Genomic DNA, 230,686 nt, shown 5'->3' on the forward strand with positions numbered 1-230,686 from the left:
TTTTTTATTCGGAATCCCGATCCTTTTTCCGCCAAACCGGATCGACCAAGGAAGATTTACATATGACGGAAAGACCTATCAGCTGCCCATCAATGAAAAACCGCTGCAAAATCATCTGCACGGATTTCTTCATGATAAAAAATGGACGCTGACAAAAGCGGAGGCCGATGATCAGAAAAGCATGGCGCAGACGGTGCTGCATGCGGACGAGCATCCCGACATTCAAAGCATCTTTCCCCATTCGTTTTCGATCGTCATCACCTACAGGCTGGAAGGCAAACAATTGCAGATGGATGCTTCTGTTGTCAACCACGGCAAAGAACCGATGCCGCTCGGCCTTGGATATCACACTTCATTCCGCTATCCGTTCAATGAAAAAGGAGATAAAGCGCAATGTCTGTTTTCCCTGCCGACTGAGAAACAATGGGTGCTGACAGACCGGTTGCTGCCGACGGGTGAATATCATGTGACAGAGGAATTTAAGACAGGGAGAACCGCGGCTGGAGAAAGGCTGGATGATATTTTCGCGGCTGAAGTGGATCAGGAAGGAAACAGCACCGCGGACATTTGCGACCGCCTTGCCGACATCCGCCTGTCATATCAGTGCGACAGTCATTTCAAACACTGGGTCGTGTATAACGGGACATCTGACGATTCAGACCTGCTTTGTCTGGAGCCCTATACATGGATGACCAACGCCCCGAATCTTGATCTGCCGCATGAGGTCACAGGCTTTCAGGCTTTGGGACCGCGGGAGGAAGCTGTTATGAAAAGCAAAATTATAATCGGCGGAGTATGACACTTCGCCGTTTTAAAATGTTTTCTTTTCAAGGATAAATTCTGTACGGGAAACGTGCTTTCCCTGTCTCCAATTCAATTGCACGGTGACTGTGCGGCCGTCGAATTCGGATTCCTCCATATTTTCCAGAAAAGATACGGATTCCTCTTTTCTTCCTCCGCCGGGCAAAACACCGCCGGAATAGTCGCTCATCGCCGTTTCAATTTCGGAGCTGAGGGCCGTTTCATCATCAAATTTCACAACGAATGTTTCCAAATACGTATCATCCGGTTCGCCGCCTGTCCAATATAAATCTCCGCTGTACCCGTTGTCGCTTTTTTTTATGACCGCCTCCCAATTCCCGTCAGCGCTCTTCCCGGTCCATTTGGGATATTCCGTCATATAAAAGCCGATCAGCTTGCCGCCGTAGTAAAGAAAGCAAAAAGCCATTAAAAGAGCCGATGCGAACAGAAGCGGCCGCTTGTATTCCTGTTTCATGCATTCACCGCCTAAAAAAGTTCCGCTTTATTATAAAGCAGAACAGGCAAAAAAAATAGACATGTTATGAAATTTAAGGAAACGGATGCGGGTGCGGGTTCAGCTGTTCGGATTGAAGCGGCTCTGTTGTATAGCCGAGTTCCATCGGAACCGTAAGCACCCTCTCAAGCCCAGACAACCGGGTGAGGGAATGCCCGAATGTCATCGGCAGCATGCCTGGAATCAGGACTTTCACGCAGGACAGTCCGCTTCGTTTGGTCACAGGCGACGTCTGATCAATGACGATCACTTCAAGGTTCAGGCGGCGGAATGTTTCGAGCAGATGACGAAGATCTTCCGTTAAATCAAGGGTTTTCTTTCTTTCTTTGAAGGCTTCGCTAAATGTTTGCGGCGGGCGCGTTTGCTCCAATAAAAACCGGAGGCGTTCTTCGGCTTCCGGCAAGCCGTACAGCATGCTGTGATCCTGCATTTCCCGGACCAAAAAAGGATTGTGCAGCATCGCTTCGTATTTATCCCGGCTTTCTTCAAGGTGACGGTCGTGCTTCAGCATCATGCCCGCCAGCTCATGAAGGGCGCTTTTGACCGCTTTGACAGGATCGGGATGCGCCCCAGCAGAACAAATAAGGTTGAGCCCCTGCCGCTTGCTGTTTTTGGCGACGGCCCAAATGCTTGGGATGCCGTGTTCCATTGTCGAATTAAAGACATACAGTTCATATCCGGCGACTCTGCGAACCCGATTGACCATCAGCTTCAATTCCAGATCTTCGCACGACTGAATATCTAGCTGCCTTAAGGGGAGCCGCCCATACCAGGTCATTAAAAACGAATCCCTTTCAGCCACTTCCAAAATGCCATGGAAAATCGCTTCTTCCAAACTTCCGCCGATTGCACAGCCGTTGGACGTTTCATAGACGAAGGCGTCTTCCCGGCCGAGACTGTAATAGGCGAGCGATTCCGGAACCAATATCGGCCGTTCTTGTAAAAAGGAATAGCCCCAAACCCAATGGAGCGGCCGTTTTGGATGAAACGGCCGGAAAGGAAAGCCGGCCTGCCGATACTGATTTTCGTCATGCAAGCCCGTTTTCACTGGATCAAGTGCACGGTCCTTTACATTGAAATAGCAGTCGTGAACGATTGTTCTTTTGCCGAGCGGTGCAATTCCTGAATAACGCTCCAAACCTTCCAATAGAGCGGTTAACTCGCTGTTTTCATATGAGTGACTGCGGCCGCCGACACCTTCATGTCCCGTCCATAGAGGCATGTTAACGATCATATCGGCAAACGGCAAGATCGCGTCGTACATTTTGCCGTTGAAAATCCCTGTCCGCTGGTCGAGAAGGCCTTTTCCGAGCGTTTCCTTTAATTCGTCAGCCTCTTTGACGCGAAAGCTTTCCGGGCTCGTTTTTGGATTTGGCTGAAGCGCGATTTTCGCCGCCTCCTGTGAGTCATCAGCCATCACGCTGCAGATCGTGCACAGCGGGTCAGGTATAAAAGAGTGAAGAGAACTCTCTAATGTGTTTAAATTGATCAATAACAGCGTTTGTTTCAATTGGCTGGTATCGTCTCCCATGATCCTGTCGATTTCATTGCAGATGAAAAGGGCTATATGGCGCGCTCCAGTCTTTGATACCCAAGGATCGCGGACGGCGTCTCGGTTGTTTTGCTCGAGCTCAAGCATTTCCCTGCTGTCCGGGGCAGCGATAAACCTCCTCTTATCAGCGCATTGCGAACACCCTGATTCGTTCGGATCAATGAGTGGTCCAATCACGCCTTCGCCAAATGTTGCGAAAGCGCGGAGCCAGGGGATGCCGGCGGGCCTCAATCTGTTCTCGGCCTCCCGATAGAGCAAAGGACGCGAAGCATCGTGAACAACAATGGCGAATGCCGTTCCTTCGGGTACTCCAGCATTAAAATCAGGCTGGCGGGTGAATGTGTAATGAGCGGCCAAACGGTTGGATACAGCTTCTGCAATCACGCCTTCACCAACAAGCAGCATTCTCTCTTTCATCAAGCCTCCTCCTTTTTGATGCGTACAGCATAAATGCCGGCGAGATTTTCTTGCAAAAAAGGTTCTGCCGGCAGATCGTAGACGAAGAGCTGTAAACCGCTGCGCTTGATGTTTTGACATGCCGGCTTTAGGGCTTGCGGGGGATTCTCAAAAGCAGGAATCTCCAGCTTCATTTCGTTTTCTTGTAAAACAACGGCCGTTTCCTGCAGCGGATTGATATCCATCAGCGCCCGCTTGAGCGCCTCCCTGAACGCCAATGTCAGATTGAGCCCCGGACTTCCGTACCAGAGGTCATCAACGCCCGCCCATACAACGGGAAAGCCAAAAACGTCCTCCCCTATGCCGAGCGCGGGGGTGCCGTGCATCATGGACAGTGTTTCGAGATAGTAGGCGGCATGCGTATCTTTTACAGCACCCAACTGGCTTAGCTTGATCGTTTCTGTTCCGCTAATTTGTCTCTGTGTGAACTGATCATCCAAACATATCTGCATTCCTCTTGATACGCCTTCGGCAAGCGTTTCCCCGGCGCCGATCCCGTATTGTCCTATCTCTTTGAGGTAAGGGCCCGCAAGTCTTGACATATACATTTCAATCCCGGTCAGGCCTGCATCTCGTCGTGCTTCTTCATGTGTTAAACCGGCGCACACCGTTTCAGGCAAAAGTTCGGCCGGTCCGGATGACAAGGGATCAGCGGCTTGAACAATGCATTGTGACAAGGGCAGCTGCTTTACATGTTTTTCTTCCCACAGGTGAAAAATCCCCGCTGTTGTCGATGTCAGGTCGCTGAATAACTGAAATAACCGGCCGTCCCGGTGCTTCGTTTCCGCCTTTTCTTCAATATCCTCCAGCAATTCAGCCTCAGCTCCGTCGAAGTTGATGAGCGGGTGGTCAAGAAACGGATACCAAGCCCCTTCAAGCGTTTTAAAGTCAAGAAGATACATTTCATGCCGCTTTTCCGGCGGCGTAAGTCCGGTGACCATTTTGAACAATTCAAAGGAGAGAACGTTTGTCAGGATGTCTGTTCCCGCTGAACAAAAGGCTTTCGATTCCCGATTTTCATGAAGGGCACTACGGTGTACACGCCGCCATGCCGCCTCCCAAAAAACACTTGAATCAGGCGGTATAACAGGTCCGAGAAGACCAACCTGCTTGAGGCAGACTGCCGGAAAAAATCCTTTTTGCTCTTGTTTGCAAACCGTTTCCAATTCGCGGAGATTTTTTGAGTCTTCACCTTCTCCGACATACAAAATCCAATCCATGGATGGCACGGCTTCCCGCCAATTTCCGTTGGGGATCATTTCAATCTTTGCATCGTCTTTTTGCTTCGATTTTTCGATGGCGGTTTTCAGTTCTTCACTTTGATCAGTTGCATCAAGGTAAATATTGACGAAACCAGCCTCTGCAAGCGATTGAATCAATGGCACAACACAGGAGAGCGCACCAAGCACCAAGACTTTTGTCTCGCGGCATAGCTGAAAGCGATAAGCTCCCGAATCCTTAAAGCTTTCAATAAATTCGATCTGCGGAGCGTACGTTTGCAGCAACCCGCTTTCCAACTGATGGGGCCGGTCCTTTTCCACATTCCGGACAAATCCGTGTTGATACAGCATATCAGCGATCTCATACACCCTGTTTTTGTACGGGACCGACAGCCCGTTTGTTAATTCGCCGAGCGTATAATCGCCATTGAACATCGGCAGCAGTTTTTCAATCCATTGATCAATTGAAGCGCCTTTGATACGAAACGAACCGGAATTATGTTTAAAATAAACAGCTCCATGCGGATCGGGAAGGTAACGTGTATCTTTCTTCACTTTCAGACGAGCGGAAGCGGTCAATTGTGTCATGCTGCCTCCTCCTTAGAAGATGTAAAAATCATACATATCATGTTATGTAATCATGTTTGTCTGTTATGATAAAGACCCCTGCGGCAGAACAGGCAGGGGCGGCTTTCTTCGGGTGGTGCTACATACCTCCATGCCAGCAGCTTCCGCAGCTCCAGCAGCAGTGGCCCGCACAGCTCGCGCAACTCCAGCAACTTCCGCAGCTCGCACAGCTCGCGCAACTCCAGCAACTTCCGCAGCTTGCACAGCTCCAGCAGCTTGCACAACTCCAGCAGCTTCCGCAGCTCGCACAGCTCCAACAGCTTCCGCAACTGGCGCAACTCCAGCAGCTCGCGCAATGCTTGTCGTTGACATGGTGACGGTCATGATTCCAAGGCGTCTCCGCTTGGAATGGATCCATCTCCAATGATTGCAGTTCATCATAAAAATGTTGCATTTTATACAATCCTCCTCAATGTAATCCAAAAGAACAAAATCATATGCGTAGATTGAAAGTCTACCCGGGTCACTCAAGATCAAATTATGAGGCCTGTTAGGTGAGTGTTACTGAATGCAACGCCTATTTTTCCTGTAAATGGATATGAGGCGGGGTGTGAGGGAGGGGGAAAAGGCGGCACCATCAAAAAGAAACCGGCTGTAAAAGCCGGCTTCCTTAGCGGTATTACTTGACGATCAGCACCGGTATCTCCGACTTTGAGGAAATCTTATCGCTGACACTCCCGAACAGCAGTTTTTTCAGGCGGTTTTGATCGCGGGTTCCTGTTATGACGAGATCGGCACCGATATGTTCAGCATGGTGAAGGACCGCGTTTGCAGGGTCCCCTTCTAACACTTCAATGTCAGCGTCGAATTGGTTGTTATTTAAGATGATTTTGGCTGCGGCAATCGCTTCTTCTGCGCTATCTTCATAGATCAGCGGCTCCCCGGCCGGGTCGGACTCGTGCGGGACGGGAGCTGCGGCCGGAATGCCGCTGTAAAGATAAGGGGCGCCTGCGGCGGGCCGCTGCTCTTCGCTCGCCGTTCTTGCCTGCTTCGGTTCGTGAACATGGGCGATGGTCAGTTCGGCGCCTAGCTTTTTTGTCAGGACAATCGCTTTTTGCAGCGCTTTCTTGCTTTCTTCTTTTTCGTCAAAGGCGACGATGATGCGATCGGCTTTCAACATTTTGCTCCTCCTTTCGAAATGGGTTTATAGACGTTTTACCCGTTTTTCACATGATCTAACAAGATGAAGAAAAAGATTGTCAATTTTCAAAAAACAAATTGACAAATAAAGGGCCGTACTATAAGATGGAAAATATTAATAAGATTGGAGGGTATCGTCATGAAGAGAATCAATCGACCAGCTCAAGAGACAAATCAATTTGCGCGTGACGGCTCCATACCTTCCAGATGGTTATAGAAAATCCGCATTTTTATCTGAAAATGAAGGAAGGCGCATGTCGCGTAGTATGAGCGTACATGCGCCTTTTTGATGTGAAAGGGCATGCTGCATTTACAGTATGCCTTTTTTTAGGTGAAAAAGCATGGTTTTAACAAGTTGGGGCCCATGCTTTTCTATAGACGAAAATGAAGCTGGACCAGCTGATTTTTCGAAAAAACGAACATAAGGAGGAGTTTTGATGCTCACTGTCAGCAAAAACAAAATCAACGACTGTAAGGAAAAGCTTGAAGGCGGCTAAAAAAGGAGAGGATATCACATGTTTTCTGTTTTATGGAAGCTTGGCTGGTTTTTCAAAGCCTCATGGCGGCGCTACACGGTCGCGATCGCCTTGCTCATCATCGTAAATATTTTGGAGATGTTTCCGCCGAAGCTGCTGGGAAACGCCATTGACGATATGCAGGCGGGGACATTTTCAGCGGCCGGGATGCTCGGTTATATCGGTTTATTCATGGCGCTTGCCATTGTCGTATATACATTGTCTTACTATTGGATGTATCAGCTGTTTGGCGGGGCGAATTTGATCGAGAAAATCCTCAGATCTAAACTGATGGGGCACCTTTTGAAGATGACGCCGGCTTTTTACGAGAAAAACCGCACCGGAGATTTGATGGCGAGGGCGACAAATGATTTAAAAGCGGTCTCGATGACGGCCGGTTTCGGAATCCTGACGCTTGTAGACTCAACCATGTATATGCTGACGATTCTGTTCACGATGGGGATTTTCATCAGCTGGAAGCTGACGCTTGCTTCGATCATTCCGCTGCCTTTGATGGCCGCAGCGATCAGTATTTACGGGAAAAAAATCCACCAGCGTTTTACCGAAGCGCAGGATGCCTTTGGCGATTTGAATGACCGCGTGCTTGAGTCGGTCTCAGGGGTCAGGGTGATCCGTGCCTATGTGCAAGAAAAAAACGATGTCGCCCGGTTTAACCGGATGACGGCGGATGTCTATCAAAAAAACATGAAAGTGGCGCTGATTGACTCGCTGTTTGAGCCGACGGTAAAGCTCTTGGTCGGCATCAGCTATCTGATCGGCCTCGGCTATGGTGCATTTCTTGTGTTCCGCAGCCAGCTCACATTGGGAGAACTCGTTTCATTCAACGTTTACCTGGGGATGCTGATCTGGCCGATGTTTGCGATCGGGGAGCTGATCAATGTCATGCAGAGGGGGAATGCATCGCTTGACAGGGTCACGGATACACTCGCGTATCAGCCTGATGTAACGGAAGCCTCAACCCCTGTAAAAACGGAGCCGGGGGATATTGTGTTTGATAATGTCAGTTTTACGTACCCGAGCTCTGCCTCAGAAAACCTTACCGGCATTTCCTTCGCTGTCCAAGAGGGGCAGACGGTCGGGATCGTTGGGAGAACCGGAAGCGGGAAGACGACATTAGTCAAACAGCTGTTGCGGCAGTATCCGCCGGGTAAGGGAAAAATCAGCATATCGGATGTGCCGATTGAACAGCTTCCGCTTGACGAGCTGCGCAGCTGGATCGGCTATGTACCGCAGGATCATGTGCTGTTTTCAAAAACGGTCAAAGAAAATATTCTGTTCGGCGCTGAGCATGCGACAGAGCAGGACCTTAAAGGTGTCATTCATGCGGCTTATTTGGAAAAGGACATTGAGCTTTTGAAAGACGGACTTCAGACGATGGTCGGGGAAAAAGGCGTCGCTTTATCAGGAGGGCAGAAACAGCGGATTTCGATTGCCCGGGCTTTAATCGCACAGCCTCATATTTTGATATTGGATGATTCGCTTTCCGCTGTTGACGCGAAGACGGAAGCGGCGATCATTGACAACATTCGGCACACCAGGAAAGGAAAAACAACCTTGATTACGTCGCATCGTATGTCGGCTGTTGAGCATGCCGATTTCATTCTTGTCCTTGAAGGCGGGCGCATGATTGAGAAAGGGACGCACCATGAGCTGATCGCCGCGAAAGGCTGGTATTTTGAACAATATGAAGCACAGCAGCTTCCTTCAGTGGAAGAAGGGAGGACTGTTGGATGAAGACGGGAAAAAGGCTTTGGCAATATGCGCTTCATTATAAAAAAATCCTTATTTGGGCGCTTGTCATGCTGACTGTGGCGGTGACCGCCGAACTGACCGGACCGATGATCGCCAAAAAGATGATCGACGATCATATTTTGGGGATTGAAAAGACGTGGTATGAAGTCCCGGATAAAAGCAAGTATACGGTTTCCTATAACGGCCGCGAATATGTCAGGGAAGACAGGCTGGGCCCTTCCGCAGAAAAAACGAGGGAAGTCCATGTTTTTCAAGTCGGCCTAGATTATTATTTTGTTGATGAAGCGGTTCCTTTTGACGGGAAACGCACGGCGTCCGGCGGGGAGCTGCGAATTTCCGACGGGAAACAGTCGAAAACGTATCAGGCTGACCGGTTGTCAATGTCTGAAGTGTATTCGTTTTATGAACCCGAAGTTGAAGGGCTCATCTCTCTGGTCTTCTTATATTTTGGCCTTCTCATCTTCTCGGTTTTTTTCCATTACGGACAATTCTACCTGCTGCAGATGGGTGCAAACCGGATTATTCAAAAGATGAGGCGGGATGTTTTTGCCAACATCCAACGTCTCCCGGTCCGCTATTTTGACAATTTGCCGGCCGGAAAAATCGTGGCCAGAGTAACAAATGATACAGAAGCGATCCGCGACTTGTACGTCACCGTCCTCTCGACATTTGTGACCAATTTTATTTATATTGCCGGAATTTTTGCCGCGCTGTTTTTGCTTGATATCAGGCTTGCAGCCGCCTGTCTGGTGATCGTGCCGCTGATTGCCGTCTGGTCGGTCATCTACCGCAAATTTGCATCAGGATACAATCATAAACTCCGATCGATCAACAGTGAGATCAACGCTAAAATGAATGAGTCCATTCAAGGGATGACCATCATTCAGGCCTTTCGCCGCGAAAAGGAGACGAAACGGGAATTTGAACAGCTCAATGAAAACCACTTCCGCTATCAAAATAAAATGCTGAATCTCAATTCTCTCATGTCGCACAATCTGGTCAACATTCTCAGAAACGTGACATTCGCCGGATTGATCTGGTACTTTGGAGGCGCTGCACTGAATGCGGAAGGCATGATTTCAATCGGAGCCCTCTATGCATTCGTTGACTACCTGAATCGTTTGTTTCAGCCGATTACCGCCATCGTCAACCAATTCGCCAAGCTTGAACTGGCGCGCGTGTCATCTGAAAGGGTATTCCGCCTTTTGGATGAGGCGGGAGTTGATGTGGAAGAAACAAGCGCTGACAAAATGAAAGGGCATGTCGTGTTTGAGGATGTCTCATTTGGCTATGACGGCGGGGCCGCTGTGTTAAAAAACATTTCATTTGCAGCCAACCAAGGGGAGACCGTCGCATTAGTCGGTCATACGGGCTCAGGCAAAAGCTCGATTATGAATGTTTTGTTCCGCTTTTACGACATTCAAAAAGGCGATGTGAAAATTGATGGAACAAGCATTTATCAAATGTCGCGGCAGGAAATCAGACAGAACATGGGGATCGTGCTTCAAGATCCTTACTTGTTTTCGGGGACGATTGCTTCAAATGTCAGCCTTGATAGTGAAGAGATCACGAGAGAACAGGTTGAAGAGGCATTGAAATACGTAGGGGCGGATAAGCTCTTTGCTCATCTGTCCAAAGGCATTGATGAGCCGGTCATTGAAAAAGGGAGCACGCTTTCCTCCGGGGAAAGACAGCTGATTTCGTTTGCGCGTGCGCTTGCCTATAACCCGGCCATCCTCATTTTAGACGAGGCGACGGCAAATATCGATACCGAAACAGAAGCCGTTATTCAAAAGGCGCTTGACGTGGTTAAAAAAGGGCGCACAACCTTTATCATCGCCCACAGGCTGTCAACCATCAAAAACGCCGATCAAATCCTTGTCCTTGAAAAAGGGCGGATTATAGAGCGGGGCAATCATGAAGAGCTGATGAAACAAAAAGGACAATATTATCAAATGTATGAGCTGCAAAAAGGGCGCGGGAAGCTTAGCGTGTAAGCCGGACGATCTCCGGCTTACACCTTGTTGACAATCAATAAGCGATTCCGACTCTTGTTTTAATATATTGATCAGACTCGGAGACCTGTAAAAGGAAGTGGGCGGTGTCTCCTGTTGAAATCTCTTTTCCGCCAAGGGGCAAAAAATCCCGTTCCGTCCGGTATGTTTGAACGGCCGGACCGTCGGGAAGATAGGTCGGACAAATGATTGTCCAATCAAGGTTCGTGCGGGCGAGCCGTTCATACACTTTGGCATGTTCTCTAGCCGCCCGTGTTGAACGTCTTTTTGATTCATTCGTTTCAAAGCGGTAAAGCTTGGGATCCTGTCTTGCATTTAAAATTCCGGCGGTTCCGATGGTAATCAGCCGTTTTTTGTTCTGTTCGTTCATGGCATTGATGATGTTTTCGATGGAGACGGTTAATGTATCGTCTCCATCCGTATTTAAACAGCTGACCACAATGTCCGCTCCTGCGATCAAAGCGCGCGCATCAGCCTGATTTCTTGCGTTCCCCGTCAGCGTCCGGCAGCGGTTTTTCAAAAGGCCTGCATTTTCCGTGCGGACGAGGGCGTAAACCGAGTGTCTGCCGTCTTTTTCCAAAATATTCACAAAGGCCTGTCCGACACGGCCTGTGCCTCCAAAAAGCGCAATCTTCATCATTCATTCCTCCCATCTGATCTATCATACGCCAGATCGTCTGGAAGAAAAAGCCCCCTGAAAGCGGAAGGCCGCATGAATTGGGCGGACATTGACGACATATTCATGCAAGAGAGAGATCCCGACAAATTGAAACAGTTCCCAATTGATGCTTGCCACATACTGCATGCCGACTCCTCCTTTGTTCTCAGCATATGAAAAAAGGAGAAGCGGGGTGCGGGTTTTTGGCCAATGTAAAAAGAAGGTGCATAGCACCTTCTTCTGTTAAGCCAATATATGAAATTGTTTATTGTTGACCGCCCATAGAAGCTTGAGCTTGGGAAACGAGTCGTTTTGTAATTTCTCCGCCGACAGAACCGTTTGCACGGGAAGTTGTGTCAGCGCCAAGGTTCACACCGAACTCAGAAGCGATTTCGAGTTTCATTTGATCAATCGCCTGAGCTGCTCCAGGTACAACAAGTTGATTTGAAGAATTTTGGTTAGCCATTGTATCCAAACTCCTTTTCATATTAGTATGGTTGGGCCGGCTGGATTTGCACCAGCTGACGGTGTTCACCGCTGCCTCTCTGGCTAAGCCCAATGTGGATTGTTACTACGTATTATGGAGGAACGATCGGATTTGCATGCATGAGGCGGACTGGTAAATGTTGAAAGTGCAAAATGCTGCAATTTGGGCATGCTAAGGAAAAAGTCAGGAGGATGTTCAGATGTGTCCTGTGTGCAATGGCATGCTTGTCGTGGAAAGGAATTGCCCGAAGTGCGGCGGCGAGATGGCGGATGCCGGAAGAACGACCGATTTTTACGGACCGTACAGCCCGTATATGGAATATGATTCATTTTTGCAGAAGCCCCGGAACTGCATTCATATATTCACTTGCCAAGACTGCACATATGATGAAACAGTTGCAATCGAAACGACCGAAGCATAAGCTGCTTCGGTCATTTGCATTGGATTATCCTTCGGAATGGATGCGGAGCTCTGTTTCCTTGTCAAAAAAATGGGCTTTATTCATATCAAAGGCGAGAGCGACCGTGTTCCCGGCCTGGACGTCCGTCCGCGAATCGACCCTTGCGATGAACGGCTGTCCGCCCGCCTGTGAATACAGCATTGTTTCAGCCCCCATCAGCTCAGCCACTTCGATATGCGCATCGATTTTTGCTTCCTTTGAAGCTTCGATAAAGACAGGCTCGTCATGAATATCTTCAGGTCTGATGCCCATGATGATTTCTTTTCCGCTATAGCCTTTGCTGCGCAAAACCTTCATTTTTCCCTCTGGAACAAGGACGGATGCATCACCGAATGTAAACCTGTTTTCATTCAGGGTGCCCGTGAAGAAGTTCATCGCCGGAGAGCCGATAAAGCCGCCGACAAAGACGTTTTCCGGGTTTTCATAGACTTCCTTCGGCGCGCCGACCTGCTGAATGATGCCGTCCTTCATGACGACGAGCCTCGTCGCCATCGTCATCGCTTCCGTCTGGTCGTGCGTGACATAGATCGTCGTCGTTTGCAGGCGCTGATGGAGCTTTGTGATTTCAGCGCGCATTTGAACGCGCAGCTTGGCGTCAAGGTTTGATAAAGGTTCATCCATCAGGAATACTTTCGCATCGCGGACGATAGCCCTGCCTAAGGCGACGCGCTGGCGCTGTCCGCCGGAAAGCGCTTTTGGCTTTCTGTCCAAATACTCTTCAAGCCCGAGAATTTTCGCCGCTTCGTGCACCCTGCGTTTAATTTCGTCTTTTGGAAACTTCCGCAGCTTCAGCCCGAAAGCCATGTTGTCATAGACATTCATATGAGGATAGAGGGCATAGTTTTGGAACACCATGGCGATGTCGCGATCCTTCGGGGCAACATCGTTCATCCGTTTTCCGTCAATGATGAATTCGCCGTCTGTGATTTCCTCAAGTCCCGCGATCATTCTAAGTGTTGTCGATTTTCCGCAGCCTGAAGGTCCGACAAAGACGATGAACTCCTTGTCCTCAATATGAAGGTTAAAATTATCCACAGCCGTCACTTTGTTGTCATACACTTTGTAAATCCGGTCAAGTACAAGCTCAGCCATTTTTCATCCCCCTTTTTATGTAAGCGCTTAATTTATTTTTATCTTATAGAAATGAATGGGCGGTGTAAATGGACAGGGTGCACAATTTGAGTTCGTGCAGATTGCTAGAAAAGCTTGAGAACATGCAGGATCAAATAAACGGCTGCTGCTTCTTCAAACTGTCTGATATCAATTGCCGTCCGTTCAATAAATTTGTCAATCCTGTATTGCAGACTGTTCCGGTGGATAAATAGTTCTTTGGCTGTCAGAGATGCGTTCAGGCTGCATCTCAAATACGTCCGGATCGTCAAGGAGATTTCCGGATCAGCCAGGGCATCTCGCATGGCGTCCGAAAATAGCGAGGCATTGATTTTTTCCGGTGCCGCCAGCAAAAATGACGGGAGGCACTGGCAAAATGAAGCGACATTTCCGCGATTATTGTTCGCCAGCATATGGTGGAACATTTGTTTTTCAAAGCGGATTTTTTCTTGGAGCGAAGCGTTCACTTGATGAAGCTGGCCGCTGAAAAATACAGGGGTTGACAAAAAATCGCTCGTCAAGGCGTCAGACAGCTCTTCCAATTCTTTTTTTGAGAGAAACACAGAAGGATCTTCATGAAGGATGACCGCTTCATGAAGGTCATACCACACAATAAGCGGTTTTTCAAAAAAACCGCTGACGGCCTCTTTTATCGCCTGTCTTTCTTCAGGCGAATGTTTCATTTTGAAAAAATGTCCTTGGACATGCTGAATGTTTTCCAGATTGTGTAGAGGGGCATTGGCAAAAATATATTGATGCCATTCTTTTTCGCGCAGTGTAAGCTCGGGCGCCTCCGGTTCTCTAAAAGACTGAAACAGCGCCGAGAGCAGCCGTTTTTCCCGGTCTGTCACCGCTTCTTTTAAAACGCCGAACGTTTCGCCTTCGTCTGTTTGATACCAGAGCGTTTCATGCTTTGGAGCCGAGCCGGAGGCAACCATTCTTTCGCCGTACAACATTTTTAATTTTTCCAGCATCCTGAAAACGTCCTTTTCATTTATTCGTAAATATGAAAGAGCATTAATTCATGAATTTCGCTTTTAAGGGAAGGCTCATCATCATGAGGCGGATAAACGCTGCCCCATTCAATTTCCCCAGAGCGATGGTAAATGCCTTCATAATGTGTTCCATTATGGTAAAACGAAATTTTCCAGCCAGGCAGTTTTTCTTGTTTAAACAACGGCTTCCATTGAAAGTGAGAAATCATAAAGTGCCACGCTCCTTAATCGATTTCTAAATGTTCCGCGGTCGAACCACAAGCCGGCTATCCTACGTTGATTTGTTATCATTGTATCTTATTCACAGCAAAGATCATAGGCTCTTTTCAAATGGTTTCTCCACAAAAAACCGTGAAGCATCAACTTCACGGTTTTCATCTAGGTCCACATGCTCTCCGGATGGAGGAGCGATTGTTCGGTTAAGTAAGACGCGTATTCGAAATTTCTTTTTTTCGTCAAATGGCTGACAGATGATAGACGGGGATGGGCGAAAATTCCTCTGCCCGGACGGGAGTTGGCCTCGAATATCCAAACCTTTCCTGACACGTCCATCCCGAGATCAAGACCGATTTCACCGATAAAGCCGTGTATTTTTTCGTCAAGGACACTGCTGATGACTAGAGCTGTTTTGGTCAGCTTTTGCAGAATAAGCAGCCTCTCCTTGGGGTCATCATAGATTTCTCCAAGCGTTTTGACGGCGCCTCCCTTTGAAAGATGAGTTGTGATGCCGTCTTTTTCCGCGATTTTGCAGGCGATTGCTGTTACGGTCCATTTTCCTTTTCCGTTTTTGTTCGTATGCACCCGAAAATCCGCGGGCCGATCGCCGACCTTGACCCGTTCAATACCTTGCTGGGCGATATACGGGGCTTTCAGACGTTTTTTTAAATCGTTTAAAAAAGCGTCCGCTCCCGGATACGTTTTCTCGCTTTTAGCGTCCTTTGCCAAAAAGTGTTGATCCTCACCTCTAGAAAGCTGAAAAATGCCGTTTCCCAAGCTGCCGTCGGTCGGCTTTACATAGATGACGCCATATTGCTTCAGCATGTCGCTGATTGTTTCTGCACCGGGCTCTAATTCGCAATAAGGAAGGAATTCTTTCGTTCTTTCGTCATGCCGTAAGGCTTCATATACATCCCATTTATTAAAAAAGCCGGGATTAAACCATGGAATCCGGTATTCGTTCACCAGACGCACCTTCGCTTCCTGCAGGGCGGCCGAGTCTTCCGCCTTTCGATTCGGCAGCCTGTCGTAAACGACGTTCGGCAGGGGAACGACGGCTTCCTCCCAGCCGTTTTCCCTGAAGATGAGGCCGCGGACCGTTCCTTCTTCCCACTGGATTTGATGGGTGCCAAACAGATAGCAATAGCCGCCGGCCGGAAGCTCCATTGTTAAAAGCTTCGAAAAAAACAAAGAACGGTCTCTCAGAGGCTCATGCTCCGACTTTGTGAAGCCGGCGGTGAATATCCCGATTAACGGCCCGATATGGACGGTATTATCGCGGAAAAACAAGGTCGCTTTCCCGCGGTGCGGAATCCGCAGACTTTTGTACAGATTCTCAGAGAGCAAAACCGTTCGCTGCAAATGACTGTCAAAGGAGATATGACACCTTTCTACACACGTTCCAAAAGCCGCATAAAGCAGACCTTCCTGTTTGAAAGGAGCGGGAATCAGCATCGTGTTTTCACTGTTTGGATGGATCCCGACCGTAAACGTTTGACCGGTCATCTTTTCCCAGCCCCTTTCTTATCGAACGTTTCCGCCAAAAAGGAGCAGTATTCCAGGGGACCTTGATGCAAAAGCAGTCTGCTTTCAGGGGAATGTTTTAAAAAAGCTTTTTTTCCCGGCTTAGAATTGACATCAAGAAGCCAAACCTTTCCATCTTTCGTCAAGCAAATATCAAGGCCGAGCTCAAATAACGGCCCATGCCCGGATTCGAGCGCTTTTGGCACGGCTTGAGCAATCGTCTCCAAATCATCAAGAAGGACGGCTTGGCGCTTCTTGGGAACGGATACGAGCCAGCTGTCAAAGCTTACCGATTCAGCATCCCCGGTCAGATTCGCCAGCAGTCCGTGCTGGTAGCTTCTGCGCACCGTTTTCCCGGCCGTTTCCCATTCCCCCGAGCGGTTTTTTTGCAAAAGCAGTCTGATGTCGCACGGGTAGCCGTCTTTGTCTTGAATGTCGAGGAACGATTGCAATAGATAGCGGTGCTGCAGGACTTTTTTGCACCATGTTTCAAAGGAAGCCTGCTTTGAAAACGATTTGAGCTGTTTATGCTTCCCTGTTTGGTAAGAGGCTTTCACCGTTTTCCCCGTCATTTCGAGGTGGATGATGCCGCGTCCTCCTGATGCGGAAGCGGGTTTTAAGATGCACGATTTTTCTTTGGCAAGGAGGCGCAGTATATCCTGCGCGCTGGCCGCAAGCCTCGTGGCAGGCAAATAGGACTGGAGAATGGAGTCGGCCTTTAAAGCCTTGTAAACCGTCCATTTATCAGGGAGTCCAAGTCCGAGGAAGACCGTTTTCGGGTATTTTTTGAGCCATTCAACGATCGGTTTTGCTTTCTTCGATTGCTGATCGCGGCCGTAAAAGCAGCGGTCATAGATCACTTCGGGAATTTCCCGTTCGACTTCGTTCCACTGTCCCGATTTGGGGTGATATGTGAGCGCTTTAACAAATAGGGAGCCCGGAGAGATATCCAAAGGTGTAAACCGGATCAAGCGAATGCCGTATTCCGAAGCCATTTTCGCCAATTCCTCGGCATAATCTTTTTCATGATCGTTGGACAGCGACATAAATCCAAGCGTCAGCATGCATATTCCTCCTTGTTAAAAAACGCTTAGCCGGCCAAAGAAAAGGACGCGGCTAACTCTTTAAGCCGTGGGGACAATCATCATATACATGAACTTCTGTTAAATGATACGCCTGAAACTGCGGAAATAGGCATTTATAAATTGGAAATTTATTAAAAATATTTTTCGCCCTAAATAAAAGCCACTTGACCAATTTTATTGTTCAAACGCCTGTCCCATGTTATTTTTGTTCCGCAATCGGTTGATTTAATGGAATAAGACGTTCAAATAAACGCTGGATAATATCATGATGGAGATTGTGAAGAAATGGACTTCAATTAAAGGATAGGTTAGCGAAAGAAGACATATTTTGATATGATGGTTTGGATGTAAAAAAGATTTGACACCTTAACCATCTTTTTTTATACTCTGTATGTAAAAACTTTTTAACACCTATCTTATTGTGAAGGTGGAAATCTGATGAAAAATCAAATCAAGGAGTATCGAGAGAAAAAAAACATCTCGCAAGGAAAATTGGCAGACTTATGCAATGTGAGCAGACAGACGATTAATGCCATTGAAAACAATAAATATGACCCCAGTTTACAATTAGCATTTGATATTGCAAAAAATTTAGAAGTTAGGGTTGATATCTTGTTTTTAAATGAAAGGGAGGGAGAAGGATGAGCACTCGAAAAATGAGTTCAGCAATATCGGGTATAGCTGCTCTGATTGTGATAGGCTTTACAATTTATAAGATTGTTGTTGGAAAAGCTGTTGGATTTAACGAAGTTATGAGTATGGGTGCTTTGTTGATGATATTTTTTTCTGCTATCACTTGGGGAACAAAGAAAGAGCAAGATGGAATATTGCAGGAGGAAGAGCTCGGACAAAGGATTACAGAGAAAAGTTCGAAAGTGAGTTATTTTCTTCTGACATTTTTTATTTTTGGAGCAGTAGCTGCTGACCAATTTATAAACGAGACAATGAATATCTTTCTATTGCTGTTATTAGCGCTATCAATGATAACTTTACCTTTTATTGAGTTTTTAGTTGCAAAAAAATATCAGTAATATGTATAACTTTTTTCTCTAGCATGAAAATAAATTTCTGTAAGTAAAGGAAAAAGGCAATCCTAAAGAAGACGCAGCTTATTCGTTTTTTAAATAGAGGCGAGTGTAAGGTGCTTCAGGTTCCTATTATGAAACAGTGTATCCTTAGATAATGATAGGCATAACGGGTCCCAGCTGCGGAAGGCCGTGTGCAGTCTAGGCAGCAATGACATCAGGTGAATGGAAGGCAGTTGAAAAATAAATGTATGTTTTAGGAATTTTTATCATCATGATTGCAATTGGCGCACTGATTGGCGCTGTGACGAATCACTTTGCGATCAAAATGCTTTTTCGCCCATATAAGGCGCATTACATATTCGGGAAGCGGATCCCTTTTACACCCGGTTTGATTCCGAAAAGACGTGATGAACTGGCGAGGCAGATGGGACAGATGGTCACAGGTCACCTGCTGACAACGGAGGGAATCCAAAAAAGGCTGACATCGGACGCGGTCAAAAAAGAGGCGCTCCAATTGGGGAGGCGGCTCTTGTCGCACGCAGGCCAATCGACGCTTACGCTTGGAGAAGCGCTCGAAAAAATCGGAATTGCCGATCCCGCCCAGAAGGCCGACCAATATGTGAACAAATGGACGGATGAAAAGCTGTCTGCCCTTTTGGCGGCGTATGAACATGAACCGCTGAAAGAGCTGATTCCTATAGAAGCACAGGAAAAGCTGAAAGAAAAAATCCCGATGGTGTCCGACTATATTTTGCAGCGGGCTGTCAGCTATTTTGAAAGTGATGAAGGGAAAAGCCGCCTTGGACATATGATTGACGATTTTTTGAAAGAGCGCGGCATGCTCGGGAGCATGGTGCAGATGTTTTTAGGCAACAGCAGCCTGGTTGACCGCGTTCAGCCGGAGATCATCAAGTTTTTGAAAAACGGTGAAACCGCACGGCTGCTGATGGATTTGCTTGAAAATGAATGGGACAAGCTGAAGGAGTATACTTTTAAAGAAGCGGATGACAAATGGAACCTTCAAACCTTGATCATGAAGATGAAACAAAAGCTGATGAAGCGATTTTCGCTCGCGCCTTTTTTTGAAAGAACGACAGGCTCATACGTCTCCATGATCGAACAGGAGGTTGAAAAACGTCTGCCGGAAGTGACCGACCGCCTTCTTGAAGAAGCAGGGCGCCGCCTGGAAGATATATTGAAAAGGCTCCAGCTTGAAGACATCGTAAAGGAGCAGGTCGACAATTTTCCGGTCGAGCGTCTCGAGGAAATGGTCTTGTCCATCTCGAAACGGGAGTTTAAGATGATCACGTATTTAGGCGGATTGCTTGGCGGAATCATCGGAGCGGTTCAAGCCCTCTTCGTGATCTTCATCTGAGAAATCGTCTGTATAACTGTGAAAAATACTCCATAGTTTGTTATAGTGGAGTGGTGCCATTTCCATGAGAGGAAATAACGGCAGGAAAGGAGCGTATGAACATGACGGTCAACTTGCACGATTCGGCTTATGATTTGGAGAAGGCATTGCGTGAAAGCGATGAATACTCCCGGTTGAAAAGCCTTTATGATGAGGTGAATGCCGATCAATCTGCCAAAAAGATGTTTGATAACTTTCGTGATATTCAGCTGAAGCTTCAGCAGAAACAGATGAACGGTGAAGACATCTCCCAGGAGGAAGTCGAACAGGCGCAAAAATCCGTAGCGCTTGTCCAGCAGCATGAAAAAATTTCTCAGCTGATGGAAGCAGAGCAGCGGATGAGCGTGCTGATTGCCGAACTGAACAAAATCATCATGAAGCCGCTGGAAGAACTTTACGGAAATCCGGAAAGCTAATAAAAAACCCCCTCTTTACATGGAAAAGAGGGGGTTTTTAACTAGGTGAATAAATAACTTTCATAATCATTTAAAAAAAGACTTGTCAATTTGTGAAATTGTTGCGATAATACTAAATGTAAGTGCTTTCATAGTTTGCCGGGATACGATCATGATAAACTGACTTGCGGCAAAATGTTAAGGGGTACAGAGAAAATGAACAGATTTTGTTGAAGGAAAGCACGACAACTTCCGGTCAAATAAAAGGGGTTCATTATATACAGCGAATTGAATGAAAAGGGGCATTGAATTCGCTGTTTTCGGATATTTTAGGGAGAAATCATGATCGTATCCAAAAAGATGCGAAGCAAAAGCCTGTTTTTCACAGGCTTTTTTTATTTGAACAAAAGAGCTCTGTTCTAAAGAGGCGGATCAGGACATATTCTCTGTAATAGATTCAGTCATCAAAGAAGGGGGACCTCCAAGTGTCAAAACAAATGCTTGCGCTCAATATAGACGGAACGCTGCTTCGGACAAACGGACGGCTTCATCCCGCAACGAAGGAAGCGATAGAATATGCAAAGAAAAAAGATGTATATGTTACGCTTGTCACAAACAGGCATTTTCGCTCGGCGCAAAAAATCGCCAAATCGCTTAAACTCAATGCAAAACTGATTACCCACAGCGGGGCCATTATTGCCGACAATATTGATGAACCATTGTTGGAAAAAAGGATTTCCGAAGAAAAAACGTTCAACCTTGTTCAAATATTGGAGAGCTATGATTGCAATATACGAATCCTCCATGAAAAATATTCAATCGGCAACCGCAAAAAAACAAACTCCAATCTGCTTGGCAAAACGATGATCCATCCGTCTGATCCGATCTTTTATCCCGTGCAGTTTGTTGATTCCTTAAGCGATATGCTGATGGATGAACCGGTCAGTGCACCGGTTATTGAAGTTTATTGTACAAAAGAGCAGCAAGAGGATATCAAAGAAACGATCAAAGGCGCTTTTCCTTCGGTCGATATCATCGAGGCTGGAGAAAAAATGCTGATCGTCCACAAAGGCGTTTCAAAAGAATCGGGCTTGACCATGCTTGCCGCAGATCTTGGCTTCAATATGGACGATGTCGTCGCGATCGGCCATGACATCGATGATCTGCCGATGATTGAGCTTGCGGGACTCGGTGTGGCAATGGGCAATGCCGTCCAGGAAGTCAAGCAAAAGGCCGATTGGGTGACGCGATCCAATGATGAGCAGGGCGTCGCCTATATGATTAAAGAATATTTCAGAATGCAGCAGAGCAAAGGCTTTCTTAAAAAATTCCATATTAGAAAAGTATAATCCGACAACATCCCCGTTTTCGTTTTGGAAACGGGGATTCGTTTGTTACGGGCATAATCCGGAATGTTAAATGCCGGGAGGGGAGGCCTTTTTGCCGGCCCGGATTGATTTTGCCCGGTTATTTTTGTACACTAAAGAAAGTTTTGAAACGAAAAAGGTGATGAGATTGCGCATTTATATAGAAGGGCTTCAAGATGAAAGATTCCAGCGGCCCCTTGAGCACATAGCCAACCTATTTTTTGAAGAGTCCGAGGTTGTTTTCGCTGAAGAAGAAACAGCCGACCTTGCGATTGTCCTCCGCTATGAGCGGGACGAGGCATCAGTCAGCGCATCTGGAGCGATCAAAGATACGGACATCAAAGCCGACTGCACGAAATCACTTGCGCCCGGTTTGTCGGAGAAAGAAGCGTTCAAACAGGTGAAAAACACCGTTTCCTATATTTATTTAACGATGCTGCAAAAGCATACGGGGATCGTGCAGAAGTGGGGCATCTTGACAGGCGTCCGTCCGACAAAGCTGCTTCACAAAAAACTGCAGAGCGGCTTGTCAAAAGAGCAGGCTCATGCCGAATTAAAAAGAGATTACTTAATTCATGAAGAAAAGATCGAACTGATGCAAAACATCATCGACCGGCAGCTGAAAGCTGTTCCTGATTTATACGAATTGGACAGGGAAGTCTCGATTTATATCGGCATCCCGTTCTGTCCGACAAAATGCGCCTACTGTACGTTTCCAGCTTACGCCATCAGGGGGCAGGCCGGACGGGTCGGTTCATTTTTGTGGGGTCTGCACTATGAAATGCAGAAAATCGGCGAATGGCTCAAAACCCATCATGTGAAAATTACGACCGTTTATTTCGGCGGGGGCACACCGACAAGCATTTCCGCGGAAGAAATGGATCTTTTGTATGAAGAAATGTACCGCTCCTTTCCCGATGTGGAAAATATCCGTGAAATTACGGTTGAAGCAGGCCGCCCTGATACCATCACAGAGGAAAAGCTCGCCGTTTTAAACAAATGGAACATCGACCGCATCAGCATCAACCCGCAATCGTACGAAAATGAGACACTGAAGGCGATCGGACGCCATCATACGGTTGAAGAGACGATTGAAAAATATCATTTGTCACGAAAGCACGGCATGTCGAACATCAATATGGATTTAATCATCGGCCTTCCGGGCGAAGGCGTCAAAGAATTCCAAAACTCCCTTCGCGAAACGGAAGCATTAATGCCGGAGTCACTGACAGTCCATACATTGTCATTTAAACGGGCATCTGAAATGACGAGAAACAAGCACAAATACAAAGTGGCCGACCGCGGGGAAATCGTCAAGATGATGGATGATGCAGTGTCCTGGACAAAACAGCACGGCTATCATCCCTACTATTTGTACAGGCAAAAAAACATCCTCGGCAATCTTGAAAATATCGGTTACTCTTTGCCGGGACAGGAAAGCATCTACAACATTATGATCATGGAAGAAAAGCAGACGATCATCGGCATCGGCTGCGGAGCGGCAAGTAAATTTGTCGATCCGAACACAGGAAAAATCACGCATTTCGCCAATCCGAAGGATCCCAAAACATATAATGACAGGTTTGAACACTACACAGAGGAAAAACTTCGCTACCTGTCTGAGCTTTATGAACAGGACGCCAAAAGCGGGTTTCATAGGGCTTAAATCTGAACTGCCGGCCTAACCGGCAGTTTTTTTGTGAAATGAAACTTCAGACTTAAAAAAAGGTTTTGGAGATTAAAAGTGGAATAGTAAAGCTAACGTCTTTTGAAAACGCATTCGCGGAGGTGCTGAAAGTTGGAGTATATCAAATGGAAAGACAGGGGCGAGATGTTTGAGATTGTCCTGAATCGACCAGAGGCGTATAATGCCTTACATGTCCAAATGCTTGAAGAGCTGAAAGAGGCATTGACCCTTGCTTCGGAAAGTGAAGCGATGCTTTTGCTTCTGAAAGGCAGCGGAAAGGGATTTTCAGCGGGAGGCGACATCAACATGATGCTGTCCACCGATGAAAAACTGTCAGAACTTGTGATTGATACGCTTTCCGATATTGCAATGATGATCTACAGCATGCCGAAGATTACGGTCGCGGCCGTCCACGGTGCGGCGGCGGGGCTGGGGTTGAGCCTTGCGCTCAGCTGTGACCATGTGCTTGCCGACAAAGGAGCAAAGCTGGCGATGAACTTTATCGGCATCGGTCTTGTCCCTGATGGCGGCGGGCATTTTTTTCTGGAACGGCGAATTGGTGAACGCGCCGCCAAAGAACTGATTTGGAGCGGCAAAAAGCTGACGGCTGATGAAGCGAGGAGGCTTCAGCTGGTTGATGCGGTATTTGACGGGGATCTCGACCGCCATGTTGGGGCGCATCTCGAAAAACTGCTCGAATCGCCGCTTTCGGCCATGATTGAGACGAAAAAAATTTATCAGACTTTGAATGCCGGCCGTCTTCGCACAACGCTTGATCTTGAAAAAGTGTCCCAGATCAAAATGAGAAGGACAAGCGATCATCAAGAAGGAATCAGGGCGTTTCTGGAAAAGCGGCAGCCCCGGTTTAATCGCCAATGACTAAAGGCACGAATGGGATGGCGGTCATGGGAATGAGGTTTGAAACGATTTGTAAAAAAATTTAAACTTTTATAAAATGATTCATAAGACACAGGTTGTTGGAGCCGAGGGGGCGGAGAAAATTGAGACAAAAGATTCCATCTGAATTCGTTGCTGCAAAGCTGAATGACTGGTACAACGCCATTCGGAAAAATCAGGTCGCCGCCAGTGAATCATTAAAAGCCGAAATTTTAAACGACTTTCAAGACATGGAAGAAAATCAGGATGTCCTGCTTTATTATTCGCTGCTAGAATTCAGGCATAAGCTGATGCTCAGCTATTTGAAACCAGAAAAAACAGAAAATATTGAAAAAAACCTTCGGGATTTGGAAGAAAAAGAAGACCAAATGACGGGGTTATTAAACTATTACTATTGGTTTTTTAAAGGAATGTACGAATTTAAGCAAAAGCAGTTCGTCAAAGCGATCGACTGTTATAAAATGGCTGAACAAAAAGTGAGCGTATTGGCAGACGAGGTTGAAAAGGCAGAGTTTTATTATAAGCTTGCGGAAATTTATTATTATATCAACCAGCGGTACCTTTCGATCAACTATGCGGAGCTGGCTTCCGAGATTTTTAACAAATACGAAACACTGAAAGAAAAAAAGATTTTTTGCGATTTTATCATTGCCGGCAATTGGGTTGAATCGATGAAATATGGTGATGCGCTGACAAGTCTGTCCAATGCTTTAGAAGATGCGAAAAAAATCGAAAACAGCCATTTGACGGCATCCGCACATTTTAATTTGGGGAATTGCTACTTTTATCAAGGATTATACCGCGAAGCTTCCGACCACATGGAGAGCGCTCTTTCCATTTTCAAACAGGAAAGTTCATCATATATTCCAAAGGTTCTCTACAATTTGATGTACGTCCATCTGAAACAGGCCAATTTTGCTGAAGCGGCCGAATGTTACGAAAAAGGCATCAAAAGTGCGGCATCTCTCGGCGATGAAGAACATGCGGCAAAGCTGAATATTCTGCGGGGACTGTATTTAGACGGAGGGGACCAAATCGCTGTGGAACGCGGATTTGATTATTTGGAGTCGAAACATATGTATTCTGTTGTCGAAGAACTGGCATTAGACGCGGCTCAATATTATAATAAAGTTGAGCGGCTGAAAGATTCCATTTTTTATTATGAAAAGGGCGCTCAGGCAAGACGAAAAATTCAAAGGGGAGATGCGTTGTATGAAAGTTAAGCTGCTGGTTGTCGCGTTGTCGTTGGCTTGTGTGTTGACGTCTGCGAGCTTTTTGTCGGAAAGCGGAAAAGCCCCTTCGCTGTATGCGGACAAAATGATCACGACTTCGGACGGGAATACAACGGCATAGGAGGCGCACTTTAGTCTATGGAGGATTTAGGAAGCCCGGCGGCAAAAGAGTGGAAATCGTTTTGGTCAGTTTCTCTGTTTTTGGTGCTGGGCGCGGCTGGAACTGCTGTCTTCAATCCGGTCTTTCAGTTGGAAGACATGCCGTTTCGCATTTTCGACGTTTTCATCATCTCTGTGCTGATCGCAAACGGTCTCTATTTTTGGCAGAGACATAAAGGCATTGCATTTGTGTCGTTTTTGCTCGGATTGTTTAACCTCGGCTTGTTGGCCGCGTTGATTCTCGGGTAAACAAGCAGTCAAAGGACGGGCGGCGGAACACCGGTGTCTGCTTCGAAGCGCCGCCTCGCGATTTCTTTTATCTTTGGAACACGATCATTTTACCGGACGAATGAACTACACGGTGGGTATGGTCCGAGAATTGTTTTTCCTTCAACAGCTTCTTTCCTTTTTCTTTTGCTTCTTCCTCATTCATCGCTTCAAACCGTTCATTCAGCAAGGTTTCCCCCGAAGGATCGAAAACGGTTACATAATATGTTTCCATTTATATTCTCCTTTCACAAAAAAAGATCTGTTTGTTTAAATTTATATAAAAATCAAAAAAATCCTTTTTAAATTTGTATGACTAACGTATGATTGTAAATTGGAAGGAGGAGTTTTTGATGCTGAAAATCGATCATGTAACGAAAAAGTTCGGTTCTTTTACAGCGGTGAACGATCTGACGCTCGAGATCCCCGAGAAAGAAATGTTCGGACTGCTTGGTGCAAATGGAGCGGGAAAAACGACGACGTTTCGAATGATACTGGGCCTTTTGAATGCGACAGAAGGCGCGGTGACCTGGAAGGGGAAGCCGATCAATTACAATGTCACCGGCAGCATCGGCTATTTGCCGGAGGAACGCGGACTGTATCCGAAGCTGAAAGTAAGAGATCAGCTCGTATACCTCGGCCGTCTGAAAGGCATGTCAAAACAGGACGCGCTTAAAGAAATGGATAAATGGCTGGAAAAATTCCACATTACAGAATATGCGGATAAAAAGGTTGAAGAGCTCTCAAAGGGCAACCAGCAAAAGATTCAGTTCATCACAGCTGTTCTGCACAAACCCGACCTTTTGATTCTCGATGAGCCGTTCAGCGGACTCGATCCTGTCAATGTCGAGCTGTTAAAGGACGCGGTTGTTTCCCTGAAAAACAGCGGAACGTCCATCGTCTTTTCGAGCCACAGGATGGAGCATGTTGAAGAGCTCTGTGAACACGTCTGCATTTTGCAGCGCGGCACGCCGGTCGTTCAAGGAAGATTAAAAGAAATCAAGCGTTCTTTTGGCAAAAAGAACGTCACGATCCACTCAGATGACGACTTGAGTTTTCTCAAAGAAGCGAGCGGGATTACAAAGTGGAGAGAGATTTCTGACGGCGTCAGGCTGCAAATCGAGAATGAGGACATTTCTCGGGAGCTGTTTTCCATGCTTCAAGGGCGCGGGTTTATCCGAAAGTTTGAACTGGAAGAGCCTTCTTTGCATGATATTTTCATTGAAAAGGTAGGTGCCCGTTATGAGTAGGTTTTGGATTGTCCTTTTTCATACATATATAAGCAAGCTGAAAACGAAGTCTTTTATCATCTCGACTGTGATCACACTTGCACTGGTGATGGTCGTCACAAACCTGGGCTCAATTATTTCCATGTTTGACAGTGACGGCGGTGAAGCGGATAAAATCGCCGTCATTGATGAAGCGAATCAGCTGTATGAGCCATTTTCCCAGCAGGTGAAGGCGATTGACAAGGATCATGAGCTGAAGCTTGAAAAAGCGAAGAAGACTGAAAAAGAGCTGGAACAAGACGTAAGAGATGATAAGCTTGACGGGATTCTCATTTTAGCCAAGGATCAAAAAGGCGAAGTCTCCGGAACATATAAGGCGCTTGATATCGCTGAGAAGTCATCTGTTTCCACGATTGAACAGGCGCTTTCACAAACGAAAATCGCCGTCGGCACGGCTGAGCTGAATGTGCCGCCGGAAAAGCTGAATCAGCTTTTTGCACCGGTTAAAATCAAAAGTGTCGCTCTGAAAGAAGGGGCCAAAACGGAGGAAGAGCTGGAGAAGGCGTCAGGCCTTGTCTATATCATCCTGTTTGTCATCTATATATCTGTCGTGATGTATGCATCAATGATCGCGACTGAAGTGGCAACCGAAAAATCGTCCCGCGTCATGGAGATTTTAATTTCCAGTGTACCGCCCGTTCAGCAAATGTTTGCCAAATTGTTCGGGATCGCCCTCTTGGGGGTTACACAGCTGGCCGTCCTGATTCTGGCAGGCTATATGTCCCTGCAGGCAAACGCAGAGAATGCAGGCGGAGCGGCAGAACAGATTAAAGGCTTTTTCGACCTATCCGGTGTTCCTGTGGCAACGCTCGTTTACGGCGTGATTTTTCTGGCGCTCGGCTATTTCCTTTATGCAACGCTTGCCGCATTTCTCGGCAGCATCGTCAGCCGGATAGAAGACGTTCAGCAGACGATTTCCCCGATGATCTTTTTGGTTGTCGCCGGATTTATGATTGCGATGTTTGGTTTAAACGCGCCTGACTCACCATTTATTACGGTCACTTCCTTCATTCCGTTTTTCGCCCCGATGATTATGTTTCTCAGGGTGGGAATGCTTGATATTCCGTTTTGGGAGGCGGCGCTTGGCATCGGCATCACCGCCGCAACCATCATCATTCTCGCGGTCATCGGTGCGCGGGTTTATAAAGGCGGCGTTCTCATGTACGGCCACGGAGGCGGGCTGAAAAATATCAAACAGGCGCTTCGCCTGTCCAAAGACGAATAGTGAGAATAGGAGAAAAGCAGCTTGAAAGAAAAGCTGCTTTTTCCGGTTGATCAATAGAACGTGCATTCGCCTGAAAGCCGTGATAGAATGAGGGCAGAAATTGTTTTATAAAAAAGGAGCAGAAGATTGACAAACATCACATTCATTCACGCTGCCGATCTGCATCTGGACAGTCCGTTCCACGGCCTCAGCCGGCTTCCTGAAGAGGTATACCGCAGGATCAAAAACAGCACATTTCAGAGCGCGGCGAATGTGTTTCAGCTTGCCGTAGATGAGCGGGCTGATTTCATGCTGCTGGCCGGCGATCTTTTCGATGAAGCGAACCGCAGCTTAAAAGCCCAAATGTTTTTGCGCAATCAATTTTTAAAACTCCGGGAAAACGATATTAAGGCTTATGTCATTTTCGGAAACCATGATCATTTGGGCGGGGAATGGACACCTGTTGAATGGCCTGACAATGTCCACATTTTTTCTGCGGAGGACATTGAAGAAAAGCCGTTTTACAAAGACGGCCGGCTTGCAGCGAGCATATATGGATACAGTTATCCGGAGCGCTCGGTATTTGCGAACAAAGCTTCCGAAATGAAAAAAACGACGGACGCCCCCTTCCATATCGGCATGATCCACGGCACGCTTGCAGGGGAAAGCGGCCATGATCCATACTGTCCCTTTTCTCTGCAAGATCTAAAAAACGGCCAGATGGATTATTGGGCGCTCGGCCATATTCATAAACGACAGGTCATTTCATCCGGACATCCGGCGGTGATTTATCCGGGAAACACACAATCCCGCCATATGAAGGAAACCGGTGAGAAAGGCTGCTATCTCGTCAAGGCTCATGAAGGCGAACTTTCCTTTGCCTTTAAAGCGGTTTCGGATGTGCTCTGGGAAACGGTTGATCTCGATATATCGGAAACAAAACATTTAACAGACTTAATCGATCTGATCGAAGGCGTCTTTCAATCATTCAGAAATCAAGGAAAACCCGCCTGCATCAAAGCCGTGCTGACCGGAGAAGCTCCCTCTTATTTGAGGGAAGGGTCGGCGGGAATCACAGATGAGCTGCTTGACATTTTTCATGACCAGGAGCTGGAAGAAGAACATTTCATCTGGCTCGCCGCTGTCGAAGACCGGACTGACAGAGGGATGGAGGACTTGGAAAGCGATTCGTTCTTCCGGGAGCTCACACGTGAAATTAATGATTTTGAGGATATCGGCCTGATTCTCGCCGATTTGGAGAGACACCCCGTTTTCAGAAGGTATGGAGAGCGCTTTGAGAAGGAAGATGTTCACGACATTCGCATTCAGGCGCAAAATGCTCTGCTTCATGGGCTGAAGGTGATCAGGAAGTAAGGGAGGATACGGGGTGAATATTCACGCAATACATATATACGGATACGGGAAGTTTGCCAATCAGATATTTCGCCTTTCGCCTTCCGGCCTTCACTTAATCTACGGGCTGAATGAAGCCGGAAAAACGACGCTGATGTCCTTTATTGAGAGCATGCTGTTCGGCTTTCCGAAAACGAAGCGATACGTGCCGAAAACAGGCGGAATCTACGGGGGAATGCTGGAAGCCCGGCATCCCGAACTGGGTCATATCCGCATTGAACGGATTGCGGGAAAGCCTGAACGGGTCACCGTATATTTAGAAGATGGAAGCACCCGGCCGGAGGCGTTTTTGAAACAGCTGCTGTCAGGCATCGACAGGCGGCTGTATAAAGCGGTCTACTCATTTGATGTGTTCGGGCTTCAAGAGATTCATCAATTCAGCCGTGATCAAATGGACAAGTTTTTGCTTTTCTCAAGTCTGTTCGGATCAGACGCCGTATCCAAAATGGATGAAGCTTTGAGAAAAAGGCAGGAAGAGCTGTTTAAGCCGAATGGCCGGAAGCCGGAGCTCAATCAGGAGCTTGAACATTTAAAAAAGCTTTCTGAAGATCTGAAAAATGCGAAAGCGCGCGAAGGCGACTATCAGCAAATCGTAAACGGAAAAAAAGCCGCGGAAGCGTCCATTAAGGAGAACGAACGGCTGCTGAAAGACCTGATGCACTCGATCGCGCAAATTGAACAGGCGATCGAGATTCATCCGCTGAAGGAAGAGGAGCGGCGGCTGGCCGCAGAGCTTGAGGCGGACGGGGCCGCAGAAAGCGGCTTCCCGGAGGGAGGGCTTTTTGAGCTTGAAAAGTACGAATCCCATCTTCATCCAAAAGCGGCACAGCTGAAGGCGCTGCAAGAAAAAAAACGCGATTTGAAGCAGCAGGCGGCGGCTCTTGCGCCGCATGAAGGCTATTTGCGGCATGAAGCGAAAATCGAAGAGCTCTTATCAGAGCATCCGTTTTACCAATCATATACCGAGACAATCATGACGCTGACGGACAAGCTGAAGCAGACGAATGAAAGGGTTCAGGCCGGGATGAAGCGGTTGAAGATCGATCATGAAGCGGACATTCTCAAGGCGGACACCACATACGAGTACGAGTGGAAGCTTGAGGAGACGGTTCAGACTTTTCTCAGATTGCGCGAAGAGAAACGAACCCTTGATGAACGCTTTGAACAGGCGCGGATCAATCTTGAGGAGGCGGAACAGGCCTGTTCTGATGTTGAAGGCGAAGTGATGCCGGATGATATCCGCAAACAAAAGGAGGAAGCGCTGAGCCGTTTGACAGCAGCCGGCGGAGGGGCCTTGAAACGTGAAGAGCTGCTGCGCCAGCTGTCATTTCTGAAGCGTGAACAAAACGAGCGGATGAAAAAAAGGAAAACCGCTGCTGCCGCGGCGCTGACAGCGGCAATTGCAGCAGGCGCCGCAGCGGTGTTTTTCAAAGCTTGGCTTCCGGCCGCTTTGATCATTCCCTTATCGCTCGTGTTGATTCTTTTCGCATTGAAAAAGCCGGAGCCGTCCTCTGTTATGGCTTTCATGGAAAAGCAGCTTGAAGATGCCGAACGCGGTGCAGCGGAAAATGGCCCGGAACTGAAACGCTTAAGAGAAGCGCTGTGGAGGGACGACCAAAACAGACAGCTGCTCATGGCCAAACAGTCTGAATTGAAGCAAAAAGAGGCGGAATACGAACGGGCGATTCAAAAATTCGAAGAATGGGAAAAAGATTTTTTTCCCTATCAGGAGCAAATCGATCGCTATTTAAAAGAGCTGAACCTGGGAATTGATCCGTCCTTTTTATCCGATGCTTACGCTTTGATGAAGGAACTTTCCACGAGGATATCCGAAAAGAGGGAAATGGAAGACGAACTTCGGAGCTTGAAGGCAAAAAAAGCATCGTTTGAAGAGCGCTTAAGACGGCTCGCCACATCGCTCCTTCAATCTGAAGGCAGCGTGCAGGAGCTGATGTTCAAGCTGAAACACGAGCTTGATTCACAAAAAGAAAAGCTCCTGAAAAAACAGGAGGCAGAGCTGTCTATTCAACATACGGATGAGCAAATCAAAGAATTGTCGGAGGAAGCGGAGTACTTCAAATCACAAATCACCGCATTGTTTCAAAAGGCTGGAGCAAACGGCCGGGATAGGTTTATTGAACTGGCGAAGCGCGATGAGTTCAAAAAAGAAGTGAAACTAGAGCTCAGCCGGATCAAAGCTGAGATCAGCAAAAAAGACGAAAGGGCCGTCATGCTGGCGTCCGCTCATTCTCTTGCCGATCTTAAAGAAAAGCTTGAAGGAGCCAACGAACAAAGGAACAGGACGGAAATTCAGCTGAAAGAAGAAAGGGAAAAGGCTGCTATGCTTTTGGCAGAGCAGCGCAGGCTTGAAGAATCCGGAACGGTTTCCGAGCTCACACACCTGGTGGAAATGCAAAAAGCGCGGGTCACCGAACTCGCCAAAAACTGGGCCTCTGTCAAGCTTGTCAGGCAGGCGGTGAAAAACAGGATAGAAGACCATAAGAAGGTTCGTCTTCCGAAGCTTTTGCATACAGCAGAATCTTTATTAAAGCCGTTAACAGACGGACGATATGAAAACATTTATTTTTCCGAAACAGATGACGCCATGATGGTCATGAGGAAGGACAGAGCTGTGTTTTACGCACACGAGCTTTCCCAGGCCACATGTGAACAGCTTTATTTGGCGATCCGCTTTGCGCTCGCCCTGTCCCAGCAAAAACGCATCAATCTGCCTTTCCTGCTTGATGACAGCTTCGTCCATTTTGACCGAAAAAGGTTTAAACAGGTGCTGGACATATTAAAACGCCTGTCAGGCGAAGAGCAGCAAATATTATACTTTACATGTCATGAACATGTGAGAGAAGCTTTCCGCGAGGGAGAGGTGACAATGCTTTCTCCAAGTCTGCACCAGATGGAAAAATAAGGTTAATGTCAATCTGTAAATAAATGGTATGTGTTATAATGAATTTATGTAAGAAAACGGAGGGAGCTTTAAAATGGCAAAAGGTATTATGCTGCATGAAGTCGGCGAACAGGTCGATATGTATCTGCTTATCAAATCGTCGACAAAAGGGATCGCAAGCAACGGAAAACCGTTTTTAACACTGATGCTCCAGGATCAGTCGGGAGATATTGAAGCAAAGCTTTGGGACGCCAAGCAACATGATGAAACGACTTATGGACCGCAGACGATCGTCAAAGTGGTCGGAGACATTCATCATTACCGCGGGCGGAACCAGCTGAAACTGAGAAACATCAGACCTGCGGCCGAACATGAAAACGTCCGGATCGACGATTTTCTGGAGACCGCCCCGATCCCCAAAAATGAAATGATGGATACGGTCACCCAATATATTTTTGAAATGAAAAACCCGAATATTCAACGAATCACGAGACACCTCGTCAAAAAATACGGAAATGAATTTATGGACTTTCCGGCTGCGACGAAAAATCATCATGAGTTTGTATCTGGACTGGCATACCATGTTGTCTCGATGCTGAAGCTGGCGAAATCGATCGCGGACCTGTACCCGACGCTCGACCGGGATCTGCTGTATGCCGGTGTCATTTTGCATGATCTCGGGAAGGTCAAAGAGCTCTCCGGCCCGGTGTCAACCACCTATACGGTTGAAGGGAATCTGCTCGGCCATATTTCAATTATGGTGACGGAGATCTCAAAAGCCGCAGAAGAGCTGCAAATTGATACCGAGGAAGTGCTGATTCTTCAGCATTTGATTTTAAGCCACCACGGCAAACCTGAATGGGGAAGCCCGAAGCCGCCGATGGTCAAAGAGGCGGAGGTCCTTCATTATATTGACAATCTTGACGCGAAAATCAATATGATGGAAAGGGCGCTCGAACGGGTCAAGCCTGGTGAATATACGGAACGCGTCTTTGCTTTGGATAACCGCTCCTTTTACAAGCCTAGTTTTCATAAATAAACGTCATAACTTGTCTCCTTTTTGCATAATGTCTGATATACAGTTTATTGAAAAAGGGGGATGAGCCATGCTGCTGTTTCCGTGGTGGGTCTACCTTTGCATCGTCGGCATTATATTCAGCGCTTATAAGCTGATGGCGACCGCAAAGGAAGAGGAAAAGATCGATCAGTCGTTTATAGAAAAAGAAGGCCGCATTTATATCGAGCGCATGGAGAAGGAAAAAGAAAGGCGAATGAAGCGTTCTGCCGATGACAAAAACGAGGGTTCAGAGAAAAATGAACATTCCATCGCATAATAAAAAGCTGTCCTCACCCCTTAGGGATGGACAGCTTTTTTTGCGACATCAGCTGTTGCTGTTGGTGTTTGTCTGTGACTGATCGATCTGTTTTTTCAGCTCTTTGTCTTTGACTTTTAAATCAGCGTCTTTCACAAGCTTGTCTATGACAGATTGAAGCTCAGTTTGATCGTTTAGCTTTTGTTCTTCAACTTCTTTTTTCAGTTCTTTTTTCATATCATCATATTTGCCGCGCTCTTCGGTTTTCTTAATGATATGGTAGCCGTAATCCGTTTTGACCGGTTCGCTGACTTCGCCTGTTTTCAATGCGAAAGCGGCTTTGCTGAATGTTTTATCCATTTCGCCTTCTTTGGCAAACCAGCCGAGATCGCCGCCTTTTTCAGCTGTGCCGTCAGTTGAATACTCTTTTGCAAGGTCTTCAAACTTTTCGCCTTTTTTCAGCTTTTTCTCAACTTCTTCTGCGGTTTTCTTGTCTTTGACAAGAATGTGGCTTGCGCGGATTTTGCCTTTTAGGCTGTCATAATACTCTTTTACGTCATCATCGGTTACTTTTATGTTATCCTTTGCGGCTTTTTTCATGAGAAGCTCGTATTTAATCTGATCTTTGACATAGTCTTCGCCTTTTTGCTTAATGAGTGAATCAAGCTGGTCTCCCATTGATTTTTTGTACTCGTTCAGCTTTTTGTCGATTTCTTTATCGGTGACATCGTATTTGTCATCGAGTACCTTTTTCTGAACAAGCATGTTGAGCGCGTCCGCTCCGGCGTTTTCTTTAAGGGTTTGGTAAAGGTCTTCTTTTGTTATGTTTCCAGCTTTTGTTTCAGCAACAACCTGAGAATCTCCTCCGCTACATGCGCTGAGAGCCAGCACGCTTGTTGCTGTTATCGCCGCAATTGCAATTTTCTTCATAAATGCAAACACTCCTAATCTTAACAGTTTAAACTTCCTTTAAATTGTATCATATCATATTCTGACATGCTGTAAAAAGAATTTCAACAGAGGGGCATCCGTCTAGTCAAATTTTCTCGGCGGTCATACACATATAGTGATCAAGAAAAGGAGGTCAATAACATGAGCGGAGGATACTCAAGCGGTTTTGCTTTATTGGTCGTGTTATTCATTTTGTTAATCATCGTTGGTGCAGCTTATCTGTGCTAAACCTGGAAAATAGGAAAAGAACCGCCAATTCCGGCGGTTCTTTTCTTTTTCCGAGAGCCTAATCGTTTCATGACATTCGTGCATACACTAATGTAACGACTGGGGCAGAGGAGGTGTCAATATGGGCGATGGTTACGCAGGAGGTTTCGCCGGCGGTTTTGCACTGTTGGTGGTACTGTTCATTTTATTAATTATTATTGGTGCTTCTTGGATATGCTAATGAAAAAGGATAGCTCCCTTACATTCTGAAGGGCAGCTATCCTTTTTCTTTACACTGTAAAGGAAATCTCAATGAATGATGAGATCAATAAAATTAAAATCAGCACGTTAATCATTCTAAATACCTTATCCTGCCGTTCTTCAGGAATCTCTCTGACAAGGCATAAAGAGTTTGTAAGCTTGTTTATGTTAAACACAGTGAAGACCGCAAACAAGATGAAATAAAAAAGAATAATAGGAGATCCCCCTCTCTGTTTCTGCTCCATATTACATTACCAAATATTTATTAAAAAAGATAGAAAATAGACTGAAAAAAAGGATTTTCCAGCGCTTATTCCGCTTATTTTTGTATTAAAATATCAAAATCGTCTGCTTCCTGATCAACAAAGCAATTCTTCGGCGCTTTGACCAGTTTCCAGGCAAACAAAAAGTCCGGCAGGCAGTAGCCGAAATGGATGCTGGAAATGATGCAGAAATAATGGGCGAAGCTCGGCATCACTGCTCCCGCGTAAAACAAAATCGGTGTAATCACGAGGAATGGGCAGAGAAGAGAAGTCAGCATCGTATTTTTCGGAATTTCTCTCCATGTTCTCATTTTCAGCCAAAAAATCTTTTTTTCTATTTTTTTCTTCGTCAACATCGGTACAATGTGAAGGATCTTATGGGCGATAATCGCAGCAATTAAAAGCCCGGCAAACAAAAGCGCATGATCGCCTCTCTGAACGGTTTGCGGATGAATAAGCTGCATAGCCAAATATTCAGGAATAAAAAATAAAATCATTAAACTGACGGCACTGAGCACGATGCGCATGCCTCCATAATCTTTGATCAGATTGATGGTTTTCCAGCAACTCATGAATAACATCCTTCCGTTTCAAAACTCATATATGAAATCCTCAGAATAATTTACTCCCTTGGATGAGAAAAATCAATCCCTTTTCGAAAAAAAGTTCGTTATTTTAGAAAGAATTTAGGGGCTTTTAAAGGAACGGAAAATTTTCCGCTGAACTTTCATCAGAAGCTAATATCGGCTAAAATAAGAGAAAGGGTGAGAGAAGTGACGAATATGAAATCATTGGAACAGCGTCTTGAGCGGCTGGAATTTTATACGAGGCTGCTTTTGAGCACACTAGATTTAAGCGAATATCCATATTATAAAATGCTGATTGAACAGGGCTTATCCGAGGAAGAAGCAAAGGAGACGGAAAAGCTGTGCGAGGAACTTACAAAGGAACTGGAAGCGCAAAAAGCGCAAGGATATGTGATGTTCGATCATCTCCTTACGCTTTTTGCCGGGCAGTTAAATGAAAAACTTGAAGTGCACGAAACGATTTTCGCCCTTCACAGACAAGGTCTTTACAAACCGCTGATGAGCGAGTTCATCAGCATCATCAAGCGATATGATCTGGCTTAATTTTTAATTGGCTCAAGCGGTTTGTCCATTTCTATCGATTCCCCGGCTTCTTTTGCTGGTTCTTTTTTCTTCATTTTGCCCTCTTCGCTGACAAATTCATTTTCAATGTTGGTAAACGATTTTTCGAAAATTTCCATGAAATCATCGCCGTAAATATGGCGGATGATGGACATCATTTCCACGATTTCAGGGAATTTTCCGTACAGCTGATGCAGGGGCTGGGCGCCTTTTAAAACAGCGTTCCGGGATGGGTCATAGGACTCAAGGATTTTAAGAAATACCTCTTCGCCTTTCGGGGTCAGCTGAATGTACGTATTGCGTTTATCGTTTAATTTTTTGGAAAATTCAAGATATCCTCTTTCCTCAAGCTTTTTGGAAAAATTAAACGCCGTGGATACATGCATGACACCAAACTTCGCAATTTCTGAAATGGAAGCTCCGTTCAGCTGGTAGGCAATCCACAAAATATGGTGTTCGTTAATGTTCAGATCATAAGGCTTAATCCACTGCTGCCAATCCTTTTCGATCGATTTCCAAAGCGCCTTGCTGAGCTGTGCCATTCGCTGGCTGAATAAAAGGGCTTCTTTCACTGAATAGGGCTCTTCCGCTCGATTCATTCACTTCACCTGCTTCTCTTTATCTTATAATTTCTATTATGCCAATAAAATAAAGATTAATAAAGATGTAAATTTACGAAATTTTTAAAAAATCCTTTTTTCGGTGTTAATTCAACATTTTGATTAAAAAAAGAGCGTGAAAATGACCATTCACACCCCTTTTTAAAGGTTCTTTTTTTTCGCTGAATATATTAGTTTTGTAAGGTTTTCTCCAGTTGTTTGATCTTCTCTTCAATATCAGCGATTTCTTTTTTCAGGTTCTCCTGATGAGGCTGGATTTCCTTGCGCCACTCCTGGATGGACGTCTGCAGTTCGCTGCTGACATCTTTGATGATTTCAGCGCCTTCTCTGGCGGTTTTGACAACCTGTTCTTTTAAAGCACGTCCGTCGGTTTTCAGTCTATTGACAGTGTCTTCAAACTTTCCGCAATTTGATTTGAGCTGTCTTCTCAAATCCTTTCCTGAAGTCGGTGCGGACAATAAAGCGGCGACACCGCCGATGATTCCGCCCACAATCAGTCCAGCTGCTAAAGATCGGCCTTTTGACATGTACATCACCCCGGTTATATTTTTGAAAGGTCAGGCTATAAAGCAAAAACGCCGGCCTTTTTGTCATTGAAAACTTGTTTTAGATTCAGAAGAAACATCTGCATAGCTTGCTTTATTTTAGCATACTTTTTAAAAAAGGAGGGAGAGGGTTGTCTGTCATCATCATTGTTTTAACAATATTATCCGCTGTTTTTGCTGCAGGCTCCTTTTACTATTTAAGGCTTCTCGGTTTTTCCGCATCTTATCCGCCGAAACGCGTACTAAAACAAAAAGCGCTTTTTTGTACGGGAAGCGCTGGATTAGCACTCCTGCTCCTTTTTTTCATTCGGCTTCTTATATAAAATATCGGGCGGATTCCTCTTTTTTTGACCATAGAAATGAAAAAAACCTCTCTAAAAAAGGAAGATCACCTTTTTTAAAGAGGCATTTCGGTTTTATTTTGCCTGTTCGATCAGTCTTGAACGTTTCATGATCGCCTGCACGATCGGGTAGATCACGAACATGGCGATTGTGTTGATGAGTGCAGCAGGCAAAACCACGAGCGTAAACAGTGCGGCAAATCCCTGGTTTCCAGGCAGGCCGACAATCAGGAGGGCCGCCGCCAGGAAGATGGTTCCGGAAAGGATCGTTCCCGCTGCGGTTAACACGGAAGCTGTGACCGTTCTATTTTTCAGCTTCTTCACAGCAAGAAATACGGCAAAGAAGATCAAAGCTGTAATTGGTTTGTCAATGATGTTCGGCAGCTGTCCTCCCGGAAATGCGGTCGTTAAAGCGGAAATGATGCCCGTCACGATTCCGATGACAAGTACGTTTTGCACTTTAGGGAACAGAAGGATTCCCATAAACATCATAATCAGCATCATATCTGGCTTCATACCGTAAAAAAAGGGCGGAATCACAGCGTGCAGCGCTGCTCCGATGGCGGCAAAAAGCGCCATGGCAACTAATTCTTTTGTTTTCATGTCTATTCTCTCCTCGTCTCAGGCTCTTTATTGCTTTCCAATAATATGCTCGCCATTTATTGCGAAAGCTTTCTAGTAGTATATCAAACTTTAGAAGGAATGGGGAAGCCTTTTTCAGAAGATGTCAGAAAAAGGATCAAGGCTTAATGCTCTTCCTGGAATCTCTTCATAAATGCTGCCAGTTTCTCGCAGTCTTCAACGGAAACAGCGTTGTAGATCGATGCTCGGCAGCCTCCGACAGAGCGGTGTCCGCCGAGTCCCGACATTTTTTCTTCCTTGGCCTTTTCGATGAATGATTTTGTCAGCTCATCATTTTTCAGCGTAAAGGTGACATTCATGGCTGAACGGCTGTCCGGTCTCGCATGGCCGCGGTAAAATCCGCCGCTTTCATCAATCGCGCTGTATAAAATCTCGGCTTTTTTGCGGTTGCGTTTTTCGATTTCGGCCAGTCCGCCTTTGTCTTTGATCCATTCAAGGACAAGAGACAGCATATAGATCGCAAAAGTCGGCGGTGTATTATAGAGCGAATTCGCTTTTGCGTGTGTGGAGTATTTTAAGATTTTGGCGATTCCTTCATTTTCCTTTGCGAGCAGCTCTTTTTTCATAATGACGACGGTGACTCCGGACGGTCCGAGGTTTTTTTGGGCGCCGGCATAGATGATGTCAAACTGTGAAACATCGATTTTACGGCTTAAAATATCGCTCGACATGTCGGCTACAACCGGAATCGGAGAGTCGGGATATTCCTGCCACTGCGTTCCGAATATCGTGTTGTTGGATGTCAGATGAAGATATGCCCCGTCCTCCGGAATTTCCGCAACTTCCGGAATATAGCTGTATGTGTCCTCTTCGCTTGAAGCGATGATCGATGTGTTTCCGAAAACCTTCGCTTCTGCGAGCGCCTTTTCAGACCATGACCCGGTCATGACGAAGTGCGCCGTTTTTTGTGCGGACAGAAAATTCATCGGAATCATTGAAAACTGGAGGCTTGCTCCGCCTTGCAGAAACAAAATGTCATAATCCTCAGGGATCTCCATCAGTTCTTTTAAAAGAGCTTTCGCTTTTTGATGAACGGCATCATACTCCTTGCTTCGGTGGGACAGCTCCATAACGGACATCCCTGCACCGTTGAAATCAAGAAACTCGTCTTTCGCCTTTTGCAACACCTCTAAAGGCAGTGCCGCAGGTCCTGCATTAAAGTTCGTTGTACGTATCATCACAATCGCTCCCTGTTCATGTATAAAAATATAAAACAATCCTATCATAAAAGGATCGCGTTATACATAAAAAATTTGAATTGTGTGAAATATAGAGCAATCTGATTCCAGCCGCACCAAGAAGGAGCGAAACATGTGAATATTTTATGACAAAAACGCGGGGATGCGGGAAGGCTTTATATAGAAAAAGGCATCGATGTTCTCGATGCCTGAGGAAGTGTTATGCCTGTTTGGTCAAACGGCTGTTAATGGAAGAGGCAATCGTTTGCAAATCTTCCGGTGAATAGTCGTCCGCGTGTGTTTTCCAGACGGCGCCGAAGCCGTCACCTTTTCCGTAGCGCGGGATGATGTGCATATGATAATGAAAGACGGACTGACCCGCTTTTTCGCCGTTGTTGTTGAGCAGGTTTAAGCCGATCGGCTCGTACTCATCTTTAATGGCTTGGGCGATTTTCGGAACCGCTTCAAAAAACTCTCTTGAAATTTCAGGCGTCATTTCGTAAATGTTCGTTTTATGGACTTTGGGAATGACCAGGGTGTGTCCTTTCGTCACTTGGCTGATGTCAAGAAAAGCCAAGACGTGTTCGTTTTCATACACCTTTGCACATGGGATTTCACCGTTAATGATTTTGCAAAAAATACAGTCGCTCATATTTTTCCTCCTTTTTCCATTATGGAAAGGTTATGTATAAGCATCATATTACCATAATTTCCGGTGAAACACGAAAACAGGATGAACGGCTCCCGCGTTCACCCTGCCATGAAGAAGGTTCGCTTGTTGATGAGAAACTTTTCCTGCCTTTTGCAAGCACCCCATTTTTCGTCAAAATGAAGACTTGAAACGCCTATACATTTCCTGCGACAAACACCTCATTTGATCGTCACACCCTTTTCAAACGGCTTTGCCATAAGAAGCGGATGCTTTCTCAATTCAGTGGATGAAAGAAATTTCTAAGCTGACACGTTTCTTACTCAAGACTCGTCTTTGACAAACACCTCATTTGCCAGAGTGATCAGCTGCCCCTTCTTCATCACTTAGATTGTCCTGAACCGTTTTCGATTATTCGTTTTTCTTTCAGACTGAAAAAAGCCGGAGGGAAAACGTTTTAAAAGCCTCCTTGTTTTTGGTACTATTAAGAAAAATGAGTGGAAAGGAACGAACGTATGTCACTACTGACTGTTAAGGATCTGACTGGAGGATATACAAGAAATCCGGTGCTCCGCAATATTTCATTTTCGATTGAACGGGAGCAGATCGTCGGATTGATCGGCTTGAACGGGGCGGGGAAAAGCACGACGATCCGCCATATTATCGGACTGATGGAGCCGCACAAAGGCTCTGTTGAGCTGAACGGCAAGACATTCATGGAAGATCCGGAAAGCTACCGTTCCCAATTTACGTTTATCCCGGAAACACCGATTTTATATGAAGAGCTCACGCTGAAGGAACATTTGGAACTGACCGCGATGGCCTATGGATTATCGAAAGAAACATTTGAAAAAAGGCTTCCGCCGCTGCTGAAGGAGTTCAGGATGGAGAAGCGTCTCAAATGGTTTCCGGCCCATTTTTCCAAAGGGATGAAGCAGAAGGTCATGATTATGTGCGCCTTTTTGGTGGAGCCTGACCTTTATATTATCGATGAGCCTTTTCTCGGCCTTGATCCGCTGGCGATCAACGCTCTCCTTGAACGGATGAATGAAGCAAAGAAAAACGGTTCGGCCGTTTTGATGTCGACGCATATTTTAGCCACCGCAGAACGGTATTGTGATTCTTTTATTATTTTACATAACGGCGAAGTGCGGGCTAAGGGTACGCTTGAAGAGCTGAGAGAGCAGTTTTCCATGAAAGAGGCGAGCCTTGACGATCTGTATGTTGAACTGACGAAGGAAGAGAGCTATGAATAGCATTCGCGCGATTTGGAAGACAAGGATCGAGGAGTATATAAAAGAGACGAGATCGTACTTGAAATATATGCTGAATGATCATCTCGTCATCGTCATGATTTTTGTGCTGGCGGGCGGTGCGAGCTGGTACAGCAAATGGCTGAAGGAGATGCCGGAAGGGTTTCCGGCCTATTGGCTGATGGCCGTCCTGTTTTCGCTCATTTTGGCGGGATCGCATGTCAGAACATTGATTAAAGAAGCGGATCTTGTTTTTTTGCTGCCGCTTGAAGCGAAAATGGAGCCGTACTTAAAACAGGCCTTCCGATTCAGTTTTATCACACAGCTGTTTCCGCTTGTCGCGGCGATGCTCGTTTTAGCGCCGCTGTACTTCGAGGCGAGCGGAAAGACGCTGTCGGCTTATCTGATGTTGCTGGTTCAGCTTATTGTTTTAAAGGTCTGGAACATGGCGATGCAATGGCGTTTGACATACTTCAGCGAGAAAAATATGCGGATTATGGACAGGGTTGTCCGCTTTTTTCTCAATGCGATCGTGATTTACTTTGCTTTAGAGGCCTCCTACGGCTTTGCCGCCGCGCTTTATGTGATTATGGCAGCTTTGCTCGTCTATTTCACAATGATTGATAAGAAAAAGTCATTGAAATGGGAGCTCCATATAGAGGATGAAATCAAAAGAAAACAACGGTTTTACCGGCTTGCCAATCTGTTTACCGATGTCCCTCACCTAAAGAAACAAGCGAAAAGAAGGGCATATCTCGACTGGATGCTCGGCTTCATCCCGTATGATCAGCGGCGGACATTTGCGTACATGTACGGCAGGGCATTCATCAGATCAAACGACTATTTCGGAATCGTGATCAGGCTGACCGTGATTTTCGCCCTCATCATTGCTTACTTTTCAACGGTTGAGTGGGTGTCTGCACTGCTTGTCGTCTTCACCGTTTTCATCACCGGCATTCAGCTGACACCGCTGTTTGATCATTTTTCGCATTTGTCTTTGCAGGAGCTCTACCCTGTCAGACAAGAAGAAAAAAGAAAGAGCTTTTTCCAGCTGCTTCAGATTGTCTTGAGCATTCAGGCGATCTTAGTCGCAGCCGCCGCCTGCGTCAGGCTCCAATGGACAGGTATGCTTTTAGGTCTGGGCGGTTCGGCGCTCTTAATATTTGTCGTCATGAAGCCTTATTTTACCAGCAGGTTAAGGAAAAATGCCCGCAGATAAAATGAAACCTTTTCTCCTTTTTTCAGTATGAATAAAGAAGAGGTGAAAGGCGCATGAATGAAAACCAGCTGTTGTTAGATGAGGCTCACCGCTGGAAAATGAAGTTTCTGCGGAAGCAGTCGATGGCAGAACGGATGTCAAAAGGCGTTCAGACAAAGATCAATGCTGCCATTCCCAAAAAAGTGCACAAGGCCGTAACGGAAAGCATCAAAAAAATGGTCGAAGCGACGCTCGTCGGCTCAAATTTGACGACTTCCCAAAGGGAAACTGGCTCCCTTTCCTTAAAGGAAAAAGCCGAATTGGCGCAAAAAGCGGTGGCCCGCTATCAGAAAGCGGCCGCAGTCGAAGGAGCCGGTACGGGTGCCGGCGGGATTTTTCTCGGGTTGGCGGATTTTCCGCTCCTGCTCGGCATCAAAATGAAATGCCTGTTTGAGTTGGCAGCGATTTACGGCTATGACGTCAAAGTGAAGGAAGAGCGGATCTTCCTCCTGTATATTTTTCAGCTTGCTTTTTCGGGTGATGCCCACCGGAAAGAGATTTTCCGCATCATTGACAATTGGGAAAGAGAAAAGCGCGACATCGATTGGCAGACATTTCAGCAGGAATATCGGGATTATCTCGATCTCGTCAAATTATTTCAGCTTGTCCCGGGCTTCGGTGCGATTGTCGGGGGAACGGCCAATTATCAGCTGCTCGGCCACCTCGGCGAAACGGCGAGACATGTCTTTCACTTAAGATTCATGAAAGAGACAGCCGGATAATCCGGCTGTTTTTGTATAAAAGTCATTTGTCCCGTTTTCCGCTTGCGAGCGGCGCTTTCTGCTCTTGATAAGAAACAGCGGCGCTTGCCAACACTTTGGCCGCGATCAGCATCGCTTTTTCATTGATATCGAATTTCGGATGGTGGTGCGGAAAGACTTCATTGGGATGAAGAGGGCTGGCTCCTGTAAAGAAGAAAGTTCCTTTCACATGCTGGAGATAGTAGGCAAAATCTTCTCCTCCCATTTGCATTTCGCTTTCCTCTATCTTTTCAACGCCTTCGGTTTCCCCGGCAATGCCGGCGAGAAAAGCCGTTTCCTCTCGGTGATTGCAGACGGCCGGATAGCCTCTTTCATACGCATAGTCATAAGAGGCTCCATGCATGCCGCAAATTCCTTTTACGACCTCTTCAATCTCTTTTTCAATAGCTGCGCGGATATCCTCGCTAAAGGAGCGTGCGGTTCCGATTAAAACGGCTTTATCGGCAATCACATTAAAAGAGTTTTCCGCAAGAAAAGATCCAGTCGAGATGACGGCCGGCTGTGTCGGATCGAGTCTGCGGCTGACGATATGCTGAAGGGCGGTCACAATTTGAGAACCGATCAAGACGGCATCCTTTGTTTCATGAGGCTGTGCACCATGGCCGCCTTTCCCGTGAATCGTGATCGTAAAGCGGTCAGCGGCTGCCATGATTGGACCTGTTCGGTATTGAACGGTTCCGAGCGGTGAAGTGGCCCACAGATGGGTGCCGAAAATGACGTCGACTCCATCGAGACATCCGTCTTCAATCATCGGCTTGGCGCCTCCGGGTGAATATTCTTCAGCATGCTGATGGATCATGACAATCTTTCCTTTTAAATCGTCCGTATGCCGGCTCAACACTTTTGCAAGAACGAGCAGGGTTGCGGTATGGCCGTCATGGCCGCAGGCATGCATGACACCGGGAACCGTTGACTTATAAGGGACATCTTTTTGATCCTGGATGGGCAGCGCGTCAAAATCGGCTCTTAAGGCAACGACTGGCCCTGGCTCATTTCCTTCAATAACAGCGAGGACACCGCCTCCGCCGACATTCGTGCGGATCGGAACGCCCAGCGCTTCATAATAAGAAGCGATAAACGCGGCTGTGTTCTTTTCCTGAAATGAGAGCTCTGGGTGCTGGTGGAAATGGCGCCTCAATTTGACCATCTCATCATAGTGTGTATCAAGCTCCTGATGGATCGTTTGCTTTAATGCGGCTAATCTCAAAACAATTCCTCCTTTTAAGGAACGACGAGTTTTTATAATTTTATGACAGTTTGAGCCGCTGTTCAACCATGCTTTCAAGCTTTTATAAAAGAAAAATCGCAGCCAGCGTAGTTACCGCCAAGCCGCAGGCGACGGGAATGAAATTTTTTCTTGCCAGCTCAAACGGATCAACTTTGCAAATGGCTGCCACAGGGATGAGCGCCCAAGGAACCAACGTTCCGCCGCCTACCCAAATTGCGGAAATTTGGCCGAGGGCTGTCAGAACAGCTGGATCGGCGCTTGTAGCGGCAGCGAACATGCTGGCGGCAGAACCGGCTAGAGAAATTCCGGAAAATCCTGAGCCGTCAAGACCTGTAATAGCCCCGGCGAATGTCAGGACAATCGCGGCAATGGCGGGAGACAGGGGAACGGAATGGGCAACAGCCAATCCGAGGTCGTTTACAATTCTGTTCGAGAATCCCGGAATGTCGGCCGTCAAAACTTCCTTAAAACCTGTATCGCCCAGGTAGAAAAAAGCGGCAATCGGAATGACGGGGGCAAACACTTTAAAACCGAATTGAAACCCGTGAATGAAATAAGCGGTGATTTTCTCAAGGCAGCGGTGCTTGTAGACGATAAAATGGATAAGAATGAGGACGAAAACGGCTGTTCCGCCGATTAGCGCTGTCGCTTCTTCTCCTTGGAGGTCTAGGATCAACATAAGGGCAATATCGCCGATGAATATCATCGGCACGACGAATGCGAGCCATTTTCTCGCAGCCGGACCAAGCAGCGGTTCGGGAGCGTCTTGCTGCACGCCGGCCGGATCAATCCCTGAAACTGTGCGCTCCTTTTTCAGCATGAAAAAGGCTGTAACCGTCGTTGTCAAACCCATGACGAGGACGAGCGGAACACTTGCGGCCATCACTTCTGCAACCGGGACACCAGCCGCATCACTCGTCAGTTTTGGCGCTGCTTGAATAATGAAATCTCCTGACAGGGCGAAGCCGTGGCCGAACAAATTCATCGCTGCCGCCGTGGCTATCGGTGAAAGGCCGGCTTTAAGCGCAGCGGGCAAAAGCACGGCTCCGACGAGAGCAACGGCAGGGGAAGGCCAGAAAAAGGATGAAATGATAAACATCAGAGCTCCGGTAATCCAGTAGGCCAGAGCAGGCCCTTTTATCCACTTGGCGATGGGGGTGATCATCGTTTCATGAATCCCCGATTTGGTCAGGAGCTCACTCATGGAAACAACGAAGCAAATGATAAAAATGGTCGGGAGAAGTTCGCGGGCTGCATAGATTAAGCTGTTAAATACGCCGATGACAGAAGCGCTGAAGGAATGGGTCGCCATTAGGGAAATGAAAAACACTCCGGCAAGCGAGATGCATGTCGTGTCAAGGCGGAGAAGCATAAACACAAGAATGGCGGCAATGAACGCCAAATACAAAAAATGAACGGACGTCAGTTCAAGATCCATTTCCAATCCCCCTGTATCATGACCTCATACAGCTTATTCCTGGGCTGCAAGAGTGTGAAGGAGGGCCATTTCCCCGGAAATAAAAAAACTGCCGAAAAGGCAGTTATTGGACGGAATGATAGGAAGAAATATAGGACGGCCTGGAAAAGATCGTTCCGCCTTTGTTGATTCCTGCTGAAGATTGTTCTTTTTTGTGTGCTTCTTTGAATGAGTTTGAATTTTTCCAATCCTGAAAGGCCTGTTCTGATTCCCAGAGCGATAACACGATATAGGTGTCGCTTTCTTGCGGCCTGAGCACGCGAAGCGCTTTAAATCCCGGCTGATTTTCGATTTTTCCCGCCCTGTTTTTAAAACGGGTTTCAAACAAAGGTCTGCCTTCAGGTGTCACAGGGATGTTGTTGAGGACGACAAAACCGGACTCTCCCAATTCCCCGGACCGGTCGATGATTTCGTAGCGGTGAGGAGCCTGGAAAACGCTCTCTCCTTCCGTTTCGTGAAAAAGAAGCGCAGAATCGTAGCTTTTCATAAACAGCATGTTTTCAAGACCGTGTTTTTCAGCGATCTTTTTTAAAAAATCAACGGTTCCGTATGTCATGTAAAAATTCATTTTACCCACCCCTTTTCTGATAGTATAACAAAAGGCCGTTTTAAAATTCTATCAAGGAAATGAATAAATGCGAAAACATAATCTGAAGAAAAAATTCCCATACTAGCTATAGAAAGGAATGAGGTGAACAGATGAAAAAAAGATTTTTCATTCCAATTATCATAACTGCTGCCATTATCCTATTATCATTAATCGGCTATATTACGATCATTTTTCTGGGGGATTACGTCATTGATGAAAAGAAGCTGATTTTCCATGCTTCTTCTAAAATCGTCGACCAAAATGGTGAAGAGGTCGCAAGCCTTTATACCGAAAACAGAAGACCGGTTTCCATCGATGAAGTGCCGGATAACGTTCAACATGCGTTCATCGCTGTTGAAGATCAACGCTTTTATGAGCACCATGGCATCGACTTTAAATCGGTGACGAGGGCCGTCTACAAAGATATATTAGCCGGCGGCAAAGTAGAAGGTGGAAGCACGATCACACAGCAGCTGGCTAAAAATATTTTTTTAACAAATGACAAAACGTTTTTAAGAAAAACAAAAGAAGTCATCATCGCGATTAATTTAGAACGGGATTACAGCAAGGACAAGCTCCTTGAAATGTACTTGAACCAGCTTTATTTCGGACACGGTGTTTACGGGATTCAGGCGGCCGCAAACTATTTTTTCGATAAAGATGTAAAAGATTTAACAGCGGCCGAAGGAGCGGTTCTCGCCTCGATTCCCAAGGCGCCGAGCACATATTCACCCATTCTCCACCCGGATAAAAGCAGAGAGAGGCGCAATGTCGTCCTCAGCATGATGAATGAGCAGGGGTATCTCAGCTCAAAAGAAACGGTCAGGGCGCAGGGAAGCACGCTGGGCCTTCACGTAAAAGAAAAATCAAAAACGCCTTGGCTCGACAGCTATATTGACCTTGTCATGAAAGAGGCGGAAGACAAATATTCCATTTCAAGCGAGCAGCTCCTTCAAGGCGGATACACGATCACTGTGCCGCTTGACACCTCAATCCAAAAAGCAGCCTATACGCTGATGAAAGAGGACGGCTATTTTCCGGGTACAGACAATAAAGCCGAAGGCAGCGCCGTTTTTATCGACAATAAGACAGGCGGTGTTGTTGCAGCTCTCGGAGGGAGGGATTATCTTCCGAAGGGCTATAACAGAGCGACCGCTCCGCGGCAGCCCGGCTCGACGTTCAAGCCTCTTGCCGTCTACGGGCCGGCTCTTGAAGAAAAGCTCTATAAACCGTATTCTCTGCTTGAAGATAAACAGCTTTCATATGAAGGCGGCTACTCCCCGAAAAATTATGACGGAAAGTATGAAGGAAAAGTCTCGATGGTGGATGCTTTGACATACAGTAAAAACGCTCCCGCTGTTTGGACGCTGAATGAGATCGGTGTTGAAACCGTCAAGCCTTATCTCAGCCGTTTGGGGATGAACCTTCCTGATGACGGCCTCGCGCTGGGGCTGGGCGGGCTTGAAACAGGCGTATCGCCGCTTGAACTCGCCGGCGCATACAGGACATTTGCCAATTCAGGAAAATATGATGAGCCGTTCTTTATTAAAAAAATTACGGATGAGACCGGGAATGTGCTGTACCGCCATCAAGAAAAACCGGAAAAGGTTTTTAGCAAACAGACGGCCTGGAACATGACGCGCATGCTTCAAGAGGTTGTCAAAAGCGGAACCGGGAAAGCCGGCGAATTTTCTGGAGAGGTGGCCGGGAAAACGGGTTCCACTACGTTTACCGGTAAAGAAGGCGGTACAAAAGACGCCTGGTTTGCCGGCTATACCCCCGAAGTGACAGGGGCTGTCTGGATGGGCTATGACAGGACGGATAAAACCCATTATTTAAAAGGCGGAAGCTCTTATCCGACAAGGCTGTTTAAAGACATATTAAAACGCTCCGGCCAGCAGCCGTCCGCATTTCAAAAACCGGAAGGGATCAAGGATCTGGACCGTCCGATTCATCTTGAAGACCTGGAAAGCGCGACAGCAGACTACACCTTTTCACCTATGGGACTGATTACGGTGTCACTAAAATGGCATGAACAAGAGGATAAAAGAGCCGAATACCGAATATATGAAAAGAAAAACGGAAAAGAAACATTGATCGATACCGTAAAAGGAACGGGAAGCTATGACATCCCGTATGCCAATGTTTTTTCCGGTGCTTCATACAAAATTGTTCCATACAATCCGCAAACGAAAACAGAGGGGGAAGGGACCGATTTTATCGAACCGAATATATTTCCTTCGGGTCATTAGGAACACGAAATTCATCAATTTTTTGAACAATAAGTCTCATGAGTATACCGTTCAGCAAAAAAACGGTATATTTGAAGGAGTAATTTTGCGAACGTATGGTTGCAGCTTGAAAGGTGGAAATCAGTGTGAAAAACGACAATGCTTTTAATGACGCGTTTTTAAAAGCGTGCCGCGGAGAAAAAACCGCCCATGTGCCCGTTTGGTACATGAGGCAGGCCGGCAGATCGCAGCCGGAATACCGGGCGTTAAAAGAAAAATACGGACTGTTTGACATTACGCATCAGCCTGAGCTGTGCGCATATGTGACAAGGCTTCCTGTCGAACAGTACGGGGTGGATGCGGCGATTCTTTATAAGGACATCATGACACCGCTTCCAGGAATTGGCGTAGACGTTGAGATTAAAAACGGAATCGGCCCTGTGATCGATCAGCCGATCACTTCGCTTGCCGATGTTGAAAAACTCGGCGAGCTTGAGCCGGATGAACATATTCCCTATATTCTCGAGACGATCAGACTGCTGACTAAGGAGCAGCTGAACGTCCCGCTGATCGGTTTTACAGGTGCGCCGTTTACATTGGCAAGCTATATGATCGAAGGCGGTCCATCTAAAAACTACAATAAAACAAAAGCGTTTATGTACAGTCAGCCTGAGGCGTGGTTTAAATTGATGAAAAAACTGGGCGAAATGGCGGCCGTTTATGTGAAGGCGCAAATCCGCGCCGGCGCAAAAGCGATTCAGGTGTTTGATTCATGGGTCGGAGCGTTGAATGCGGCTGACTACCGCCGCTACATCAAACCGACGATGGATGTGTTGTTTAAAGAGCTTAAACAAGAAGGTGTGCCATTGATCATGTTCGGTGTTGGCGCAAGCCACCTTGCCCGCGACTGGCATGACCTTTCCCTCGACGTCGTCGGCCTGGACTGGCGGATGAGCATTCAGGAAGCAAGGGACAAAGGGCTGACCAAAACCCTCCAGGGAAATCTCGATCCGTCGATTCTGCTTGCGCCGTGGGATGTCATCGAGGCGAGAACAAAGGAAATTCTCGATCAGGGCCTGCTGACAGACCGGTTTATTTTCAACCTCGGCCACGGTATCTTCCCTGAGGTGAGCCCTGAGACGCTGAAAAAGTTAACGGCATTTGTTCATGAGTATTCCGCCTCCAAAAAATCGAGCCTGATTTCATGAGCATTTCAGTTGGTCTTTACGACCTGAACTGTCAAAATACGAATAGATAAAGATCTGTAAAGAGGTGTTCATGTTGGGTAAAAAGAAAATGGGGCTTCTCGTCATGGCATACGGAACGCCATACAAGGAAGAAGACATTGAACGTTATTACACGCATATCAGGAGAGGCAGAAAACCTGAGCCGGACATGCTTCAGGACTTGAAAGACCGCTATCAGGCGATCGGCGGCATTTCCCCGCTGGCGAAGATTACCGGCGAGCAGACAAGTCAGCTTGAAAAGCGCTTAAACGAGATGCAGGATGATGTGACCTTTAAAGCGTATATCGGTCTTAAGCATATTGAGCCGTTTATTGAAGACGCCGTTCAGGACATGCATAAAGACGGCATAACAGAAGCGGTCAGCATCGTCCTGGCGCCCCACTTTTCCACATTCAGCGTCCAGTCATACAACAATCGGGCAAAGGAGGAAGCGGATAAGCTGGGCATCAAGATCACATCGATTAACAGCTGGTATGATGAGCCGAAATTTATCAGCTACTGGGCGGATCAAATCAAAAAAACGTACGCGCAAATGCCGCCTCTAGAAAGGGATAACGCTGTCCTGATCGTATCGGCCCACAGCCTGCCCGAAAAAATCGTTGATTTAGGAGATCCATATCCGGATCAGCTCAAAGAATCAGCCCGCCTTATCGCTGAACAAGCGGGTGTGGCGGATTATGCGGTCGGCTGGCAAAGCGAAGGCAACACTCCTGATCCTTGGCTTGGACCTGATGTGCAGGATTTGACGCGGGACTTATCAGAGCAAAAAGGCTACAGCGCTTTTGTCTACGCGCCTGTCGGTTTTGTGGCCGACCATTTGGAAGTCCTGTACGATAACGACTATGAATGCAAAGTTGTCACAGATGATGTCGGAGCCAGCTACTACAGGCCGGAAATGCCTAATGCAAAACCGCAATTTATCGACGCATTAGCAGATGTTGTGCTGAAAGAATTGGACAAAGAAGAACAGTAAAGAAGGCGATTTTATATGAGTGGAGAACGCAGGAAGATTGTCATTATCGGCGGCGGTATTACCGGGTTGGCCGCCGCCTTCTACTTGGAAAAGGAAATCAAAACGAACGGCCTTCCGGCTGAAGTGACGCTTGTTGAGGCGAGTCCGAGATTAGGCGGAAAGATTCAGACCGTCCACAAAGACGGATATGTAATTGAGAGGGGCCCGGATTCATTTTTGGAACGAAAACAGAGCGCTCCGCAGCTTGTCAAAGATCTCGGACTCGAGCATTTGCTTGTCAACAATGCGACAGGCCAGTCTTATGTTCTCGTCAATGAGACGCTCTATCCGATCCCGGAGGGGGCTGTAATGGGTGTGCCGACGAAAATCGGGCCTTTTTTGACAACCGGCCTGTTTTCTTTTCAGGGAAAGCTGAGGGCGGGGATGGATTTGCTTCTTCCCGCAAGCAAGCCTCAGGAAGACCAGTCGCTCGGTGAGTTTTTCAGAAGACGCGTCGGCGGGGAAGTGGTTGAAAACCTGATTGAGCCGCTGCTCTCAGGCATTTATGCCGGAGATATCGACCGCCTCAGCCTGATGTCAACCTTCCCGCAGTTCTACCAGACCGAGCAGAAATACAGAAGCTTGATCGTCGGTATGAAAAAGTCGCGCGGCCGTCAAGGCAGCCAAAAGCCGGCGGGCAAAAAGAAAGGCCAGTTTCAAACCTTGAAAACCGGACTGCAGACCATTGTAGAAGAACTGGAAAAACAGCTTGAACGGACAAAGATTTACAAAGGCACAAAAGTAGTCAAGATCAAGCACGCCGCAGGCGGATACAGCTTGAAGCTTGACAACGGAACCGTGCTCGACGCCGATGCAGCCGTGGTCACCGCTCCGCATAAAGCCGTTTCGCAAATGTTTCAAGATGAAGATTGGCTGAAAGGTCTGCAGAAAATGGTTTCGACATCTGTCGCCAATGTGGCGCTGGGCTTTCCAGAGGAAGCTGTCCAGATGGAGCATCAAGGCACAGGCTTCGTCATTTCAAGAAACAGTGACTTCTCTATCACCGCCTGCACATGGACAAACAAAAAATGGCCGAGCACCACGCCGGAAGGCAAAGTTCTGTTAAGGGCTTACGTCGGCAAAGCCGGTGATGAGTCGGTTGTCGAGCAGTCGGACAAAGAAATGGTCAAGATCGTGCTCGACGATCTGAAACGGATCATGAACATCGAAGGCGAGCCGGAAATGAGCTGTATCACAAGATGGAATGAAGCCATGCCGCAGTATCATGTCGGCCATCAAAAAAGAATAAAAGAAATACGGGAAGGGCTTCAAACCTCGTATCCCGGAATTTTTGTGACAGGCGCTTCTTTTGAAGGTGTCGGAATTCCGGATTGCATCGATCAAGGCAAACAAGCCGTCAAAGATGTTCTTTCCCACCTGTTTGAAAAAGCAGAATAAGAGCAAAGCTGACCGACCGAAATCGGCGGCTTTTTTTTTGCCCTTTTCATGATCACATAATCAAAGGCTGGATATGGAAAAACTAACATTTAAATCATTTGCATTTCGCTTGCGGATGTGGTAAATTACTCTCTGTACTTATTGACCAAAATGTTCAAATAGTCATTTTTGGGGTGAGAAAGCATGAGCAAAGACCGGAAAATACTGATTATTGAAGCGGCGACAAAATCATTCACACAATTTGGATACAAAGCGACGACAATGGATTTAGTGGCAAAGCTTGCAAATGTCGGGAAGGGCACCATCTATACCTTTTTCAAAAATAAGGAGGAACTGTTCGGCGAAATTTTTTCATCGCTGCTGATTGAAATGAAGCAAACGGCAGATCAAGCGATCGACCCTGAACTGCCGTTTCATGAAAATGCTCATCGCGCGATGATGGCCATTTTGGAGTACAGAAAGAAACATCAGCTGACGATTAAAATCTTTCAGGAGGCAACGGAGCTGGGCACCCCCGCCGCCCGGGAAGTGACTGAAAAGCTGGAGCGGATGGTGATCAACTACATTAAGAAAAAAATAAAAGAAGCGGTTAAAAATGACGATATAAGACCGTGTGATCCCGAACTGAACGCATTTGTCATTTTTAAGCTTTACATTGCGCTTATCTTTGATTGGGAAAGACACCATGAACCGCTGAAGAAAGAAGAAATTGCAGAAATGCTGAAAATGTATATTTTAAAAGGATTGTCAAACTAGATAATCCTTCCTTTTTTTAGGTGTGCGGCCAAATCGATAGATCCGGCCGTTGATTAGGAGGCGTATCAACCATGAATGTTTTAAAAAACCAGTGGAGAGAACTGATCACAAATAAAAAACTGCTCATCTCTGTCATCGGGGTTCTCTTTATTCCGCTGATCTACAGCAGCGTTTTTTTGGCGGCATACTGGGACCCTTACGGACACGTTGATCAGCTGCCTGTAGCGGTCATCAACTCTGATAAGGGAACAACATATGAAGGAAAAGACCTTCACATCGGCGATGATCTTGTTAAAGAAATGAAAGAAAATGATAAATTTGACTGGCATTTTACAACGAAAGATGAAGCGCTGCAAGGCCTGCAAAATGAAGAATATTATATGGTTGTGGAAATTCCTGAAAACTTCTCAAAAAACGCCAGCACTGTGTTGGACAAAAAGCCGAAAAAGCTTGATCTGATTTATCATACAAACGCCGGACGCAACTATGTCGGCGCTCAGATCAGCGACAAGGCGATTGAGCAGCTGCAGCATTCAGTCGGCTCGGAAATCAGCGAACAGTACGTCAAAGTGATCTTTGATAACTTCGGTAAGATTGCAAAAGGTCTGGGAGAAGCAAGCGCTGGAGCCGGAAAGCTTGATAAAGGCTTAAAGGATGCAAAAGACGGCAGCGAAAAGATCAAAAAGGGTCTGGAAGAATTGGCGAAAAGCCAGCTGCAGTTTAACAAAGACGGCATGGAGAAGTTCGGTAAGGCGTTTCATACGCTCAATGAAAAAATCCATGACCTTGATTCTGCCCTCGGACAGTTCCAGGAAAAAAGCGGTCAGCTGTACAGCGGTGCACAAGAGCTTCAGCAAGGCATGCCGCAGCTGGTGGCAGGCTTAGAGCAGCTCAATGACAAGGCCCAGCAAATCAGCAAATTCGAACAATCGATTTCAGATGAGAAGATTGCGCAGCTGGAAAAGGCGCTCACAAACGCCGAGAAGGCGAAAAAAGACATCGGCCAAATGTCAAACGACTTGACACAGCTGGAACAAGCATTGAAAAACCAAAAAACTGAAGTCAAACAAATTATTGAATCAAGCAACATGCTGACAAAAGAACAAAAAGCGGCTCTTTCAAAACAGGTCGATCAGCGGATGGGAGAGGTGAAACTCCCTGAACTGGAACAGCTGAAAGAGCGGATTCCGGATATGAGCAAGCTTCCTGATCTTTCTGTTATGAAACAGCAGCTTCAGGAGCTTAAAAAGTTCCCTTCCCAGGCGAACCAGCTTTATACCGGATCGGTAAAGATCCAAAAAGGACTCGACACCTTGACAAACGGGCTTGGGGCTTATAACGAAAAGTTCGCAGAAGCGAAAAGCGGGTCTTCAAAGATTGCCGAAGGCAGCCAGACATTGACCGGCAAGTTTGGCGAACTGCAAAGCTCATCCAAGAAGCTGGAGGATGCTTCTTTCAAGCTGTCTGACGCAATGAAGAATTTGGACGATGGGCTTGGCAAGCTGAAAGACGGCAGCGGGGAGCTTTCCGACAAGCTGTCTGATGCGGCGGATGAGACGGGTGATATCAAAGCCGGGGAAAAGAACTATAATATGTTTTCTGATCCTGTGGATGTCAAAGGCGACAAGATCGATCCGGTATCAAATTACGGCACAGGATTGACCCCGTACATTTTATCGCTCGGATTATTTGTCGGCGCCCTCATGATCACCGTTGTGTTTGATGTCAAACAACCTTCAAGCAAGCCCGAATCGGCGTTTGGCTGGTTCATCAGCAAATTCAGCGTGCTTCTTCCAGTTGGTATTCTGCAAGCGGTCATCGCCTGCACGATTATTCTTTGGGGAATCGGACTTGAAGTGCAAAGCGTCTGGAGATTTTATTTGTTCAGCATCATTATGAGTATTACCTGTCTTGCGCTCATTCAATTTTTGGCGGCGACGATGGGAAATCCCGGCCGGTTCATCGCCGTTATTCTGCTCGTCCTGCAGCTTGGCGGAAGCGGCGGAACATTCCCGATCGCCCTCGTTCCAAAATTCTTCCAAGTGATTCATGCGGCGCTGCCGATGACTTACAGCATTGCAGGCTACAGAGCGGTGATTTCAAGCGGAGATTACGGTTATATGTGGGAACAGGCCGCTGTCCTCGGCGGTGTTGCCCTGCTCATGATGGCTTTAACGCTCATCTATTTTAAAGTGCTGCTCAGCAAAGGAAAAATCGAGGAGCAGCCTGCATAAGGAAAAAACACCTTTTTAGCCCTTTATAGGTCTAAAAAGGTGTTTTTTTTATGCCGGAAACTGTTCAGCTGCCAATCCTCTTTCTCCTGTTTTAGGAAACAGGCACACCCCATTTCACAAGCAGTCCGGTATATGTAAAGCCTCCGCCAAAGCCGAAAAGGAGCAGTGTGTCTCCAGTTTTGAGTTTTCCGTTTTTCACGGCTTCATCAAGTGCAAGGACAATCGAAGCGGAAGACGTATTGCCAAACCATTCAACACTTGTCAGCGCTTTTTCAATCGGGATTCCCGATTTTTCGCAGATCGATTCGATCATCCGCAAATTTGCGCTGTGCGGTACGAACCAATCGATGTTTTCAAGAGACATTTCCGCTTGTTCGAGCAGTGCATGAATGCCCTCTGGTACGGTGCGGACAGCCCATTTGTATACTTCACGCCCGTTTTGAACCATTTTCCCTTCTCCTGCAAGCGGATCTCCTTTTAGATCACTTCTCAAGCCGGTCCTGTACAAGTGCCGGGCGCCGTCGCCTTTCGTGCCTTGGACAAATGTGATGAAGTCTGCAGCTGTTTCATCATGCTCGACAAGCAGTGCGCCGGCCCCGTCCCCAAACAATACGCATGATGAGCGGTCTGTATAATCGGTCACTTTTGATAATGTCTCACCGGCAACCACAAGGACTTTCTGGTGCAATCCCGAAGTGATGAGCCCGTTGGCCATGTGCAGGCCGTATGTTAACCCGGCACATGTTGCATTGACATCGACCGCACCGGTATCCGACCATCCGAAATGCTTCTGAATTTGGCAGGCTGTGCTCGGAAACGCGTAGTCGGCCGTTGTTGTGGAGACGATGATCATATCGACATCATCAAGTGTGCCGTGATATCTGTTTTGTAAATTTTCTATCGCCTGAATGCAAAGGTCTGATGTGAATTCCTGTTCGTCAGCCAGCCGTCTTTCTTTCATGCCCGTCCGCTGTGTGATCCATTCATCAGAAGTGTCAACGATTTTTTCCAAGTCCTCGTTTGTCAGCCGCTTTTTGGGAACATAGCTCCCAATGGCCGAGATTCGCGCTTTTGATAAAGTTTTCATGAACTCACTCTCCTTATTTATATTATATCATCAAGTATTAGTATCTGGTACTAATTTGTTATTATGAGGTATACTATAGACATCCAAAGATAGGGGGAATGAAGATGTCATCTGTCGAGGAAACAATGGAGCTTATCAAAGAGCTTGTCTCGATTCCGAGCCCGACCGGAAATACATATGAGATCATACACTATATCGACCAGCTGCTAAAGAAAGAAGGGATTGAAACAAGGCTCAATCATAAAGGCGGGCTGATCGCGACGATTCCCGGGCGCGACAGGACACGCCACCGGATGCTGACGGCGCATGTTGATACACTTGGCGCAATGGTGAAAGAGATTAAGTCAGACGGAAGGCTGAAAATAGACTTAATCGGCGGCTTTCATTACAATTCGATCGAAGGTGAATATTGCAGAATTGAAACGGCTTCCGGAAAAACATACACGGGCACGATCTTAATGCATCAAACATCTGTTCATGTATATAAAGACGCCGGGAAAGCCGAACGGAACCAGAAAAACATGGAGGTCCGCATTGATGAGCCTGTCCGGGATGAAAAAGACACCAGGGCGCTCGGCATTAATGTAGGGGATTTTATTTCCTTTGATCCGCGGGTTGAAATCACGCGGAGCGGATTTATCAAATCGCGGCATTTGGATGATAAAGCAAGCGTCGCTCTTTTGCTGCAGCTGATCAAAACGATTCATAATAAAAAGATCATATTGCCTTACACAACCCACTTTTTGATTTCGAACAACGAAGAAATCGGTTATGGCGGCAATTCGAACATACCGCCTGAAACAGTCGAATACATGGCCGTTGATATGGGGGCGATCGGTGATGGACAATCGACGGATGAATATACGGTATCCATTTGTGTCAAGGATGCCAGCGGCCCGTATCATTTCGGTCTCAGAAAACGCCTGACCGAAATTTGTGAGAAGCATGGGATCAAATATAAGCTTGATATTTACCCGTACTACGGATCGGACGCTTCGGCTGCCATCAAAGCAGGCCATGACATCGTCCACGGGCTGATCGGCCCGGGAATCGACGCATCCCACGCATTTGAAAGGACGCACCGGACATCTCTGGAGCATACGGCAAACCTTTTGTATCACTACGTGCAGTCGGAAATGGTTTGAGTTCTCGCAAAAAACTCCCAAGGATCGATCCCTTGGGAGAAAAGTTGTGGAAGTCATCTTTTTTCAGGCGTGACCTTTAAACAATTACAGTTCAGGAAGAACGGCCAGAGGAGCAGACTTTCACAGGGGATCCATGCACGCAGCCGGCATGCCTTCCTGATTTGTGAGCGCCGATTTAAAAACCGATCACGAATGTGAAGGGTTGTCGGCAATCTTAATAGAATGACTTACCAGAAGTCATAATGCTTTTTCTTTTTGCAGTGGTCATAGCCATAATCGAATTTCTTATAGTCGTAGTCATAATATTTCTTATAGCAAGGATAGTAGTAGTAATAATAATAGTAGTAGTATTTCTTGCAGTCGTGGTCTTTCTTATGATAGTCGTAATCGTAGTCAAAGTCCTTCTTGCAGTGATCATGATAGTAATACATGATAACTTCCCTCCTGTTCTTATTTGAAGTACAGTACATCGTATGTCAATAGAAGGAAGCTGATTGGACAGGTTTCTTGATTAAATCGTATATTTTTAAAAAAAACGTATGTTTTCCGATAAAGGGAATACATACGTTTTTTCATGCCGTCAGCTGGACATTTTCATGTCAGCGGGTTCAGTTTTATTCAATTCAGCATGTCCTTTGACGGCGTCATATTCGCCTTCCCATTTAGACATGACAACCGCCGCAAGGGCGTTTCCGGTTAGGTTGACAACCGTCCGCGCCATGTCCATAATCCGGTCGACGCCGGCGATAAAGGCAAGACCTTCTACAGGGATGTTGAAGGTTCCAAGCGTCGCCAGAAGAACGACAAACGATGTGCCGGGAACCGCGGCCATCCCTTTTGATGTGACCATCAATACGAGAATCAATGTGAGCTGCTGGACAATGGACAGATCAATCCCATACGCCTGCGCCAAGAACAAGGCGGCGATCGCCTGATACAGGACAGAACCATCCAGGTTGAATGTATAGCCGATCGGTATGACGAAGGAAACGATGCCTTTCGGACAGCCGATTTTCTCCATTTTTTCCATCACGCGGGGCAGGACGGTTTCAGAACTTGAAGTGCTGTAGGCAAGGAGAAGTTCGTCTTTTAAGTATGCCAAAAATTTAAAAATGCTGATGCCGGCCAGTTTGGCGACGATGCCGAAGACGATAATCAGGAAGAAAGCCAGCGCGAAATAGACCAGTAAAACGAGCTTTCCCAGCGACATGAGTGACGAAAAACCGAATTTGGAGACCGTCACACCAATTAAGGCAAAAACGCCGAACGGTGCGAATTTCATGACAATATTGACGACATGAAACATAGCGTGGGAAGTTGCTTCAAAAAAAGACAGCACAGGTTTTCCTTTTTCCCCTATTGCTGCAACCCCAAGGGCGAAAAGGACGGTGAAGCAAATGATCGCCAGAATGTCTCCTTCGGCGAGAGATTGGAAAAAGTTTGTCGGTACAATATGTAAAAAAGTGTCTGCGACCGATTTTGTGCCCGCTTCTTTTTCCGTTTGGACGTATTGGCTGATATCCGTCTTTTCGGCACCCGAAAAATTGATGCCGTGTCCTGGCTGAATAACGTTTGCCAAGAGCAGTCCGAGAACAATGGCAAACGTGGTAATGATCTCAAAGTAAAGAATCGTCCGAAAGCCGAGTCTGCCGACTTTTTTGCCGCTTCCGGCTCCCGCAACCCCAACGATCAAGCTGGATACGACAATTGGAATCACGATCATCTTGATGAGTCTTAAAAATAAGTCACCGACAGGCTGAAGATATGTTGCTACAGCGGGGTTTCCAAACCAAATAGCTCCCACTGCCACACCTAAAATCAGCCCGAGGAATATTTGCGTGGCTAAGCCGATTTTCATTCTTTTCATAGATGCCCTCCCAACAAGTATGTAATTATACTAAAATATTAAATTCGAGATCGTAAATTAAGTATAGCGAAAGAAAAAGCAGCTCGTCCATTAAAAAAATAACATCTGAATATATCGAAAATTCAGATATGAGATCATTTACACAGCTCAAAATCAAACAGGCTCCGAAAGCGGAGCCTATTTTCCCAACACAGATAGTAAAATGTTATTAAGATAATGAATTTTGACAAAAATCTCTCACTTTATGACTAACTTTGTGACAAAAAAACACCCCGGGGAGCAATTGTCCGCCGAAGTGTATGTCTTAGCATTTATAAATCTTTTAAATTGAGACATTTAGAACACGTATTTCCGTAGCATTCGTGCTGCTCATCAATTTCATTGCCGCATTTGGAACATTTTTTTGAAGGTAAATTTCTGAAAAATTCTGTGATTTTGCCCAGCATTTCAATTCCTCCAATTCGTTTGTTGATTACATTGTATTATAACAGTGTGCGAAAAATCAATGTCTGTTTTATGACAAAACATAAAACATGCAATTTTTAAGAAAAATGGGTATATTGAATAGGGGGACTAAACTCATAAACAATGAGGTGTAAGCAGGATGAAGATCACTGTTATCGGGTGCTATGGAGGGTTTCCGGCCGCAAATGAAGCGACTTCAGGTTATTTGCTTCAATCAGGGAATCGTTCGGTCTTAATCGATTGCGGCAGCGCGGTGTTATCGAAGCTGCAGCAGTTTTTGCCTGTTGAAAAGCTTGATGCCGTTGTGTTATCCCATTATCACCACGACCATATTGCAGACATCGGGCCATTGCAATTTGCCAAACTCGTCGGTTCATTCCTTGGAAAAGGGGAGAATGCGCTTCCGATTTACGGACATCCTTTTGATGAAGAACAGTTTTCAAGGCTTACATATAAAACGCATACTGCGGGCTTGTCATATGATCCCGATCAGCCCTTGACAATCGGTCCGTTTACATTCACATTTTTGAAAACGGTCCATCCTGTCGACTGTTTTGCGATGCGGATTACCGACGGTGTCCACTCGGTCGTTTATACCGCGGATTCGAGCTTTCAGGAAGCGTTCATTCCTTTTAGCGAAGGGGCGGATCTCGTCATCAGCGAGTGCAATTTTTATGCCGGACAGGATGGCGCATCAGCCGGGCATATGAACAGCCTTGAAGCGGGCCGGATCGCAGCGGAAGCCGGAGCGGGGCATCTTTTGTTGACACACCTTCCGCATTTCGGTGAGCATCGGATGCTTGTGGAAGAGGCCAAAACCGTATACAAGGGCGGCGTTGATCTGGCACACACCGGCTATGTGTGGGGAGATGAGAAGGAGGAAGGAAAACATGCTGTTTATCGATAATCAACATATCACAGATCCGCGGATCAATCTGGCCATTGAGGAATATTGCTTAAAGCATCTTGATCCGGAAGAGACTTATCTGCTGTTTTATATCAATCAGCCGTCGATCATCATCGGCAAAAATCAAAATACAATCGAGGAAATCAATACGAAGTATGTCGATGAAAACGGGATCATCGTTGTCCGCAGACTTTCAGGCGGCGGAGCCGTCTACCATGATCTCGGAAACTTGAACTTCAGCTTTATTACGAAGGATGACGGCAACAGCTTTCATAACTTCAAAAAGTTCACCGAGCCCGTTGTCGCAGCCTTAAAGCGCCTTGGCGTCGACGCTGAGCTGAGCGGGCGGAACGATCTGATGGCAAACGGCCGGAAAATTTCCGGCAATGCGCAATTTTCAACGAAAGGCAGAATGTTCAGCCATGGCACGCTTTTATTTGATTCAGAAATAGAGAACGTTGTCTCCGCATTGAAGGTAAAGAAAGATAAAATCGAATCAAAGGGCATTAAATCGATTAGAAGCCGCGTGGCCAACATCAGCGAGTTTCTCGAGCAGAAGATGACGACAGAGGAATTCAGGAGCCTCCTGCTTCGCTACATTTTCGATACGGAGGATGAAATTCCGGAGTACAAGTTGACGGAAAAAGATTGGGAAATCATTCAGCAAATCTCAAAAGAACGCTATCAAAACTGGGATTGGAACTACGGAAAATCGCCGAAGTTCAACCTCCAGCATTCAAAGCGTTTTACAGCCGGATCGATTGACATCCGCCTTGAAGTGCACAAAGGCGTTATCCATGAATGCAACATTTACGGCGACTTTTTCGGTGTCGGCGATGTCGGAGAAATCGAAGACAAGCTGACAGGCATTCAATATGAAAGAAAAGCGATTGAAGAAGCCCTGCAGGGTGTTGATATTCAACATTACTTCGGAAACATTCAAAAAGAAGAATTTTTCGATCTCGTATACTAGAGGGAGCGCGCCCATACCCTTGGGCATGCTTCCTTCTTTTAAACACAGGAGTTATGGAAGATATTTCCCTTCGGCTCTTGAGTGTTTTCTCGTCATTTACTATAATGGGAATAGATTTTGATTATCACAAAATGAATGGTTATTCATTCATTTTTAAGGGGTGGGAGAATGAATTTAGTTTCAAAGCTAGGGGAAACAGCCCGGTCAAAGCCTGACCGAACCGCTTATATTTTTGGGGAACAGACGGAAACCTACGGAGGATTGCAGCAAAAGATCGATTGTTTCGCAGGGGGTTTGCAGGAAATAGGGGTTGAAAAAGGAGATCATGTCGCACTGCTTCTCGGCAATACACCGCACTTTGTGATTTCATTTTATGGAGCGCTGAAAGCCGGAGCCGTTGTCATTCCGATTAATCCGGCCTATACGCCGACGGAAATCGGCTATATGCTCACCAATGGTGATGCAAAAGTGATTGTGGCTGCAGGGCAGCTTCTTCCATTGTATGAAAAGATGCACGAATCCCTCCAAAAGGTCGAGCATGTCGTACTGTGTGAAACGGGAGAGCCTCTTCAAGAATCGGCCAACATAGAAGTCCGCATGAAATTGAAATCGTTTGCAAATATGATGAAGCCATCCGAAAAGTCTTTTCCTGACATCCAAAGTGAAGATACAGCCGCGATTCTCTATACGTCTGGAACGACGGGGAAACCGAAGGGCGCGATGCTGTCCCATCAAAATCTGTTTTCAAATGCGAATGATACGGCGCAATACTTGACGATGAATGAAGCCGATCTTGTCGTCGCCGCTCTGCCGATGTTCCACGTGTTCTGTTTGACGGTCTGCATGAATGCGCCGCTGATGAACGGCGCCGCGATTTTAATCGTACCGAAGTTCAGTCCGGCGGCTGTTTTTAAACTAGTCAAGAAGCATCAGGCAACAATATTCTCCGGTGTTCCGACGATGTACAACTATCTGTATCAGTATGAGGAGGCCGATGGGAACGGGTTTGCCTCTGTCAGGCTTTGCATTTCCGGAGGTGCGGCCATGCCTGTAGCCCTTTTGAAAAGCTTTGAGGAGAAGTTCAACGTCCTCGTTTTGGAAGGCTACGGGCTCTCTGAAGCATCGCCTGTAACATGTTTTAATCCGTTCAGCACAGGCCGCAAACCCGGCTCGATCGGCACCAACATTCTGAATGTGAGAAACAAGGTGGTCAATGAGCTGGGAGAGGAGCTTCCACCAGGCCAGGTCGGCGAACTGATCGTCAAGGGGCCGAACGTCATGAAAGGCTACTACAAAATGCCGGAAGAAACGGCGCATACGATTAAAGACGGTTGGCTGTATACGGGAGATTTGGCTAAACGGGATGAGGACGGCTATTTCTATATTGTCGACCGAAAAAAAGACATGATTATCGTCGGCGGCTACAATGTTTATCCGCGGGAAGTCGAAGAAGTGCTTTACCGGCATCCGGAAGTTGCGGAAGCGGTGGTCATCGGCGTTCCTGACCCGAATACAGGGGAAGCCGTGCAATGCTATGTCGTTCCTAGAACGAAGACGCTGACAGAAGATGAGGTTTTTTTACATTGCAAGAAGCATCTTGCCAAATACAAACGGCCGTCAGCAATCGTTTTCATGGAAGAAATTCCGAAAAATTCGACGGGGAAAATTTTAAGGCGCGCTTTAAAGGACATGCTGACAAAGCAATCTTAGCAGAAAAAGGGACGCGAGCCTGCGTCCCTTTTTGCAATCTTTTGATGAGAACGGCTTTGTCTTTCCTATTGAGGTGAAAGTAAGTTGCATCTTCGTTCTTCAAAATCACAGCTTCATCTTCCTTCAGCCAGACCGTGAAACGCACCCTGTGGGTATCGTTCATTTTGATATCGCCGCGGTAATCCGGGGCGGACAGTTCATGAGCCGTGGTTTTCTTCATTCTTTTCCCTTTGTTGAACACATCCAGCATCTCATTTATTTCTCGCCTTTCTTCAATCCTGATCGTTTTTCCGTTTTTTTCTGCCGGCACGAGCGTGATTTCTTCGGCATTTCTTGCATCAAAAGGATCTGCCATCAGGCTGAATATATAAAAAACACTAAGTGATAAAATACCGAAAAAAAGCACGATGCCCATTATTTTTTTCAGAATGATCACCTCATGTCTCAAGTTTTTCCGCGCACATATCTTTTCATCCTGAAAAATTATGCTATAATGTTCATTAAATTATACAAATGTTCAATTTATTATAAGGAGATGAAAGATGAATTCCATCGAACAGCAGGTTGCCGAAAATATCAAAAGGCTTCGAAAAATCCGCAACTACAGCCTTGATCAATTATCAAATCTAACCGGTGTCAGCAAAGGAATGCTCGCGCAAATCGAAAAAGGCGCTTCAAGCCCGACGATCACCACGCTGTGGAAAATCGCCAACGGCCTGCAAGTTTCTTTTACGTCGTTGGCCGAAAAACCGGCCGGGGAACCGACAATCGTTCGCAGGCTCGAGAAAACGCCTGTGATGGCCGGTGAAGACAAATATGCGGCTTACCCGCATTTTCCGTTCGATCAAAAAAAGAAATTCGAAATCTTTTACATTGAACTGCTGCCGGGCTGCATGCATGAGTCTGAGCCTCATCACGGAGGAATCGAAGAATATGTGCTCGTCTCCAAAGGGACGGTCGCCGTGGATGCGGGAGGCTACAGCTGTGAATTACATGAAGGCGATGCCATGAATTTTACCGCCAATACTGTCCACAGCTATCAGAACCATACGGAACAGACCGCATCATGCTATACATTAATTTATTATCCGTAAGAGGTGTCAAGATGGGAACAAAGCGTTCACTCACATTTATGGACGGACTGCGATCAGGGGTTTCGCTTGCAGTCGGCTACATTCCGGTTGCCCTGACATTCGGGCTTTTGGCAAAAACAACGGGCTTGTCGATTTTCGAGACGTTTTTAATGAGCGCGCTTGTTTTCGGCGGGGCGTCCCAGTACATGTCACTGAGCATGCTCGCCGTTCAAACCGGAATCATTGAAATTATCATGACGACTTTTATTGTCAACATTAGGCACTTTTTATTCTCCGCTTCTTTAAACCAGCTCGTGGAAAAGGATTCATCCTGGAAAAAAGCGTTCTACGCCTTTTTTGCGGTGACGGACGAATCGTTTACAGTCGCTGCTTTAAGAAATGAAAGACTGACGACGTCATACATGATGGGGCTTGGTTCGATCGGCTATGTAAGCTGGGTTGTTTGGAGTGCCGCCGGCCATGCACTTGGCGCGGCCATGCCGGCAGTATTGCAGGAGAGCATGAGCATTGCCCTTTATGCGATGTTCATCGGGCTTCTTGTGCCCGCATTAAAAAAACAGAGAAAAGTGCTTTTTTTGGCCGGTTCGGCAGGGGTGCTCAACACCGCTATCCAGTTGAACGGCTTATTGTCCTCGGGCTGGTCGATTGTATGTGCTACGCTTTTATCGGCCGTTCTGATTGAATGGCTTGATCAAATGAGAACAGAGGGGAAGAGAAAATATGTCTAGTCATCACATCATCTGGATGATTCTCGGGATGGCTCTTGTTACATATGTGCCGCGGATGATCCCTTTAGTCGCACTTGAAAATCTGAAGCTTCCCGGATTTTTAGAGCGCGTCCTCAAGAACGTGCCGTATGCGGTGCTCGGCGCATTGATTTTTCCGGGCGTTTTTTTTGTCCAAAGCGGCATGCTTTACGGACTTGCCGGCGCTCTCATCGCTTTTTTATTCGCCTATTTGGGAGCGAGCGTCATCATTGTCGTCACAGGTACGATTTTGACGCTTGCCGGAACGGGATTGTTCCTCTCATTGTAAGGCTTGGTTCTAACTTTTTGCTAAAAAGCTTACAATAGGAGTAACCGTTTAGTGAGAGGAAGTGATTGTTGATGGGGAAATGGATCGCAGGCGCCGGTCTCTTATATGTACTGTACGGCCTTTTTTTCTACTGGTACCTCTTTATGACCGGCGAGTCTTCCGTTCCCGAGGCGCTGAAAGGGACAAGTGCCGATCCGGCGACATTTATGAATCAACGGGAGCTTATCCTGTCGGAAGAGTATTCGAAAATCAAAGATTTTCTGTTTTTTTTCCGGATTCCGTTTGAATGGTTTTTGTTTTTTATTCTTTTGACAGCCGGCTTATCCAAGAAAATGAAGGATTGGGCGGAGCAGACGTCAAGGCGCAGGTTTATTCAGATTGCGGCTTATGTTTTTTGCCTGTTTCTGATCGTTGCGCTCGCTTCTTTGCCGCTTGACTGGATCAGCTACCAATACTCGCTTGACTACGGCATTTCAACCCAGACGACTGCGAGCTGGATCAAGGATCAGGTGATCGATTTTTGGATCAGCTTTCCTTTGACGCTCGGAGCGGTGCTGGTGTTTTTCTGGCTGATCAAAAAGCATGAAAAACGGTGGTGGTTTTATGCATGGTGTTTGACTGTCCCGGTTACACTGTTTTTGTTTTTTCTTCAGCCTGTTGTGATCGATCCTTTATATAACGACTTTTACCCGCTGAAAAATAAAGAGCTGGAACACCACATTTTGAAGCTTGCCGATCAGGCCGACATACCCGCGAACCACGTGTATGAAGTCAACATGTCTGAAAAAACGAATGCGTTAAACGCCTATGTGACAGGGATCGGTGCTAATAAAAGGATCGTTTTATGGGATACGACGCTGAACAAGCTTGACGAGCCTGAAATTTTATTCATCATGGCGCATGAAATGGGGCACTATGTCATGAAGCATGTCTACATCGGCCTCGGCGGTTATTTGCTTTTGTCCCTCGCCGGCTTGTTTGTGATCGACAAAATATATAAATGGATCATCCGCCGCCATGGAAGAAGGTTCAACATCAAAAGCAAAGCGGACCTTGCAGCGCTCCCGCTTTTGCTGCTCTTGATCGGCGTCGTTTCATTCGCTTCTTCCCCTTTTACAAATGCGGTATCAAGACATCAGGAAAAAGCCGCCGACCAGTATGCGATTGAATTGACGAAAAACAAAAAGGCTGCTGTTTCCACTTTCCAAGAGCTGTCAAAGGCGGGATTGAGTGAAGCGAATCCGCCGTTTCTCGTCAAAATTTTTAAATACGGTCACCCGACCATCATGGAGCGGATTCAAAACGTTGAACAGGGCTCCAAATAACGAAGAAAAAGCTAATGTGATAAAACACTAGCTTTTTCTATCGAGGTTTTGCTAAAATATGTTATTGGGCGGCAGCTTCGACATTGATCAGCCCATTGCCGTAGTAGAAGGAGCTTCCCAAATAAGTCGCCGTACTGGAGAGACGGTTGCGGACTTGTGAAGCTGAAAGCGTTGGGTATTTTGACAAGATCAAAGCTGCTGCTCCTGCAACATGAGGTGACGCCATTGAAGTGCCGTTCAATGTCGCATAAGTGTTGGAAGGATATGTGCTGTACACGCCTGAGCCTGGAGCCATGACTTCAAGCTCTGAGCCGACGCTTGAGTAAGAAGCTCTGTTGCTGTTAGAGTCCACTGCACCGACAGCGATAACCGAATCATATTTGGCAGGATAGCCGATTGTATTGCTGCTTCCTGATGATCCGCTGTTTCCCGCTGCTGCCACAACGACAACTCCTCTTGCATACGCATTGTCAACAGCCTGTTTCAAGGCGGTTGAACCCGATGATCCGCCAAGGCTCATGTTGATGACATCCATTCCATTTGACGTCGCCCACTCGATTCCGCTTACGATCGCGCTGTAAGTTCCGCTTCCGCTTGAATTCAACACTTTAATGGCGTAGAGGGACACATTTGGTGCCACGCCTAAAACGCCGATTGAATTATCGAGCGCTGCTACTGTACCGGCAACATGTGTACCGTGTCCATTTCCGTCAATAAAAGGATTGGAATCACCGGATACAAAGCTCGCTCCGCCGGAAACATTTAAATCTGAATGAGAGGATTGGATTCCGGTATCAATGACACCGACTTTGACATTGGCTCCCTTAAAGCCTTGAGCCTGCACTTTATCAGCTTTGATGAGCGGAATGCCGTAAGGGACGGTTTGTGCCAGTGCATGTGCGACATGGTCCTCTTCGACATAAGCGACGCTCGGGTCGTTTTTCACTTTCTTCAGCGCTTTTTGATCAAGCGATGCTTTTGCGGCGTTGATGATTTTAAACTGCTTGTCCACTTTTCCGCCGCTTTCTTTGATGATATCTTTTTTGACGGCTGCTGTTTTTGCTCTTGACTTAAATCCGACAATATAGTCCTTTTCTACATTTTTCGCCGGCTGGGCAGCAGAAGCCGACCCGCTGAAAGCCATTGAAAAAATGAGCAGAAGGGCCGTCAGCACACTAAGCCATAGACTTCTTTTTCTCATCGTTACTCACTCTCCTCTTTTTTATTCAGAATAATTGAAATAGATGGATAATATATTCTATTCGAATTATTCTGTTAATTTATTATAGAAAAAAAATGAATTGTCGGGTAGGACCAAATTTCCCGAAAATATATAACCATTTTTTGGTCATAAATGACTGTTTTAGAAAAATAACCAATACCTTCAGTATATAGTTCCCGCCGTTTCTACGTGTGAAAGACGTCCCGCCCTTCAACGGCGCCAATAGCTCCGACCGTTACTTCATTTTATGAAAATACCAATCGATCATTTCATAACATAATATTTTTTAGAGGGGGGGGGGTTGCAGATCAATGTTTCTTGCATTAGAATATGCAATATATCGCATATGGGAGAGAGTGGATGATATGAAAGCAAAGCATTTCAAAGGAATCATGATGGTCCTTGCCGGCGCGACATTGTGGGGATTGTCGGGCAGTGCGGCCCAGTATTTATTTGAGCAGGGAGCAGTAGGTGCCGGGGCTCTCGTTTCGGTGAGGCTTCTCGCATCAGGCGTGATTCTTTTATTATATGTTGCTGTGAAAAACTCAAGCTCGCATGTCTTTCGGATTTGGAAGAAAAAATCGTCGGCCTCCTCGATTCTCATCTTTTCAATCTTTGGGATGCTCGCCGTCCAATATACATTCTTTTCTTCGATAGAAGGGGGAAATGCGGCGGCCGCTGCCGTTCTTCAGTATTTAGCGCCTTTTTTTGTGCTGATTTACATCTATATCAAAAAAGAGGCTTCACCTAAGCTGAAAGATGTAATGCTCGCGTTTGCTGCGCTGGCGGGCGTGTTTTTGCTGTTGACCGGAGGCAGGCCCGACAGCCTGTATGTGCCGCTGCCATCGGTCATCTGGGGTGTGCTGTCAGGCGCAGCGCTTGCCTTTTATACGGTTTATGCCGGAGCTTTAATTCAAGCGTTCGGTGCACTGACGGTCACGGGGTGGGGGATGCTGATCGGAGGTCTCGGCATTTCCGTCGTGTTCCCCCCGTTTCAGTTTGATCCGTCTGCAATCGGCATCGGGGAGGGGATGGCTGTTTTGTTTGTCGTTTTATGCGGCACTGCCCTTGCATTTGCCCTCTATATTGGCAGCCTTTCTTATCTATCGCCGAAGGAAACGAGCTGCCTGAGCTGTGCCGAACCGCTTGCGGCTGTTCTGTCATCGGCGGTTTGGCTGGATGTTCCGTTCAATGCGGTTCAAGGAGCGGGCACGATCATGATCATCATGACGGTCATCTGGCTTTCTTTAAGCAGAGAAGGCAAAACAAAAACGGACATCACAGATTTCGAATCTCCTTTTTAATAATGATAATGATTATCGTTGTCATTTGTTTCTGCTGTTGCTATAATAGTTTCGTCTATTAAGAAAAAAGGAGATACATATGAAGCTTAAATCTTTTGTCATTCTATGTCTGCTTATTTCAGTCTTAGCGGCCTGCTCGGGGGCAGGCGAAAGCGGAAAAACGTCCGCACAGGATACTGTGACAGTCAAACATGACCTTGGCGAAACAAAGGTGCCGAAGCATCCGAAAAAGGTCGTTGTCCTTGAGCTTGGCTTCATCGATGCGCTCGTTGACGTCGGAATCAAGCCTGTCGGTGTCGCAGATGACGGAAAACCGAAATTTATCAATGAAAAAGTCAGGGAAGAAATCAAAGGCTACACATCGGTAGGGACACGCGCCCAGCCAAGTTTTGAAAAAATTGCCGCGTTAAAGCCCGATTTAATCATTGCCGATTCAAGCAGACACAGCGGTGTTTACGATAAACTGTCAAAAATCGCGCCGACGATCGCTTTGAAAAATTTAAACGCTGATTACGAGGATACACTTGACGTCTCAAAGACGATCGCAAAAGCGGTCGGCAAAGAAGACGAAATGGAGAAAAAACTGACCGAACATCAAGAAAAACTAGATCAGCTGCAAAAGAAATTTGCTGGTCAAAAGCAAAGCATCCTCTTAATCGGGAATACAAATGAGGCTGTCACCGTCCGTGACGAAAACTTCTTCACCTCTCAGCTTTTAGCAAAAATCGGCTACACATACGGTGTGGGAGACAGCCAAAAAAGCGATGCTGACAACGGTGAGTCCGTCAATATTAAAATGACGCTTGAACAGCTTCTGGAAAAAGATCCTGATGTCATGATCCTGATGACAGGAGAAAAGGATCAAGTCGATCAAGATGGAAAAAGGCCGATTGAAAAAGATCCGCTCTGGAAAAAGCTCAATGCCGTCAAAACCGGCAATGTGTATGAGGTTGACAGATTCGCATGGTCGCTTCGCCGCAGCATAGACGGGGCGAATGCCGTGATTGACGAAATTGATCAACATATTCTTCCGGCTGTTCAAAAGAAATCCTGATGCCGGCTTATCTATTCAACGCATGCTTTTTGTCAAAAAAGCATGCGCTTGTTTTTTCTTTGGGAGGTGAGCTGCTTTGATGAAGGTGAACCGGTTCGTTCCGCTCTTATTTTTCATTCTTTTGCTTGCGAGCTTTACGCTTTCGATTTCGATCGGTTCAACAAATATCGCGCTTTCCGATATTTGGGCGGCCATTTTTTCAGGTGACGGTTCGAAGCTGCACGCAGTCATTCAGACGATTCGTATACCGCGCGCTCTGGAAGGGGCATTGATCGGAGCGAATCTGGGCGCAGCCGGTGCGCTCATGCAGGCGGTGACAAGAAATCCGCTGGCATCGCCGGGGATTTTCGGCATAAATGCGGGCGCTTCCGCGGCTGTTGTCTTTCTTACGGTGATGCTGCCGGCAGCCGCGGCTCCTCAAATGACGATGGGCGCCGCATTTACGGGGGGCGCTTTTGCCGCCATGATCGTTTATGTGACCGCATCGGTTTTCAGCGAGCATGACAAGGATATCAGTTTTGCTTTAATCGGCGTTGTCATTCAGGCGATCCTTGCTTCACTGACACAGATGATGCTGATTTTCAATGAAGAATCGACGGAAACCATCTTATTTTGGCTTTCCGGCTCTCTGGCCGGAAGTTCGTGGGAAAAGCTGCATTTGTTGCTTCCGGTCAGCATCATCGGTTTATTGATTGCGGCGGCCCTGGGAAGAGCGGCTTCCGTTCTCAGTCTCGGTGACGACATTTCCCAAGGCTTGGGACAAAAAGTCTGGGTGGTCCGGGTGCTCATTGCCGTCACCGTTGTCGCGTTAGCCGGTGCTTCTGTAGCAGCAGCCGGTCCGATCGGTTTCATCGGTTTGATGGTTCCTCATATGATCCGGTATGTCGCGGGCGCCGACTACCGCGCTGTGATTCCGTATTCAGCCGTATTAGGAGCCATCCTGCTTCAGCTGGCTGATATCGCGTCACGCTTTGTTTATTATCCGTACCAAACACCGGTCGGCGTTGTCACGGCATTGATCGGAACGCCCTTTTTCATCTATTTGGCGCGAAGAAGAAAAAAGGGGGCGGCTTCATGAACAAAAGGACAGACCACACAAAAAAACACCGGGGGAAACCGGCGGCGGTCCTGCTCTTCCTTTTGATTTGTCTGGTTGTGCTCACTGTGTTGAATTTGGCGATCGGCGATGAGAACATCCCGCTTTTCGCCGTGCTTAAAGCATTGGTTGGGCAAGGCGATCCCGGCGTTCGGTTTATGGTAATGGAATTCAGAATGCCGAGAATCATCCTGGCCGTCCTGGCAGGCGCCGCTTTAGCCATTGCCGGAGCGATCGTTCAGTCGCTGCTGAGAAACCCGCTCGCAGCATCAGACACGCTTGGCATTACCGGGGGAGCGGGGCTCGGCGCGGTGATCGTCACCGTGCTGTTTGCCCAGCAAACACCGCTTTTTTTGACAGGCGCCGCTTTCCTTGGCAGCATCCTGGCCGCCGTTCTCGTTTATGTATTGGCTTACCGAAACGGAATCGCCCCGGTAAGGCTGGCATTGGTCGGCATCGCTGTCAACGCTTTTTGCCATTCGGGGATTCAGCTGTTGATTTCAAGATCCAGTCCGAATGTGAGCAGTGCATTAATATGGCTGAACGGCAGTTTATGGGGGAGAAGCTGGGATCATGTGCTGGCTCTTTTCATTTGGTGCTGTCTTTTGATTCCGCCCGTTTGGCTGGCGGCAAAACCGCTTGATATTATGAAATCCGGGGACGGGGTAGCCGCAAGCCTCGGCATTTCCCTTGAAAGAACAAGGGGGCTTTTGCTCGCCGCAGCCGTCACGCTGACAGCGGCGGCTGTGACGGCCGTGGGGACGATCGGTTTTATCGGCTTGATGGCACCGCATATCGGAAGAAAGCTGGCGGGCCATGAATCGCGGATTTTGCTTCCTGCTTCCGGCTTGATCGGGGGGATCATCCTGCTTGCGGCCGATGCTGTCGGAAGGGGGCTGATCCCGCCGCTGGAAATTCCGGCGGGCTTGATCGCCGCAGTTGTCGGCGGGCCTTATTTTATCTATTTGCTGCGCCGTGAGGCAAAACGGGGCAGGAAGTAAAACGACAACGGACGGCATCCATTCGGGCCGTCCGTTATTCATATCATACTGACAAATGATCGCGCAGATTATAGTCGTTGACATGCCATTTGTTGTCCTGAAAGCTGATATTGCTCAGACAGGCGTTGACAAGCTTCGTGTTTTCAAGATTGATGTCTCCGTTTGAAATCTTGGACAACAGCGTATGGATCGCTGCTCCGTGCGCGACGATGAGCACCTTTTGATCGGGATATTGTTCATTGACCTTTTGAACACCGGCCATCAGGCGTTCAGCCAATGCTTCTTTCGATTCTTGATTCGGATAGTTTTTATCAGGATAGAGCCTCATTCTTTCTTCAAATGGCATTCCCTCGGCATCTCCGTAATTTCTTTCGATGAAATCCTCCATTTCCACAATATCAAGCCCTAAATATTGATTGATGATGTCCGCTGTTTCCCGAGCTCTTTTTAAAGGACTTGTAATGATGACGTCCCAGTCTGTATCTTTTAAAAATTCTCCGGTTTCTTTCGCCTGTCTTTTTCCGGTTTCATTTAAAGGGATATCTGTTCGTCCCTGCAGTTTTCCAAAAGCATTCCAGTCGGTTTCTCCGTGCCGGATTAAACAAATCGCAGTCATTTTGCAAAAATCTCCTTTCGAGCACGAGTGCACGTTTTTTGGTGATAAGGTCATTATACTAATGTCAAAACGAGAACTCACGCATGATGACCGGATACGGTTTCGAACAACACGGCTGTTCCGATGCCGCCCCCGCTGCCGATCGCTGCGATGACATACTTCAGATCAGGTCTTCTCTTCGTCTCATGAAATAAACGGGTCACCAAAATGGCCCCAGAAGCGCCGTAGGGATGACCGAGTGCCAAGGCGCCTCCCCTGACATTCAGTTTATGATAGCCGATTCCAAGTTCTTGGGCGCACGCCGCGATTTTGACGGCGAATGCTTCATTGATTTCAAACAGATCGATATCTTGAACGGACAGACCTCTTCTCCGTAACAGTTTTTGAATCGCGGGCACGGGCGAGATTTGCGGGAAATTTGGATTGACGCCGCTGACTTCACTGTCGACGAATCGCAGAACGGGCTTTAAGCCGAGCGCTATTGCTTTTTGTTCGTCCATGACGACGACGGCGCTTGCGCCGTCGTGAATTCCGCAACTGTTGGCGGCTGTCACGGTGCCTTGCTTTTTAAAAGCCGGCTGAGCCCTTTGGACGATTTTTTCGATCTGCCGCTTGCTGAGCATACTTTCATCAGCCGTCAAATCTTGAAACGGCAGGATTTCATCTTCATAATAACCGTTTTCAAACGCCCTTATGCTTCTTTGATAGCTTAACAGTGTATAATCGTCCTGCATTTGGCGGGTGATGTAATAAGCTTGCGCCGTCATTTCTGCCGCTTCGCCCATATCCGGATCCCCCCATTCATCTGGAGAAAAGCGCGCTCTTTGCGGAAAAGGGGAGAGGCTCGCACTTTCCGTTCCTCCGGCGATGTAGCAGCTTCCTGCCCCGGCCTGGACGAAACAGCAGGCGGTGCGGATCGCTTCAAGACCTGCGCTGCATTGGCGGTCGATCGTCATTCCGGTTACAGAAGCGGGAAGTCCGGCGGAAAGCGCCGCTAAACGGGCAATATTGCCTCCGGGTCCGACGACATTTCCGAGAATGACTTCATTTAAATGGCCGTTCAGCGGTTTCTCTAAATATTGAATGAGGGCGGCGGCCAATTCGTGCGGCTCTGCTGTTTTCAAAGAGCCGTTTTGTCTTGCGATGACCGTTCGTTTGGCGGCTGTGATGACCGCTCTCATTTGATCAGCTCCTTCAGCTGTTTTCTCACGAGGCTGCGGGCGATTTTTCCTCCGGCAGTATGCGGAAGCTCTTCGACAACATGCCAGCTTCTCGGGATTTTGTAGGGGGCGAGCCTGCGTCTGCATAACGCTTTCAGCTCTTTGACGGAGGCTCCGCCCTTAATGACGGCTGCCGCTTTTTCTCCCCAATAATCATCGGCGATACCGACGACCGCCGCTTCTTCGACCTCAGGATGCGAGGTGAGGACAGCTTCGATCTCTTCAGGGAAAATATTAATGCCTCCGTAGACGATCATGCTGTTCTCTCTTCCGGAGATGTACAAGTATCCGTCATCATCCATCCAGCCCATGTCACCGACCGTCATCCACCCGCTTTCGTCAGGGCGGGGGAAGCCGGCTTGTTCCTGCAAATAGCCTGAAAACACCATCGGGCTTTTCACATAGATTTTGCCGACCTCGCCGGTATCGGCAATATCCCCTGAGTTCCGGCGGATGGAGACGTCAACGTTTTGAAAGGGGCGTCCGACTGAAGCGGGCTTCACCTGAAAATCGCGGGGAGCGGAAACGGAGACGAAGCTTAATTCTGATGTCCCGTAGAAATCATATAACAAAAGATTAGGATAGGCTTTTTGGAACGCGTTTTTGGCGTGTTGGCTCCAATTGGCGCCGGAAGAAATAATTTTAAGGGGTCTTTCGATCCGCCTGTTTTCCGACAACATCGCTTCCGTCATTGTCGGCACTGTATATAACGCTGTGACAGGCAGGCTGTCGATCGTTTTTTCGAGCCGGTGCGTTGAAAATTTGTGCAAAAGGTCGACTGTTCCCCCAAGAAATAATGTGTTCATTGCGCCATATAAAAAGTGAGAAAAAAAGAGCGGACCTGGAATGACAGCCCTGTCTTCAGCGGATAATTGAAAGTCTCTGCTGCTGATGCGGAAGCTCTCAATCCAGGAACGTTGAGATCTGATGAATGCTTTCGGCGCGCCTGTTGAACCTGATGTGAACCCGATGTAAAAGGGTTCTTCATCATCGATGTCTGGTTCATCAGCAACCGGTCTCTTCCTGATGTCCGCGAGGCATTCTTCCAAAGCAAGAGCATCTTCATATTCAGGAAAGGGCCGCTCTGTGATGAAAAGGTCGGGCTTGCAAAGTAACAGCCTTTCGATGCACTCGGCGCGGCTCCACCTCGGATCAAAGGGAACGGCCGTCCAGCCGGCTGCTGCAGCCCCGGCGAACAGCTGCAAAAAAGGAAGGCCGTTCGGCAGCATGAACGCGATCCTTTTATTTGTCCGTTTTTGGCTGTTCAGCCAGGCGGCCGTCCGGCAGACGAGCCGATGCCAGTCTTTGTATTGGATTGATTCCGTTCCGGTCTGGATGGCCGTTTTTTCAGGGTGCTGCTGTGCGTGGCGTTGATAGGTTTCGGTGATCGGCATGGTGAAATTCCTCCAAACTATATTCCTTGTCTCTTGATCTGCATCGCTTTTCTTAATTTTAGCACGAGATAAGCCGCAATGGCCGACTTTAACAGATCACCGGGAACATAGACCAGGCAGAACGTCAGCGCTTTTTGAAGAGAAATGTTCATCAGAAAGGCCTGAACAGGTACACCAACTGCATAGATAAAGAGAATGCCAAATAAAAGGTGAATCAAAAAAAGGTGTCTGAAATGCAGAACAGACAGCCTCCCGACGGCTAAAGCGATGAAGAAAGCTGCGGCGGGATAGGCCAGCAGGAAGCCTGCGCTCGGACTTGTAAAGACACCGATTCCGCCCCGGCCTCCCGCAAGAATCGGCATACCGCTTGCAACAAGCAGCAAAAAGACGATGAGACTGAGCCCAGCGTTTTTCGGTTTGTTGATGCCGCCGCTAAGCATGACACCGATCGTCTGCATTGTGATCGGGACGGGTGTAAACGGCAGCACGACCGGGGGAAGAAAACCGAGAACCGCCATAATCGCCGTGCTAAGTGAAATGAAAACCATATCTTTTACATGCATAGTAGACTTCGATTCCTTTCAAATATATGAATAGAATCAAATTATCATTGAGACTTTTGTAATGTCAACTATAATTTTATATAGGTTTACATAAAGGGGCGGAAAAAACACAGATCATGTCATGACCTGTGTAGTGTGAAGGGTTATTTTTTTGTCAGTTCAACGAGAGCGTCAACTGAAGAAGCGACTTGGGATACGGCTCCATTGACTTCCTCTAGTCCGCTTAAAAAGGCCTGCAAATCGCCTTCGATTTGCCCGCTATGGTTTTTGCTAGTTTTCATACTGCTGACAATATCGTCGAACAAGTGATTGATCTCTGACATTTTATTCTTGCTTTCATTAACAAGCTGATTCACATCTGTAATGTGTTTGGTCACGATGCCGATTTGGGCGTTTGTATTATTGACGAGCTCGGAGACGGTTGAGACCGTTTTTTTCGTGTCGTCGGAAAGCTTTCTGACTTCGTTTGCGACAACCGCGAATCCTTTGCCATGCTCCCCGGCTCTCGCCGATTCGATCGAGGCGTTGAGAGACAGCAAATTCGTTTGTTCGGCGATGCCTGTCACAATCCCAAAAATCTTTTCGATTTGCCGGGCGATTTCTTCCAGTTTTTTGATTTCACACTCAATTTGGGTCATGCTGCTCCCCATTTGATTCAGCTGCTGTTCCTGCTCCTCGAGCTCTTTTTTGCCGCCGATCGATTTTTCCTCCACAGATACGGCCGTCTTCGTACCCGCTCTGGACGTCTCGACGATTTCTGCTGATTTATCGACCAGTTCCTGCACCGCGCCTGTCGTTTCTGCAAATAAGGCGGCTAATGAGCCTGAGGTCTCTTTGATTTGCTTGTGAAGTTCGGTTTTTCTGTTTTCTTCCTGTGCGCGGAGTCTCGCGTGCTCATCTTCAAAGGCTTCCAGAACGATCTGCTGTTCAATGTTGAGAATCTTTGTCGCCGCCGTGACGGCCCGTTGATAGTCTTCATTGTTTAAGCCGTTTTCAAATATCTTGAGCAGTGATAAAAGAATGTCTTGGAAAGCGGCCAAATACCACTTTGGCAAAAGACCGATCTTCAAATGAACATGTGCGATCCGAATTCTTTTTTCTAAAAATGCCTCGTCAATCACGCCTGAAAACATTTCCTGTATATGAATGGATAATGTCTTTTTTAAGCGGTCGACAGAGCTGTTTTCATGAATGATCTCCATCAGCGAGCTTTCATGTTCAAGGTTTTGATAGAACCGGCTGACGATCGTCTCTATATGTTCTGAAATCAAGGGTTTCAGCTTGCTCAGCACCCAAAGGTCTTCATCTGTTAAATTAACCATGGCCAGCTGTTTTTTAAATTCCGCGTGCTGTTTAAGCCTGATGCGACTCGTTTGATCATCGCTTGTACCAGCAAATAATGATCCTTCCGTTTTTCTGTCCTTTTTGAATAACACAATCGTATCCCCCTGTAAACGGCAATGAAATTACCGGTTTTTTGAAAATATCCCGCTTTATTTTCTTATCGGCTTTTTTTCCGTTTTTTAAGCTTAGGTATCGCTTTCAGAGGGCTTTAACGGCAGAACAGCCGGTCCTTCAATGACATCGCCGCTGATGGAAAACCTTGACCCGTGGCACGGGCAGTCCCATGTCCGTTCCCCGTCATTCCATTCGACCTCGCAGCCCATGTGGGTGCAGGTCGTATCGACCGTATGAAGCTGTCCGTCGTCATCGCGATAGGCGCCGGCCCGCTTGCCGCCGATCGCCACGACCGCTCCTTCTCCGGGGGCGAGGTCTTCCGGCTTCCGGATCGGCTGTTCGAGCTTTCCTTCAACAAAATGCTTTGCGACATCCGCGTTGTAGGACATCGCTTTTTTTATGCCCGGATCAGGATGAAAACGGGCAGGTGTAAAGACCTCCTGATAAGGATTGCTTTCGTTTGTGATATGGTCGGTCATGATTTGCGCGGCGAGCGTGCTTGACGTCATGCCCCACTTCTTAAATCCTGTTGCGACAAGAATCCGCTTTTCCTTCGGATAAATCGGCCCGATATAAGGGATTTTATCAAGGCTGATTAAATCCTGTGTCGACCAGCGGTAGGGGATGTCTTCGATGCCGAGAACACCTTCTGCAAATGATTCCAATGCCTGATAATGTTCGATTGTGTCTTTTCCCTGGCCGGTTTTATGGCTTTCGCCGCCGACGAGAACCATTTTCTCGCCGCCGATCACAACCGAACGCAGGGAGCGGGAAGGCTGGTCAATGCTTAAATACATGCCGCCCGGGTACGGTTGTTTAGGTTTGACAGCCAGGACGTAGGAGCGGCTCGGCTCAAGCCTTGCAAAATAGAAGCCTTTTTTATCATGAAACGGAAAATGCGTGCAGCACACGACAAAGTCGCTGAAGATCTGCTGTCCGCTTCTGGTCAGCACTTTTGGGCGGTCGCCTTCTTTGATTTCCTTGGCGGCCGTGTTTTCAAAAATTTTTCCCCCGGCTTGCTGGATGTTCTCGACAAGATGTTTTAAGTAATAAAGCGGATGAAACTGGGCTTGATTTTTCATGACAAGACCGGCCTTAATATCGATGGCGACGGGAAGGTCTTTGATGAAATCGCGGTCGATTCCGAGCTTTTTGTAAGCCTCATACTCTTTTTTGATTTTTTCTGCCGATTGCTCTTCCGTCGTATAAATGCAGGCGTCTTGTTCTTCAAAATCACAGGGGATGTTCTGCTCAAGCACAAGGTTTTTAATGTATGAAAGCGCCTGGAGATTTGCTTCATAATAGACCCTGGCATTCGGCATTCCGATATGGTTGATCAGCTCATCATAAATCAGGTCGTGCTGGGCGGTGATTTTCGCCGTCGTATGTCCCGTCGTTCCATTCAATATGCGGTCTGCATCAATCAAAACGACGCTATACCCTTTTTTTGTCAGCATATAAGCCGTTGTGATTCCGGTCATCCCGCCCCCGATGATTGCGACATCTGTTTTCACATCTTCTGAGAGGCACGGAAATTCGGGAAACACTGTGCTGTCTCTCCAAAACGATTCGGGTGAGTCCGGCAGTTTTTCTTGATTCACAAGGGGTCCCTCCAAAATTTAAGTTGTTCTTAAATTTTCCAATTACAAAACATTCATGCATGAAAATGAATTGGATAAAACATGATATAGTTCATAAAATAGTAAGGTTACATTGATGTGAAGGAGGAATTGTTTTGAGTAAACAGCCGAAAAAAGTACTGCCTCCCCAGCACCAGACCCAGCAGCCCGGGCTGGAGTATTTGATGAATCCCCGCCCTGTTTTTGACCGCCCGAAACCGGCCAAAAAACTTGCTGGGAAAACCGCGATCATTACTGGGGGAGACAGCGGAATCGGCCGGGCGGTGTCCGTTTTGTTTGCAAAGGAAGGCGCAAATGTGGTCATCGTTTATTTCAATGAGCACCGTGATGCAGAGGAAACAAAAGGCTATGTCGAACAAGAAGGTGTCGGGTGTTTACTGATTGCCGGAGACATCGGGGACGAAGCCTTTTGCAATGAGGTCGTCCGTCAGGCGAAAGAAGCGTTTCCGACGATCGATATTTTGGTCAATAATGCGGCTGAACAGCATCCGCAGAAGGGAATCGACAAAATCACAAGCCATCAGCTGATCAGGACGTTTCAAACGAATATTTTTTCGATGTTTTATTTGACAAAAGCCGTCCTGCCCCATTTGAAAAAAGGCAGCTCGATTATCAATACGACGTCTATTACGGCGTATGCCGGAAATGAAAGGCTGATCGATTATTCGTCGACAAAAGGGGCGATTACATCATTTACCCGTTCTCTCGCATTGTCGCTCGTTGATCAGGGCATCCGCGTCAACGGGGTTGCTCCGGGACCGATTTGGACGCCGCTCATTCCGTCGACATTTACCGAAAGGGAAGTCGAGGTGTTCGGTTCGACGACGCCGATGGGGCGCCCGGGACAGCCGGTTGAGGTAGCGCCGAGCTATCTGTTTTTGGCCAGTGATGATTCCTCTTACATGACCGGTCAGGTTCTTCATGTCAACGGCGGAACCATTATAAACGGATAAAAAGGTCAATGCGGACGCACTTGACCTTTTTTCCATAAAAAAGCCAATCCTGGCGGGATTGGCTGTTATGCGTGTAATGTCAACGCTGTATATTCTCTTGAAAGTTCAAGGAAAGATTGTTCGTCTCCTTTGTCTAATGCCTCGTCGATCTTCTCTTTCAGCATGTTCAACCGACGTTTAAACAACGATTCATCAAGGACCATTTGGATGTAGATATCCATGATGGTTACATCAAGTTCTTTTACCTTTTGGGTGTTGCGGGACTTCATGAGCTCAGCGTACGATTTTTTCTCTTTCATAAAGATTCCCCCTGATGCCTTTTTTATAGTATATGGATTACACATCAAAAAATCAATAAGTATTTATAATTTTTAGAAAATTATTTGAGTAAGCATGTTTTATGATAATAAAAGTTTGTAAATTCGGACACAAAAAAGCAAGTTTGGCAGAATAAAAAATAAAAATGGAATTGTAAAAACATATTTTCAAATTAATTGGAAAAAATCCTGTCGTTTTTTAGAGGATAATGTTAGATTAATAGTATAAATTTACTAATGTTTAGGAGGATCATGCTGATGAGCACAGAGGATATGACAATGGATTCGTATGAAGTAAACCGTTCGACAATGGCCGTTCTGCCTCTGGGAGAGGGGGAAATACCCGCTTCAAAAGTACTTGAAACCGAAAGGACATTCAGGGTCAATATGAGACCTTTTCAAATCATAGAAAGAAGCTGCCGTTATTTCGGCTCAAGCTATGCCGGAAGAAAAGCCGGCACGTATGAAGTGATTAAGGTTTCCCACAAGCCGCCGATCATGGTGGACCATTCAAACAACATTTTTCTTTTTCCCACATTCTCCTCAACGAGGCCTCAGTGCGGGTGGCTTTCCCATGCACATGTTCACGAATTTTGCGCGGCGAAATATGACAATACATGCGTCACGTTTGTGAACGGGGAAACGTTGGAGCTGCCCGTGTCCATCACATCTTTCGAGAATCAGGTTTACCGAACGGCATGGCTGAGAACCAAATTTCAGGACAGGATTGAAGGCGGAGCCATGCAGAAAAAGCAGGAATTTATGCTTTATCCGAAAGAAGACCGAAACCAGCTGATCTACGAGTTCATCCTCAGAGAGCTGAAAAAGCGCTACTGACCGGGTTCAGCTGCGAATAAATAGTGCTCCAAAAGCGCGGCGACCTGATTGCGAATGCGGGGGTTGAAGTAATTGTGCTCCTCCTCGTATCCTTCATAGATGAAGGAATACATCGTAAACGCTTCGTCCCGGGACACTTCATGAACTTTGACGTTTCGTTTTCGCAAATCGTTTTTGACATCGTGTAAATCGCGCTGAGCCAGCTTCAGCGCCTGCTCAATCAGGCGCAGATAAGGATCTTTCAGCTTGAACGGCCCCTGCTGGATGATGCTGAAATCCCGATTTAATATGCTGATGGCCATCGGAAGGTAAATCGCCTTTTCAATCGTGTCCCTGATGTCGGCGGGAATTCTTGTCATGGCATTTCTCCTCTTTCTTGTGTTAGGAACGTTTGTTCTTGTTTTTATTTTACACGAAAAGCTGTTCTTTTTTCAAGAACGGGAAAAAATGACTAAAATGTTATGGTTGAATCAGACTAATACAGAAACTGCTGAAGACAGATGATTTAAAGTTTTTCTGTTAACGTGTAGAATAGAAGTAGACAACCGTCTCGAGGAGAATAAATGGTGGAGCAATTTTTTAGTTATTTTACAGAAGAGAATTTAGCAGACTTTTTTCAGAGCTATCGGGCTTTTGGTCCTTTTGTTGCCATACTGCTGCCGTTCATTGAAGCGCTTCTTCCGTTTTTGCCGCTGATTGTGTTTGTGGTTGCCAATGTCAATTCGTTCGGTTTATGGCAGGGATTCATCTTGACTTGGATCGGAGCATCTGCGGGCTCGATCGCCGTTTTCCTCTTCATCCGCCATTTCGGCCAGCAAAAAGCTCTTGGATTTATCCGCAGGCATCCGTCTGTGAAAAAGCTGATGATCTGGGTGGAAAAACGGGGCTTCGGTCCTTTGTTTCTGCTGCTCTGTTTTCCGTTCACACCTTCTGCTGCGGTGAATGTTGTGGCCGGGCTTTCGAGAATCAGCCTGCTGCCCTTTTCGCTTGCGGTGCTGTGCGGAAAGTCCGTGATGATTTTTATGGTGAGCTTCGTTGGGCATGACCTGAAGGCGCTGTTTACACAGCCTTTAAGAACAGCCGGGGTCATGATCGTGATTTTGATTTTATGGTACGCCGGAAAACGGGTTGAACATCGTCTGAATGTGAAATTCAGCCAGAGAGAGAATGACTAGGGGGACATAGTATTGAAAAAACGTTTTTGGGTCATAGCCGGAGTCCTTTTCATCATCATTGGAATTCAGGTGAAAAATGCCGTCTTTATTGAGTATAAGGTCGAGGGAGTCAGCATGAACCCAACGTTTCAGGAGGGCAACAAGCTTTTGATCAACCGGTTCGCCCATCATTTTCAAACGATCGGCAGGTTTGATATCGTGCTGTTTAAAGGACCTGAAAAAGATATATTCATCAAACGGGTCATCGGACTTCCCGGAGAAACGCTCAGATATGAAGATGATCAGCTTTACATTAATGAAAAAAAGATCAAAGAGCCCTATCTGGACGACTTGAAAGCTGTTACGGCAGGCGGAGACCTGACCGGGGATTTTACGCTCAAGGAAGTGACGGGAGAGGAGAAAATTCCGGCAAACCATTACTTCGTGCTCGGAGACAACAGAATCCACAGCAATGACAGCCGCCATTTCGGCTTTGTATCAGATAAGGACATTGTCGGTATTGTCGCGGAAAAAATCGATGAGAAGTGAAAATTCAGACAGATGAAAAACCTTTAAGGCGGCTCCTTAAAGGTTTTTTCGTCTTACTTCAGCTTAATCGCGTTCAGCCGTTTTTGCAGTTTCGTTTTTTCAGCCGATGCTTTCAGCTTGTTGACCGCTGATTGTGCGGCTGATTTTGTTTTTTTCGTTCTTCTTTGTTCAGCCGTTTTGACTTTGGCTTTTGCTGTTTTCACTTTTTGTGTGTATGCGGCGGCTTTCTTTTTTACGTTGTCCAGCCGTTTTTGCAGCTTTGTTTTATCATTCCCAGCAAGCAGTTCATTGATCGCTTTTTGCGCTTTGCTGATCTTTGTGTCGCTCGCTGTTTTTTCCGCTCTGGCAACGGCATTCCGGGCGGTTGTAAGCAAGTTTGAGCGGACCGCATTGATCCGTTTTTGCAAGTTTGTTTTGACAGGCCCTTTGACGAGCTCATTGACCGCTGTTTGGGCGGCGTCGGCATGGGCTTTCTTTTTCTGTTTTTCAGCGAGCTTTACTTTGTTTTCGGCCGTTTTTTTGAGCTGATTTTCCACGCTGTTCAGCCTTTTGCGCAAATTGGTTTTGTCAACGTTCGCAGGGAGCGGATTGATCGTGTTTTGCGCCTTGTCGATGTCGGCTCTTTTCTTGCTCTTTTCCGCTTTTGCGACGGCTTTCTGCGCTTTTTCCAATTGAGCGTCCGCCTCTTTAAAACGGATCAGCCCGTAGCCAAACAGCGAATCGCGACCCGGTGCGCCTAAATCGCTCGTGAAAAACTGCATTTTTCTGCGGAGCTCGCTATTTGTACTCGCCGGATACATCTGTTTTAACAGAGCGAACATGCCCGCAACGTGCGGAACGGCTTGGGAAGTTCCACTTGAGCTCGCGTATTTGCGGTTTACATATGTGCTGATAATGGATGTTCCCGGAGCGGAAAACTCGACGGCCGTACCTGTATTGGAAAACGATGCGAGCTGATTCTTTTCATTTGTAGCTGAAACGGCAATCACACTGCTGTAGGCCGCCGGATAATAGACGGATGTTTTGTTTCCGTCATTGCCGCTGGCCGCCACAAGAAGGAGGCCTTTTTTGTAGGCCCGGTCTGCGGCATCGTGCAAAATTTGGCTGTCACCTGATACGACAAGGCTCATATTGATGATGTCGATGTTGTGCTGGATCGACCAGTCGATGGCTTTTAATATGCTTTTAAGATCGCCTGAGCCGGTTTTATCAAGCACTTTTACCGCATACAGCTCAGCGCCGGGGGCGATGCCGTTGATTCCAAAGCCGTTATGCTTCGCACCGATAATTCCGGCAACATGTGTGCCATGGCCGTTGTCATCACGGTATGAAGCGGTATAGTCCACCATTGAGACTCCGCCGGCGATTGACAGCTCATCATGAGGTGAAATGCCGCTGTCTAGAACTGCGGTTCTCACATGTTTTCCGGTTAAACCTTTGTGCCAGGCAAGGTCAGCTTGAATCGGCTTGATATTCCATTGCGCAAATGAGCCGGTGTTTTGCTCTGTTCCGCTGGAAACGGCTTTGAATGCTGTAGCGTCGGCAGCCTTAACCGGAGCATTGTTTTCGACATACAGCACATCCGGGTCATGTTCCAATTTGCGCACCGTTTTTTCATCAGCGGTGACGGCTGCTGCGGGAAGCTTGCGGTAAACGTGTTCGACTGAATCGGCCTGCTCCATGACCGCTTCTTTGCCGCTGTTGTTTTTATAGACGACGATAACCTCTTTTTCTTTGTCACGGCCTTCTGCTTGAACATGCGGTGTCATCGCGAAGAAGCTAAAAAACAATACGCCGGAAAGCGCGGTTTTTCCAATCTTTTTCATTCAGCTCTCCTCCTGATTTGTGCGGCGTTTTCTTTATATATCGGAGCATTTTTGATTTTTCAAAGCTAAGAAAGCGCGCATTTCTAAAATAAAAGGATGAAAAAAGCGCAAAGCGGGATGAGGCAAAATTACGCTTGATAAGGCTGTGCACTTAGAGCTGGGAGCGCAGGGAAAAAACTTGAGGCTCCAGTTCAGCCGGAGGAAACGGAGATGTGCACATCTATGGAATGGGGAAACACTATCATACATCAACAGGCGCCTTAACTATGCCTGCATAAGCTCTTTTGGATACCTGAAGGCAAGGGTGTTTTTTGATGCGTCAACAGACCCTTATTTTCATGTTGGTTAGAGTCAAAAGACCTGAAAGTAACAGAAATGAATTGAGAATAGAGAGGTGAAATTGGCAAAGTATGAAAAATGAACTAATACTAAAGGGGAAATTATAGTATGATATGAATAAAGAAAAATACAAAAAAATAGAAGACTGGAAGAAAGGAGCTCCAAATGAACAAGATCGCCGCGGAAGAAGTCGCCAATACCCTCAACTCATGGTACCGCGCCATCAGAAGAAATGATACGGAACAGTCGATCCGCTTATTTGAAGAAATCAAACCGATGCTGGCAGAGATGGCGGAGGATCAGGAGGTTTTAATCTACTATTCCTTGCTGGAGCTGAGACATAAAATCATGCTGTATGATACGAGGGGAGAAAAGATTGAGCAGCAAGAGGATTTAACAAACGGCGACAGCGCTGCATCACATATGACTTCGTATTACTACTACCTGTTTTCGGGAGCATACGAAGTGTATAAAAAAAATTACGAAGAGGCGATCAGTTTTTACAAGATCGCTGAAAAAAAGCTTGCCAATGTCCATGATCAAATCGAAGTGGCGCAATTCCACGACAAAGTCGGAAAACTTTACTATTACCTGGGGCAGAATATCGTTTCATTAAATCATACACGGCAAGCGATGGAGATATTTAGATGTTATGAAGACCATCATTTGAATCTTGTCTCTACATATATCACGATGGCGGGCAATTATACGGAAATGGGAAAGTATAAAGAAGCGGAAGAATATTTAACCGAGGCCATCAATACGGCAAGAGCCGCCGGTGACCATTTCAAAGAAATGCAGCTTTTGCATAATTTCGGTCTTCTATATGCAGCGATGGATCAGTCAGAAAAGAGCATCAGCTTTCTGGAAACCGTATTGGCCGATCGCGCATATGCCGCTTCAGACTATTATTTCAACGCTGTATTTTTAATGATTAAGGAACTGTTTAAAATAGGGGAGCATGACCGGGCCGTCGCTTTTTACGAAGAGGGGAAGGAAAGGTCGAAAGGCATGCAGAATGATATATTTGACGCGAAAATCGATATTCTCTATGCAACCTATGCAGGAGGTGGTGAGAAGGCGATCGATGACTGCAAAAACTGTCTCGAGGTCTTATTCAAATCAAAGCAGTATGACAGTGTGCGCGAACTTTCACTCTTAACGGCCAATGTCTACAGGCAAAAGTCTCTTTATAAAGAGGCCGCCTATTTCTTTTTGGAAGCCATTAAAGCAGAAGAAGAGATGAAAAAAGTGGAGGGAATGTCATGAAAAAGCTTTTCATTGTGACCGCAATCGGTGTTGCTCTATGTTCAGGATGGTTTATGGCTGAACATCATGCTGAAGCAGGAGGCATGCATGTTGCCGAAAAGATGGTCGGATAAAAGCGCGGGGGAAAATCCGTCTTGGAGATCAAGGCGGATTTTTTGCATGTTTACTGTATTTTACGCGTGGCTGAACATAACGAATCAGCGGCCGGTGAAAATGGGAGAAGGATCATTGCGGATGGAACAGCAAAAAAAACCTTCTGTCACTCATCGGCCGTTATATTCAGTAAAAGCACCCGGTTAAGCCGGGTGTATTTTACTGCTAATTAAAATCTAAATATTTTTAATATTGAAAACATTTTCTCGATCTGTTACGATATTTTTAGTAAACTTTTAGTGAATATGGATTCTATAGACAGGCGGGGATGAACATGGCAACCATTAAGGATATAGCGCTTCAAGCAAAAGTATCAAGCACAACCGTTTCCAGAGTGCTGAATCATGATCAAACACTGTCGGTAGCACCTGAAACAAGGCAGCGGATTTTGGATATTGCCCATCAGCTCGGATACAAGAACTCCAGGAAACGCCGCGATGAGCAGGCTCCAGCAGCCGAAGGAGGAAGCCCGCGGATCGGCATCGTCGTCTGCCAGACGCAGGAAGAGGAATTGAATGATCCGTATTTTTATTCGATCAGACAGGGGATTGAAAGCGAGTGTTTTGAAAAAGGAGTCTTTATTACGAAGTTCATTCAACTCAGCAGCATCCGCTCCAGCCAGCCTGTCGGCGATGTCGACGGCTTGATCGTGATCGGCAGAATCAATTTTGCCGGATTGAGGCAAATCGTCGGTGAGGCGGCAAAGGTCGTTTATATTAATCATACTGACAGTGAAGAACAGCACGACTCCGTCGTCGTCGATTTTCAGAAAGCGGCGGCCAGGGCGGTAAATCATCTGAAATCGCTCGGCTGCAAGCGGATCGGCTATATCGGCGGACGGGAGAAGGAACATTTTAGAATCAGCGATCAAAAGACAGAAACGGTTGAAATTGAAGACAAGCGGCTGACAACATTTTTGGAGATGGCGGGTGCGGAGAATGCGGACAATGTCTATATCGGAGAATATACGATGCAGCAAGGCTACGAGCTGATGAAACAGGCGCTTCTTGCAAAACATGTGCCTGAAGCTTTCTTTATCGCCAGCGATTCGATGGCGATCGGCGCATTAAGAGCCTTGCGGGAATCAGGTATCAAGGTTCCGGAGGATGTCGCGCTCGTCAGCTTTAACGGCATTGAAGCAGCCGAATTTGCAAATCCGCCTCTTTCGACCGTGAAGGTCCATACGGAAGAAATGGGGCGAACCGGTGTCAAACTGCTGCTGGACCGGATCAGCGGCAGAAGTCTGCCGCTGCAAGTGACGGTCCCCTCAGAGCTCATCATCCGTGAGAGCTGCGGATCCGGCAGAAGAGATTGACTAAGTTGAATAAGCCTAAAAGGAGGTGATTCCAATTTGTTCACTAAACTTTAGTGAAGATATGTTTTGCGGCATTCAAAAATCATAAGCTGAGGTGAAATGATGAAAAAGTTGATTTTCTCTTTTACTCTCCTTTTTTTATTGGCCTCTTTGGCAGCCGGCTGTTCCGGAAAAACCGCTGGGAAGCAAGACGGCGACATCACCTTGACCATGTTTTCAACAATGACAAATGACAGTGAAAAAAAGGCCCTCAGAAGACTTGCCGATGATTTTGAAAAAGAGAACAAGGGGGTTAAGGTTGATATCAATTTCCCGGGGGCCGACTACGAAAATATGCTGCGCGTCAAAATGGCGGCGAATGATATGCCCGACTTGTTCGACACCCATGGATGGGCGAAAATCCGCTACGGCGAATATACGGCCGACTTAAAGGATATGGACTGGGTCAAACAGCTTGATCCCAACCTTGATCCGATTTTAAAGGACGAGGACGGCAAAGTATACGCCTATCCATTTAATCAGGCGAAAGACGGTATCGTCTATAACGCAGACCTTCTCAAGAAATACAATATCAAGCCTCCGGAGACACTTGACGAACTGTTGAAGGCGCTGGAGGCAGTCAAAGAAAAAAGCGGCGGCGATGTCATTCCTTTTTGGTTCGCCGGTTCTGATAAAGGTGCCCTGGCCCAGTTTTATGATCAGCTTGCTACACCACTGCTCATCACAGATCAACACCACAATGAAGAAAAAGCCCTGCTGGAAGGGACATTCGACTGGTCGAAATACACCCTGCTGGCGGATACATTCAAAAAAATGCAGGACAAACAACTGATCAATCAAGATATTTTGACGGCAAAATCCTCACAGCTGGTTGAATTGATGGCGCAGGGAAAAATCGCCTTTACACTGTCGGTGACATCGATCGGGGCTGATACGAAAGAGGTGAATCCAGATATCCAATTGGGCGTCATCCCGACACCGGCCGTACATGAAGGTGACAAACCGAGCTGGATCGGAGGAGAACGCCACACGGTTGCCGCCTGGAAAGATTCTGAACATCTCGATGAAGCGAAGCGGTTTATCGAATTTGCCGCACAGCCCAAATATGTGAAAATGATCGCTGAAGCCACTTCATTTCCTCAAGCTTTAACCAACACACAAGCTGAAAACGACTATGCCAAGTATTATGAGCAGTATCGGGATATTAAAACCGAGCCCTATTTTGACCGTGTCTATCTGCCGAGCGGAATGTGGGACGTGATGGGGACGACCGGACAGGAGCTGCTGGCCGGCACGCTGACACCGAAGCAAGTGTCGGAAAAAATGAAAGAGGAATACAGCAGATTGAAGAAACAGTGAAAAATAGAAGGGGGGACATGATGAGCGAATTAGCTAAAGAAAAAAACCTTGCGATGGCAAAAAGGAAGAGGAAATCTTTATTAAAAGTCAGCATCCCGTTATGGTGGATGTATCTTCCCGCTTTGCTGCTTGTGTCAGTCTTTATGATCTACCCGTTTCTAAACGGAATCAAAATCACATTTACGAACTGGAACGGCTTTTCGCAAACCTATGACTGGATCGGTTTTGGCCAATATAAACGGATGCTTTTCGACCCCGCAACATGGCTTGTCGTCAGAAATACACTGCTGTACGGCTTGGGCAGCACGATTTTGCAAAACGTCATCGGACTTCTCTACGCTCTTCTTCTGTTTCAAAGCATTAAAATGAAAGCGGTGACAAGAACGGTTGTTTATCTGCCGGTCATCATCAGCCCGCTGATTATGGGATACATCTGGTATTTTTTCTTCTCTTATGAAGGCGGGGCATTGAATGATCTGCTCAAGCTGTTTGGCACAGGACCTGTCAATGTTTTGAGCAGTCCGGAGATCAACCCCTGGATTATTGTTTTCGTCAATTCCTATCAATTTGTCGGAATTGCGATGGTCATCTATTTAGCAGGGCTTGGAAGCATTCCAAAAGATTGTTATGAAGCGGCGCAGATCGACGGAGCAAGCGCTTTTCAGCAGTTTTGGAAAATTACGCTGCCGCTGTTGATGCCGTCTGTGACGATTAACATGGTGATCAACATCATCGGCGGGTTAAAGCTGTTTGATGTCATTTTGGCGCTCACCGGCGGGGGGCCGGGAAATGCATCACAATCGATGTCGACGTTTATGTATGATTTGTATTTTAAGAGACAGGATGCCGGGTATGCAGCCGCACAAGGCGTGCTGATGGCGGCGATGATTCTGTTGATCAGCTTCAGCGCCCTTATTTATTTTAAACGCAAGGAGGTGGAAGCATAGGTGAATTGTTCGTACAAAAAGAGACGGGCTGTATGGACGGGGCTCTCTGTTATCATTACCGTTTTTCACCTTGTTCCTTTCTATATTCTGCTGACGACAGCGCTTAAGGAAAAGGGGGATTTCAGCTCGAAATGGAAGTTTCCCGGCGAATTCAGCCTTGCCAATTTTACGGAGGCTTGGGAAAAAGCCGGTCTGGCCAATGCATTCTACAACACCGCTGTGATTACATGTGTCTCCGCTGTTCTATTGGTCTTGCTCGGTTCACTGGCCGCCTACCCGCTTGCAAGGCGCCGGACGAAACTGAACCAGGCCGTTTATTTCTTATTTATTGCGATCATGATTATCCCGCCGCTGACCTCCATGGTTCCTTTATACAAGATGGTGGTTGAGCTCGGCATGCTGAACACGTATGAGATTGCGATATTGAATAATACCGCTGCCTACATGCCTTTGACGATTTTTTTATACGCCGGTTTTATCCGCTCTACCATCCCGCAGGAGCTTGAAGAAGCGGCCAGGATGGACGGAGCGAGCACAGCCGGGATCTTCTTCAAAATCGTTTTTCCTTTGCTGAAGCCGGTGACGGCGACAATCTGCATTATTGCGTGTGTTTTCATTTGGAACGATTATCAATTTTCGATTTTTTTCCTGCAGGATAAAGAAGTGCAGACGCTGACGGTGGCGATCGCCGGCTTCTTTGGGCAAAACGCGAACAATCTGCATCTGGTGGCCGCTGCTTCACTGATGGCGATGCTGCCAATGACCATTCTATTTTTGTTTCTGCAAAAATACTTTATCAAGGGATTGTCATCAGGAGCACTGAAAGGCTGAGCAAAATTGAAGACAGGAAGGAAGATGTGAATGTCTAAAATCGCTTTTATCGGAGCGGGGAGCACCATTTTTGCGAAAAATGTATTGGGGGACTGTCTGATGGTTCCGGCGCTTGAAGGATTTGAATTTGCTTTATACGACATCGATCCGAAGCGTCTGAAAGAATCGAAGGAGATGCTTGAACACTTGAAAAATCGCTATAATGAAAGCATTTCGATCCGCGCGTATGATGATCGGAAAAAAGCCTTGCAGGGAGCGAAATATATCATCAATGCGATTCAGGTCGGCGGGTATAAACCGAGCACGGTTATCGATTTTGCGATTCCGAAGAAATACGGGCTCAAGCAGACGATCGGAGATACGGTCGGAATCGGCGGGATTTTCAGAGCGCTTCGCACAATTCCCGTTTTATTGGATATGGCAAAGGATATCGAAAGCGTTGCAGGCGACGCATGGTTTTTAAATTACTCAAATCCGATGGCTTCTTTGACAGGGGCGTTGCTTCGCTATACCGGTGTGAAAACGGTCGGCCTTTGCCACAGTGTCCAGGTGTGCACGCAAGACCTCTTTGAGACGCTCGGTATGGAACATCAAGGAATCGAGGAAAAAATCGCCGGCATCAATCATATGGCCTGGTTGTTGGAAGTGAAAAGGGATGGCAGAGATTTATATCCGGAAATTAAAAAAAGGGCGAAAGAAAAGCAGAAAACAAAGCATCATGATATGGTCAGGTTTGAACTGATGGATAAATTCGGCTACTATGTGACCGAATCCTCCGAACACAACGCTGAATACCACCCTTATTTCATTAAAAGCCGGTATCCCGAACTGATCGAGGCGCTGAATATTCCGGTTGATGAGTATTTGAGAAGGTGTGAAGAGCAGATCCAAAACTGGGAAGACATGCGCGATGAAATCGTTGGCAACCAGCATTTGACGCATGATCGGTCAAAGGAATACGGATCGCGAATCATCGAAGCGATGGAAACGAATCAGCCTTTCACATTCGGCGGAAATGTGCTGAATCGGGGGCTGATCACAAACCTTCCGGAAAAAGCCGTTGTTGAAGTCACCTGTGTGGCCGAGCGGAACCGAATTACCCCATGTATTGCCGGAGAACTGCCCGAACAGCTGGCCGCTTTAAACCGGACCAATATCAATACACAGCTTTTGACGATAGAAGCAGCCATCACGAAAAAGAAAGAGCACATATACCAAGCTGCATTGCTTGATCCGCATACATCGGCGGAATTGTCGATGGATGACATCGTCAAGATGTGTGATGAACTGATAGAAGCACATGGCGAATGGCTCCCTGCATTTCAATAGGGGAATAAAAAAGCCAGAGCAGAAGGATCAGCCTTCGGCTCTGGCTTTTTTCATATGCGGATGCGCCGATTTTTCCGATCTTTGGTGCAAAAGGCGAAAAAACGGCGGCAGCATCGCAATAACGAGCACGACTCTTAACACTTGGACGGCCACAACAAAAGTCGAATCGGCATGGAGGGAAACGGAAGTCGTCGCCATCTCCGCGATTCCTCCCGGAGCAAACGCCAAGATGGCTGTCGTTAGGGAAATGCCCGCAGCCTTTGCGGTCACGGCGGCGCTTAAGATCATGGCGATGATCAGGCCGACAGAGCCGGCAAGCGCAACGATGAGCGTCTGCCTGGCGCCGATAAACATCTCTTTTTTGATCTTGGACCCGATCGTTGCTCCGAGGCAAACTTGTGACAGCACAGAAAAACCGTGGGGCCACCATGCCGTCGGGGTGAATCCGGTCAATGGACCACAGGCGATCTGCACCACGGCTGCGGAAATCATGCTTCCGAGCAGCCAGGGCGCCGGAAACCTTAACACTCTTAATGCTTTGCATGCCCAAAACGCGGCCAGAACCAAAAGCGCCGTCCAGATGATGTGGGATGGTGCAAATGCCGAGGTTCCGCCTGCGGCAATCTGATGAACGGTGCCCTGAGACGCGGGCTGTTTTGAATTAATGAAAAAAACGAAAAAGGGGATCGTCATCACAACCAAAAGCACCCGTATCATCTGGACGAGGCTGACGATTGCCGTATTCGCTCCCACTTCCTGGGCGATTCCGGGCATGGCGGAAAGGCCGCCCGGAGCCGTCCCTACAAAACTCGTCAGCATATCCGCCTTGCTGAATCTCCATAAGACAAATCCGGAAAGCATTGCGAAAACAACGGAAAGGAGCAGCATGACACTGACGATCAGCCAATTTTCCTTGAAAATTGACATCACAGACATGTTGATTTTTTGGCCAAGCTCTATTCCCAATAGCATTTGCCCTAAATTGAGCCATCCTTTAGCAATTCCATTTGGTCTGATCGCTGTTTTCAGCGGGTCCGGCCGAAGTAAGGATAAACATGAGGCAGCGGCCATCGTGCCGACCATCCAGCCGATCGTCATCCCGGTCAATGAGAGAAGAAATCCCCCAAGGCTGCTGATCAATATCAATAAAAGATCCCGAAGGAATTCATGTTGTTCCCTCAAATTAAAACCCTTCTTCCTGTATGCTGCGATATGATTTTGTTCACTAGGTAAAGTATTTTCTATATATAACTATAATATAATTTTAGTGATTGGTAAAATACGAATTTATTTAAAAGATTGATAAGAAAAGCTGATCACTGAAAAACCGAGCTTGGCAAAACATATCAGACAGCCGATTTGAATACATTGAATTAGATTCCATCACAAATAGAGGTGAACCGATGTGAAACATTCGAAGGAATCATTCACCAAGGTCAAATCATACGTCCCGTTCCGCGGCCCTTTTGACCCGTGTCCGCCGCTTGGCAAAAGGTATTACAGAACCCCTCCCAATCTGTATTTAGGCTTCCAGCCCCGCGGTCTCCCGCAGTTTTCGCCGATGGAGGCTTTAAAAAGAGGGACGCTTTGGCCCGTTTTCTATGATCATTATGAGAATCCGTATGAAGATGGGAGGTCAGGGGGGTGAAGAACTCATTATCGGAAGACTACTATCAAAAGCTTCATGAGATTCAGGCCGTCGACTTTGTCCTGATCGAGTTGATGCTGTACCTTGACACACATCCTGATGATACGGATGCGATCCAGCAATACAATCAGTACGCCCGGTATGCCAGAAAGCTGAAAGCGGCGTTTGAATCAAGGTTCGGACCGCTCACACAGGGAAGTCCCGATCAGACGGAATCATATTGGAGCTGGAAACGAAGTCCTTGGCCATGGCAAGTTTAAAGAAGGAAGGGAGTCAGGTTCATGTGGCTGTATGAGAAAAAACTGCAATACCCCGTGAGAGTGAGGGAATGCAACCCAAGGCTTGCAAAATATTTAATTGAACAGTACGGCGGAGCGGACGGTGAATTGGCGGCAGCGCTGCGTTATTTGAACCAGCGCTACAGCATTCCTGACAAAGTCGTCGGCCTCCTCACAGATATCGGCACTGAAGAATTCGCCCATTTGGAAATGATCGCGACAATGGTATACAAATTAACAAAAGACGCGACACCGGAACAGCTGAAGGAAGCCGGGCTCGGCGCTCATTACGCTGATCATGACAAAGCCCTGTTTTATCACAATGCGGCCGGTGTTCCGTTCACAGCTACATATATCCAGGCAAAAGGAGATCCGATTGCCGATTTATATGAAGACATCGCGGCGGAAGAAAAAGCGAGGGCGACGTATCAGTGGCTGATCGATATGTCTGATGATCCCGATTTAAACGACGGGCTGGCGTTTTTAAGAGAAAGGGAAATCGTTCACTCGCAGCGCTTCCGTGAAGCAGTCGAAATTTTAAAAGAAGAGCGGGATCGCAAAAAAGTGTTTTAAACATGTGTAAAAAAAGCCGAACATCCTTTATCACGGTATGTTCGGCTTTTTGATGTCCTATATTGTTGCCGCCCCTGCCAATAACGCTTGGGCGCGGTCTCTTAAAATGTATTTTTGCACTTTTCCCGAAGCCGTCAGCGGATATTCATCAATCAGAAATACGTATTCAGGAATTTTATAATAGGAAAGCTGCCCTTTGCAAAATGTCCTCACGTCTTCAAGCGTCAGCGTTTTGCTCGGTTTGCACTTGATAAAGGCCGCCGTTTTTTCTCCGTATTTTTCATCGGGGACGCCGACGACCTGAACATCGACGATATCTTCGTGTCCATAAAGGAACTCTTCAATTTCCCGCGGATAAATATTTTCCCCGCCGCGGACAATCATATCTTTTAAACGGCCGGTGATTCTGACATAACCATCCCGGTCCATTTCGGCGAGATCGCCGGTGTGAAGCCAGCCTTCCTCATCAATCGCCTTGTTTGTCGCCTCATCCATCTTATAGTATCCCTTCATGACAAGATACCCTCTTGTGCACAATTCGCCTTGCTGATCAGGCCCGAGCGTTTCGCCCGTATCAGGATCGATGATTTTCATCTCGACATGCGGGTGCACCTTTCCGACTGTTTCGACGCGGCGTTCGATCGTGTCGGTGACGGTCGTCTGTGTAATCACAGGCGATGACTCCGTCTGTCCGTATGCGATCGTGATGTCTGTCATATTCATCTGTTTCATCACTTTTTTCATCACTTCTTTCGGGCACGGAGATCCCGCCATGATGCCGGTTCGCAGTGAAGAAAGGTCATATTTTGCAAAGTTGGGATGGGTGAGCTCTGCGATAAACATCGTCGGCACGCCCTGCAGTCCCGTGCACCTTTCTTGTTCGACCGTTTGTAAAACCGTTTCAGGCTTAAATTCGATGATCGGCAGCATGGCCGCACCGACCGACACACAAGCAAGCGTGCTGAGCACACAGCCGAAACAATGAAAGAGCGGTACGGGGATGCACAATCGATCTTCGCTCCCAAGCCCCATTCTCTCAGCGACAATCGCCGCATTGTTGACGATGTTATGGTGTGTCAGCATGACACCTTTTGGAAATCCTGTCGTTCCTGACGTATATTGCATGTTGATGACATCATCGTGTGTGAGGGACTGTTCTCTGGTCCAGAGAGCGTCATCAGAAACGGTTTCGCCTTTTTTCGCGATGTCGGCAAACGGCATCAAATGTTCCGGCGTTTCTCCCTTTCCAAGATAGACGAGCCTTGTCAGCTTTGACAGTTTTCCGTCCTTCTTGATCGACTGAATCATCTCGATATATGATGTGCCCTTATAGCCGTCCATCAGAAAAAGGGTGGTGGAATCCGAATGATCCAATAAGTATTCAAGCTCTCTCGCCTGATAGCTGGTGTTGACGGTCACCAGCACGGCGCCGATTCTCGCGGTTGCGAACTGAAGCAGGATCCATTCGGGAATGTTCGTTGCCCAGATGGCCACATGCTCCCCTTTTTGAATACCGAGCGCCATTAAGCCTTTTGCTATTTTAGCGGTTTCTTCAGCAAGCTCCCGGTACGAATAACGCAAGCCGAGTTCGGCATACACAACCGCTTCATGATGCGGAAACCTGTCAGCGGCTGATTTTAATAAAGTACCGATGGTTTCTTTCTTTAATGTTTTCATAGTGCCTTTTACCTCCTGGGGGCCATGTTGTTTTTATTATAGCACTTTGTTCTAGTACCAGGTACTATAAAGTGTTCGTTTGAAGCCGAAGAGCTGATGAAAAAACCTGTTATGGCAAAAGCCGATCTGATTCATGACAATGCCACTTTCGGCCATTCAACAGAGATGAGCTGGCTTCATCTGCTTTTAACAGAAAACAGCTTTCTGCACGTACAAGTTATCCCCGAAATGGAAGGGAAAAGGCCGTACGGGTGAGAGAAACCCTGCGCGCGATTGCTGAAGCAGACAGGAGAATCAGCTTTCTTGGTAAGGTGGATGCCGAATTAGCAGAAGAGGTTTGCGCGCTGCCCCTTTTTAAAATAAAATTCGCGTCAAAGCGGGCGGCGCCATAAAGGGGATTGCCCTCAATGATGAAGGGCGGATCAATTTATAGAGCATCTGGTTCAAAAGGTGAGCTGTTCTTTGAATACAGCTGGGATTGTTCGAATCTGTTGCTCGTGCGCTTGCAATAAGAAAGAGGCTCTTGATCAGAGCCTCTCTTCACTTAATGACCGGAATGTCCTCCGTCTTTCGATTTGATCTCGAGAATATCGTCAAGAATGCCTTGCGTCTGAAACGAAATGTCATCTTCTGAGCCGAGGATAAACCCATGATTGTAAGGCCCGTCCTGCGGATGCTTCTCAAAAAAAGGTTCGATATCGGCTAAATAGGAGTACACGCTTTGGTCAGCCTGTCCGTCTTTCAGCAAAAGCAGAGGCGCGTGTTTTCCTAAATGGGAAAATGGCGCTCCCGCGAGAGCGAGCTCAGGCTTTGCAGTTGATGCAAAGGATAAGCCGTGTCCCGGATCTGTGACGCCCCAGCCGAAATCGGTGTCTTGATCTTTGAATTTTGCAAATGCGATCGAGTTTGTCACAGGATCGTTTCCGGATATTCTTTTGACGGTTCCATATTCCTTTAAAGCTTTTTCCGTTTTTTCAGAAACTGCTGCTGCAGGGCCGAGTATATAAATGTTCGCTTTGCCGTCTCTTTTCTTTAATGCTTGAGCTGTTGCTTCGGGAATGCCTTGATTGTCGATGTAAAGGAGTGGCTCAGGCATGTGTGCGATCCAATTGACACTAGGCAAAGTGTAAAGCTCCGCACGATCCTCGGAGGACCCGATGATGACGCTTTTCGGATATTCACCCGCTGAGCTTGCATATTCCTCATCTATTTTTTCGGCGATCTCCGCCGGCTTTTCGCCGGTCAGCTGTTTGACTTTATACGATTTCAAGACCTTGAGTGCCTGTTTGTCAAAATTTCCGACAGCCAGGATTTGCGTGCCGTCGGAGGTTCCCAATGGACTTAAGCGCTTGATTTCGTTCTGGACGTTAAGAGAGAGTTGGTCCGTATCAGTGAACAAAACCGGTCCGTTATTCGGGTGATGGATCAGATCCGCTGCGGCCAGTGCTGTTTGCCACGAATCTTTGGAAACCAAAATGACGGCTCCGGGTCTGTTTTGTTTATGGGTGGCTGGCCATATCGTTTGCGAGGTTTTAATGCTCAGCTCTTCAGGAGTTTTGGCATCAAGCCTTGTTGTGTTTTTCGTGTTTTTGACGATCAAGCCTTCGGCCGCTTGTTTGTTGAAATCAGACGGGAGTGAAGCGGTTGTTTTCTTTTCTGCATCCGAATGCTCTTTCATTTGATGGTCATCATGTCCATTCCCTTGGTTAGAGCCTGAATTTTGGCATGCCGCCAAGACGAGAACAAACAGAAGCATGACAAAAAGAAAGCCGGATTTCATTTTCACGGTGTTTTCCTCCTTCGTGGTTTTGCCGCATAGTATACCTGTAAAATGTGCAAAACTGATGCAGAAATTGTATTAAGCTTCAGCAGGCAGGGAAATGACAAATTCGCTTCCTTTCGGATGTCTGCCGTTTACCGTAATCTCGCCGCCGTGGTGTTCGACAATTTCTTTGACGATGGCAAGTCCCATTCCGGTGCCGCCTGTTTGTCTCGACCTCGATTTATCGATGCGGTAAAAGCGGTCAAAAATATAGTCCCGTTCGCCCTCCGGAATTCCGCAGCCTTCATCGGCAACCGTGATCATGATACGGTCATTTGAAACCGCAGCCGTGACAGTCACATTTGTATCATGTTCAGAATAATGGCGGGCATTATTCAGCAGGTTTGTGATCACTTGGGAAAACCGCGTTTCATCAATCGAAACATACAAGTCTGCGGGAATGTGAGAGAAAAGTCCGATTCGCTTTTCCGCAAAGGCGATTTGCGATTTCTGAACTTCCTTTTCCACAAAGGTTTGAAGGTGAATCGGTTTCTTCTTGATCTGAAAGCCGGGCTGCTTCAATCTTGTCAGTAAAAATAGATCATCGACAAGGCGGGTCATGTTATCAGATTCTTCTTGAATAATCGACAAATAATGATTTCTTGCGGCTGGATCAAGCTTATCTCTCATCGCGATGTCAGCATAACCTTTAATGTATGTGATCGGTGTCCGCAGTTCATGGGCTACGCTTGAGAGAAAGTCGTTCCGTTCTTTTTGCAGCCGGTTCAGATCTGAAGAAAGGTTTTCGATCGAAGCGGCAAGCTCTCCCAGCTCATCATTCCGTTTAATATTCAGCGAAATATTGTCCCGGCCTTCTGCTATTTTTTCGGTTTTCGCTTTCATCATGATGATCGGCCTCGTCAATAAACGGCTGAACACATAGATGGCGGCGATCGTTAAGATGCCGGTTAAGCCAAAGCTGATGAAAAAACGATGGGTGATATCCTTTACCAGCGTCTGGATGGAGGACGTATCCAAATACATGAAAACATAACCGATCGTATCCCTGCCTTTTATAATCGGACTGATTGTACAGATGTATTTCGACGTTTTCCAATGGGACTCCAGAACGGTGCCTGAAGCGGGAATGTTTTTTTCTTCGAAATGAAGGTGTGCCGTCATATCTCCGGAGACAGACTGAGCCAGCACATTTCGTTTATGATCGGTGATGATGACGTTTGTATCTGCCTCCGTTTCCATCAGAGCCACATGTTCGATCGTTTTTTTGTCAAAATGTTTTTCCAAGACGTCTCTGTGGCTGTTGCCTCTTCCTTTTAGGGCGTGGATCTCTTCATTTATTCTTGTGTTGACGATCGACGTATACAGCGTGATAAAAAGAATCGCTTCGATGAACAGGGTTAACACGAAAAATGATCCTGCAAGCTTAAATGAAATTTTTTGCATTCGGTTTAGTTCCTTTGCTCGTCCATTTATAACCGATCCCATAGACGGTCTGAAGATATTGTTGAACGGGAAAACCCGCTTTTTTCAAACGGTTCCGCAAATTTCTCATATGTGAATCCACGGTGCGGGGGTCGATGTCAGAGTTGAATCCCCAAACACGCTCGATCAATTGGTCTCTTGTCAGCACCTGGTCCTGATGGTTTAAGAGGATGCCGAGCAGTTCAAACTCGCATGGTGTGAGGCCGGCTTCATTGTTTTTGATGCGGACCATATGGTTTTGTTTATTCCAGATTAAATCGCTGAAACGGATTTCTGAGCGCCCCCCGGTCCTGCGCAAGACGGCTTCTATTCTTGCAAGCAGCACTTTTTCGCTGAACGGCTTCGTTAAATAATCGTCCGCTCCTTGCGTCAGCCCGCGGACGATGTCATCCTGCCCATTTTTGGCCGTGAGCATGATCATCGGGACGTTCGTGAGCTTGCGGATTTCAGCGCATAAGGTCCAGCCGTCCATTTCCGGCATCATGATGTCCAAGATGACCAAATCAAATGTTTGTTTTTCAATCAGCCTCAGCGCTTCCTCTCCGGAAGCGGCTTTCGTACACGAGTACTTTTCCAAATAAAGTTCAAGCAGATCCAGCATCCGGATTTCGTCATCGATAAGCAGCACGTTCAATGTGTTTAGCACCTCTTTACTACCAAAAAATAGTGAAAATAAAAGATTGCTATTTTAAAAATATACCCTATAAGGGTATATGGATCAAGTTTGCTGGCGGGCATAAAGAGGTTTCTTTAAGTCATTTTGTCAGAAAGTATAAAAACCAGACGGCGTGATTTTGTTCATCAGCGGCCGCTCTTGTGAAGGCCTGTTTAATGGCAGGAGATTTGGCTTTGTCCGCGATGTCCAAATAAAAATCAACCGTTTCCTGTTCATCTTTAAGGGCGAATTCCAATCCGTCGCGGTATTGAGAAGGGCACGGCTCCGTAGTTTTGATGACAGGCTTCTGTCCGGCGAGGGACATGTAAATCTGTAAGAAGGTATTAAAGTGGCGAATTTCATCCTGTCTGATTTCTAAAATCTGTTTTTTAGTCCGAGAGTCGGGCGCCATTTGCGCGAGTTTTTGATAGCAAACAACAGCGCTGTGTTCGCCGTTCACCGCTTTTTCAATATCCTTGACAAGCTCCGTGTTTTGCCTGCCAAAGAAGGCGTGATCATATGGATAAGGCTCTGCATACCACATCTTTTTCACCTCGACATTTCATCGTTTATTTGCGCTGTCAGTATATGAATGACGATGGCAGCGCGTGCCTGTAGAAAAAGAGCGGAGAATGTGTCAATCATGTGAATCTATTTTAAAAAAATCAAGTTTGACGTAAAATGGATTTTAGTGCTGAAAAATGTCATATTGATGAAATTGGAGTGAGACGAATGAAAAAGATCATGTTGATGGGGATGACCGTTTTGCTGGCGGCCTTTTTACTGATCGGCTGTCAGGCGGAAAAAGGCGCATCAGGCAGCGGAAAGTCTGAAAGTGTACAGCTTACAGTCTCCGCGGCTGCAAGCCTCAAAGACGTGCTCACAGAACTCAAAGCTGAATATGAAAAAGATCATCCGAATGTAAGCGTCAAGTTTAACTTTGGCTCATCAGGCGCCCTCCAGCAGCAAATTGAACAGGGCGCACCGGCCGATTTGTTTTTTTCCGCCGCTGAAGACAAGTTTAATAAAGTGGTTGATAAAGGATTGATTGCGAAAAGCGACTCCGTCAAGCTTTTGGAAAACAGCCTTGTGCTGATCGTACCGAAAGGGAAAAGCGAGAAAGTAAACAGTTTTCAAGATTTACAGAAAGATAAAGTCGAAAATATCGCGATCGGCACCCCCGACTCTGTTCCGGCCGGAAAATATGGAAAAGAAACGTTGACGAATCTCCATTTATGGTCTAAAGTTCGTCCTAAACTCATTTACGGCAAAGATGTTCGGCAAGTGCTATCATATGTTGAAACGGGCAATACTGCTGCAGGCATCGTATATAAGACGGATGCCCTTTCTTCAGATCAGGTGAAGACGGTGGAAACCGCCGATAGCGGCCTGCACACTCCGATCATTTATCCGCTCGGGATTGTGAAAAATACGAAGCACAGAGCGCAGGCTGAGGATTTCTACAAATTTCTGCAAAGTGACAGTGCGATTCAAGTGATGGAAAAGTACGGATTTAAGAAAGGCTGAGCGCTGAAATGCTCGAAGAATTTCTTTCTCCCATCAAAATTTCCGTTGAAGTGTCAGTTGCGGCCGGCACCATCGCCGTTGTCCTTGGAACGGCTGCGGCCAGGCTCTTGGCCAAAAAAACGTTTAAAGGAAAATCCGTCATTGAGACCGTCATGATGCTGCCGCTCGTCCTGCCGCCGACTGTTGTCGGTTTCTTTTTAATCGTGATCTTCGGCCGGCAGAGCGTGATCGGCCGGATGATTGAAACCGTTTTTCAGGCCCCGCTCATTTTCACCTGGTGGGCCGCGGTGATCGCAGCGGCAGTCGTCGCGTTCCCTTTAATGTATCAGTCGGCCAAGTCGGGTTTTTTGGGAGTTGACCGGGAAATTGAAGATGCTGCACGAGTTGACGGGGCAAACGAATGGCAGGTTTTTTTGTTCGTCACGATTCCGCTTGCCTCAAATGCAATCATCACAGGCAGTGTGCTCAGCTTTGCCAGGGCGCTTGGCGAATTCGGGGCAACGCTGATGTTCGCCGGCATAATACCGGGTGTTACGCAGACGGTCCCGACGGCGATCTATGTGGCGATCGACTCCGGAAACATGACGCTGGCATGGCTGTGGGTCGCTTCGATTGCGTTGATTTCGTTTTTGATGCTGTTTTTTGTGCAGTTTAAGCAAAAATAACCGTATGGGGCAGAGCTCATACGGTTTTTGCCAGTTTTAGAGAATGGTTATTTTACGAATGATTCGATAGAATAAAGAGATGAGAAAAAACATAAAAGGAGGCGGACAAAGTGGGAGCAGTATTTTTATCAGGCAGGTCCGGGAGTGGAAAAACGACCTTTATTTTAAATGAAATCAGAGAAAAACTCCGCCATGAACCGCTCGGAAAACCGATCATTTTTCTAGTCCCGGATCAAATGACGTTTTTAATGGAATACGAGCTTAGCAAAACACATGATTTGGGCGGCACCATCCGCGCCCAGGTCTACAGTTTTTCAAGGCTTGCCTGGCGAATTCTCCAGCACACCGGAGGCGCAAACCGCCCGTTTTTGACGGGAACAGGGATTCAAATGCTGCTTCGCAAACTGATCGAAGAGCATAAGGAGGAATTCAAGGTCTATCAAAATGCGAGCGATAAGAGCGGATTTACGGAGCAGGTGGAACGGATGCTGACCGAATTCAAACGGCATTGCCTCACACCTGAAACCATCCGCGGGATGATGCAGGGAAGCGGGGTGTCGGAATATGAGGATGAACGGATTCTTGCCGATAAGCTGCACGATTTATATATTTTGTACAGCAAACTGGAAGAACATCTCGAGAACCGGTACGTTCAGTCGGAAGATTACTTGACGCTCCTGGCCGAGCAGATCCCGTATGCCGAAGAGATCAAAAACGCTTCCGTCTATGTGGACGGCTTTCATCAATTCACACCGCAGGAGATGGAGGTGCTTGAACAGCTGATGGCGCATGCCGGGGAGATGACGTTTTCTTTGACAGCGGACAAGCCGTTTACAAACAACATTCCCCATGAACTGCATCTATTTCGGATGACGGGCAAGGCGTATTATGATCTCTATCAAAAAGCGCAGGCGTTAGGCCTTGACCTGACAGAAGTTCGTCTTGAAGATGATAAGCGGCATAAGGACGCTCCGGAACTCCGGCATTTGGAACGGCATTTTGATGAACGGCCGATAAAAGCGTATACAGGAAAAATGGAGGCGCTCTCGATCATGCAGGCGGCCGGCAGAAGAACCGAAATCGAGGGGATCGCGCGCGAAATTCATTCCCTTGTCCGCAAAGGAACGCATCGACTGAGAGATATCGCCGTCATCGCCCGCAATGTCGAAGACTATAAGGATACGATAAAAGAAGTCTTTACCGATTACGATATTCCTTTTTTCATAGACGGCAAGGAATCGATGCAGAATCATCCGCTGATCGAATTGATCCGTTCAACCCTTGATATCATCAAGGGCAACTGGAGATATGAAGCGGTTTTCCGCTGCATCAAAACAGAGCTGTTATTTCCGCAGGATCAGCCGGCTGAACGGCTCAGGGAGCAGATTGACCAGCTCGAGAACTACTGCATCGCCTACGGCATAAAAGGAGAAAGGTGGACAAGCAAGGATCCGTTCACCTATCGAAGATATGCCTCCTTGGACGAGGACTTTGCCAAGACAGATCAGGAAATAGAGACTGAGCGGATGCTCAACGAATTGAAAGGCTGGATTGTCCCGCCTATTCACACGCTGCAAAAGCGCTTGAAAAAAGCCGGAACAGTCAGGGAGATGGCAGAAGCGCTATACCTTTACCTTGAAGAAGCCGATGTTCCGATGAAGCTTGAACAGGAAAGGCGGATGGCCGAAGAAGACGGCCGGATCGCGGAATCGCGGCAGCATGACCAGGTATGGGACGCCGTTATCCAGTTATTGGACGAGTTCGTCGAGATGATGGGAGAGGAACATATTTCCTTTTCCCTGTTTCAGCAAATGATCGATACCGGGTTGGAGTCTTTGAAATTCGCGCTGATTCCGCCAGCACTCGATCAGGTGTTTATCGGCAATATGGACCTTTCCAGAATGTATAAGACGAGCTGCGCATTTCTCATCGGCGCAAACGATGGCGTATTGCCGGCCCGGCCCGCTGATGACGGGGTTTTGTCTGATGACGACAGAGAATGGCTGAAACGAAACGGAGCCGAGCTTGCGGCGACGGGCAGGGAACAGCTTCTGGATGAGACCTTTCTGATCTATATGGCGCTTTCAAGCCCGTCTGAAAAGCTTTACGTTTCATATCCGATCGCCGATCCCGAAGGAAAGACACTCCTGCCTTCAACGGTTGTGAAGCAGCTGCACGAGCTGTTTCCCGATCACGGAGAAAAGATGCTGGTCAATGAGCCGGAACAAGTAAGCGATGAAGCGCAGCTTGAATTTCTTGTCAATAAAAGCGCGGCTTTAAGCTATTTGGCAGGACAGCTCAGGCTTTGGACAAGACAATATTCGATCAGCGACGTATGGTGGAGTACATACAACTTTTTGATGAATGAGCCTGACCGGCTCTTTTCCCGAAACATTTTGTCGAGCTTGTTTTTCCGAAATCAAGTGCAAAAGCTGAATCAGCAAGTGAGCCGCGATTTGTACGGGGAGAACATTCAGGGGAGCGTTTCACGGATGGAAACGTACAAAGCGTGTCCGTTTTCACACTTTGCTTCACACGGCTTAAAGCTGAAGGAACGGCAGTTTTTCAAACTTGAAGCGCCCGACATCGGCCAGCTGTTCCACTCGGCGTTGAAGCTGATCTCAGACCGGCTTCATGAGCTGAAACTGGAGTGGCGCGATCTGACGAAGGAACAATGTGACACATTGTCCACCGATGCCGTGGAACGGCTCGCCCCAAAATTGCAAAAAGAGATTCTGCTGAGCTCAAACCGCCATCATTATGTGAAGCAGAAGCTGCAAAAAATCATTTCCAGGGTTTCCGGCATTTTAAGCGAACATGCGAAAGCGAGCGGCTTCGCTCCCGTCGGTCTCGAGCTTGGATTCGGCGGGAACGGCCCGCTTCCGCCGATGCGGTTTACCTTGAAAAACGGATGCACAATGGAGCTTGTCGGCCGAATTGACAGGGTCGACAAAGCGGAAAGTTCAAAAGGTCTGCTGCTTCGGATCGTTGATTACAAATCGAGTGATAAAGGGCTTGATTTAGCAGAAGTCTATTACGGTCTCGCCCTGCAAATGCTGACATATCTTGATTTGTCCATCACCCATTCGGCGGACTGGCTCGGGATGAAGGCGACACCTGCTGGAGTTCTTTATTTTCATGTACATGATCCGATGATTCAGGCTTCCGTGCCGCTGGGCCTTGATGAGATTGAAAAGGAAATCTTCAAGCAATTTAAGATGAAAGGTCTGCTTTTAGGCGACCAGGAAGCGATCCGCTTGATGGATACGACCCTTGAACAGGGCCGATCAGACATCATCAGCGCCGGCCTGAAAAAAGACGGTTCGCTCCGTTCGGATTCCGCTGTCGTCACAGAGGATGACTTTCATTTATTGAGGCGCCACATTCGCCGGACGTTTCAAGAAGCCGGCGAGGAGATCACAGACGGCAACGTGTCGATTGAACCGTATAAATTAAAAGACAAAACACCGTGCACATACTGCGCTTTTAAATCGTTCTGCCAGTTTGACGAATCGCTTGAGGAGAATGAATACCGTATGCTGAAGCAGGAAAAAGACAATGTGATATTGGAGCGGTTGAAAAAGGAGGGTGAGACGAGTGGACATGACGAAGCCAAAGGGCAGCACATGGACAGATGATCAATGGAAGGCGATTGTCTCATCCGGCCGGGACATATTAGTTGCCGCAGCGGCGGGGTCCGGAAAAACGGCCGTTCTTGTCGAACGGATCATCCGAAAAATTACGAAAAAGGAAAACCCGATTGATGTGGACAGGCTGCTTGTCGTGACCTTTACGAATGCATCGGCGGCAGAGATGAAGCATCGGATCGGTGAAGCGCTTGAAAAAGAGATTGCCGAAAACCCCGGCTCCCTTCACTTGCGCAGACAGCTCGCTTTATTGAACAGGGCCAGCATCTCAACACTGCATTCATTCTGCCTGCAGGTCATTCGCAAATATTATTATCTGATCGACATCGATCCGGCTTTTCGGATCGCCGATCAGACCGAAGGCGAACTGCTTGGCGATGAGGTGCTTGATGAGCTGTTTGAAGATGAATATAAAAAAGGAGATCCCGCCTTTTTCGAACTTGTGGATCGATATACGACAGACCGCCATGATCTTGATTTGCAGTATCTTGTGAAGCGCGTCTATGAATTTTCACGGTCACATCCCGATCCGGAAGGCTGGCTTATAACATTTGCCGACCTTTATGACGCCGGTCAAGACACGGGTGTGGAGTCACTGCCGTTCTATCCTTATATTAAGGAAGATATCGCGCTCGTACTTGAAGGGGCGCGGGAAAAGCTTGCGCGTGCGCTGGAGCTGGCCAAACAGCCGGGCGGACCCGCTCCCCGCGCCGAAAACTTCGCGGACGATTTGGCGCAGATCGATAGGCTGATCGAGCACAAGGATGACTTTTCCGCCCTTTATGAGCTTGTTCCCGCTGTATCGTTCAAAAGGGCAAAACCGTGCAAAGGAGACGAGTTTGAGCCCGCATTAATCGATGAAGCGACAGAGCTCCGCAACGGTGCGAAAAAACAGCTGGAAAAACTGAAAAGCGATTATTTTGCCCGGACCCCTGATCAGCATTTGACTGACCTGAAGGCGATGAAGCCTGTCATTGATACGCTTGTCAAGCTTGTTCTGGAATATGGAAAGCGCTATAAGGCGGCGAAGCAAGAAAAGGCGATCGTGGATTTCTCTGATCTTGAGCACGATTGCCTGGCGATTTTGGCGCAAAAAAACGAAGCCGGCGAAACAGTGCCGAGTGAAGCGGCGAAGCATTACCGGCACCAGTTCCATGAGGTGCTTGTCGATGAGTACCAAGACACCAACCTTGTGCAGGAAGCGATTTTAAAGCTGGTCGCCAAAGAGGAGCATGAGGGGAACCTGTTTATGGTGGGCGATGTCAAACAGTCGATTTACCGCTTTCGCCTCGCAGAACCGCTTTTGTTTCTCTCGAAATATAAACGGTTTACAGAGGACGGCTCAGGCCCGGGCCAAAAAATCGATTTGAACAAAAACTTCCGCAGCCGTTCAGACATATTGGACAGCACCAATTTCTTGTTTAAGCAGCTGATGGGGGAAAAAGTCGGTGAAGTGGAATATGACGAACAAGCCGAATTGAAGCTCGGCGCATCTTACCCTCCGAATGAAGAAACAAAAACAGAGCTTGTGATCATCGAACAACAGGAACAAGCCGCCGATGAAGAAGCGGAGGAGCTTGAAACGGTTCAGCTGGAAGCGCGGGCCATGGCCGGACAGATCCGCAAACTGATTGCGGAGAAATTTCAGGTCTATGACGGCAAAACGAAAACGACCCGCAATATCCAATACCGCGATATTGTTGTTTTGCTGCGGTCCATGCCATGGGCGCCGCAGATTATGGACGAGTTCAAACAGCAGGGGATTCCCGTTTATGCGAATTTGTCGACAGGCTATTTTGAAGCGGCTGAAGTTTCCGTCACGCTTTCATTATTAAAAGTCATTGACAATGCGTACCAGGACATCCCGCTCGCCTCTGTGCTCAGATCTCCTGTCGTCGGCCTTGATGAAAATGAGCTTTCCCTGATCAGGATTCAGGACAAGAAAGCGACGTTCTACGAAGCGATGAAGGCTTACCTCGCGCTTGCCGACCGCAATGACAGCCTTTACGATAAGCTCCGCCGCTTTGAAGGGCTTCTGAAAAAATGGAGAGTGTTTGCGAAAAACCACTCGGTAGCTGAGCTGATTTGGGAAATTTACCGCGATACGAAATACTTGGATTATGTTGGCGGAATGCCGGGCGGAAAACAGCGGCAGGCCAACCTGCGCGCGCTTTACGACCGGGCGAGATCATATGAAGCGACTTCATTCCGCGGCCTGTTCCGCTTTTTAAGATTTATTGAGCGGATGCAGGAGCGCGGCGATGACCTCGGAACGGCAAGAGCTCTCAGCGAACAGGAGGATGTCGTGCGGCTGATGACGATCCATTCAAGCAAAGGGCTGGAATTTCCTGTCGTGTTCACGGCAGGGATCGGCCGGAGCTTTAATATGATGGATCTGAACAAACCGTATCTGCTCGATAAAGAGCTCGGCTTCGGCACGAAATTCATCCATCCAAAATGGCGGATCAGCTATCCGACGCTGCCTCTTGTGGCGATGAAGAAAAAAATGCGCCGCGAACTTTTGTCAGAGGAACTGCGCGTCTTGTACGTCGCACTGACACGTGCGAAGGAAAAGCTTTATTTGCTCGGATCGGCAAAAGATAAGGAAAAGCTCTTGGCGAAATGGCGAACTTCGGCTGCGCGGCCGGGATGGCTGCTGCCGGACTTTGACCGCTTTCAGGCCAAATCTTACTTGGATTTTGTCGGTCCGGCCGTAGTGCGTCACAGGGATATGGCAGGTGTTGGCCTCGATTCGGCGGATGACGAAATCCGGCATCACCCGTCCCGCTTTCAGATCAGCTGGCTCTCCGCCGCTGACCTTCAAGCCGAAAACGGTAAACAAGCCGGGGACGAAAAACAGGAAAGGCTGGCCCAAATTCAAATGGGACAGCCGATCAATGCCCGGTTTGACTATCAAAAAGAAGTCGGAGAACGGCTGACATGGTCATATCCACATCAAGACGCAGCGAAAATCCGCACCAAACAGTCTGTTTCCGAAATCAAGAGGCAAAAGGAATATGAGGACGAGTACGGTGACCGTTCATTGATCCGCCAGACAAATGAGTCACACCTGTTCAGACGGCCATCCTTTATGATGGCGAAGGGACTAACCGCGGCCGAACGCGGAACGGCGATGCACACCGTCATGCAGCACATCCCGCTTTCGAAAGCTCCGGAACAAGACGAGCTCAGCCTCTTTCTCGACAGGCTTGTTCAACATGAGCTTTTAACAGAAGAGCAGCGCGCTGCAATCGATGAAGACGATATTCTCGCGTTTTTCGAAACGGAGATCGGTGAAAAGCTCCTCGGCGCCCGCCGGGTGGAGCGTGAAGTTCCCTTTAATATGACGCTTCCGGCCGGAGAGGTTTATCCCGAATTGCAGACAGCGGACGAACCCGTGTTGATTCAGGGAATAATCGACTGTTTGTTTGAGACGGCTGACGGGTTTTATTTGCTCGATTACAAAACAGACCGGATACAAGGGAAATACGCAAACGGCATGGCCGACGCCGAGCCGGCTTTAAGGAAACGCTATGAAACTCAGATTCAACTTTATTCACGCGCTGTTGAAACAATGCTCAAGACCCCGCTTGCAGGCCGCGCCCTGTACTTTTTTGACGGCGGGCATGTACTCAAGTTTTAACAATCTGCTTCCCCCTTTATCAGGGGGAAGTGTTGATCAAAGAGAGGTGGACCCATATTGAGAATTTTACATACAGCTGACTGGCATCTGGGAAAGACGCTTGAAGGAAGAAGCCGCTTGAAGGAGCAGGAGGATTTTCTTGAAGAACTTGCCGAGATCGTAAAAGACGAGAAAATCGATGCCGTTGTCATGGCAGGGGATGCTTTTGACACAGTAAACCCGCCTGCGCTTGCCGAACAGCTATTTTACGAAAGCCTCTCCGCCTTATCTGATAAAGGAAAGCGTCCGGTCGTCGTCATTGCCGGAAACCATGACAACCCGGACCGCCTTTCCGCTGCCTCACCGTTGACGACAGATCACGGTATCCACCTGATCGGATACCCGCAAAGTGAGCCGGTTGATATCGAAGTCGCGTCTTCCGGGGATATCCTGTCTGTTGCGGCGCTTGCCTATCCTTCAGAATCGAGATTGAATCAAGTGCTGTCAGAGACTTTTGATGAAAAGCTGCTTCGCGACCAGTATGACGAGAAAATCAGGCAGACTTTTCAGCATATGTGTCAGAAGTTCAGAAAGGATGCCGTCCAGATTGCGGCAAGCCACATCTATGTGGCGGGCGGCAGCCAGACGGATTCAGAGCGGCCGATCGAAGTCGGGGGCGCATATACGGTTGCGGCCGAAAGCCTCCCTGAAACAGCCGCATATGTGGCGCTCGGCCACCTTCACCGTCCGCAGACGATCAAACGCGCCCGTACGCTTGCCAGATATTCCGGCTCACCGCTCGCTTACAGCTTTTCGGAAGCCGGATACGCCAAATCGGTCACGGTCGTTGAAGCCGAACCGGGCAAACCGGCCGAATGGAAGGAAGTGTTTCTGTCGAGCGGCAAACCGCTTGTGAAATGGAAGGCGACCGAAGGGATCTCGCAAGTGTACAGCTGGCTCGAGGAAGAACGGGATAAGAACGCATGGATCGATCTTGACATCCATCTGACGGACCAGCTCTCGATCGAAGAGATCCATCGTTTGCGAAAAGCGCATCAGGGAATCATCCACATCCGTCCGGTGTTTGAAGACCTTCCGATTGACAAAAAAACGGCTCAGTCGCGGCGTATTCCGATTGAAGAACGGTTCAAAGCATTCTATGAAAGACAGACCGGCGGCGCGGTTCCCGATGAAGAAACCGTAAAGCTGTTTATGGAGCTTGCCTCCGGTGAGGAACTAGAAGAGGGGGATGAAAGATGAAGCCGGTTTCCCTGTCCATCAAAGGTTTGCACAGCTTCAGGGAAGAGCAGGTCATCGACTTCGAAAGCCTGTGTGATGCCGGGGTCTTCGGTATTTTCGGACCGACCGGCAGCGGAAAATCATCGATTCTCGATGCCATGACCCTGGCTTTATACGGAAAAGTCGAACGGGCTTCAAACAACACGCACGGCATTTTGAACCATGCCGAAGATGAGCTTGCTGTCTCTTTCACCTTCAAGCTGCAGAAAAATCATGAAACGGCTTATAAAGTCGAGCGGGTTTTCAAACGGACAGATCCGGTCAAGGTGAAAACCACTATCTGCCGTTTCATTGAAATGAAAGAGGAACAAACGGTTTTAGCTGACAAAGCGAATGAAGTCAACCGCAAAGTCGAGGAGCTTCTTGGTCTTACGATCGATGATTTCACAAGAGCGGTCGTCCTGCCGCAAGGGAAATTCGCTGAATTTCTGTCCTTAAAAGGAGCGGACCGCAGGCAGATGCTTCAGCGCCTCTTCAACCTTGAACAGTATGGCGACCGCCTCGTGAAAAGACTCAAACGACAGACGCAAAAAGCGTATGCGAAAAAAAATGAAATGCTCGCCGAACAAGCAGGGCTGGGCGATGCCGGTGAAGAAGCGCTTCAACGAGCACAACAGCATCTGGAAGAAGCAGAACAGGCATTGCAACATAAACGGGATGAGCGCGAACAAAAAGTGCAGCACTTTACGGAATGCCAGGAAATCTGGAATCTGCAAAAGGAAAAGGAAGGATATGCAAAAGAAGAGGCGGAACTGTTAAAGAAAAAAGACGCGATTGCCGAAAAAGAAAACCGTTTGCGGCTGGCCGAAACAGCCCGTATGCTGAAACCGTATGCCGATAGCTATCTGGGAGCGCAAACAGATGCCGAACGGGCCGAACAGGAAGAAAAAAAGGCCCGCGAGGAATTGAAGACATTTGAAAATCGTTTAGAGAGGGAGCAAGAGGATTATGAAAGCTTCAGAACGCTAAAGAAGGAACAAGAACCTGAGCTTCTGAAGCAGGAGGAACAGCTCACCGCACTGAAGGAAATTGAAAAGAAGCGGCTCGCCATTCAAAAAGAATTAGATCGGAAACAGGAAGAGAAGAGATTAAAAGAGGACGAAATCAAACGTGCTGCCGATGAATTGGAAAAAGTAAAAAGCCTTCTGGAAAGGGGCGCCGACAGGCAGAATCAGCTGAAAAAAGAACTGAAATCCGTTCAGGTGACAAGCGAAGAACGGAAAAACTGCCGCGACGCCGGCCAGCTTGCTTTTCAAATCCGGCAGCTTCAGCATGAGGCGGTACAAGAGCAGGAACGCCTTGACAAACAGAAAGCGGCAGTCACTCAGCTGCAACGCGAACAGCAGGAGCTCGACCGTGCGATGAGAACAGAGGAGGAGCATATTCAATCTGTTTTTGCCGCAGTTGAACGCGCTTATGCGCTTGTTTGCGAAACGGACAGATCTCTCTCCGAAGCGGTTCATCAGGCGGTTCAGAAAAAGGATGACATCCTCTCCAAACGCGAACAGGCTAAAATCGAGGAGCTTACAAAAGAACTGTCCAAACATCTCAAAGAAGGTGAGCCGTGTCCTGTCTGCGGTTCCACACATCATGAAAACCCTGCACACACAAGCGGCGGAACCGTCTCATTCAAAGAAACGGAAGCCGAATTAAAGGAAGCGGAAACGATCATCTCGGAAGCTTCCGCGTTGGCGCAGGAATTTCTTTCTGCCAAAGTGGCTCTTGAACAGCAGTCAGACCATTTGATCAGCGAATGTCCGTTTTTAATCAGAAGCGCACCCGATTCCGGCATGCAGGAGACCGCCGCAGCTGTGGAAGAAGGAACGGCCGCCGAACGCTTCAGGCAAATCCGTTTTGAATGGAAGGGAATCAAACAGGATATCCATGAAGCGAAAAGCCGTATGGCCAAACTGCTTCATGCGTATAAAGAAGCGGCCAAAAAACGCGAACAGATCCGCGATCAGATCACTTATGAAACAAAAGAGCAAGAACGGCTGAAACAGCGGGTCGGGCACCTTGATGATTCGTTGAGCGAACATAAGAAAAGCTTTGGCGAACGTTTTGCCGGACTTACCCCTGAACAGGCTCAGGAATGGCAAACATCAATTGAGGAAAAAGACCAAGCCGCAGAAGATTATGAGAAAAGGATCGAAAAGAGCGTCACGTTTCTAAAAGAGCAGGAACTGCTGAAAGAAAAGCTGACAGTGCGCCTGTATGAATTGGACAAAGAAAAGCTCGACCTTCATTATTCGCTTGAAAGCCTGAAAAAAGAACTAAGCGACTGCCAAAAAGAGCTTCAGGATTACCCGGATACAGCGGCAATCGAAGAACGGCTGCAGAACGTCAAACAACAATTGAATCAGCTGAACGACAAGGAAAAAACACTTTATGAACAGCTGAAGGAAACAGAGTCGCGCATCAGCCGTTTACGAGGCCACACAAAAGGCTGTGAGCTCGCTTTGCGGGAAGCATCTGCAAGGCTTGCAAAAGCGGCGGACGAGTGGGCGGAAAAAGCCCGAAACACAATGTTTAATGAAGCAGCCGAGGTGCAAAACCATCTTTTGGACAATGAAGAGCTTGACCGTTTGAGACAGGACATTCAATCTTATTGGGATCAAACGAAGCAGTGTGAAGCAAATATCAGGCGGATTGCGGAAAAACTTGGAGCCAGATCGATTTCCCCCGCAGAATGGGAAAAGGCCGCCGAGCTAAAGGAACAGGCGGAAGAAGCATACAGCACGGCATTAGAGGAAAGGGGAGCAGCCGGAAAAGCGCTCGCCGTCATTCATGAAAACCATAAACGGTTTAAAAAACTTGAAGCATCATTGACAGAATGGCAGACTTATATCGACCGTCTTGATAAGCTTCAAGCCGTCTTCAAAGGGAACAGCTTTGTTGAATATTTGGCGGAAGAACAGCTTGAAAGCGTGACAAGAGACGCATCGGCCCGACTCGGAGGCCTGACAAGGCAAAGGTATGCGATTGAAGTTGATTCAGAAGGCGGATTCGTTATGAGGGACGACGCCAATGGCGGAGTCAAACGCCCTGTCACAAGCTTGTCAGGAGGCGAAACATTCCTGACATCGCTGGCCCTTGCCCTCGCTCTGTCAGCACAGATCCAGCTTCGGGGGGAATATCCGCTTCAGTTCTTCTTTTTGGATGAAGGCTTCGGCACGCTTGACCAGGAATTGCTGGACACGGTCGTCACAGCTTTGGAAAAGCTTCAGTCTGACAATCTCTCAGTCGGCGTGATCAGCCATGTCCAGGAGCTTCGCGCGAGGCTTCCGAAAAAATTGATCGTTCATCCCGCAGAGCCGAGCGGAAAAGGAACGGCCGTATCGCTTGAAATGATTTGAATGAGATCGGAAATTCATGATAGAGTGCCGGTAAAAAGCAGCCTCCTTCTCTAACGAAGAGGCTGCTTTAAGCATTTCCGACAACATTCTGATCGCTTACATCGGGGTCTATATAATTTGTCGCGTTTATACCACTGTTGACGATAAGGAAATCTCCAGTATTACCAGCACCAGAACCGAGTGCAGATTTTGACGTGCTTTTTGGAGAAAGATAAAAGGAATCGCCGAAATTCACTACTCCTCCTGAGATTTCGTTGATCTTAATAGGTCCGACAATGGCTGGCATGTTGATCGACATCCTTTTTAGAAGTCTCGCAGACAGTATATGTCGGCCGCCCTGCTATTGTGAGTTTATTGAATGAGCTTTCTAATATGCTTCACCCTCGAATCGGCCATGATGCGGCGGGTCGAGCCCACCTGAGCAACAGAAGAAGTGGAAACACCCCAAATTTTAACCGCTCTGACACGAATGGCCGGAACTTCATGGAAAAAGGCTGTACGGACGCCGGTTTCAGGCAGCAAATGGGGAATTGGCTGCCGATACAGCTGAAAGTCATCCTGCCGAAACGAACCTTCATATCCGAAAAAAAGCGATAACGATCTTTGAACAGCGAGAATCTTTGTCTTGAGGTTCAGTTCGTCAACATCTCCGATTTTCAACGTGCTGGTGATCCCCACCGACTCCGCTTTTAAAAACTTTACCTTTGACGTTCTGATCATGACGTTTCAGGAGGCAGCGGCCTGAAAGGCCCGATGATCAGCGATTCCGGCGGCGTATCAAAAATGGATGACAGTGAAATGCATTCGGTATCTCCCACCAGAAAAACAGAGGAACTTGAAACCGCGGTAATATGAATGTTTCCCACATCAAAATCGCGGTTCACAACAGTAAAATTCATTCGTGATCAGCCCCTTTCTCAGGTATCGTTTTGAGAAAATGCTCGATTGCCCGGGTGACATCTTGTTTGACATAATCAGCCAACCGCTCGGCATGCTCTTTTGGAGAGAGGGAATCATCCGGTTTTACATGTTTCACATAATAGCGGATGCGGCTGTCGATCTGCTTTCGTATGTCTTCTATGATATGCTGCCGGTTTGTATCATCCAGTTTGCTTTCATAGCGATTTTCAAGCTGTTCGAGCAGAAGGGGGGCTTCTTCGTTTAAGTAGGCGTCGACGATTTGCCTCGTTTGCTGCATCAGCTGGCTGTGTAATTCCTGCTGAAGCATTCCCATTCCGATATCCGGCGACTGCTTGCTGATCTCAAAATTCTCCAAATTGTCGGGGTCAGCCGGATTGAGTCCGATGTTCAGCGTTCCGTCCAGCCGTTCGATTTTCAACTGATCAAATTTGTATTCGATCCGGTCGATCCGGGTGCCGGGATTTTCTTTCAGCTGGTTTAATTCAGTTTGTAAAGCGATCATCTGCCTTTCAATTTGCTGGATTTGCGCAGCCTGCTGCTGCAAATATGCATACCAGTTTTGTCCGTAAGAGGGATTGCTCTGTTTCATGATAACCACCCCATTTATTGAATCGTCACAGATGGAGCATGAAGAGGAACGAGGACTTGAGAAGGCTGCCCCTCTCCGAAAGCTTCGTCCATAGGTGCTCCGGTTACCGGCGGCGCCGGTTCCGTATAGCTTCCGGTATTGTAGAGATTGGCAAGCGTTTTGATCGAACCGGCGCTGCCGATCTGCAGAACGGAAGAATTGCTGATGCCGTCGACCCTTAAATAATTGATTTGTATCGTTTGATTAATATAAAAGTTCATGCCTTGCCCCCCTTACAGATTACCTGCGATCGGCTGATCAATGCTATCGTTGTCATAGACGTTGGTAATGCTGTTTTGGTTGTATACACTTAATCCGTCTCCGGTATTGAAGCTTCCGGCGCCCGCAAATGTTTTAACTTCGGCATAAGGAGAAATCGTAATGCAGTCTCCGACATGAACAACGCCGCTCGTACCGACGGCATTTACTTTAAAAGCTCCGACAATCGCTGGCATTTTAGAGGCACATCCTTTACATTGAACAAACATTTATTGATGGGCTATTCACCATATCTTATGTTTTTTAGGCGCATCTGTGACTGATTGCTATGCTTCAAAGAATGTGAAAGATGAGCATGGAACTTTTTCGAAAAGAGAACGTAAGAAAGAAGAGATTGGAGGGAGTCGTATGTATTTTTCCGGAAATGTGCAGTCAATAGCGGCCGCGCTGCTGTTTTTTGCCGCAGCGTACAGCATAGGGATCAAAAAACAGACGTGGATATTGCGTGGATTTCGCGAGGAGAGAATCAGGGATAAGGATAAACTGGCGAAAATCACCGGATATTTCTTTCTGAACAGCGGATTTTTATTATTGCTGAACGGTTTTATTCATATCCCGTACCAGGAATCGTTTACCTCTTCTGCAATCCTTGCATATGGCGTCTGTACGATCGTTTATGTGCAAAAGACATTGGTTGAATAAGCGCAAAATAAGGGGCGATTATCAAAACGTGCGCTGATTGGCGTTTTTGAAAGTGTCTTCTTGAAGCAGGCTGTTTTCTTGCTTCTGCATCCTCTGATTCAGCAGGCTGTCCAATTCCTGACTGCATTGAATGGCTTCTTTGGAGTTGATTCCGAATTTTTCGGCAGTTTCAATTAAGGCCAGTCTTTTTGCTTCAATTTTATTGTTCATCATCGCAGTCTCCAACTTTCAATTGATTTTTTTGATCCGCTCGTTTGAGAAGAAGGCTTCTCATTGTTTCTGATAATGCTAGTATACCCTATTTTGCGCTAAAAGGATTTTTTTCGTCAATATGACAAAAAATGTGACATGATTTTCGGCCTTTTGGAACAGAAAGCCGCCATGCGGTCCCGCTAAAACCTGGAAAGCTCGAACAGGAGGAAGCGTTTTCTTTTGTCGATGTAATGAAAGATCTGTTTCTGTTCCTCTTCAAGACGGTCGAAAGTAACGGCTGTATAAGGGTCTTGCTCAAGGTATGGAGCGATGTCAGCGTGCCACTTTGTCATGTAAGGAGCTATCTGTCTGATGGTAAATTCATGCTGCAATATGTTTTTCATTAACATAAAGTATTGCGATTTATACTTTGGAATATCAAGAAGTCTGGCGGACAATGTATTATAGCCGGTCACCGGAATGTGGTCGTGCTTCATCTCTTCCCCATGGATATTCCGCCCCCATGTCGCGTCATAATCCCAAGGAATGATTTGAAATGTTTTTGCGTCATCATTTAAATAAAGGGCGTAATTATGAACAAAACCGTCGAAGTTTTGCGTGCAGACGGCGCCGATCAGCCAGAGCAAATATTGTTTGACATCGAGATAACGTTTAATTTCTTTTTCAAAAACGCCGTCTTTTGCCGTATTGACGAAATAGATGAACTCTTCCAAGTATTTGTCATGGATATTGGAGCCTGTTTTTTGCTCATAACCCTGCCGGAGGTTTTGCTTTGCCTTTTTATCGAAAGAGCTGAGCAGTGAAAAGTTGGCGTCGTCATCCACCGCATAATAGATCGCCCCGTCTGTTAAATGTCTCCTCTTTAGAAATTCATCGTCAACAGATTCGATTTTTAAATAGATGCCTTCCTTTTTTCCGTTTACATAGAGGAAACAATGTGAGGCTGATGGAGAAAGGACGCCGATTCTTTCAAAAAAATGAAAGGAAAGCCTGTTGCGGATGAAGGAAGGGTCGTTGTATTCAGCATTTAAATGAAATTCGGCTTCCGGTTTTTTCCCTGTCTGTTTTTGATATTGAACAAAATAGGATTTCTTCCGGAGTTTGCGGGTGTGAGCCCCTCTGTATGAAATGAAGACCGGCGCTTGTTTTGAAACGGTTTGAAGCATTCCAGGAACCGCTTTGTCATTCCAGATATCTTTTTTTAAATCGAGCAGATCCTTTGGACGAACATGAAGCCTGAAGGCGGCCAAAGCAGTGGCACTCATCATCATTTCCTCCTTTTCCAGCTGCCATATCATATGTGTAAAAAGCCTGTCCCGGAAGCGGTCCGCCCAATCCTGAGCAAAAAACAGTCATTTGCCTTAGTCCACCTGTCTTCACCTTGCGTATGATAAAGCAGGACATGAAAAGGAGGGTAAAAGAATGAGTGATGTCCATGATCATGACATTAAAAAAGCTGTGGACCAGCTTAAAAGTGAAGGAAGAGACCATTATTTAGACCGTGAACCTGACTCGGCCGGTTCTTTCAAAGGCAGGCGCCCGTATAGTATTTGGGATGAATGGTGGGGGTTTAGACCGCACAGAAGCAAAAAACCGGACAAAAGCAAGCATGACAAAAGCAAGCATGATAAAAGCAAGAAACCGGACGATTGCAGCAAACCCGACAAAAGCAAGAAGCCGGACGACTGCAAATCACACAAAAGCAAAAAGCCGGACGACTGCAAATCACACAAAAGCAAGAAGCCGGACGACTGCAAATCACACAAAAGCAAGAAGCCGGATGACTGCAAATCGCACAAAAGCAAGAAGCCGGATGACTGCAAATCGCACAAAAGCAAGAAGCCGGATGACTGCAAATCGCACAAAAGCAAAAAGCCGGATCGTTGCAAAAAACACGACCACTGCCGACACAAACGGCGGGATCACTCCCATAAAAGAACCCATCATCACAAAAGAGGCAGAGACGGCTTTGAAACGATTACAACATGGTCTGACGGAAACCTGGAAGAAATTAAATACCGGAAACGGTAGTATGAGCGGCTTGCATGGTAAGCCGCCATTTTCTTTTTTAGGCATGACTTTTGATGCGGTTTTGAGAAAGCAAAAAGGATTTTGAAATGTTGTAGAGAATATGTAAAAAGGTTGAAATCATAACTCGGGGGAATTTTTATGAAGTTTGCGACAGCAGAGCTGCACAGCCGCAGATTTGTAGGGCTTGTCATGGATGATAGAATCATGGATCTGAAGAAGGCGGAAAAAAAGCTGTTTGAGCTTGAAACGATACCTGATACACTCATCGAATGTGTCGGTGAGGGAGACAAGTTTGTCCGTCATGTCGAGCAGCTCGTCGAGTGGTCAAAAAAGAAAAACAGCGAGGAAAGCGGTTCTTTCATTTATCCGCTTTCAGATGTCAAACTGCTTGCACCGATTCCTGCGCCGCGGAAAAACATAATGTGCGTCGGCAAGAACTATCGGGATCATGCGATTGAAATGGGGAGCGAAGCGGATATTCCCGAGCATATCATGGTTTTTACAAAAGCGCCGACTTCAGTGATCGGGCACAGGGAAGCGATTGACGCCCACAAAGGCGTGACAGAAGCGCTCGATTATGAAGGAGAGCTTGCGGTCGTGATCGGAAAATCCGGAAAAAACATTCCGAAAGCCGAAGCGCTGGACTATGTATTCGGCTACACGATTATGAACGACGTGACGGCGCGCGATCTGCAAAAGCGGCATAAGCAATTTTTCATAGGGAAAAGCTTGGATACGACCTGTCCGATGGGCCCTTTTCTCGTACATAAATCGATGGTTGGCGACCCTCAGAACCTGAAAGTGGAGACGCGGGTGAACGGCGAACTCCGCCAGTCCGGATATACGAAAGATATGATATTTCCGGTGGCGGAAATGATCGAAACGCTTTCCAGCGGAATGACGCTTGAAGCGGGTGACATTATTGCTACCGGAACGCCTTCGGGAGTAGGCAAGGGTTTTAATCCGCCGAAGTTCCTCCGGGAAGGTGACCAAATTGAGATCACGATAGAGCCAATCGGGACGCTTTCGAATCAAGTGAAATAAGTCCTTGTGAAAAAATGGTTGATCTTGTATAATAAAGCTATTATTTTTTAAGAAAAGAGGGATGTGTGATGAGAAAGGATATTGCAATGTTTGCCGGACAACTGATCATTACACAGCCCATGTAGTATATCATTGAACGGTTATCTTCAGATTGATCTGGTGATGTTCCATGGGCTGTGCACACGGCTCATGGAATTTTTTGCTTGGAGAAAAGCGGAAAAAGAGCCCTGTTTCGGGCTCTTTTTGATTCGTAGAAATCATCAGATCATGAGGAGGAAATCGGATTGAATTTAACAGCATTGGGCATCAAATATATTAGCGGACATGTCACGGACGGGAAGGAAGGCGGGTTCGTTTTAGGGAGAGTGGCTCGTGAACATAAAAGGATATATCGGGTATGGACGGAAGAAGGAGAATGGCTCGCCGAAATCTCCGGTAAGATGAGGTTTGAAGCGGAAAGCCGCGAAGATTATCCTGCGGTCGGCGATTGGGTGTATATGCGCCCGCGGGATGATGAAAAGAAAGGAATGATTGTGGACATTGTCCCCCGCTTCAGCAAATTTTCCCGCAAAAGCGGCGGCGATACGACTGAAGAACAGATAGCAGCGGTCAACGTCAATACGATTTTTCTCGTCAATGCGCTCAACCGGGATTTTAACATCAGGCGAATGGAACGCTATTTGCTGCTTGCCTGGGAAAGCGGAGCCAATCCCGTCATCATCCTGAGCAAAGCCGATATCGCAAGCGGGATAGAAGAAAAAATCAGGCAGGCGGAATCAGTCGCGATCGGCGTGCCGATCCATGCCGTAAGCGCCTATGAAGGAAAAGGCATGGAGGAACTTAAAGCGTATGTCAAAGAAGGGGAAACCGTTGCCCTTCTAGGCTCTTCAGGCGTCGGGAAATCGACGATGATCAACTTTTTTCTGGGAGAAGACAGGCAAAATGTCCAGGACGTCCGCGAAGGTGATGATAGGGGCCGGCATACGACGACTGACAGGGAGATGTTTTTGCTCCCGGACGGCGGCCTTTTAATCGACACGCCGGGAATGAGGGCGTTGGAGCTTTGGGAATCGGAAGAAGGCTTCCGGCAGGGATTCAGCGACATTGAACAGCTTGCCGAAAACTGCAAATACGCGGACTGTCGCCATGATGAAGAGCCGGACTGTGCGGTGAAGACGGCCATTTCCGAAGGACGGCTGGATGCCGGCAGGTTTCAAAGCTACCTGAAGCTGAAAAAAGAGCTCGAATATCTTGCCAGAAAGGCTGATAAACGAATGATGCAGCAGGAAAAAAAACGCTGGAAGCAAATCTCGAAAAGCATGAAAAAACACAAAAAAAGATAAATGTTAAAAGACGCTGAGACGAAGTTTCAGCGTCTTTTTTGACGCGGTAATGACAGCGCTCACATTCTTTGTTTAATGGACGGGTTCGTGATAATATAAAAAAGATACCTGATCTGATAGGGGGAAAAATAAATATGACGCATATGCACATTACAACATGGGTCATCGCGCTTATTTTAGTCTTCGTCGCGTACGGGCTTTATTCTGCAGGCAATCACAAAGGGGCAAAAATCACCCATATGGTTCTCCGCTTATTCTACATTTTGATCATCTTAACCGGAGGACAGCTCCTGTTTATGTTTAAATCCTGGAATGGGGAATACATAGGAAAGGCCGTACTCGGTCTTTTAACAGTCGGATTGATGGAAATGCTGTTAATCCGCAAGAAAAAGGAAAAATCGATTACAGGAATCTGGGTCGGGTTCATTGTCATTCTGCTTTTGACGATTGCGCTCGGACTCCGTCTTCCGTTAGGATTTAAAGTGTTTTAACCGAGAGACACCAGTTCTTCGCTAAGGACTGGTGTTTTTTTATGACGGCGGCTTTGAAGCTGAAATCGTCACAATCCGCTCTCCGTCTGATGTCGTCCATTCAAACCGGTCTTTATGATCTCCATTTCGCTCATAATGATGCTGAAGGGCGCATTGCTTTAAATCATTCGAAAACTGATAAAATGAAACACCTTTAGCACCCTTTTTCTCCGATATAAAGCATAAGCCGTTATAGGCATAGACGCAGTCAAACACGGAAAAGCCAAGGTCGTTCAGCTGCTCCAAAAAGGAATAAAACCGGCCGTTATCCAGCCCCTCTAAAAACTCCAAAAACGCCTGTTTGACCGTTTTCAGATAGCGTATCGATTCACCGCCTTTCAATTGTATCGTCTCCGAATGTTCTGTGACGGCGAATTGGTCGAACAATTCCGCTTTCAGCCATTCTCCGTCTATGCTGATAAAAACGCCGGGACTGATTAAACTTTCGACTAAAAATAAATCCCCTTCTTCATTTTCGATCAGGCAGATGCCGTCCTCCATTAAAATCTTGCCGTAAATCCATTTGCGCTTTTCGGCATACATTCGTTTTTCACGTTCACTATTCATGCTGTTCTCCTTTCCTTCTTCTTTTTTTCCAAAACGGGCTTGTCTCATACAAGTCTGAAGTGGACAATTCAACTATTATTGTAAGGCGCATAAAATAAGTAAAGTGACTAGGAAGTGAAGCCTAAAAAGAGACAGAACATGAGAATTGGAGCTGATCGACAATGTGTGGAATTACGGGGTGGGTGGATTTTAAAAAACCGCTTGTCCGAGAACAGTCCGTCATGGAGAAAATGACTGATACGCTTTCAAAAAGAGGACCTGATGACACGAACATTTGGGGAAAGGACCATGTATTATTCGGACATAAGCGTTTGGCCGTTGTGGATTTAGAAGGCGGCAGACAGCCGATGACCCGCACATATCGAGGAAGCGGCTATACGATCTGCTATAACGGGGAGCTTTACAATACGGAGGATTTGCGAAAAGAGCTGCTCACGCTTGGGCATCAATTCAAGAGCCATTCCGATACGGAGGTTTTGCTTCATTCATACATGGAATGGAAAGAAGAATGCGTTCACAGGCTGAACGGCATTTTTGCCTTTGCCGTATGGGATGAACAGCGCGACCTTTTGTTTGCGGCCCGGGACCGGCTCGGCGTCAAACCGTTGTTTTATTCTGAGCAGGGGACATCGTTTCTGTTCGGATCGGAAATCAAAGCCATTCTGGCCCATCCAGAAGTAAAGGCGAGAGTGGATCGTGAAGGCTTGGCGGAAATTTTCGGACTCGGCCCGTCCAGGACGCCCGGCAGCGGAGTTTTTAAAGGAATAAAAGAAGTGAGGCCGGGGCATGCCATGCGCTTTTCAAAAGACGGCTTGACGATCTGGCGCTATTGGAATGTCAAAAGCGAAAAGCATACGGACAGTTTTGAAGAGACGGTAGAGAATGTGCGCTTCCTATTTGAAGATGCCGTCACGAGGCAGCTTGTTTCCGATGTGCCGGTCTGTACGTTTTTATCCGGCGGAGTCGATTCAAGCGCGATCACCGCGACGGCGGCCAAACATTTCGGGAAAGAAGGAAAGGCGCCGCTTCATACGTTTTCGATCGATTATGAAGACAATGATCAGTACTTTACGGCAAATTCATTCCAGCCGAACGCGGACGGCCCATGGATCAAAAAAATGTCTGAAGAATTTGCGACCGTCCATCACAACTGTGTCATTTCCCAGGAGGATCTTGCCGGCCATTTAGCGGAAGCCGTGATGGTCAGGGATTTGCCCGGAATGGCGGATGTCGATTCATCACTATTATGGTTTTGCCGGGAAATCAAAAAGGATTTTGTCGTCAGTCTGTCCGGAGAATGCGCGGACGAAATTTTCGGCGGCTACCCTTGGTTCCATTCGGCTGAAGATGTGAAAGGCTTTCCATGGATGAGGTCGATGGAAGAACGAATCGGCCTTTTGCAGAACACCTGGCAAAAAAAGCTGAACCTCAAGGAATATGTGACGGCCAAATATGAAGAAACGGTAAATGAAACACCGCCTCTTGAAGGTGAAACAGGCGAGGAGAAAAGAAGAAGAGAGCTGTTTTACTTAAATATGCTTTGGTTTATGACAACACTTTTAGATCGAAAAGACAGAATGAGCATGGGTGCAAGCCTCGAAGTCCGGGTTCCGTTTGCCGACCACAGGCTTGTTGAATACGTTTGGAACATTCCGTGGGATGTTAAAATGCACGGAAACCGCGAAAAAGGCGTCTTCCGCAAAGCCCTCGAAGGCATTTTGCCAGAAGAGATTTTATACCGCAAAAAAAGCCCGTATCCGAAAACACACCACCCGGCGTATACAAAAGCTGTTAAAGGGTGGCTTCAGTCTTTGCTGTCTCAAAAGGATTCGGCGCTGCACGTCTTTTTAGACAAGAAAAAACTCGACCGGCTGATCGAGACAGAAGGTGCATCTTTTCAGGTTCCGTGGTTCGGACAATTGATGAAAGGACCACAGCTTATCGCGCATCTTGCGCAAATCCATACCTGGTTTGAGGCTTACAGAATCGATATAGAAGAATAGACCACCCGGCGAACTGCCGGGTGTTTCATCGTGTCCCCAACGCTTGATTCATTGTCAGGCTTTATCACCTTCTCTCAAAGTCTGCTCAGACGGTCTGTTTCGGGTTGTGTGTAAGGACGGCAAAAGAACTCCCGGCGTGCTGCCGGGAGTTTGCTTTTTACACCTGTTCGGTTTTGGAAGAGTGGCCTGGTTTCAAATTGTTTAGCCTTGAGACGAGATCTGTGCCGAAGTCAGAGGTTATCTCAGCGTCCCCTTGATCGATGAAGCTTTCTTTATATTCATAGGCGGAAGAACCGTGCTCAGCATAGTCGAGGCCGGAAATTTCCTCCTCCTTCGTCACCCGGATCGAACCCGCCGCTTTCATGACTGCGATCATGATCGAAGTGGCGGCTAGCGTCCAGCCGGCAATCGTTAAAATGCCGAGCGCCTGAATCCCGAGCTGGGCGGCTCCTCCACCGTAAAAGAGGCCGCTCGATGTGTTGAAGAGTCCGACTGCAAGTGTCCCCCAAATTCCGCAGACACCGTGGACGGCGATGGCGCCGACCGGATCATCAAGTTTCAGAACTTGGTCGATGAACTGAACGCTGATGACTAATATGACGCCGGCGATGAGTCCGATTAAAATCGAACCTGTAAATGATACGCCATCTGTTCCGGCCGTAATCCCGACAAGCCCTGCGAGTGCGCCGTTTAAAGTCAGGGAAGGGTCGATTCGGCCGAAGCGGAAATAAGTAAACAGCGCCGAGCTGACCACTCCGCCTGAAGCGGCTAAAAGGGTTGTCGTAATGACGTGCGGGACGGCTGCGGGATCAGCCGCCAGCGTGCTGCCGCCATTGAATCCGAACCAGCCGAACCAGAGGATGAAGACGCCGAGGGCGCCGAGCGGAATGCTGTGTCCCGGTATGGCGTTGACTGTTCCGTTTGCATATTTGCCGATGCGCGGACCGAGGAAGATGACGGCTGCGAGCGCGCCGGCGGCACCTGTCAAATGAACGATAGCAGATCCTGCGAAATCGATGAAGCCAAGATCATAAAGCCAGCCTTCGCCCCAAGTCCAATGGCCGACAACCGGATAGATGATGCCGGTCATAAACAGCGTCAAAATCATATAGCTGCCGAGCTTCATCCGTTCAGCAACGGCGCCTGAAATAATCGTCGCACATGTTGCCGCGAACACGGCCTGGAAAACGAAAAACCCGATGTCCTGATCACCCGTCAAAGCGAATCCGCTTGTGCCGATCAATCCGCCGGCGCTGTCCCCGAACATGAATGCGTATCCGACAAAGAAATAAAGAATCGACCCGATCGAGATCGTCAGGAAATTTTTCATCAAGATGTTCAAGGTGTTTTTCGCTCTTGTAAAACCCGATTCGACCATGGCAAAGCCGGCATGCATAAAAAACACGAGCAAGGTGCCGATCGCCACCCAGGACATATTGACAGATTCGTTGACCGACTGAACCGTCGGCTCAGCGGCAAAAGCCGATACCGGCAGCAGAAAACTTAAAAAGAGTGCGAAAGATATCTTTTTCTTCAAAAGAATCATCCTTTCTTAGCGTTTCACACGGAGGTAAACCGTTTTTATACAATCGCTTCTTTTCCGGATTCCCCAGTTCGGATTCGAACCGCGTTTTCGATGGGGAGCACAAATATTTTTCCGTCGCCGACCGTATTTGTCGAGCATGTGCTTTCGATAATTTGTATGATCTCATCGACACTTTCAGATTCAATGACCATTTCAACCTTCACCTTTGGCAGCAGTTTGATTTCATAAGCGGTCCCGCGAAAAAGCGCTTGTTTTCCGCGCTGCTGGCCGCAGCCTGCGACTTCTGAAACGGTTAATCCGTTTATCCCGACCTCTTCAAGCTTTTTGCGGAGCCGGGGAAACTGTTCAGGACGGATGATCGTTTCGATTTTTTTCATATAGATCCTCCTTGTTTATAGATGTAAGGTTTTATTACGTTTTATTGTTATATTTATTATCATACGTAAAATTAAAATGAAAATCAATACGAATTTTCAAAAAAATTAATCTATTAGACCTATTCACTATTAGATTTTTACTCGTGGTTTCTTGTATATGTTAACTTTTATAACATAAAAACCGGCTTCAAATGAAAGCCGGCTAAACTGCAAACCCTTTTTTGAGCCATATTTTTGATCTCCATCGTCTGTACATGAAAATTCCCCTCACCCATTCATCGGCAATAAATGAAAACCAAATGCCTGCCAGACCAAATCCAAGCTGGATGCCGAAAATATAAGCAATCGGAAGCCCGATTCCCCACATCGAGACAATCGCCATGTAAACTGGATACTTTGCGTCACCGGCCGCTCTTAATGAGTTGATGATCACCACATTAAATGAACGGCCGGGTTCCAGGATGATCGTCAGCAAAATCAGCATGCTGGCCGTTGCGATAATTTCGGGATTGCTGCTGAAGATCCCGATCAGCTGCTTTGAAAAAACCGCCATCACAACGGACGTGCATGTCGTAATCGCCAGCGCCCACCATAGACTTTTCAAGCAGCGGCTGTACGCTTCGTCAAATTGTTTCGCGCCGATATGGCGCCCGATCAAGATTTGCGTTCCCTGGCTGATCGCCGCACCGAAAAGCATGATGAACATCATCAAATTTTGCGTGTACACTTTCGTCGTCAAGGCCTGTGCGCCCATCAGCGTAATAAAATAGGTGACGATCATCTGTGACGCGTTATAGGAAAGCTGCTCACCCGCTGAAGGAATGCCGATTCTCAACAGCTTTTTTAAATGGCTTTTTCGGATGAAAAACAAGCGCTTCGAAAAAATCGGCATCCCGATCCGCTTTTTCACAAGCAAGGCGATCGCCAAAAGGCCGATGATGCGCGCGCTTGCAGTGGATAGCGCCACACCCGCCACTCCGAGGATCGGAAAGCCGAACGGTCCGAAAATCACGAGATAGTTGCCGGCGATATTCAGCATATTCATGCCGATCGTAACGGCCATCGTGTCCTTTGTATAACCGTAGCTTTTTAAAATCGCGCTGTATGTCATGATCAGCGCCTGGATAAAGGAGAGCCCGCCGACGATCTTCAAGAAAATGCCGGCATCGCTGAGCAGATTGGCTGACAGGCCCATCATCAATAAAAGCGGCTTGGCAAGCAGATAAATCAAAGCGCTGATGAATAGACTGATGATAAAATTGGCGCTGATGGAAACATATCCGACTTCCATCGCTTCTGCCTTCTGCCGCGAGCCGAGAAATTGTGAAATGATCACCGTTGTACCTGTCGCAATAAAGCCGAACATGACGATGATTAAATTGAGCATCTGGTTGCTGACGCCGACGGCTGCCACACTGTCGTCGGAATATTGGCTGAGCATCAGGGTGTCGGCGTTTCCCATCAGCATATATAATGAAACCTCGATAAAAATCGGCCAGGTCAAGGCGAATAAGGAGAGGTTTTGGGTGTTTGTTTTTTTCATGGCGTATAACCCCTTTCTTTTCAAAAATCCGTTTTATAGTGTAACGCCATTTTTTTATAATAAGAAGAGACGAAACCGATACTTCTTGGAGAAATCCGACCAAATCAAAAGAGGGAGAACCATATGGAACACATCATTTTCACGATCCCGCCGCTCCCCGTTTTGATCGTCTGCGGAGAAGGCGTGTTTAAAAAAGGGGAAAAACATGTCAAGCGAGAATATCCTGTCTTTGACCTTTTATATGTGATCAAAGGGGAACTGTTTTTGACAGAAGACGGTGTGCCTCACCGCATCCGGCAGGGGGAGTACATCATCCTCGTGCCGGGGCTCGAACATTACGGACATCAGGGCTGCAGAGAGGAAACCCATTATTTTTGGCTTCATTTTCAGGATGGGGCGTACGAATTGGGAGAGCGGGGAGGAGATAACTGGACTGAGCTCAAGCTTCAGCACGGAACATTTGAAACACCGCCTTTATATCATTTAAGGCTTCCGAGAAAGGGAAAGGTCGATCAAAAGGCTTTCATTGAAAAGCAGTTTAGAAGTTTAATGGATGAAGCAGCGGAAAATTCTGATCTGCCTCTCAGAAAGCAGCTGCTGTTTGAAGAGCTGCTGATTCATTTGCAAAAGGAAGCGTTTCACATTCCTTCGGCGAATGAACGTGTCGCATCAGAAGCGCAGCGCTATATTGACCGGCATTATAAAGAAAAGCTGAGCATGGATCAGCTTTCCGCCGCCCTTCATTATCACCAGGACTACATCACCCGCTGCATGCAGAAAGTGTTCGGCATCACGCCTGGACAATACGCCAACAAGGCGCGGATCCTGGAAGCGAAGCGGCTTCTTTCCGTGACCAATGAGAAAATGTCAGCGATCGCAGAGCAAGTCGGCATCGATGACCCGACCTACTTTTCGAAGCTTTTCAAGCAAATAGAAGGAATATCCCCTATCGAATACCGAAAGATGATGAAGAGGAATATTGAATAATTTCGTAACAGTCCAAACGGATCGGAGGAGAAAAGCTTGGCAGTCATAAACGGTAAGAAAGTCAAACTGCGTTCAATTACGATGGATGACCTGCCTTTGTTGTGGAAATGGATATACGGTGTGAAAGATCCTGAATGGAAAAAGTGGGATGCTCCCTACTTCCCGCTGCTGCCTGAGCCGTATCAGTATTTCGCCGATTCCTTTGTGCAGGCTTTGAATGAGAGACCTCCACGCTACATGGGGATAGAAATCGGGGGAGAGCTGAAAGGGACGGTTTCGTATTATTGGGAGTGCCGGCCGACCCGCTGGCTTGAGTGCGGAATCGTCATCTATGACCCGCTCTTTTGGAACGGCGGCTACGGCACTGAGGCTGTGTCATTATGGGTCAGCTACTTATTTGATCATCTCGATGTCCCGAGAATCGGGATGACCACATGGTCCGGAAATCAGCGGATGATGAAATGCGCAGAAAAGGCGGGGTTTACGATGGAGGGGCGTATCCGCAAGATCAGATATTATAAGGGAACCTACTATGATTCGATCAGGTACGGGATGTTAAGAGATGAGTGGGAGAAGCTTTGCGGCCGCCCTTGAATTGCCGCAAAGCCATGCAGGGCCGGGGAATTCTACTCCGTATTTGTAACTGTTCTGAGGTTCAATCGATAATCAACATCGATATCCATCTTACTCCATTTCTTCTTCCACGTGTTGTCGCTCATCGGCTTAGTGAACGGGAACAATGCTTCACCGCCGATTTCAAAAGGGTCAACCTTCATATCCTGCATCTTTTTCAGCAGTTCGGCGGTCTGTTTTTCCAATTGCGCTTCGGCCTCATGGATCAGCGCATTGAATTCCCGCTCATCCTGCAGGTTTTTGTCACCGGTATATTCCTCAATTCCGCCATCAACATTCACTTTCAAGGATAGCGCTGTATTTTTTTTATTCAAATTGAAAAAGACGGATGACCGGGCCTTGCCGATCACGAGAGAAATCTCGGGGAGCGCCAGGAGCTTGAGGTATTTGTTGTTGTTGATCAGCTGAAACATTTGGTCATCCACGCCGCCTATGATGTTCTGCAATTTGTCGTCTTTAAAAAGGGCTGTTCCTTCATAAATAAAATCATCTTCATCCGTTTTGAAAACCGGTGTGTAGGGATCGGAAAAATGGGTGTAAAGCAAATTTTTGAACTGATGCAGGTTGACGATGGTCATTTCGCCCTGACTTGCTTTTTCGAAATGTTTTAAGGTCTGATAGAGATAGAAATCAAATTTTTCGCTTTGTTTCAGTTCATTAAGCATGTATTTTTCAAAGTCCCCTTTGACGACCATCACGTATAGTCGCTGAGGGGTTTTTGGATCGTTCAAAAGCGTGTTGATAATCGGAAGGATTCCTTTTCTGGCCAGCTTTTCTTCAATGATCAGCATGCGGAGCTGCCCGTTTTGCAGCTCGTTGTAATAGTTTAAATTAAAATCCTTGCCGGCCTGTTTGATCATGTTCACTTCGATATTGAAGACGCGTTTTTTCTCAAGTCCGATCGGCGGGACCAATGTGCTCATAGACAGTTTTTTGTTTTTTCCTTCCTTGATAAACCAAAACGTAACCGGAGAAATTTCTTCAATCTCATTATTTTCCACAAATGGAGAGCAGCCCTGCGCCAGGCAAAGGCTGAGCATGACAGAGCATAATAAAGCCCGTTTTCCCTTCATCATGATGATCGCCCCTTTCGTTTACCGGCTGCCAGAAGCAGTGAAGGAACAAGCGCATATGTAACGGCTCCCAGCGTAACCTCCAGGATAAACCACATCTCCTTTTGTTCTCCATTTTCCCAAAACCATATGCTTAATATGAGCGATGCGGCCAACACCAAGAGAAAGCTGAAAATAAACCCTTTGCGGGTAACCGGTTTCGAGACTCTTTTGATCACGATCCGGGCGCCGCCGTATAAACAAAGTAAAAAGATGGCGATGACAAAAGCGTAATGAAACATATGCGCGGACAATAAAAAGGTATCAACCCGCTCCAGAATCGGGGATTCCAAATAGCGGAGCATGTTGATGACCGGGAAAATGGTTTCCCGCAAATAAGACGAACCGTAAAAGAACAGTGATGCCGCAAACAAAAACAAATATTCAAGAATGGAAATCGCATTTCCGATAGATAAGTATTTGATGACACGCTCCTGTTTTTTAAACCATGGAGCAAGGCAAATCAGATACTCGGGACCTGAAAAAGCAGACCAGGTCACAAGCAATGTTTGCCACGATTTTTTTGTCCACTCAAATGGAATCAGCGGATATAAGTCGTTCAGCGAAGCGATCGGCGGTATGTAGAACCGGATAAACAAGAATACGATCCAAAACGATGATAAAAATGCGATGATCGCAAACCGCATCGTATTTTCCATTCCTTTGGACGCCGCATAGGCGCCGATCAACACGATGAACAGAACAAGCCAGTTTAAATTGATGGCCGGAAAAATAAAGTACCGGACGGTTTCCGCATAACTCACGATCAGAATCACCGTTTTAATGAACAGCTGAATCAAGCAAAGCAACACGAGAAAACGGAGCTTTCCTTCGCCGAAAACGTCTCTGAAGCCCTCATATCCTTTGGGCGCGTAAGGAGATGACAGCCATTTGGACAGGATGAACAGATTAAGCTGAGACAGCGCGCCGATGATCAAGAGTCCGAAAATCATAAACGGATGGACCAAATACATCGGCAGGATGAGGATGAAAAACAGAACCTGTGTGCGGTTCAGGATGATGATCATATATAAGCCGCCAAGAGGTCTTGTTTTATGGAACAATCTAAAAGGGCTCAAGCAGAATCATCTCCTTTTGCTGTACCGCCAGCTTTTGAGAGGGTGTAAAAATGCCGGGCGTTTTTTTAGCCAAGTGAACGGGCCCCGAATGAAAAGATCGAGCCAATCCCGCGGATAAAAAGGTGTAACAGGGGCCAAATAAGGCTGTCTTAAAGAAGTAAGCCCATTTAAATGGACAAATAATCCAATAAACCCGAGCATGATTCCAAAAAAGCCGAGGCAAGCTGATAATAACAGAATCGTAAAGTGGATCAATGTATACCCTTTCGCCACGATGTAATTCGGAATCAAAAAAGAGGTGACCGTTGCGATCCCGACTAAGACAACCAAAACTTTGCTGACAAAGCCGGCCTGCACCGCTGCTTCCCCGATGACGATCCCTGAGATGACACCCAAGGTTGAGCTTGACTTTGTCGGCATCCGCACGCTGGCCTCTTTAATAAATTCGATCACGATCAACATGAGAAACGCTTCCCAAAACGGGTTGAACGGCACTTTGCTCCTTGATTCAATCAATACATTAAGGATTTGCAAAGGAATCATGTGATAATGATGGGTCGATAAAGCGACATATACAGGAATTAACGCAATGGACAGAATAAAGCTGAAATAGCGCAGCCAGCGAAAAAAGCTGGAAATTGGCCAGCGCATTGTATAATCTTCGAATGAATGAAACAGATGAAAAAGCGTGATCGGCGCATTCAGCGCAAACGGTGTATTATCGACCAAAATCGTGACCTTTCCGATGCTCAAATTGTACGTGCAAATATCGGGCCGCTCTGTCTGCTGAAACTGAGGAAAGATGGTATGATGGTGATCTTCCATCAATTCCGCAAGCTGTGACGAATCAAGCATCGTATCAAAATCAATGGCGGCGATTCTTTTTTTCGCTTCTTCCACAAATTCAGGGTTGGTCAGTCCGTCGATATAGATGAGAACGATCGACGTTTTGCTTAAAGCGCCGATTTCGAGTCTCTCGGTTTTCAAATTTGTCAAAGGTAGCCGTCTGCGTATTAAAGATAAATTAAGGCCGATCTGTTCTGTAAAGCTGTCCTTTGGACCGTACATAATCGTTTCGGTTTTCGATGATTCAATCTGCCGCCCCAGCCGGTTTTCGAGCGGGATGGCATACCAGTGCCCGTGCAGCGGATCAAAGACAAGAACGGCCCCTGTCATGAGCAGATTTGTCGCTTCATCCAAAGCTGTAATCTGCAAAACGTTCAAGAGCAAACCTTTTAAATAATCGTACACCGTAACGTCGCCGCAGCTGATCATGGGCTTGATGATCAATTCGTGCAGACTTCCTTCGTCAATGATCGTATTGATGTAATAAAACACGGCTTTTTGTCCGTTCTTCATTTCATATTCTTCTGATACGGCATCGCTCATGCCGGCAATCGCTGCTTCAATGGCTTCTGCACTGACAGCCGGCTGATCGGCTGTGAATGGTGTTTGATCTTTCTTTCGAAACATGGGCATCCCCCAAACCGGTTTCCAGTTGAATGTATTGTGTGTACCTTTTTCTGAAAATATGTATGAAGAAAAAACGCCCGAACGAAAAACGGACGTTTTTTCAGGACCATAGTGAAGCGCCAAGATAGAGGCCAAGTCCCCACATGATGAGAGCAGATCCTTTGTTGAACAAGATAAGCGCGGCTCCCGACCGATCCATGCGCCTGATCACCCGGCCCGCTGCCGCCAGTCCGGCAAACCATGCCCATGAGACAAGGATACATGCCACGGTGAATAACCATTTTTCCGCCCCGTCATATGCCAACGAGCTGGTGCCGATCACACCGACGATGTCGAGAATGGCGTGCGGATTTAGCAACGAGACAGCCGCTGCAAAAGCGATTTGCTGTTTCACCGTCATTCCATCCGTTCGTTTTTCCCCTGCAGCTGGTTTGGCGTGCCATGTGATCCATCCCATATACATCAGGAAACAGAAGCCGCCGCTCAATAAAATCAATTTCACCGCCGGGATGCCGGCGACAGCCGCCGAAACTCCTGCAACAGCAAGAATCACTAGCAGCGTATCACAAATCGCTGCGGCAATCACAAGCGGCATAACCCGGAAAAAGCTCGGTGCCGCCGCCCCCTGCTGAAAAATGAAGACGTTTTGCGCCCCTAAAGGCAGAATCAGTCCAAAAGCGAGAATGATGCCGTGAATGGCTGCGGTCATTCTTGATAAATCCCCTTTCATTCAACAATGTCCGTTTTATTGTAGCGGATGAAAGGGGAGGTGTCTCCGGCCATTTGGATGGTTTCAGAAGCCAGCCAAATGTTATCATGTTCAAAAAGGAGCTGAAACAGAGATGAAATTCTCGCTCGATCGAAACTCGGAAATACCATTGTATCAGCAAATTGAACAAATCTTGAAAGACAAAATGTCGCGGGGCGAATGGCCGGCCGGAACCAAAATTCCGTCCCAGCGGAAGCTCGCCGGCATGTTTCAAGTCAACAGAAGCACGGTGACCGCGGCGCTTGACGAATTGACAGCCCAGGGGCTTCTTGAAGGCAAGCGGGGCGGCGGCACAAAAGTGATGAATCATACATGGAGCGGCATGACGGACGGACCGTCGCTCGACTGGAACGGCTATGTCCGTTCGGGAATCCACCGCCCGAATTCTTTGACGATCCAGGAAATCAACCGGCAGGAGTTCAGGGAAGACATCATCCGGCTTGGGACCGGTGAACTGTCGCCTGAGCTTTTGCCCTATCAGCAGGTCAAAAAAATGCTCCGTGATGCTGAATCAGACAAGCTGATGCTCGGATATGAAGAACCGAAAGGAAACCGGTATACGAGAGAAGTGCTGGCGGCTCATTTAAAACAAAAAGGCATTCATGTTTCCCCGGATGCCATCCTGATCGTTTCCGGCGCTTTGCAAGCCCTCCAGCTCATCTCGATCGGCCTTTTGAAACGGAAGGCCGCCGTCCTCACCGAAAAGCCGTCATACTTATACTCGCTCCATGTGTTCCAATCGATGGAGATGAGGCTTTACGGCATTCCGATTGATGAAGGGGGATTGAGTCCGGCTGCTATTCAGGCCTGCAAAAACAAGCATGGCGCCGACCTTTTGTATACGATTCCGTCTTTTCACAACCCGACGGGCTTTTTGATGACGGAAGAAAGGAGAAAAGAGCTGATTCAGACCGCGAAGCGCTTATCTCTTCCCATTATTGAAGATGATGCATACGGCGATTTGTGGCTTGACAGTCCGCCTCCGCCCACGCTTAAGACCTTCGACCAAGACGGAAACGTGCTTTATGTCGGCACATTATCGAAAACGGTCAGCCCCGGCCTTCGCATCGGCTGGATCGCCGGGCCCGAGCCTGTGATCGACAGGCTGGCAGATATCAAAATGCAGACGGACTATGGGTCAAGCTCCCTCTCCCAGTGGGCTGCTGCAAAATGGCTCTCAAGCGGACTTTATGAAGAAAACCTCCATTTGATCAGGAATGACTTGAGAATCAGGCGTGACACAGCCATCCGCTGCCTTGAAGCGCACTTTGACGGGATCGCTGACTGGAAGGAGCCGCCCGGCGGGTTTTACATCTGGGTCACATTTTTTCAGTCACTGCCGCTTCATGTGCTGTTTGAAAAAGCGCTGCAAAAAAACATCCTCATCAATCCGGGAACCCTTTACGATAAAGAAGCGAAAAGAAGCATCAGACTGTCTTATTCCTACGCTTCTCTTAGCGGCCTCGAAACCGGAATCCGAACCGTCGCCGAACTGGCACGGGAACTTTTAACCGCCACTGCCGGCTGAAGCTTTTTTAGCCGGCATCTTTCTATTTTTTCCTTCTTTAAGGACTCAAGATGGTTGAAGTTAATCCACTAAATTCCAAAATTCATCATATCAACAAACTATTGACTCATATGAAGAACTCTATTTCTGAAAAACAAGTTTAATAGAGCCTCTGTTATGAGAAATGTCCCATTTTTTCGAATCTTGTTGACACATCATCGTCACAAAATATACACTTTTTTTGTAAATGAAAATGATAATCTTTATCAATTGGAGGAATGCTTTCTATGTCTGTACAAACCCGTTCTAAAAATGAAGCGTTTTTGGAGCAGCAAAATAGAAGAGAATCAAATGCGCGTTCTTATCCGCGCAGATTTCCGCTCGCCATGCAAACGGCGGAAGGCATCTTGGTCAAGGATGCAGATGGAAAGCAGTATTATGACTGCCTGGCTGGAGCGGGAACGCTTGCACTCGGTCATAATCATCCAGTTGTCATTGAAGCCATTCAAAAAATGATTGATGAAAAACGACCGCTGCACACGCTTGACATCACATCGGAAATAAAAGAAGAGTTTATCAGCGAGGTGTTTGAGAGCCTGCCTGAAGCTTTCGCCAAACGGGCGAAAATTCAGTTCTGCGGTCCGACAGGCGGCGATGCGATCGAAGCCGCGCTCAAACTGGTGAAAACAGCGACAGGAAAGAGAACCGTCCTCTCATTTCATGGCGCATACCATGGAGCAACACACGGAACGATGGCATTAAGCGGCAATCTCTCTCCGAAAGAAAACGTCCAAGGATTAATGCCTGACGTTCATTTTCTCCCATATCCTTATGAATACCGCTGCCCGTTCGGCACCGGAGGGGACGACACCCACCGTCTGTCAAGCTCATATATCGAAAATATGCTGGATGACCCTGAAAGCGGTATTCTGCAGCCGGCGGGAATGATCTTTGAAGCGGTGCAAGGTGAAGGGGGATCGGTTCCGGCGCGGGCGGAATGGATCAGAGAGATGAGAAGGATCACAAAAGAACGCGGAATCCCGTTGATCATTGACGAGGTGCAGACCGGCATCGGCCGAACCGGAAAAATGTTTGCGTTCGAGCACGCCGGCATTATACCGGATGTCATCGTCCTTTCAAAAGCGATCGGCGGAAGCCTGCCGCTGTCAGTCGTCATCTATGATCAAGATCTTGACAAGTGGGGACCGGGGGCGCACATCGGCACATTCAGAGGGAACCAGATGGCGATGGCGGCCGGAAGTGCAACTTTAAAATATATAAAAGAGCATGATGTGCTATCACATGTGGAAAAAGTCGGTGCGAAACTCATGCGTGAATTACAAGGCATTCAGGAGCACGTTCCCGAAATCGGCGATGTCCGGGGACGAGGGCTGATGATCGGCGCCGAAATTGTCGCACCGCACAAAAAGCAAAACGCAAACGGCAGCTACCCGGCCGATGCGGAGCTTGCAAGCGTCATTCAAAGAAAATGCTTTGAAAAGGGACTGATCGTTGAAACGGGAGGCCGCCACGGTAGTGTGATCCGCTTCCTGCCTCCGCTCATCGTAACGGAAGAGCAAATTGACGACATCACCGCGATTTTCAAAGAGGCCGTCTATGAAGCAGTCAAGTAAACAGAAAAACTTTGATTCCCTGTTTATGCACAACGGTGAACAGGGAATCAAAGCCTACCGTGATGCGGTCGAGACCGCTGTTGATGTGCTGTGGGCCGACTGGAAGGATAAATCGAAGCCGTACAGCGGGAAGATGCCGAACGAATTGAAGCACGAAATCAAAAACTTATTTTCGTTTCAGGAAGCGGGAGAACCGCTTGCGGATGTTCTCAGAGAGCTGAAAGAAGCCTATTTGCCGCACCGGATTCATGTCGAAGATCCAAAATGCGCCGCACACCTTCACTGTCCGCCGCTGATCCCAGCGCTCGCTGCAGAGATGCTGATCAGCGTGCTGAATCAGTCGATGGATTCGTTTGATCAAAGCGGAGCGGCTTCATTGATCGAGGAAGAAATGGTGCAGTGGCTTTGCCGAAAGTTTGAATTCGGAAAAGATGCTGACGGAACATTTACGAGCGGAGGGACACAGTCCAATTATATGGGGCTTCTTTTGGCCCGCGATGCCTACTGCGAAAAGCGGTGGAACTGGAGCGTCCAAAAGGACGGCCTGCCGCCGGAAGCGCACCGGCTGCGGATCCTCTGTTCTAAAGATGCCCATTTTACCGTGAAAAAATCGGCTTCCCAGCTCGGCCTCGGAGAGCGTGCCGTCGTTCTCGTCGACACGGATGACGAAAAGCGAATGTGCCTTTACGATTTAAAGCGAAAAACAGCGATGCTGAAGGAATCGGGCTTACATCCCTTTGCGATTGTGGCAACATGCGGAACGACGGATTTCGGAAGCATCGACCCGCTTTCCGAACTTGCGGATGCCGCGCATGCTGAAGGAATTTGGCTCCACGTTGATGCCGCGTATGGCGGGGCATTGATATTGAGCAGGGCCCGCCGTTATAAATTGGCCGGCATTGACAGGGCCGACTCAATCAGCGTCGACTTCCACAAGCAGTTTTATCAGTCGGTCAGCTGCGGCGCTTTTCTTGTAAAAGACAGAAGGCATTTCCGCTTGATTGATTATCATGCCGATTATTTAAATCCCGAGGAGGATGAAGCGGAGGGAATCGTCCATCTCGTCAATAAATCGATTCAGACGACGCGGCGTTTTGACGCGTTAAAGCTGTTTGTCTCATTGCGTGTGCTCGGGGAAGATACATTCGCCGAGATGATTGACTGGACATTCGCATTGGCTGAAGCGGCAGCGAAAAAAATCTCCGCAAGCGATCGGTTCGAACTGCTGAATCCACACCCTGAACTGAACGCTGTCGTCTTCCGCTGCCTCGCCGCAGAAGACGATGCGGAGAATGACAGCTTGAATAAATATATTCACAGAGAATTGTTCAGAACGGGACAGGCGGTGATCGCCAAGACGGCAGCAGACGGGAAGACATATTTAAAATTCACGCTGCTCAATCCGAGAATGGCGCTTTCTGATCTTGACGACGTTCTCGGGCGGATTCAAGAGCTTGCGGGCCTTTATTTGAATAGCAGGAGGATAACAAGATGAGTTCATTTAAAGAAATAGCAGAAAATGCTACGATTCAAAGCTTTTTAAATTGCTATTTGCGGGAAACCGGCATCGAAACCCGTGAGATCGCGGACGGCTCCCAAAAAATGCTGGTGGTCCCGCTAAAACGCCAGCACATCGAGCTGATCGTTCCGGTCAAGTATTGGTCGAAGACGGGAAGGCACCTCTTCTCATTTCCGCTCTATTATAAAACAACTCAAGACGAAAACCGGCTTCCGCTCGACTATGTCACGCTCGTCTCCCTCGCTTCAAAAGAATTGCTTCTTCGGCAAAACAGCGGGGGCGCCGAGGATGAATTCATGCTTAGAGTCATTTTGAGCTGCCGTAATATCAGCCGTTATGTGGAAGAGCGGGCGGGTGATCAACATGAGCTGAACGCGGCCGATTTTACGTTTATCGAAGCAGAGCAATCGCTTTTGCTCGGCCACCTGATGCATCCGACGCCAAAAAGCAGGCAGGGGATGAAGCCTGAAGAGGAAAGCATCTATTCGCCTGAACTTAAAGGGGAGTTTCAGCTTCATTATTTTAAGGCGCACGCCTCCCTCGTTCTGCACGACTCAAGTACAGGAACAAAAGCGCCGCTGGTCATTCAAGAGGAACTGAAGAACGATCCGATGATTGACAAAGCGTGGCTTGATGAGGAAACATCCGATCCGGACTTTGCGCTTCTTCCCGCACACCCGCTCCAGGCGAAAGCCTTGTTGGAGGAGCCGTATGTGCAAAAATTGATCGATCAGGGTCTCCTTACATATCTCGGCGCAAAAGGGCGGACGTTTACGGCGACATCCTCCGTCCGCACGGTCTACAGCAAGCACTCGCGCTATATGTACAAATTCTCGGTGCCGATCAAAATTACGAATTCGCTTCGTGTGAACAAGCAGAAAGAGCTGGACAGAGGAGTGGAAATGGCCCGGCTTCTGCAGACAGAGCTCGGTCAACGGTTGTACCAGGAGTTTCCCGGCTTCCGCGTCATCACAGATCCGGCTTACATCTCTATTCAAGGAGAAAACGGGGAATCCGGCTTTGAAGTCGTGATCAGAGAGAACCCGTTTTATGAAGACGACCGTTCGGCAAGCCTGATCGCCGGGCTCTGCCAGGATCACGCTTACGGGAAAGAGTCAAGGCTGTCCTCTGTCATCCGTGAGCTGGCGTTAAAAGAAGGACGGACAACGGAAGAAGTGTGCGCCGACTGGTTTGACAAGTATTTGTCCATTTCGCTTGAGCCTGTTTTATGGCTGTTTGAAACATACGGGCTGGCGATTGAAGCGCACCAGCAGAACGCCGTCATCCGTTTAAAAAACGGCTACCCTGACACGTTTTATTACAGGGATAACCAAGGCTACTATTACAGCGAATCAAAAGCGGACATGCTCTCCAGCCTGCTCGAAGGCTTAAGCGAAAGGAGCGAGACGATCTGTTCGGACAGCGTGGCTGTTGAGAGACTGCGCTATTACTTCTTCTTCAACCATTTGTTTGGACTTGTGAACGGTTTCGGCTGCGAAGGGCTGATCCGGGAAGAAACGCTCCTGTCCATGATCAGAGAGCGGCTTGAGAAAGCGGAACAAATTTACGGCATCACTGAGCTGACCGACAGCCTGCTGCGTTTTCCTGAGCTTCCGTGCAAGGCCAATCTGCTGACGAGATTTTATGACATGGATGAGCTGACAGGCTCCCTTGAAACCCAGTCGCGCTACACGTCAGTTCAAAATCCGCTTCTGAAGGAGGCGGCTGCCGTCCATGAATGAACGGATCACATTTCAAAAAGCGGACTATGAAAGAGACGTATCGCTCGTCTACCGCTGGATGCAGGAGGAGCACGTCATCCCGTTCTGGCATTTAAACATGCCGTTTGCAAAGTTTGCAGCCCATTTTCACAAGGCGATCACAGACCCTCACCAAACGCTGTACATCGGCTTTATCGACGGTGTGCCGATGAGCTACTGGGAGTCGTACTGGGTTAAGGGAGACATCATTGAACACCACTATGACAATGAACCTTTTGACCAGGGCATTCATCTGTTGATCGGAGAAAAAGCGTATTTGGGAAAAGGTCTTGCCCTTCCGCTTTTAAAAGCGATGGTCAGCATGCAATTTGCCGAGCCTGACACAAAAAAGGTCATCGCAGAGCCGGATATCCGCAATAAAAAAATGATTCATATTTTTGAAAAATGCGGGTTTCGCCCTATTAAACCTGTGGATCTTCCTGATAAAACCGGATTATTGATGTTTTGCGAACGAGAACGTTTTTTTGAAAAGGAGAAAAAAGATGAACTCTACAAAGAGACCCAATGATGTATATGATGTCATCGGCGTCGGCATCGGGCCGTTTAATCTCGGCCTTGCCGCATTGGCTGATTCCGTGCCTGAGATCAATGCGCTGTTTTTTGAACGGAATGAAAGCTTTAACTGGCATCCCGGCATGCTGATTGAAGGGACAACACTGCAGGTGCCGTTTTTGGCCGACTTGGTGAGCATGGCCGATGTGACAAGCAAATACAGCTTTTTAAACTATCTCCAGGAGCATAACCGTCTTTATTCTTTCTATTTTTTAGAAGACTTTCATATTCCGAGAAAGGAATATAACCACTACTGCCGCTGGGTGGCCGAACAGCTCGACTCGTGCCGTTTCGGAATGAATGTCGAAAGCATTTCACTCATTGAATCAAACCGGGATGCGCTTTTTGAAGTGCGGGTCGCGAATCAGGAAAACGGCGAGGAAGCCGTTTATTACACAAGGCATATCGCGCTCGGCATCGGCACGGGGCCGCACGTTCCCGAAGCGCTCTCAGACGCTTTGGGCGACTCGGTGTTCCATTCAGCCGAGTATTTAATGAGAAAACCCGGCGGGTTTAAAGGGAAAAGGGTTGCCGTCGTCGGCTCCGGGCAAAGCGCAGCCGAGGTGTTTTATGACCTGGTCGGTGAAGATGAAGCGGAGCACGTCAGCTGGCTCACCCGCTCAAAAGGCTTCTTCCCGATGGAATATTCGAATCTCGGGCTCGAGTATTTCTCACCTGATTATATCGATTTTTTCTATCAGCTCCCGCAATGGAAAAAAGATGAATTGCTAAGGCAGCAGGATCTGCTTTATAAAGGCATCAGCGCGAAGACGATCAGCGATATTTACCACCTTCTGTATGAGCGGACCTGCGGCGGACGGGAAGCGGCGTTTGACCTTCAGTCGATGACAGAAGTAGAGCGGATCGAACAGCATGCGGGAACAATGATTCTTCATTGCGCACACCGCGTGGATGAGAAACGATTTGAGCGGCAGGCGGATGTCGTCGTCTTGGCGACGGGCTATAAAGAGAGGCTGCCGGAATGCCTGGCACCTGTTGACAGCCTGATTGAAAAGGACGCGAGCGGCCGCAATGTCATTACACGCGATTACAGGCTGGTGACGGCAGCCGAATCGGAAAACCATATTTTCGTTCAAAACGGAGAGCTGCACACACACGGTGTCGGTGCGCCTGACCTGGGGCTCGGCGCTTACCGGAACTCGGTGATCATCAATCAGCTTGCCGGGAGGGAAGTATACCGCGTCAGCCATAAAACGGTCTTCCAGACATTTGGAACAGGAATCACGGAAAAAACGGCCGTGCCAAACGGCTGATCAAGGAGGCAATTTGATGTTGTTTCAAGACGAATTAAAAAAGGTGCTCAATCCGGAGAGATGGAGAAAAGTCAATCAGCGACTACTGGCGAAGATGGTTTCTGAATATATGTATGAGGATATTATCAAGCCTGATCTGATTGAAACGGAAGACGGCATCAACCGGTATGAGCTGAGAACGGCGGAAGATAAGGCATACCGGTTCGCGGCCAAACCCCGCATGTTTGACAGCTTTGACACGATGCCGGAGACGATCAAAGTCTTTAAGGACGGACAATGGACGACACACGTGAACGCAATAGAGTTTCTCCTCGATATTCAGCCGCATATCCCGATGAGTCCGGAAACAGCGGGGCATTTGATCAAGGAGTTCAACCATACGATGCTGGCGGATGCCCACCTTTTGGCTAAGGATGCGCTTACCTCTGATGAGCTGACAGAAGCCGATTATGCCGTGATTGAAGGTGAGATGACCGGCCATCCGTGGATTGTATACAACAAAGGAAGAATCGGCTTTGGCTATGATGACTATCTCCGCTTTGCGCCGGAAAATCAAAGAGCCGAACGGCTGCTGTGGATCGCCGTACACAAAGAGACCGCGTCATTCTACTCGGTTGAAGGGCTCGATTATGAAACGCTGATCAACGAAGAGCTTGATGAGCTGACTTTAAGGCAATTCGCTAAAGTGATAGAAAAGCAGGGCGCAGCCGGCGAAGACTATTATTATTTGCCCGTCCACGAATGGCAGTGGACAAATACGATCATTCAGCAATTTCCTGAAGAGATCGCTGCAAAAGCGATCATTCCTTTGGGGGAAGGCGGAGACGAGTATCTGCCGCAGCAATCGATCAGAACCTTTACAAACATCACAAACAAACATAAGCATCATATCAAACTGCCGATGAGCATTTTAAATACGCTTGTATACAGAGGACTGCCGTCGGAACGGACGGTGATCGCGCCGAAAATCACTGAGCATATCAAAGGGATCGCCGAAAACGACGCATTTCTAAAAGACGAATGCCGGGTGATCCTGCCAGGCGAAAATGCCAGTCTGAACGTCGACCACCCATACTATCATTCTCTTGAAAAAGCTCCGTATCAATATTTGGAAATGCTCGGCGCCATTTTCAGAGAAAGCATCTATACGTATTTGGAAGAAGGAGAGCGGCCTGTTACACTCGCTTCTTTAACATACATCGATCAAGACGGTGTGCCGTTTATCAGGCGCCTGATCGAAAAGTCGGGGCTGTCAGCGGAGGAGTGGATCGGAAAGCTGTTTAACACCGTGATGCCGCCGCTTCTGCATTTCATGTACCGCTACGGAACCGTATTTTCGCCGCACGGACAAAATACGATTCTCGTCTTAAAAGATCATCAGCCGCACAGGCTGGCGATTAAAGATTTTGTTGATGACGTCAATATCAGCGACCAGCCGCTTCCTGAACTGAGCGGTTTGACAGAAGATTTAAAAGCCGTTCTCAGAAGCGAGCCGCCGGAAGGGCTTGTGCAGTTTATCTTTACAGGGCTTTTCATTTGCCATTTGCGCTATGTGGCCAACATTTTGGAAAATGACGGTCTGCTTCCTGAAAAGCGTCTGTGGAAAGCTTTGGCTGATGCGATTTTGGATTATCAGCAAAGATTCCCGGAACTGCGTGAGCGCTTCGAATTGTTCGACTTATTCAAACCGGAATTGACGAAGCTCTGCCTCAACAGAAACCGGATGGTCGACTACGGCTACAAGGACGGCGATGACCGCCCGCACGCCTCCGAATTCGGAAAAGTGACAAACGCGCTTGCGAAATTTAAAAAAGAGGCCGCAAAGCTGTAATGCTCCTGCGGCCGGGAATGCCCCGCTTCAGGCGGGGTTTTTTTACGTCAATTTCTTATACATTAAAATATGAGGTCCGATCGGCGGTATGTCGTAGACTTCGCCCTGTTCGCTGAAGCCGAGCTTTTTATAGTAGCCGCTCACAGATGTCCTGGCGTTACACCATAAAAGGTCCGCGCCCTTTTTCCGGAGCAGTTCTTCGGCATGGCGGATGAGTGTGCTTCCCGCTTTTTGTTCGCGGTATCCTTCCAGCGTCGCCATCCCTCTCAGTTGATAATGGTTCCGGCCTTTGAGCTCCGCATGCTTGGCTTTGTGAAAGGAAGCGATGCTGATGAGCCTGCCGCGGTAAAATCCGCCGAGATGAAATGTTCCGTCGAGCAAATCGGTTTCATACCTGCACGCTTCGAGCGGCTGATTCGGCCGGAGAATGCGGTGTCTGATCTCATACGTTTCTTCGGCGTCGATTTGTTTGATCTCGATCATATGGTTCCTCCTTCGGTTGTCGAACTCATGAGAGGTGATGGATTCGGCAGATCACCCGGTGTTTTGAGAATGACTAACTATATCGTAAATGGCGGAATATATCGTCCATCGATATCGGTAAACTGATACTCTTTGGCTAAATCGCCTATTCTTAACACCTGTCCGCTTTTCTCCATCACATTCGGATCATTTGCCAACGCAGTAATTCCGCGTCCGACATAATAGGGCGTTTCGGTTCTCCTTAAATCTTCTGACTCCTGCCAATGCTCTTCATCTGATTCATGGTGTTTCAAGACAAGCTCAGTTCTCATAAATCCAGGTGAAACGGCAAGAACGGCAATGTTGTCCTGTTTTAATTCTAATGAAAGTCCATACGCCATACGTGTTAATGCGTTTTTGGCTAAATCGTAATAAAACTGTCCAATGTACTTGTCACCATCCCAGAAGGTCGTGTGAATGATGAGGGCTTGTTTATTTTCACGAAGCAGCGGAACGGCGAAATGATTCGTCGCCAACTGGGCGCGCACCCCGGCGGTGAACATCGTATCCCAATTCTTCAAAGACAATTCCCAAAAAGGTTTTGCGTCAACACCCAGATCATGCGCACCCCACACATTGTTGATCAAAATATCTAATTTTCCCTGTTCTTCGCGAATTTTAGTGATGACAGCCTCTGTGTCCGAATCGTTCGTATGATCACATTGTACAGCAATACCTTTTCCGCCGGAAGCCTCAATTTGTGCAGCGGTGTCATGGATTGTCCCAGGCCAATGATTCGTTGAAGCCCCATGAATGCTGCGGCCTGTGATATACACGATTGCACCGGCTTTCCCCAGTTCTGCAGCAATGCCGCGACCGGCTCCTCTGCTTGCGCCTGTTACAAGAGCGACTTTTCCTTTCAAGTCCATCTCATTCCTTTCATAAAGAAGATATTGTCATTATAAGAACCGATTCTTGACAACAGCTGTCATATTTAATGAAATGAAGATAAATCATTTATAAAAAGGAGATCATCATGAGAGGAGACCGATTGATATCTATTCTTTTGCTGCTGCAAGCTTATGGACAGATGACGGCAAAACAATTGGCAGAAAGGCTGGAAGTCTCTGAACGAACGATTTACAGGGATATGGAAGCTTTAAGCGGGACGGGTATTCCCGTTTTTGCCGAACGCGGAAAAAACGGAGGCTGGTCATTGCTTGATGATTACCAGACCAAATTAACCGGCTTAAAAGAATCTGAAATACGCGCACTATTTGTCCCGCTTTCCGAACAATTCCTCGATGATCTCGGATTGACACGTACATCCGAAGATGCCCGAAATAAACTGATCGCTTCGCTCCCTTCGGGATATCGCCAAAACGCAAAAGATGTATGGAATCGAATATATATTGATACGAGTTCATGGCGTCATAAGAAGGAAAAAGCAGCATCCTTTGAAGTGCTGAAAGATGCTATATGGAAAGATCAAAAATTAAAAATCGTCTATCAGCGGGCAGATGGAAAAGTGAGTGATCGGGTTGTAGCGCCGCTTGGACTGGTGGCTAAAGGGTCCAACTGGTATCTGATTGCATCTAAAGAAAATGGGGAGATTCGAAATTACAGAGCTTCGCGGATTCAATCTGCCATTTCCGTTCATGAAACATTTGAAAGACCTGAAAACTTTGACATTGCTCAAGTATGGAGATCTTCAACAAATGCTTTTATCGAAAAATTACCGACATATGAAGTGTGGGTGAAGGCGGCTCAGTCAATCTTGCCAAGATTATCATTTACCAATCATTTTGTGCGGATCATGGAAACGGGTAAAGTCGATGAGGAGGGGTGGATACCAATTAAATTATCATTTGATACGGAAGAGGAAGCGAAAAGATATATACTCGGTTTTGCCGAGCATATGCTGGTGATTGAACCGAAAGAACTGCACGACAAGGTGCTGAAAATGGCTGAATCGATTGTTGCCCATTATAAACAGCAGAATGGATGCCGAAAAACATGAATGAACCCCTGCCGTCCGCAATCGGCAGGCAGGGGTTGTTTTAATGAACATTGAAATATCTCGCTTCCGGGTGTGAGACGACGATTGCCGAAACGGAGGCTTCCGGCTCCATCATAAACCCATCTGTCAAGCGGACGCCGATGCCTTCCGGCTGGATGAGTCTGAAGAGCTTTTCCTGATCTTCGAGATTCGGACAGGCCGGATATCCGAAGGAGTAGCGCTGGCCTTGATATTTCGCTTGAAAACGCTGCTCCATCGTAAAGTCGGGTGCATCCGGAAAGCCCCAGCGGTCGCGGATGATTTGGTGTGTCCGCTCGGCGAGCCCTTCGGCCAGCTCAAGAGCGAGCGCTTGTACCGCATGGCTTTTTAAGTAGTCGCCTTCCGCTTTAAAGCGGTTGGCCACTTCCCTCACTTTTCTACCGGCTGTCACGGCAAAAAACGATACATAGTCTAGCTCGCCTTTCGGCCGGATGTAGTCGGAAATACAGCGGAACGGAAGCTTCTCCTGCCGCGGGAACACAAATGTTTCAAGGATGTTGTCCTGTTTTTCCGGATCTAAAATATGAAGCGAATCTCCTTCACTATAGGCCGGGAAAAATTGATAGACGACGGCGGGATCGAACCAGCCGTGTTTTTTTCCGTCTCTCAGCAATTCATCGATTACGTTTTTCAACTCGAGCGCTTTCGGATTTTTTTCGGCAAAAAGTTTTTTCACCTTTCCTTTTAACCCAAGATGGTGGCCCAGCAGCATTTGCTGATTGACGTACGGCACGATATAGGATAGATCGATGTTTTTCAAATAGTGCCGCTTCAAATCCTCCGGCTTGAAGACGGGCGCTTTCGGGATGTGGGCGCGCTTTTCAAGCATTTCAACAACAGCTTTCGACGGTTTCTTTTCTGCGACGGCTTGAGGTGCAACCTGTTCTTTTTTCTCAAGGAACTGCGACGGGTTCGTCCGCAGCTGATTGGCGAGCGATAAGCCGTCCATGGCGTCCTTCGCGTATAAAACCGGACCTTTATATTCAGGCGAGATTTTCATGTTCGTAAATTTTCGCGAAAGCGCCGCACCGCCGACCATGATCGGTACGGAGATATCGGCTTTATCCAAGTCCTGTGCGGTGACGACCATTTGCTGCGCCGATTTAACGAGCAGGCCGGACAGACCGATGATGTCGGGATTTTCTTTGCGGATCGCTTCAATCAACTCCTGCGGTGTCACTTTAATGCCGAGATCGACGACTTTGTAGCCGTTGTTGCTTAAAATGATGTCGACTAGGTTTTTGCCGATATCATGAACATCGCCTTTGACGGTCGCCAAAATAATTTTGCCTTTGCCGCTATCGTCTTTTTTCTCCATATAGTTTTCGAGAAAGGAAACGGCGGATTTCATCACTTCAGCTGACTGAAGGACTTCGGCGACGATCAGCTCATTGTTGTTAAACAGGCGCCCGACCTCCGCCATGCCGTCCATCAGCGGCCCGTTGATCACATCGAGCGGGGTGTCGAATTTTTCCAACGCTTGTTCGAGGTCGGGAATCAGCCCTTCTTTCGTACCTTCGATCACGTACTCGGACAGACGCTCTTCCAGGGAAAGGGACGTTTTCGGCTGTTTGTCCGCTTTTTTCTTTCCCCTGTAAAAATCGGTAAACGAGGCAAGTGTTTGATCATCTGTCTGAAACAGCAGCTTTTCGGCTAATTCGATCTCTTCCTTTGGAATGGAAGCGAACCGCTCAAGCTTTTCCGTATTGACGATCGCGTAATCAAGCCCGGCCTGTGTGGCATGGTATAAAAAGACGGCATTCAGGATTTCCCTGCCGACGGGAGGAAGGCCGAAGGAGACGTTGCTGACCCCGAGAATCGTCAAGCATTCAGGCAGCCGTTCTTTAATGAGCCGAATACCATCAATCGTTTCTTTCGCAGACCCGATATATTGTTCGTCACCGGTTCCGACCGGGAAGACGAGCGGATCGAAGATGATGTCGCTTGCCGGAATTCCGTATTTTTCGGTGAGCAGCTGATGCGAGCGGACCGCGATTTCAACCTTCCTGTCCGCGGTGACGGCCATTCCTGTTTCATCGATCGTCCCGACGACGAGTGCGCCGCCGAACCGTTTGACGAGCGGGAGAATGTCGGCGAACCGCTCTTCGCCGTCTTCCAGGTTGATCGAGTTGATAATCGCCTTTCCTTGAGAGTATTTGAGCGCTTTTTCGATGACTTCTTTATCGGTTGAATCAATGACAAACGGCGCTTTTACTTTTTTCATGGCTTCCTTCAAGAAGCCTTCCATATCTTTCGCTTCATCCCGGTCAGGATCGGCGAGGCAGATGTCGATGACGTGCGCCCCGTTTTTCACCTGGGCTCTGGCGATTTCGGCGGCTTCTTCAAATTTTTGTTCGGCGATGAGCCGTTTGAATTTGCGTGAACCGATCACATTTGTCCGTTCGCCGACAAAAAGAGGGCGCATCGTTTCTTCATAGATTAAGCCGTCAATCCCTGAGACGGTGTGCGGTCTTTTCCCCGAAGGCAACGGACGCGGCGGGAGTGCAGCGACTTCTTCGGCCAGCGCTTCGATATGGGCGGGCGTCGTTCCGCAGCATCCGCCGACGATGTTGAGCCAGCCTTCCTCGGCAAAAGCCCTGATTTTTTTCGCCAGTGACTGTGGGGATTCGTGATACTGTCCTTCTTCATCGGGAAGGCCGGCGTTTGGATAACAGCTGACGGCCGTCCGCGCGAGTGAAGAAAGGGTTCTGATATGATCGGTCATAAATTCAGGGCCTGTCGCACAATTTAAGCCGACACTGACCGGTTTCATATGCTCAAGCGAGATGTAGAATGATTCGATATCCTGCCCGGCAAGCGTCGTGCCCATCGGCTCTATCGTTCCCGATACCATGAGGGGAAGGGTTGTGCCGGTCTTTTCAAAAGCCTGCCTGATTCCGATAAAGCCGGCTTTAACATTGAGCATGTCCTGGCTTGTTTCAAGCAGGAGCAGATCGGCGCCGCCTGTGATCAGAGCCCTTGCCTGCTCCTCATAATTGGCGATCAGCTCATCAAATGTTGTCCCTCCTGTGACCGAGAGTGTTTTCGTTGTCGGCCCCATTGCACCTGCGACAAATCTTGGCCACTCAGGCGTTGAAAATTTTTCAGCGGCCGCTTTGGCGAGCTTGACGGAAGCGAGATTCAGATCATAGGCGAGATGTCCCAGGTTATACTCGTCAAGCACGAGCCGGGTTGCACCGAATGTATTCGTTTCAATGATATCGGCCTTTGCGGCGAGATACGCTTCATGGATGCCTTGGATGATGTGCGGGGCCGTCACACTTAAATATTCATTGCATCCTTCATATGCCTCTCCGCCGAAATCGGCGGGAGACAGGTTTGCGTCTTGAATCATCGTGCCCATCGCACCGTCAAGGACGAGGATTTTTTTCTTCAGCTGGTCATTGATGATAGACATTTGCGGTCTCCTTTTCTTTCTGGTGAATGTAAGCCGTCAGTTCTGCTGTCAAGTCAGAGCGCAAAAACGGTGTGATCAAGTAGATGCCGTTAAACAAATCACATGCGGCGTCAAGCAGTGAGCGGGCGATCGCGAGGCCTTCCTGCGTCTGTTTTTGTTTGTCATTTCCGGCAAGCGCCATTTTTTCGCGGATCGAATCCGACAGCTTGATCCCGGGAATTTCATTATGAATAAACTCCGCGTTCCTGCTGCTTGTCAAAGGCATGACGCCGATGTAGATCGGTGTCTCAAGATGCTTTGTCTCCTCATGAATCTTGATGAGCTGTTCCTCCGAGTAGACCGGCTGGGAAATAAAATAGTCGGCGCCGCAGTCGATTTTCTTCTCGATCCGTTTGACCGCTTTATCAATGTGTCTGACGTTCGGATTGAAGGCGGCGGCGACAGAAAAGTTCGTTTTTTTGCCGAGCGGTTTCCCGGAATAGGACAAACCTTCATTGAACTGCTTGATCAGGCCGATCAAATCAAATGACGTCAAGTCATAGACGGAGGTGGCGCCCGGGAAGTCGCCGATTTTCGACGGATCGCCGGTGATCGCCAGCACATCGGACAGCCCGAGGGTGTCAAGGCCCATTAAATGAGACTGCAGGCCGATCAGGTTGCGGTCTCTGCAGGTGATATGGACAAGTGACCTCATATCGAGCCGCTGCTTTAACAGCGCCCCGCAGGCGACATTGCTGATCCTCGGTGTCGCAAGCGAGTTGTCCGCCAAGGTCAGGGCATCGATTCCCGCCGCCTTTAATTCCTCTGCTGCGCGGAGAAACTTTTCAAAGTTTAATTGTTTAGGAGGGTCCAGTTCAACGATGATCGATCGTTTTTCTTTTGCCAGTTCGTCCAGTGCGGGCTCTGTTCTTTCTTGTTGAACGGCCGCTTGCGCTTGCTTTTTGATTTTGACATGTTTTTCGGTGACGGGCGGAAGGTCTTTGACCGCTTCAGCCATCGCTCTGATGTGGTGCGGCGTCGTACCGCAGCATCCGCCGATGATTCGTGCGCCCTGGTTGCGAAATTCCTTCGCACTGTCTCTGAAATATTGGTCATCAGTTTCATAGACGAGGCGACCTTCAACAAGGGATGGAAGGCTGCTGTTTGGATAGACGGAAAGGTAGGCGTTTTCCAAAAGCGGCACTTCTTCGAGCGCTTTGATCATATGATGGGGACCGAGGCGGCAGTTGATGCCGACCACGTCGGCTCCGAGATCAGCCAAAAGCTTTAAGCTGTCGCTGAGCGGTGTTCCGTCTTGAAGAACACCTTCCTCATGCATGGAGACATTCAGAACAATCGGCAGGTCTGTTTCCTTTCTGGCAATCTTCAACACTTCGCGCGCTTCTTCCAAATCATAATAGGTTTCCAGAAGAAGCCCGTCAGGCTCCTCATTTAATAGAAGGTAAAGCTGTTCGCGAAAGCTCCGTTTAATGTCATCGAGTGAATACGTGTTTTTATTAAACGTCCGGATTCCGCCGAGCGTTCCGAAAACATACGCGGAACCGGCGGCAGAACGGGCGATGCGGACGGCTTTTTCGTTGATTTGCTTCGTTTCGTCTTCAAGGCCGTATCTGGACAGCTTGATGAAGTTTGCACCGTACGTGTTCGTTTGAATAATGTCGGCGCCTGCTTGGACGTATGCTTCATGGACGCGTTTAACTTCATCGGGCTTTGATATATTCAATTCTTCAAAACAGCGGTCGATTCCGTAAGAATAAAGGAGCGTCCCCATGGCACCGTCGGCGATTAAAATGTTGTGTTTTATATCATCCAAAAAACCCATTGTTTTCCCCCTTGAACATGTTGATAAATAAAAAAGTCTTCTGATAAGAAGACTTTTAAGCGACAATGTCGGTCTTCTTATCTTCCAAGCAGATTGCTTGCTGGATTTAGCACCTTGGTCATGAATATTCATTCACCGGTTGCTGAGGCTTCATCGGGCCAGTCCCTCTGCCTCTCTTGATAAGAACAGCTATTCAATTGTGTGATGAATACTTTAACTCAATTTACCGAAAATCGGGGGAATAATCAACAGTAAATTGAGAATTTATCGAAAATTTATAAATTGAACATCAATCGGAAGGTCTGCTTCTTTGACCAGGCCGATGATTTGCTGGAGATCGTCTTTGTTTTTTCCGGTTACCCGGATTTGATCATCCTGAATTTGGGATTTGACTTTCAGCCCAGATTTTTTGATCAGATTGTTGATTTTCTTTGCGTTGTCTTTATCGATCCCCTGAACCAGTTTGCCCCGCTGTCTGACGGTTCCGCCTGAAGCGTTCTCAAGTTTTGCGTATTCGATGTTCTTTGTCGGGACATTCCGCTTGATCAGCTTGCCGACGAGGACATCTTTCAGCTGGTCCATTTTAAACTCGTCGTCTGAGACAAGGACAAGCTCGTCTCCTTCAAGCGTAATGCTGCTTTTTGAACCTTTGAAATCATAGCGTGTGCCGATTTCTTTCAGAGCGGTTTGAATTGCGTTTTGAACTTCAGGGAGTTCGACTTTTGAGACGATGTCAAATGAGCTTTCTTTTGCCATGTGAAAACCTCCATCCATTTTACTTATGAGTCAATTATAGTAGAATAAGGTGAAACTTCCAATATGGTACGGTTTTGCCTGGCCGTTATCTGGCAATAATTTGAACATTGGAGGAATACATCAATAGAACAGGTGCATGAAGAAAGGAAGAATCAATATGAGACCGGGACAGCAATTAACTTTGCAAATAGATCACAAAGCCGACTACGGGTACTTTTTGACGGACGGAGATGAATCGATTCTCCTCCATCACAGCGAGGTCACCGCGGATATAGAAGATCTGAAAGAAGTCGACGTTTTTGTGTATGTCGATCATGAGGGACGCTTGGCGGCTACGATGAGAAAACCGATCATCGGCGCTGATCACTACGATTGGGTGGAAGTCGTGGATGCCGTCAGCGACATGGGGGTGTTCGTCGATGTCGGGCTCACAAAGGATGCGCTTGTCGCCACCGAACATCTTCCGCCTTATGAATCTGTCTGGCCTCAAAAAGGGGACAGGCTGTACTGCATGCTGAAGATCACAAGCCACGGCAGAATGTTTGCCAAACCTGCTCCGGAAGACAAGATGAGCGAGCTTTTTCACAAAGCTTCGGACGATTTAATGAACAAGGAGATGACAGGAACAGTATACCGTTTGATCGCATCAGGCTCTTTTTTGATTTCCGATGAAGGCATAAGAGGCTTTATCCATTCATCTGAAAGAAAAGAAGAGCCGAGGCTTGGAGAGAGGCTGACAGCAAGGGTGATCAAAGTAAAAGAAGACGGTACGGTCAATTTGTCGCTCCTGCCGAGAAAGCAGGACGCCATGTCTGTTGACGCCGAACAGATCCTCACTTATATGAGGACGAGAAACGGTGCGATGCCTTTTTGGGATAAAAGCGACCCGGAAGATATCAAAGAGCGGTTTAACATGAGCAAGGCGGCGTTTAAAAGAGCGCTCGGCCACCTGATGAAGCAGGGGAAAATCTATCAGGAAGAGGGCTGGACATACGAGAAAAAATAGGGGCGGGCGCAATCGCCCCTTTGGCTTACAAATGATCGGTTTTTTTGGAATACTGGTGTTTTCCGGCTTGTCTGTTTTTTTCGGCGAGCCGGTTTTTCTTTTGGTTGACGGCGTTGTTGTCAACCGGCTTTTTATCATCATCTTTCATGAGGAAGCACCTCCCGTTAAAATGTCGCTTTTATGTTGCTCATCGGAGGCAAAACTATGTATTCTCCCATCGCGATATTTTTTGCCGGGAAGTTTATGCCTTCTTCCTCCGCCGGCATACATATATCATAAGACCCGAAAAAGGAGACTTAGTATGAAACATAGCTGCTCAGTTTACATTCATCATGTGTCTGCGGGAGGGATTGTCAACTTCGGCGGAGCGTACAGGATTTCTCCGGTCACAATGGAAAAGGTGATCGAGGGGGCTGGCGGTCCGGATGTCGGGACTGTGGTTGCCGAATCGCTTTCACCGATCATTGGTGAAGGGACAATCAACGTGGACGACTGACGATACAGGCCTGCTTTTAAGCAGGCCTGTTTTTGTTTATCTTTTATCTTTTCCCGGAAAAAAGATCGCCAATGTGCCGGGTCCCGCATGGGCGCCGACGGCTGAACCGATCATGTTGATGACGATTTCTTTCGGCGCGAATTCGGCTTCAATCAGGCGTTTGATTTCTTCGGCTGTTTCCGCGTCGTCTCCGTGGCTGATGCCGACCGTTTGCCCGCTTAAATCCCGGCTTCTTTCTTTCATCAATTCGATCATCCGCCTGTGCAGTTTCTTTTTGCCCCGGATTTTTTCCAGAGGGACAAGCTTGCCATCTTCGACATGGAGAAGCGGCTTAATGTTTAACAGTCCTCCGACGAAGGCCGATGCTTTGCTGATTCTTCCGCCTCTGGCCAAATAAGTTAAATCATCGACTGTGAAAATATGTTCAAGATGTTCGCAAAAGTCCTTTACAGACGATTCGATTTCTTGTATTGTATTGCCGTTAGTAGCGAGTTCGACGGCGTGCCTTACAGCCAGACCGTAACCGAGTGAAGCGCATTTTGAATCGATGATTCGCAAATCGAATTCCGGAAATTCTTCCTTGACTTCGTTTGCCGCCATCACAGCGGTCTGATAGGTTCCCGAAAGCTCTGAGGAAAAGGCGACATATAAAGCAGGTTGCTTTTTTTCCGCCAGCCGGCTGAAGGTGTCGCGCAAAAGCTTTAGAGACGGCTGCGACGTTTTCGGCGCTTTGCCTTCGCGCATCGCTTCATATACGTCGGACGGCTGAATGGAGAGAAGATCATCATACTCTTGGTCATCGAGCAGCACCCGCAGCGGAATGAACGAGATATGATGCTTTTCATAATATGATTTAGGCAAATCCGCCGCACTGTCGGCTATAAGATGAACGGTCATTTGAACCCCTTCTTTCTGAAAAATGGTTAGGATTTTTGGGCGGGAAAGCCCGCGGACAGCTGTTCCTTGATGAAAATCGAACGCCTATTCCAGCTTGTTTTCAGATCAACTATATCATATATTTTTAAATTGCCGTTTTCAAAATATTGTTTTAAGGGTAAACCAAATATATACGGAATAAGCGGAGGAACTCAAAAAATGGTCATAGCAGAAGCGAAAAAATTGTTCATTGTCATCATCGGTGCATTGTTGAATGCGATCGGCTTAAACTTGTTTTTAATTCCCGCAGATGTGTATGCCAGCGGTTTTACAGGTGTTGCGCAGCTCTTATCGAGCGCGCTTGACCAGTACAGCCCGATTTATTTTTCAACCGGGACGCTTTTGTTTATTTTAAACATTCCCGTCGGCATTTTAGGGTGGCTGAAGGTCGGGCGTTCTTTTACGGTTTACAGTGTTTTAAGCGTTGCGCTGACGACGGTGTTCCTTGGCATGCTGCCGGAAACGAGCCTGTCAAACGATATTTTGCTGAACGCCGTTTTTGGCGGGGTGATCGCAGCGGTCGGAATCGGGCTGACGCTGAAATACGGAGCTTCAACGGGCGGTTTGGATATCATCGCCATGATTCTGGCGAAATGGAAGGATAAGCCGGTCGGCACCTATTTCTTTATTTTAAACGGAGCCATCATTTTAACAGCAGGATTATTGAACGGTTGGGAGAAAGCATTATATACGCTCGTTACACTATATGTGACAACAAGGGTGATTGATGCGATCCATACCCGCCATGCCAAACTCACCGTCATGATCGTCACAAAGAAAGCGGAGGAGATCAAGGAGGCAATCTACGGAAAAATGGTCCGCGGCATTACAACCGTGCCGGCCAAAGGTGCTTTTACCAATGAACAAAAAGAAATGATGGTGATCGTCATCACGAGGTATGAACTATACGATTTAGAAAAGATTATCAATGAAGTTGATCCAAAAGCTTTCACAAATGTCGTGCAAACAACTCAAGTGTTAGGGTTTTTCCGCAAAGACTGAAGGAAGGGTGAATGAATGCGGCTGATATCGATCATTGTGGTGCTGCTGTTTGTCAGTGGATGCGGTCAAAACGGGGCGGATGGCCCCGAAAAGGAGGTATCTGGGGAAGTGGATAACGGGAGTGTTCTTTTGACGGTCGAACCCGTGCAAAAACCGGGGGAAATCGAATTCCAAATGTCGGTTGTCAATCATACGGATGAAGCCGTTGTGTTCGAATTCAGCAGCGGGCAGAAGTTCGAGCTTGTCGTCACAGACGAGGCGGGAACCGAAAGATATCGCTATTCAAAAGGGAAAATGTTTACACAAGCTTTTCAGACGATGACATTGAACCCGAAGGAAACATATGATTTCACAGATGTGTGGAAAGAAGTGCCGGAGCCGGGCCAATATGAAGTGAGCGTCATGTTCAAGGGGAGAACGGAACAGGTCGCTTCCGCATTGCGGGCGTCTAAAACATTTGAAGTGAAATGAAAAAAGCATCCCTTATGAAGCGCCCCCAATAATTCATGAAACAGTTTGATTGGCATGAGTCCGATATTGTACCGGGCTCATGCCTTTTCATCTTGCTTTCATTTGTTTGTGATCGCAGTCATTCATGTATTCTGCAACACATCTGGCAATCGATTGATGCCCTTTGAGTACTTTTCTTAGCTATCAATGCAACCATAAGAAAACTGCACCTCCAATTGTTAGATGGTGTCTAACAATTGGGGTGCAGTTCATTACCGGATGCTTTTTTAATATTGATCCCCATTAAAGATGGAGTTTTTGACGATGACGTAATCGACATTGCGGATCGCCTCAAGCTTGTTTCCTCCGGCATATGAGATCGATGATTGAAGATCCTGTTCCATTTCGGTCAGCGTATCCATGATCGCGCCTTTATGCTCAACATACATCTTCTTGCCTTCTACATTTTTCTTTTCGCCCTTTTGAAATTCCGAAGCGGAACCAAAGTACTCTTTGTAAAGCTTTCCGTCTTTTTCAATCGTTCTTCCGGGAGATTCCTCGTGTCCGGCAAACAATGAACCGATCATCACCATCGTTGCTCCAAATCGGATTGATTTCGCAATATCCCCGTGGGTGCGGATGCCGCCGTCGGCGATAATCGGTTTGCTGGCAGCTTTGGCACACCAGCGCAGTGCGGCCAATTGCCATCCGCCTGTTCCAAATCCGGTTTTGATTTTTGTGATGCATACTTTTCCGGGGCCGATTCCGACCTTTGTCGCGTCAGCTCCGGCGTTTTCCAGCTCTCTTACCGCTTCCGGCGTTCCGACATTGCCGGCGACGACAAAGGTTTCCGGCAAATGTTTTTTTATGTGCCGAATCATGTCGATGACGGCGTTTGAATGCCCGTGTGCGATGTCGATCGTGATGTACTCAGGAACGATATTTTCCTCTGAAAGCTGCTGTACAAATTGATACTCCTCAAGCTTAACGCCCACACTGATCGAAGCAAACAAGCCGCGCTCGTGCATGTTTTTAATAAAATCGAGACGCTTTTCGGGTTCAAAGCGGTGCATCACATAAAAGTAACCGTTTTCAGCCAATGAAGCCGCAAGTTTTTCATCTATAATCGTCTGCATGTTGGCGGGCACGACAGGCAGCTTAAATGTCCGTCCGCCCAAGCTGACGGATGTATCACATTCAGAACGGCTGCTGACAATGCATTTTGCAGGAATTAATTGAATATCTTCATAATCAAACACGTTATCCATCATATCCACTCCTAAAAACGAATGTTATTTATTTTATATCGTAAAACGTTCGCCTTTTATAATGTACTCTGTTTTGTTTCTGATGTCAAATTTTTTATCATTTAAAGGGATGGGGAAATATGGATGTTTTTGATGAACGAAAAAAGGAGTCTGTGTCAAAGACACAAACTCCTGGTGTTTTAAGATAATTGATCTAGCTGTTCCTGAAGATGTTGAAGCTCGCGGCGCTCTGCATCAGTGGAATTGGCGAATGCGGAAGAAACGGCGTTTTTGGCCCTTTCGATCGCTTTCATTTGTTCGCTTGCTTCCGCGGTATTGGCCATCGTTTCCGCTTCCTGAACGGCCGTCTTTGCCATTTGAAACAATTCGTTTCTCATGCTACAGACCTCCGCATTCGGTCGGTCCTGTGCGCCGTTCGGCTTCTTCTAATGTGGAACGGTAAGGGAACCTGGCGGCATGCTGTTTAAGCGAGTCTTTGCCTTGCTGAATAAACCTTTTCGATTTGCTTCGTTTACCCATCCTGACTGCCCCCTTAAAGCGAGTTCGACGGACATTCCGTCTTTCTCTAGTATGGCTGTCTTAAACCTGCTTATGAATGGCAAATTAAAAATTACAATGCGAAATATTCCTTCAAAAAGTCGGCGATGCCGTCTTCTTCATTCGACTTTGTCACGCGGTCGGCGACGGTTTTGACACCTGCAATACCGTTTCCCATCGCCACGCCGCATCCTGCAAATTCAAGCATTTCCAGGTCATTGTCTTCATCACCGAAGGCGATCACGCGTTCAGCGGGAATGCCGTAGTAGTCCGTAATTTTTTGCAGGCCGACCGCTTTGTTAATGCCGCTTTTGATCAATTCAATGACATGCCATGGAGCGGCCCATCTTCTATGGTCGACCATTTCTGCATGAACGTCTGACAAATACGAGCGGATCGCGGAAACATCCTCCTCTTTGGCGTGGATGAGGACGCTTGTCACATCTTGGCCGAGGTTTGTTCTTAAATCGCCGACTGTGATGTTCGGGCTTCCCATTGTAAAGACGTCGATCAATTTTTCATCATGATAGTGGAAATAGACATCATCGACGATTTCAGCAAGGATATTGTGTACATCATAGGACTCGCTGACTTCAATAATCTGTTTGACGACATCCAGATCAAGGGATGTGTGAAATCTTCCCCAAGTCTCATCCTTCGGATGATGGACGAACGCTCCGTTGAAGTTGACGATCGGGGTGTCAAGCTGAAGCTGCTCATAATACATGGAGCTTGCCCGAAACGGCCTTCCGGTCGAAATGCAGACTTTATGGCCTTCTTCCCTGAGCTTCTGAATGACTTCGGCAGAGCTTTCGGATATGGTCTTGTCATCTTTTAATAATGTACCGTCTAAGTCCAGTGCAATTAAATATGGTTTTGTTTCCATAAGTGCTCCTTTAACCGTAAATTTAAAATTCTGACTTACCCTTAGTGTATCTTTTTACCTTCTTTATTGTCTACATGTTAAACTGATGATGATGGACATCCTAAAGGAGGAAGAAAAAATCGTGATCATAATCGATAATCAACAGATTGCAAACATTCCTTTATTACATGTTGTAAAAGAGGAAAACAAAGAGAAAGCTCTTCCTCTTGTTATGTTTATACACGGATTTACAAGCGCAAAAGAACACAACCTTCATTATGCATACCTCCTTGCCGAAAAGGGAATGCGCGTCATTTTGCCTGAGGCGGCCTGCCACGGCGAGAGGGAGGAGCAGCTTGCTTCCGATCAGCTGGCTTCAAGGTTTTGGACGATTATCACCAATGAAATTCAAGAGCTGGAAGTGCTGAAAAACCATTTTGAACAGGGAAATCTGATTGAAAATGGACGCATCGGGGTAGCTGGAACGTCCATGGGCGGAATCGTCACATTGGGCGCCTTGACCGAATACGAATGGATCAGAGCGGCTGTCAGTTTGATGGGCTGTCCTGCTTATGTGGAATTTTTCGACATGCAGCTCGCGTATTTCCGTGAAAAACAAATCAAGATTCCTGTATCTGAAGAACAAATTGAAGAGCAGCGGGAAGAATTGAAACAATATGATCTCTCGCTTCAGCCGGAAAAACTGAACATGAGGCCGCTTTTGTTTTGGCACGGCAAACAGGACGGCACCGTTCCGTTTGCACCGGCGCACAGATTCTATGAAGCGATCACCGGTCAATACGAATCACAGCCGGACCTGCTTCAGTTTATCGCTGATGAACGCGCGGGCCATAAAGTCTCAAGGACAGGCCTCTTGAAGACAGTGGAGTGGTTTGACAAGCATCTTTAAAGTACTTTCATTTTAGAAAATAACGAAAGTACGTTATACTGATGAAAAAAGGAGTGAAGTGCTGTGGATGAAGCATTGAAAGAAAATATCATGGGCGCTCTTGAGCAGGTCGTCGATCCTGAGCTTGGCGTCGATATCGTAAATTTGGGCCTCGTATATGAAGTGGACATGGATGAAAACGGGAAGACCGACGTCACCATGACGCTGACTTCAATGGGCTGTCCGCTCGCGCCGATCATCGTCGATGAAGTCAAAAAAGCGCTCGCAGATATTCCGGAAGTGAAAGAGGTCGATGTCAACATCGTTTGGAATCCGCCTTGGACACGGGATAAGATGTCCCGCTATGCAAAAATTGCCCTCGGTATACAATAATGGATGAAGAGTCTGTCGAATTTTGACAGGCTCTTTTGTTAAAGGAGTGCAAAGATAACACCGTTTTTCATGTTTCAAGGAAATGCGGAAAAAGCCAGAACATACATATCTTTAATTGAGGAAGCGGAAATCAAGAGTCTGACCCGTTATGGTGGAGAAGGGAGTGAAGGGACAGGAATTTATGTATATAGACTGTTCAGTGAAACACGATTTTACGTTCATCCCTTCTTTTTTCATGTTTTTGACGTGTGAAACAGAAGCGGATATCGACAGGCTGTATCAGGAGCTGACCGCCGGCGAAGAAGTGTTGATGCCGCTCGGCGATTACGGATTCAGCCAAAAAGTCGCCTGGGTCCGATCAGTTCGGCGTCTCATGGCCGCTTGACCTTCCGGGCTGATCATTCGTCAAGCTCGGATGATTCGCCGGCAGCTTCAAACGTTTTTTCCGGCCCGCATGGAGTGCGGGCTTTTTTTGATGGTGAAAATCAATCTGCCAAATCATAAAAAAATATTAAATATACAATTGAATTAATTTTTATTCATGTTATAATGTTAAATAATTTCACAAAGACCAAGAAGGTGAACTCGTTTTGAAAATAGGTATTATAGGTGCAACTGGCTATGGAGGCGCAGAGATCACAAGAATCCTCAGGTCGCACCCTTATACAGATGAATGCATATTGTATTCATCGAGTGATGAGGGGGTTCCGTACCATCAGTCATATCCGCACCTTGTAAAATTGACGAATCAAACCCTTAAACCGATTGAAATCGAGGAAATAGCAGAGACAATCGATTTTTTGTTTATGGCGGCTCCTCCGGGCGTATCCAGCCGCCTGACGCCGCAGTTTGCTTCATACGACCTGCCGATCATCGATTTGTCCGGCGATCTCAGAATCAAAGACCGATCTGTTTATCAAAAGTGGTATAAAAGGGAGCCGGCTCCGGCAGATGTACTGAAACAAGCGGTGTATGGGCTTTCCGAATTAAATCGGGAAGAAATCAAAAAGGCGAACTACATAGCCAATCCCGGCTGTTTTCCGACAGCGGTTCTGCTCGGATTGGCTCCGCTCGTCAAAAAGGGATTCATCGGCGGATCGTTTGTCATCGTTGATGCGAAAACAGGTGTATCAGGGGCCGGCCGAAAGCCTTCAATGGGAACTCATTTTTCCGAGGTCAACGACAATTTTAAAATCTATAAGGTGAACGAACATCAGCACACACCGGAAATCGAGCAGGCTGCAAGACGGTGGGACCCCGATTTTAAACCGATCACATTCAGCACGCATTTGGCCCCGATGACAAGAGGAATTATGGCGACGATTTATACAGAGCTTGAAGAAAGTGTGTCAGGTGATCAGCTGCAGCAAGTGTTTTCTGATTTTTACCAAGATTCTTATTTTGTCAGAGTGAGAGAATCGGGTGAATTTCCGGCGACAAAGGAAGTGTACGGCAGCAATTTCTGCGATATCGGCGTCACTGTAGACGAGCGGACGAACAGGGTGACGATCGTATCGGTGATCGACAATTTAATGAAGGGTGCCGCGGGGCAGGCTGTTCAAAACTTTAACATCATGAACGGCTGGAATGAAGCGGCGGGACTTGATTTTACGCCAATTTATCCATAAGACGGGAGAGAGCAAATCATGATTCAGGTGAGTCAAGACAGCATCAAAAAAACAGATGGAAGCATCGCTTCGCCGAAAGGTTATGCGGCTAAAGGAATTCACTGCGGCCTTCGCTATTCCAAAAAGGATTTGGGCATCATCATCAGCACAGTTCCGGCGGTGAGTGCGGCCGTTTATACGCAGAGCCATTTCCAGGCCGCCCCGATTAAGGTGACGCAAGACAGCCTCAAAAAGGATGCGCACCTTCAAGCGGTCATTGTCAATAGTGCGATTGCCAATGCCTGTACGGGTCAACAGGGGCTTGTTGATGCATATGAGATGCGCCGGGAAACGGCGGAAATTCTCGGCATTGCTCCGGAGCTTGTGGCCGTTTCCTCAACAGGTGTCATCGGCGAGCACCTCGATATGGAGAAAATCACAAAAGGGATCAGTCTTCTCAAAGAGACGACGCCCGAAGAAGGCGATTTCGAAGAAGCGATTTTAACGACGGACACGGTGACAAAACAAACCTGCTATGAACTGATGATCGGCGGTCAAAAAGTGACGATCGGCGGAGCCGCCAAAGGCTCGGGGATGATCCATCCGAACATGGCGACGATGCTCGGCTTTGTCACCACAGATGCCTGTGTAGAAGAGGGCGCGCTGAAAAGAGCGCTGAGGGAAATCACCGATGCCTCGTTCAACCAGATTACGGTCGACGGCGATACATCCACTAACGATATGGTCCTCGTGATGGCGAACGGCTGCGCCGAAAATGAGTGTCTCAGCGAAGAGCATGAGGATTGGCCGGTGTTTAAAAAAGGTCTGCACCTTGTCTGCACCGACCTCGCCAAACAAATCGCAAGGGATGGTGAAGGGGCGACGAAACTCATCGAAGCCCGGGTCAAAGGCGCGAAAACGAATCTTGAGGCACGGATCATCGCCAAAAAAATCGTCGCCAGCAACCTTGTCAAAACAGCGATCTACGGAACGGATGCCAACTGGGGCAGAATCATCGTCGCAATCGGCGACAGCATGGCTTCTGTGACACCTGAAAAGGTGGAAATCCACCTCGGCGGGCAGTGTCTGTTTAAAAACAATGAACCACAGCCGTTTTCCGAAGAGCTTGCCAAAGAATACTTGGAAAACAGCGAAGTGAAAATCGATGTTTGTATGGGTGAGGGAGACGGAACAGGGACGGCCTGGGGCTGTGATTTAACCTATGAATACGTCAAAATCAACGCGAGCTATCGCACGTAAAAAGGGGAAAGCAATGGGCAAAACAATCGTTTTTAAATGCGGCGGAAGCGTCATTCGCGAGCTTTCAGACGAATTTTTTGAGAATCTAAAAAAGCTGGCTGAAGAAGGCTGGCATATCGCGGTCGTCCATGGCGGCGGCCCTGACATTACAAGAATGCTGGATAAACTGAACATCGATACAGAGTTTGTCAACGGACAGCGGAAAACGAGCAAAAAGGTTCTGGATGTCGCCGAGATGGTGCTTTCCGGTTCCATCAACAAGTATTTCGTTTCTGAGCTTGCAAAACACGGGCTCCCTGCGGTCGGGGTTTCAGGAAAAGACGGAGGCCTCCTCGTGGCCGAATATTTAAACGAAAAAGAATACGGCAAGGTCGGACGTATTACAAAGGTAAACGGACAGATGGCGGAAGCGCTCATGGAAAAAGGCTTCATCCCGGTCATTGCCCCGCTGTCAATGACTGCGGCTTGCGAGACGCTGAATGTAAACGCCGATTTGGCGGCATCAGCCATAGCCGGAGCTCTGCGCGCTGACAAATTGATGTTTGTGACAGATGTAAAAGGCATCATGAAAAACGAGAACATGCTGTCAGCACTGACACCAGAAGAGATCGAAAAGCTGATTGCAGCTGGCGTGATTTCCGGCGGGATGATACCGAAGGTGAATTCCGCGGTCGCGGCTCTCAGCGAACAAATGGAGGAGGTCATGATCGTCAGCGGAAAAGGTTCTTTCCTGAAAGAGGATGCATTTATCGGCACAAAAATCATCAAGCAAAAGGAGGCGGTATCGTGAGCCATTTATTTCAGACGTACAGCCGCTGGAATATCAACATTACAAAAGCAAAAGGCACGATCGCCGAAGACGAAAACGGAAAACAATACCTGGACTTTGTGCAGGGAATCGCGGTCTGCAATCTTGGACATTGTCCTGATGCTGTGACAGCTGCGATCAAGAAACAGCTCGATCAGGTCTGGCATGTTTCAAATTTATTCGAAAATAACCTTCAAGAAAAAGTAGCAGAACATCTGGCCAACCACAGTGCAGGCGATCTCGTTTTTTTCTGTAACAGCGGGGCCGAAGCCAATGAAGCGGCGATTAAACTGGCGCGGAAATATACGCAGAAGACGAAGATCATCACGTTCAAGCAATCCTTTCACGGCCGCACGTATGCAGGGATGGCCGCGACCGGACAGGAAAAGATTAAACACGGGTTCGGACCGATGCTGACCGGGTTTCACTATCTCCTGTACAATGAGCCGGAGGCTTTTCAAACATTAAGCAATCAAGAGGATGTCGCAGCGGTGATGCTGGAAACGATTCAAGGCGAGGGCGGAGTTATTCCGGCGAACAAAGCTTTTTTGCAGGAAGTTCAAGCTTTCTGCCGAAAAAATGAAGCCCTTCTCATCGTGGACGAAGTGCAGACGGGTATCGGCAGGACAGGAAAAGCTTTCGGATACGAACACGAAGGGCTGACGCCTGATATCATCACCGTCGCCAAAGGGCTGGGAAGCGGCTTTCCGGTCGGAGCGGTGATCGGTAAAAAAGAGCTTTCAGAAGTGTTTTCCCCAGGTTCACACGGGACGACTTTTGGCGGAAATATGCTGGCCATGGCAGCGGCAAACGCCACATTGGAAACGATCTTTGAAAAAAGCTTTCTCGAAGAAGTCGCGGAAAAAGGAGCGTATTTGCTGAAGGAACTGCAAGAAAAACTTCAGTTTCCATTTGTTAAAGACATCAGAGGGAAAGGGCTGATCGCCGGCATTGAATGTGAAGAACCCGTTCAGCCGCTGATCGAAGCGCTTCAAAAAGAAGGCCTGCTTGTACTTCCGGCAGGTGAAAATGTGATCAGGCTCCTGCCGCCGCTCACGGTCGAAAAAAACGAAATCAGTCAAGCGGTGGAGAAGCTGAACCGCGTGTTTACAGATCATATGGCTGTCAAACAGTAATTTTTTTTCGCACGAACGGTATAAAAATTCATAAATATTATTATTTATTCATCAGAGGTGGGCATAAGATGGAAGGATATTTGGTTCTTGAAGATGGAACTGCCTTCAGCGGTGAATTGGAAGGCCTTGATGGCTGTACCGGTGAAGTCGTCTTTTACACGGGAATGACCGGTTATCAGGAGGTTTTGACAGATCCTTCATATAAAGGACAGATTATTGTGTTCACATATCCGCTGATCGGCAACTACGGCATTAATGACAGCGATTATGAAAGCAAGCGCCCGCAGGTAAAGGGCGTTGTCGTCTATGAAGCGTGCGACAAGTTTTCCCATTATCAGGCGAAAAAAAGCCTGCGCGAGTACTTGGGGAAATGGGATGTTCCGCTTTTGTCACACGTTGATACGAGATCGGTCGTCCAGCATATCAGAGCCAAAGGAACGCTCAATGCCAAGCTGACCTTGCAAAAGGACAGCAAGCCGGGTCCGCGTCTAATGGAAAATGTCGCAGCACAGGTCGCCGGACAGAATGAAAACGGCACTTTTGGAGAAGGCTCGACACATGTTGTGCTGATCGATTTCGGCTATAAAAAATCGATCGCTTCATCCCTTGTCAAACAAGGCTGCAAAGTGACGATCGTTCCATATCAAGAGATGGAAAACGTCTCAAAGCTGAATCCGGACGGGATCGTCCTTTCGAACGGCCCGGGGGATCCGAAAGCCATCCTCCCGTATATGGAAACGCTTCGGGGGTTAATCAAAGCCTACCCGACGCTCGGCATTTGTCTCGGGCATCAGCTGATCGCCCTCGCCTTTGGCGGTGACACGTATAAGCTGCCATTCGGCCACAGGGGAGCCAATCATCCTGTCGTAGACAGAGAAACCGGCCGCGTTTTTATGACGAGCCAAAACCACAGCTATGTGGTAGATGAGGCTGCGATCAGCACAAAGGAATTTTCGGTCAGGTTTCAGCATGTCAATGACGGTTCTGTCGAAGGACTGATGCATAAAACACGGCCTGTCATATCCGTTCAGTTTCATCCGGAAGCTCATCCGGGACCGGCTGAAAGCGAGTGGATATTCAGCGAATATTTACAGAAATTGAACGAAGCAAGGAGAGAAATCGCCCATGCCTAAAGATCACACCATTAAAAGCATACTCGTTATCGGATCAGGCCCGATTATCATCGGGCAGGCTGCAGAATTTGACTATTCCGGAACACAAGGATGCATGGCGCTGAAAAATGAAGGCTTTCGGGTAATTCTCGTCAACAACAATCCGGCGACGATCATGACCGATGAGTCTTTTGCCGATGAGATTTACTTTGAACCTTTGACGACAGAAAGCCTCACGCAAATTATCAAGCGCGAAAAGCCGGACGGACTGCTTGCCAATTTAGGCGGGCAAACGGCGCTCAATTTAGCGGTCGAGCTTGAAAAAGCCGGGATTCTCAATAAATACGGGGTGAAGCTGCTCGGAACATCGGTGGATACGATTGAAAAAGGCGAGGACAGGGAAAAATTCCGTGCCCTGATGAAGGAGCTGAATGAGCCGGTTCCCGATTCGGAAATCGTCGACAACAAAGAGGACGCGCTTCGTTTTGCACTCTCCATCGGTTTTCCGATCATCGTTCGCCCGGCTTATACATTAGGCGGAAAAGGCGGGGGCATCGCGAAGACGGAGGAGGAGTTCATGCCCCTGATCGAAAGCGCGCTCCTCGCCAGTCCGATCCATCAATGCCTTGTTGAAAAAAGCATTGCCGGTTTTAAAGAAATCGAATACGAAGTGATGCGCGACAAGAACAATACATGCATCACCGTCTGCAACATGGAAAACATCGATCCGGTCGGCATCCACACCGGTGACTCGATCGTTATCGCCCCGTCGCAGACATTAACCGATGCTGATTATCAACGGTTGCGTTCGGCCAGCCTGAAAATCATTTCAGCGCTCGATGTGGTCGGAGGCTGCAACATTCAATTTGCACTTGATCCGGAGAGTCAAAACTACTATGTCATCGAAGTCAATCCGAGGGTCAGCCGGTCTTCAGCCCTCGCTTCGAAAGCGACCGGCTATCCGATCGCGAAAATGGCGGCCAAACTGGCCGTCGGCTACACGCTCGATGAACTGAAAAATCCGCTGACAGATTCGACATATGCGAGTTTTGAACCGGCGCTTGACTACGTCGTCGTCAAATTCCCGCGCTGGCCGTTTGACAAATTTAAAAACGCCGACCGGAAGCTCGGCACAAAAATGAAAGCGACAGGGGAGGTCATGGCGATCGACCGCAACCTTGAAGCGGCGCTGCAAAAAGCGGTCGCATCCCTTGAACTGAAAACGGTCGGAACCCATTTGCCAGAGCTTGGCGACGTGTCTTCCGATGCTTTGTGGACTTTGCTTGAGACCCCTGATGACCGCCGCTTTTTCGCGGTCATGGAACTGTTGGGCCGGGGCGTTTCTATCGAAGACATTCATGTGAAAACGAAGATCGATTACTATTTCCTCCATGTATTCGCCAACATGATCCAGCTTGAAAACACGCTGATGGAACAGGGGGACGCCCTTTCCGGCGACCTGTTGAAAAAGGCCAAAGAAAAGGGCTTCACCGATTTGACGATCGCTTCTTTAACGGGAAAAACGGAGGAAGACGTACGCGCGCTCCGCAAGCAAAAAGGCATTACCGCCTCATTTAAAATCGTCGATACTTGCGCCGCAGAGTTTGACGCAAAAACAAACTATTTTTACTCCACTTATTTCGGAGAAAGCGACGGAGATTTCTCACGGAAAACGAAAAAACGGGCCCTTATCATCGGGTCCGGACCGATCCGGATCGGCCAGGGCGTCGAATTTGACTACAGCGCCGTTCACAGCGTCATGACACTGAAAAGCCTCGGATATGAAACGATCATGCTGAACAACAACCCGGAAACGGTCAGCACGGACTATGAAATGGCAGACCGGCTATACTTTGAACCGATCACACCCGAACATATTTTAAATGTCGCGGAAGCCGAGGATATCGATTTTGCCATTGTTCAATTCGGCGGCCAATCGGCCATCAATGTGGCTGAAGCGATCGAGAAAGCGGGTGTCCCCCTTTTGGGTACGTCATCTGAAACACTTGATTTGCTTGAAGACAGAGACCAGTTTTATCAGCTGCTTGATGAACTGGACATCGCCCACGCCAAAGGGGAGACGGCATCATCAAAAACAGAAGCCGTGCAAAAAGCACATGATATCGGCTATCCGGTGCTGATCAGACCGTCATATGTCATCGGCGGGATGGGAATGATGATCGTTCAGTCGGAAGAAGAGCTTCTGGAGCTGGCAGACGGTGCAGCGATGCCGTATCCGATTTTGATCGATCAATACATTTCCGGAAAAGAATTTGAAATTGACCTTGTAAGCGACGGTGAGGACATTTATATCCCAACCTATATCGAACATATCGAAAAAGCCGGGGTCCATTCCGGCGACAGCTATGCGATTCTCCCGGGGCCTTCTGTGACCGGCAAAATGAAGCGTGCCGCTGCAGAAGCAGCCGGAAAAATCGTCCGCAAGCTTGAATTTAAAGGGATGATGAACATTCAATTCATCGCGAACGGAGACGAACTGCTCATCCTTGAAGTCAATCCGCGGGCAAGCCGGACCGTTCCCGTCGTCAGCAAAGTGATGGGAGTCCAAATGATTCCGCTTGCGGCAAAGCTCTTAACCGGGTTGACGCTCAAAGAGCTGAAGCCCATGTCACAAAACAGCCGCGGTGTGGCTGTGAAATTTCCGGTCTTTTCATCACATGCGATCCAGGATGTCGATTTGAAGCTCGGACCTGAGATGAAATCGACAGGGGAAGGAATGTATGTCGCATACAGCCCGGAAAGCGCCATGAAGAAAATTTTTGCAGGCGTCTGGAAGACGAAAGGCTGCATCTACATGGAAGCGGGCAGCGATCTGAAACATGTCGCAGAGCAGGCGGGCTTCACCGTTCAATCCGCCGATTTTGCAAGCTGGATCAAACGGCCGGACAAAGCGCTTCATATTAATTTGACGAATTCCGCTGAGGCGAAACGGCAGCGCATGGACGCCATTACCCATGGAGTGGCCGTGATGACGGAAGAAGACACGGTGCGGGCATTTTTAAAAAGCGGGAGCGGAACGACACGGGCCGTTTCCCTCAAGGATTTATACAAAAAGGAAGTGGAAATATGTCTACTGTAAACATCGGGAGTTCCCCAAAAATTGATTTGTCCGGCAAAGATTTTTTAAGCCTGAAAGACTTTGCGAAAGAGGAAATCCTTTATTTGCTCGAAGAAGCAGCCGTCATGAAGAAAAACAAAATACAAAACATCTTTAACGGAAAAACATTGGCGATGATTTTTGAAAAATCATCGACGCGGACGCGCGTATCGTTTGAAGCTGGCATGGCCCAGCTCGGCGGAAACGCTTTGTTTTTAAGCAGCAAGGATATGCAGCTCGGCAGAGGCGAAACGATCGCCGATACGGCAAAGGTGCTCTCAGGCTATGTTGACGCCATCATGATCCGCACATTTGAACACGAAAAAGTTGAAGAGCTTGCCGAACATGCGGACATTCCCGTTATCAACGGTTTGACAGACCTTTTTCACCCGTGCCAGGCGCTCGCAGACCTTTTGACCATTCAAGAAGCAAAAGGAACGTTAAGCGGGCTGAAAATCGTTTATGTCGGCGATGGCAACAATGTCGCCCACTCGCTTTTAATCGCCTGTGCCAAAGTCGGCAGCGACATTACGGTTGCCTCGCCTAAGGGCTATGAACCGGACGGGGAGATTGTCAAGCTTGCCGAAGTGTTCGCATCTGAATCCGGTGCGAAGGTGACGATCACCAATGATCCAAAAACAGCCGTACAGAATGCGGATGTCATTTATTCAGATGTTTTCACAAGCATGGGGCAGGAAGCGGAAACAAACGAGCGCCTCAATGTGTTTAAGCCGTATCAAGTGAACGGCGCCCTTGTCTCCGGCGCCAAACCCGATTATATCTTCCTGCACTGCCTTCCCGCCCACAGGGAAGAAGAGGTGACAGCGGAGATCATCGACGGACCGAACTCAGCCGTCTTCCAGCAGGCGGAAAACCGTCTTCATGCGCAGAAAGCCTTGCTGAAGGCGCTGCTTGCTTAAAACGAAAAAACGGCTGATCAATGAAGATCAGCCGTTTTTTTATGCAAATATCAATACCGCGATTCCGATGATAAAGCAATAGATGGAGAAATAAATCAAGTTTCCTTTCGCCATAATATTCATAAACCAGCGCAAAGAAAAATACGTGGCAATGATGGAGACGATGAACGCAAACAAATAAGGAAGGAAAAGCTCTCCCAGGCGCGGATCATTGAAAATATCGGTGATGCTTAAAATCGTTCCGCCGAGGCTGACGGGTATGTATAGCAAAAACGAAAAGCGCAGCGCGGTTTCAGACTTAAGGCCGAGCGCCATAGCCGGCACGATCGTCGCTCCCGAGCGGCTGATGCCGGGTACAAGGGCAACCATTTGCGCAAGCCCGATAATGACGGCGTCTTTCAATCTCATTTCCCCGTCGTTTTTCCGGCCGCGAAGATTGCGGATCAAAAACAACGCCAAACCTGTAATGAGCAATGTGATCGCGGTGATGCGCACACCGTCTTTAAAGAAAGCCGAGATTTCATCATCGAATAAAACGCCGACAACACCAGCCGGGATTGTGGCGATGATCAGATAGACGATAAATCTGAAGTCTGCCTTTCCTTTTTCGTTTCCGGCTGTTACATAGGACAAGCCGTTCGTCGCCAGCCGGATGATATCGCGTTTATACACGAGCAATACGGCGATCAAAGAGCCGGCATTCATCAACAGCTCAAAGCTGAACCCTTCAATTTTCAAGCCTAAAAAATGCTGTGCAAGGACCAAATGCCCGCTTGATGAGACAGGGATCGGTTCGGTAAATCCCTGAAGGAGCCCTAAAAGGACATACTTAATCAACATTAAAAAATCCATGGTTTTCCTCCGTTTCACATGTATTCTCTTCCGCCCTTCTAACAGACGGGAGGGAAAGATGTTATGTTTCAATAATCAACCGCTTTTTTCATTAAACTAAAAGAAGCAAAAGATTGTAAAGATAAAATCAACATGTTTTGTGCATGAACAGGGAAATCTAAAGGCTAAAAAGGGGTGAAACAAATTGGGACAGCAGCATCAATTCCGCCCGGGCCAAAAAGCGCCCAACAACGGTGTATATGTTGAAATCGGCGAAACTGGGAGCATGGTGAAAAATCCGCAGCAAATTAAATTGTCGGCAGGTGAATATTTCCCTGAGACATCCAACCATAACCGGCTTTGGACCTATAAAAGAAAGCCGTAAAAAAACAGCCGTCCGATATGGACGGCAATAAAAAAACCCCGCTATTTAAAGCAGGGGTTTTTATTGTTGACTTGCTTCCTGTTTAACAGGCATAATTTCTCCAAGAACAATTACGGCTGCAAAAATGATGAAGCCCATAATGGAACTGGTCTGAAAGTTGTATGCAGCACCGTTCATGGCGCCGACAATGTAGCAGGCCATGTGCGCCAAAAGAAATGTCCAAATAAAAGTCACGACAAATCGCACGTTCTCCACACCTCGTCCTTCTCATTCAATTCTAAAGCTTATCATACCACACATAAGGTAAACTAGAAAGGGCATTTTCATGAACAAACAAGCTCTCCTTGAGCTTCGTATTCAGAAAAATCAGATCGGCGGTTTCTAAAAGTTTATTTTCATCATGCTGACTGGGACTTTTCCTTATTCGTTTGATGCGCTCTCCACATAAAATATTGGAGCAGATTACGGCAGGAAGGAGGCAGGCAAGTGATGAAAATAACGGAACGTTTTTTTAAAGTCGATTCAGAGTGGAATGTGATCCATCTTCCATACAGACCAAACGGTTTTGCGGTGTTTATTTTCGGCGACCGGAACCATTTCGTCGGGGAAGATTCGAGTTTTTGGCTGCAGCATCACGGAAGACACGAGCTGTTGACAAGTTTGCGAAACAAAGGCTACACCCTTGTCAACAGCAATTTGTTCGGCAGGCACTGGGGCTCTGAAAAAGCGATTTCATACGCGAAGCAGCTCATTCACTATGTGTTCAAACAGGAAATTTTAAATGGAAAAATTCATCTCCTGGCAGAAGGAACAGGCGCGCTGATCACCGATGAACTCCTCCGCTCGATTCCGGATCAAATACGTTCTGCAGCGCTGCTCAATCCTTGCCTCGATCTTCAGGCTCATCATCAAAGGGAAAAAGAAAATAAATTTTTTTATAAGCAGTTTATGAAAGAAATTGCAGAAAGCTACCGCATCTCTGAACGTGAGGCGGCCGATTACCCGTTTAAAAGCATCTCCCCGTACCACAACCTCGTCCCTGTCCATATTTGGCAAAGGCTAAACGGTTCTCCATACCCGTATATGATCCATGCCAAAACGTTTGAGGAACGGCAGCAAAAAGGCGATTACCGGGTGGGGCTGACACTGCATCTGTTTGATCATCCGCAACGCCTCCACTCAGCGATCGCGCAATTTTTCAAAATGCATGAAAAAGTATTATAGAGAATAGAATGGTAGCAGCCCGTTTTTGATCAGGGCTGTTTTTACTTGGAGAAAAAGCTGGATCGAAAGGTGGTCAAAGCACATGAAATCCGCGCTGGTGTATGGAGCAGATGAATTCTTCGGCCTTTCATTTTGCGAACGTCTTCTTGAGGAAGGCGTTGACATCGGTGTCAAATTAAATCAGCCGGACGATGACATCAGACGGCTTTACCTGGAAGAGCGGTTAATGTGGCTTGTGAGAAACAAACATTTCCGCATCATTGAAAAAGAGCCTGAAAGCGAATACGACAAGGTGTTTATTCAATATACAGGCTGCATGTCCGAAAAAGAGCTGAGCGCATTGACGCAAAACAAGCCCGCCGTTTTGCTTGTCTATCAGCATCAAATGGAAGAAGATTGGTGCCAGCGCATTGCACAGCAAGGAGTGAAGACCATCGTACTGCCGGATATGTACGGTCCCTGGAAAGCGGAAGAAGAAGGTCCAGAGCAAGGGGAAGCGTGTTTTTTTGTGGATGACGTTGCAGCTCAGCTCGCCGATTTCATGGTGCACCAAAACCTTGAGGAATTGGAGTTCGAACAGAAAACAACTGCGGAAGAGGCCGATGCCAAAATCGAGGAATGGAAGAGACAAATGTCTACAACTTTCGACAAAAAATAAGAAAGATCTTCCTTATCTACCCTTGAAAGGATACAATAAAGATAGATTAAAACTGCTTGTTTTTTGAAAGGGAGTTGAACATGGCATGGTGTACAGGCTTGGCATGATTTTTTTGGTTTTCCTTGCCTTATGCGGCTGCCGCTCAGCGCCGGTTGCGGGGAAAATTGAAAAAGTCGGTTTGCTTGTCCCTGATACAATAAGTGATCAAGTATGGGGAACCAAAGGATATAAAGGCTTGTTAAGAATACAGTCTGTTTTCAATGTCGATGTCTATTATAAAGAAGGAATTGACAATGAGGCGGCAGTCAAAATGGCTGTAGAGGATTTTCATAAAAAAGGCGTCAATTTAATCTACGGGCACGGAAGCGAATACGAAAAAACCTTTAATGACATAGCTGACGACTATCCCGATATTCATTTTGTGCTGATGAACAGCAAGGCCGAACATCAAAATGTGACAAGCATATCCCTCGCAGGAAAAGCGATGGGATTTTTCGGAGGCATGACAGCAGCCCACCAATCGAAATCGAACAAAATCGGCGTGCTTGCGACACAAAAGTGGCAGCCTGAAGTTGAAGGTTTTATCGAAGGCGCGAAATACATAAATCCGGACATCGAGGTCATCACAGACTATGTAGGGCAGTGGGATGACGCCGAAAAAGCCATTATATTATATGAAAAAATGAAAAAGAAGGGCGTCGATGTTGTGTATCCCGCCGGAGACGGGTATAATGTCCCTGTCATTGAACAAATCAAAAAAGACGGTTTGTACGCCATCGGCTATGTGAGCGACCAGTCTGAATTGGGGGAAAACGTCGTATTGACAAGCACCATTCAGCATGTCGACGAGGCCTATGAAATCACAGCCGCAGAATTTAACAAAGGCGAACTGAAGGGTGGCCGGCGGACCTTCGACATTCAGGAAGGCGTCATCGAGATGGGGGAGTTCAGCCCGGTCGTCGATCAATCGTTTCAAAAAGACATGAAAAGGTTGATTGAACAATACAAAAAAACAAATAAACTGCCAAATGAATATGCGAGGTGACCGAGAGATGCAGCACGAAAAATCGATGGAATTTTTGCAAATTGCCATGAAGTACGTTCCCGAAGCAAAAGAAGAAATGGAGAAAGCGGGCATTGAGCTTTCACCTGATATGCTCCAGCCGTTTATGACCTTATTTACGAAGGTTATGGCTGAAGCGTATGAGCTCGGAAAAGCAGATGCCGACGCAGACGCTTGATAACTGGGAAAAGCCACTTTAAAGAGAAGTGGCTTTTTAGATGGAAATCTTTTTTCGCAAAGCGCTCACCATCGAGCCGATTTCTTTAAACATCGGCTTCAGTTCATCGATCGAATCCATAATTTGTCCAACCTGGTTCATGACATGCATGTAGTCGGGTTCCTGTGCGGTGTTTGTTTCTTCAGCTTCCTGGCGATCAGACTGTTCCTCGCGGTGTGCGGGCTGATTTGTGCCGAACATCATTTTTGAGAAAAAATCGTCATTTGCCATCCATCATCCCCCCTTGCTCTATTTACCACTACTATATGAAGGTTCTCTGCTGATAGATTAGACGAATATATTGCCAACTGAAAAAAAATAGGGTAGGATTAGTACCAGATACTAATAATTACTCATAACATTAGTTGGAAAAAATCATGAATAAAGGAGTCTTTCCTATGAAAGCTGGAATTATTGGAATTGGCCGGTACATCCCTGAAAAAATACTGACCAATTTCGACTTGGAAAAGATGGTTGAAACTTCTGACGAGTGGATTCGTACAAGAACAGGAATAGAAGAAAGAAGAATCGCAGCCGAAGACGAAATGACGTCTGACATGGCTGTCGCCGCTGCAAAAAAAGCGCTGGAAGATGCAGATGTTAAGGCGGAAGATCTTGATATGATCCTCGTTGCCACCGTTACTCCTGATCAGTCATTCCCGACAGTGTCCTGCATGATTCAAGAAAAGCTCGGTGCACTCAACGCTTGTGCGATGGATATCAGTGCGGCCTGCGCCGGTTTTATGTACGGTCTTGTCACCGGAAAACAGTTTATCGAAGCCGGAACATACAAGCATGTGCTTGTTGTCGGAGTGGAGAAGCTTTCAAGCATTACCGACTGGGATGACCGCAACACGGCCGTTTTATTCGGAGACGGAGCGGGAGCCGCGGTTGTCGGACCAGTCAGCGATGACAAAGGCATTCTTTCCTTTGAGCTCGGCGCAGATGGAAGAGGCGGAAAACACTTGTACTTGGATGAAAAAGATCATACAATCATGAATGGCAGGGAAGTGTTCAAATTCGCCGTCCGCCAAATGGGAGAATCCAGTGTCAATGTCATTGAAAAAGCGGGACTGACTAAAGAGGATGTCGACTTTTTGGTGCCTCATCAGGCCAACATCCGGATCATGGAGGCGGCGCGCGAACGTTTGGAGCTTCCGCTTGAAAAAATGTCTAAAACGGTTCATAAATATGGAAACACATCAGCCGCTTCAATTCCGATTTCACTTGTGGAAGAGCTTGAAGCTGGTAACATTAAAGACGGTGACGTCATTGTGATGGTCGGTTTCGGCGGAGGCTTGACATGGGGAGCCATTGCCATGCGCTGGGGCCGCTAGAAAGAAAGGTGAGGTGCAACTTATGAATAGTAAAAGAGTAGTCATTACCGGATTAGGAGCTTTATCACCTCTTGGTAATGACGTCAAAACGAGCTGGAATAATGCGGTTAACGGGGTTTCCGGGGTCGGGCCGATTACACGGGTCAATGCGGATGAGTATCCTGCAAAAGTGGCCGCAGAATTGAAAGATTTTAAAATAGAAGATTACATGGATAAAAAAGATGCAAGAAAAATGGACCGGTTCACACAATATGCCGTTGTCTCTGCGAAAATGGCTGTCGAAGACGCGGGGCTTGACATCAATGATAAAAATGCCGACAGAATCGGCGTTTGGGTCGGTTCCGGCATCGGCGGGCTCGAAACGCTTGAGCAGCAGTTCGAAACATTTTTGACAAAAGGACCGCGCCGGGTCAGCCCGTTTTTCGTGCCGATGATGATCCCCGATATGGCGACTGGACAAATTTCGATCGCGCTCGGTGCAAAAGGCGTTAACTCATGTACGGTTACGGCATGTGCGACGGGCACGAATTCCATCGGCGATGCCTTTAAAGTCATTCAGCGCGGCGACGCCGATGTGATGATCTCGGGCGGAACGGAAGCGCCGCTGACAAGAATGTCATTTGCGGGCTTTTCTGCGAACAAAGCGCTCTCGACAAATCCGGACCCGAAAACGGCGAGCCGCCCGTTTGACAAAAACCGCGACGGCTTCGTCATGGGAGAAGGAGCGGGAATCGTCGTCCTTGAGGAGCTTGAGCACGCATTAAACCGCGGAGCGACAATCTACGCGGAAGTGGTCGGCTACGGTTCAACGGGAGACGCATACCACATCACCGCGCCTGCGCCAAACGGAGAAGGCGGCGTCAGAGCGATGAAAGAAGCGATTAAAGACTCGGGTCTCGCTCCTGAATCTGTCGATTATATCAATGCGCACGGCACAAGCACACCGTACAACGATAAATTCGAAACGATCGCCATTAAAGAAGTCTTCGGCGAACACGCCTACAAGCTTGCCGTCAGTTCGACAAAATCGATGACAGGGCACCTGCTTGGCGCTGCCGGAGGAATCGAAGCGATCTTCTCAGTGCTTGCTATTAAAGAAGGCATCATTCCTCCGACAATCAATATTGAAACGCCTGACGAAGATTGCGATCTGGACTATGTTCCGGACAAGGCGCGCCGCCAGGATGTCAATGTTGTGCTCAGCAATTCGCTCGGCTTCGGCGGACACAATGCGACACTTATTTTCAAAAAATATGAATAGCCTCTTTGAAACGGCTGCCATCTAGATGGTAGCCGTTTTTTATGGCCTGCATAACATACAGGTGAAAAAGGAGTGAAGAGAAGATGAGTGTCGCTAAAACATACGAATGGTATGAACAAGCTTTATCAATGCGGGAGCTGTCTTTTTTTCTTCTGCCGTATTTCAAAGGGGCGCCGAAGGAAAAAAGCATGTCGCTGATCAGCCATCTGCAATCCCACGGCATGGTCAAAAATTGGCCGGAAGGCAGGGATACGATGAAGGAGCTCAAGAAAAAAGGCGTATTTGAACAAGCGGAAAAAGAAGAACAGCTGCTCAAAAAACGGTGGAACGGACCCGACGTTCCGATCATCATCCTTCCAGTCGATGAAAGAAACCGCAAAATCCGCGCCGAATTCGGATCAAAATCAGGGCTTGCCTTTCATGACAAACTCTTTTTGTTTCTTTCTGCACACCTTTCTCCCCCGGCCGTTTCAGCGGTCATGACCCATGAATATAACCATGTCTGCCGGTTAGAAAATATCGCAAAAGAAGAAAAAAATATGACGCTTCTTGATACAATTATTCTCGAAGGCCTGGCCGAAAATGCCGTTTATGAACGTCTTGGAGCATCGGAAACAGCAGCATGGACCAAGATTTACTCGGAAAAACAGCTCGCCCATTTTCAAACCCGCCTCGTTGAGCCGCATTTCGAGCTGAAACGCCACGAAGGACGACTATTCTCCAATATTTTATTTGGAAAAGGTTATTATCCTGATATGCTCGGTTATGCCGTCGGCTACAATATTGTAAAAAAATATTTGTCGAAAAAGAAATTGAAAGTTGCCGATGTTTTATCCCTTCCGTCTGAAGATTTTATAGGGCTGTCGCTTTAAAACATTAAAATTATGGGATTAAATTAATATTATTACATTTAATCTAAAAATTCCTTGCTTTTGTAATGGTTATGTAATAATATACAACTATAAAATTTTAAGATAATTCAGTCTTATCCAGCAGCTTTTGAAAAAATAAATATTAGTTTTCAATTATATTTAACTTCTGATCTATGGGAAGGGGAATCTAGATGAGCGCATTGCTGGAAGTCAATGATTTAAAAACTTATTTTTTTAGAAAAAAACAGCCGATTCCGGCGGTTGACGGCGTCGATTTTTCGATCAAAAAAGGGGAGACCGTGGCGCTGGTTGGAGAATCAGGCTCAGGAAAAAGCATCACATCCCTCTCCATCATGGGGCTGGTTCAGAGCTCCGGCGGCAAGATCATAAACGGCTCCATCAAACTGGAAGGCCAGGATCTCGTTACATACAAGGAAGAAGATTTCTGCAAGATTCGCGGAAACGAAATCTCGATGATTTTCCAGGAGCCGATGACATCGCTCAACCCTGTTTTAACGATCGGCGAACAAATCAGAGAGGTATTGATCTATCATAAAAAGCTTTCTAAAAAAGAGGCCGAACAAAAGGCGGTTGAACTGTTAAAGCTTGTCGGCTTTTCAAGAGCGGAACAGCTGATGAAAGACTACCCCCACCGCTTGTCCGGCGGCATGAGGCAAAGGGTGATGATCGCGATCGCCCTCAGCTGCAATCCGAAACTGCTCATCGCCGATGAACCGACGACAGCGCTGGATGTGACGATTCAAGCACAAGTGCTGGAGCTGATGAAAGATTTATGCGACAAATTTAATACCTCGATTCTTCTCATTACCCATGATCTCGGCGTCGTCTCGGAAATCGCAGACCGCGTGATCGTGATGTATTGCGGACAAGTTGTGGAAAACGCTGCAGTAGACGAACTCTTTGATGAACCCCTGCACCCCTATACAAAAGGCCTGTTAAACTCCATCCCTGTGATTGACGGCTCCATTGAAAAATTAACAGCCATAAAAGGAAATGTACCAACGCCTGACAACCTTCCGGCAGGCTGTCGTTTTGCCCCGAGGTGTCCGAACGCGGTCGATAAATGCTGGGGTGCCCAGCCCGGCTTGAAAACGCGGCCGGACGGCCGGTCCGTCAGATGCTTCTTATATGAGGAGGAGGAGTAAGGCGATGACATCAAATGTAGAACAGTTGGAGACCACACAGCAGATAACCAGAGACGAACCCTTGCTCGAACTGAAGGACGTCAAAAAATACTTTCCGATCCGGTCGGGAATTTTTCAGAAAAGAATCGGCGATGTCAAGGCGGTCGACGGCCTCAGCTTTTCATTAAAGCGCGGCGAAACGCTCGGGATCGTCGGTGAGTCGGGCTGTGGAAAATCAACGGCCGGCAGGACGATGATCCGTCTTTACAAACCGACAGCAGGGCAAATCCTTTTCAAAGGCCGGGACATTTCCGGGCTGTCGGAAGAAGCTTTGAGAAAAAGCGTCCGCAAAAATATCCAAATGGTTTTTCAAGATCCATACGCCTCTTTGAATCCGAGAAAAACCTTGCGTTCCATCATCAAAGAACCCTTCACCACACATCATATGTACAATCTCAAAGAGCGCAATGAAAAAGCTGAAGAGCTATTGGCGAGGGTCGGCCTGCATCCGTCCTTTGCAAACCGCTATCCCCATGAATTTTCCGGAGGCCAGCGCCAGCGGATCGGAATCGCGCGGGCACTCGCCTTAAACCCTGAGCTCATCATCGCCGACGAACCGGTTTCGGCTTTGGATGTGTCGATTCAGGCCCAAGTGATCAATTTGATGGAAGAGCTTCAAGCAGAATTCAACTTGACGTATCTGTTCATCTCCCATGATTTGAGCGTCGTCCGCCATATCAGCGACAGAGTCGGCGTGATGTACCTCGGCAAAATGATGGAGCTGACGGATAAGCATGAACTGTACGACAATCCGCTTCATCCATATACACAGGCCTTGCTTTCCGCCGTCCCCGTCACAAGGAAAAAAGGCCGGGAGAAACGGGAAAGGATCGTTTTGAAAGGGGAGCTGCCGAGCCCTGCCAATCCTCCAAATGGCTGCGTCTTTCATACGCGATGTCCGGCGGCAAAAGCGATTTGCGCGGAAACGGCACCCGCTTTCAAGGAAGTGAAAGCCAACCATTTTGTGGCATGCCACCTTTACGAATAAAGGGAAAGGCCTTCACATATTTAATCCTTGAGAGGGGGAATGTCTTCTTAAAAAACGGGGGTCAATTCGTCTGAAAGGAAGGACAACAGTTTAATAAGGGGGAATTCATAAAATGAACATGCGCAAAACAGGATTTTCGATTTTTAGCTTGCTATTGATCTTATCTATTTTTCTAGCGGGCTGCAACAGCGGTGAAGTCGGCGGGGAAGAAAAAGAAGGCAAATCTGACGGAAAGCCGCAAAAAGGCGGGGACTTGGTTATCGGTTCGACAGGAGAGCCTACTTTATTTAACAGTTTATATTCAACAGATGTTTCCAGCTCTGATATCGAAGGGTTTATATTTGACGGGCTTGTCGGCTCTGATACGAAACTAAATCCGACGATGAAACTCGCTGAAAAGATTGATGAGTCTGAGGACGGACTAACCTTTGACGTCAAACTGAAAGAAGGCGTCAAGTGGCATGACGGCGAGGAATTCACCGCGGATGACGTCGTGTTTACGTACAACATTCCGCTCAGCAAAGATTATGCGGGCGAACGCGGCTCAAACTTCGAAATGATCGACGAAGTGACAAAAAAAGGAAAATACGAAGTGGAATTCAAGCTGAAACATAACGACCCTTCATTTTTGCCTGTCACTTTAAGCTACTATATTCTTCCTGAACACATTTTGGGAGATGTGCCGATTAAAGATCTCGGCGACCATGAATTTAACCGGAAAAATCCGATCGGCACCGGGCCGTTTAAATTTGTGGAATGGAAGCAGGGGCAGTACGTCAAAGTGGAAGCAAATGAAGATTACTACGGGGAAGGACCTTATCTCGACACACTGACATACAAAGTGATTCCGGACGCCAACGCGGCGCTCGCCCAGCTTCAGGCAGGGGACATTGATTATTTCGTCGTCCCTGGAACAGATGTCAAAACGGTCGAAAAATTTGATCATGTAAGGGATGAATCAGGACTCGGCCTGAACTATGCGTACATTGGCTGGAACGAGAAAAACGAACTGTTTAAAGATAAAAAAGTCCGTCAGGCGCTGACACATGCGATTGACCGCAAAGCGATCGTCGATAATGTCCTTGACGGCGACGGAGAAGTCGCGAATATCCCGGAAAGCCCAGTCTCATGGAACTATCCGAAAGATGCCGATATTCCGGTCTTTGACTACGATCCGGAAAAAGCGAAAAAAATGCTGAAAGAAGAGGGTTGGGAAGATACAGATGGTGACGGCATTTTAGACAAAGACGGGAAAAAGTTTTCGTTTACACTGAAAACAAACCAAGGAAACAAAGTGCGTGAAGATGCGGCCGTCGTCATTCAGCAGCAGCTGAAAGAAGTCGGCATTGAAGCGAAGCCGCAGATTGTCGAGTTCAGCGCTCTAATTGAGCAAACGAGCGCGCCAAACTGGGATTACGATGCGCTTCTGTTAGGCTGGAGCTTAGGGACCTTCCCTGATCAATACGACATTTTCCATTCCAGCCAGTCTGAATCGGGTCTCAACAACATTTGGTACAAAAACGAAGAAGTCGATAAGCTGCTTGTGGAAGCGAAAAAACTGAAAGACCGCGAAGAATACTCAAAAGCGTACGAGAAAATTTATAAATTAATTGCCGAAGATCAGCCGTACACGTTCTTGTTCTACTATAATTACCACCGGGCGGTTCCTAAAAACTTAAGAGGCTTTGAATTCCATCCGAAAGATGATTTCTACAACATTAATAAATGGTGGCTGAAACAATAATCTCATATTCTTTAAAGGGGAGAGGGCGGTTTTCCTCTCCCTGCGCTTTAAAATCCATGATAAAAGGGGAATAGAAGATGGTGACATACATTATTCGGAGAACGTTAATGTCTATTCCGATCTTGCTTGGAATTACCATTCTTTCCTTCGCGATTATGAAATCGGCCCCCGGCAATCCAGTTTCGCTCATGCTTGATCCGTCGATCACCCAGGCTGACCGGGAGCGATTCATCGAGAAATACGGGTTGAATGAGCCGGAGCATATTCAATATTTGAAATGGCTCGGCAATATGTTGCAGGGCGATTTTGGCACCTCGATCGTCAGGAAGGGAACGCCTGTCATTGATTTGATTCTTGCGCGGCTGCCCAACACGCTTCTGTTAATGGTTGTTTCAACCATACTGGCGCTTTTAATTTCGATACCGTTCGGCGTGCTGTCGGCGCGGCGCCCTTATTCCAAGCTTGATTACGGCATTACGTTTACATCATTCATCGGTCTTGCGATCCCGAATTTTTGGCTTGGTCTGATCTTGATTATGGTTCTTGCGGTCAACTTGGGCTGGTTTCCGACCGGCGGTGTGATGACGCTCAACTCCGGTTTCAGCATATGGGATCGGGTTCATCATTTGATTTTGCCTGCATTCGTACTTGCGGTCGCCGATATGGCGGGGCTCACGCGGTATACAAGGTCGAGCATGCTTGATGTGCTCAGACAGGATTACATACGAACGGCCAGAGCAAAAGGCTTTAAAGAAAATCGCGTCGTGTACAAGCACGGTTTGCGCAACGGACTGCTTCCAGTCGTGACGATTTTTGGACTGATGATTCCTTCTTTTATCGGCGGAGCGGTCATTACCGAACAGATTTTCAGCTGGCCGGGTCTCGGAAAACTGTTTATTGATTCCGCGTTTCAAAGGGATTACCCGGTTATTATGGCCATGACCGTCATTTCTGCCGTGCTGGTCGTCATCGGCAACTTAATCGCCGACATTCTGTATGCGGTGATCGATCCGCGGATTGAGTATTAACAATAAGGGGGGGATAAACGATGCCACAGCCAAATCCTTCAGCACCTTCAGCGGAAATCGGATTACAGGAAAACATTCCGCAAAAACCGGAAACGATGACGAAAATCTTTTTTGAGAAATTCTTTAAAAATAAGCTGGCTGTCGCCGGCGGCCTGATGCTTTTAATTGTGGTACTCTCAGCGCTTTTTGCACCTTTGATCGCTCCATATGCACCGGAACAGCAAAATCTGCTTCACAAGCTGCAGGCGCCGAGTGCCGAACATTTGATGGGAACGGATAAATTCGGCCGCGATATTTTCAGCCGCCTGCTGTACGGAGCGCAAATTTCCTTGCTTGTCGGCTTCGCCTCAGTGCTCGGGTCGATCACGATCGGAACCGTGGTCGGCGCCATTGCCGGCTATTTCGGCGGAGTCATTGATGCGATATTGATGAGAATCGTTGATATCATCCTATCCATCCCGGATATCTTTCTCTTGATCACGCTGGTCACGATTTTCCAGCCTGGCATTGACAAGCTGATTCTGATTTTCGCTTTGACGAGATGGACGACGACGGCGCGGCTTGTGCGCGGAGAATTTTTGTCCTTGAGATCGCGGGAGTTTGTCCTGGCCGCAAAAACGATCGGGACGCGGAGCTACAAAATCATTTTTTCGCACATCCTGCCGAACGCCATGGGGCCGATCATCGTTGCGGCGACACTGTCCGTCGGTACCGTGATTCTTGCGGAATCGGCATTAAGCTATCTCGGCTTCGGCGTCCAGCCGCCGATGGCGAGCTGGGGCAACATGCTGCAGGATGCGCAAAACTTTACGATCATGATTGAAGCGTGGTGGTATCCGCTGTTTCCGGGCTTGATGATTTTAATCACCGTTTTGTGCTTTAATTTTCTCGGAGACGGGCTCCGAGATGCGCTTGATCCGAAGAATATTAAATGAGAAAACAGGGGCGTCTTTCAGGCGGCCCCGTTTTTTTTATGAGCCATTGCCATAGATGGAATAATTTCCTTTACCCTTGCCTATACTGTGGACAACAGTTTTTATAAAGTGAGGGGTTAGGAAATGTTATTTCTTCATGATGTGTGGGTGAATTGGTTTGAGGGAGAAGAAAATGGCTACAATGTCTGTCACTTTCATGAATGGCGGAAGGAAGACAGTGTTGAACTGTTGGATCAGGTGCCTTTATTAAGAGTTTCGTCCGTTTTGTTCAACTACATAGAAAATGATCTATCAGAACTTCCATCCGAATTATTAAAGGATGTCCATCAAAAAGCATATATCCGCAAAAACCATGAGCGTACACAGCTTGATCATTGCTTCGTCGTAACAGACGGCATCGGAATCCTGGCGGTTGATACAGCCGGCTATTCGATCCCCGTCAGAAAAAGCCGCCTCATCTCAAGACAGGAACAGCTCGTCTATGACATGGTCAAGGACGTTGAAGCACAAGAATACGAATTTGCACCGGAAAAGCTGCAGTCTTCCAAGGAATACCACATCTTATCATTATCACCGGAGCATGTCAGAGGATTAACAAGAAAAGAACGTCAGCTGAAACAGCTGCTGTTCATGGCGCTTGATCAGCTGAAAGGTCTTAAAAACCGCGCTGAGATCGCCTACTGGTACACGGAATGGAATCCGTATATGTATGAACAGATTAAACGGATGACATTTGAAGAAATCTGGGACATGCTTTTCAATGAAACGATTGACGGCTGGTCTGACAAACACCGGGACTTTTGTGAAAACTTAATTAAAGGACAGCCGTTTTTTGAGAAGCTTTGGGAAATCGAAAATGAGTCAAAAGTCAACTAAAAAGCCGTCGGTCATGCCGATGGCTTTTTTTGCGCTTTCCATTAAAAAACAGAACCTTATACTAATAAAGAAAAAACACGGCGAAAAAGCGGCTTCTGCAGGACCAGAGGCATGTTTTCATCAACGCGAATTATAGGAATATCGCATTTTGCGGCCGTGCAGGCCTGTTCTTTATGAAAAACACCTTCTCATTGCAGAAGCAATCAAGAAGGTGTTTTTTGCTTAACGTCTTTTGCGGCCGAGCCCCATCGCGTTTTCCATTTTCTTTAGCATTTTGCCCGCCGCTTGCTTTGCCCGTTCGGCGCCTTCGTCCAGAATCCGGTCCAATTCCTCAGATTCGATCAATTCATAGTACCGATCTTGTATCGGCTTCAGGGCGCCGACGACGACATCGGCGAGATCGGTTTTAAATTCGCCGTAGCCTTTGCCCTCGTATTTGGCCTCAAGCTCATCGATTGAGACTTGTCCGAGAATCGAATAGATGGTCAGCAGATTGGAGACGCCCGGTTTGTTTTCTTTGTCGAACTTCACGATTCCGTCAGAATCGGTGACGGCGCTCTTGATTTTTTTCTCAAGCTGCTTTGGATCGTCAAGCAGGGTGATGAATGCTTTTTGGTTCGGGTCCGATTTGCTCATCTTTTTGAGCGGGTCGGCAAGCGACATGATGCGGGCGCCGACTTTCGGAATCTTCACTTCGGGAACCGTAAAGATGTCATTGTATTTTTTGTTGAAGCGTTCTGCCAAATTTCTCGTCAGCTCAAGATGCTGCTTCTGATCCTCGCCGACGGGAACGACGTCTGTGCCATACAGCAGAATATCGGCCGCCATGAGCGGGGGATATGTCAAGAGACCGGAGACGACGGCTTCTTTTCCGTGTGATTTGTCTTTAAACTGAGTCATCCGCTCAAGCTCGCCGATATAGGCGACACACTGCATCATCCAGCCTGCCTGGGCATGCGCCGGCACCTCGGATTGGATGAACAGCGTCGCCTTCTCCGGATCAAGGCCGATGGCCAAGTAAAGCGCGGCCAAGTTGCGGATGTTTTTTCTCAATGCGAGGCGGTCCTGCGGAACCGTAATCGCATGCTGGTCAACGATGCAAAAATAGCAATTGTAATCATCCTGCAGCTCGACAAACTGCTTCATCGCACCGATGTAGTTGCCAAGCGTAACAGAGCCGCTCGGCTGAATTCCGGAAAATATCGTTTTCTTCATATGAATCCCTCTTTTCATTTCAAAATAAAAAGGCCCACCCTTCCCTTAAGAAAGGGACGAATGAACCGCGGTGCCACCCTGATTATTTCATTATGATCAAAATGAAATCACTTTAAACGTTGTTAACGAAGCCTGCTCCGGCTGAGCCTACTTATACGTGTTCGGTCAGCTGCTCCAAAGCCCATTCCACATTCGCCATTATCCGCTCCCAGCCCCGCGAACTCTCTGTAAATGGGGAGAAATGTGTACTCTTCTTTTTCAAAGCATTTATCCATAATTTTATTATATATAAATTCGAAATGAATGTCACGGGGCTCCAAAAAGAAAAACAATATCGGGATGAGAAGAGTCGGCCTGACAGTGGTGAATTCTTTATAACGAATAGTAAATGTTATATGTGTAAAACGTTTCTTTCTGTTAAATATCGACTTTCATTTTAGTGTGTTTACGCTTTAATACAGAGAAGTATATTTGTATCATTGGTAGAAAAACTGACAAAGTTAAATTGTTTGAATAAAAAAATAATTGAAAATTAATATTGCAATAAATTATTCTATTAATTATAATGAATTTGTTCACTTCGGTGTTACAGGTTCTTTACATAAAAATATTCAGAATAGACGAAACAGAGAAAAAAGTATGGCAAGTGGGCCTAATACTTTTTTATGATAAATCTGAATGTTCAGGAGTAAGGAACTAAAAAATATGAATTAGGGGGGTTTCTTTTTGAAGAAGCGTTGGTCATTAATCAGTTTAATGCTTATTTTCACTCTCGTTCTCAGCGCCTGCGGCTTCGGCTCAAGCTCTGGCGATGGTGGTAAAAAAGACAGCAAAGGCAAAGACACATTGAATGTAAACATTAAAACCGAGCCGTTTTCACTCAATCCGGGACTTGCGAACGATTCGGTTTCTGCAAACGTACTTCGTCAGACTTTTGAAGGATTGACGACAATCGGCAAAGACGGAAAGCCGGTTGAAGCTGCCGCGTCAAAAATCGAAGTCAGCGATGATCAGAAGACATACACGTTTACGATCCGCGATGGCGCGAAATGGTCAAATGGAGATCCTGTAACAGCGGAGGATTTTGAATACGCTTGGAAATGGGCACTTGACCCGAAAAATGAGTCATAATACGCTTACCAGCTTTACTACTTAAAAGGCGGTGAAGCGGCGAACACCGGCAAAGGCAAAATTGAAGATGTCGGCGTTAAAGCAGTTGATGACAAGACGTTGAAAGTCGAGCTTGAAAAACCGACACCGTACTTTACGGAATTGACGGCATTCTACACATATATGCCAGTCAATAAAAAGGTCGCTGAGAAAAATCCGAAATGGTATACAAAAGCCGACGAGAACTACGTATCCAACGGACCTTTCAAAATGACGAAATGGAAGCACAACGGAAGCATCGTGCTGGAGAAAAACGACCAGTACTGGGATAAAGACGCTGTCAAGCTGAAGAAAATCAACATGGCGATGGTCAACGACGCCAACACCGGCCTCAACATGTACAAAAAAGGCGAGATTGATTTCGTCGGACAGCCACTTGATGAGATTCCGACAGATGCGATTCCAAGCCTGAAAAAAGAAGGCTTGCATATCGATCCGTTCGCAGCCGTTTACCTTTACAAATTCAATACGGAAGCTGCTCCATTGAACAATGTCAACATCCGTAAAGCCTTGACATACGCGATCAATCGCGAGGCGATCGTTAAAAACATCACACAGGCTGAACAGATTCCGGCGATGGGATTCGTTCCGCCGGCTGTCACCGGGTTTGAGTCAAACAAAGGTTATTTCAAAGATCACGATGTTGAAAAAGCAAAAGAATACTTGAATAAAGGCTTGAAAGAACTCGGTTTGAAAAAGGCGTCCGACCTTCCGAAAATCACGCTTTCCTACAATACGGATGAAGGCCACCAAAAAATCGCCCAGGCCGTACAGGAAATGTGGAGCAGGGATCTAGGCGTTGATGTTGAATTAGGCAATGAGGAATGGAACGTATACATTGATAAACTCCATACCGGAAACTATCAAATCGGCCGCATGGGCTGGATCGCCGACTTCAACGACGCGATGAACTTCCTTGAAACATACCGTGACAAAGAAGGCGGAAACAATGATACAAACTGGGAAAATGCAGAATACAAAAAATTGCTTGAAAAAGCTTCCACAGAAACCGATGACGATAAACGCATCGAGCTGATGAAAGAAGCCGAAAGCATCATTATGGATGAACTGCCGATCGCTCCGATTTACTTCTACACAATGCCTTATATGCAAGATGAAAACTTAAAAGGCGTTGTTCTGACAGGGACTGGAGAGATCTATTTCAAAACAGCGTATTTTGAATAAAACTGCATCAAAAAGTATATGGGGCCTAGGAGTTTCCCCCCATATACTTTTATTTATGAAAAGAAGTTAATAGACTGAATATTCGGAGGTGTGTAACAATGTTTAAATTTTTAGGCCGTCGTCTCGTATATATGCTGATTTCTCTCTGGGTTATTGTAACAGCTACCTTCTTCCTGATGAGAGCAATTCCGGGCGGACCTTTTTCAGGCGAGAAGAAACTTCCTCCTGCAATTGAAGCAAGCCTCAATTCTTACTATGGTTTAGACCAGCCCCTATTTAAACAATATCTCGATTACTTAGTATCGGTTATGAAATGGGATTTTGGGCCTTCATTTAAATATAAAGGACAAACTGTAAACGACTTAATCAACTCCGGCTTTCCGATCTCTTTTACACTTGGGTTGGAAGCGATCTGCCTCGCCTTGGCATTCGGTGTTTTGTTCGGCGTGATCGCAGCGCTGAAGAGGAATAAATGGCAGGACTACAGTGCGATGATTATCGCCGTTGTCGGTATTTCCGTGCCGAACTTCATCATGGCGGCGCTTCTGCAGTATGTGCTGGCGATGAAACTGGGCTGGTTCCCTGTCGCACAATGGGAGTCATGGGGACATACCGTGCTTCCGGCAATCGCAGTCGCCTCAATGCCGATGGCGTTTATCGCCCGCCTGACCCGTTCAAGCATGCTTGAAGTGCTGAGCAGCGACTATATCCGCACGGCGCGTGCGAAAGGGTTAAGCACGTCAGCGGTTACCTTTAAGCATGCGATCCGCAATGCCATCATGCCTGTCGTGACGTATATGGGGCCGATGGCGGCATCCATTTTGACGGGGACGTTTGTCGTTGAAAAAATCTTCGGTATCCCGGGACTGGGCATGCACTTTGTCACAAGCATTACAAACCGCGACTATACGGTTATCATGGGTGTCACCGTATTTTTCGGGGCGATTCTTTTGCTGTGCGTCTTGCTTGTCGATCTTTTGTACGGCTTAATCGATCCGCGCATCAAACTGTTTGGCGCTAAGAAAGGGGAGTAAAAGGATGCAGCAAATACCAAAAGACATGTTTGAACCTGCAGCTGTTGACCATAGCGAAGCCGAAAAGATCTCTAAGAAAAACCTTTCGTTTTGGACGGATGTATTCTTGAGATTTAAAGAAAACAAGCTCGCGCTGTTTGGGCTGGTGATTCTGATCCTGATCGCTCTAATGGCCATCTTTGCGCCGATGTTTTCGAGCTTTCAATATGAAGAGACAGATTTAACGAATACGAATCAGCCGCCAAGCGCGGAGCACTGGTTTGGAACAGATGACCTTGGAAGAGACGTGTTTGTCCGAACATGGGTCGGCGCACGCATCTCGCTGACAATCGGACTCGCTGCTGCGCTGATCGACGTTTTGATCGGTGTGATATGGGGTGCGATTTCCGGCATCAGAGGCGGACGTACGGATGAAATTATGATGAGAATAGCAGACATCTTATGGGCGATTCCATCCTTATTAATGACGATCCTGCTGCTCGTTGTCATGGGGAAAGGCTTGATCACGATGATCGTTGCCATGGTCATCACCGGCTGGATCAACATGGCGAGAATCGTGCGCGGACAAGTGCTTCAGCTTAAGAACCAGGAGTTTGTCCTGGCGTCGAGAACATTGGGCGCGAAAAACTCCCGCATCATCAGGAAACACCTGCTTCCAAACATCATGAGCCCGATCTTGGTCACCATGACATTGACCGTACCTACGGCGATTTTCTATGAAGCGTTTTTAAGCTATCTTGGCCTCGGCGTCCCGCAGCCGTTAGCGAGCTGGGGAACGATGGCAACCGACGGTGTGCAGGGCTTGGAATATTATCCATGGCGCCTGTTTTTCCCGGCTACATTTATCTGTTTGACCATGTTTGCATTTAACGTTATCGGCGACGGATTGCGCGATGCTTTAGATCCGAAGCTTCGTAAATAAAGGAGTGAGATAGATGAAACACTTACTTGAAGTGAAAGATTTGGCCATTTCTTTTAAAACATATGCCGGCGAAGTCCAGGCGATCCGCGGTGTCAACTTTCACGTTGACAAAGGAGAGACGCTTGCGATCGTCGGAGAATCCGGGTCAGGCAAAAGCGTCACTTCACAGGCGATTATGAAGCTGATTCCAATGCCGCCGGGCTACTTTAAAAAAGGACAAATTTTATTCGACGGAGAAGATTTGGTGCCGAAAACAGAGAAGGAAATGCAGTCGATTCGCGGCAAAGACATCGGTATGATTTTTCAGGATCCGATGACGTCTTTGAACCCGACGATGAAAGTCGGCCGCCAAATCACCGAAGTACTGTTTAAACATGAAAAGATTTCAAAAGAGGACGCGAATAAGCGGGCGGTCGAGCTGCTCAGCCTCGTTGGGATTCCGATGCCTGAACGGCGTGTGAATCAATATCCTCACGAATTCAGCGGAGGCATGAGGCAGCGGGTTGTCATCGCGATGGCGCTCGCCGCCAATCCGAAGCTGTTAATCGCTGATGAACCGACGACAGCGCTCGATGTGACGATTCAGGCGCAAATTTTGGAACTGATGAAAGATTTGCAGAAAAAGATTGATACATCGATCATTTTTATTACGCACGATCTCGGCGTCGTCGCCAATGTGGCCGACCGTGTCGCCGTTATGTATGCCGGCCAGATTGTTGAAATCGGAACGGTTGATGAAATTTTCTACAACCCGAAACACCCTTACACATGGGGGCTGCTTGCTTCAATGCCGAGCCTTGACAATGACGGTGATGAAGAATTGATGGCGATTCCGGGTTCGCCTCCTGATTTGACGAAACCGCCAAAAGGGGACGCATTTGCATTGCGAAGCCCTTATGCAATGAAAATCGATTTTGAACAAGAACCGCCGATGTTTAAAATATCTGACACACACTATGTCAAATCATGGCTCATGCATCCTGACGCTCCAAAGGTTGAACCGCCTGCGGCCGTCAAAAGCAAAATGCGGGAGTTTCAAGACCAAAAACCGGTTCAAGTGAAAGAAGGTGAATGATATGGCGGAAAAACTGCTTGAAATCAAGAACTTAAAACAGCATTTCTCAACGCCTAAAGGAACTGTGAAAGCTGTAGACGGAATCTCTTTTGACATCTATAAAGGAGAAACGCTCGGCCTTGTCGGTGAATCCGGCTGCGGTAAATCGACGACAGGACGGACAATCATTCGTTTATATGAAGCGACATCCGGTGAGGTGCTATTCAAAGGAACAAATGTGCACGACAAAAAGTCTGCCAAAGACCTTCTTGCATTCAACCGGAAGATGCAGATGATCTTTCAGGACCCGTATGCTTCACTGAATCCGCGGATGACGGTCGCCGATATCATCGCGGAAGGGATCGATATTCACGGCCTGGCAAAATCGAAGCAAGAACGGCTTGAACGGGTGCACGAGTTGCTCCATCTTGTCGGCTTAAACAAAGAGCACGCAAACCGCTATCCTCACGAATTTTCCGGAGGACAGCGCCAGCGGATCGGAATCGCCAGGGCTCTTGCGGTCGAGCCTGAATTCATCATTGCCGATGAGCCGATCTCAGCGCTTGACGTCTCGATCCAGGCTCAGGTCGTCAACCTTATGAAGGATCTGCAAAAGGAGAGGGGATTGACCTACCTTTTCATCGCTCATGACCTGTCGATGGTGAAATACATCAGCGACCGGATCGGCGTCATGTATTTTGGCAAGCTGGTTGAATTGGCGCCGGCCGATGAATTATACGAGAACCCGCTTCATCCTTATACACAATCGCTTTTGTCAGCCATTCCGCTTCCGGATCCGGATTACGAGCGCAACCGTATGCGGAAAACGTATGATCCGTCCGTCCATAAGCTGAGAGACGGGGAAGAGATGGAGCTTCGCGAAGTGAAGCCCGGACATTTTGTCATGTGTTCTGAAGAAGAGTTCAAAGCGTACCAATCGAAATAATATAGAAGGCGGCCTGATGGCTGCCTTTTTGACGGAGCAAAACAGATGCTCCGTTTTTTTGTGAAAAAAAAATGAAACCTTCGCCGCGGACGTTCGTCTTAGTATATATAGGTAACATGCTCAGCTTGATCTGCTCCTGATGCTTAAAAGAAATTGTTTAAACTAAAGAGAAAGCGGGTATATCTAAGGTGTGAATCATAAGAACATCATAAGGAGCAAATCAATGAACTGGTATGAAAAGCTTAGCGAGTATTTTCCCGTTGAAGAAATGAAATCAAAAGAACATATGGAGGCATTATTAAAGGAACAAAACGATATTTACCATAAAGAAGAAGGCCGTCATCACGTGCTGATGTATGCCGAGTTTGATTCCTTTATCTTCATCGACTATCTGTTCGTTTCTAAAGATGCAAGAGGCCAGGGTCTCGGCTCAAAACTGCTCGAAAAGCTGAAAAAGAAAAACAAGCCGATCCTTCTCGAAGTCGAACCTGTGGACGAAGAGGATGCAGATACGGCAAAGCGTCTCAAATTTTACCAAAAGCAAAACTTTAAACACGCTGAGTCAATTGGTTACCGGCGCCGGTCGCTTGCCACCGGCAAAGTCAGTGAAATGGAGATTTTATATTGGTCTCCCCGTTCAAACACGGAAGAAGAAGTATATGAAGCGATGAAAGAAACGTATGAAAAAATCCATACATATCAAGATGAAAAATGGTATGGAGAATCGTTTGAGGATGTCGATGATGTCCTGAAGATCGTTGATGATCAAAAACAAAAGAACATTTTCGATGAACTAAACTAGTTGAGAATGAGAATAGGCAAAAAGAACAAAAGTCGCAGGATTGTCAAAAAATTTCTGTTACAGACTGTTCACACTTACTTTTTTATAGTATAATACTCTATAAAGATTACTTTTTTAGATTAATTTCAATTTAAGAATGCGCTATTTCATTCTACTTTTTAAGGAGTGAAGCATATGGTTACATTATATACATCACCAAGCTGCACGTCATGCAGAAAGGCGCGCGCATGGTTAGAAGAGCATGATATTCCATTTACGGAAAGAAATATTTTTTCAGAGCCTTTATCAATTGATGAGATAAAAGAAATTTTGCGGATGACGGAAGACGGAACCGACGAGATCATTTCAACTCGTTCAAAAGTGTTCCAAAAGTTGAACGTCAACCTTGAAACAATGCCTCTGCAAGAGCTTTACCAGCTCATCAATGAACATCCAGGCCTGTTGCGCCGTCCGATCATCATCGACGAAAAACGATTGCAGGTTGGTTACAATGAGGACGAAATCCGCCGCTTCCTGCCTCGCAAAGTGCGCACATTCCAATTGAGGGAAGCGCAGCGTCTGGCCAATTAATTGTGAAGAGTAAAGAAGGCTGAAATTTTTCAGCCTTCTTTTTAATGTTTCTCACTAAGTTGTTCATAATAAATACTGGCTAAAATCACAAAAATAACTGTTAGGACGGGGAGCAGCATTTCAATCATGCCGTGTTTGGCCATAAAGGAAGACAGCTCCTGCTCTCTGACGATCATTTCGCCGCCTGTATATGCGAGCAGACCGCTGCCGGCGTATAGCAACAGCGGAAATTTGGCCATGGCGACCTGAATCAGCCTGCTGCCCCAAATAATAACTGGCACCGAAATCATGAGTCCGGCAACGACGAGCATCAGCCGCCCATGCGAGGCCCCGGCCACAGCGATGACATTATCTAAGGACATGAACAAATCAGCCACCACAATAATGCGAATCGCTTTCCATAGGGATGTCCCGCTTTTGACATGCTGGGTATCTTTTTTCTCAATCAGGAGCTGGTATCCTAAATACAGAAGGAAGATTCCTCCGATCAATTGCAGATAGGGAACTGTCAGCAGATACACTGCGGCTGCAGTCAGCATGATTCTCATGAAAATGGCGATGCATGTGCCGATGATGATCGCTTTTTGTCTCTGCATGGGAGGCAAATTGCGGCTGGCCATTGCGATGACAACGGCGTTGTCTCCGCCGAGAATGAGGTCGATTCCGATGATGACAAGGAATGACATCAACACATCGTGTTCCATCAACTGGCACCTCTCTTTGCTAAACGGGCCCGTTTTTTTTAGAACCCGTCATCTTCAGCTCTGCTTGTACAATTAATATATGAAGCGGGGCGGAAATTATGTTTGCTTGTCTTTTATGCATTTTTATTTCTTTTGCGCCTTTTTTATCATAAAATAGAAATTAAAGATTGTTCAGGGATAAGGTTAAGAAGTGGACGTAATGGGTAAAGTGTAGTAAAGTACAATTAATTGGGAGCTTAGTTATCCCTTCACCATCATACAAAGAAGGGAAGGTTGGCAAATGGAAATCGAAAGAATAAACGAACATACGGTTAAGTTTTATATTTCCTACGGTGATATAGAAGACCGGGGGTTTGACAGGGAAGAAATCTGGTACAATCGTGAACGCAGTGAAGAGCTGTTTTGGGAAATGATGGACGAAGTGCACGAAGAAGAAGAGTTTGCCGTTGAAGGCCCCCTTTGGATTCAAGTGCAGGCCCTTGATAAAGGGTTGGAAATCATTGTCACAAGAGCTCAGCTTTCCAAAGACGGACAAAAGCTAGAACTGCCGATTCCTGAAGATAAAAAGCAAGATGCAGCAGAAGAAAGCCTCGATGCATTGCTGGAAGATTTTCAAAAGGAAGAGGATGCCGAAGAGCAGAAGCTGCAATTCGTATTAAAATTTGCTGATTTTGAGGATGTCATCTCATTGTCAAAAATGACCGTCGTCGGCTGCCAAACGACATTGTATTCTCATGAAAACCGCTATTATTTATTCGTGGATTTCAATGAACTGCCTGATGAAGAGGTTGAAAATCAGCTCAGCATTTTGCTGGAATACGCCTCAGAATCAAAAATGACGATTCACATGCTGGAGGAGTATGGAAAACTGATCGCAGCAAATCATGCTCTTCATACAATAAAAAAGCACTTTGCATAAAAAAGCCGGTTTCTTTTGAAGCCGGCTTTAATTTTCTCCGTTCCTTTACACAGTCAGCAACGATGGGAACAAAAAAGATCATGATAAGCTTAAGTTCCCGCAACTTCACTCCTCCCATTCTCCATCATTCAAACGGCTTCACACTTTCCAATCATTTCGGCCCAAACCGAATAGGTCAATATCATCTATACACTTCCCGCTTCATTGATTAAGATGGATGAGGTATCATGACAAATTTTGGAATGTGAGAACGATTTGAAGCGAAGATGTTTAAAATGGATTATGGCTGTCTTTATTGGTTTAACATGTTTTTGTGCCGCTTTTTCTCAAACAGCCATGGCAGCCGTATATTTTTCTCGGACCAACGGGCAAAAACAATTTGAATCAGGCCTATAAAAAGTATTTTGATGAGAAAGGCGGATCGCTGTTTCATTATATGAAGGACGGTTCAGCTTATATCACTTCGATGACGGACGATAACCTGGGCAATGGTTACTACAGTGTCAAAACAGAGGGTATGAGCTACGGGATGATGATGACGCTGCAAATGAATGATGAGTATAAGTTCCAAAGGCTATGGGATTTCGTCCGCAAATATATGCGCCATTCCGAGAAAAATGACAGTTTGTACGGCTACCATCGCTGGCATATGAAAACGAACAGCTCAGACGTGCAAACCATTGATCAGAATGTTGCATCTGACGGTGAAGTCTGGTTTGCGGCAGCGCTTCTTATGGCGTCTGACCGCTGGGGTGATAAAGAGTACCCGTATGATTACAAAGCGCGGGCCCAAGACCTGCTTGACGCTTTGGCCGGTGCTGGCGAATACGCCAACGCTGGCAAGGAATCGAGAGTTTTTATTAAAAACAGCAAGGAGATGGTTCGATTCGGCCCTTATGTCAATTGGACGGATCCTTCCTACCACGTTCCTGCTTTTTTCGAGTTATTCGCTAAAAGCGCCAGAAGCAGCCAGCAGTATTTTTGGAAAGAGGCAGCAAACAAATCTCGAACATACTTGTCAGAAACGACGTTTAAAAGTGTTTTAAATAACGGATCATCCGTCACCAATGCCGCCACAGGGCTCTTTCCTGATGAAGCCGGCTTCGACGGTGTAAGCGATGCGGCACATTCCTCAACGGAAACAGACCGAAATTTCAGCTATGATGCTTGGCGGACGGTGTCCCACATCGCGATGGATTATACACTTTGGTCCTCGGCAGATAACGCATATCGCGCCAGCGAGCAAAAAGCGGTTAACAAGTTCTTGACGTTTATGAAACGGGAAAACTTCGGGAGAACGGCCCATGAATATACGCTGAATGGGACGGCCGTTAAAAGAGGAAGTCCGGTGGGGCTGATCGCCGCCAATGCAGGCGGAGCGACTGCAGCAAGCGATGCCTCATTAAGGACAGGGTTTGCCAATGTGTTTAACAGCGCCTATATTCCTGACGATTATTACGGATCCTGCCTGTACATGCTGAACAGCCTGGTAGCAAACGGCAAATTTACGATGTATCTTCCTTAAAGAATGTGTGTGTAATATCAAATTGAAAGACTGACCCTTCTCTGCGGAGAAGGGTTTATTAATTAGCAGAAGTTGATCCCGCCGTTGTGAGCCTATCCTACCCTTTAATGGAGGTAAATTGCCTGCAATCTATATTTGGGGAAGGTTTTTTGTGAACATTATGAACAAAAAGAATTTTATGCAGTTAAACTGTGCACGAAAAGATAAGGAAGCTATAATGAAAGCGATTACAATAAAGGGGGAACACAAATGTCAAAAAGGGGTCAACTTTGCGGCTTGACGATTTTGCTCGTGTTTGCGCTCATTTTGGGAGGATGCGGCGGAAACGCAGCTTCAAACAATAAAGCCGGGGAAGAAAAAGATTTTAAACCTTCAAAACCGATTGAGGTTGTTGCGCCCGCCGGAGCCGGCGGGGGATGGGATACAACGGCCAGAACTGTGGCAAAAATCATGGGTGAAGAACAATTGATTGACAAGATGGCTGTCGTCAACAAACCGGGCGGCGGGGGAGCGACAGGTTGGTCGTATGTCCACCGCAAAAAAGGCGACAATCATACGCTCTTTGTTACATCACCGCCGCTCTTGTTCGTCCCGTTAAACGGACAATCTCAATACGGCCATGAAGATTTCACACCGATCGCAAGCGTGATTGCCGATTACGGCGCGTTTGTCGTTCATAAAGATTCGCCATATCAATCTATGAAAGATCTGATTGAAGCACTGAAAAAAGATCCGAAGTCTGTTTCGATTGTCGGGACGTCATCACCGGGAAGCATGGACCATATGCAATTTGTCAGCGCCGTCCAAAAAGCGGGTGTTGATGCGAAGCAGCTCAAGTATATTACGGCGCAAGACGGCGCCGGCATGAGCATGCTGCTCGGCAAAAAAGCGGATGTCTACTCGACAGGGGTCGGTGAAGCCGCCGAACAAGCGAGAGCCGGAAAGGTCAGGGTGCTGGCCATCACCGCGCCGGAGCGAATGAAAGGGGAGACCGTCAAAGACTTTCCGACATTAAAAGAGCAGGGAATCGATGACGAATTCACCGTATGGAGAGGTTTTATGGGACCGCCCGGAATGAGTGAGGCAGCTGTCAAGTTTTATGAGAAGAAAATCAAAGAGATGATGGAAAAAGACAGCTGGAAATCGATTCGGGACAGCTACGGCTGGGAGGACAAATATATGGACCATAAGGAATTCAAAACATATCTTGATGCCCAACACAAAGCAATGAAAAGTTTGCTTGATGAGATCGGGCTTGGTGATGAAGCCAAATAAACACGATGTGATCGTTTCAGACGGCAAGCCGGGCGAAGCTTCGCCGGCTTGTCAGAAATCGAGAAAGGCTGGTGTAGACCAATGAGGATCACAAACCGGGGCGTATCTGTCGTGGTTTTGGCTGTAGCCGCCGTCTATTTGGCGCTCAGCTTTAATTTGGAGAGTTATCCGTACGCCGTCATTGACGCGGACGTGCTGCCGAAAAGCCTCGGCGTAGTGCTTGTCATACTCGGGATCTGTTTGTTTTTTGAAAAGGACAAGAAAGACACGGAAGCAAAAAAGCTGTTTCAATTAAAGAAGCAGGATGTAAAGGTGATGGTCTTTTGCGTCGCTTCTCTCATCATTTATATTACGGTGCTGGAGATCATTGGATTTTTATTGTCAACCGTTTTGCTGCTGATCGTCCTGCCGGCGGTATTGGGCTATCGCAAATGGAAAACTGCCGCCGCCGTTTCGCTCATTTTCAGCAGCGCCATTTATGTTTCATTTCATTATTTGCTGAACATTATGCTACCGCAGGGGGTTATGCCTTTTTAATAAACGAGTAGGGAGGGAAGTGCATGTTAGAAAGTATTTTATACGGATTCCAGGTGGCTTTGACCCCGCAAAATATCATGTTTGCATTTTTAGGCGTATTGATCGGGACAGTGATCGGCATGCTTCCTGGGCTTGGACCGATCACTGCAATTGCCATCATGATTCCGTTAAGTTATGGGATGGATCCCGCCTCCGCTTTGATTTTGATGGCCGGTGTCTATTATGGCGCGGTGTTTGGCGGCTCGACATCCTCCATTCTCTTAAATGCACCCGGTGTGGCCGGAACCGTTGCCACATCGTTTGACGGATATCCGATGGCGAAGCAGGGGAAAGCAGGAAAGGCGCTGGCCGTAGCTGCCATTTGTTCGTTTGCCGGCGGTACGATTACCGTCGTTGCCCTGATGCTTGTCGCTCCGGCGATGGCCAATGTCGCCGTTACATTTGGACCGACCGAATATTTCGCCCTGATGCTCCTGGGATTGGTGGCGATCTCCAGCCTGTCGGAAGGATCGACCGTCAAAGCGTTAATTTCGGCAACATTAGGCTTTATGACCGCCACGATCGGAATTGATCCGCAAACGGGAACAGAGCGGTTTACCTTCGGTGCAGCAAGCCTTCTGGAAGGAATCGATTTTTTGATCGTCGCCCTTGGACTGTTTGCCTTGGCTGAAGTCGCCTTTTTAATTAAAACGCGAAACAAGCCGATGACAAACGAAGCCTCACAAGTCGGCAGCCTGAAGGTGACAAAAAGCGAAATGAAAGAGATTTCCGGGCCGATTGCACGGCATTCAGTGATCGGATTCCTGCTTGGCGTCCTGCCGGGTGCAGGAGCAACGATCGCCTCATTTATTTCGTATATTACAGAAAAGCGTATCTCGAAAAATCCTGAATCATTCGGCAAAGGCAATATTAAAGGGATTGCCGCGCCGGAAACATCTAATAACGCGGCAACGAGCGGAGCGTTTGTCCCGCTGTTGACACTCGGAATTCCCGGATCAGGAACAACCGCCGTTTTGCTCGGTGCGCTTCTCGTCGTCGGTGTTCAGCCGGGGCCGCTTATGCTGACTGATCATCCTGACGTTTTTTGGGGCGTGATCGCCAGCATGTACATCGGCAATTTGTTTTTGCTGATTTTGAACTTGCCGCTCATTCCTTTTTTGGCAAAAATTTTACTGATTCCCAAGCAGCTCTTGATTTCGCTCATTTTTGTCTTCTGTTTGATCGGTGTTTATGCTGTGACCTTTAATATTGTCCATCTCTATATTTTGGTCTTCTTCGGCATCCTCGGCTATTTGATGCGGGTTCTTTCCTTTCCGGCAGCTCCGTTTATTTTGGCCTTTATTTTAGGGAGTATGATGGAAGAGTCGTTCAGACAGGCAATGACACTCTCTTCCGGGAGACTGTCCATCTTTTTCGAAAGCCCTGTCACAGTCGGTCTATTGATTGTGGCACTCCTGTCTCTGATCGTGCCGCCGATTTCCCGGGCAATGAGAAACCGGCAAAACAAATCGATCGATGTCGAAGGGTAAAAAAATTTGATGGTCCGGAACGCTACGCTTCCGGACTTTCATTTGCTTTAACAGGCTTGTATCTGCGTTCAGGGCGTCCGACAGTTCCGTAGTAAAGTTCTGTTTTGACATGCTTTTCAGATGCTAAAAATTCCAAATAGCGCCTTGCGGTCGTTCTGCTGATACCAATTGTCCGGCCGAGATTTTCAGCCGTGACACCGTCGGCATTGTCGCTGCTCTGCAACACATCGGCGACTTTTTTTAATGTCAGTCCATCAATGCCCTTCGGGTAGGTATCTTCCGCTGTCCGCTTTTCTTTCATCATGCTCTTTCTTTTCGCCATCAATGTGTCGACATCCGTCTGGTCAATCGATGACAGCGTATTCACTTTCAATCGGTATGAACGGTAGTTTAAAAGCGTTTCTTTCAATCTGGAAAACATGATCGGCTTAATCAAATAATCAACCGCACCGGCGCGGATCGCCTGTTCAACATATTCCACTTCCTTGGCCGCTGTAATCATCATGACATCGGTGCGTCTCAGCTTCTGTCTGATCAGCCATAAAAGCTCCATCCCGGAGCCATCCGGCAAAAAAATATCGAGCAGGACAAGGTCGGGTTTTACGACCGGAAGCAAATCTTTGGCGTCTTGAAAATTTTCGGCGATGCCGACGACGGAAAACCCTTCAATTTTGCTGATCAGCTTTTGATGAATATCAGCGTTTTTGATATCATCTTCAACAATAAAAACTTGCAGTGCTTTCATCTTTCTACCCCCAGCACTTCTCTTTTTTTTGGAATCACGACAGTAAACAATGCTCCGCCAAGCTCGCTTTTGCCCGCTTTAATTTCTCCGTTTAATGCATTGACAGCTTCCTTTACTAAAAAGAGCCCGAGACCGCGGTGAGTTGCAGATTTTGTCGAATAAAATTTTTGAAAAATCCGCTCTGTGTCTGCATCGGGAATTCCGTCTCCCGAATCTTCGACTTCGATCAGGATATGATCCCCTCCATCAGATAAAAACACGAGGATATTCCGCTCTTTCTTTTGAGAGACGGCGTCAAATGCGTTCTCAATGAGATTCCCCAGGATCGTAATGAATTTACCCTGATCCATGTCCGGCGGCAATGCGTCTATTTTTGAGCTCTCATCGATTTCCAAGTTGATGTGGAGCTCTTTGGCGCGATTGATTTTACCGAGTAAGAGACCTGAAAGAAGCGGGTCAGGTATGGAATGAATCAAAAAGTGCAGCATATCCTGATGGCTTTTGTTTTCTTTTTGGATTAATTCAAGCGCTTCAGTATAGCTTTCAAGCTGGATCAGGCCGGCGATCGTATTGAGCTTGTTTGAATATTCGTGGGTCTGCGCTCTCAGCCCTTCCGCGTATTGCGATGTCTGCGCCAGTTTTTTCGAAAGTTCGTCGATATCCGTCTTTCTCCTGAAGCTCGCAACAGCGCCGCGGATGCTTTCCTTTTCAAAAATCGGGACCCTGTTGACGATCAGCTCTTCGTTTCCGATCGTTAATTCCTGGTCTTTTTGGGCTTTTTTCGTTTTCAAGACTTCCGGAAGGAGCGTGTCCGGCAGAAGCTCGGCAATCGGCCTGCCCAGCCATTGGTCTTCACTTTCTGCGCCGAGCAGTTCACAGGCTTTTTTATTCAAAAGGGTGATTTCTTCATGTTTGTTGATGGCGATCAATGCTTCGTGCACAGATTCGGTAATCGCTTGTTTTTCCGTATATAATTGATTAATTTCATATGGTTCAAGGCCGAAAATCGATTTTTTTACATTGCGGGAAATATAGACGGCTCCCGAAACCCCCATCAGCACAACAAATCCCAATAAAAATATGAGTTTCGTCTGATATTGATAAACGATATCCTGGATGTTTTCTTTTAAAAAACCGACCGAGATGATGCCGACGATTTCTCCATTTTCCGTGCGGATCGGCGCTTTTCCCCTGACGGCTGCTCCGAGTGTGCCGACGGCTTCGGAAACGTATGATTCGCCTTTTTTAAGGGCTCGTTGATTGTCCCCGCCGACCATCCGCTTGCCGATTTTTTCCGGATCGGGATGAGCATAGCGGATCGAATCGACCGAGCCGATGACCACATATTGGGCACCGGACTGTTTTCTCGCTTTTTCTGCAATCGGCTGCAGCGTCTCTGAAGGATCGGGCGTTTCAAAGGCTTCCCGTACGGATGGCATTTGGGAGAGCGTTTTCGCCATATCGAGCGCTCTGGCCTCAATTTGCGTTTTTAAAGAATTTTCTAAAATCAATAGATAAAGTCCGCTCATGACAGAAAGCAAGATGAACAGCAATGATAGAATGAGCAATGTCAGTTTTGTGGTCAGTTTCTTTTTTATATCAAAAACTCCTTTTCCCATCTATTTCGTGCTCTATAATACTACTTTATATAAAATCAGCTTAAATTTGAAGCGTTTTCAGAAAAAGGGGAGACCGTACATCTGTTGAATACTAAATAAAGAAAGGAGAGAGAAGAAGTGTTCAGCGCACAAAACAATGAAGGGCGGCTGATTTGTCTTGCCGACGGATACAGCGCAGATGAACTCAACCGCTTGAGAAAAAAACACGCTTTTTATTGTCCGGTCTGCCATCATGAGCTCGATCTCAAAATCGGCGTTCAAAAGGTGCATCACTTTGCCCATAAGCCGGATTCAACATGTCCTGTTTCACATGAGCCGGAAAGCCTCTATCATCTGCAAGGGAAAAGGCTCCTGTACAAATGGTTCAGTCGGCAAGGGCTCAATCCGGTGCTGGAACCTTATTTGGATCAGATCAGACAGAGGCCGGATTTGCTTGTAAGCTCTGCGGACAGCCGGTTAGCCGTTGAGTTTCAATGTGCGAATCTCAGCAAGGCGGAGCATCGAAAAAGGACGGACGGCTTCCTGAAACTCGGGATTGAGCCGCTCTGGATCATCGGTGCAAACCGCGTGAAGCGCTTGACGGGCAGTTTTTTTCAGCTTTCACATTTTCATTGGCAGTTCAGCGGGACCGGCAGAAAGCTCCCGAGGCTTTTGTTTTTTTGCCCCGATCAAAAGGCTTTTCTTGTCCTTGAGCATTTAATCCCGTTTTTGAAAAACAAAATATCCGCAACGGTAAGGTTTCTCCCTCTCAAGCAAACAACGATCGGTGATTTGCGTTCCGCTGTCAGGCCTTCCCCTTATCAGCTTCATTCCTGGAAGAGGAATCTCCTCAAATTTCGCACGACATCCCGGCGCTTTTTATCAAAAGATGAAAAAGACATAGCTGCATTGTTTTACGAAAAATTTCGCGTTCCGCTTCCTTTTTTTCCGTCTGAAGTTTTTCTTCCCTTATCAAAGGGCTATATATTTGCCCATCCGGTTTATGTATGGCAAGGCCACCTTTATCTGCATCTTGTGAAGCAGTCTTCCTTCCGCCTGAATTCAGCCGTTTCTTTCATGAACAAACTCATTTCAAGCGGCAAACTGAAGTTGAGGTGGAACGGACGGGAGACGGCGTCAGGAGCCGTGAGTGAATACATTTGTCTCCTTTGTGAAAAAGGATTTTTAAAGAAAGAGAAAGAAGTTTATTATCCCGCCTGTTTGCCTGTTGCAAAAACACGGCTTTCGGAGCTTTTCAAGAGTGACGAATGGTATTTTTCCGAATGACAACCATGCCTTTCGTTCAATCTAAGGAAAGGAAGGTGGTGTCTTTAGCCTGTTTCAGATCAAAAGATATGTATTTTGTTGTTTAGTCGCGGTGTCAAGCATGATTTTTTTGGCAAATGATTTGACAAAAGACGGTGAAAAAACAGAAGATAAACACAATACAAGTTTATTGCGCAACAATGGACTTGGAGTAAAGAAAGCGAGGGGAATTACAGTGGCTGAAGAAAAACAAGCGAAGAAACTGCCTCAAAGAGATGAGGTAAAGCAAGAAGACACGTGGAGACTCGAGGACATCTTCCCGACCGATGACGCTTGGAATGAGGAATTTCAAGCGGTGAAAGAGCTGCTGCCTAAGCTCTCCGAATTCAAGGGCAAGCTCGGCCATTCAGCCGATGATCTGTATGAAGCGCTGACGTTTCAGGATCAGGTGATGGAAAGGCTCGGCAAGCTGTATACTTACGCACATATGCGCTATGATCAAGATACGGGAAATTCGTTTTATCAAGGCCTTAATGATAAAGCGGGCAACCTTTATACACAGGCGGCCAGCGCCACAGCCTATATGGTGCCGGAAATTCTGTCGATTCAAGAGGAAAAGCTGCAGCAGTTCCTTTTAGAAAAAGAGGAATTAAAGCTTTATTCCCATGCGCTCGAAGAAATTAACAAAGAGCGCCCGCATGTGCTGAGTGAGAAGGAAGAAGGGCTTTTGGCCGAGGTTTCAGATGTCCTCTCTTCACCGTCAAATACATTCGGAATGCTGAACAACGCCGATATGGAATTCCCGGAGATTACGGATGAAAACGGGGAAAAACAGCAGCTGACACACGGTAATTATATTACCTTTTTAGAGAGTGACAACCGTGATGTCCGACGCGCTGCCTTCAAGGCGGTGTACGAGACGTACGGACGCTTTAAAAACACGCTTGCTTCAACGCTCAGCGGAGCGGTGAAAAAAGACAATTTTTATGCGAAAGTTAAACATTATAAATCGGCGAGGGAAGCGGCGCTGTCGCGCAACAGCATCCCGGAGGAAGTCTATGATAACCTTGTCGAAACGATCAATAAACATCTCTCTCTCCTGCATCGATACGTCGAGCTCAGAAAAAAAGTGCTTGAACTTGATGAGGTGCACATGTATGACCTGTATACTCCGCTTGTGAAAGATGCCGGTATGAAGGTCACATATGAACAGGCAAAAGATTATATGCTGAAGGGTCTCGCACCTTTGGGAGAAGACTATACATCGATTCTGAAAGAAGGCTTAAACAACCGCTGGGTCGATGTGTATGAAAATAAAGGGAAGCGAAGCGGCGCCTATTCTTCCGGAACATATGGAACCAATCCGTATATTTTGCTGAACTGGCACGACAACGTCAACAACCTCTTTACACTCGTTCATGAATTCGGCCATTCAGTGCACAGCTATTATACGAGAAAATATCAGCCGTATCCGTACGGCAACTACAGCATTTTCGTGGCTGAAGTGGCTTCAACGACAAATGAAGCCCTTTTGGGAGAATATTTGTTGAATACACTTGAGGATGAGAAGCAGCGGCTTTATATTTTAAACCACATGCTTGAAGGATTTAAAGGAACGGTGTTCAGACAGACGATGTTTGCCGAATTTGAGCATGAGATCCATGTCAGGGCCCAGGAAGGGGAGCCGCTGACTCCTGAGCTGTTGACGAGCATCTATTATGATTTGAACAAAAAGTACTTTGGAGATCATATTGAGCTCGACAAGGAAATCGGTCTTGAATGGTCAAGAATTCCGCATTTCTATTACAATTACTATGTATACCAATATGCGACAGGCTTCAGTGCAGCCCAGGCTTTAAGCCAGCAAATATTAAAAGAGGGCAAACCAGCAGTTGACCGCTATATCGAATTTTTAAAAGCGGGCAGCTCGGATTATCCGATTGAAGTGCTGAAAAAAGCGGGCGTTGATATGACGTCGTCACAACCGATTGAAGCCGCATGCAAAACGTTTGAAAAACAGCTCGATGAAATGGAAGAGCTGCTGCTTAAGCTTAATCCATAATATGAAAGCCTGCCGGTGCTGCCTTTTGCCGGCGGCTTTTTCGCGTTAAAATCCTTTAAATGTTTTTCTGTGGTTGAAGCGGCTGATCGTAAAAAGGATGGATACAAACAGCAGGGGGGATGTGATATAAAGCGGAAGCATCTGCATCAAGCCTAAAATATTTAATATAAAAAAAACCAATATTGATGCAAGTCCCAAAACAATTTGCAGCATAAAAACCCTCCTATGGACTGATAAAATGTTAAAATCAAAAAAAGCGTAAAGGCGGAGCGGAAAATCTGTGAATCGCCGGGGCTTTAGGCTTCCTGCACCTTGTGAAGCACAGGCGTTTTCTTTCCTACTTTCATCATATGATGGACATCTATTTTTTATGTTTTGTGACAAAAATGTGAAAAGTAATAAAATCAGTTGTCAAAAGTCGACATGATTTGATATTATAATGATGTGAAATTGATCACAAACAAACATTTACCCCTTTGTTTGACCGTGAAAAATTTCTCCCATCCCCTTTGTTGTCGTTAAGACATAATAGAAACCGCGCTTATCCCGGCGCGGTTTCTTACTGTTTTTAAAAAGAACATATGTTTGGTATTTTAGAAAAAGAAAAACACGGGGAATCCCGTGTCATTTTTCACACTGATAGAGCGGCCCGGCATCGTCGTTTTCGTTTACATAGCGCCAAAACATGCCGTGTTTGGCTTCGACCCTTTCGACCTTTCGCGCGAAAGCAAGCTTTTTCATTTCGCGTTCGACCTCCTCAAGGGACCAATCATACACGACAGCAATTTCTTTGTCCGCCACAAATTGAAAGTATTCAACAAACAATTCGAGCGGCGGCGTCTGCGACGGCTTCGGTTCATCGTCGAGCATTTCAAACAGCACTTCTTCATATACATCATATGAATAATTTCCGGTTACTTTTAACCCCTCCGCTTCGCGGAGGCTGTTAAAATAGGTAAGCGTCGGAACGGATTCGACTTCCATTTCGGCAGCGATTTTCATATCGCATTGCAGGGCTTTAACAGCGCTTTGTGAATGAAGGTCTTTTTTAAATTCTTCCACATCAAGCCGTGTGTTTTCCGCAATGTGAAACAGCACTTCTTCATCGGTAATATCTTGCTGATTGAGAAACAAGTTTTCCTGCATGCTTCGCAAAAACTGAAGCCCGGCTTTTCTGCCTTGCAGCTCCGCGGCTTTGAGGGCAAGGGAGGCAAGGTATGGAGCGGAAAGCGCATTGTCATACCAAAGCGTACCGTCGCAGGACATTCCCGACCTGCAGGCGATTTTTTCCCAAGTCTCTGCGAGACGGTGTTTCTTTCGCTTTTGGACATTTAACGCCGTAATGCTGCAGGCGGTAATCATGCGCAATGTGAAAAAACGGCCGTAGCGGATCTTTAATTTTTTGATCACAGGCTCCAAAGCCCAGCATTCCGGAGATAGCGGATCGACAAACATATAAATTTCCATCGGCTTTTGCGGGTGTCCGTGGCAATGGGAGAAAAACTGGTCACGCTGATTAACCGTCAATGTGAACCATCCTCCATTTTAGGCTGGTTTACCATGTGTCTGGCTGTCAATGTCAGCCTTTCAAAAAGAAATTCCCTGATTTCGCCATTCAAACCGACATGATCCATTGCCTCTTTCATACAGGAAAGCCACGCATCCGCCCGTTCAGGTGTGATTGGAAACGGAAGGTGCCGAGCCCTCAGCATCGGGTGTCCGTGTTCTTCTGTGTAAAGCGGCGGGCCTCCCAAATATTGCGTTAAAAATTGCTTCTGTTTTCTCGCCGTTTCCGTCAAGTCATCCGGGAAAATCGGCGAGAGCAGCGGATGCCGTCCCACCCGCTCATAAAAAGTATCAACAAGTTGCGATAGAAGTTCTTCTCCAATCGCTTCATAAGGTGCGTTAAACGATTGTCCCATGTTGACTACTCCTTTTAAAATGGCTAATAGGAAAAAATAACGATTCCCATTGCAAAAAAATATTTATCTTGTGCATCATTTATTATTTCAAGATTGTATATACTTATTTTAGCAACCCCGTTCCATTTCTACAAATAAACCGACTTTTAGCCCGCGGAATGGAATCGCTTGTTTTGTATGAAATATCATATCATATTCGTTTATTAAATGTGTATTTTTTATACTTGGAGGATTCATTTGGAGGTTTTTTTTATGGGCGGCAAAAAGCCGGAAAGAAATCTTTCCGGCTCAGGCGTAGTAATTCGCGGTGATTTTTTTTACATAATTTTGCGTTTCTTTAAAAGGCGGAATCCCTCCGTACTTTTGAACGTTTCCAGGTCCGGCATTATACGCAGCCAAGGCGAGGTTGACATTCCCGCTGTATTTATCAAGCATCTGCTTTAGATATTTTGTCCCGCCTTCAATATTTTGAACGGGGTCAAAAGCATTGCTGACACCGAGCGATTTTGCCGTCGACGGCATGAGCTGCATCAGCCCCATGGCTCCGGACGGGCTGACCGCCTGCTGCCGGTAGCCAGACTCCTGTTTGACGACGGCGTGAATCAGCTTTTCATCCACACCGTATTTTTCAGCGGCTTGTTTGATGATCTCGTCAATTTTTTGATTTTGGTCGCCAAAAGAAACGGTTTTTTGAGCGGTGGATGATGCGGCGGCAACAGGCGCGGTTTTTTCCGCCGGAAGGGACCCGGATGCCGTCTGAACGGCTGGAAGTGTTCCCTGCGAGAGGCTGCCTGTATTCGCTAAATATTGATTTAAAATCGAGCTGAAGTCAAAATCCGTATCTTCGGAAGTGCTGCCTGACGTTTGATAAAACGAGCGAATCGCCTGAAGTTCCAGAAGGGCGGCTAGATTGATGTTCATTGTTTTTCCACCTTATTTATCCTTTCTCGTTTTTGCTCATAAAAACGGACGATTTTATTTTTGGTATGTCGCTCAGGGATGCCGAATGATTGTAAAAGTGCTTTGAAATCATGCTTTCCCTTTTCATAATCAGCGACTTCGAATTCCAGTTCGTAGTCCTCTACTGTTAAGTATCGGCTGCGATCCAAAACTATTAACCCCTGCGGCAGTTTTTTTTCGGCGCGGTCTGTTGCAAGCGTACCGAAGTATGCGAGGCTTCCTGGTGCAACACCGAGGCCCTTCAGACGGTCGGAGACGGGACCGTCCGGGATTTGAAATGATTCTGGGTCAGGCTTAAAGGACAGCTGCTGGTGGGTTTCCGTCAACCCGACGGGAGCGGGCTCTTTTAATGTCAGCACATGCCGGCCTTGTTTTTCGCGAATTCTCAGAGCCGCTCCTTTTTCTTTTAATGAAAAAGACGGCGTATCGAAATAATGGTTTTTTTGTGTGAAAAACTCTCCGGCAGAAAATTGATAATGTGATTTTATTTGTTCAAATTCTTTTTTTGTCAGCATATTTTTAAATTCTATTTCGAGTTCCTGACTCATTTTCTACTCCTCTCAATTGTTTGAAATGACATTTCTCTTATTATCTCGTGAGAGGGAACGTTTATCAATCTTGATTCTGATATGATAAAATGAAACTGTACTTTTTATGTAAAGGAGAACATTATGCAGAATAGAATTGAAATTGCTGAAGCGAATCTGCAAAATGACCGGCTCGTCCTGATAAGCGAGATCAATGACGGAGCGGAGCGAAAACCGGCCGGACGGATGCTGGCGGACTCCGATCATTTTGCATTTGTTTACATACTTGAACAAGGTGAATCTTTCCAATACGTCATTTTAAACGAGGCGATCTGGTCCGAACTTAAATCGGCTCTTGATAAAAAGCTTCCGGTGTTTTTAAAGATCGGAAACGAGAGCATGGAGCTTAGCGGGTTCCATGACGAGCTCGCGTATTTAATAGACAATATTAAAGGTAATGCAAATTATGGCGAAGAAATGGAAGAGAGAGTGAAAAAGGTATTCCTCTAGAAAAAAAGGCAAGGAAATTGGGGGAAGGTTTATGGATGAAAAACAATGGGAGCAGTTTTTAGCGCCGTACCGGCAGGCAGTTGAAGAGCTGAAAGTGAAGCTTAAAGGGATGAGAGGCCTTTATGAATATGAGGAAGAACATTCACCGATTGAGTTTGTGACCGGACGGGTAAAGCCTGTTCCGAGCATTTTGGAAAAAGCCAAGCGGAAAAACATTCCGTTACATAATATTGAGAGCATGCAGGATATCGCCGGGCTCAGAATCATGTGCCAGTTTTTTGAGGATATTCACATCGTCGTGGAGATGCTCCTGGCGAGAAAAGACTTTACGGTTGTGGATAAGCGCGATTATATCGCGGAACATAAAGAGAGCGGCTACCGCTCCTACCACTTGGTGGTGCTGTATCCTTTGCAGACGACAAACGGAGAAAAACAGATTCTCGTTGAAATCCAAATCCGCACGCTGGCGATGAATTTTTGGGCGACGATTGAACACTCTTTAAACTATAAGTACAGCGGCAACATTCCGGAAAAAGTGAAACTGAGGCTTCAGAGAGCTTCTGAAGCGGCTTCAAGGCTTGACAGAGAAATGTCTGAGATCAGGGGCGAAATTCAGGAAGCCCAGGCGGCTTTCTCGCGGAAGAAAAAGGACGAGGATGACCGTTAGGGGAAAGGAGATCGACTGATGAAATTTGCAGTATCATCGAAAGGAAATCCGGTTTCAGATTCATTAAAAAGCAAAATTCAGACATATCTGCTTGACTTCGGCCTTGAGTGCGATGAAGAAGAGCCGGATATCGTCATTTCCGTCGGCGGCGACGGAACGCTTTTGTACGCGTTTCACAAATACAGCGGACGCCTCGATAAAACGGCGTTTGTCGGAGTCCATACAGGACATCTCGGCTTTTATGCGGACTGGGTTCCCGATGAAATTGAAAAGCTGGTGATCGCGATTGCCAAAACGCCGTTTCAAATCGTCGAGTATCCGATTTTGGAAGTGATCGTCCGCTACAATGACGGCAGTGATGAAGCCCGGTATTTGGCACTTAATGAATGTACGATCAAAAGCATTGAAGGAACGCTGGTCACAGATGTCGAGATTAAGGGTGAGCTTTTTGAAACGTTCCGCGGCGACGGACTCTGCCTTTCAACTCCGTCTGGAAGCACGGCGTATAACAAGGCGCTCGGCGGGGCGATTATTCACCCGTCCATCAGAGCCATACAGCTTGCCGAAATGGCGTCTATCAACAACCGCGTCTTTCGGACGGTCGGTTCGCCGCTCATTTTGCCTGAACACCACACATGTTTGATCAAACCGATCAATGATGTCACATTTCAGGTGGCAATCGATCATTTAACATTGCTTCATAAAGACGTGAAGTCGATTCAATGCCGCGTCGCGAAAGAAAATGTCAGATTCGCCCGGTTCCGGCCGTTTCCGTTTTGGAAGAGGGTGCAGGATTCCTTCATCGGCAAGGGTGAGTAGGGAAGGGTTGCTGTGAACGATTTTTCAATGAACCAAAGGATAACAGAAAAAGAGCATGGCATGCTTCTGAAAGAATATGTGCAAAGCCTGGGCATTTCAAAGCGGATGCTAACGGACATCAAATTCGGGGGCGGCGACCTGCTGGTAAACGGAGAGCATGTGACAGTCAGGCATGTTCTGCAAAAAGGGGACGAGCTGCTCATCCAATTTCCGCCGGAAAGCGTGAGCGAATCATTGCTGCCCGAGAAAATACCGCTCGATATTTTATTTGAAGATGATCATGTTCTCGTCTTGAATAAACAGCCCTGTCTCTCGTCCATTCCGTCGCGGGAGCACCCGGGCGGAAGCCTTGCCAACGGGCTCATTCATTATTATCAAAAGACCGGGTGCCAGGCGACCGTGCACCTGGTCAACAGGCTTGACCGCGATACATCGGGGGTGATGCTTGTCGCCAAGCACCGGTTTGCCCATTCGCTTTTATCAGGAATGCAAAAACAGGGTCTTGTCAAAAGGAGGTACCGCGCAGTCGTCCATGGACTGCTCCGCGATGATTGCGGCACGATCGACGCCCCGATCGGCCGAAAAGCGTCAAGCATTATTGAGCGCGCTGTGCTCCCTGACGGACAAAAAGCGGTGACCCGCTTTCGGGTGAACAGCCGCCTCGGCCGGATCACGGACGTTTCGCTCAAGCTGGAAACCGGACGAACCCATCAAATCCGCGTCCACATGAGCCATATCGGACACCCGCTATGCGGGGATACACTTTATGGCGGAAGCCGGGAGTTGATCAACAGACAGGCGCTCCATAGCGAAGCGCTGACGTTTATCCACCCGCTGACAACTGAAGAGCTGACATTTCAGGCACCGGTTCCGAACGACATCGGACAGTTATTGGAGAGCTAAAACAGCTCTCTTTTTTATGGATTCATGCGAAATCGCGATTCGTCATACGGCATTGAGGACGTTACGGATACCGTCTTTAACTCAGGAAACCTGAAGGCGGTAAGCATGTTGCCGAAGACACACCCCGTATCAATATTGATCGTATGATGAAGCGTCCTCGGGCTTTTGACTGGTGTATGGCCGTACACAACCCACGGTTTTCCCCGGTAATGAGCCGCCCAGTCCCGTCTGACAGGCCTTCCGTCAGGCATCGTTTCCCCCGTAATATCTCCGTAGAGCACAAATTGCTTGACCTTTCCAACTGGTTTTTTTCCAATGTCTTCGGCTTTGATGCCCGCATGGGCGACGACAAGTTCGCCGTTATGAAGGATCTCATAGAGCGGAGCGCGTTCATAAAGGCGCATGAATTGCTCTTTGACCTGTTTTTGTTTATTTTGGGGCAGCTGTTTGTATTCGGCAGCCGTTGTTTCAAGTCCGTGCATCAGCTTTACCGGATTACCTTTGAACAAGCGGTAAAGCTTGTTGCAGTGATTGCCCGGCACATACCGAACGGCTCCTTCTTCAAAGGCCCGGGCCACAAATTCGACCACTTCAAGCGATTTGGGCCCTCTGTCCGTCAAATCTCCAAGAAAGACGATCGTTCTGTTATCCGGGTGGACGGGCAGGCCTGCTTGAAAGGAGTAGCCGAGCTTTTCAATCAGTGCGATCATCTCGTCGTAGCATCCGTGAATATCACCGATCACATCATATTTCATCTGTTTTTCACTTCCTGTTTTTAGTCTTACCCCGAGCTGAAAGCGGTTCATTTTCTATGCTTATCATGGCCCGAAGCCGTTCGTTCATGAGCAGTGTTTATTGGAAATCATCCTTTTTTTGGGCGGCGAAAATTTTTAATGGAGAAAATCAGGCAAATCACTTTTTTTTCTGGGCGAGCCTTGTTAAAATCGGTTCTTACACATGTGATCAAAGTGAAGCCTGGTCATCTTTTCTCACATAACATTTCAAAAATATGGATCTTTTTTGCCTTGAAAAAGGGCAAGATAAACATACCCGGAAACCGGTTTTTAGGAGGTACCAGTTTATGGAGCACACTTCTGTTTCATCATTAGTTGTTGTACTCATATTTGCATTTTTAACGCCCATCCTGCTGCACCGCTTTAGGCTCAGTATACCTGTTGTTGTTGCGGAAATCATTATGGGGCTTATTATCGGCAAGAGCGGCTTCAACCTTGTTGCAGAACATGATGCATGGTTGGAAACACTGTCGATGCTCGGATTTATTTTTCTCATGTTTTTAAGCGGTCTTGAAATTGATTTTTCCGCTTTTGAAAAAGGAAAGAAAAAATTGCTTCTCCCAAACGGAAAAGCAGCTCCCAATACATTTACGACGGCTGCCTTTATCTTTGTCGGAATATTTATTTTGTCGCTCGGCTTGTCATACAGCTTTGTACTGGCCGGATTTATTGATAACGCCTTTTTAATGACGCTGATCATTTCAACGATTTCTCTCGGCGTCGTCGTCCCGACTTTGAAGGAAGAGCGTCTCATGAAGACGAATATCGGCCAGATTATTTTGCTTGTGGCGGTGATTGCCGATCTTGCGACGATGATTTTGTTGGCGGTATTTGCATCGATCTATGGTGAAGAAAACAGCAACATGTGGCTGTTGATTATATTGTTTGGCGCAGGCGTCGTCCTCTACCTTTTCGGAAGGGTCTTTCAAAAGCGCTCTTTCGTAGAAGTGATGTCAAAAGGGACGATTCAAATCGGCACAAGGGCGATTTTTACTTTGATTATCGTACTGGTCGCCCTTTCGGAATCGCTCGGCGCGGAAAATATTCTCGGCGCATTTTTAGCTGGGGTGCTCGTGTCGCTGCTTTCACCGAACAAAGAGCTCGTCCAGCAGCTTGATTCATTCGGCTATGGCTTTTTAATCCCGATCTTTTTTGTGATGACCGGTGTCAAGCTTGATATTTGGTCGCTTTTTGGAAACCCGAAAATTTTAGTGATGATTCCGCTGCTCTTTGTAGCATTACTCATCAGCAAGGTGATTCCCGCATTGGTTTTGAAAAAATGGTATGACACGAAAACCGTGCTGGCTTCAGGTTTTCTTTTGACATCGACACTGTCTCTTGTCATTGCAGCGACGACGATCGGCGAACGCATCGGCGTGATCGATGCGCAAATGTCCGGCGCGCTGATTTTGGTGGCTGTGATCACATGCATCATTACACCGACCGGCTTTAAAAAGCTGATGCCGAAAGCGGAAAACGAAATAGAGAAAAAGACGATCACTTTTATCGGCGCCAATCAAATGACGCTTCCGGTCACACTTGAACTGTCTCCTGAAGAATATAACGTCAGGATTCTCCATGTTCATCAGGAAAAGAAAGAAGAGAAGCTGGCCGATTCCGTCTTTGATGTGGAAGTGCTGCCTGATTATGAATATGACACATTAAAATCGTTTGCCGTTTTTGAAACAGACATTCTTGTCGTGGCGACGGGAAATGAAGAGCGAAACACGGGAATTGCGCTTTACGCGAAGGAGCAAAAGGTGGAAAGAATTATCGCCAGCGCAGATTCGCCGCAGGCGGAAAGCGAATTGAAAGAAAAAGGGATCGACACATTCTCGATTCTCTTGTCAACGAAAACATTGCTCCGTGCCCTTATTGAAGCGCCGGGGGTTATGAAGCTCCTGACCAATCAGGATGCATCTTTATATCAGATCAATATGAACAATGACCGGTTTGACGGCGTACTGTTAAGGGAGTTTCCTTTTACAGGAGATGTCATTTTTGTGCGGATCTTCCGGGGCGTCGACAGCCTTGTGCCCCACGGGGATACAAGACTGAAGATGGGCGACAGGCTGATCGCCACCGGTTCGCGCGAATATATCGCAGAATTGAAAAAAACGCTTGAAGACTGATGCTTGACCATTTTCTATTTCGTGATAAGATTAAAGTATAACTGAATGAAAAAGAAATGTTTTCCACTAGGGGAGTCCTTGATAAGGGCTGAGATAAAAGTGTGACTTTTAGACCCTCATAACCTGAACAGGTTCAAACCTGCGTAGGGAAGTGGCAAGGTATTTGACGATGTCTATATGCAAATTCCAAACCACTTTTCCTGCGGGGAAAGTGGTTTTTTCATTTTTCAGGAATGAAGGAGGAGCCTTGAAATGAAATTTTCAGAAGAATGCCGAAAAAGCGCTGCCGAATGGTGGGAAGGCAGCTTTGTCCACCCGTTTATCAAAGGAATCGGAGACGGCACACTTCCGGTTGATCGATTTAAATACTATGTCATGCAGGATTCCTACTATTTGACCCACTTTGCCAAAGTCCAATCCTTTGGAGCGGCATATGCTCAAGATTTGTATACGACAAGCCGGATGGCTGACCACGCGAAAGGCACATATGAAGCCGAGATGTCGCTCCATAGAAAATTTACTGACCTTTTGGGGATTACAGAAGAAGAAATCAACGCGTTTCAGCCGTCGCCTACGGCATATGCCTATACGAGCCACATGTACCGTTCCGTCATGAGCGGTAATTTTGCGGAAATTCTCGCCGCATTGCTTCCGTGCTATTGGCTTTACTACGAGGTCGGCGAAACGCTGAAAACGTGCAAACCTGACAATGCCGTGTATCAGGAATGGATCGCGACATACGGAGGAGACTGGTTTAAAAAATCTGTAACGGAACAGATCAACCGCTTCGATGAACTGGCTGAAGACGCTGATGAGAAAACCCGCGAGAAGATGAAGGAGAACTTCGTCATCTCCAGCTTTTACGAATACCGGTTCTGGGATATGGCCTATCAAAAAGAAAGCTGGTCACAAAGCGGGGTGGATCAGGTTGCAGCTTCACGCGATCACCGATAACAGGCATTCTGTGGAGGAATTGGCGGCAAAAATTATTTCCATCAAGAATGCTGCTGACTTTATCCACATTCGCGAGAGATCAAAGCATACAGGCGACATATCTGATTTAATCAGCAGGCTGCTCATCGGCGGCGTGGATAAACAAAAGCTCGTCATCAATGACAGGGTGGATGTCGCGTTGTTCCACAATATCCATCGTGTTCAGCTGCCGTCGCACGGCTTTTCTGTCAAGTGTGTGAGAGATCGTTTTCCGCATCTGAAAATCGGCAAATCTGTTCACTCGGTTCAAGAGGCGGTTCAGGCTGAAAAAGAAGGGGCCGATTACGTGCTGTTCGGCCATATTTTTGCGACAGACAGCAAAAAAGGCCGGACAGGAAGAGGAACTGCGAGCCTCGCTGATGTGAAGGCGGCCGTTCGCATTCCGGTTATCGCAATCGGCGGGATCACCGCAAAAACGCTTCCTGACGTGCAGAAGGCTGATCCTGACGGGATCGCGGTCATGTCGGGGATCTTTTCGAGCGACAGCCCGCATGCGGCAGCCGCACGGCTTTCCTCGATCATGAAGGGAGATTCATATGAAAAAGCGCTATGACACAATCGTGGTCGGAGGAGGCATCATCGGCGCTTCGATTGCTTATCATCTTGCAAAAGCAGGGATCAAAACGGCTGTTTTTGAAAGCGGTCAAATCGGACAAAAAGCGACAGGTGCGGCGGCGGGCATGCTCGGCGCCCATGCCGAATGCGATAAACCCGGGACATTCTTTGAATTTGCCAGAGTGAGCCAACAGGCATACAAACGCCTCACCGCTGAATTAAAACAGACCAGCGGGATTGACATCAAAAGACATGATGGCGGAATTTTAAAGCTCGCCTTTTCTGAAAGCGATCGAGAGCGCCTTATGAAGATGGGAGAACTGGATTCTGCCGAATGGCTGAGCGCGGAAGAGGTGTATGAGAAAGAGCCTTATGCGGGAAAAGGAATACTCGGCGCCAATTTTATTCAAGACGATGTTCATGTCGAACCCGTTTCCGTTTGCCGGGCATTTGCCAAAGGAGCGAGAATGGCGGGCGCCGATATCTTTGAATTTGCCCCTGTCATATCGATCGAGCCCGGGTCTGGCGCGCACGTGGTCACGACGGCGGCGGGCAAGGCGGAAGCGGAGCATGTCGTGATCGCAAGCGGTGTGTGGAGCGGTGTTTTCTTCAAACAGCTCGGCTTAAATAAAAGATTTTACCCTGTCAAAGGTGAGTGTCTGTCCGTTTGGAATGACGGGATCCCTTTAACAAGGACACTGTATCATGACCACTGCTACATCGTCCCCCGCCATAGCGGGAAGCTTGTCATCGGCGCCACGATGAAACCGGGGGATTGGAGTGAACAGCCTGAGCTCGGCGGAATCGAAGCCGTCATCAAAAAGGCGAAAACGATGTTGCCCGAGATCGAAAACATGAAAATTGACCAATGCTGGGCCGGTCTCAGACCGGAAACCGAAGACGGTAATCCATACATTGGCAGGCATCCGGAAAACACACGGATTTTATTTGCGGCCGGGCATTTCAGAAACGGCATTCTTTTGGCGCCAGCAACAGGCGAGATGATCACCAATATGATACTGGACCGACCTGTTGATCAAACGTGGCAAGAAGCGTTTAAAGCGGACAGAAAGGAGGCTGTTGGCGGATGAACATTCAGCTCAATGGACGGCAGGTAGAGTGGAAGGATGACGGGGGGACGATTTACGATCTGCTCGCATCCTATCAGCTGGAAAACCGGGTTGTCGTCGTCGAAAGAAACAGAGAAATTATCGGAAAAGACCAATATCGCAAAGTCGAATTGGAAGAACACGATGTCATCGAAATCGTTCATTTTGTCGGAGGGGGATAAACATGTTAAAAATCGCGGATCGAGAATTTCAATCAAGGCTATTGCTCGGAACGGGAAAATACCCGTCGTTTGAGGTCCAAAAAGAGGCCGTGAGTGTATCAGAGTCTGAGATTTTAACCTTTGCAGTGAGGAGGATGAATATTTTTGAAGAGTCGCAGCCTAACTTTTTGGAACAGCTTGATTTAAGCCGCTATACGCTGCTTCCGAATACGGCCGGCGCGAAAACGGCCGAAGAAGCGGTGCGGATTGCCAAGCTTGCCAAAGCGAGCGGCCTTTGCGACATGATCAAAGTGGAAGTCATCGGCTGCGACCGTTCGCTTTTACCTGATCCTGTCGAAACGCTGAAAGCTTCCGAAACTTTACTGGAAGAAGGTTTTATCGTCCTGCCGTATACATCGGATGATGTCGTGCTGGCGAAAAAACTGGAGGAGCTTGGCGTTCATGCGATTATGCCGGGGGCCTCCCCGATCGGTTCAGGACAGGGGATCATCAATCCGCTCAACCTGTCGTTCATCATCGAACAGGCTCAAGTTCCAGTCATTGTCGATGCCGGAATCGGTTCTCCGAAAGATGCCGCATATGCGATGGAGCTCGGTGCTGACGGGGTGCTATTGAATACCGCTGTCAGCGGTGCAAAGGATCCTGTGAAAATGGCGCATGCGATGAAGCTTGCCGTTGAAGCGGGACGGCTCGGTTATCTTGCCGGAAGAATTCCGGAAAAAAACTACGGCATTGCCTCAAGTCCTGAAGAAGGGAAGTTGACGATTTGACCGGCAGATATTCGAGGCAGGAGCTGTTCCGACCGATCGGGCCGGACGGCCAGAAAAAACTGCAGGACGCCCATGTGCTTCTGATCGGGGCAGGGGCTTTGGGGGCGGCGAGTGCTGAGATGCTTGTAAGAGCCGGGATCGGCTCGCTGACGATTGCTGACAGGGATTATGTGGAATGGAGCAATCTTCAGCGTCAGCAGCTCTATACAGAAGAGGATGTCGCTCTCCATCTGCCCAAGGCGGCTGCTGCTGAAAAAAGGCTGCGTCTCGTCAACAGCTCCGTCCGCATCAAAGGAATCGTCACGGACGTAACCGCCGAGAAAGTAATCAGCCTCGCTGAAGGCGCTTCTTTGATCATTGATGCGACGGACAATTTTGAAACCCGGTTGATCGTAAACGATGCAGCCGTCAAATTGGGCGTTCCTTTTCTCTACGGGGCATGTGTGGCAAGCTATGGCATTACCTACACCGTTATCCCCGGCAGAACGCCTTGTCTTCATTGCCTTTTGGGGCATCTGCCGGACGGCTTCCTGACATGTGACACAGCAGGCGTCATCAGTCCGATCGTCCAGCAGGTAGCCGCCTTCCAGGTCATAGATGCTCTTAAGCTTTTGACAGGACATCAGGCGGGCGGGGTGCTCCGCTCATTTGATATATGGACAAACGAAAGATCCGAAATTCGGGCCGATGCCCTTAAAAATCAGGCGTGCCCGACTTGCGGGACCCGGGATTTCCCGTTTTTGTCCGCGGAAAACGAAACAAAAGCCGCCGTGCTCTGCGGCCGGGAAACGGTTCAAATCAGACCGGCGGGCGGCCGGGTGCCTGAATTAAAAGAACTGGCTGTGAAATTGAAACAAGCAGGTTTGGATGTGACAGGGAATCCTTATCTTGTATCCTGCAGGCTAAAAGAGTTTAAATTCGTCATTTTCCGTGACGGCCGCGCTTTTATTCACGGAACAAACGATGTCAACAAAGCGAAAACGATATACCACAGGTGGATTGGCTAAACACCGAAGGGAGCAGAGACATGATGAGCATATATAAAGCATTGACGATCGCCGGATCTGACTCAGGCGGAGGAGCGGGTATCCAAGCCGACCTCAAAACCTTTCAGGAGCTAAAAGTTTTCGGGATGACCGCTTTGACGGCGATTACCGCACAGAACACAACAGGGGTGCACGGTGTTTATCCGCTTTCTCCAGAAGCGCTGGCAAAGCAGATTGAAGCCGTCGCCGAAGATTTAAGACCGGATGCTGTGAAGACGGGAATGCTCTGGAGCGCGGAGATGATTGAAGTCATTGCTGAAAACATCACGAGATACGACTTGGGAAACGTCATCGTCGACCCCGTCATGATTGCCAAAGGAGGAGCTTCATTATTAAATGATGAAGCCGTGGAGACATTGAAGCGGCGCCTTCTGCCGCTGGCTTATGCGGCAACCCCGAACATTCCGGAAGCGGAAGTGCTGACCGGAAGAAGCATCAAAACGATGGATGATCGCAAAAAAGCGGCGGAGGAATTGCATAAAATGGGGGTCCGTTACCCGATTATTAAAGGCGGGCATCAGCCGGAAAACCAAAAAGTGACCGATCTCCTCTTTGACGGAGAAAGCTTCATTGAACATATCAATCCTTATATTGAGACGAAAAACACTCATGGAACAGGCTGCACGTTTGCCGCTGCTCTAACGGCGCAAACGGCGAAGGGGTGTGAGATACATGAAGCTTTTCAAGTCGCGGAAGAATTCGTTCACGAAGCGGTTGCAAACAGCCTGGATATCGGAGCCGGCCACGGGCCGACCAATCATTTTGCCTATCAAAAGAGGGGCGCGAGACTGTAGCTAACAAAGAAGAATCAGAAAACGGCAGCGTGTTTTTTACGGAACGCCTGCCGTTTTTTTCGGAAATTGTCAGACTGCTATCAATTGTGATACTATATATTATGATCAGGTACTAATAAAATGTTAATCATTAGGAGGATTTAATACATATGAATTTATCTCTTGAAGGTCGCAATATTGTCGTCATGGGAGTTGCCAATAAACGAAGCATCGCGTGGGGGATTGCCCGCTCGCTTCACAATGCCGGCGCCAGATTGATTTTTACGTATGCCGGAGATCGCCTTGAAAAATCGGTCAGGGAGCTGGCAGATTCCTTGGAGCGCAATGATTCGCTTGTTCTGCCATGCGATGTCACAAACGATCAGGAAATTGAAGAATGCTTTGCCAAAATCAAAGAGGAAGTTCAAGTCATTCACGGCATTGCCCACTGCATCGCGTTCGCCAACAAAGAAGAGCTGACAGGAGAATATTTGAATACGACCCGCGACGGTTTTCTCCTTGCACACAACATCAGTTCATATTCACTGACAGCGGTCGCCAAAGCGGCCCGCGGCATCATGACAGAAGGCGGAAGCATTGTCACGCTGACATACCTCGGCGGAGAGCGCGTCGTTTCAAACTACAATGTCATGGGTGTTGCGAAAGCTTCTCTTGATGCAAGCGTCAAATATTTGGCGAGCGATCTCGGAAAAGACGGAATCCGCGTCAACAGCATTTCCGCGGGTCCTATCCGGACATTGTCAGCCAAAGGAATCAGCGACTTCAACTCCATTTTAAAAGAGATTGAAGAGCGCGCACCGCTTCGCCGCACGACGACACCAGAAGAAGTCGGCGACACGGCCGCTTTCCTGTTCAGCGACCTTTCCCGCGGCATGACCGGCGAAAACCTGCATGTGGATTCCGGCTATCATATTATTGCCCGATAAAATAAGGGCTGAAAAAGCAATCCTAAACAGGATTGCTTTTTTCTTTTCTTCTGATTTCTCCGTTCCCGTCATATAGATATACCATGAACGCAAACGGAGGGATAAAGATGTCTAATAAGAAAAACGACGCGGAGCAAAAGCCGCTCATGTATATTGTGCAGCCGGATTATGGCACGGCGGACGCCAACATGCAGGATATTCTCATTAAACGAAAGAAAAAGGAAAAGCCGGTTCCTTCGGAGCAAAAGGCAAAGCGGAAAGAAGAGCGCGCAGAAGCTTCGCCTTCCAAGGAGAAAGAAGCGGAAGCCGTGCACAAAGAGGAGACGGACGGACCTGAAAAAGGGATGAAGCCGGTTAAGAAGCCGATCAGCAAAATGTCCATCAATGAAAAGATCGACTTTTTAACAAGCCTGCCGGGAAATATGCCGAAAACCCTTTGTCTGATAGAAGCAGACGGAAAAACATACAGAGGGACGATCGTTGACAAAAAAGACGGAGCGGTCTTCGTTCGGACATCGAGCAAAGGCGCTCCGGCGAAACTTGCGATCGAGAGCATCACGTCGCTGCACCCGCTCGGCTTTTAACAAAAAAAGTCCCGGTTCAGGGACTTTTTATTTTGAACGGTTGATCAGTTGCGGATTGAGACATTCGATAGCACAGAAGCATTCCAAATCGACTTCGATGCAGAAATTCGTTTTTTCAAGGCGGAACACATCGCATATTTTATCTTTATCATCTGTAAAATCGAGAATGCGGCGGTTTTCATCAAAGGCGATCAACAGTCTTAGTGTGGCGCAGCAGTCATCGATATTTTCCACTCTGAAGAAAACGGTGCTGAAACAAGGGCCTGCTTGAAGTTCACCCACATTTCCGAACGCTACAAAAGGCTTTGACTTTGATGTGTATAAAATGAATGGAATGGTGTCGCCTAAATTGCGTGTCGGTGACAGCAGGTTGCTGAAGCAGCTGGTCGGGCAGCCTTCCTCTTCAATGGCGTTTTGCAGGTCGTGGATGTTTTCGACGGCTTCACAAACACAATTGTCGCCTGAAAATTTCGTCATGTTATCATCCCTCCTAAATCAGGATTTTAATTTCGTTTCGAAACGGCCGGGTTTTTATTGGCAAAAGGAGCTGCCGAGAGCCGGCAGCCGTTGTAAAGAGTGTACCAAGCCGTCCTTATGGGCGAATCGGCTTGATACAGTCCAACATCTTTAACCGTTATGATGATGATTTTTGTCTGCTGTGCGATCGACTAGATCAGGTGACAGACATTGAATCGCACAGAAACATGTCAGGTCAACCTCGATGCAAAAGTCCGTTTTTTCAAGCCCGAAAAAGTCAGGGTCACAAGGGTGGCAAACGCTGAGTGTGTCGCCGTTTATGTCCACAGGCCTCAGGATTGAAAGAGTTGCACAGCAATCTTTTAGATTTTCTGCCCGGAAGAAAATAGATTCGAAACACTGCATATCATCTGAAAATCCGCCGACATTTCCAAATGTTGAAAACAGTCCGCCTTTTTTGTCGTACAAAAGGAACGGAATCGTGTCTTTACCGGAAACAGTCGGACTCAGCAGGTTGCCAAAGCAGCTTGTCGAGCACGCTGATGTTTCCTCGACTGCATTCTGCTCTTCAATAATCTGCTCAACTGCTTCGCATACACAATTTTCATGCCGGCCATGGTTTTTTCCGCAGCTCATGGATTTCAGCTCCTTTGTATAGGATATTTGACTTTAGTCTTTAACAAGATATGTACCCGTGCCCTTGTTGGTGTGGGTGATCGTCTATAAAAATGAAGAAAAGCAGAGCTTGGTGGCTCTGCTTTTTGTATTAGATGATGCCGACAATAAGCGTTGCGATGACAACTGTGAGCGTTTGGACCGCCGTGCTGACCAATACAGCGACATCTGTATCTTCTGTTGTGACTGTTACATCGCGGGAATTGTCGATGACCAATTTTTGTCGGTTTGCTTGTTTGTTTGCTGTTACCTGCAGCAGGTCTTGTGATACAAGCTCTGCAAGCTCAGCATCATCAATGATTGCAAGAACGACTGTGACGATCGCTGTCTGTACTGCTGTCATGACGGATGCGACAACTTGCGTTTCCTCGGTAGAGACTCTGATATCGCAAGAGTCTTTGATGATGATCGTTTCATCTGAAAGCTGTTTGTTAATGTTGAACTGATCGAGCTCCTGATTGATAAATGCCTCGTCTTTGCCGCATTTGCAGCTGTAGTCATCACAAAGCTGTTTCTTAGGGAATCTCGGATAATACTCTGATCCCGGATGCTCGCATTCAGGATCAAGCGCAACCCAAGAATATGGTCTGGTTTCCATTTGATTTCCTCCTTCCATTTACTATTATTAAATGTTCAAACTCTTGAACTTGTATATGGCAGATACCCTACTCCAAATCCCCATTTTTTTCTTCTTTTTCGGCTGTCGTCTCCTGTTGCCTTCTTTGTTTGAGCTTTTCTCTTAATTTATTTGAACGTCTTCTTCGTCTTGGTTTTTCTTCAGACTGTGAGGAAGCCTCAGCTTGGGATTTTTGCTTCTCTTTCTGTTTTTGGATGAGGGCTTCGGATTGTGCTTTCAAATCATCGAGAATGTTCAAAATGGTTTCCTTTTCCCCTTCTGACAGCTTCCGCACATTATCTTTTGAGACGCCGTGTTTTCTTAGAATATTTTGGACAAGCGTATTCGTTAGCGGGCTGACATCTGCTTTAAGTTTTTCGCGGTCTGACAATTGATTCTCACCTCAATTTCTAAAAAATATTAGAAAGAAAGAAGCTTTAAAGGATGTCAAGTTCTGTTAAAAGCGCGATCAGCACTTCAATTAAAACTTGGACTGTAAGAAGGATCTGCAGAGAGGAAAGTGTAATGGTTACATTTCGGCTGCCAATGACTTGAATGAAAAATTTCTTTCTATTTAGCAGTCTATTTACGGCTAAAACGTGTTCAGTGACGATGTCTGCCGTATCCTGATCTTCGATCGCTATCTGCGCCGACATGATCATCAATGTGATGACGATGGCCTGTAAAGAGAGTGCGGCTGTTACGTTTGCCGTGTTGATCGTGACATGTTCCGAATCAATCACTTCAATCAACTGGTCATATTCACTGGTTAGTTCGTTGAACGTTTTCTCATACAGTTCTTCGGCATTTTCATGAAACGACATAACCTTCACTCCTTTCTTATCCACACTTTATTAAATGCAGACCGGTATCTTAGCGGAATAAGGAAAACATACAATTCAGCACCCAATTTTAGAGGAATGAAGCTTCTCGCATCATGTTTATGATGCGAATAGCATATATTTGGAAATAGACTTTTTTAGAGGGGGAGCCCTGTGATACAAAGCTGGCTGTTGTTCATTTTAATTTCCATTGCGGTGTTTCGGCTGACGCGCCTGATCGTGTTTGATACGATCACAGCCCCGCTGCGCAGCTTTTTCCACGAGGAAATTGAAGAAAAAAACGAAAAAACCGGTGAAATTGAAACCTATATTGTCATGAAAGGGAAAGGCTTGAGAGCCTGGATCGGCGAGCTGTTGAGCTGCTATTGGTGCACGGGGGTGTGGTGTACGGCGTTCTTGCTGATTTTTTATGCCTTCATTCCAGACGTCGCCCAATGGCTGATCCTCTTGCTTGCCATCGCAGGCTTAGCGGGGGTGCTGGAGACGATCGTATCAAAATGGCTGGACTGAATGGGGGTTTGTCACAGCAACTTATCGAAGAAAGAATCATATAATGGCACATAAGAATGAGAAAGGAAGGAATGGCAATGAGACAATTGAAAAGACGGCAGCAAGGCCGATTAAAGAATGCTTCCAGCAACAATCAGTCCACTTTCTCAAAAAAAGTGAAGAAAAAAGGCTGCGGATGCGGCAAAAAAAAGAGAATTCAATAATATGAACAAAAAAACCGGAAATCATCCGGTTTTTTGTTTCCCTTTTTTCACCTCTTGCATACATCATTCATGAGGAGGAAGATCGCATGAATCTTTTTGAACAGCTGTTCGAGTCCATATTCGAAAAGCATCAGCGAAAGCAGGCAGATCATGAGCGGATCATGTTTGATAACGAGAAAGAATTGGACCGGTTTGATTGCTTCGCAGCACAGTTTGAACAACAGCTTGAACAATTTGCGGAATACGCTGAAAAACGGCTGGGGAAAGAGGGGAATCTTCCGGGCATTTTTAAATAATCCACACAAGCCCTATGCATCAATCCAAGCGAAACCTAGCAACTATCATATCGTGTAGAGAGAAAAGGAGGTGCTTTAGATGGGCTTTTGTTGTGGCGGAGGCTATGGCTATGGCGGAGGCGGCTATGGCTCGCAATTTGTGCTGATCGTTGTGTTGTTTATTCTTCTTATCATTGTAGGTGCTTCTTTTAAATACTAATTCTCTAGTTCAAAAGGAAGAGAGCGCCGCGCCTTTGGTTTGCGCGCTCTCTTCTTGTTCAGGTGGAAAAGCACAACACGTTTTCCGAATGCATAAGATAGCGTATCACTCCCAAAAAAGGAGGCAGGGGTATGGACAATCAATTTTTCAAGAAAATTGAAAAGAAAACGGGCGTCAGTATGACGGACGTCATGCAGCTGGCAAATTCTTTGCAAAACGCAAACTTCAAAGATGAAAATACGGTCCGCAGCGTCATTAAGCGCGTTGCACAATTGGCGAACAAACGGGTTCCGAAGGAAATGGAAGATAAGATCGTCGAATCGATTGTCAGCGGAAAAGAAAAAATGGATTTCAATACGATCACGAAAATGATGAACTCCAAAAAATAAACACCGCGCCTTCCGATGAAAGGGAGGCCCGGTGTTTTTTACTTGAGTTGCAATTCAGGTTTCGGTTTTAAAAGCGGCTGCAAAAATCTTGAGCGGTATGCGCTTCGGCCTCTTCTGACCGAAGGGACGCTGATATATAAATTGTGTTCGGCCCTGGTCATCGCGACATAGAGGAGCCTTCGTTCTTCTTCAAGAGCGGTTTCATCCCCTTTTCTCGCCGCATCGAGCGCGAAATCGTGGGGGATGGAGCCGTCTAGTGCTCCGAGGATATAGACCGTTTTAAATTCGAGTCCTTTCGCGCGGTGGATCGTCAAAAGCTGGACACCGCCGGGATCGGGTTTGCTTTTTTCGGCAGCCCGCATATGGTCGACATGTTCGAGAAATTCCGGAATCGTCTTGAATTTTTTCGCTGCTGTTTTGAGATCGCGCAGATCATCCGACCCTTTTTCGAGCTTGTTGCCTTCGTTTCCGCGCTTTTTCAAGTAATCGGAAAAGCCCATCTTTTCCTCGGCAAACGTGATCGCTTCGACCGGTTTCATCGTTTTCAGGCCGGTGAAAAAAGGAATGATTTTTTTGATTTTTTCGCGCTGAAACGGTTTGATGTCAGTTAATGTTGCGAGCGCCTCTACCATTGTGCAGTCTTCCGTGATCGAGGCGGCTTTGAGCGTATTTAATGCGGACTGTTTGAGAAACAGCGCCGGCAAAAGCTGTTTGATGGCTTCGGCATCGTCCTGATTTTGGCTTAAATACAAAAAGCTGAGCATCTGCCGGACAATCCGCCTGCTGTAGAATGTTCTGACGCCTTGCTCGGCTGCGTAGGGAACGGCTGATTGATGGAGCCGTTCAAAAATGGCCCGTCCGCCGCTGTTTGTCCGATAAAGCACGGCGAAATCTTCCGGCTTTGCCCCCATTTCGATTTTTTTCCGGATATCTGAGACGACCATGATCGCTTCTTCTTCCTCATCATAAGGATAAAATAAAATCGGTTTTTTCTGGTCGTCCCTGACTGCTTTCAATGTTTTCGGGAAGCGCTTTTTATTTTTTTTCACGACCGCGTCCGCACTTGCCACGATCGGGTGGGATGACCTGTAGTTGGTTGTGAGGCGGATCGTTTTCGCGTTTGGGTAGTCTTGATCAAAGTCCAGTATAAAAGACGGGCTGCTGCCTCTGAACGCGTAGATCGACTGATCATCATCCCCGACGCATGTCAGGTTGTTTTCAGGACTTGCGAGAAGCTTGATGATCGCGTATTGAACAGGATTGATATCCTGAAACTCATCGATCAGAATCGCATGAAAGCGCATCTGGTATTTCTCTAAAACATCGGGCCGTTCTTGAAAGAGCTCATAGCATGCCGATGCCATATCGTCAAAATCGAATTGCCGCCGCTCTCTTTTTCGTTCTTCATAATGGCGGTACAGCCGGTGCACCCGCTTTTCCCATTCGTCTTCAAGGGGGATGCGCTCTTTCGGAAGGTAAGCGTTCTTCCAGTAGCCGATCTGCTGGATCGCTTGGTCAACGGGAAAATCCTTTTCATCAAGACCTTCTTCGGCCAGCGCCATTTTGATATACTGTTCTTTTTGCCATTCCCATTTCAATAAATGCTCGCCATTCCATTTATCCGGATCGTGATGATAGAGAATTTTATAAAAAAGGCTGTGGAATGTGCCGGTCACGATGCGGTTGACAGTGCGTTCGGCCAGTCCGTACTGGGAAGCCATCCGCTCCTTCATTTCCTTCACCGCTTTTGTCGTAAATGTCACAAGCAGGATGGCTGACGGCGGGACATCGAGCTTTTCGATCATATACGCCGCCCGGGCGGTTAATACCCGCGTTTTCCCGCTTCCGGCACCGGCCAGGACTAACAGCGGCTCCTCTGAAGCAGAAACGGCTTCAAGCTGTTTTTCATTTAAAGGGACATTCGGAAACACCTGCTCTGCCGCCACTTCTGTCTCCGGAGCAAACGGAGTCGAAACAGCCGCTTCTCTCGGCGGCTCCCAATGTACCGTCTGCTGTGATTCTGCAATCGCTTTTCCTTGCGGCAGGCGGAAGACGCCGCTTTCCTGATAGTCCGCTTCTTTGATCTCTTCTGTTTGTTCTTTCAGATCTTCCGCTTCACATAGAGAAAAATCTCCGTTTTCTCTATGGAAAAATTGCGGCTCTTCATGAATCGTCAATTTCAGTCTGAGAGGTGTGCCGCAGTGTTTGCAAGTGATGCGGTCTTTTCTTGCCTCATCAAAGAGGAATTGAAGATGTTCTCTCGAATATTTATGTATATGAATGTCTCGGTTATTTAATCGGGCGCATTTCAAAAAGAGCACCTCCAACAATTGGTAGTCGTCCGGTTGTGAGACAACGTCTATCATATCAAATGAGATCCGTTTCAAACAGTCGATTTTTGGGAATGTAAGTGTGAGGGGGAGGAACGATGGGATATTTGCCGCCGGTTCACAATGATCAGTATAGACAATACGCCAATCGCAGCATCAACCGGAAATCAAATTATGCATATATACAAAAAACTGCCGATATTCCAAGCGAACGGGCTTACCGGGAAGTGGAGAAAAGAGAGGAAAATCTGTCCGCTTTCGGAAAGCGGCTGCAGGAAAAGAAGCGGAAAAAAGCGCTGAACCGCCGGGGCGGAGGCCGGAAAACGAGGGGAAACCATATCAATGAGTCTGTTTAACTGTCATGCCCATGAAAAACCCCGGCTGTTGAAGGCCGGGGTTTTCGTTATTTTTTGCGAAACTTTTTGAGCCCGAAATAGAGAATAATCAAGGCGGCAGCCGCGAACATGATCGGTGTTGTGTATGTCCGGGCGACATTTTCGACATGATCCCACTTGCTGCCCAGCTGTATGCCAAGGTAGACGAATAAAATCGACCACGGGATGATGGCGAGCACAGTCAAGCCGGTGAATTTCCAAATCGGCATTT

Annotated in this window: 235 protein-coding genes, 4 pseudogenes, 2 riboswitches and 1 other annotated feature (2 of these 242 only partly in view); of the genes and pseudogenes, 145 read left to right on the forward strand and 94 right to left on the reverse strand. The window is 47.2% G+C overall.

The features are described from left to right. On the forward strand, positions 1-799 hold the 3' portion of the coding sequence (locus tag M654_RS07105) for an aldose 1-epimerase (protein ID WP_026586228.1). The gene continues 182 nt to the left of window position 1, outside the view; the window shows 799 of its 981 coding nt (coding positions 183-981); its start codon lies beyond the left edge, outside the window; the stop codon is at positions 797-799. Between the two features lie 12 nt (positions 800-811). Here M654_RS07105 and M654_RS07110 read toward each other — a convergent pair whose 3' ends face one another. From M654_RS07110 to M654_RS07130, 5 genes are all read right to left on the reverse strand, one after another. Then, the gene (locus tag M654_RS07110) at positions 812-1,276 is read right to left on the reverse strand and encodes a DUF4944 domain-containing protein (RefSeq protein ID WP_026586229.1); all 465 of its coding nucleotides are present in this window, start codon (positions 1,274-1,276) and stop codon (positions 812-814) included. A 73-nt stretch (positions 1,277-1,349) separates the two neighbouring features. Next, positions 1,350-3,284 carry a TOMM precursor leader peptide-binding protein gene (locus M654_RS07115; protein WP_026586230.1) on the reverse strand — a complete coding sequence of 645 codons (1,935 nt, stop codon included), beginning with the start codon at positions 3,282-3,284 and terminating at the stop codon, positions 1,350-1,352. Then, positions 3,284-5,131 (reverse strand): putative thiazole-containing bacteriocin maturation protein, encoded by a 1,848-nt coding sequence (locus tag M654_RS07120; RefSeq protein WP_026586231.1) that lies wholly within the window; start codon positions 5,129-5,131, stop codon positions 3,284-3,286. Before M654_RS07120 ends, M654_RS07115 begins: the two co-directional genes overlap by 1 nt. A 118-nt stretch (positions 5,132-5,249) precedes the next feature. Further along, positions 5,250-5,564, reverse strand: coding sequence for a heterocycloanthracin/sonorensin family bacteriocin (locus M654_RS24315; RefSeq protein ID WP_081692818.1), 315 nt, complete (start codon positions 5,562-5,564; stop codon positions 5,250-5,252). 225 nt (positions 5,565-5,789) lie between these two features. Then, positions 5,790-6,290, reverse strand: coding sequence for a universal stress protein (locus tag M654_RS07130; protein ID WP_026586232.1), 501 nt, complete (start codon positions 6,288-6,290; stop codon positions 5,790-5,792). A gap of 535 nt (positions 6,291-6,825) precedes the next feature. On the opposite strand from M654_RS07130, the gene M654_RS07135 reads away from it, so the two are divergent. Further along, complete coding sequence (locus tag M654_RS07135) at positions 6,826-8,580, forward strand: multidrug ABC transporter ATP-binding protein BmrC (RefSeq protein WP_026586233.1); 1,755 nt, start codon at positions 6,826-6,828, stop codon at positions 8,578-8,580. After that, entirely contained in the window at positions 8,577-10,595 is a 2,019-nt protein-coding gene (locus tag M654_RS07140) for a multidrug resistance ABC transporter ATP-binding protein/permease BmrD (RefSeq protein ID WP_026586234.1), read from the forward strand. Before M654_RS07135 ends, M654_RS07140 begins: the two co-directional genes overlap by 4 nt. 34 nt (positions 10,596-10,629) lie before the next feature. Here M654_RS07140 and M654_RS07145 read toward each other — a convergent pair whose 3' ends face one another. From M654_RS07145 to M654_RS07150, 3 genes are all read right to left on the reverse strand, one after another. Continuing rightward, the gene (locus M654_RS07145) at positions 10,630-11,250 is read right to left on the reverse strand and encodes an NAD(P)-dependent oxidoreductase (protein WP_026586235.1); all 621 of its coding nucleotides are present in this window, start codon (positions 11,248-11,250) and stop codon (positions 10,630-10,632) included. A 24-nt stretch (positions 11,251-11,274) separates the two neighbouring features. Continuing rightward, positions 11,275-11,418: a hypothetical protein gene (locus M654_RS23505; protein WP_179115747.1), complete on the reverse strand. Its 144-nt coding sequence runs from the start codon at positions 11,416-11,418 to the stop codon at positions 11,275-11,277. A gap of 118 nt (positions 11,419-11,536) precedes the next feature. Then, entirely contained in the window at positions 11,537-11,737 is a 201-nt protein-coding gene (locus tag M654_RS07150) for an alpha/beta-type small acid-soluble spore protein (RefSeq protein WP_026586236.1), read from the reverse strand. A 220-nt stretch (positions 11,738-11,957) separates the two neighbouring features. Here M654_RS07150 and M654_RS07155 point away from each other — a divergent pair, with 220 nt between their 5' ends. Continuing rightward, entirely contained in the window at positions 11,958-12,179 is a 222-nt protein-coding gene (locus M654_RS07155; protein WP_026586237.1) for a hypothetical protein, read from the forward strand. A 24-nt stretch (positions 12,180-12,203) separates the two neighbouring features. Here the strand turns inward: M654_RS07155 and M654_RS07160 are convergent, their stop codons facing one another. The 5 genes from M654_RS07160 to M654_RS07180 all read right to left on the reverse strand — a co-directional run bounded on the left by M654_RS07160 (position 12,204) and on the right by M654_RS07180 (position 17,127). Beyond that, complete coding sequence (locus M654_RS07160) at positions 12,204-13,310, reverse strand: ABC transporter ATP-binding protein (protein WP_026586238.1); 1,107 nt, start codon at positions 13,308-13,310, stop codon at positions 12,204-12,206. 104 nt (positions 13,311-13,414) lie between these two features. Beyond that, the gene (locus M654_RS07165) at positions 13,415-14,302 is read right to left on the reverse strand and encodes a helix-turn-helix domain-containing protein (RefSeq protein WP_026586239.1); all 888 of its coding nucleotides are present in this window, start codon (positions 14,300-14,302) and stop codon (positions 13,415-13,417) included. Between the two features lie 20 nt (positions 14,303-14,322). Next, positions 14,323-14,532, reverse strand: coding sequence for a YheE family protein (locus M654_RS07170; RefSeq protein WP_026586240.1), 210 nt, complete (start codon positions 14,530-14,532; stop codon positions 14,323-14,325). 169 nt (positions 14,533-14,701) lie between these two features. Then, on the reverse strand, positions 14,702-16,045 hold the full coding sequence (locus M654_RS07175) for a YheC/YheD family endospore coat-associated protein (protein ID WP_026586241.1): 1,344 nt from the start codon (positions 16,043-16,045) through the stop codon (positions 14,702-14,704). Continuing rightward, complete coding sequence (locus M654_RS07180; protein ID WP_026586242.1) at positions 16,042-17,127, reverse strand: YheC/YheD family endospore coat-associated protein; 1,086 nt, start codon at positions 17,125-17,127, stop codon at positions 16,042-16,044. Before M654_RS07180 ends, M654_RS07175 begins: the two co-directional genes overlap by 4 nt. A gap of 459 nt (positions 17,128-17,586) precedes the next feature. Here M654_RS07180 and M654_RS07185 point away from each other — a divergent pair, with 459 nt between their 5' ends. The 10 genes from M654_RS07185 (at position 17,587) to M654_RS07225 (ending at position 25,576) form a co-directional block, all read left to right on the forward strand. Then, positions 17,587-17,793, forward strand: coding sequence for a helix-turn-helix transcriptional regulator (locus M654_RS07185; protein WP_026586243.1), 207 nt, complete (start codon positions 17,587-17,589; stop codon positions 17,791-17,793). Then, on the forward strand, positions 17,790-18,179 hold the full coding sequence (locus M654_RS07190; RefSeq protein ID WP_026586244.1) for a hypothetical protein: 390 nt from the start codon (positions 17,790-17,792) through the stop codon (positions 18,177-18,179). Before M654_RS07185 ends, M654_RS07190 begins: the two co-directional genes overlap by 4 nt. A 241-nt stretch (positions 18,180-18,420) precedes the next feature. Further along, a complete protein-coding gene (locus M654_RS07195; protein WP_026586245.1) occupies positions 18,421-19,551 on the forward strand; it encodes a DUF445 domain-containing protein in 1,131 nt (376 codons plus the stop codon). Between the two features lie 101 nt (positions 19,552-19,652). Beyond that, positions 19,653-20,006 (forward strand): YlbF/YmcA family competence regulator, encoded by a 354-nt coding sequence (locus M654_RS07200; protein WP_026586246.1) that lies wholly within the window; start codon positions 19,653-19,655, stop codon positions 20,004-20,006. Between the two features lie 464 nt (positions 20,007-20,470). Then, the gene (locus M654_RS07205; protein WP_026586247.1) at positions 20,471-21,334 is read left to right on the forward strand and encodes a Cof-type HAD-IIB family hydrolase; all 864 of its coding nucleotides are present in this window, start codon (positions 20,471-20,473) and stop codon (positions 21,332-21,334) included. Positions 21,335-21,500: 166 nt separating this feature from the next. Next, entirely contained in the window at positions 21,501-23,018 is a 1,518-nt protein-coding gene (locus tag M654_RS07210) for a coproporphyrinogen III oxidase (protein ID WP_026586248.1), read from the forward strand. Positions 23,019-23,150: 132 nt separating this feature from the next. Further along, positions 23,151-23,918 carry an enoyl-CoA hydratase gene (locus tag M654_RS07215; RefSeq protein ID WP_026586249.1) on the forward strand — a complete coding sequence of 256 codons (768 nt, stop codon included), beginning with the start codon at positions 23,151-23,153 and terminating at the stop codon, positions 23,916-23,918. Positions 23,919-24,040: 122 nt separating this feature from the next. After that, positions 24,041-25,159: a Rap family tetratricopeptide repeat protein gene (locus M654_RS07220; RefSeq protein WP_026586250.1), complete on the forward strand. Its 1,119-nt coding sequence runs from the start codon at positions 24,041-24,043 to the stop codon at positions 25,157-25,159. Continuing rightward, on the forward strand, positions 25,149-25,289 hold the full coding sequence (locus tag M654_RS23510; protein WP_179115746.1) for a hypothetical protein: 141 nt from the start codon (positions 25,149-25,151) through the stop codon (positions 25,287-25,289). Before M654_RS07220 ends, M654_RS23510 begins: the two co-directional genes overlap by 11 nt. Before the next feature lie 17 nt (positions 25,290-25,306). Beyond that, complete coding sequence (locus M654_RS07225) at positions 25,307-25,576, forward strand: hypothetical protein (RefSeq protein WP_026586251.1); 270 nt, start codon at positions 25,307-25,309, stop codon at positions 25,574-25,576. A 67-nt stretch (positions 25,577-25,643) separates the two neighbouring features. Here the strand turns inward: M654_RS07225 and M654_RS07230 are convergent, their stop codons facing one another. After that, entirely contained in the window at positions 25,644-25,829 is a 186-nt protein-coding gene (locus tag M654_RS07230; RefSeq protein ID WP_026586252.1) for a YhzD family protein, read from the reverse strand. A gap of 118 nt (positions 25,830-25,947) precedes the next feature. Here M654_RS07230 and M654_RS07235 point away from each other — a divergent pair, with 118 nt between their 5' ends. The 6 genes from M654_RS07235 (at position 25,948) to M654_RS07260 (ending at position 33,736) form a co-directional block, all read left to right on the forward strand. Further along, a complete protein-coding gene (locus tag M654_RS07235; RefSeq protein WP_026586253.1) occupies positions 25,948-26,844 on the forward strand; it encodes an ABC transporter ATP-binding protein in 897 nt (298 codons plus the stop codon). Beyond that, positions 26,837-28,108, forward strand: coding sequence for an ABC transporter permease (locus M654_RS07240; protein ID WP_026586254.1), 1,272 nt, complete (start codon positions 26,837-26,839; stop codon positions 28,106-28,108). Before M654_RS07235 ends, M654_RS07240 begins: the two co-directional genes overlap by 8 nt. A 126-nt stretch (positions 28,109-28,234) precedes the next feature. After that, positions 28,235-29,461: a metallophosphoesterase family protein gene (locus M654_RS07245; protein WP_026586255.1), complete on the forward strand. Its 1,227-nt coding sequence runs from the start codon at positions 28,235-28,237 to the stop codon at positions 29,459-29,461. Between the two features lie 13 nt (positions 29,462-29,474). Further along, positions 29,475-32,423, forward strand: coding sequence for an ATP-binding protein (locus M654_RS07250; protein WP_026586256.1), 2,949 nt, complete (start codon positions 29,475-29,477; stop codon positions 32,421-32,423). A 73-nt stretch (positions 32,424-32,496) separates the two neighbouring features. Continuing rightward, positions 32,497-33,441 (forward strand): 3'-5' exoribonuclease YhaM, encoded by a 945-nt coding sequence (gene yhaM / locus M654_RS07255; protein WP_026586257.1) that lies wholly within the window; start codon positions 32,497-32,499, stop codon positions 33,439-33,441. 67 nt (positions 33,442-33,508) lie between these two features. Next, positions 33,509-33,736 (forward strand): sporulation YhaL family protein, encoded by a 228-nt coding sequence (locus tag M654_RS07260; protein ID WP_026586258.1) that lies wholly within the window; start codon positions 33,509-33,511, stop codon positions 33,734-33,736. Positions 33,737-33,784: 48 nt separating this feature from the next. Here the strand turns inward: M654_RS07260 and M654_RS07265 are convergent, their stop codons facing one another. Next, complete coding sequence (locus M654_RS07265; protein ID WP_026586259.1) at positions 33,785-34,645, reverse strand: peptidylprolyl isomerase; 861 nt, start codon at positions 34,643-34,645, stop codon at positions 33,785-33,787. A gap of 162 nt (positions 34,646-34,807) precedes the next feature. On the opposite strand from M654_RS07265, the gene M654_RS07270 reads away from it, so the two are divergent. Both M654_RS07270 and M654_RS07275 read left to right on the forward strand, forming a co-directional pair. Continuing rightward, positions 34,808-34,894, forward strand: coding sequence for a YjcZ family sporulation protein (locus tag M654_RS07270; protein ID WP_035427975.1), 87 nt, complete (start codon positions 34,808-34,810; stop codon positions 34,892-34,894). A 121-nt stretch (positions 34,895-35,015) separates the two neighbouring features. Further along, positions 35,016-35,114, forward strand: a complete 99-nt coding sequence (locus tag M654_RS07275; protein ID WP_003180247.1) for a YjcZ family sporulation protein — start codon at positions 35,016-35,018, stop codon at positions 35,112-35,114. 49 nt (positions 35,115-35,163) lie between these two features. On the opposite strand, the gene M654_RS07280 is transcribed toward M654_RS07275, so the two are convergent. After that, the gene (locus M654_RS07280) at positions 35,164-35,379 is read right to left on the reverse strand and encodes a hypothetical protein (RefSeq protein ID WP_003180249.1); all 216 of its coding nucleotides are present in this window, start codon (positions 35,377-35,379) and stop codon (positions 35,164-35,166) included. Positions 35,380-35,453: 74 nt separating this feature from the next. Then, positions 35,454-35,969 carry a DUF3267 domain-containing protein gene (locus M654_RS07285; RefSeq protein WP_026586260.1) on the reverse strand — a complete coding sequence of 172 codons (516 nt, stop codon included), beginning with the start codon at positions 35,967-35,969 and terminating at the stop codon, positions 35,454-35,456. 210 nt (positions 35,970-36,179) lie between these two features. Between M654_RS07285 and M654_RS07290 the strand changes: the two genes are divergently transcribed. Continuing rightward, positions 36,180-36,527, forward strand: a complete 348-nt coding sequence (locus M654_RS07290) for a YhaI family protein (RefSeq protein ID WP_026586261.1) — start codon at positions 36,180-36,182, stop codon at positions 36,525-36,527. On the opposite strand, the gene M654_RS07295 is transcribed toward M654_RS07290, so the two are convergent. Next, positions 36,524-37,144, reverse strand: a complete 621-nt coding sequence (locus M654_RS07295; RefSeq protein ID WP_026586262.1) for an HTH-type transcriptional regulator Hpr — start codon at positions 37,142-37,144, stop codon at positions 36,524-36,526. The genes M654_RS07290 and M654_RS07295 overlap by 4 nt on opposite strands. Positions 37,145-37,335: 191 nt before the next feature. Further along, entirely contained in the window at positions 37,336-37,692 is a 357-nt protein-coding gene (locus tag M654_RS07300) for a YtxH domain-containing protein (protein WP_026586263.1), read from the reverse strand. Between the two features lie 149 nt (positions 37,693-37,841). Between M654_RS07300 and M654_RS23840 the strand changes: the two genes are divergently transcribed. Next, positions 37,842-38,033: a membrane protein YhzF gene (locus M654_RS23840; protein ID WP_026586264.1), complete on the forward strand. Its 192-nt coding sequence runs from the start codon at positions 37,842-37,844 to the stop codon at positions 38,031-38,033. Positions 38,034-38,126: 93 nt separating this feature from the next. Here M654_RS23840 and M654_RS07310 read toward each other — a convergent pair whose 3' ends face one another. The 3 genes from M654_RS07310 to M654_RS07320 form a co-directional block, all read right to left on the reverse strand. Next, a complete protein-coding gene (locus M654_RS07310; RefSeq protein ID WP_026586265.1) occupies positions 38,127-38,654 on the reverse strand; it encodes a tryptophan transporter in 528 nt (175 codons plus the stop codon). A gap of 143 nt (positions 38,655-38,797) precedes the next feature. Next, positions 38,798-39,871 (reverse strand): 3-phosphoserine/phosphohydroxythreonine transaminase, encoded by a 1,074-nt coding sequence (serC, locus tag M654_RS07315; RefSeq protein ID WP_026586266.1) that lies wholly within the window; start codon positions 39,869-39,871, stop codon positions 38,798-38,800. Positions 39,872-40,091: 220 nt separating this feature from the next. Continuing rightward, on the reverse strand, positions 40,092-40,523 hold the full coding sequence (locus M654_RS07320; protein WP_026586267.1) for an HIT family protein: 432 nt from the start codon (positions 40,521-40,523) through the stop codon (positions 40,092-40,094). Positions 40,524-41,035: 512 nt separating this feature from the next. Between M654_RS07320 and M654_RS07325 the strand changes: the two genes are divergently transcribed. From M654_RS07325 to M654_RS07335, 3 genes are read left to right on the forward strand one after another with little or no spacing between them, the layout of a single operon-like run. Beyond that, positions 41,036-41,776, forward strand: coding sequence for an ABC transporter ATP-binding protein (locus M654_RS07325; protein ID WP_026586268.1), 741 nt, complete (start codon positions 41,036-41,038; stop codon positions 41,774-41,776). Beyond that, a complete protein-coding gene (locus M654_RS07330) occupies positions 41,769-42,992 on the forward strand; it encodes an ABC transporter permease (protein WP_026586269.1) in 1,224 nt (407 codons plus the stop codon). Before M654_RS07325 ends, M654_RS07330 begins: the two co-directional genes overlap by 8 nt. Positions 42,993-43,045: 53 nt before the next feature. Next, positions 43,046-43,753, forward strand: coding sequence for an EcsC family protein (locus M654_RS07335; RefSeq protein WP_026586270.1), 708 nt, complete (start codon positions 43,046-43,048; stop codon positions 43,751-43,753). A gap of 22 nt (positions 43,754-43,775) precedes the next feature. Here the strand turns inward: M654_RS07335 and M654_RS07340 are convergent, their stop codons facing one another. The 3 genes from M654_RS07340 to M654_RS07350 form a co-directional block, all read right to left on the reverse strand. After that, positions 43,776-44,939: a M20 family metallopeptidase gene (locus M654_RS07340; protein ID WP_142246162.1), complete on the reverse strand. Its 1,164-nt coding sequence runs from the start codon at positions 44,937-44,939 to the stop codon at positions 43,776-43,778. Between the two features lie 142 nt (positions 44,940-45,081). After that, a complete protein-coding gene (locus tag M654_RS07345) occupies positions 45,082-46,458 on the reverse strand; it encodes a membrane protein (RefSeq protein WP_026586272.1) in 1,377 nt (458 codons plus the stop codon). 103 nt (positions 46,459-46,561) lie between these two features. Further along, a complete protein-coding gene (locus M654_RS07350; RefSeq protein ID WP_026586273.1) occupies positions 46,562-47,065 on the reverse strand; it encodes an antibiotic biosynthesis monooxygenase family protein in 504 nt (167 codons plus the stop codon). A 131-nt stretch (positions 47,066-47,196) separates the two neighbouring features. On the opposite strand from M654_RS07350, the gene M654_RS07355 reads away from it, so the two are divergent. The 6 genes from M654_RS07355 (at position 47,197) to M654_RS07380 (ending at position 55,964) form a co-directional block, all read left to right on the forward strand. Continuing rightward, a complete protein-coding gene (locus M654_RS07355) occupies positions 47,197-49,338 on the forward strand; it encodes a transglycosylase domain-containing protein (RefSeq protein ID WP_026586274.1) in 2,142 nt (713 codons plus the stop codon). Between the two features lie 125 nt (positions 49,339-49,463). Beyond that, the gene (gene hemE / locus M654_RS07360) at positions 49,464-50,525 is read left to right on the forward strand and encodes a uroporphyrinogen decarboxylase (RefSeq protein WP_026586275.1); all 1,062 of its coding nucleotides are present in this window, start codon (positions 49,464-49,466) and stop codon (positions 50,523-50,525) included. Between the two features lie 73 nt (positions 50,526-50,598). Further along, the gene (gene hemH, locus M654_RS07365) at positions 50,599-51,537 is read left to right on the forward strand and encodes a ferrochelatase (protein WP_026586276.1); all 939 of its coding nucleotides are present in this window, start codon (positions 50,599-50,601) and stop codon (positions 51,535-51,537) included. Between the two features lie 15 nt (positions 51,538-51,552). Continuing rightward, positions 51,553-52,974: a protoporphyrinogen oxidase gene (gene hemY, locus M654_RS07370; RefSeq protein ID WP_026586277.1), complete on the forward strand. Its 1,422-nt coding sequence runs from the start codon at positions 51,553-51,555 to the stop codon at positions 52,972-52,974. 183 nt (positions 52,975-53,157) lie between these two features. Continuing rightward, positions 53,158-53,730 carry a TetR/AcrR family transcriptional regulator gene (locus tag M654_RS07375; protein WP_026586278.1) on the forward strand — a complete coding sequence of 191 codons (573 nt, stop codon included), beginning with the start codon at positions 53,158-53,160 and terminating at the stop codon, positions 53,728-53,730. 71 nt (positions 53,731-53,801) lie between these two features. After that, complete coding sequence (locus M654_RS07380) at positions 53,802-55,964, forward strand: YhgE/Pip domain-containing protein (RefSeq protein WP_026586279.1); 2,163 nt, start codon at positions 53,802-53,804, stop codon at positions 55,962-55,964. Between the two features lie 91 nt (positions 55,965-56,055). On the opposite strand, the gene M654_RS07385 is transcribed toward M654_RS07380, so the two are convergent. Continuing rightward, positions 56,056-57,051 carry a ketoacyl-ACP synthase III gene (locus M654_RS07385; protein ID WP_026586280.1) on the reverse strand — a complete coding sequence of 332 codons (996 nt, stop codon included), beginning with the start codon at positions 57,049-57,051 and terminating at the stop codon, positions 56,056-56,058. A gap of 104 nt (positions 57,052-57,155) precedes the next feature. Between M654_RS07385 and M654_RS07390 the strand changes: the two genes are divergently transcribed. Further along, positions 57,156-58,196, forward strand: coding sequence for a M42 family metallopeptidase (locus M654_RS07390; protein WP_026586281.1), 1,041 nt, complete (start codon positions 57,156-57,158; stop codon positions 58,194-58,196). A 227-nt stretch (positions 58,197-58,423) separates the two neighbouring features. Here M654_RS07390 and M654_RS07395 read toward each other — a convergent pair whose 3' ends face one another. The 3 genes from M654_RS07395 to yhfH all read right to left on the reverse strand — a co-directional run bounded on the left by M654_RS07395 (position 58,424) and on the right by yhfH (position 60,509). After that, entirely contained in the window at positions 58,424-58,627 is a 204-nt protein-coding gene (locus M654_RS07395) for a hypothetical protein (RefSeq protein WP_035427978.1), read from the reverse strand. 149 nt (positions 58,628-58,776) lie between these two features. Then, positions 58,777-60,063: a glutamate/proton symporter GltT gene (locus tag M654_RS07400; protein WP_026586283.1), complete on the reverse strand. Its 1,287-nt coding sequence runs from the start codon at positions 60,061-60,063 to the stop codon at positions 58,777-58,779. 311 nt (positions 60,064-60,374) lie between these two features. Next, entirely contained in the window at positions 60,375-60,509 is a 135-nt protein-coding gene (yhfH, locus tag M654_RS07405) for a protein YhfH (protein ID WP_077737102.1), read from the reverse strand. Positions 60,510-60,667: 158 nt separating this feature from the next. On the opposite strand from yhfH, the gene M654_RS07410 reads away from it, so the two are divergent. The 3 genes from M654_RS07410 (at position 60,668) to M654_RS07420 (ending at position 64,118) form a co-directional block, all read left to right on the forward strand. Then, positions 60,668-61,435: an MBL fold metallo-hydrolase gene (locus tag M654_RS07410; RefSeq protein WP_026586284.1), complete on the forward strand. Its 768-nt coding sequence runs from the start codon at positions 60,668-60,670 to the stop codon at positions 61,433-61,435. Beyond that, complete coding sequence (lplJ, locus tag M654_RS07415; protein WP_026586285.1) at positions 61,419-62,408, forward strand: lipoate--protein ligase; 990 nt, start codon at positions 61,419-61,421, stop codon at positions 62,406-62,408. The genes M654_RS07410 and lplJ overlap by 17 nt, the downstream gene beginning before the upstream one ends. Before the next feature lie 168 nt (positions 62,409-62,576). After that, positions 62,577-64,118, forward strand: a complete 1,542-nt coding sequence (locus M654_RS07420; RefSeq protein WP_026586286.1) for a fatty acid--CoA ligase family protein — start codon at positions 62,577-62,579, stop codon at positions 64,116-64,118. Here M654_RS07420 and M654_RS07425 read toward each other — a convergent pair. After that, entirely contained in the window at positions 64,039-64,554 is a 516-nt protein-coding gene (locus M654_RS07425; protein WP_236251214.1) for a YhfM domain-containing protein, read from the reverse strand. The genes M654_RS07420 and M654_RS07425 overlap by 80 nt on opposite strands. A 106-nt stretch (positions 64,555-64,660) precedes the next feature. Here M654_RS07425 and M654_RS07430 point away from each other — a divergent pair, with 106 nt between their 5' ends. The 4 genes from M654_RS07430 to M654_RS07445 all read left to right on the forward strand — a co-directional run bounded on the left by M654_RS07430 (position 64,661) and on the right by M654_RS07445 (position 67,572). Next, positions 64,661-65,212 (forward strand): helix-turn-helix domain-containing protein, encoded by a 552-nt coding sequence (locus M654_RS07430; protein WP_026586287.1) that lies wholly within the window; start codon positions 64,661-64,663, stop codon positions 65,210-65,212. Between the two features lie 11 nt (positions 65,213-65,223). Further along, entirely contained in the window at positions 65,224-65,940 is a 717-nt protein-coding gene (locus M654_RS07435) for an AzlC family ABC transporter permease (protein WP_026586288.1), read from the forward strand. Continuing rightward, the gene (locus M654_RS07440; RefSeq protein WP_026586289.1) at positions 65,933-66,247 is read left to right on the forward strand and encodes an AzlD domain-containing protein; all 315 of its coding nucleotides are present in this window, start codon (positions 65,933-65,935) and stop codon (positions 66,245-66,247) included. Before M654_RS07435 ends, M654_RS07440 begins: the two co-directional genes overlap by 8 nt. Positions 66,248-66,318: 71 nt before the next feature. Next, entirely contained in the window at positions 66,319-67,572 is a 1,254-nt protein-coding gene (locus M654_RS07445; RefSeq protein ID WP_026586290.1) for a M48 family metallopeptidase, read from the forward strand. A 61-nt stretch (positions 67,573-67,633) separates the two neighbouring features. Here M654_RS07445 and M654_RS07450 read toward each other — a convergent pair whose 3' ends face one another. Then, the gene (locus M654_RS07450) at positions 67,634-68,773 is read right to left on the reverse strand and encodes a S8 family peptidase (protein WP_026586291.1); all 1,140 of its coding nucleotides are present in this window, start codon (positions 68,771-68,773) and stop codon (positions 67,634-67,636) included. A 386-nt stretch (positions 68,774-69,159) separates the two neighbouring features. Here M654_RS07450 and M654_RS07455 point away from each other — a divergent pair, with 386 nt between their 5' ends. From M654_RS07455 to M654_RS07470, 4 genes are all read left to right on the forward strand, one after another. Next, positions 69,160-70,098: an EamA family transporter gene (locus M654_RS07455; protein ID WP_026586292.1), complete on the forward strand. Its 939-nt coding sequence runs from the start codon at positions 69,160-69,162 to the stop codon at positions 70,096-70,098. A 79-nt stretch (positions 70,099-70,177) separates the two neighbouring features. Then, positions 70,178-71,152, forward strand: a complete 975-nt coding sequence (locus M654_RS07460; RefSeq protein ID WP_026586293.1) for an ABC transporter substrate-binding protein — start codon at positions 70,178-70,180, stop codon at positions 71,150-71,152. Between the two features lie 79 nt (positions 71,153-71,231). Further along, a complete protein-coding gene (locus tag M654_RS07465; protein ID WP_236251250.1) occupies positions 71,232-72,230 on the forward strand; it encodes an iron ABC transporter permease in 999 nt (332 codons plus the stop codon). Next, positions 72,227-73,249: a FecCD family ABC transporter permease gene (locus M654_RS07470; RefSeq protein WP_026586295.1), complete on the forward strand. Its 1,023-nt coding sequence runs from the start codon at positions 72,227-72,229 to the stop codon at positions 73,247-73,249. Before M654_RS07465 ends, M654_RS07470 begins: the two co-directional genes overlap by 4 nt. A 43-nt stretch (positions 73,250-73,292) precedes the next feature. On the opposite strand, the gene M654_RS07475 is transcribed toward M654_RS07470, so the two are convergent. The 7 genes and pseudogenes from M654_RS07475 to M654_RS07500 form a co-directional block, all read right to left on the reverse strand. After that, complete coding sequence (locus M654_RS07475; RefSeq protein ID WP_026586296.1) at positions 73,293-73,865, reverse strand: histidine phosphatase family protein; 573 nt, start codon at positions 73,863-73,865, stop codon at positions 73,293-73,295. A 77-nt stretch (positions 73,866-73,942) separates the two neighbouring features. Then, positions 73,943-75,046 (reverse strand): acetyl-CoA C-acyltransferase, encoded by a 1,104-nt coding sequence (locus M654_RS07480; RefSeq protein ID WP_026586297.1) that lies wholly within the window; start codon positions 75,044-75,046, stop codon positions 73,943-73,945. Then, complete coding sequence (locus M654_RS07485) at positions 75,043-76,479, reverse strand: AMP-binding protein (RefSeq protein ID WP_026586298.1); 1,437 nt, start codon at positions 76,477-76,479, stop codon at positions 75,043-75,045. The genes M654_RS07480 and M654_RS07485 overlap by 4 nt, the downstream gene beginning before the upstream one ends. Before the next feature lie 17 nt (positions 76,480-76,496). Continuing rightward, the gene (locus tag M654_RS07490) at positions 76,497-77,042 is read right to left on the reverse strand and encodes a biotin transporter BioY (protein ID WP_026586299.1); all 546 of its coding nucleotides are present in this window, start codon (positions 77,040-77,042) and stop codon (positions 76,497-76,499) included. 143 nt (positions 77,043-77,185) lie between these two features. Continuing rightward, positions 77,186-77,692: a methyl-accepting chemotaxis protein gene (locus M654_RS24320; RefSeq protein ID WP_409446677.1), complete on the reverse strand. Its 507-nt coding sequence runs from the start codon at positions 77,690-77,692 to the stop codon at positions 77,186-77,188. 252 nt (positions 77,693-77,944) lie between these two features. After that, positions 77,945-78,478: pseudogene (locus M654_RS24325) on the reverse strand (protoglobin family protein); the annotation flags it as partial. Between the two features lie 93 nt (positions 78,479-78,571). After that, complete coding sequence (locus M654_RS07500; protein ID WP_026586301.1) at positions 78,572-80,101, reverse strand: FAD-dependent oxidoreductase; 1,530 nt, start codon at positions 80,099-80,101, stop codon at positions 78,572-78,574. Positions 80,102-80,235: 134 nt separating this feature from the next. Here M654_RS07500 and M654_RS07505 point away from each other — a divergent pair, with 134 nt between their 5' ends. After that, complete coding sequence (locus M654_RS07505; protein WP_026586302.1) at positions 80,236-81,093, forward strand: SDR family oxidoreductase; 858 nt, start codon at positions 80,236-80,238, stop codon at positions 81,091-81,093. Between the two features lie 65 nt (positions 81,094-81,158). Here M654_RS07505 and M654_RS07510 read toward each other — a convergent pair whose 3' ends face one another. Further along, a complete protein-coding gene (locus tag M654_RS07510; RefSeq protein WP_026586303.1) occupies positions 81,159-81,392 on the reverse strand; it encodes an IDEAL domain-containing protein in 234 nt (77 codons plus the stop codon). Between the two features lie 276 nt (positions 81,393-81,668). On the opposite strand from M654_RS07510, the gene M654_RS07515 reads away from it, so the two are divergent. After that, positions 81,669-82,247: a competence protein ComK gene (locus M654_RS07515; protein WP_026586304.1), complete on the forward strand. Its 579-nt coding sequence runs from the start codon at positions 81,669-81,671 to the stop codon at positions 82,245-82,247. Here M654_RS07515 and M654_RS07520 read toward each other — a convergent pair. Continuing rightward, positions 82,241-82,606: a YhjD family protein gene (locus tag M654_RS07520; protein ID WP_026586305.1), complete on the reverse strand. Its 366-nt coding sequence runs from the start codon at positions 82,604-82,606 to the stop codon at positions 82,241-82,243. The two genes, M654_RS07515 and M654_RS07520, sit on opposite strands and share 7 nt — an antisense overlap. A gap of 204 nt (positions 82,607-82,810) precedes the next feature. On the opposite strand from M654_RS07520, the gene M654_RS07525 reads away from it, so the two are divergent. Beyond that, positions 82,811-83,422: a TVP38/TMEM64 family protein gene (locus tag M654_RS07525; RefSeq protein WP_035427984.1), complete on the forward strand. Its 612-nt coding sequence runs from the start codon at positions 82,811-82,813 to the stop codon at positions 83,420-83,422. 12 nt (positions 83,423-83,434) lie between these two features. Next, complete coding sequence (gene lepB / locus M654_RS07530) at positions 83,435-83,950, forward strand: signal peptidase I (RefSeq protein WP_026586307.1); 516 nt, start codon at positions 83,435-83,437, stop codon at positions 83,948-83,950. 53 nt (positions 83,951-84,003) lie between these two features. Here the strand turns inward: lepB and M654_RS07535 are convergent, their stop codons facing one another. Then, positions 84,004-85,776 (reverse strand): S8 family peptidase, encoded by a 1,773-nt coding sequence (locus M654_RS07535; RefSeq protein ID WP_026586308.1) that lies wholly within the window; start codon positions 85,774-85,776, stop codon positions 84,004-84,006. A 504-nt stretch (positions 85,777-86,280) separates the two neighbouring features. Between M654_RS07535 and M654_RS07540 the strand changes: the two genes are divergently transcribed. The 7 genes from M654_RS07540 to melA all read left to right on the forward strand — a co-directional run bounded on the left by M654_RS07540 (position 86,281) and on the right by melA (position 93,318). Further along, a complete protein-coding gene (locus tag M654_RS07540; protein WP_026586309.1) occupies positions 86,281-87,384 on the forward strand; it encodes a Rap family tetratricopeptide repeat protein in 1,104 nt (367 codons plus the stop codon). Further along, positions 87,381-87,497, forward strand: a complete 117-nt coding sequence (locus tag M654_RS07545; protein ID WP_026586310.1) for a hypothetical protein — start codon at positions 87,381-87,383, stop codon at positions 87,495-87,497. The genes M654_RS07540 and M654_RS07545 overlap by 4 nt, the downstream gene beginning before the upstream one ends. A gap of 314 nt (positions 87,498-87,811) precedes the next feature. Beyond that, the gene (locus M654_RS07550; RefSeq protein WP_026586312.1) at positions 87,812-88,852 is read left to right on the forward strand and encodes a LacI family DNA-binding transcriptional regulator; all 1,041 of its coding nucleotides are present in this window, start codon (positions 87,812-87,814) and stop codon (positions 88,850-88,852) included. A gap of 102 nt (positions 88,853-88,954) precedes the next feature. Continuing rightward, the gene (locus M654_RS07555) at positions 88,955-90,211 is read left to right on the forward strand and encodes an ABC transporter substrate-binding protein (protein WP_026586313.1); all 1,257 of its coding nucleotides are present in this window, start codon (positions 88,955-88,957) and stop codon (positions 90,209-90,211) included. A 20-nt stretch (positions 90,212-90,231) separates the two neighbouring features. Further along, positions 90,232-91,158 (forward strand): carbohydrate ABC transporter permease, encoded by a 927-nt coding sequence (locus M654_RS07560; RefSeq protein WP_026586314.1) that lies wholly within the window; start codon positions 90,232-90,234, stop codon positions 91,156-91,158. Positions 91,159-91,209: 51 nt separating this feature from the next. Continuing rightward, the gene (locus M654_RS07565) at positions 91,210-91,989 is read left to right on the forward strand and encodes a carbohydrate ABC transporter permease (protein ID WP_409445083.1); all 780 of its coding nucleotides are present in this window, start codon (positions 91,210-91,212) and stop codon (positions 91,987-91,989) included. A gap of 30 nt (positions 91,990-92,019) precedes the next feature. Then, positions 92,020-93,318 (forward strand): alpha-galactosidase MelA, encoded by a 1,299-nt coding sequence (gene melA / locus M654_RS07570; RefSeq protein ID WP_026586316.1) that lies wholly within the window; start codon positions 92,020-92,022, stop codon positions 93,316-93,318. Between the two features lie 27 nt (positions 93,319-93,345). Here melA and M654_RS07575 read toward each other — a convergent pair whose 3' ends face one another. Continuing rightward, entirely contained in the window at positions 93,346-94,500 is a 1,155-nt protein-coding gene (locus M654_RS07575; RefSeq protein WP_026586317.1) for an AbrB family transcriptional regulator, read from the reverse strand. 223 nt (positions 94,501-94,723) lie between these two features. Here M654_RS07575 and M654_RS07580 point away from each other — a divergent pair, with 223 nt between their 5' ends. Genes M654_RS07580 through M654_RS07590 form a run of 3 tightly spaced genes read left to right on the forward strand, consistent with a single transcriptional unit; the run spans position 94,724 to position 95,817 of the window. Further along, a complete protein-coding gene (locus M654_RS07580; RefSeq protein WP_026586318.1) occupies positions 94,724-94,966 on the forward strand; it encodes a spore coat associated protein CotJA in 243 nt (80 codons plus the stop codon). Then, positions 94,963-95,226 (forward strand): spore coat protein CotJB, encoded by a 264-nt coding sequence (locus M654_RS07585; RefSeq protein ID WP_026586319.1) that lies wholly within the window; start codon positions 94,963-94,965, stop codon positions 95,224-95,226. The genes M654_RS07580 and M654_RS07585 overlap by 4 nt, the downstream gene beginning before the upstream one ends. Positions 95,227-95,247: 21 nt before the next feature. Further along, complete coding sequence (locus tag M654_RS07590; RefSeq protein ID WP_026586320.1) at positions 95,248-95,817, forward strand: manganese catalase family protein; 570 nt, start codon at positions 95,248-95,250, stop codon at positions 95,815-95,817. Positions 95,818-95,874: 57 nt separating this feature from the next. Here the strand turns inward: M654_RS07590 and M654_RS07595 are convergent, their stop codons facing one another. Then, positions 95,875-97,494 carry an AMP-binding protein gene (locus M654_RS07595; RefSeq protein ID WP_026586321.1) on the reverse strand — a complete coding sequence of 540 codons (1,620 nt, stop codon included), beginning with the start codon at positions 97,492-97,494 and terminating at the stop codon, positions 95,875-95,877. 96 nt (positions 97,495-97,590) lie between these two features. Between M654_RS07595 and M654_RS07600 the strand changes: the two genes are divergently transcribed. After that, on the forward strand, positions 97,591-97,749 hold the full coding sequence (locus M654_RS07600; protein ID WP_163170554.1) for a hypothetical protein: 159 nt from the start codon (positions 97,591-97,593) through the stop codon (positions 97,747-97,749). 289 nt (positions 97,750-98,038) lie between these two features. On the opposite strand, the gene M654_RS07605 is transcribed toward M654_RS07600, so the two are convergent. The 4 genes from M654_RS07605 to M654_RS07620 all read right to left on the reverse strand — a co-directional run bounded on the left by M654_RS07605 (position 98,039) and on the right by M654_RS07620 (position 101,958). Then, on the reverse strand, positions 98,039-99,280 hold the full coding sequence (locus tag M654_RS07605; protein WP_026586322.1) for a hypothetical protein: 1,242 nt from the start codon (positions 99,278-99,280) through the stop codon (positions 98,039-98,041). Between the two features lie 72 nt (positions 99,281-99,352). Then, entirely contained in the window at positions 99,353-100,720 is a 1,368-nt protein-coding gene (locus tag M654_RS07610) for a sensor histidine kinase (protein ID WP_026586323.1), read from the reverse strand. Further along, positions 100,701-101,393, reverse strand: a complete 693-nt coding sequence (locus tag M654_RS07615; protein WP_026586324.1) for a response regulator transcription factor — start codon at positions 101,391-101,393, stop codon at positions 100,701-100,703. The genes M654_RS07610 and M654_RS07615 overlap by 20 nt, the downstream gene beginning before the upstream one ends. Positions 101,394-101,514: 121 nt before the next feature. Then, the gene (locus M654_RS07620) at positions 101,515-101,958 is read right to left on the reverse strand and encodes a ferritin-like domain-containing protein (protein ID WP_026586325.1); all 444 of its coding nucleotides are present in this window, start codon (positions 101,956-101,958) and stop codon (positions 101,515-101,517) included. A 188-nt stretch (positions 101,959-102,146) separates the two neighbouring features. On the opposite strand from M654_RS07620, the gene modA reads away from it, so the two are divergent. The 6 genes from modA to sbcC all read left to right on the forward strand — a co-directional run bounded on the left by modA (position 102,147) and on the right by sbcC (position 115,530). After that, a complete protein-coding gene (gene modA, locus M654_RS07625) occupies positions 102,147-102,941 on the forward strand; it encodes a molybdate ABC transporter substrate-binding protein (protein WP_026586326.1) in 795 nt (264 codons plus the stop codon). Between the two features lie 8 nt (positions 102,942-102,949). After that, complete coding sequence (modB, locus tag M654_RS07630; protein ID WP_026586327.1) at positions 102,950-103,606, forward strand: molybdate ABC transporter permease subunit; 657 nt, start codon at positions 102,950-102,952, stop codon at positions 103,604-103,606. Positions 103,607-103,716: 110 nt separating this feature from the next. Further along, positions 103,717-107,244, forward strand: a complete 3,528-nt coding sequence (gene addB, locus M654_RS07635; protein WP_026586328.1) for a helicase-exonuclease AddAB subunit AddB — start codon at positions 103,717-103,719, stop codon at positions 107,242-107,244. Continuing rightward, a complete protein-coding gene (gene addA / locus M654_RS07640) occupies positions 107,204-110,896 on the forward strand; it encodes a helicase-exonuclease AddAB subunit AddA (protein WP_077737082.1) in 3,693 nt (1,230 codons plus the stop codon). Before addB ends, addA begins: the two co-directional genes overlap by 41 nt. Positions 110,897-110,953: 57 nt before the next feature. After that, positions 110,954-112,135: an exonuclease subunit SbcD gene (gene sbcD / locus M654_RS07645; RefSeq protein ID WP_026586329.1), complete on the forward strand. Its 1,182-nt coding sequence runs from the start codon at positions 110,954-110,956 to the stop codon at positions 112,133-112,135. Beyond that, positions 112,132-115,530, forward strand: a complete 3,399-nt coding sequence (gene sbcC / locus M654_RS07650) for an exonuclease subunit SbcC (protein ID WP_026586330.1) — start codon at positions 112,132-112,134, stop codon at positions 115,528-115,530. Before sbcD ends, sbcC begins: the two co-directional genes overlap by 4 nt. A 67-nt stretch (positions 115,531-115,597) precedes the next feature. Here the strand turns inward: sbcC and M654_RS07655 are convergent, their stop codons facing one another. The 6 genes from M654_RS07655 to M654_RS07680 form a co-directional block, all read right to left on the reverse strand. Then, positions 115,598-115,816, reverse strand: coding sequence for a spore germination protein (locus M654_RS07655; protein ID WP_026586331.1), 219 nt, complete (start codon positions 115,814-115,816; stop codon positions 115,598-115,600). 65 nt (positions 115,817-115,881) lie between these two features. Continuing rightward, positions 115,882-116,250, reverse strand: coding sequence for a spore germination protein GerPE (locus tag M654_RS07660; RefSeq protein WP_026586332.1), 369 nt, complete (start codon positions 116,248-116,250; stop codon positions 115,882-115,884). Beyond that, positions 116,247-116,429 carry a hypothetical protein gene (locus tag M654_RS07665; protein WP_026586333.1) on the reverse strand — a complete coding sequence of 61 codons (183 nt, stop codon included), beginning with the start codon at positions 116,427-116,429 and terminating at the stop codon, positions 116,247-116,249. The genes M654_RS07660 and M654_RS07665 overlap by 4 nt, the downstream gene beginning before the upstream one ends. Next, positions 116,426-117,040, reverse strand: a complete 615-nt coding sequence (locus M654_RS07670) for a spore germination protein GerPC (RefSeq protein ID WP_026586334.1) — start codon at positions 117,038-117,040, stop codon at positions 116,426-116,428. The genes M654_RS07665 and M654_RS07670 overlap by 4 nt, the downstream gene beginning before the upstream one ends. 14 nt (positions 117,041-117,054) lie before the next feature. Continuing rightward, positions 117,055-117,300, reverse strand: coding sequence for a spore germination protein GerPB (locus tag M654_RS07675; protein ID WP_026586335.1), 246 nt, complete (start codon positions 117,298-117,300; stop codon positions 117,055-117,057). A gap of 12 nt (positions 117,301-117,312) precedes the next feature. Continuing rightward, positions 117,313-117,534 carry a spore germination protein gene (locus M654_RS07680; protein WP_026586336.1) on the reverse strand — a complete coding sequence of 74 codons (222 nt, stop codon included), beginning with the start codon at positions 117,532-117,534 and terminating at the stop codon, positions 117,313-117,315. 172 nt (positions 117,535-117,706) lie between these two features. On the opposite strand from M654_RS07680, the gene M654_RS07685 reads away from it, so the two are divergent. Beyond that, entirely contained in the window at positions 117,707-118,000 is a 294-nt protein-coding gene (locus M654_RS07685) for a DUF3784 domain-containing protein (protein ID WP_035427991.1), read from the forward strand. Between the two features lie 21 nt (positions 118,001-118,021). Here the strand turns inward: M654_RS07685 and M654_RS07690 are convergent, their stop codons facing one another. After that, positions 118,022-118,210, reverse strand: coding sequence for an aspartyl-phosphate phosphatase Spo0E family protein (locus M654_RS07690; protein WP_026586338.1), 189 nt, complete (start codon positions 118,208-118,210; stop codon positions 118,022-118,024). Between the two features lie 182 nt (positions 118,211-118,392). Further along, positions 118,393-119,478 carry a CotH kinase family protein gene (locus M654_RS07695; protein ID WP_026586339.1) on the reverse strand — a complete coding sequence of 362 codons (1,086 nt, stop codon included), beginning with the start codon at positions 119,476-119,478 and terminating at the stop codon, positions 118,393-118,395. A gap of 157 nt (positions 119,479-119,635) precedes the next feature. Between M654_RS07695 and cotG the strand changes: the two genes are divergently transcribed. The 4 genes from cotG to M654_RS07715 all read left to right on the forward strand — a co-directional run bounded on the left by cotG (position 119,636) and on the right by M654_RS07715 (position 123,122). After that, the gene (gene cotG, locus M654_RS07700; RefSeq protein WP_026586340.1) at positions 119,636-120,244 is read left to right on the forward strand and encodes a CotG/ExsB N-terminal domain-containing protein; all 609 of its coding nucleotides are present in this window, start codon (positions 119,636-119,638) and stop codon (positions 120,242-120,244) included. 138 nt (positions 120,245-120,382) lie between these two features. Then, complete coding sequence (locus M654_RS07705) at positions 120,383-121,288, forward strand: fumarylacetoacetate hydrolase family protein (RefSeq protein WP_026586341.1); 906 nt, start codon at positions 120,383-120,385, stop codon at positions 121,286-121,288. Positions 121,289-121,572: 284 nt separating this feature from the next. Beyond that, the gene (gene rsgA / locus M654_RS07710; protein WP_026586342.1) at positions 121,573-122,631 is read left to right on the forward strand and encodes a ribosome small subunit-dependent GTPase A; all 1,059 of its coding nucleotides are present in this window, start codon (positions 121,573-121,575) and stop codon (positions 122,629-122,631) included. A gap of 134 nt (positions 122,632-122,765) precedes the next feature. Beyond that, entirely contained in the window at positions 122,766-123,122 is a 357-nt protein-coding gene (locus M654_RS07715) for a YisL family protein (RefSeq protein ID WP_026586343.1), read from the forward strand. A 39-nt stretch (positions 123,123-123,161) separates the two neighbouring features. Here the strand turns inward: M654_RS07715 and M654_RS07720 are convergent, their stop codons facing one another. Further along, positions 123,162-123,728, reverse strand: coding sequence for a DUF2777 domain-containing protein (locus tag M654_RS07720; protein WP_026586344.1), 567 nt, complete (start codon positions 123,726-123,728; stop codon positions 123,162-123,164). Between the two features lie 161 nt (positions 123,729-123,889). Between M654_RS07720 and asnB the strand changes: the two genes are divergently transcribed. Continuing rightward, a complete protein-coding gene (gene asnB, locus M654_RS07725; RefSeq protein WP_026586345.1) occupies positions 123,890-125,731 on the forward strand; it encodes an asparagine synthase (glutamine-hydrolyzing) in 1,842 nt (613 codons plus the stop codon). Between the two features lie 157 nt (positions 125,732-125,888). Here the strand turns inward: asnB and M654_RS07730 are convergent, their stop codons facing one another. From M654_RS07730 to M654_RS07740, 3 genes are all read right to left on the reverse strand, one after another. Then, positions 125,889-127,268 carry an ammonium transporter gene (locus M654_RS07730; RefSeq protein ID WP_026586346.1) on the reverse strand — a complete coding sequence of 460 codons (1,380 nt, stop codon included), beginning with the start codon at positions 127,266-127,268 and terminating at the stop codon, positions 125,889-125,891. A 44-nt stretch (positions 127,269-127,312) separates the two neighbouring features. Next, positions 127,313-127,654: a P-II family nitrogen regulator gene (locus M654_RS07735; RefSeq protein ID WP_026586347.1), complete on the reverse strand. Its 342-nt coding sequence runs from the start codon at positions 127,652-127,654 to the stop codon at positions 127,313-127,315. 202 nt (positions 127,655-127,856) lie between these two features. After that, positions 127,857-129,197 carry an MATE family efflux transporter gene (locus M654_RS07740; protein ID WP_026586348.1) on the reverse strand — a complete coding sequence of 447 codons (1,341 nt, stop codon included), beginning with the start codon at positions 129,195-129,197 and terminating at the stop codon, positions 127,857-127,859. A gap of 123 nt (positions 129,198-129,320) precedes the next feature. Between M654_RS07740 and M654_RS07745 the strand changes: the two genes are divergently transcribed. Together M654_RS07745 and M654_RS07750 are read left to right on the forward strand one after the other, a co-directional pair. Continuing rightward, positions 129,321-130,184: an AraC family transcriptional regulator gene (locus M654_RS07745; RefSeq protein WP_026586349.1), complete on the forward strand. Its 864-nt coding sequence runs from the start codon at positions 129,321-129,323 to the stop codon at positions 130,182-130,184. A 36-nt stretch (positions 130,185-130,220) separates the two neighbouring features. Continuing rightward, a complete protein-coding gene (locus M654_RS07750) occupies positions 130,221-130,778 on the forward strand; it encodes a GNAT family N-acetyltransferase (RefSeq protein WP_026586350.1) in 558 nt (185 codons plus the stop codon). A 32-nt stretch (positions 130,779-130,810) separates the two neighbouring features. Here the strand turns inward: M654_RS07750 and M654_RS07755 are convergent, their stop codons facing one another. The 4 genes from M654_RS07755 to M654_RS07770 all read right to left on the reverse strand — a co-directional run bounded on the left by M654_RS07755 (position 130,811) and on the right by M654_RS07770 (position 135,190). Further along, a complete protein-coding gene (locus M654_RS07755) occupies positions 130,811-131,893 on the reverse strand; it encodes a Ger(x)C family spore germination protein (protein WP_026586351.1) in 1,083 nt (360 codons plus the stop codon). Then, positions 131,890-132,957 (reverse strand): GerAB/ArcD/ProY family transporter, encoded by a 1,068-nt coding sequence (locus tag M654_RS07760; protein ID WP_236251216.1) that lies wholly within the window; start codon positions 132,955-132,957, stop codon positions 131,890-131,892. The genes M654_RS07755 and M654_RS07760 overlap by 4 nt, the downstream gene beginning before the upstream one ends. 57 nt (positions 132,958-133,014) lie before the next feature. Further along, complete coding sequence (locus M654_RS07765) at positions 133,015-134,481, reverse strand: spore germination protein (protein ID WP_026586353.1); 1,467 nt, start codon at positions 134,479-134,481, stop codon at positions 133,015-133,017. Positions 134,482-134,581: 100 nt separating this feature from the next. Continuing rightward, positions 134,582-135,190, reverse strand: coding sequence for a LysE/ArgO family amino acid transporter (locus M654_RS07770; protein WP_026586354.1), 609 nt, complete (start codon positions 135,188-135,190; stop codon positions 134,582-134,584). A gap of 133 nt (positions 135,191-135,323) precedes the next feature. Here M654_RS07770 and M654_RS07775 point away from each other — a divergent pair, with 133 nt between their 5' ends. The 7 genes from M654_RS07775 (at position 135,324) to M654_RS07805 (ending at position 145,348) form a co-directional block, all read left to right on the forward strand. Then, complete coding sequence (locus tag M654_RS07775; RefSeq protein WP_026586355.1) at positions 135,324-136,778, forward strand: aminotransferase-like domain-containing protein; 1,455 nt, start codon at positions 135,324-135,326, stop codon at positions 136,776-136,778. Between the two features lie 266 nt (positions 136,779-137,044). Further along, positions 137,045-138,391 carry an aspartate aminotransferase family protein gene (locus tag M654_RS07780; RefSeq protein WP_026586356.1) on the forward strand — a complete coding sequence of 449 codons (1,347 nt, stop codon included), beginning with the start codon at positions 137,045-137,047 and terminating at the stop codon, positions 138,389-138,391. Beyond that, the gene (locus tag M654_RS07785) at positions 138,375-139,886 is read left to right on the forward strand and encodes a pyridoxal phosphate-dependent decarboxylase family protein (protein WP_026586357.1); all 1,512 of its coding nucleotides are present in this window, start codon (positions 138,375-138,377) and stop codon (positions 139,884-139,886) included. The genes M654_RS07780 and M654_RS07785 overlap by 17 nt, the downstream gene beginning before the upstream one ends. After that, positions 139,883-141,652 carry an IucA/IucC family protein gene (locus tag M654_RS07790; protein WP_026586358.1) on the forward strand — a complete coding sequence of 590 codons (1,770 nt, stop codon included), beginning with the start codon at positions 139,883-139,885 and terminating at the stop codon, positions 141,650-141,652. The genes M654_RS07785 and M654_RS07790 overlap by 4 nt, the downstream gene beginning before the upstream one ends. Beyond that, the gene (locus M654_RS07795) at positions 141,645-142,199 is read left to right on the forward strand and encodes a GNAT family N-acetyltransferase (protein ID WP_026586359.1); all 555 of its coding nucleotides are present in this window, start codon (positions 141,645-141,647) and stop codon (positions 142,197-142,199) included. The genes M654_RS07790 and M654_RS07795 overlap by 8 nt, the downstream gene beginning before the upstream one ends. Beyond that, the gene (locus tag M654_RS07800) at positions 142,174-143,517 is read left to right on the forward strand and encodes a lysine N(6)-hydroxylase/L-ornithine N(5)-oxygenase family protein (protein ID WP_026586360.1); all 1,344 of its coding nucleotides are present in this window, start codon (positions 142,174-142,176) and stop codon (positions 143,515-143,517) included. The genes M654_RS07795 and M654_RS07800 overlap by 26 nt, the downstream gene beginning before the upstream one ends. A gap of 16 nt (positions 143,518-143,533) precedes the next feature. Beyond that, positions 143,534-145,348, forward strand: coding sequence for an IucA/IucC family protein (locus M654_RS07805; RefSeq protein WP_026586361.1), 1,815 nt, complete (start codon positions 143,534-143,536; stop codon positions 145,346-145,348). A gap of 42 nt (positions 145,349-145,390) precedes the next feature. On the opposite strand, the gene M654_RS07810 is transcribed toward M654_RS07805, so the two are convergent. Both M654_RS07810 and M654_RS07815 read right to left on the reverse strand, forming a co-directional pair. Further along, the gene (locus tag M654_RS07810) at positions 145,391-145,831 is read right to left on the reverse strand and encodes a GNAT family N-acetyltransferase (RefSeq protein ID WP_026586362.1); all 441 of its coding nucleotides are present in this window, start codon (positions 145,829-145,831) and stop codon (positions 145,391-145,393) included. A 77-nt stretch (positions 145,832-145,908) separates the two neighbouring features. Continuing rightward, entirely contained in the window at positions 145,909-146,739 is an 831-nt protein-coding gene (locus tag M654_RS07815; RefSeq protein ID WP_026586363.1) for an SDR family NAD(P)-dependent oxidoreductase, read from the reverse strand. A 107-nt stretch (positions 146,740-146,846) separates the two neighbouring features. Between M654_RS07815 and M654_RS07820 the strand changes: the two genes are divergently transcribed. Beyond that, positions 146,847-147,830 carry a helix-turn-helix transcriptional regulator gene (locus tag M654_RS07820; RefSeq protein WP_026586364.1) on the forward strand — a complete coding sequence of 328 codons (984 nt, stop codon included), beginning with the start codon at positions 146,847-146,849 and terminating at the stop codon, positions 147,828-147,830. A gap of 40 nt (positions 147,831-147,870) precedes the next feature. Here the strand turns inward: M654_RS07820 and metH are convergent, their stop codons facing one another. The 3 genes from metH to M654_RS07835 all read right to left on the reverse strand — a co-directional run bounded on the left by metH (position 147,871) and on the right by M654_RS07835 (position 153,865). Continuing rightward, complete coding sequence (gene metH, locus M654_RS07825; protein WP_026586365.1) at positions 147,871-151,287, reverse strand: methionine synthase; 3,417 nt, start codon at positions 151,285-151,287, stop codon at positions 147,871-147,873. After that, the gene (locus tag M654_RS07830) at positions 151,271-153,109 is read right to left on the reverse strand and encodes a bifunctional homocysteine S-methyltransferase/methylenetetrahydrofolate reductase (RefSeq protein ID WP_026586366.1); all 1,839 of its coding nucleotides are present in this window, start codon (positions 153,107-153,109) and stop codon (positions 151,271-151,273) included. The genes metH and M654_RS07830 overlap by 17 nt, the downstream gene beginning before the upstream one ends. Before the next feature lie 74 nt (positions 153,110-153,183). After that, positions 153,184-153,295, reverse strand: a riboswitch (SAM riboswitch). Between the two features lie 78 nt (positions 153,296-153,373). After that, positions 153,374-153,865: a YajQ family cyclic di-GMP-binding protein gene (locus M654_RS07835; RefSeq protein WP_026586367.1), complete on the reverse strand. Its 492-nt coding sequence runs from the start codon at positions 153,863-153,865 to the stop codon at positions 153,374-153,376. A 157-nt stretch (positions 153,866-154,022) separates the two neighbouring features. Between M654_RS07835 and M654_RS07840 the strand changes: the two genes are divergently transcribed. After that, positions 154,023-154,871 carry a CvfB family protein gene (locus M654_RS07840; protein ID WP_026586368.1) on the forward strand — a complete coding sequence of 283 codons (849 nt, stop codon included), beginning with the start codon at positions 154,023-154,025 and terminating at the stop codon, positions 154,869-154,871. A gap of 25 nt (positions 154,872-154,896) precedes the next feature. Here the strand turns inward: M654_RS07840 and M654_RS07845 are convergent, their stop codons facing one another. Beyond that, a complete protein-coding gene (locus tag M654_RS07845; protein ID WP_077737066.1) occupies positions 154,897-155,019 on the reverse strand; it encodes a DUF3941 domain-containing protein in 123 nt (40 codons plus the stop codon). Positions 155,020-155,172: 153 nt separating this feature from the next. On the opposite strand from M654_RS07845, the gene M654_RS07850 reads away from it, so the two are divergent. Continuing rightward, on the forward strand, positions 155,173-155,367 hold the full coding sequence (locus M654_RS07850) for a spore germination protein (protein ID WP_026586369.1): 195 nt from the start codon (positions 155,173-155,175) through the stop codon (positions 155,365-155,367). 36 nt (positions 155,368-155,403) lie between these two features. Here the strand turns inward: M654_RS07850 and M654_RS07855 are convergent, their stop codons facing one another. Then, positions 155,404-156,264, reverse strand: a complete 861-nt coding sequence (locus M654_RS07855) for a DegV family protein (RefSeq protein ID WP_026586370.1) — start codon at positions 156,262-156,264, stop codon at positions 155,404-155,406. A 198-nt stretch (positions 156,265-156,462) separates the two neighbouring features. Here M654_RS07855 and M654_RS07860 point away from each other — a divergent pair, with 198 nt between their 5' ends. Beyond that, entirely contained in the window at positions 156,463-157,305 is an 843-nt protein-coding gene (locus M654_RS07860) for a YitT family protein (RefSeq protein ID WP_026586371.1), read from the forward strand. Positions 157,306-157,320: 15 nt separating this feature from the next. Beyond that, on the forward strand, positions 157,321-157,776 hold the full coding sequence (locus M654_RS07865) for a BsuPI-related putative proteinase inhibitor (protein WP_026586372.1): 456 nt from the start codon (positions 157,321-157,323) through the stop codon (positions 157,774-157,776). A 266-nt stretch (positions 157,777-158,042) separates the two neighbouring features. Here the strand turns inward: M654_RS07865 and guaC are convergent, their stop codons facing one another. The 4 genes from guaC to M654_RS07880 form a co-directional block, all read right to left on the reverse strand. Then, on the reverse strand, positions 158,043-159,023 hold the full coding sequence (guaC, locus tag M654_RS07870) for a GMP reductase (RefSeq protein ID WP_026586373.1): 981 nt from the start codon (positions 159,021-159,023) through the stop codon (positions 158,043-158,045). 179 nt (positions 159,024-159,202) lie between these two features. After that, a complete protein-coding gene (locus M654_RS07875; protein ID WP_026586374.1) occupies positions 159,203-159,400 on the reverse strand; it encodes a DUF3813 domain-containing protein in 198 nt (65 codons plus the stop codon). Between the two features lies 1 nt (position 159,401). Beyond that, positions 159,402-159,542 carry a hypothetical protein gene (locus M654_RS23515; protein ID WP_179115743.1) on the reverse strand — a complete coding sequence of 47 codons (141 nt, stop codon included), beginning with the start codon at positions 159,540-159,542 and terminating at the stop codon, positions 159,402-159,404. A gap of 91 nt (positions 159,543-159,633) precedes the next feature. Next, positions 159,634-160,446: a Cof-type HAD-IIB family hydrolase gene (locus M654_RS07880; protein WP_026586375.1), complete on the reverse strand. Its 813-nt coding sequence runs from the start codon at positions 160,444-160,446 to the stop codon at positions 159,634-159,636. A gap of 121 nt (positions 160,447-160,567) precedes the next feature. On the opposite strand from M654_RS07880, the gene yjfP reads away from it, so the two are divergent. The 10 genes and pseudogenes from yjfP to argF all read left to right on the forward strand — a co-directional run bounded on the left by yjfP (position 160,568) and on the right by argF (position 171,668). Next, positions 160,568-161,335 carry an esterase gene (gene yjfP, locus M654_RS07885; RefSeq protein ID WP_026586376.1) on the forward strand — a complete coding sequence of 256 codons (768 nt, stop codon included), beginning with the start codon at positions 160,568-160,570 and terminating at the stop codon, positions 161,333-161,335. Positions 161,336-161,398: 63 nt separating this feature from the next. After that, positions 161,399-161,707, forward strand: a complete 309-nt coding sequence (locus M654_RS07890) for a metal-sulfur cluster assembly factor (RefSeq protein WP_026586377.1) — start codon at positions 161,399-161,401, stop codon at positions 161,705-161,707. 69 nt (positions 161,708-161,776) lie between these two features. Next, positions 161,777-162,105, forward strand: a pseudogene (locus M654_RS07895) (VOC family protein). Between the two features lie 192 nt (positions 162,106-162,297). Next, entirely contained in the window at positions 162,298-163,335 is a 1,038-nt protein-coding gene (gene argC, locus M654_RS07900) for an N-acetyl-gamma-glutamyl-phosphate reductase (protein WP_026586378.1), read from the forward strand. Between the two features lie 18 nt (positions 163,336-163,353). Continuing rightward, positions 163,354-164,574, forward strand: a complete 1,221-nt coding sequence (gene argJ / locus M654_RS07905) for a bifunctional ornithine acetyltransferase/N-acetylglutamate synthase (protein ID WP_026586379.1) — start codon at positions 163,354-163,356, stop codon at positions 164,572-164,574. A 13-nt stretch (positions 164,575-164,587) separates the two neighbouring features. Then, the gene (gene argB / locus M654_RS07910; protein ID WP_026586380.1) at positions 164,588-165,364 is read left to right on the forward strand and encodes an acetylglutamate kinase; all 777 of its coding nucleotides are present in this window, start codon (positions 164,588-164,590) and stop codon (positions 165,362-165,364) included. Continuing rightward, positions 165,361-166,518 (forward strand): acetylornithine transaminase, encoded by a 1,158-nt coding sequence (locus M654_RS07915; protein ID WP_026586381.1) that lies wholly within the window; start codon positions 165,361-165,363, stop codon positions 166,516-166,518. The genes argB and M654_RS07915 overlap by 4 nt, the downstream gene beginning before the upstream one ends. A gap of 68 nt (positions 166,519-166,586) precedes the next feature. After that, on the forward strand, positions 166,587-167,651 hold the full coding sequence (locus M654_RS07920) for a carbamoyl phosphate synthase small subunit (protein WP_077737058.1): 1,065 nt from the start codon (positions 166,587-166,589) through the stop codon (positions 167,649-167,651). Beyond that, positions 167,644-170,730: a carbamoyl-phosphate synthase (glutamine-hydrolyzing) large subunit gene (locus M654_RS07925; protein ID WP_026586383.1), complete on the forward strand. Its 3,087-nt coding sequence runs from the start codon at positions 167,644-167,646 to the stop codon at positions 170,728-170,730. The genes M654_RS07920 and M654_RS07925 overlap by 8 nt, the downstream gene beginning before the upstream one ends. Continuing rightward, a complete protein-coding gene (gene argF / locus M654_RS07930) occupies positions 170,718-171,668 on the forward strand; it encodes an ornithine carbamoyltransferase (RefSeq protein WP_026586384.1) in 951 nt (316 codons plus the stop codon). Before M654_RS07925 ends, argF begins: the two co-directional genes overlap by 13 nt. Before the next feature lie 39 nt (positions 171,669-171,707). On the opposite strand, the gene M654_RS07935 is transcribed toward argF, so the two are convergent. Then, positions 171,708-172,520 (reverse strand): undecaprenyl-diphosphate phosphatase, encoded by an 813-nt coding sequence (locus tag M654_RS07935; protein WP_026586385.1) that lies wholly within the window; start codon positions 172,518-172,520, stop codon positions 171,708-171,710. 184 nt (positions 172,521-172,704) lie between these two features. On the opposite strand from M654_RS07935, the gene M654_RS07940 reads away from it, so the two are divergent. Beyond that, positions 172,705-172,884, forward strand: a complete 180-nt coding sequence (locus M654_RS07940; protein ID WP_026586386.1) for a YjzC family protein — start codon at positions 172,705-172,707, stop codon at positions 172,882-172,884. Between the two features lie 60 nt (positions 172,885-172,944). Here M654_RS07940 and M654_RS07945 read toward each other — a convergent pair whose 3' ends face one another. Further along, a complete protein-coding gene (locus M654_RS07945; protein WP_026586387.1) occupies positions 172,945-173,130 on the reverse strand; it encodes a YjzD family protein in 186 nt (61 codons plus the stop codon). A gap of 243 nt (positions 173,131-173,373) precedes the next feature. Here M654_RS07945 and M654_RS07950 point away from each other — a divergent pair, with 243 nt between their 5' ends. The 4 genes from M654_RS07950 to M654_RS07965 all read left to right on the forward strand — a co-directional run bounded on the left by M654_RS07950 (position 173,374) and on the right by M654_RS07965 (position 176,007). Continuing rightward, the gene (locus M654_RS07950; protein ID WP_026586388.1) at positions 173,374-174,108 is read left to right on the forward strand and encodes a hypothetical protein; all 735 of its coding nucleotides are present in this window, start codon (positions 173,374-173,376) and stop codon (positions 174,106-174,108) included. A gap of 82 nt (positions 174,109-174,190) precedes the next feature. Then, complete coding sequence (locus tag M654_RS07955; RefSeq protein WP_026586389.1) at positions 174,191-174,766, forward strand: hypothetical protein; 576 nt, start codon at positions 174,191-174,193, stop codon at positions 174,764-174,766. Between the two features lie 85 nt (positions 174,767-174,851). After that, on the forward strand, positions 174,852-175,811 hold the full coding sequence (locus tag M654_RS07960) for a BMP family ABC transporter substrate-binding protein (RefSeq protein ID WP_026586390.1): 960 nt from the start codon (positions 174,852-174,854) through the stop codon (positions 175,809-175,811). 7 nt (positions 175,812-175,818) lie between these two features. Beyond that, on the forward strand, positions 175,819-176,007 hold the full coding sequence (locus M654_RS07965; protein WP_026586391.1) for a ComZ family protein: 189 nt from the start codon (positions 175,819-175,821) through the stop codon (positions 176,005-176,007). A gap of 36 nt (positions 176,008-176,043) precedes the next feature. On the opposite strand, the gene M654_RS07970 is transcribed toward M654_RS07965, so the two are convergent. Next, positions 176,044-176,277: a hypothetical protein gene (locus M654_RS07970; RefSeq protein WP_026586392.1), complete on the reverse strand. Its 234-nt coding sequence runs from the start codon at positions 176,275-176,277 to the stop codon at positions 176,044-176,046. 167 nt (positions 176,278-176,444) lie between these two features. On the opposite strand from M654_RS07970, the gene M654_RS07975 reads away from it, so the two are divergent. The 9 genes from M654_RS07975 (at position 176,445) to M654_RS08015 (ending at position 186,292) form a co-directional block, all read left to right on the forward strand. Beyond that, positions 176,445-177,383 carry a beta-ketoacyl-ACP synthase III gene (locus M654_RS07975; protein ID WP_026586393.1) on the forward strand — a complete coding sequence of 313 codons (939 nt, stop codon included), beginning with the start codon at positions 176,445-176,447 and terminating at the stop codon, positions 177,381-177,383. A 22-nt stretch (positions 177,384-177,405) separates the two neighbouring features. After that, complete coding sequence (fabF, locus tag M654_RS07980) at positions 177,406-178,644, forward strand: beta-ketoacyl-ACP synthase II (protein WP_026586394.1); 1,239 nt, start codon at positions 177,406-177,408, stop codon at positions 178,642-178,644. Positions 178,645-178,727: 83 nt separating this feature from the next. Continuing rightward, a complete protein-coding gene (locus M654_RS07985; protein WP_026586395.1) occupies positions 178,728-179,516 on the forward strand; it encodes a DUF2268 domain-containing putative Zn-dependent protease in 789 nt (262 codons plus the stop codon). A gap of 191 nt (positions 179,517-179,707) precedes the next feature. Then, on the forward strand, positions 179,708-180,682 hold the full coding sequence (locus M654_RS07990) for an ABC transporter ATP-binding protein (RefSeq protein WP_026586396.1): 975 nt from the start codon (positions 179,708-179,710) through the stop codon (positions 180,680-180,682). Between the two features lie 4 nt (positions 180,683-180,686). Beyond that, entirely contained in the window at positions 180,687-181,709 is a 1,023-nt protein-coding gene (locus M654_RS07995; RefSeq protein WP_035427997.1) for an ABC transporter ATP-binding protein, read from the forward strand. 112 nt (positions 181,710-181,821) lie between these two features. After that, positions 181,822-183,453 (forward strand): peptide-binding protein, encoded by a 1,632-nt coding sequence (locus M654_RS08000; protein WP_026586398.1) that lies wholly within the window; start codon positions 181,822-181,824, stop codon positions 183,451-183,453. 77 nt (positions 183,454-183,530) lie between these two features. Then, complete coding sequence (locus M654_RS08005; protein ID WP_026586399.1) at positions 183,531-184,481, forward strand: ABC transporter permease; 951 nt, start codon at positions 183,531-183,533, stop codon at positions 184,479-184,481. 20 nt (positions 184,482-184,501) lie between these two features. Then, entirely contained in the window at positions 184,502-185,416 is a 915-nt protein-coding gene (opp4C, locus tag M654_RS08010; RefSeq protein WP_026586400.1) for an oligopeptide ABC transporter permease, read from the forward strand. A 123-nt stretch (positions 185,417-185,539) separates the two neighbouring features. After that, the gene (locus tag M654_RS08015) at positions 185,540-186,292 is read left to right on the forward strand and encodes a YjbA family protein (RefSeq protein ID WP_026586401.1); all 753 of its coding nucleotides are present in this window, start codon (positions 185,540-185,542) and stop codon (positions 186,290-186,292) included. 222 nt (positions 186,293-186,514) lie between these two features. Here M654_RS08015 and trpS read toward each other — a convergent pair whose 3' ends face one another. Then, a complete protein-coding gene (gene trpS / locus M654_RS08020; protein ID WP_026586402.1) occupies positions 186,515-187,507 on the reverse strand; it encodes a tryptophan--tRNA ligase in 993 nt (330 codons plus the stop codon). Between the two features lie 49 nt (positions 187,508-187,556). Then, positions 187,557-187,778, reverse strand: a binding site (T-box leader). Between the two features lie 455 nt (positions 187,779-188,233). Between trpS and M654_RS08025 the strand changes: the two are divergent. The 7 genes and pseudogenes from M654_RS08025 to spxA all read left to right on the forward strand — a co-directional run bounded on the left by M654_RS08025 (position 188,234) and on the right by spxA (position 195,190). Continuing rightward, positions 188,234-189,862, forward strand: a pseudogene (locus M654_RS08025) (peptide ABC transporter substrate-binding protein). Between the two features lie 98 nt (positions 189,863-189,960). Continuing rightward, complete coding sequence (locus M654_RS08030) at positions 189,961-190,896, forward strand: ABC transporter permease (RefSeq protein ID WP_026586403.1); 936 nt, start codon at positions 189,961-189,963, stop codon at positions 190,894-190,896. A gap of 4 nt (positions 190,897-190,900) precedes the next feature. Continuing rightward, positions 190,901-191,818: an ABC transporter permease gene (locus M654_RS08035; RefSeq protein WP_026586404.1), complete on the forward strand. Its 918-nt coding sequence runs from the start codon at positions 190,901-190,903 to the stop codon at positions 191,816-191,818. 13 nt (positions 191,819-191,831) lie between these two features. Beyond that, positions 191,832-192,893 carry an ABC transporter ATP-binding protein gene (locus M654_RS08040; protein WP_026586405.1) on the forward strand — a complete coding sequence of 354 codons (1,062 nt, stop codon included), beginning with the start codon at positions 191,832-191,834 and terminating at the stop codon, positions 192,891-192,893. A gap of 1 nt (position 192,894) precedes the next feature. Then, the gene (locus M654_RS08045; protein WP_026586406.1) at positions 192,895-193,818 is read left to right on the forward strand and encodes an ABC transporter ATP-binding protein; all 924 of its coding nucleotides are present in this window, start codon (positions 192,895-192,897) and stop codon (positions 193,816-193,818) included. 223 nt (positions 193,819-194,041) lie between these two features. Next, on the forward strand, positions 194,042-194,620 hold the full coding sequence (locus M654_RS08050; protein ID WP_026586407.1) for a GNAT family N-acetyltransferase: 579 nt from the start codon (positions 194,042-194,044) through the stop codon (positions 194,618-194,620). Positions 194,621-194,794: 174 nt separating this feature from the next. Beyond that, on the forward strand, positions 194,795-195,190 hold the full coding sequence (gene spxA / locus M654_RS08055) for a transcriptional regulator SpxA (protein WP_009328833.1): 396 nt from the start codon (positions 194,795-194,797) through the stop codon (positions 195,188-195,190). Between the two features lie 41 nt (positions 195,191-195,231). Here the strand turns inward: spxA and M654_RS08060 are convergent, their stop codons facing one another. Further along, on the reverse strand, positions 195,232-195,894 hold the full coding sequence (locus M654_RS08060; protein ID WP_026586408.1) for a TerC family protein: 663 nt from the start codon (positions 195,892-195,894) through the stop codon (positions 195,232-195,234). 167 nt (positions 195,895-196,061) lie between these two features. Between M654_RS08060 and M654_RS08065 the strand changes: the two are divergent. The 6 genes and pseudogenes from M654_RS08065 (at position 196,062) to M654_RS08090 (ending at position 201,679) form a co-directional block, all read left to right on the forward strand. Continuing rightward, positions 196,062-196,193 (forward strand): annotated as a pseudogene (locus M654_RS08065) (hypothetical protein). Then, entirely contained in the window at positions 196,175-196,813 is a 639-nt protein-coding gene (mecA, locus tag M654_RS08070) for an adaptor protein MecA (RefSeq protein ID WP_026586409.1), read from the forward strand. The pseudogene M654_RS08065 and the gene mecA overlap by 19 nt, the downstream one beginning before the upstream one ends. Positions 196,814-197,192: 379 nt before the next feature. Then, positions 197,193-198,338: a family 8 glycosyl hydrolase gene (locus M654_RS08075; RefSeq protein ID WP_152520957.1), complete on the forward strand. Its 1,146-nt coding sequence runs from the start codon at positions 197,193-197,195 to the stop codon at positions 198,336-198,338. 249 nt (positions 198,339-198,587) lie between these two features. Next, positions 198,588-199,613, forward strand: a complete 1,026-nt coding sequence (locus M654_RS08080) for a tripartite tricarboxylate transporter substrate binding protein (RefSeq protein WP_026586411.1) — start codon at positions 198,588-198,590, stop codon at positions 199,611-199,613. A gap of 81 nt (positions 199,614-199,694) precedes the next feature. Next, positions 199,695-200,150 (forward strand): tripartite tricarboxylate transporter TctB family protein, encoded by a 456-nt coding sequence (locus tag M654_RS08085; protein ID WP_026586412.1) that lies wholly within the window; start codon positions 199,695-199,697, stop codon positions 200,148-200,150. Positions 200,151-200,173: 23 nt separating this feature from the next. Continuing rightward, entirely contained in the window at positions 200,174-201,679 is a 1,506-nt protein-coding gene (locus M654_RS08090; RefSeq protein ID WP_026586413.1) for a tripartite tricarboxylate transporter permease, read from the forward strand. Between the two features lie 22 nt (positions 201,680-201,701). Here the strand turns inward: M654_RS08090 and M654_RS08095 are convergent, their stop codons facing one another. Then, on the reverse strand, positions 201,702-202,424 hold the full coding sequence (locus M654_RS08095; protein WP_026586414.1) for a response regulator: 723 nt from the start codon (positions 202,422-202,424) through the stop codon (positions 201,702-201,704). Further along, positions 202,421-204,043, reverse strand: coding sequence for an ATP-binding protein (locus M654_RS08100; RefSeq protein ID WP_026586415.1), 1,623 nt, complete (start codon positions 204,041-204,043; stop codon positions 202,421-202,423). Before M654_RS08100 ends, M654_RS08095 begins: the two co-directional genes overlap by 4 nt. A gap of 117 nt (positions 204,044-204,160) precedes the next feature. On the opposite strand from M654_RS08100, the gene M654_RS08105 reads away from it, so the two are divergent. Both M654_RS08105 and pepF read left to right on the forward strand, forming a co-directional pair. Further along, positions 204,161-205,309 carry a competence protein CoiA family protein gene (locus M654_RS08105; protein ID WP_026586416.1) on the forward strand — a complete coding sequence of 383 codons (1,149 nt, stop codon included), beginning with the start codon at positions 204,161-204,163 and terminating at the stop codon, positions 205,307-205,309. Positions 205,310-205,523: 214 nt separating this feature from the next. Then, on the forward strand, positions 205,524-207,350 hold the full coding sequence (gene pepF / locus M654_RS08110) for an oligoendopeptidase F (protein WP_328700284.1): 1,827 nt from the start codon (positions 205,524-205,526) through the stop codon (positions 207,348-207,350). 45 nt (positions 207,351-207,395) lie between these two features. Here the strand turns inward: pepF and M654_RS23520 are convergent, their stop codons facing one another. The 5 genes from M654_RS23520 to M654_RS08130 form a co-directional block, all read right to left on the reverse strand. Further along, positions 207,396-207,563 carry a hypothetical protein gene (locus tag M654_RS23520; protein WP_026586418.1) on the reverse strand — a complete coding sequence of 56 codons (168 nt, stop codon included), beginning with the start codon at positions 207,561-207,563 and terminating at the stop codon, positions 207,396-207,398. 411 nt (positions 207,564-207,974) lie between these two features. Then, positions 207,975-208,877, reverse strand: a complete 903-nt coding sequence (gene spxH / locus M654_RS08115) for a protease adaptor protein SpxH (RefSeq protein WP_026586419.1) — start codon at positions 208,875-208,877, stop codon at positions 207,975-207,977. Beyond that, positions 208,874-209,272 carry a globin domain-containing protein gene (locus M654_RS08120; protein WP_026586420.1) on the reverse strand — a complete coding sequence of 133 codons (399 nt, stop codon included), beginning with the start codon at positions 209,270-209,272 and terminating at the stop codon, positions 208,874-208,876. Before M654_RS08120 ends, spxH begins: the two co-directional genes overlap by 4 nt. Positions 209,273-209,560: 288 nt before the next feature. Next, entirely contained in the window at positions 209,561-210,193 is a 633-nt protein-coding gene (locus M654_RS08125) for a lytic transglycosylase domain-containing protein (protein ID WP_026586421.1), read from the reverse strand. Next, entirely contained in the window at positions 210,190-210,780 is a 591-nt protein-coding gene (locus M654_RS08130; protein WP_026586422.1) for a CYTH domain-containing protein, read from the reverse strand. The genes M654_RS08125 and M654_RS08130 overlap by 4 nt, the downstream gene beginning before the upstream one ends. Before the next feature lie 123 nt (positions 210,781-210,903). Between M654_RS08130 and M654_RS08135 the strand changes: the two genes are divergently transcribed. From M654_RS08135 to M654_RS08150, 4 genes are read left to right on the forward strand one after another with little or no spacing between them, the layout of a single operon-like run. Continuing rightward, complete coding sequence (locus tag M654_RS08135; protein ID WP_026586423.1) at positions 210,904-211,269, forward strand: UPF0738 family protein; 366 nt, start codon at positions 210,904-210,906, stop codon at positions 211,267-211,269. Positions 211,270-211,300: 31 nt separating this feature from the next. Beyond that, a complete protein-coding gene (locus M654_RS08140; protein ID WP_026586424.1) occupies positions 211,301-211,936 on the forward strand; it encodes a GTP diphosphokinase in 636 nt (211 codons plus the stop codon). Positions 211,937-211,954: 18 nt separating this feature from the next. After that, complete coding sequence (locus M654_RS08145) at positions 211,955-212,755, forward strand: NAD kinase (protein WP_026586425.1); 801 nt, start codon at positions 211,955-211,957, stop codon at positions 212,753-212,755. A gap of 27 nt (positions 212,756-212,782) precedes the next feature. Continuing rightward, positions 212,783-213,658 (forward strand): RluA family pseudouridine synthase, encoded by an 876-nt coding sequence (locus tag M654_RS08150; protein ID WP_035428274.1) that lies wholly within the window; start codon positions 212,783-212,785, stop codon positions 213,656-213,658. Between the two features lie 14 nt (positions 213,659-213,672). Here M654_RS08150 and prpE read toward each other — a convergent pair whose 3' ends face one another. After that, positions 213,673-214,413 carry a bis(5'-nucleosyl)-tetraphosphatase PrpE gene (gene prpE / locus M654_RS08155; protein WP_026586427.1) on the reverse strand — a complete coding sequence of 247 codons (741 nt, stop codon included), beginning with the start codon at positions 214,411-214,413 and terminating at the stop codon, positions 213,673-213,675. A gap of 326 nt (positions 214,414-214,739) precedes the next feature. On the opposite strand from prpE, the gene M654_RS08160 reads away from it, so the two are divergent. The 10 genes from M654_RS08160 (at position 214,740) to M654_RS08205 (ending at position 223,543) form a co-directional block, all read left to right on the forward strand. Next, positions 214,740-216,584 (forward strand): monovalent cation:proton antiporter family protein, encoded by a 1,845-nt coding sequence (locus M654_RS08160; RefSeq protein ID WP_026586429.1) that lies wholly within the window; start codon positions 214,740-214,742, stop codon positions 216,582-216,584. 58 nt (positions 216,585-216,642) lie between these two features. After that, positions 216,643-216,751, forward strand: a riboswitch (TPP riboswitch). A gap of 85 nt (positions 216,752-216,836) precedes the next feature. Then, entirely contained in the window at positions 216,837-217,538 is a 702-nt protein-coding gene (gene tenA, locus M654_RS08165) for a thiaminase II (RefSeq protein WP_026586430.1), read from the forward strand. Further along, a complete protein-coding gene (gene tenI / locus M654_RS08170) occupies positions 217,513-218,130 on the forward strand; it encodes a thiazole tautomerase TenI (protein ID WP_026586431.1) in 618 nt (205 codons plus the stop codon). The genes tenA and tenI overlap by 26 nt, the downstream gene beginning before the upstream one ends. Beyond that, positions 218,114-219,223 carry a glycine oxidase ThiO gene (gene thiO / locus M654_RS08175; RefSeq protein WP_026586432.1) on the forward strand — a complete coding sequence of 370 codons (1,110 nt, stop codon included), beginning with the start codon at positions 218,114-218,116 and terminating at the stop codon, positions 219,221-219,223. Before tenI ends, thiO begins: the two co-directional genes overlap by 17 nt. Continuing rightward, positions 219,220-219,423, forward strand: a complete 204-nt coding sequence (gene thiS / locus M654_RS08180; RefSeq protein ID WP_026586433.1) for a sulfur carrier protein ThiS — start codon at positions 219,220-219,222, stop codon at positions 219,421-219,423. The genes thiO and thiS overlap by 4 nt, the downstream gene beginning before the upstream one ends. Before the next feature lie 2 nt (positions 219,424-219,425). Next, positions 219,426-220,193 (forward strand): thiazole synthase, encoded by a 768-nt coding sequence (locus M654_RS08185; protein WP_026586434.1) that lies wholly within the window; start codon positions 219,426-219,428, stop codon positions 220,191-220,193. Then, positions 220,190-221,200, forward strand: coding sequence for a ThiF family adenylyltransferase (locus M654_RS08190; protein ID WP_026586435.1), 1,011 nt, complete (start codon positions 220,190-220,192; stop codon positions 221,198-221,200). The genes M654_RS08185 and M654_RS08190 overlap by 4 nt, the downstream gene beginning before the upstream one ends. Positions 221,201-221,223: 23 nt before the next feature. Continuing rightward, positions 221,224-222,033, forward strand: a complete 810-nt coding sequence (gene thiD, locus M654_RS08195) for a bifunctional hydroxymethylpyrimidine kinase/phosphomethylpyrimidine kinase (protein ID WP_026586436.1) — start codon at positions 221,224-221,226, stop codon at positions 222,031-222,033. 149 nt (positions 222,034-222,182) lie between these two features. After that, the gene (fabI, locus tag M654_RS08200) at positions 222,183-222,959 is read left to right on the forward strand and encodes an enoyl-ACP reductase FabI (protein WP_026586437.1); all 777 of its coding nucleotides are present in this window, start codon (positions 222,183-222,185) and stop codon (positions 222,957-222,959) included. A gap of 107 nt (positions 222,960-223,066) precedes the next feature. Further along, a complete protein-coding gene (locus M654_RS08205) occupies positions 223,067-223,543 on the forward strand; it encodes a CotO family spore coat protein (RefSeq protein WP_026586438.1) in 477 nt (158 codons plus the stop codon). A gap of 27 nt (positions 223,544-223,570) precedes the next feature. Here the strand turns inward: M654_RS08205 and M654_RS08210 are convergent, their stop codons facing one another. The 5 genes from M654_RS08210 to M654_RS08230 all read right to left on the reverse strand — a co-directional run bounded on the left by M654_RS08210 (position 223,571) and on the right by M654_RS08230 (position 226,135). After that, on the reverse strand, positions 223,571-224,020 hold the full coding sequence (locus tag M654_RS08210) for a CotY/CotZ family spore coat protein (protein ID WP_026586439.1): 450 nt from the start codon (positions 224,018-224,020) through the stop codon (positions 223,571-223,573). 150 nt (positions 224,021-224,170) lie between these two features. Continuing rightward, entirely contained in the window at positions 224,171-224,656 is a 486-nt protein-coding gene (locus tag M654_RS08215; protein WP_026586440.1) for a CotY/CotZ family spore coat protein, read from the reverse strand. Positions 224,657-224,786: 130 nt separating this feature from the next. Next, positions 224,787-225,293, reverse strand: coding sequence for a spore coat protein (locus M654_RS08220; RefSeq protein ID WP_026586441.1), 507 nt, complete (start codon positions 225,291-225,293; stop codon positions 224,787-224,789). A 67-nt stretch (positions 225,294-225,360) separates the two neighbouring features. Beyond that, positions 225,361-225,702 carry a hypothetical protein gene (locus tag M654_RS08225; protein WP_026586442.1) on the reverse strand — a complete coding sequence of 114 codons (342 nt, stop codon included), beginning with the start codon at positions 225,700-225,702 and terminating at the stop codon, positions 225,361-225,363. Between the two features lie 46 nt (positions 225,703-225,748). After that, entirely contained in the window at positions 225,749-226,135 is a 387-nt protein-coding gene (locus M654_RS08230; RefSeq protein WP_026586443.1) for a spore coat protein, read from the reverse strand. A gap of 171 nt (positions 226,136-226,306) precedes the next feature. Between M654_RS08230 and M654_RS08235 the strand changes: the two genes are divergently transcribed. The 5 genes from M654_RS08235 (at position 226,307) to M654_RS08250 (ending at position 227,750) form a co-directional block, all read left to right on the forward strand. Continuing rightward, positions 226,307-226,663, forward strand: coding sequence for a DUF1360 domain-containing protein (locus tag M654_RS08235; RefSeq protein WP_026586444.1), 357 nt, complete (start codon positions 226,307-226,309; stop codon positions 226,661-226,663). A gap of 77 nt (positions 226,664-226,740) precedes the next feature. After that, complete coding sequence (locus M654_RS24095) at positions 226,741-226,866, forward strand: hypothetical protein (protein ID WP_268884412.1); 126 nt, start codon at positions 226,741-226,743, stop codon at positions 226,864-226,866. An 86-nt stretch (positions 226,867-226,952) separates the two neighbouring features. After that, entirely contained in the window at positions 226,953-227,162 is a 210-nt protein-coding gene (locus M654_RS08240) for a hypothetical protein (protein ID WP_026586445.1), read from the forward strand. Between the two features lie 79 nt (positions 227,163-227,241). Next, positions 227,242-227,361: a YjcZ family sporulation protein gene (locus M654_RS08245; protein WP_026586446.1), complete on the forward strand. Its 120-nt coding sequence runs from the start codon at positions 227,242-227,244 to the stop codon at positions 227,359-227,361. Between the two features lie 131 nt (positions 227,362-227,492). Further along, on the forward strand, positions 227,493-227,750 hold the full coding sequence (locus tag M654_RS08250; RefSeq protein WP_026586447.1) for a sporulation-specific transcription regulator SpoVIF: 258 nt from the start codon (positions 227,493-227,495) through the stop codon (positions 227,748-227,750). Between the two features lie 38 nt (positions 227,751-227,788). On the opposite strand, the gene M654_RS08255 is transcribed toward M654_RS08250, so the two are convergent. Next, on the reverse strand, positions 227,789-230,062 hold the full coding sequence (locus M654_RS08255; protein WP_026586448.1) for an ATP-dependent helicase: 2,274 nt from the start codon (positions 230,060-230,062) through the stop codon (positions 227,789-227,791). A gap of 116 nt (positions 230,063-230,178) precedes the next feature. On the opposite strand from M654_RS08255, the gene M654_RS08260 reads away from it, so the two are divergent. Then, a complete protein-coding gene (locus M654_RS08260; RefSeq protein WP_026586449.1) occupies positions 230,179-230,436 on the forward strand; it encodes a hypothetical protein in 258 nt (85 codons plus the stop codon). 47 nt (positions 230,437-230,483) lie between these two features. Here the strand turns inward: M654_RS08260 and M654_RS08265 are convergent, their stop codons facing one another. Further along, positions 230,484-230,686: the end of an undecaprenyl phosphate transporter UptA gene (locus M654_RS08265; RefSeq protein WP_026586450.1), read on the reverse strand. Its footprint extends 385 nt past the window's final position; the window shows 203 of its 588 coding nt (coding positions 386-588); its start codon lies beyond the right edge, outside the window; it ends in the stop codon at positions 230,484-230,486.

The sequence above is a fragment of the Bacillus sp. NSP9.1 genome (genome assembly GCF_000465465.2).
Lineage (GTDB): Bacteria > Bacillota > Bacilli > Bacillales > Bacillaceae > Bacillus > Bacillus sonorensis_A.

Excerpts from the sequence above, each read along its gene's own strand:
- M654_RS07200 (WP_026586246.1), top strand. The coding sequence starts at position 19,653 with ATGACGGTCAACTTGCACGATTCGGCTTATGATTTGGAGAAGGCATTG.
- M654_RS07130 (WP_026586232.1), bottom strand. The coding sequence starts at position 6,290 with ATGTTGAAAGCCGATCGCATCATCGTCGCCTTTGACGAAAAAGAAGAA.
- M654_RS07745 (WP_026586349.1), top strand. The coding sequence starts at position 129,321 with ATGGAACACATCATTTTCACGATCCCGCCGCTCCCCGTTTTGATCGTC.
- M654_RS07780 (WP_026586356.1), top strand. The coding sequence starts at position 137,045 with ATGTCTGTACAAACCCGTTCTAAAAATGAAGCGTTTTTGGAGCAGCAA.
- M654_RS07740 (WP_026586348.1), bottom strand. The coding sequence starts at position 129,197 with ATGAAAAAAACAAACACCCAAAACCTCTCCTTATTCGCCTTGACCTGG.
- metH (WP_026586365.1), bottom strand. The coding sequence starts at position 151,287 with ATGTCTATCATCAATGACCAGCTGAAGAAAAAAATCCTCGTCCTTGAC.
- yhfH (WP_077737102.1), bottom strand. The coding sequence starts at position 60,509 with ATGCTGGGCAAAATCACAGAATTTTTCAGAAATTTACCTTCAAAAAAA.
- M654_RS07430 (WP_026586287.1), top strand. The coding sequence starts at position 64,661 with ATGAATTCCATCGAACAGCAGGTTGCCGAAAATATCAAAAGGCTTCGA.
- M654_RS07135 (WP_026586233.1), top strand. The coding sequence starts at position 6,826 with ATGTTTTCTGTTTTATGGAAGCTTGGCTGGTTTTTCAAAGCCTCATGG.
- M654_RS07850 (WP_026586369.1), top strand. The coding sequence starts at position 155,173 with ATGAAACATAGCTGCTCAGTTTACATTCATCATGTGTCTGCGGGAGGG.
- M654_RS08095 (WP_026586414.1), bottom strand. The coding sequence starts at position 202,424 with ATGAAAGCACTGCAAGTTTTTATTGTTGAAGATGATATCAAAAACGCT.
- M654_RS07770 (WP_026586354.1), bottom strand. The coding sequence starts at position 135,190 with ATGACCGCAGCCATTCACGGCATCATTCTCGCTTTTGGACTGATTCTG.
- M654_RS07820 (WP_026586364.1), top strand. The coding sequence starts at position 146,847 with ATGAGAGGAGACCGATTGATATCTATTCTTTTGCTGCTGCAAGCTTAT.
- M654_RS08205 (WP_026586438.1), top strand. The coding sequence starts at position 223,067 with ATGTCTAATAAGAAAAACGACGCGGAGCAAAAGCCGCTCATGTATATT.
- argJ (WP_026586379.1), top strand. The coding sequence starts at position 163,354 with ATGATTCAGGTGAGTCAAGACAGCATCAAAAAAACAGATGGAAGCATC.
- M654_RS07810 (WP_026586362.1), bottom strand. The coding sequence starts at position 145,831 with ATGATCGAGATCAAACAAATCGACGCCGAAGAAACGTATGAGATCAGA.
- M654_RS07235 (WP_026586253.1), top strand. The coding sequence starts at position 25,948 with ATGCTGAAAATCGATCATGTAACGAAAAAGTTCGGTTCTTTTACAGCG.
- M654_RS07335 (WP_026586270.1), top strand. The coding sequence starts at position 43,046 with ATGAATGAAAACCAGCTGTTGTTAGATGAGGCTCACCGCTGGAAAATG.
- M654_RS07535 (WP_026586308.1), bottom strand. The coding sequence starts at position 85,776 with ATGAAAAAGATTGGAAAAACCGCGCTTTCCGGCGTATTGTTTTTTAGC.
- M654_RS08230 (WP_026586443.1), bottom strand. The coding sequence starts at position 226,135 with ATGTCGTTTCATGAAAATGCCGAAGAACTGTATGAGAAAACGTTCAAC.
- M654_RS07265 (WP_026586259.1), bottom strand. The coding sequence starts at position 34,645 with ATGAAGAAAATTGCAATTGCGGCGATAACAGCAACAAGCGTGCTGGCT.
- M654_RS07115 (WP_026586230.1), bottom strand. The coding sequence starts at position 3,284 with ATGAAAGAGAGAATGCTGCTTGTTGGTGAAGGCGTGATTGCAGAAGCT.
- M654_RS07525 (WP_035427984.1), top strand. The coding sequence starts at position 82,811 with ATGGTGGAGCAATTTTTTAGTTATTTTACAGAAGAGAATTTAGCAGAC.
- M654_RS07150 (WP_026586236.1), bottom strand. The coding sequence starts at position 11,737 with ATGGCTAACCAAAATTCTTCAAATCAACTTGTTGTACCTGGAGCAGCT.
- M654_RS07965 (WP_026586391.1), top strand. The coding sequence starts at position 175,819 with ATGCAGCACGAAAAATCGATGGAATTTTTGCAAATTGCCATGAAGTAC.
- M654_RS07845 (WP_077737066.1), bottom strand. The coding sequence starts at position 155,019 with ATGAAAGATGATGATAAAAAGCCGGTTGACAACAACGCCGTCAACCAA.
- M654_RS07935 (WP_026586385.1), bottom strand. The coding sequence starts at position 172,520 with ATGGATTTTTTAATGTTGATTAAGTATGTCCTTTTAGGGCTCCTTCAG.
- M654_RS08130 (WP_026586422.1), bottom strand. The coding sequence starts at position 210,780 with ATGAGTCAGGAACTCGAAATAGAATTTAAAAATATGCTGACAAAAAAA.
- M654_RS07960 (WP_026586390.1), top strand. The coding sequence starts at position 174,852 with ATGGTGTACAGGCTTGGCATGATTTTTTTGGTTTTCCTTGCCTTATGC.
- M654_RS07975 (WP_026586393.1), top strand. The coding sequence starts at position 176,445 with ATGAAAGCTGGAATTATTGGAATTGGCCGGTACATCCCTGAAAAAATA.
- M654_RS07550 (WP_026586312.1), top strand. The coding sequence starts at position 87,812 with ATGGCAACCATTAAGGATATAGCGCTTCAAGCAAAAGTATCAAGCACA.
- M654_RS07675 (WP_026586335.1), bottom strand. The coding sequence starts at position 117,300 with ATGAACTTTTATATTAATCAAACGATACAAATCAATTATTTAAGGGTC.
- mecA (WP_026586409.1), top strand. The coding sequence starts at position 196,175 with ATGGAAATCGAAAGAATAAACGAACATACGGTTAAGTTTTATATTTCC.
- M654_RS07185 (WP_026586243.1), top strand. The coding sequence starts at position 17,587 with ATGAAAAATCAAATCAAGGAGTATCGAGAGAAAAAAAACATCTCGCAA.
- M654_RS08120 (WP_026586420.1), bottom strand. The coding sequence starts at position 209,272 with ATGGGACAATCGTTTAACGCACCTTATGAAGCGATTGGAGAAGAACTT.
- M654_RS07790 (WP_026586358.1), top strand. The coding sequence starts at position 139,883 with ATGAGTTCATTTAAAGAAATAGCAGAAAATGCTACGATTCAAAGCTTT.
- M654_RS07840 (WP_026586368.1), top strand. The coding sequence starts at position 154,023 with ATGAGACCGGGACAGCAATTAACTTTGCAAATAGATCACAAAGCCGAC.
- M654_RS08150 (WP_035428274.1), top strand. The coding sequence starts at position 212,783 with ATGAACCAAAGGATAACAGAAAAAGAGCATGGCATGCTTCTGAAAGAA.
- M654_RS07170 (WP_026586240.1), bottom strand. The coding sequence starts at position 14,532 with ATGATTTCTCACTTTCAATGGAAGCCGTTGTTTAAACAAGAAAAACTG.
- opp4C (WP_026586400.1), top strand. The coding sequence starts at position 184,502 with ATGCCACAGCCAAATCCTTCAGCACCTTCAGCGGAAATCGGATTACAG.
- M654_RS07445 (WP_026586290.1), top strand. The coding sequence starts at position 66,319 with ATGGGGAAATGGATCGCAGGCGCCGGTCTCTTATATGTACTGTACGGC.
- M654_RS07395 (WP_035427978.1), bottom strand. The coding sequence starts at position 58,627 with ATGTATTACTATCATGATCACTGCAAGAAGGACTTTGACTACGATTAC.
- M654_RS08000 (WP_026586398.1), top strand. The coding sequence starts at position 181,822 with ATGAACATGCGCAAAACAGGATTTTCGATTTTTAGCTTGCTATTGATC.
- M654_RS07310 (WP_026586265.1), bottom strand. The coding sequence starts at position 38,654 with ATGAAAACAAAAGAATTAGTTGCCATGGCGCTTTTTGCCGCCATCGGA.
- M654_RS07515 (WP_026586304.1), top strand. The coding sequence starts at position 81,669 with ATGAGCACAGAGGATATGACAATGGATTCGTATGAAGTAAACCGTTCG.
- M654_RS08015 (WP_026586401.1), top strand. The coding sequence starts at position 185,540 with ATGTTATTTCTTCATGATGTGTGGGTGAATTGGTTTGAGGGAGAAGAA.
- M654_RS07330 (WP_026586269.1), top strand. The coding sequence starts at position 41,769 with ATGAATAGCATTCGCGCGATTTGGAAGACAAGGATCGAGGAGTATATA.
- M654_RS24320 (WP_409446677.1), bottom strand. The coding sequence starts at position 77,692 with ATGGGGAGCAGCATGACCCAAATTGAGTGTGAAATCAAAAAACTGGAA.
- M654_RS07345 (WP_026586272.1), bottom strand. The coding sequence starts at position 46,458 with ATGGATCTTGAACTGACGTCCGTTCATTTTTTGTATTTGGCGTTCATT.
- M654_RS07280 (WP_003180249.1), bottom strand. The coding sequence starts at position 35,379 with ATGGAGCAGAAACAGAGAGGGGGATCTCCTATTATTCTTTTTTATTTC.
- M654_RS07670 (WP_026586334.1), bottom strand. The coding sequence starts at position 117,040 with ATGAAACAGAGCAATCCCTCTTACGGACAAAACTGGTATGCATATTTG.
- yhaM (WP_026586257.1), top strand. The coding sequence starts at position 32,497 with ATGGCAAAAGGTATTATGCTGCATGAAGTCGGCGAACAGGTCGATATG.
- M654_RS07690 (WP_026586338.1), bottom strand. The coding sequence starts at position 118,210 with ATGAACAATAAAATTGAAGCAAAAAGACTGGCCTTAATTGAAACTGCC.
- M654_RS07455 (WP_026586292.1), top strand. The coding sequence starts at position 69,160 with ATGAAAGCAAAGCATTTCAAAGGAATCATGATGGTCCTTGCCGGCGCG.
- M654_RS07275 (WP_003180247.1), top strand. The coding sequence starts at position 35,016 with ATGGGCGATGGTTACGCAGGAGGTTTCGCCGGCGGTTTTGCACTGTTG.
- spxA (WP_009328833.1), top strand. The coding sequence starts at position 194,795 with ATGGTTACATTATATACATCACCAAGCTGCACGTCATGCAGAAAGGCG.
- M654_RS08260 (WP_026586449.1), top strand. The coding sequence starts at position 230,179 with ATGGGATATTTGCCGCCGGTTCACAATGATCAGTATAGACAATACGCC.
- argF (WP_026586384.1), top strand. The coding sequence starts at position 170,718 with ATGTCTACTGTAAACATCGGGAGTTCCCCAAAAATTGATTTGTCCGGC.
- M654_RS07180 (WP_026586242.1), bottom strand. The coding sequence starts at position 17,127 with ATGCTGACGCTTGGATTTATGTCGCTGTCCAACGATCATGAAAAAGAT.
- M654_RS08030 (WP_026586403.1), top strand. The coding sequence starts at position 189,961 with ATGTTTAAATTTTTAGGCCGTCGTCTCGTATATATGCTGATTTCTCTC.
- M654_RS07760 (WP_236251216.1), bottom strand. The coding sequence starts at position 132,957 with ATGATCATCATCCTGAACCGCACACAGGTTCTGTTTTTCATCCTCATC.
- serC (WP_026586266.1), bottom strand. The coding sequence starts at position 39,871 with ATGATACGTACAACGAACTTTAATGCAGGACCTGCGGCACTGCCTTTA.
- M654_RS07805 (WP_026586361.1), top strand. The coding sequence starts at position 143,534 with ATGTTGTTTCAAGACGAATTAAAAAAGGTGCTCAATCCGGAGAGATGG.
- M654_RS07380 (WP_026586279.1), top strand. The coding sequence starts at position 53,802 with ATGAATGTTTTAAAAAACCAGTGGAGAGAACTGATCACAAATAAAAAA.
- M654_RS07995 (WP_035427997.1), top strand. The coding sequence starts at position 180,687 with ATGACATCAAATGTAGAACAGTTGGAGACCACACAGCAGATAACCAGA.
- M654_RS07260 (WP_026586258.1), top strand. The coding sequence starts at position 33,509 with ATGCTGCTGTTTCCGTGGTGGGTCTACCTTTGCATCGTCGGCATTATA.
- M654_RS08085 (WP_026586412.1), top strand. The coding sequence starts at position 199,695 with ATGAGGATCACAAACCGGGGCGTATCTGTCGTGGTTTTGGCTGTAGCC.
- M654_RS07560 (WP_026586314.1), top strand. The coding sequence starts at position 90,232 with ATGAGCGAATTAGCTAAAGAAAAAAACCTTGCGATGGCAAAAAGGAAG.
- M654_RS07320 (WP_026586267.1), bottom strand. The coding sequence starts at position 40,523 with ATGAGCGACTGTATTTTTTGCAAAATCATTAACGGTGAAATCCCATGT.
- prpE (WP_026586427.1), bottom strand. The coding sequence starts at position 214,413 with ATGAAATATGATGTGATCGGTGATATTCACGGATGCTACGACGAGATG.
- M654_RS07300 (WP_026586263.1), bottom strand. The coding sequence starts at position 37,692 with ATGTCAAAAGGCCGATCTTTAGCAGCTGGACTGATTGTGGGCGGAATC.
- M654_RS08140 (WP_026586424.1), top strand. The coding sequence starts at position 211,301 with ATGGATGAAAAACAATGGGAGCAGTTTTTAGCGCCGTACCGGCAGGCA.
- M654_RS07385 (WP_026586280.1), bottom strand. The coding sequence starts at position 57,051 with ATGAAAACTTTATCAAAAGCGCGAATCTCGGCCATTGGGAGCTATGTT.
- M654_RS08125 (WP_026586421.1), bottom strand. The coding sequence starts at position 210,193 with ATGAACATCAATCTAGCCGCCCTTCTGGAACTTCAGGCGATTCGCTCG.
- M654_RS07955 (WP_026586389.1), top strand. The coding sequence starts at position 174,191 with ATGAAATCCGCGCTGGTGTATGGAGCAGATGAATTCTTCGGCCTTTCA.
- M654_RS08160 (WP_026586429.1), top strand. The coding sequence starts at position 214,740 with ATGGAGCACACTTCTGTTTCATCATTAGTTGTTGTACTCATATTTGCA.
- M654_RS08145 (WP_026586425.1), top strand. The coding sequence starts at position 211,955 with ATGAAATTTGCAGTATCATCGAAAGGAAATCCGGTTTCAGATTCATTA.
- M654_RS07240 (WP_026586254.1), top strand. The coding sequence starts at position 26,837 with ATGAGTAGGTTTTGGATTGTCCTTTTTCATACATATATAAGCAAGCTG.
- M654_RS07175 (WP_026586241.1), bottom strand. The coding sequence starts at position 16,045 with ATGACCGGTCAAACGTTTACGGTCGGGATCCATCCAAACAGTGAAAAC.
- M654_RS07655 (WP_026586331.1), bottom strand. The coding sequence starts at position 115,816 with ATGCCAGCCATTGTCGGACCTATTAAGATCAACGAAATCTCAGGAGGA.
- M654_RS07765 (WP_026586353.1), bottom strand. The coding sequence starts at position 134,481 with ATGTTTCGAAAGAAAGATCAAACACCATTCACAGCCGATCAGCCGGCT.
- M654_RS07355 (WP_026586274.1), top strand. The coding sequence starts at position 47,197 with ATGAAAAAAAGATTTTTCATTCCAATTATCATAACTGCTGCCATTATC.
- cotG (WP_026586340.1), top strand. The coding sequence starts at position 119,636 with ATGAGTGATGTCCATGATCATGACATTAAAAAAGCTGTGGACCAGCTT.
- tenA (WP_026586430.1), top strand. The coding sequence starts at position 216,837 with ATGAAATTTTCAGAAGAATGCCGAAAAAGCGCTGCCGAATGGTGGGAA.
- M654_RS07925 (WP_026586383.1), top strand. The coding sequence starts at position 167,644 with ATGCCTAAAGATCACACCATTAAAAGCATACTCGTTATCGGATCAGGC.
- M654_RS23515 (WP_179115743.1), bottom strand. The coding sequence starts at position 159,542 with ATGGGTAAACGAAGCAAATCGAAAAGGTTTATTCAGCAAGGCAAAGAC.
- M654_RS23505 (WP_179115747.1), bottom strand. The coding sequence starts at position 11,418 with ATGCAGTATGTGGCAAGCATCAATTGGGAACTGTTTCAATTTGTCGGG.
- sbcC (WP_026586330.1), top strand. The coding sequence starts at position 112,132 with ATGAAGCCGGTTTCCCTGTCCATCAAAGGTTTGCACAGCTTCAGGGAA.
- M654_RS07685 (WP_035427991.1), top strand. The coding sequence starts at position 117,707 with ATGTATTTTTCCGGAAATGTGCAGTCAATAGCGGCCGCGCTGCTGTTT.
- M654_RS07480 (WP_026586297.1), bottom strand. The coding sequence starts at position 75,046 with ATGAGAGCGGTCATCACAGCCGCCAAACGAACGGTCATCGCAAGACAA.
- M654_RS07610 (WP_026586323.1), bottom strand. The coding sequence starts at position 100,720 with ATGCAAAAAATTTCATTTAAGCTTGCAGGATCATTTTTCGTGTTAACC.
- M654_RS07880 (WP_026586375.1), bottom strand. The coding sequence starts at position 160,446 with ATGGAAACAAAACCATATTTAATTGCACTGGACTTAGACGGTACATTA.
- M654_RS08185 (WP_026586434.1), top strand. The coding sequence starts at position 219,426 with ATGTTAAAAATCGCGGATCGAGAATTTCAATCAAGGCTATTGCTCGGA.
- M654_RS07190 (WP_026586244.1), top strand. The coding sequence starts at position 17,790 with ATGAGCACTCGAAAAATGAGTTCAGCAATATCGGGTATAGCTGCTCTG.
- M654_RS07295 (WP_026586262.1), bottom strand. The coding sequence starts at position 37,144 with ATGAATCGAGCGGAAGAGCCCTATTCAGTGAAAGAAGCCCTTTTATTC.
- M654_RS07410 (WP_026586284.1), top strand. The coding sequence starts at position 60,668 with ATGAAGATCACTGTTATCGGGTGCTATGGAGGGTTTCCGGCCGCAAAT.
- M654_RS07620 (WP_026586325.1), bottom strand. The coding sequence starts at position 101,958 with ATGTGGTATGCAGAGCCTTATCCATATGATCACGCCTTCTTTGGCAGG.
- M654_RS07120 (WP_026586231.1), bottom strand. The coding sequence starts at position 5,131 with ATGACACAATTGACCGCTTCCGCTCGTCTGAAAGTGAAGAAAGATACA.
- M654_RS08215 (WP_026586440.1), bottom strand. The coding sequence starts at position 224,656 with ATGAGCTGCGGAAAAAACCATGGCCGGCATGAAAATTGTGTATGCGAA.
- M654_RS08240 (WP_026586445.1), top strand. The coding sequence starts at position 226,953 with ATGAATCTTTTTGAACAGCTGTTCGAGTCCATATTCGAAAAGCATCAG.
- M654_RS07165 (WP_026586239.1), bottom strand. The coding sequence starts at position 14,302 with ATGCTGGAAAAATTAAAAATGTTGTACGGCGAAAGAATGGTTGCCTCC.
- M654_RS08035 (WP_026586404.1), top strand. The coding sequence starts at position 190,901 with ATGCAGCAAATACCAAAAGACATGTTTGAACCTGCAGCTGTTGACCAT.
- M654_RS08090 (WP_026586413.1), top strand. The coding sequence starts at position 200,174 with ATGTTAGAAAGTATTTTATACGGATTCCAGGTGGCTTTGACCCCGCAA.
- M654_RS07225 (WP_026586251.1), top strand. The coding sequence starts at position 25,307 with ATGGAGGATTTAGGAAGCCCGGCGGCAAAAGAGTGGAAATCGTTTTGG.
- M654_RS07325 (WP_026586268.1), top strand. The coding sequence starts at position 41,036 with ATGTCACTACTGACTGTTAAGGATCTGACTGGAGGATATACAAGAAAT.
- M654_RS07815 (WP_026586363.1), bottom strand. The coding sequence starts at position 146,739 with ATGGACTTGAAAGGAAAAGTCGCTCTTGTAACAGGCGCAAGCAGAGGA.
- M654_RS07705 (WP_026586341.1), top strand. The coding sequence starts at position 120,383 with ATGAAGTTTGCGACAGCAGAGCTGCACAGCCGCAGATTTGTAGGGCTT.
- M654_RS07665 (WP_026586333.1), bottom strand. The coding sequence starts at position 116,429 with ATGAATTTTACTGTTGTGAACCGCGATTTTGATGTGGGAAACATTCAT.
- M654_RS08060 (WP_026586408.1), bottom strand. The coding sequence starts at position 195,894 with ATGGAACACGATGTGTTGATGTCATTCCTTGTCATCATCGGAATCGAC.
- M654_RS07155 (WP_026586237.1), top strand. The coding sequence starts at position 11,958 with ATGTGTCCTGTGTGCAATGGCATGCTTGTCGTGGAAAGGAATTGCCCG.
- M654_RS07140 (WP_026586234.1), top strand. The coding sequence starts at position 8,577 with ATGAAGACGGGAAAAAGGCTTTGGCAATATGCGCTTCATTATAAAAAA.
- M654_RS07735 (WP_026586347.1), bottom strand. The coding sequence starts at position 127,654 with ATGAAAAAAATCGAAACGATCATCCGTCCTGAACAGTTTCCCCGGCTC.
- M654_RS07875 (WP_026586374.1), bottom strand. The coding sequence starts at position 159,400 with ATGAGAAACGAATTGTTTCAAATGGCAAAGACGGCCGTTCAGGAAGCG.
- M654_RS07470 (WP_026586295.1), top strand. The coding sequence starts at position 72,227 with ATGAACAAAAGGACAGACCACACAAAAAAACACCGGGGGAAACCGGCG.
- M654_RS07785 (WP_026586357.1), top strand. The coding sequence starts at position 138,375 with ATGAAGCAGTCAAGTAAACAGAAAAACTTTGATTCCCTGTTTATGCAC.
- M654_RS07490 (WP_026586299.1), bottom strand. The coding sequence starts at position 77,042 with ATGCATGTAAAAGATATGGTTTTCATTTCACTTAGCACGGCGATTATG.
- thiD (WP_026586436.1), top strand. The coding sequence starts at position 221,224 with ATGAGCATATATAAAGCATTGACGATCGCCGGATCTGACTCAGGCGGA.
- M654_RS07720 (WP_026586344.1), bottom strand. The coding sequence starts at position 123,728 with ATGAATAGTGAACGTGAAAAACGAATGTATGCCGAAAAGCGCAAATGG.
- fabF (WP_026586394.1), top strand. The coding sequence starts at position 177,406 with ATGAATAGTAAAAGAGTAGTCATTACCGGATTAGGAGCTTTATCACCT.
- M654_RS07545 (WP_026586310.1), top strand. The coding sequence starts at position 87,381 with ATGAAAAAGCTTTTCATTGTGACCGCAATCGGTGTTGCTCTATGTTCA.
- M654_RS08100 (WP_026586415.1), bottom strand. The coding sequence starts at position 204,043 with ATGGGAAAAGGAGTTTTTGATATAAAAAAGAAACTGACCACAAAACTG.
- M654_RS07110 (WP_026586229.1), bottom strand. The coding sequence starts at position 1,276 with ATGAAACAGGAATACAAGCGGCCGCTTCTGTTCGCATCGGCTCTTTTA.
- M654_RS07440 (WP_026586289.1), top strand. The coding sequence starts at position 65,933 with ATGTCTAGTCATCACATCATCTGGATGATTCTCGGGATGGCTCTTGTT.
- M654_RS07595 (WP_026586321.1), bottom strand. The coding sequence starts at position 97,494 with ATGAAAACATTAAAGAAAGAAACCATCGGTACTTTATTAAAATCAGCC.
- M654_RS23520 (WP_026586418.1), bottom strand. The coding sequence starts at position 207,563 with ATGCTGCAAATTGTTTTGGGACTTGCATCAATATTGGTTTTTTTTATA.
- M654_RS07510 (WP_026586303.1), bottom strand. The coding sequence starts at position 81,392 with ATGAAAGAGAAAAAATCGTACGCTGAGCTCATGAAGTCCCGCAACACC.
- M654_RS24095 (WP_268884412.1), top strand. The coding sequence starts at position 226,741 with ATGAGACAATTGAAAAGACGGCAGCAAGGCCGATTAAAGAATGCTTCC.
- M654_RS07695 (WP_026586339.1), bottom strand. The coding sequence starts at position 119,478 with ATGAGTGCCACTGCTTTGGCCGCCTTCAGGCTTCATGTTCGTCCAAAG.
- M654_RS07160 (WP_026586238.1), bottom strand. The coding sequence starts at position 13,310 with ATGGCTGAGCTTGTACTTGACCGGATTTACAAAGTGTATGACAACAAA.
- M654_RS24315 (WP_081692818.1), bottom strand. The coding sequence starts at position 5,564 with ATGCAACATTTTTATGATGAACTGCAATCATTGGAGATGGATCCATTC.
- M654_RS07860 (WP_026586371.1), top strand. The coding sequence starts at position 156,463 with ATGGTCATAGCAGAAGCGAAAAAATTGTTCATTGTCATCATCGGTGCA.
- M654_RS07340 (WP_142246162.1), bottom strand. The coding sequence starts at position 44,939 with ATGGTCAAATTGAGGCGCCATTTCCACCAGCACCCAGAGCTCTCATTT.
- M654_RS07435 (WP_026586288.1), top strand. The coding sequence starts at position 65,224 with ATGGGAACAAAGCGTTCACTCACATTTATGGACGGACTGCGATCAGGG.
- M654_RS07855 (WP_026586370.1), bottom strand. The coding sequence starts at position 156,264 with ATGACCGTTCATCTTATAGCCGACAGTGCGGCGGATTTGCCTAAATCA.
- M654_RS08040 (WP_026586405.1), top strand. The coding sequence starts at position 191,832 with ATGAAACACTTACTTGAAGTGAAAGATTTGGCCATTTCTTTTAAAACA.
- M654_RS08245 (WP_026586446.1), top strand. The coding sequence starts at position 227,242 with ATGGGCTTTTGTTGTGGCGGAGGCTATGGCTATGGCGGAGGCGGCTAT.
- M654_RS07985 (WP_026586395.1), top strand. The coding sequence starts at position 178,728 with ATGAGTGTCGCTAAAACATACGAATGGTATGAACAAGCTTTATCAATG.
- M654_RS07450 (WP_026586291.1), bottom strand. The coding sequence starts at position 68,773 with ATGAGAAAAAGAAGTCTATGGCTTAGTGTGCTGACGGCCCTTCTGCTC.
- M654_RS07950 (WP_026586388.1), top strand. The coding sequence starts at position 173,374 with ATGAAAATAACGGAACGTTTTTTTAAAGTCGATTCAGAGTGGAATGTG.
- M654_RS08080 (WP_026586411.1), top strand. The coding sequence starts at position 198,588 with ATGTCAAAAAGGGGTCAACTTTGCGGCTTGACGATTTTGCTCGTGTTT.
- M654_RS07555 (WP_026586313.1), top strand. The coding sequence starts at position 88,955 with ATGAAAAAGTTGATTTTCTCTTTTACTCTCCTTTTTTTATTGGCCTCT.
- M654_RS07715 (WP_026586343.1), top strand. The coding sequence starts at position 122,766 with ATGACGCATATGCACATTACAACATGGGTCATCGCGCTTATTTTAGTC.
- M654_RS07990 (WP_026586396.1), top strand. The coding sequence starts at position 179,708 with ATGAGCGCATTGCTGGAAGTCAATGATTTAAAAACTTATTTTTTTAGA.
- M654_RS23510 (WP_179115746.1), top strand. The coding sequence starts at position 25,149 with ATGAAAGTTAAGCTGCTGGTTGTCGCGTTGTCGTTGGCTTGTGTGTTG.
- M654_RS07795 (WP_026586359.1), top strand. The coding sequence starts at position 141,645 with ATGAATGAACGGATCACATTTCAAAAAGCGGACTATGAAAGAGACGTA.
- M654_RS07290 (WP_026586261.1), top strand. The coding sequence starts at position 36,180 with ATGAAATCATTGGAACAGCGTCTTGAGCGGCTGGAATTTTATACGAGG.
- M654_RS07830 (WP_026586366.1), bottom strand. The coding sequence starts at position 153,109 with ATGGGTTTTTTGGATGATATAAAACACAACATTTTAATCGCCGACGGT.
- thiO (WP_026586432.1), top strand. The coding sequence starts at position 218,114 with ATGAAAAAGCGCTATGACACAATCGTGGTCGGAGGAGGCATCATCGGC.
- M654_RS08005 (WP_026586399.1), top strand. The coding sequence starts at position 183,531 with ATGGTGACATACATTATTCGGAGAACGTTAATGTCTATTCCGATCTTG.
- M654_RS08135 (WP_026586423.1), top strand. The coding sequence starts at position 210,904 with ATGCAGAATAGAATTGAAATTGCTGAAGCGAATCTGCAAAATGACCGG.
- guaC (WP_026586373.1), bottom strand. The coding sequence starts at position 159,023 with ATGGATAACGTGTTTGATTATGAAGATATTCAATTAATTCCTGCAAAA.
- M654_RS07475 (WP_026586296.1), bottom strand. The coding sequence starts at position 73,865 with ATGACTGCGATTTGTTTAATCCGGCACGGAGAAACCGACTGGAATGCT.
- M654_RS07485 (WP_026586298.1), bottom strand. The coding sequence starts at position 76,479 with ATGCCGATCACCGAAACCTATCAACGCCACGCACAGCAGCACCCTGAA.
- M654_RS07390 (WP_026586281.1), top strand. The coding sequence starts at position 57,156 with ATGTCATCTGTCGAGGAAACAATGGAGCTTATCAAAGAGCTTGTCTCG.
- M654_RS07420 (WP_026586286.1), top strand. The coding sequence starts at position 62,577 with ATGAATTTAGTTTCAAAGCTAGGGGAAACAGCCCGGTCAAAGCCTGAC.
- M654_RS07460 (WP_026586293.1), top strand. The coding sequence starts at position 70,178 with ATGAAGCTTAAATCTTTTGTCATTCTATGTCTGCTTATTTCAGTCTTA.
- M654_RS07540 (WP_026586309.1), top strand. The coding sequence starts at position 86,281 with ATGAACAAGATCGCCGCGGAAGAAGTCGCCAATACCCTCAACTCATGG.
- modA (WP_026586326.1), top strand. The coding sequence starts at position 102,147 with ATGAAAAAGATCATGTTGATGGGGATGACCGTTTTGCTGGCGGCCTTT.
- M654_RS08250 (WP_026586447.1), top strand. The coding sequence starts at position 227,493 with ATGGACAATCAATTTTTCAAGAAAATTGAAAAGAAAACGGGCGTCAGT.
- M654_RS07680 (WP_026586336.1), bottom strand. The coding sequence starts at position 117,534 with ATGCCAGCGATTGTCGGAGCTTTTAAAGTAAATGCCGTCGGTACGAGC.
- M654_RS07465 (WP_236251250.1), top strand. The coding sequence starts at position 71,232 with ATGAAGGTGAACCGGTTCGTTCCGCTCTTATTTTTCATTCTTTTGCTT.
- M654_RS08045 (WP_026586406.1), top strand. The coding sequence starts at position 192,895 with ATGGCGGAAAAACTGCTTGAAATCAAGAACTTAAAACAGCATTTCTCA.
- M654_RS08050 (WP_026586407.1), top strand. The coding sequence starts at position 194,042 with ATGAACTGGTATGAAAAGCTTAGCGAGTATTTTCCCGTTGAAGAAATG.
- M654_RS07970 (WP_026586392.1), bottom strand. The coding sequence starts at position 176,277 with ATGGCAAATGACGATTTTTTCTCAAAAATGATGTTCGGCACAAATCAG.
- M654_RS07230 (WP_026586252.1), bottom strand. The coding sequence starts at position 25,829 with ATGGAAACATATTATGTAACCGTTTTCGATCCTTCGGGGGAAACCTTG.
- lplJ (WP_026586285.1), top strand. The coding sequence starts at position 61,419 with ATGCTGTTTATCGATAATCAACATATCACAGATCCGCGGATCAATCTG.
- M654_RS07920 (WP_077737058.1), top strand. The coding sequence starts at position 166,587 with ATGGAAGGATATTTGGTTCTTGAAGATGGAACTGCCTTCAGCGGTGAA.
- M654_RS07590 (WP_026586320.1), top strand. The coding sequence starts at position 95,248 with ATGTGGCTGTATGAGAAAAAACTGCAATACCCCGTGAGAGTGAGGGAA.
- M654_RS07800 (WP_026586360.1), top strand. The coding sequence starts at position 142,174 with ATGAACTCTACAAAGAGACCCAATGATGTATATGATGTCATCGGCGTC.
- M654_RS07660 (WP_026586332.1), bottom strand. The coding sequence starts at position 116,250 with ATGATCAGAACGTCAAAGGTAAAGTTTTTAAAAGCGGAGTCGGTGGGG.
- modB (WP_026586327.1), top strand. The coding sequence starts at position 102,950 with ATGCTCGAAGAATTTCTTTCTCCCATCAAAATTTCCGTTGAAGTGTCA.
- melA (WP_026586316.1), top strand. The coding sequence starts at position 92,020 with ATGTCTAAAATCGCTTTTATCGGAGCGGGGAGCACCATTTTTGCGAAA.
- thiS (WP_026586433.1), top strand. The coding sequence starts at position 219,220 with ATGAACATTCAGCTCAATGGACGGCAGGTAGAGTGGAAGGATGACGGG.
- M654_RS07145 (WP_026586235.1), bottom strand. The coding sequence starts at position 11,250 with ATGAAGATTGCGCTTTTTGGAGGCACAGGCCGTGTCGGACAGGCCTTT.
- M654_RS07375 (WP_026586278.1), top strand. The coding sequence starts at position 53,158 with ATGAGCAAAGACCGGAAAATACTGATTATTGAAGCGGCGACAAAATCA.
- fabI (WP_026586437.1), top strand. The coding sequence starts at position 222,183 with ATGAATTTATCTCTTGAAGGTCGCAATATTGTCGTCATGGGAGTTGCC.
- M654_RS07195 (WP_026586245.1), top strand. The coding sequence starts at position 18,421 with ATGTATGTTTTAGGAATTTTTATCATCATGATTGCAATTGGCGCACTG.
- hemY (WP_026586277.1), top strand. The coding sequence starts at position 51,553 with ATGAGTGGAGAACGCAGGAAGATTGTCATTATCGGCGGCGGTATTACC.
- M654_RS07400 (WP_026586283.1), bottom strand. The coding sequence starts at position 60,063 with ATGAAAAGAATGAAAATCGGCTTAGCCACGCAAATATTCCTCGGGCTG.
- asnB (WP_026586345.1), top strand. The coding sequence starts at position 123,890 with ATGTGTGGAATTACGGGGTGGGTGGATTTTAAAAAACCGCTTGTCCGA.
- M654_RS07775 (WP_026586355.1), top strand. The coding sequence starts at position 135,324 with ATGAAATTCTCGCTCGATCGAAACTCGGAAATACCATTGTATCAGCAA.
- M654_RS07865 (WP_026586372.1), top strand. The coding sequence starts at position 157,321 with ATGCGGCTGATATCGATCATTGTGGTGCTGCTGTTTGTCAGTGGATGC.
- M654_RS07350 (WP_026586273.1), bottom strand. The coding sequence starts at position 47,065 with ATGAATTTTTACATGACATACGGAACCGTTGATTTTTTAAAAAAGATC.
- trpS (WP_026586402.1), bottom strand. The coding sequence starts at position 187,507 with ATGAAGAAAACGATATTTTCCGGAATTCAGCCGAGCGGCTCTGTTACG.
- M654_RS07755 (WP_026586351.1), bottom strand. The coding sequence starts at position 131,893 with ATGATGAAGGGAAAACGGGCTTTATTATGCTCTGTCATGCTCAGCCTT.
- M654_RS07270 (WP_035427975.1), top strand. The coding sequence starts at position 34,808 with ATGAGCGGAGGATACTCAAGCGGTTTTGCTTTATTGGTCGTGTTATTC.
- M654_RS07285 (WP_026586260.1), bottom strand. The coding sequence starts at position 35,969 with ATGAGTTGCTGGAAAACCATCAATCTGATCAAAGATTATGGAGGCATG.
- argB (WP_026586380.1), top strand. The coding sequence starts at position 164,588 with ATGGGCAAAACAATCGTTTTTAAATGCGGCGGAAGCGTCATTCGCGAG.
- M654_RS07520 (WP_026586305.1), bottom strand. The coding sequence starts at position 82,606 with ATGACAAGAATTCCCGCCGACATCAGGGACACGATTGAAAAGGCGATT.
- M654_RS07600 (WP_163170554.1), top strand. The coding sequence starts at position 97,591 with ATGAAAAAACCTGTTATGGCAAAAGCCGATCTGATTCATGACAATGCC.
- M654_RS08220 (WP_026586441.1), bottom strand. The coding sequence starts at position 225,293 with ATGGAAACCAGACCATATTCTTGGGTTGCGCTTGATCCTGAATGCGAG.
- M654_RS07835 (WP_026586367.1), bottom strand. The coding sequence starts at position 153,865 with ATGGCAAAAGAAAGCTCATTTGACATCGTCTCAAAAGTCGAACTCCCT.
- M654_RS08210 (WP_026586439.1), bottom strand. The coding sequence starts at position 224,020 with ATGACGAAATTTTCAGGCGACAATTGTGTTTGTGAAGCCGTCGAAAAC.